Source organism: Micromonospora sp. NPDC048868 (assembly GCF_043198195.1).
Lineage (GTDB): Bacteria > Actinomycetota > Actinomycetes > Mycobacteriales > Micromonosporaceae > Micromonospora > Micromonospora reichwaldensis.
The window spans coordinates 252,959-478,617 of the sequence record NZ_JBICUN010000001.1 but is presented as its reverse complement, the minus strand read 5'-3'; the positions used below and the strand labels follow the sequence as shown (position 1 = coordinate 478,617).

Sequence of the window (225,659 nt, the reverse complement as noted above, 5' to 3'; positions counted from 1 at the left end):
GACCCGCCGGCTGCGGCCACGCTGCTGCCGGGCCTGCCGGCGGTACGCACGCACGCCTACACGACCTACTACCACAGCACTCCGGAGCCGCCGCTTGACGAGCCGATCCTGCTCCTCGACGGCGACCGGCGCGAGATCGTCGCCAACACGGTGGTGGTCAGCAGGGCCGCGCCCACGTACGCGCCGGCAGGACGGCACCTGGTCGCCACCTCGGTGGTCGGCCCGTCGGCCCCGCCCGAGCCGACGGTACGGGCGGAACTCACCCGGCTCTACGGCCGGTCCACGGCGGACTGGACCCACCTGACCACGGTGTCCATCCCCGACGCGTTGCCCGCCGCGCCCCCGCCGCAGGGGCGGCTGCGCAAGCCGGTGGCGCTGGGGGAGGGCCTGTTCGTGGCCGGGGACCACCGGGACAGCCCCTCCATCCAGGGTGCCCTCGCCAGCGGCTGGCGGGCCGCCGGGGCCGTCCTGTCGGAGCTGCGTACCGGCTGAACGGGGGGTCACGTCCCGTTGAAGATCACTTATGCTCCTCGCCATGCCCGCACCCCTTCCGCCGCCCGACTTCGACGCCGCGGCGGCGTACCCCCAGGTCGGTCAGGTGCGCGCGGCCCTCGCGGCGCGCGACTGGCCGGCCCTGCGCGCGCTCGTCGACGGGCAGGACCCGCACGGCCGGACCTTCCTCGTCGGCGAGGCCGGCGAGGCCGAGGACATCGAGGAGTTCCTGCGTGAGGTGCTGGCGCAGCGGCCCGACGACGCGCTCGCCGGCGCCCTGCTGGGATCGCACCTGATCCGCGCCGGCTGGCGGATCCGCTCGTCCTACCGGGCGCAGCACGTCAGCCGGGAGCAGTTCGCCCAGTTCCACGCCCACCTGCGGCGCGCCGAGCAGGTGCTGATCGACGTGACTGCCCGGCACCCGGACGACGCGGCGGCCTGGACGCAGCGGATCACCAACGCGCGCGGGCTGGAGCTCGGCCAGGCAGAGGCCCGCCGCCGCTACGACCAGCTCGCCAAGCACCATCCGCACCACCTGCCGGCCCAGGCCTCGCTGCTGCAACAGTTCTGTCCCAAGTGGAGTGGCACCTGGGAGCGGGCACACGGCTTCGCCCGGGAGTGCGCCGACGCCGCCCCGCCCGGCGCCCCGAACGCGGTGCTGGTGGTCGAGGCCCACCTGGAGGAGGCGCTCGACCATGACGACCTCCGCGAGGCGGGCGCCCACCTGCGCGGCGCGCACGTGCAGCGCGAGATCCACCAGGCGGCGCAGCAGTCGGTCTGGCACCCCGAGTTCCGCAACGACTGGGGCTGGGTCTGGGTGCGCAGCGTCTTCGCGATGGCCTTCTGCCTGATGGACGAGTACCAGGCGGCGGCACAGCAGTTCGCGGCCATGGGGCCGCTCGGCGACGAGGCGATGTTCGGCTACATCGACGGCGACTCGACCAAGCAGTTCCAGAAGTTCCGCGACAAGGCGTACGCGAAGGGTGGGCGGTCATGATCCAGGAACTGGACGTGGACGGGGTGCCCACGCTGCTCGCCCCCACCGGCGGGCCGATGCGCGCCGGGCTGACCTTCCGGGTCGGCACGGCCGACGAGACGCTCGCCCGCAGCGGCATCACCCACCTGCTGGAACACCTCGCGCTGGCCCCTCTCGGGCTGGCCGACTACCACGTCAACGGCGCCACCGCGCCGGTGTTCACCACGTTCCACATGCAGGGCTCCGCGCAGGACATCGCCACCTTCCTCACCTCGGTCTGCGCCAACCTGACCGAGCTGCCGACCGGCCGGCTCGACGTGGAGAAGGAGATCCTGCGCACCGAGTACAGCAGCCGGGGCACGGCCGCTGTCGACGACATCCCGCTGTGGCGTCACGGTGCCCGCGACTTCGGCATCACCAGCTACCCGGAGTGGGGGCTCTCCGCGCTCACCGCCGACGACCTGCGGCAGTGGGCGGCCCGCTGGTTCACCCGGGAGAACGCGGTGCTCTGGATCGCCGGGAATGCCGTCCCCGCCGGGCTGCGCCTGACGCTGCCCCAGGGCGTACGGCAGCCGGTGCCGGCCGCGTCGTCGGCGCTGCCGCAGACCCCCGCGTACTTCGTCGGCGGGTCGCGGGCCGTGGTGCTGGACGCGGTCGTGCGGCGCCGGACCGCCGCGAGCGTCTTCGCCGGGGTGCTGGAGCGCGAGCTGTACCGGGCGCTGCGCCAGGACGGCGGCCTCTCCTACCAGACGACGGCGGGCTACGAGCCGCGCGGCGACGGCCACGCGACGCTGCGGGCGCTGGCCGACGCGCTGCCGGAGAAGCAGGACGCCGTGCTCGGCGGCTTCGTCGACACGCTCGCCAAGCTGCGGGTCGGCCGGATCGAACAGGCCGACCTCGACGCCGTCGTGGCGAAGCGGCAGGACTTCCTCGGCACCGCCGAGGTGGACGCGGCGCGGCTGCCGTCGTACGCCTTCAACGTGCTCACCGGGGAGCGCAACCTCACGGTCGACGAGCACCGCGCCGAGCTGAAGGACGTCAGCACGGACGACGTGCACGAGGTGGCCCGCGAGGCGCTGGCCGGGGCGCTGCTGATGGTGCCCGAGGGGCACCGGGCCGACTGGGCCGGCTTCGTCGCGGCACCCACCCGCTCGGCCGACACCGTCGCCGGTACCCCCTACCGGGAGAAGGAAGGCGACGGCGAGTTGCACGTCGGCGTGGACGGGGTGAGCTGGCTCGGCCGCGGCGGCCCGCTCACCGTCCGGTACGCCGAATGCGCCCTCATGCTCACCTGGCCCGACGGCGCCCGGCAGCTCATCGGCGACGACGCCATCTCGATGCGGATCGAACCGACCATGTTCGACCTGCACCCCGGGGCGATCCGGGTGATCGACTCCCAGGTGCCGGCCGACCGGCAGGTGGCCATGCCGGCCCGCGACCCGGACCGCATCCCGCAGCCGCAGGCCGCAGCCGGCTCTGGCTCTGGCTCCACACGGCGGGAGCCGGCGAAGCGCTCCTGGTGGGAGATCCCGCTGATGGTCGTGAGCGGCCTCGCCGCGCTGGCGATCGGCGGGGGGACCTTCCTGCTGACCCTCGGCATGTTCATCACCGAGACGGCCGAGAGCGACGAGGGCTGGCTGTGGGGCGTCATCGCGGTGGGATGGCTGCTCACTGTTATCCTCGCGTTGCCCATCGTGCTGCTACGCCGGCGACGCCGATGAGCGACGGCGCCGTTTCGTGCTGGCCGGTGATCCACCGGGCGGGATAAGATCCGGCGCGGTAATGGGGCGGTAGCTCAGCCGGTTAGAGCAGGGGACTCATAATCCCTCGGTCGCGGGTTCGAGTCCCGCCCGCCCCACCAGGCGAGACGCTGGTCAGCCATGCTGTCGATGCCCCGGACACACCGCATTGAGGTCCGGACCGACGCCCTCAATCCGCACTGAGTCCGCAGCAGCACGAGCCGCCGCCCGGTCGAGGCGGTCCGCCACCTGGTCCAGGTCGTCCTCGAACAGGTCCGCGTACACGTCCAGCGTCATGGCCGCCGAGGCGTGCCCGAGCATCCGCTGCACTGCCTTGACGTTGGCGCCCTCGGCCACCGCGAGACTGGCCGCCGTGTGCCGCAGCCCATGCGGCGTCAGGCCGGCGAGCCCGATCGACTCCGCAGCCCGATCGAAGACGCGGCGACGGAAGTTGTTGTTGCGCAGCACATCGCCGGCAGGGGAGGTGAACACCAGTTCGTCACCGGAACGGCCGGCGATCTGCGCGGCGATCGGCTCGACCAGGAACCGGGGGAGGGGCACCGACCGCCGTTGGTGGGTCTTCGGCGTACCGAACACCGCCCGACCGTTGACCTCGGTCACCGACTCCGCCACCAGCAGCCGACGTTTCATGAGGTCCACTCGGCGGACCCGAAGCGCGGCCAGTTCGCCCCACCACCGCCCGGTGTAGGCCAGCACCCGGATGATCAGCCCGTGCGGCTCTGCCGCCGCCGCCAGCTCGTCCACCTGGACGTGCGTCAGGAACACCTTGTCTGCGTGCCCGACGCGGGGGAGGCGTACACCGGCCGCGACGTTGCGAGTCAACCGACCATCCCGAACCGCCAAAGCCAGCAGCAGCGAGAACACCCGGTGGGCTTGCCGAACGGTGGACGGCGCAAGACCGGCCTGCGTCATGCGGCGCACCCACTCGCCAACGTCCGCGTGCGTGACTGCCGAAAGCGGGACGCGTTCCCACACCGGAAGCACCTGCCTCCGCAGGAGACTGCCGTACCGCTGGCGAGTCGACGGCTTGAGCTGCACCTGATTGGCCAACCACCGGGCGGCCCAGTCGCCAACGGTGACCCGCGAGAGAGCCGGATCGACCCACTCACCGCGGGCGATTGCCGTCTTCATAAGGCGGCCCGCAAGCGGGCCGCGCCGGCCCGGTCCCGGCCTGCTGGCGACCTTCGGCCGGCATCGGCCGGGCCGGCCGGCCACGCTGACGAGACACAAGACCGTGAAGACCTCGGGGCTCTGCCCCGAACCCCGGCCCTGCTCAGAGATGCCGCCGCGGCTCACCTCGTCGGGCACCATCCAGCCGACAGCCCAGCACTGCCCATCTACATGGTCATCTTCTTCTTCCTGGGCGTCGTCGCATTCTGCGCACACGGACTGGCGGACGGCGCAATCGTCATCGCGAGCATCGTCTCGGGGGTGTTCTTCACGTGCTTCCTGATCCTGTTCGCGATCTACTGGACCGGATACCTACTGAAGCGGCACGCCGTCTGGCAAGCCGAGCGCCAGGCTGAGTCCGATGGGCCATCCACGGGCCAGTAGCCAGAGGGCTGAGCGGTCACGAGCGGGCACGAGGCGCACCCAGATCGGGCACCGGTCGCAGGCGTTCCGGGCATCACGACTGGTTGAGCACGCTCTTCCAAACTGACGATCTGCGTTCGCGGGCCGCTTGAAACTAGTTCCCACCGCCACCTGCATCGCCGCCAGCGCCCCCGTCCGGCGGAGGGTGAAGCAAATCAGGGGGCCCGTCGTCGGACCGGGAGTTTCGTGGCTTCAACAGAGCGATCACCATGAGCACCAGGAGGGGCAGCAGGATCGCGACGACGACAACAATCCTCACCGTCTCGATCACTGACACCACGAAACGAGCCTACGATCGCCGGGGGGTGGAGTCCAGGCGGCGCAGTCCGCATCTAGGCGGTGTCTTCAAGGGATCTTGGAGTCGGATGTTGTAGCGCGTGGGTCGTCGCTACGAGTTGTCTGACGTCGAGTGGGAAGCGCTGTCGCGGTACCTGTCGTCGGCGGTGACCGGTGGCCGGCCGCGGGCCGATGATCGGCGGGTTCAACGGAATCGTCGTGGTTCTCCCGAACCGGCCGGTGCTTATCCGCCTCGTCGGTGCCGTGCTCGCCGAACAGAATGACGAATGGACCGAAGGCCTCTGCTGCATTGGCCTGGAACTACTCGCCAAAGTCCGCATGATCACCGTTGCCACCCACCATCACGGCACCAGTCAGCCCAACCCACCCCGATTGCCGCATACATCACGGATCTCGCGATGCCATCTTTTACGCCACCAGCGCGGACATGACCGCTAGCGGCCGAACCCACTCCCTACCGCAACGAGGCGGTAACAGGGACAGCAGGAATCCTTCGTCAGGTCTCTGCGTCTCTGGAAGCTATTAACATCCGTTGACGGAGCCCTTAGGATCCTCCGAACGTAAGTGCATCGGAAGCCTTCTATAGCCAACCCTCAGGATGAACCGTGCGACCGCTCAGATCCCTCGTCACGCTCGTGGCCGCCCTCGCCACAGCGCTGACCGCCACGCTCTTCGTCGCCTCGCCCGCCCAGGCGGCGCCGAACTTCAAGGCGCCGTATCCCTGCGGGCAACGGTGGACGTACAGCCACCACAGCGCCGAGGTGCGCATGGCCCTCGACTTCGTCCGCGCCGACGGTGGTAGCACCGCCGGCGCCCCGGTGCTCGCCTCCGCCGCCGGCACCGCCACCCGCCACTGGCAGTCCGGCGGTGCGGGCAACTACATCGTCATCGACCATGGTGGCGGCTGGAAGACCTACTACTTCCACCTCGCCGCGTTCTCCGTCGGCCACGGGGCGTGGGTGAACACCGGACAGCAGATCGGCACCACCGGCAACACCGGCAACTCCTTCGGCGCGCACATCCACTACGAGCAGCTCTACAACGGCGTCGGCCAGACCATCAGGATCAACGGGGCCGCGCTCGCCTACCCGGGCTCGTACAGCCAGTACTACCTCACCAGCGACAACGGCTGCGGCGGCACCGCGTTCTGGACCTGGGGCTCCGGCGTCCGCGTCCGCAGCGACGCGTACCTGTGGGCGTCGACCGTGACCTCGCTGGCCGGTCCCACCCTCGTCAACGTCACATGCCAGAAGCAGGGCGACACCGTCTACGCCGAGGGCTACGTCAACAGCTGGTGGTCCCGACTGCGGGATCAGAACGGCTTCATCTCCAACATCTTCATCAACCACCCGGCACAACAGCTACCAGGCGTACCTATCTGCTAGCTAGTAGTCATCACGAAGAGACTCGTCTCGGCTGTCAGCCCTCGGAGACGAGGCGGCACCCACGGTCCGCGTCGGAACACTCCGGCGCGGACCGTGCGTCAATTCCGCACCGCGCGGTGGGCCGCTTGCGGTGGAAGCGTTAGCGACCGTGCTGGCGGAACCGATGAACCAGCTTTGCCCTTTGCCAGCTCAGTGGTCAGATGTGCGTCTGGCGGCCGCTGGGCGCTGGTCGGTGGGTTGCGCTCGCCGTCGGCCAGGGCGATCCGGAGTTGCCGCTTGAGTTGCTCTTGACGGTCGGTGAGGCCGATCCGTTCTACCCTTTCCAGTTGCTCGCGTGACCAGTGGCTTCCTCCTCGTCACCACCAGAACCGACGGCACCAGGCCGCCATTGAGAGGGCCCGCAGGCAGTCCCGCAGGACAGGGCGGTTCGGCGGGCGGGCTGGAATCATCGGGCACCCGAGTTCCGTGAGTTGGACAAACCCAGCGGTAGCGGGTCATCGGCGATGGTGGCGCCGCTGACGGTGTCCACATACCACCGCTGGTACTGCTCCAGCGGCCATCCGCGTTGCCGGACGAGCCAGTCGAAGTTGCGGACGTCCTGGGCCAGCCAGAGGATGTCGGCCACCTGTTCGACGTCCAGGTCGGGTCGGAGGGCTCCCGTGCCGACGAGTTCCGCGGCGAACATGGCCATGCCGCGGCGGCGCTCTTCGATGTTCTTGCGCCAGATCGCGGCGGCGTCCGGATCGGCCGTGGCCGCTGCGGCCAGGGCGAGCATCACCTGGGCCTGCCGGGCGTTCACCTCGACCAGATGGCGGGCGTAGCGGGCGAGCTTGGCGCGGGGGTCGGCGAGCGCGCGGATCTCGGCGACGAAGGGCCGGTCGGGCAGGGCCACCGGTTCGTCGTCACCGGCCAGGGTGACGTCGACCAGGTGGGAGAGCAGTTGCCGTTTGCTGCCGAACACCGCGTAGAGCGTCTGGACCGCGACGCCGGCTTCCGCGGCGACGGCGGTCAGCGGCGTGGCCGCGTAGCCGGGGTCGACGAACAACCGACCGGCCGCTTCGAGGATCGCCCGCCGGGTCTGTCGGGATTGCTCCTGCCGCCGGGAAGAGTCATAGCGTCTCTTGACAACCACTGGTCGAGTGTAGTGCTCTATTGGATAGATACTAACTCTATCGAAAGGAGCGGTCATGCCGTTCGGTGTGTTGCAGGAGATGCCCGGCGTCAGCGAGGCGGAGTACCAGCAGGTGGAGCGACACCTCGGACCGGACCGGCCGCCGGGACTCGTCGCCCATGTCGCCGGCCCGACCGAGGACGGCTGGCGGATCATCAACATCTGGCAGGACGAAGCCGCGTTCCGTCGGTTCCAGTCCGAACGGCTGGTGCGGGCCGCAGGCTTGGCGGCGCAGGAGGACGGCTTCGACCCGACGAAGGCGGCCAGCTTCCGATCGCTGAGCGTCGACGGCGCCGAGATGCCGTTCTGATGACCGACACCGCCACCTTGCGGTCCCACAACACCGCTTTCTGGGCGGGAGCGGCAGCTGGCTGGATTCGGCACGCCGATCGGCAGGACGAGATCGGCCGGCCGCTGGGAGCGCCGGCCATGGATCGAATGGCCGCGCGGCCCGCCGAACACATCCTTGATGTGGGCTGCGGGTGCGGTGGCACCACGGCCGAACTCGCCGCGGCGGTCGGCGAGACCGGCGCGGTGGTCGGTGTCGACATCGCCGAGGCGATGGTGACCGCCGCCCGGCAACGGTTCCCCACGGACCGGTACCCGGGCATCCGGTTCCACGCGGCAGACATCGAGACCCTCGATGTCGTGCCGGGGGCACCGTTCGACGCGGCGTACTCGCGAATGGCGCTGATGCTGTTGGCGGATCCTGTCGCCGGCTGCACGACGATCCGGCGGTCCCTGCGCCCGGGAGGGCGCCTCGCCGCGACCGTCTTCCGCGACGGCAGCGTCAACCCATGGTTGTCCGCGGCGTTGCTCGGCGCAGCACCGCACCTCGGGCCGTTACCACCGCTGCCGGTGGGTGACGAGCCCGGTCCGTTCTCCTTCGCCGACTCGGCGCGGCTCGTCCGGGTCCTCACCGTCGCCGGTTTCACCGCCGTCACGATCACGCCGTGTGACGTCGTCATGAGTGCTCCAGACGATGCCGATGCGGTGGCCGAATGGCTGATCGAGGTCGGCCCCGCCGGTGCCGCGTACCGGGCGGCTCCGCTGGCTGGGCAGGTTTCGGCCCGGGCGGGGGCGGCCCGGCTGCTCGACCGGTTTCGTGAACCTGGCGTCGGCTACCGACTACCCGCCGGCCTCTGGCTCGTCACCGCGATCGCCGCCGAGGCTGACAAGCCGTCCGCCTCGGCCCGGCCGCCGGTCGCCCACCACCGACAACCATGTCAGGACGAGAACCGATGAGAACGATCCGAATGCTCGCGCCGACCCTCTGTCTCGTGTTCGCCCTGACGGCGTGTGCCGACGCCGGCGCGCCCGAGCCCTCCGGGGCCACGGCGGGCACCCCCGCAGCAGCCGACGCCGCCTCCAGCGCCATCGGATCCGCTCCGGCCGGTGGCGCGACGCCGGTGTCGGCGAAGGAGGTGTGTGCCTACCTGGACGGCCAGTTGCCGACGCTGAGGGGGATCGGCTCCGAGACGGGCGCGATGGCCAACCTCACCGTGAACCTCTACTCCTGGTACGAGAAGCAGGGTGCCGTGCCGACCGGCCGTCAGATCGACGACCAGACCCGGCAGGAATGCCCGGCGACCCGGACCGAGGTGCTCGAACTCGCCGGCATGGAGAGCTTCGAGCGGTTGTGATCGCCGCGAGCCGACCTCTGCGCAGAGGTCGGCTACGGGGTGCCGACATGACGCGACCTCCCAGGTCAGCTAAGAGCTGAGCCCTCTTGGCCCGATGTCGTCAGGGGCCTACCGACGCGTACCACCGGTGCGGCGTAGCCGGGTGAGAAGGCCGGAGATCTCCTGGGTCTCCTCGTGGTCCGGCCCGTAGACCAGCGAGAGGTCCTCGTGCAGTGGCACCAGCTCGGCCATTGCCTGTTCGACGCTGCCCTCGGCGAGCAGCAGCATGCCGATGTTGCGGCGTAGTTCCAGGGCGTCGGTGGACACGTCACCCTCGGCGGCACGGACGTGGATGAGCACCTGCCGGAACTGGCGCAGCGCGGCGGTGGACTGGCCCAGCTCCGCCCGGCAGTGCGCGGCCTGGCGTAGGCAGGCCAGTGCGTCGTCACCGGTCGGCCCTTCGGTGCGTGCGAAAGCCGAGTACAGGGCATCGAACTCCGGCAGGGCCTGGCGGAAGTCACCGCCGATGACGAGGATGGCCGCTCGCCGCTGACGGAGGGCGAGGACCCGGGGACTCTCGACGCCGAGCACGGCTGCCGCCGGTTCGATGACCTGTTGCAGCGCTTCCGCCGCCTGCGTGTACCGCTCCTCGGCGAGCAGGTCGTTGGAGCGGGACACCGCGCCGTGGATCGCTCCCCGCAGATCCGTCGGAGGGCCACCGGCGGACGGTTGCGACGGAACGGGGCGCTCACGCGGGTCTGGCACGGACGGGGCTTCCGGCCGCAGCCGTGGCGCGTTGGGGCGGCGGTACAGCAGCGTGGGGTCCGGCACGCCGGCCGGGAAGTGTCCGGCCGACGGAGGATGGGACCCCGGGGCGGGGAGGAACGGCAGCAACCGTTCGTAGACGTCGTACGCGTCCCGGGGGCGATGCTCGGGCGCCTTGGCGGTGAGCTGGAGAACCAGCTCCTCCAGGGCTTCCGGTACGTCCGGCCGCAGCTTGCTCAGTGGCAGAGGCGTCTCGGAGACGTGCTGCCGCATCAGCTCGAACTCGTTACCGCCGGCGAAGACGGTCCTGCCGACGAGCAACTCATGGAGCACGCAGCCGAGGGCGTACAGGTCGCTCTGCGGGGTGATCCGCGCGCCCTGGATCTGCTCCGGCGGCATGTAGTGGTGCGTGCCGATGACACTGCCGGTGACGGTGAGGCGGGTGACGTCGGTGCGGAGCATGGCGGCGATGCCGAAGTCGAGCACCTTGACCGCGCCGGCGTCGGACACCAGGACGTTGTCCGGCTTCAAATCCCGATGTACGACAGGGACGGCGTGGGCGTGGGAGAGGACCGTGCAGATCTGCGCCGCGACCGCCGCCGCCCAGTCGATGGGCAACGGTCGGAGTGGGTCGATGTAGGCGCGCAGCGAGGTGCCGCGCACGTACTCCATGACCAGGTAGACCTGGTCGTAGGTGCTGTCGAGCACGGCGTCGTACACCTGGGGGACGCCGTGGTGTTGGATGCGGGCGGTGACGCGGGCCTCGCGGCGGAAGCGCCTGGCGAACTCCTCGGCCTGCTCGGCGGAGGCGATGACGTCCGCGCGGATCAGCTTGACGGCGACCTCACGGTCGAGGACGGCGTCGTAGCCGCGCCAGACCTGCCCCATCCCGCCGGAGTTGATTTCGTCGACCAGTTCGTACCGGCCGGCGATCGGCTCTGCCCGCACTGTCCCCCCCCCCGCACGGTAGTGGCTTTTCAGGCGGCGTCGTCCACGACGCCTTCCTGGCGGCGGATCATCTGCCAGGCGGCGCTGCGGGCGCTGCGGTTGAGTGAGCTGCGGAAGTTCTGCTGCGGGTCGAAGTACTTGCGGCCCAGGTCGGCGGTGGTGTCGAAGTGGTCCATCATCTTGTCCTCGAAGACCGGGTCGAAGACGTGGCCGAAGTTCTCCTCGTCGTTGGCGACGGCGGCCAGCCGCACCTTCGGGTCGGCGAGCGCCTCGTGGAAGGGCTTGATGACGTCCTGCTCGGTGAACTCCGTGCCGTACTTCGCGTTGAACCGGTCGATGAGTTCCGACAGCAGCGACTTCTCCGACTCCTTCGCGCCGCCGGATCCGTCGCCGAAGCCCTTCATGTCGGCCGGTCCTTCCGGCAGGAGGCTGACGTCGTGCTCACCGGTCTTCTCCACCCGCAGGTGGCTGAGGTCGACCTCGCCGATGTCCACGCCGCCGTCGTCGCGGTGGGGCAGCCGGTTGAGCAGGTGCCGCCCGTAGAGGTAGAGGCGTTCCAGCTCCGCGTCGGCGTAGGGGACGATCCCGGAGAGGAAGCTGTATTTGCGCGCGTAGTCGTTCAGGTCGGCGCGGAAGGTCTCGGCCGTGGCCTGGTCTTCCTCGTCGTCGCTGTCGAGCAGCTCGGTGAAGCGGGCGACCGCCGGGTCGAGGTGCCGGTACAGCTCGGCGTGCAGCTTCTCCCACTTCGCCGTGTTACCGGCGGCCTGCTCGTCGGCGGCCAGCCAGGCCGCCGCGAAGGCGAGCATCTCGTCGTCGACGAGGAGCGCCGCGGACATCACCCTGCTCTGCGCGGTGTAGAGCAGGTTGGGGTCCGAGGGCAGGGTGGCGGCTTCTTCGAAGTACGGGCGGAAGGCTTCCTTGATGTCCTCCGCGTCGTTGACGAAGTCCAGCACCGCCAGGTCGGACTGGCTCTTGCGCTCGTAGGTGCGGTTGAGCCGGGACAGGGTTTGCACGGCGGCGATGCCGGTCAGCGTCTTGTTGACGTACATCGTGGTGAGCAGTGGCTGGTCGAAGCCGGTCTGGTATTTCTCCGCGACCACCAGGATCCGGTATTCGCGCTGCCCGGCGCCGCCGGCCTGGGCGGCCTTGTCGTCGGCCCGGGTGTACGCGAACGCCTTTTCGAGCGCGCTTTCGGCCAGCCCGCCGTTCTCCTTCGCCTCGGTGAGCTCCTCCCCGTCGTATTTCAGAGTGCCGGAGAACGCGACCAGGACGCCCGGGTCGGGGTAGCGGAGGTCGCCGAGGTACTTCCTGATCGAGCGGGCCATCTGCACGGCCTGTTGCCTGCCCGCGGTGACCACCATCGCCTTCGCCCGTCCGCCGAGCCTGCCGGCGGTGTGCGTGCGGAAGTGCTCGACGATGACCTGCGCGTGCTGGGCGACGGTCGAGTCGTGGGTGAGCGCGAACCGGGCCAGCAGCGGGTTTGCCTTGGCCCGGTCGACCTTCCGCTCGTCGGGGTTGCCGTTGACGAGCTTCCAGTAGGTGTCGTAGGTGACGTAGTTGCGCAGCGGGTCGAGGATGAACTCCTCCTCGATGGCCTGCCGCATCGAGTACGTGTGGAACGGGTGGAACTTCCCGTCCTCGCCCAGCGTGCCGAAGTCCAGGAGGGTCTTGTGCTTCGGCGTGGCGGTGAACGCGAAGTAGGAGAGGTTGGCGGCCCGGTGCCGCCTGCGCGCCTTGGCCTTCAGCTTGGCCTCGGTGCCGGCCGGCGCGGGAGCACTGATCGCACCCGGGTCGTCGGAGTCGGCGTCGAGGCCCAGGTCACGCAGCACTTCCCGGACGGAGCCTGCCGCTTCGCCGGACTGGGAGGAGTGCGCCTCGTCGATGACGATCGCGAAGCGCCGGCCCTGGATCTCGGTGGGGTTGCGCTTGAGGTAGTCCACCAGGGCCGGGAAGGTGTGCAGCGTGACGGTGACGATCTTGCCCGTCTCGCGGGAGAGTGCCCTGGCGAGCTGCTCGGACTTCGAGCCCTGCCTCTCGTCGATCTTCACCACCAGGCCGGCGGTCTGCTCGAAGCTGCCGACCGTCGCGCGCAGTTGGGCGTCGAGGTTCCGCCGGTCGGTGATGATGACGACCTTGTCGAAGACGGGGGAGCCCGGCTTGAGGCCGGCGGCGACCGCGCCGGGGTCCAGTTCGGCCACGTCACGGTGGGCGTGCAGGGACGACAGGCGGTGGCTGAGCCAGGCGATGGTGTTCGACTTGCCCGATCCCGCCGAGGCCATGATCAGGTAGTTGTGGCCGGCACCGTGCCGCGCCGCGTGCGCCGCCAGCTTCCGCACCGCGTGCCACTGGTGGTAGCGGGGGAAGATCAGAGACTTTCGGGTACGCCCGTCGGCGCCCTTCTCCTTGTGTAGATGCACGAAGCGTTCCAGCAGGTCGAGCCAGTTGTCCCGCTGCCAGATCTGCTCCCACAGATAGGAGGTGGCGTACTTCCCGTGCTCCGTGGCGGGCGGGTTGCCCCTGCCGCCGGGCCGACCCGGCCCCGCCGAGCCGGTGTCGAAGGGCAGGAACCGGGTCGACTTGTCGCGCAGTTGGGTGGTGACGAAGACCCGGTCGGGGTCGACGGCGAAGTTGGCGATCACCCGCCGGGAGAAGATCAGCTCGGTCGGGTCGCGATCGGTGCGGTACTGCTCCTTGGCGTGCGCGACGCCCGAGCCGGTGAGCGGGTTCTTCAGCTCGGCGGTGGCCACCGGGATGCCGTTGAGGAACAGCGCGAGGTCCAGCCGGTTGCCCCGGTCGGACTGCTTGGTCGCGTACGCCAGCTCCCGCACGACGGTGAGCCGGTTGTGGCGGTAGTCGGCGAGGACCGCGTCGGACTCGACAAAGGACGGCTTGAAGTACGCGACCCGCAGGCGTACGCCATGGTCCTTGACGCCCTTGCGGAGCACGTCGAGCAGCCCGTCGGTGGCGATGGCCTGGTCGAGGCGCTTGACGAACCCGCGCTGTGCGGCGGCCTGGTCGTCGCCGTAGAAGGCGATCAGTTCCTTCCACTCGGCGGTCTGGGTGGCGCCGATGAAGGTGAAGAGCTGGGCGGTGTCGAGGCCGAGTTCGGGGCGGTAGTCGGCGTTGTCGCCGCGTTCCCAGCCGTTGGCGAGGAGCGCGGCGACGATCGCGTCCCCGAAAGTCTGTTCGTGGTGGACCGCCATTGCCGCCTCCCGCAACGGGCCCGGGCCTCGGGCCACCGCCCACAGGAGACTACTGAGCAGTGGGCGTACCGCCCAGTTGCGCCGTTCGTCTGTCGGCATCCCGTCGGTTTCCCACCCCGCCGAGGTGCGTTCTTCGCCAGCATCGTGAGTCTTGTCGGCGAACTCATGACGGCCATCGCTCTCGTGCTGACGTGGGTCGCGATGTGGAGCCCCGCCGCGTGGGCCCGGATCGACAACCTGCTCGTCTTCATCCCGGGCACGATCTCCATGCTCTGTGCGGTGCTCCTCACCGGCGGGAAGGCGCTCGACCGGGTGGTCCGCATCGCAAAGGACTCCGACCCCGACGACGACGGGTAGCGCGGATCAGAGCTGTCGGGTGAGGCCGAGGGTGGCGGCGAGGCGGGTCACGTCGGCGGCGGGGGAGCCGGCGCGGAGCACGGCGGTGAGTGCGGTGTGGGCGGCGGGGCGCAGGCGGATCTCGGCGGGGGCGATGGCGTCGGCGGTGACCAGGGCGCGTCCGGCGGCGTGCGGGTCGCCGAGGTCGAGGTGGGTGCGGGTGATGTCGATCAGGTGGGCGGCCCGGTGTTCGGCGGGGAGCAGGTGCCAGGCGTCGTCGCCGGTGGCCCGCCGGTGGGTGATGACGGCCAGATGATGGTCGCCGAGGTGCATGGCGGTCAGGGCGCGGGCGAGTTCGACGGTGGTGGGGCCGAACCCGACGCCGTCATGGTCGCGGTGGTGGCGTTCGTCGTGGGTGGCGGCGAGTTGGGCCGCGCGTTCGATGAGGTCGGCCGTGGCGGCGGCGTCTCCGGACGCGGCGGCGGCGAGGGCGGCTTCGATCAGCAGGGTCCCCGTCAGGGCGGGCCCGCCCGCCGGGCAGTCGGGGGGCCGGGCCAGGTCGAGTTGGTGTACGGCGGTGAGGGCGGCGGTCATCGCCAGTCGGCCCCGCCGCAGGGCCCGGAGCGCCTGTGCGAGGGAGACCGCCGCGAGGCCGGCACGTCGTGGGTCACCGGCGGCGGCGGTCATCGCCCGGTCGGCGGCCAGCCAGGCCAGGTCGGCCTCGCCGAGTTTGACCAGCACCTGGGCGGCGAGCCGGTAGACCCGCACCAGCACCTCGGCCGTGGACGTGTTGCCCGGCTGCGGGTGGCAGGTGTGGCGGCTGTCGCCGAGCAGGTCGGGCAGCATCCGCAGCACCTGGGGGTGATGGCCGTTGCGGTACGCCGTCCACGCGTACCCCGCCTGGCCGTCGAGCTGCCGCACCGACGGCGGCGGCGACTGGCGGTCGTTGCCGGAGCCGGGCATGTCGTAGCGGGCGAGCGCCGCCCGCACCCCCTCCACGGCGCCGCCGCTGTCGGCGGCCCGGGCCCGCTGGACCTTGCCGGCGAGCAGGACGCCCGGGGCGACGCCGAGGGCCCCGGCGACCGTCTCGATCACCGAAAGTCGATCGAGGGTACGTACGCCACGCTCCACCTTGTCCACCCAGCTCTTCGACTTGCGGATCCGGTCGGCGAAGACCTGTTGACTCATGCCCCGACGCGCCCGCAACTGTGCCACCCGCCGCCCGATCGGCAGCTCGTTGCCGTTGCGCCGGCCCGGTCCGGTCACCGCTTCCACTCCGCGGGCCGCATGGCGTCAGTGGATTCCCCGCAGCGCGGACACCACCGTGACTTGACCTTGAACGCAAGCAGCCCGAGCAGGAAACCCGGCATCAGCCCACCGAACACGACCGACAGAACTTCGGAGATCACGAGCACCCTTCTCCTTCCTGGATCGATGACCGGGGTGGGGCCTTACGGCACTGGGGAGAAAGTTAGCGCACTTACTTGCGTGATCGGAAGCAGCAAAGTGCGCTAACATTGGACGTGATGAAGGCACCCCGTTTGCTGCGCCTACAGGTGCATGGTCGACTTGACGCGAGCAAGTGCGTCGGGTTGAAGGGGCTACCCATGACCAGCAAGGAACCGCCGAACTACCAGCGCGTCGTAGACGACCTGCGCTCGCGGATCCTCTCCGGTGAACTGGGCCCTGGCGACAGACTCCCCACGGAGAGGGAACTTCAGCAGCGGTGGGGCTTCTCCACGACGATCATCAAGCATGCCCTCACCCTGCTTCGCAGCGAAGGACTCATCGAGGGGCGACGAGGTTCCGGCAACTACGTCCGCAACCGGACGAGGCTCGTCCGCCGCGCCCACTCCCGGGACATGCGCAAGCGCATCGGCAGCACGTCGCCGTTCGCCCGAGACAGCGAAGCCGCAGGTAAGCGACCGAGTTGGGAGGCAGACAGCCGCAAGATCCCGGCGTCGGCCTCTCTTGCCGAACGACTCGGCATCCAGCCCGGCGACATGGTCATGCACACCAAGTACCGGTACCTCGCCGACGACACCCCAATCCAGCTCGCCGACTCGTACGAGCCGTTGACCATCACGGGCGGCACCCCCGTTGAGTACCCCGAGCAAGGGCCGATCATCGGCGTGGTTGCTCGCATGGACTCCATCGGTGTGGCCATCGACCGCTTCGTGGAGGAGGTCATCACCCGACCGGCCATGCCCGGCGAGGCAGAAGCCCTCGAACTCGACAGACGCGGCGGCATGTGGGTGATCTCTGTCGAACGCACCTACTACGCCGGCCAAACCGCCGTCGAGACCGCCGACATCGTGTTCCCTGGCGGCAGGTACCGGCTCGTCTACGAGATGCCCATTGACCCGTGGTCGCCATCCGTCGGGTAGGTGCCCCTGGCGTTTCCCTGCGGCCGCGCCGGCCGCGCCCGGTCACCACTGCCCAAGCCAGCTACTGCTTTGTCAAGCTTCGGAGACTGGGCACGCGCTCGCGATCATCTGCGTGCAGCAGACCTTCACCTGGAAGCGGGCGTATGGCTACCTTGCCTGAGCCCTGGGGAGAGCTCCGCCCATCTTGCCGATGTGTATGACGCCGAGGTGTCCCGAGAGTTGATCAATCAGCCGGGTCGCCGCCAGCGTCCTGGACGCGATGGACGCGTGGCGGCAACGGCAGGCGATGGTTGCGGCGGGGGTAAGCGGGACGAGGTCAGCCACGCTGTACTGCTTGGCGCGTTAGTCCTCGATTCCGCGTCCGCTAACGGTGTATGTATCGATATTGCCGGTCACGGCGGCGGTGATTAGGGCCTGTCTGCGTTCGGTCAGGAGGCCAATTTGCCGATCAATCACAGCACGCAGTCGATCGATGCGGATGGTTTCGGCGTCGAGGAAGTCGGCGATGCGGCGCTGCTCATCGACGGGCGGTAGCGGGATTCTCAACTGCTCTATGTCCGGCATGTAGATCGTCTTGTGTGTAGAACCGGCCGCGACTCGTTTGAGGTCGTTGGCCATCGCCCGTAGGGCGTGCAACAGGTAGCGGGGATCTAAGTCCGGGCCACAAGTCCAAGTCGCGAAGTCCTGGCTGGTAGCCATGTCCTCGCCCATGATCGCCGAGAATCCCACTGACGCTGTCCTAGATAGAATGACGGTGCCAGCCGGGTGCTTGACGGCGGCAGAGTTCGCCAGACCGACCTCGCTGATCTTTTCTTTGGTGTCCGTGATGACGTTCGTGCTGCCGTCGCGAAGTTGCCAGACGTCAGCCAACGTGATCCAGGGGATGGAACAGTTCTCCCAGTACCCGGGGACGCTCCGGCTCGGGGTGTGGCCAGTCCCCAGCCGGGCGAGGAACCTGATCGGCACCGTGGGCCATCGCGAGTTGGCAAGCCAGGGCGCGATTTGCGTCTGGGTCACTTCGTCACCTCGCCCAGCAGCGCCTGGATCTCGGCCTCCAGTGCCTTCAACTCCGCGTCGATCTCGGCCAGCGGCCTCGGGGGCTTGTAGACGTAGAAGTGGCGGGTGAAGGGGATCTCGTACCCGATCTTGGTTTTCTCGTGGTCGATCCAGGCGTCCGGGACGTGGGGGAGCACCTCGCGGCGCAGGTATTCCTCGACGTCCTGGTCCAGCGGCACGTTCTCGTAGTCGCGCAGTTCCGCGTCCGGCTCCGGTTCGCCCTTGACGAGCTGCACCTCGCCCTCCGTGTCGCGCACGCCGACGATGTCCCGCATCGCCTTCTGGAACGCGGTGCCGGTGGGCCAGGCCGCCCCGCCCTCGGCCATCGCCTTGCGCAGCGCGTCCCACGCCGCCCGCTTCGTCGTCCACACCTGCCCGACCAGCGGCTTCAACGCGGTGGTCAGCGCCTCGACGTCCGGCAGCTTCTGGATCGGCTTCGAGGCGGCCAGGGCGGTCAGCGTCTCGTCGGTGACCTCGAAGCGGAGCTTCAACGGGCGTTCGACGGTGATCCGGCGGTAGCCGAAGTCGTCGTTGGCGAAGACCTTCACCTTGCCGTGCTGCGGGTGCTCGGCGTCCTGGGCGACGTCGAGTGCCTCCGCGTACAGCCGGGTGATGTCCTTGATCTGGTCCGGGGTGACGTACTTGCGCTTGTCGCCGAGCGACTTGCGCATCTTGGCGAACTGGTCGCGGGCGTCGAGCAGGACGACCTTGCCCCGGTGGCCCCTGGCCTTGCGATTGGTCAGGATCCAGAAGTAGGTGGAGATGCCGGTGTTGTAGAAGAGTTGGTCGGGCAGAGCGACGATGCCTTCGAGCCAGTCGTTCTCCAGGATCCACTGCCGGATCCGGGACTCGCCCGACTCGGCCGCGCCGGTGAAGAGGGGGGAGCCGTTGAAGACGATGGCGATCCGGCTGCCGCCCTTGCCGTCGAGGGTGACCGGCTTCATCTTCGAGATCATGTGCTGGAGGAAGAGCAGCGAGCCGTCGTTGATCCTGGGCAGGCCGGCGCCGAACCGGCCGCTCTCGCCGAGCGTCTCGTACTCGTTCTCGACCTCGTCCTTGACCTTCTTCCACTCCACGCCGAACGGCGGGTTGGCCAGCAGGTAGTCGAAGTGTTCGCCGCGGTGGCCGTCGTCGCTGAACGAGTTGCCGAACTTGATGTTGTCCGGGTCCTGATCCTTGATCATCATGTCGGACCGGCAGATCGCCCAGGACTCCGGGTTGAGTTCCTGGCCGAAGACGGTGACGGTGGCGGACGGGTTGAGCCGGGTGATGTGCTCCTCGGCGGCGGACAGCATGCCGCCGGTGCCGCAGGCCGGGTCCATGACGGTGCGCGAGGTGCCCGGGATGCTGAGCGCGTCGTCGTCGGGAGCGACCAGCAGGTTGACCATCAGCTCGATGACCTCCCGCGGGGTGAAGTGCTCACCGGCGGTCTCGTTGGACTGCTCGGCGAAGCGCCGGATCAGCTCCTCGAAGACGTACCCCATCTGGTGGTTCGTGACGTTCGGGACCGGCTTGCCGTCCTCGCCGAGGATCACCTTCCCGGTCTTGTTGTCGCGCTGGTGAGGATGCAAATCGAGGTCCGCGAAACGGCCGACCACCTGGTAGAGCAGGTTCGCGCTGTCGAGTCGCCGCACCTGCTGGGCGAACTCGTAGCGCTCCATCACCTCCTGCGCGTTCTCGGAGAACGCGCCGATGTAGGCGAGCAGGTGCTTCGCCGTCTGGCCGGAGTCGTTGGCGATCGACTTCAGCGTGTAGCCGCTCACGTTGTAGAAGCGGTGCCCGGACGCGCGGCGCAGGAACCGGGAGACGTCCACGTCCTGGCCCCTGAAGCGGTCGAACTCCGTCAGGACCTTGTCCCGGGTGAGGTCGAGGACGCACTCCAGCCGGCGCAGCACCGTGAACGGCAGGATCACCTTGCCGTAGTCGGACTGCTTGTAGTCGCCGCGCAGGAGGTCGGCGACCGACCAGGCGTGATTCGCCAGCTCGGTGTGCTTACTGCTGTTCAACGTGATCCTTCCGGTGGGAGCAGTGCACCGCCGGTGAGGCCGGCGGCCAGGGTGCGGGCGGTCTCGTCGGCGAGGCGGTTGGCGATGTCCACCGCGACTCGGAGCGCGTGGAGCTGGCGGAACGCCTTGCCGTACCGCTGTTGTTCGTCGAGGGGGAGCAGGGGGATCCGCAGGCGTCTGGGGTCGACCCGGACCACGGTGGTGCCGGACGACGCGGCGCTGAGATTGTCCTCCGCGGCCAGGAACCCGGCCAGGAACCACGGGTCCAGGCGGGCCGGGTCGGGACGCAGGAGGTGGAGGTGCCGGCCGAGGAGGTGGCCGGCGTCGCGGGCGTCGGCGACGCGCGCGGTGCTCACGCCTTCGTGCAGCATCTCGGGGAGGATGACATCCCCCGCCTCGATGGTGACGTCCTCGTCCGAGCGTTCCTCCTCGCCGGCACCCGAGGCCGGGCGGCGGGACACCACGTCCCGCGCGGTGAGTGTCCGGGGCAGCTCGGAGTCCTGTAGGGCAGGGCTCGAACCGCGGATCGCCGCTGGCGCGCGGAGCAGCGTGAGGGCGGCACCCCGCAGCAGGTCGGCGACGGTGGCGGTCCGCCAGGATCGGGGATCGGCGCCGGCAGGAGGCCAGGTGTGACCGCCGCTGAGGGCCACCAGCCCGTTGGCCGCCAGCCGCAGCCGGCTCCTCAGCTCGTACGCCATCTCGGCGAGTTCGTCGGGCTTCGCCGCGACCGGGGCGGCACGTACGTGACGCGCCGGGCTCAGGTCCACCGCCTCGTCGAGCAGGTCGACGACCGGGACGGCCCGTGCCACGCCCGCAACGGGATCGTAGTTGTCGGGGTGTCGGTCGAATTCGTGCCAGGCGTCGAGCGCCGCGCTGCGGACCGCCGGCCAGTCCAACGTGGAGCGCCTGTCCGGCGTGTCGCGGGTGTCAGTGGTTCCGGTGCCGGCGCTGTCGACCATCAGGACGGTCGGCGGCAGGGTCGCCTGCGGGTGCGGCCGTTCGAGCAGCCACAACTGGAGGCCGATGTGCAGCGGCTGGGCCACCCCGACAGGCAGGGCGACGATGGCACGTAGCGCACCGCTGCGGACCATCTCGGCCCTGATCCGCCGCCCCGACGGCCGGAAGGCGGCTCCCGGCGGCATCAGTAGGACAGCACGGCCACCCGGGGTCAGGTGCGCGAGACAGTGTTGCAGCCATGCCAGTTCCGACTCGCCCTTCGGCGGCAGCCCGAACACCCACCGCGGGTCGTACGCCAGGTCCTCGTGGCCCCACTCGCGGTGGCCGTAGGGCGGGGTGCAGAGCACCGCGTCGGCGGCCAACGTCGGGAACGCGTCGTCGCGCATGCTGTCACCGACCTGGACCTGTGCCTTCGTCCCGCCAGCCTGCACGGCGAGGCGGGCGGCAGCCTGCGCGGCGAACACCCCCACCGCGTCCTGGCCGTACAACTCGTGTGCCCCCCGCCCGGCGGCGGCCAGCAGCAGCCCACCCACCCCGCAGGCCGGGTCGAAGACCCGATCCGGGTACGGCTCACCCGGGCCGGCGAGAAGCTCCGCCATCAGATCAGCGACGGGCGGTGGCGTGCGATAGGCGCCCCCGGCCTTGCCGTCCCCGATTTCGCCCTCGGCCAATACCTCCAGCGTCTGCGCCGCGCCCACCTCGTCGACGCAACGCAGCAGGGCACGAAGCACCTGGGCCGCGTCGGGCTGACCCGTGAGACTGCCGATGCCGGGGATGTCGACCGCGTACGACCGGCTTGTTTTCGCAGCCCATGCGGACAGTTGGTCATCGGGCAGCCCGACGGCCTTTTCCACCTCGCTGTCGGCTACGCGACTCGCCGCGACGACGAGCGGCAACAGTCTGCTTCGGTGGGCGAGGTCGGGTGCGCTGGTCCGTAGGGCCGTGCGCAGATCGTCGGCGGGGGAGCTGGCAGGCAGTTGCCCGCGCGCGGAAAGCCAGGCCCGGACGGCGTCCAGGTCGTACGCCGGGCTGGTCTCCGTCCCGCCCGACGGGGCGGGGAAGTCGGGATGACGCCGACGCCAGTTGCTCACGGTGGCGCGCGTGACCCCGGCCAGCCGGGAGATCTCGGCGGCGGTCACCTGGGTGGGCTGCGGCATGGGCGTCCTGTCAGTGGTCCTGCGTCTCGCCGTCACCCTACACGGGCCCGATCGCGCCTAGGCTGTTTGACGGCGCTTTCAGTGAAAAGTGTGCTAGGGTCGCTTTCATCAAGGCGCGGCCGGTCGTTCATCTCCCCCTGCCCGCGTTCGACCCCTCGGGCCTGCCACCCCCCTCCAGGAGGACCCTCCGTGTCCATCGCCGTGCAGAGTTCCTACACCGCCGTCAAGAGCCGAAACCAGAGCCGGGAGAGCTGGTCGGTCATCTTTCGGCACCCCAGCAAAATCGATGCGGGTACGGGTGAGCCCGGCCGCCGGGTTCGTCGGGCGCTCGGGACGGCCGATGACGCCGAGGCCGCCAGGATGGTCGAACAGCTCAACGAGATCCTGCGCACCCCGGACCTCTGGGAGCCGACCGCACGGGCGAGCGCCGAAGCGCGATTCGACGCCCGGATCGTGGAGATCTTCTACGAGGACGGGGAGGCTGTGCAGCTCGACTTTGCAGGCGTACGCGAAGAGCTTCTTCCGCTCCCCACCGCGGCGGACGGCTACGAGACCGTGATGATGCTCGGCACGACCGGGGCAGGCAAGACGACGGTGGTGCGGCAGCTCCTCGGCACCGATCCGGAGACCGAGCGTTTCCCGTCCACGTCGACGGCGAAGACGACCGTCGCCGATACGGAGCTGATCACCAGCACGGACGAGACATACCACGCCGCCGTGACGTTCACGCCTCGCGACGAAGTGATCGACTACCTGAGTGACAACGTGTCAGCCGCCGCGCTGGCCGCCTTCAACGGCAAGGGCGACGCCGAGGTCGTCCGGCAGCTTCTCGATCACGTCAACCAGCGATTCCGTTTCAGCTACGTGTTGGGCCGCGCCACCGCGCCGGCCTCCGACGACCTCGTGGACGATGACGTCGACGACGGCGAGGAGATCGACCCGACCGAGTACGGCCAGGTCGACATCGAATTCACCCAGCAGGTGATCCAGAAAGCGGTGCGCTCGGTCCGGACGATCGTCGAGCGGTATGCCAGCGACACCCGGGACGCGTTCGATCCCAGCGAGGAAGACGAACGGGCCGTCGCCGAATACATCGAGGAGAACCTCGACACCGCGTTGCGGCAGTCCGACGAGTTCCACGGCATCGTGGATTCCCTGATCGACGAGATCGAGAAGCGCTTCACCACGCTGGAAGTCGGTGACCTACGGCGGAACCGGCAGGACTGGCCGGTCAGCTGGTTCTGGAGCACCGACGACAGAACGGCGTTCATCAAGAACGTCACCAGATTCTCCAGCAACTACGCCCCGCTGTTCGGTCGCCTGCTCACGCCGCTCGTCAACGGCATCCGCGTCAGTGGCCCGTTCGTACCGCAGTGGGCCGCCCAGCCGGCCAAGCTCGTCCTGGTCGACGGCGAAGGTCTCGGCCACACCCCGAAGTCGGTTGCCACCCTCTCGACCAGGGTCGCCCTGCAGCTCGAGAAAGTCGACGCCGTGCTCCTGGTCGACAACGCGGCCCAGCCGATGCAGGCGGCCCCGGTGGCGGCGCTTAAGGGCATCGCCGTCTCGGGCAACGCGATGAAACTGCACTTCCTCTTCACTCACTTCGACCAGGTCAAGGGCGACAACCTGCCGACATTCTCCGCCCGGGAGGAGCACGTGCTCGCCTCCGTGGAGAACGTGCTCAAGGCGATCGGCGACGAACTCGGCCCGGCCGCCGAGCGCGTCCTGCGTCGCCGCCTCGACTGCGCACGGTTCTTCGTCGGCGGGATCCACGAGCCGCTCAACGCGAGAAAGAGAATGGGAGGACGGTCGATTGAGGAGCTCCAACGGCTGGTCGACGCCCTGGCCCACCCGGAGCAGGCTGTCGAAGCTGGCCCCAGCCGGCCGGTCTACGACCGGATGAATCTCTCCCTCGCGGTGACCGAAGCGGCAAAGAGCTTCCACCTGCGGTGGCGGGGACTGCTCGGGTTCGAGTTCAACCCGGACGCGCGGAAGGAGCACTGGACCCGCGTCAAGGCGTTGAGTCGCCGCCTGGCGGAAGGGTGGGTGGACGAATACGACAACCTCAAGCCGGTCGCCGATCTCCGCTATGCGCTGCAAGCGCAGGTGTATCTCATGCTGCAGCAGCCGGTGCGCTGGGACGGGGGCCAGCCGAGCGACGACGAGAGGCAGACGATCATCGACGAGGTATCGAATGCCGTGACCGGGGAGCTGATCGATCTGGCCCGGCGCAGGCTCCAGCACGAAGTGCAGCGCAGCTGGCAGACGGCCTACAACCAGAGCGGCAAGGGATCCACGTTCGTCCGCGCCCGCATCATCGCCTCCGACATCTACGACAAGGGCGCCCCGGTGCCGACTGTCAACGCATCGCCGGACCAGAACCGCTTCCTGAAGGATGTCGCCGAGATCGTCTCCGAAGTGGCCCAGGAATTCGACATCGTGCTGGAGTGAGCGTCGGGGCGCGTGGGTGCCGACGAGTCGCGCAGCGGAGCGTTTCGCCGGGGAGGATCGTCAATGCATGTGCCTGACCGACATAGTTGTGTCAGCTCGGTATGTGTTGAACACCATTGCTTTTTCTGGCGGTCTACCCGGCGTCAAATCACATCCCCGGTCGAGCAAGCCTTTCCATCGATAAACCTTCATGGCAGGATGTGGGCCGAACAATTAACGGCTTAACAACACCTGGAGGTCTTGAATGCGTAGACGATGGTGGAGTCTGGCGGCAGCCTCGCTGCTCGCGGCGGTGACGCTGGTGGCTCCGGCGAGCCCCGCGATGGCCGCGCCGACGTTCAAGGTTCCGTTCCCGTGTGGCCAGTCCTGGTCCGGGCAGACCCGTACCAACCACAGTCCGGCCAACGCGATCGACTTCAATCGCACAGACGACCTCGGCGATCCGGTGGTCGCCAGCGCCCCCGGCACGGTCGACGTGGTGACCGACCTCGGTGGTACCAGCTATGGCAAGTACGTTCGGATCAACCACGGCGGCGGGTACAGCACCTACTACGCGCACCTGAACGGCTTCAATGTCTCCGTCGGGCAGACGGTCGGCTACGGCCGGGTGATCGGTTACGTGGGCAGCACTGGCGGTTCGACCGGCCCGCACCTGCACTACGAACAGCGCTCCAACGGCAGCGCCATCCAGATCCGGTTCAACGGCGCGCTCGCCCTCTACTGGGGCACGAAGAACTACACCAGTGACAACGGCTGCAGCGGCGGCGGCACCGCGACCGGCACCGTCGGCACCAGCGGCACCCCGCTGACGGTCCGCTCCGGCCCCGGCACCGGCTACTCAGCCGTCGGCACGCTCGGCAACGGCAGCACCGTCACCATCTACTGCCAGACCAACGGCACCACGGTCACCGGCACGTACGGCACCAGCTCGATCTGGAACCGGATCGGTACCGGCCGCTTCATCGCTGACGCCTACACCTACACCGGATACGACGGCTTCATCCCGAACGTCCCCCGATGCTGACCTGATCGGAAGAGCCCCTTGTGCAACGCCCCACGTTCACAGGGGCCCTTCCCGTCCTGACCCTCCGGGACGCAGTGCTGCCCGGCCGGATCCTGAGGAATCGCACGGAGGACACATGATTACGAGAAGGAAACTCCTCATCGCTACCGGTGCGGCGGTGGTCGCTACCGGACCGTTGGCGCACCCCGCCGCAGCCGCGCTGCCGCAGGTTGACATGGAAGCGCTGATCAAGGCGGCGCAGATCGATCCGCGCCGGGCGGACACGGCACTCACCGAGGGAGCCAGGGACAGCGTCCTGCTGGTGGAGCGCGCGCTTCAAGCCAGAGGGCTGCTGTCGTCGACCTACGTCGACGGGCACTTCGGCACCAGCACGATCGCCGCGTACGCCGCGTACCAACGGTCACTCGGCTACACCGGCCTCGACGCGACCGGCCTGCCCGGCCCGACGTCGCTGCGGCTGCTGGGCGAGGGGCGCTACACCGTGGCCAGGGCGATCTCACCCGGCAGCGTGGTGAGCCTGCGCGGCGTGCAGGTCAACGCGCGTACCAGATCGATGCTGTTCGAGGCTGAGCGTCTGCTGGGTCGGCAGCTCAGCATCACGCAGGGTTCGTACAACACCAGTGTGGGCGCTTCCGCCGGCACCCACGACGGCGGTGGCGCACTCGACCTGTCAGTCAGCGGGCTCTCCTCGGCCACCCGGACGGAGGTGCTGCGCCGACTGCGCACGGTGGGCTTCGCCGCCTGGCTACGGACACCGAGCCAGGGCGACTGGGGCTACCACATCCACGCCATCGCGCTCGCCGACACCGACCAGTCGACCGGTGCGCGGAACCAGGCCGGCGACTATTACCTCGGCCGCAACGGACTGGCGAATCGGGGCCCCGACGACGGCCCTGTGGTCAACCCGAAGCGCACCTGGGAGGAGTATCAGCGGACACTCTGACGGGTCGTCAACGAGTCGGCGTCCGGCTGCGTCGGCTGCCCCGGGACGCCCGTCGTCCGGGGGCAGCCGTGTCGGATGTCAGCCCGATCAAACCGGTGATCCGGTGAGCGCCGACGCCCGGCGGCTCAACGCGTCGACGCGTTCGACGAGTCGGCGTACGGCGTCCTCGTCGTCCGCGTCCACGGCCGTCACGCGTTCGAGCAGCGCGGCGTAGTCCGACGTCAGCGCCAGGTACTTCCTGCCGAACGTCTCCTTCGCGCCGTCGACGTAGGCCTGGCGCTCCGCCATGGCGTACCACCGGTCGAGGTCGATGATCTGCTGGGCGAGCACGGCGGCGGCGGCGCTGAGCGCGCTGCGGGCGTCGGCGTTGTCGTCGCGGCGGCGGCGACGGGCGTCCGCGAGCCGGCCCGCGCGGCGGCCACCGACGTAGAGCACCGTCGCCCCGGCGACGACGGCCACGATCGCCGCGGCCGCGAGCAGGAAGCGGGGCAGCGACGGGCTGATCGTCCGCGCGCCGTCGGGAACGGTGCCGGCCTTCACCAGCAGGTCGTAGTTGACGGTGACGACCTTCAGCGCCTCCAGGGGGCGGTCGGCGAAGGTGTCGACGCCCCGGCTGACGGTCATCTCGGCCACGAAGGCCCGGCCGAAGTTCCCGTCGTCGCGCCCGGGCAGCAGCGCGCACCCGTAGGTGTCGTACTCGTCGCCGTCGCGGCTCATCACCAGCACGACGGTCCCGTCGGCGGCGCGCTCGACCTGGCGGCAGCCCTGCCTGAGGTCGGCGCCCGGTGCCAGCATCAGCACGACCAGCCGGCGGTTGCCGATGATCCGTTCGGCCGCCGCGCGGTCCAGTTCGACGCCCGGCGCGACGTACACGGAGGAGGCGCGCACGTGGCGGGCGACCGGGCCGTCCAGCGCCCCGCCGGTCCACAACGCCCAGCCGGCCAGCACCAGGCAGGCCAGGACGGCGACGCCGAAGGGCGTGCCGAACAGGTCGGCGAGCCGACGTCGTACGGACTGGCTCACGACAACCTGCCCCGGAGGTAGAGGTGCGGTCGGTAGCTGGCGATGCCCAACGTCCGGGCGCCGTCGTCCAGCTCGTCGGCGGCCTCGTCCAGCAACGTCCGCACGTGGCGGTCCGGCAGCCCCTCGTCGAGCGCGGCGCGGGCGGCCTGGAGCTTGACGATGCCCCGGGTCAGCGCCGGATCGCTGCGGGCGTCGGTGAGCAGGGACATCTCGACGGCGAGCGAGGTGAGACCGGCCAACCGGGCGGGCGTGCCACCCCGCCCGGGGTCGCCCCGCCGGACCACCAGGGCGTCCGACCGGCGCAGCGACCGGACCGAGAGGATCAGGAACGTCGCCACGCAGCCCGCGAAGAGCCACGGCAGGGCGGGCAGCGCCACCCGCAGGGGGTCGATCGGCCGGTACGGCAGCGGGCGGTCGAACAGCCCCGAGTAGCGCAGGTCGGTGACCCGGTTCAGGTACGCCGTCAGGATGTTGCCCTGGGGGTAGTCGTACCGGCTCAGCCGGCCGCCGAACTGGCCGTAGAAACTCGCCCCGGCCAGCTCCGCGAAGTCGTCGGCCGCCGGCCCGTGGTACTCGATCCAGAGGCCGTACATCACGACGATCGGCGTGCCCGGGAACAGCTCGGCCAGCGCCGGACCGTACCGGGGCACCGGCTCGCCGAACGGCTGCGCGGGCAGCGCCACGTACCGGGCGCCGTCCGGGAAGGCGTTGCGCGCGGCCTTGTCGGGGACACCGGTCAGCGTGGCCCCGGCCCCCAGGTGCAGGCCGGTGGCCCGCAGGTCGGCGGCGACGGCGGCCAGCTCCCGGTCGGTCGGGTCACGCCACCGCAGCTCGTCGTGCTCGGGCGGGTCGGGCGCGTCCCGCAGCGCGGCGATCAACGCCACAAGCGTGCCTGTCACGTCGGCGGTGGCGAACTGGGCGCGCCAGCCGGGCAGGGTGTCGGGTACGGCCTGGTAGATGCCGCCGCTGACCTCGGTGCCGATCACCCGGACGGTCGCGTTCTTCACGTCCCGTACCCGTTCGCGTTCGTCCTCGTCGAGCCCGGGCGGCGCGACCAGGATGCGGACGGGTTCGGCGCCGGCGGCCTCGCGGACCCGCTGCTCGTTCCAGCGCGCGGTCGCGCCGGGGAGACGCACCACGGGTTCGGCGGCCACCAGCGCGGTCATCTCGTCCACCGAGGGCACGCTCGCGTCGCTCAGCTCACCCGCCGAGCCCTCGTCGATCTTCGCCGGGGCGGCCGGCGACCGGCCGTAGCTGACGTCGACGCTCTGCCGCTGGGCGAGCAGGAAGACGACCAGGACGATCACGGCGATGCCGAGCAGCGACCAGCGCAGCAGTTCGTACCGGTATCGCCTGCGCGGTTTCACTGGTGCGTGCGCCACAGCCGGTCGGCCTCCCTCGCGTGTTGCGCCGCCTCCCGGGCTGCGGACGCCCCGCCGCGCCCGGCGGCGATCGACTCGGCGCGGGCCAGCAGTTGCTCGGCCTGCGGCACCCGGCTCGCCGCCGCGTCCCGGCTGACGGCCGCGCTGTCGATGGCCGCGCGGGCGGCGGACCAGGCGGTCCGGCTCTCCCGCCCCCGCGCCCGCCACCGGGGCAGCAGGGTCGTCGCGAAGCCCGCGCCCACGAGCAGGACGCCGCCGACCAACCAGGCGAGGAGGGTGTGGGACATGCGCTCCAACCATCGGGCGAGGGGTACGGGGGTGCGCTCGGGAGCCGTCGGGGCAGGCAGGGGTACGACCGAGTCTGGCTCATCGAGGCGAATCGGTGCGAACCAGCCCCACCGGCCCTGGCCTGCGGTCGGCCCGGCACGCCGAGGCGTCGTATCGTCTCCGCATGACGCACCCGGTCTGGGCCGACGGCAGGGCATACGAGGCGTACGTGGGCCGGTGGAGCCGCCCCGTCGCGGGGGAGTTCCTGCGTTGGCTGGCCGTGCCACCGGGCCGCCGCTGGCTCGACGTGGGCTGCGGCACGGGCGCGCTCACGTCGACCGTGCTGGCACTGGGGGACCCGGCGTACGTCTCGGGCGTCGACAGCTCGCCGGGCTTCGTGGCGTACGCCCGCGCGGCCGTCCGCGACGAACGGGCGGCCTTCCAGGTCGGCGACGCCCGGGCGCTGCCGCTGCCCGACCGCTGCGTCGACGTCGTCGTCAGCGGCCTCGCGGTCAACTTCGTGCCCGAGCCGGCGCGCGCCGTCGCCGAGTTCGCCCGGGTCGTCCGCCCCGGCGGGGTGGCCGCCGCCTACGTCTGGGACTACGCCGGCGGCATGGCGCTGCTGCGGCACTTCTGGGACGCCGCCGCCCTGCTCGACCCGGCCGTGGCCGAGCGGGACGAGGGCCGCCGGTTCGCGGTGTGCGACCCGGACTCCCTGCGCGGGCTGTGGACCGACGCGGGCCTGACGGCGGTGGCGCTCCGGCCCGTCGACGTGCCGATGGTGTTCGCGGACTTCGACGACTACTGGACGCCGTTCCTGGGCGGGCAGGGCCCCGCCCCCTCGTACGTCGCCTCCCTGACGGCGCCGCAGCGCGCCCGCCTGCGCGACCTGATCGCGGCCCGCCTGCCCGTGGCGCCGGACGGCTCGATCCGGCTCACGGCCCGGGCCTGGGCCGTCCGGGGCGCGGCGCCGGCCTGAGCACCGCAGCTGCCCGCCGGGCCTTCGCGGTCGGCGGCGCGCAGCCGGGTGAGGCCGTCCGGCTGTCCGCTTCGAGACCCAGCGGTACCCGCCGCCGACGTCCTCGGTCAACCTGATCCGTGACGCCGGGTGTCCCGCCCGTCGTGGAGATCGGAGGACCGATGAAGGCCCGTTTCCGATGGCGGTCGACCCGGATGACGCTGTTCGCGGCCCTGGCCGCCGCGCTGGTCGCCGCACTGCTGCCCGCCTCGCCGGCGCTCGCGCTGCCCTCCGGCAGCGGCTGGTCGGCCTCGTGGAGCTACTACCATCCCACCGCCTACCAGTACGCCGGCACGCTGCCCGGCGTCCGGCTGACCGGCTACGCCACCGACAACTCCGGCACCAGCACCACGGTCGGCACGATCGAGGACACCGCCGACGACGGCCGCTGCGCCAGGGTGATGCTCTACGCCAACGGCGTCGGCTACGTCGCCGACCGGACCACCTGCGGCAGCGGCAGCTACCTGACCTACTCCACCGGCAGCTACAGCCAGGGGCTGCTGGTGATCGTCTACCGGATGGTCGCGGGCACGAGCACCCACGACAAGGGCTTCGCCATGTTCGTTCCCGGTTCGTCCGCCGATCCGGAGCTGCGCACCGTGGGTACGGGCGCCAGCTGGTCGTACTACACGTCGGCGGCGTTCCAGTACACGGTCACCCGTCCCGGCGTGCGGCTGACCGGCTACGGTGCCCACCAGTACGCGGACCAGCGCTCCTCGCTGAACACGGTGGAGAAGACCGCAGCCACGGTCGGCTGCGCCACGGCCAAGGTCACCGGCGGTGTGTCCACCAGCGGCGGCATCTGCGTCAACGGCGGCAGCACGTCCTTCTCCCGCTCCGACCTGACCAACAACCTGACGGCGTCCGCCTGCTACCAGCCGGTCCCCGGCACCCAGCGCTGCCTCGCGGTGGGCATCCCCGAGCCCTGGTGACCCGACCGGCAGCCGGCGGACGCACCCGGCCCGCCGACCCGGCACTCCCGCCGTCCCCGAACCGGCCCGGCAGCCCCGCCGTCCCCGGACCACCCGGGGACGGCGGGTCCGTCAGCGGCGGCGCTTCGGCAGGTCGAACTGGTCGGCGGCCCGGCAGTCGCGTGGACCGCCGACCGCGCCCGGCCCGGCCCGGTCCAGCGCGGCGCGCGCCCGGATCCGGCCCAGGTTCCAGGCGTACCAGGGGTCCGACTCGTCGAGGTCCTTGGCGACCCAGCTCAGCGTGCAGCGGCGCACCGGATCGGGCAGGCCCGCCAGGGCCGGCGTCGCGTCGGCCGAGAGCGCCCGCAGGTACCAGGCGTCGATCTTCCCCGTCTGCTCGTACCGGGCGATGTTGCGGCGGGCGGCGTAGTCCTCCGGGTTGAGCACGGCCAGGCCCAGCAGCATCACCACGGCGAGCGCCACCGTCGTGCCGGGGATCCAGGCACCGCGCCAGCGGAGCCCGGCCACCAGGATCATCAGGAACACGGTGCCGAGCAGCAGCTCGAACGCCATCACGAAGAGCCGCTCGCCGGTGAAGCTGTACGCCTTCTGGTACGTGTACATGCGGGACAGCGCCGACCCCACGATGACGAAGCTGAGCACGCTGAGCAGGCCCAGCAGGACCCGCAGCAGGTGGCGCTCGACGGCCCGGTCCCGTCGCGCCCAGCGGGCCACCCCGCCGAGCACCGCCAGCGTCAGCATGGTGACGACGACGAGCTGCCAGAACCCGCTGCGCGCGTACTCGGCGTAGCTGAGGCCGGCGGTGCGCAGCACGTGTCGCTGCCCGCCGAACAGGACGGTGAACTGCACCGCCACGAAGCCGGCGAAGAGCAGCGTCAGGGCGCTGATGACCGGCGCCCACTCCACGAGGCCGAAGCGGCGCGTGCCGGGCCGGTCCATCGTCGACAGGTCGGGCGGCGCGGCCAGCGTGTAGACGGCGGCGACGGCGCAGAGCCCGCCCACGGCGGCGAGGAGGATCCAGCGGAACGTCGCGCCGCCGTCGACCTCGGGAACCAGCTCGCCGAGCATCACGGAGAAGGCGCCGTCGGCCGAGGACAGGAGCGCGCCGAAGACGATCAGCGCGACCACGGTGGCCGCGGCCGACCCGACGACCCGGCGGGCCAGGTGCGGGTTCGCCGGGGCGTGCAGGTGCCCACGCACCCACGGCAGCCCTCGCAGCGCCGCGAAGGGGGCGGCCACGAGGCTGAACAGGATGGAGCGGACGAGCCGGCCGCCCACGATCGCGAGGGTCGCGCAGCAGAGCGCGCCGAGCACGCAGAACGTCACCAGCCACCAGGCGTTGCGGAAGGCCAGGACCGACAGCAGCGCCAGGGCCGCCACCGCCCAGCCGGCGCGGATCCGCCGGTCGGCGCGCGGCAGTTCCGCGCCCGTCCGCCGGACCGCGAGGACCACCGCGACGGTCAGGGCGAGCCAGCCGAGGAACCAGCCGATGCCGGTGCGGGTGAGCGGTACGAAGAACGCCAGGCCCAGCGCTCCGGCGAGGACCGCGAGCGGTACGGCCCGGTCCTGGGTGGGCGCCGGCCCCGGCCAGCGCGTGTCGAGGAACGACGGCGGGCGCGGGACCGGCTGGTAGCCGCGGTACGGCGCCGGCACGCCGGCCGGCACCCCGATCCGGTACGGCGCCGGCAGCGGCGCGGCGGCGGGGTGCTGGACGGTGGTCGCCGGCGGGCGGGCAGCGGATGCGCCGGTGCCCACCGGCGCGGCGGCCGGTGCTCCAGCGGTGGCCGGCGCGGCGGTCGCGGGCGTCCCGGTGCTGGAGGCCGCTTCGGCGGCGGGTCCCTTCGTGGCGGGCGCCGCCTCTGCGGGCCCGTTCGCGGTGGGCGTAGCGGGGCCGGAGGCGGTCGGTGCCGCGTCGGTGCCGCCCGGTGGCGCGCTGACGGCGTCCGGCGACGGCGCGGCAGCCGGTGCCGCGGCGTCCGCCGCCGTCACCGCGGCGGTCCGCGCCGGGATGCTCTCCTCCGGCCCGACGGCGGCCGTCGGGGCCGGCGCGGCGGTCGCCTCGGCCGGCCTGGGGGCGGGGACGACCGAGGCCGGGGCCGGCGGGCCCGCAGCGACCGGAGCCGCGGCGGCGGTGGCCGGCACCAGCGGGATGAACACCGCGTAACCGCGCGTCCCGGGCGGGATGCTGACGGGGATCGCCCAGGCGGGTGCGCCCTCCGCCCCGGGCCACACCATCGGGGGCGGCGCGCCCTCGATGGACGGCATGACGAGCAGCCGCGGCGGCGCGTCTCCGGGGTCGTCACCGGCGGTGCTGCCGGGCGCCTCGCCGGACCCCGGGGGGCCCGACACCGGTGGTGGCTGGGTCAAGGAACCCCTCCTCGTTTGAACGGTCGGCACACTGTACGGCCGACTCCAGGCCCGCCGCCGCCCCCGACACCGACAGAAGGGCTAGACAGCCGCAGCCGGACGGCCGTACCCGGTCACAGCGGTGCAGGCACGGGCAAGCGGATCGGGCGGGCGGCGCGCCCGATCGATCCTCGGTAACGTGCTCGGCCGTGGCCAGTGGCGTACCTCCCGGCGAGTGGTGGGAGGCCCTTCCTCCGCGGCAGGTCAGCCACCTGCCCGGCATCGACGCCGAGTTGCTCCATGTGGGACTCGATCCGGCACCGGCCGCCGCCCCGGTCGTCGTTCGGTATCAGGTACCGGCCCGACGGGGCTTCACCGACCTGCTCGCCGCCGTCCTCGACGAGTTGGACGGGGCAGCACTCACGCTGTTCCCCCGCTGGTTGCCCGGTGCCGAACGGTTCGACGGTTGCGGCACGCTGGGCGTCGCTGCGGCGCGGTCCCTTGCCATGCGGGCCGCCGCGCACTCCGAGCACTTCGGCCCGTTCCTGGCCGACCTCGCCGAGCGCGCGCTGCGCGGGGAGGACCGGCAGCACCGGCCGCGCTTTCCGGCAGAGGTACGGGCTGCCGGCCTGGCCCGGGTCATGGCCTCCGCGTACGACCGTGACGGGTGCGTCCTGCTGGTCGGCCTGACCGACGAGCTGCCCACGGAGACCGAGCGCGCGTTGGTCGCCGTCGCCGAATGGCTGGTGCGGCACGGCCGCCTCACCGTCTGGCTGGCCGGGCGAGAACTGCGGACGGTCGACCGGATCCGGTCGGTTCAGGTTTCGCTGCCGTCGAGCCTGACCGAGTTGGCGGTGCAGGCGGGTCGGGTTCCCGACACCGTGCGCGAGCCTCCTCCGGCACTGACGTTTCCGCCGCTGTCCGGTGTCCCGCGCGGCGACAGCGCCGCCGAGCAGGCACTGGAGCTGGCACTGACGCCACACGAGTGGGCCCGGGGGAGGCGCTGGAACCACACGTACGACTGGCACCTGCTCGGCGAGACCTACCGCCTGGACCTCTTCTGGCCGGCCGAGGGACTTGCGGTCGAGGTGGACGGCCCGGAACATCGGGGCCGAATCAGATTCGCCAACGACCGGCGGCGTGACGTGCGGCTGCAACTCCTCGGGCTGGACGTGCTCCGGTTCACCAACGAGCAGGTGCTGTCCGACGTCCAGGCTGTGGTCGGCATGATCCGGCAACTGCTGACCCGTCGTCGCCTGGCCGGCGCGCACCCACACGAAGAAGAGGCACCATGACGAGCACGGCGGACCTTCCCCACCTGACGCCCAACCAGATCAACGCGCTTGTGGTGCTCATGGTCGAGGCCCGCGAACTGACCAACAACGAGCTGAAGGAGTTGGCCGGGTTCAGCCTCACCGGCCCCGACAACGCCAAACTCGTCAAGCTCGGCCTGGTCGAGACCGACCGGTCCCACCGGCCCTTCTCCCACGAGCTGACCGACGAGGGGTGGCGGGTGGTGCGGCAGCTGCACGCCGGCGCCCCGCCCGCACGTAGTGGCTCAGCCACCCGTTCGCTGTTCACCCTGCTGGCCAACCTGCACCGCTCGCTGAGCCGGTTGGGGCTCAGCCACGCCGACTTCTTCACGCCGCCGTCGGCCACCTCAGGCCCGGCGGTCGGCCCGACGCCTCCCGGCGTCGCGCCAGCGCCGGCGGCCACCGGGCCGGACGCCGTGGAGGCCCTGATCCGCGCCGCCTATCACGAGCTGGCCCGGGAGCCGGGAGCCTGGGTGGGGCTCGCCGACCTGCGCGAACGCCTCGGCAGGCAGGACCGCGCCACCGTCGACGCGACGTTGCGCGCGATGGTCCAGCGGGACGGCGTCCGGATCATCCCGGTCGCCAACACCAAGTCGTTGACCGCGCGCGACCGGGCGGCCGCGGTGCGCATCGGGGACGAGGAGAACCACACCCTGGCGATCGGCTCGGCATGATCCCCGAGGACGTGAGGGCCGCGCTCGAGGCGGTCAGTCTCAACCCTGCGGTCACTCCCGACGACGTGTGGCGGCCCAGCCCGCACGACGTGCCGGAGCTGCACGAGAAGGTGGTCGCGGAGATCCTGCGCGGCGTGGGCAGGGCCCGTACCGACGACACCACGGTGCCCCTCGGCGTGGCCATGCAGGGGCGGGCCGGCGCAGGCAAGACCCACCTGCTCGGGGCGGTGCGGGATCGGATCCAGCGTGAGGGCGGCTACTTCTTCCTGGTCGACATGGTCAGCGGGAAGACGTTCTGGGAGAGCGTGGCGCTGGCCCTGGTCGAAGGCATGGGCCGGGACGCGATCGGCTGGGGCACCCAGCTACGCACGTTTCTGCGTCGGCTCACCGCCCAGCTCGGCATCCCGGCGGAGGTACGCGACGCGATCGCCGGGACGAAGCCGGTCACCCGGGAGCACCTGGACACCTTCGTGCGGGCTCTGCGGACGCGCCATCGCGAGATCGGCCGGGACTGCCAGGACACCGCCCGGGCACTCGTCCTGCACGGCGCGCTGGACTTCGAGGCACAGGACGTCGGCTACGCCCATCTGATCTCCGAGCCGGGTGACCCGGACGGTCGCGCGGCGTGGGGGCTGACCCCGGCGATCCGGACCCCGCAGCAGATCGTCCAGGACGTCTCGCGGCTGATGGCGCTGACGCTCGACCCCACGGTGATAGCCGTCGACCAGCTCGACACGCTCTTCGCCCAGACCAGCACCGCCATGTTCGACCAGTACGCCGGGCTGGAGGACGCCCAGGCGAAGGTCATCGGGCCCATCGCCGACGGCCTGCTGAAGCTGCGTGACGTCACCCGCCGGACGCTGATCGTGGTGTCGTGCCTGCCGGACACCTGGGAGCTGCTGACCAGGAGTGCGCCCACTCCGGTCGGCGACCGGTTCCGGCAGGCGATCCTCCCCGACCGGATTCCCACCCTCGAGATCGGCCGGGCCATCGTCGCGAAGCGGTTCACCGCCGCCTTTGCCGGGCCGCGTTTCGCCCCGCCGTACCCGACCTGGCCGATCAGCCCCGAGGCGTTCGTGGACGCCCCGGCGTTGACGCCCCGGGCGCTGCTGCGCCGGGTGGATCGGCACGTCGCCTGGTGCCGGGACCGGGGCGAGGTGACCGAACTCGACCGTCTCATCGAGGTCGGCAACCACGTCGCCGGCGGGTCCGAGCCGCCGGGCGGGAGTGCCGCCGTCGGCCCGAACTCGGGCCGCGACACGGACACCGGTGACGACGTGCGCCTGCGGCAGCTCGACGCCCGCTTCGCCGAGCTGGTGGCGGGGGCGGACGTGGCGGGTGCGTTCGATCCGCGGACCGAGGACGAGCACATGCCGGCGCTCCTGGCCGCCGGTCTGGCGGCCTGGATCGCCGAGCGGTCCCCGACCGGCGCCAGCTACAGGTACGACCCGCTGCCGGGCCGCAAACCGGCGCTGCACGGGCGGCTGATCGAGGTGCTGGACGAGGCCACCGAGAACGAGGCGCACTGGTGCTTCCGTGGGATCTCCCATCCGAACGCGATCGCGGCGACCGCCAGGGTGAAGGCGGCCTGCACCATGGCGGGCCTCGACCGTGCGCTGCCGCAGCGGCGGCTGGTGCTGTTGCGCAACGGCCCGTGGCCGACCGGGAAGCGTACGACCGAGGTGTTGGCGGCCTTCGACGCGGCCGGCGGCGTCCGCTGCGGCGTCCCGGAGGCGGACCTGCGGGTGTTCGCCGCGCTTCGTGAGCTGAGCGGCGAACCGGCCCAGGTTCTCCAGGAGTGGCTGGTCGCGCGCCGGCCGGCCGGCTCCACGCAGCTGTTCGCCACGATCCTCGGCGACCTTGCCGGGACGGCCAATGCGGAGGCCGGGCCGGTCGCCCGGTCAGTCGGGCCGACGGCCGAGGTGGGCGGCGAGGACGACGCGCGGGTCGACGGCGGGAGGGCCACCGTCGACGGAAATTCGATCCTGCTGGGGCGGACCACCGACGGGGCACGGCCGTTCGCGGTGGACCTGGATTCGCTGCGCCGTCACACGGTGATCTTCGCCGGCTCGGGCTCCGGCAAGACCGTGCTGATCCGGCGACTGGTCGAGGAGTGCGCACGGGAGGGCGTCTCCGCGATCGTGCTCGATCCCAACAACGACCTCGCCCGCCTGGGCGATCCCTGGCCGCAGCCGCCGGCCGGATGGGGCCCCGGTGACGCCGAGCGGGCCCGCGAGCACCTCGAACACACCGAGGTGGTGGTCTGGACGCCCCGGGTCAACGCCGGTCGACCGCTGAGCTTCCAGCCGCTGCCGGACTTCACTCCCGTACGCGACTCGCCGGACGAATTCGACCAGGCGATCCGGTCGGCGGTGGAGGCCCTCGCCCCGCGCGCCGGTGTGGACCGGCCGACGAAGGTGGCCCAGCAGGGCAAGGCCGTGCTGACCGAGGCCCTCCAGGCGTACGCGAGGAGCGGAATGGTGGGCCTGCCCGGCTTCACCGAGTTCCTCGCCGAACTGCCCGACGGGGTGAGCCGGCTGAGCAGGGCGGACAAGCTGGCCCAGGATCTGGCCGAGACTCTGAAGGCCGCCATGGTCACCGATCCGTTGTTCGGCGGCGTCGGCGCCCCGGCCGATCCGGGCCTGCTGCTCACCCCCTCGCCGGGTCGTCGCGCACGCATCTCGGTGATCAGCTTTGTGGGGCTCACGTCGGACCAGGAACGGCAGGGCTTCGTCAATCAGCTCCAGATGGCCCTGTTCGCCTGGATCAAGCGGCACCCGGCTGGCGAGCGACCGCTGGGCGGGCTCTTCGTGATGGACGAGGCGCAGACTCTCGCCCCGTCGTCCGGGCAGACGGCCTGCACGGCCAGCACGATCGCCCTCGCTTCTCAGGCCCGCAAGTACGGGCTCGGGTTGGTCTTCGCCACCCAGGCGCCGAAGGGGCTGCACAACCAGATCTCCGGCAACGCCACCACGCAGTTCTTCGGGCTGCTCAACGCTCCCGCGCAGATCGACGCGGCCCGTCAGTTGGCGGAGGCCAAGGGCGGGCGGCTGCCCGACATCGGCCTCATGCAGAGCGGCCAGTTCTACGTGGCCGGGGAGGGCTTCGCGTTCGTCAAGGTGGACACGCCGATCTGCCTGTCCCACCACCCGAAGGCGCCGCTCAGTCCGGAGGAGGTCGTCGCCAGGGCAGCTTCGGCACAATTCCGGCCGGAGCGCAGTCACCTGCCGGACGTGCCGGCCGTCTGATAGCGGACAGGACGCCGATCGCCTTTCCGGCGCACTGTTGTAGCAGGTCAGAGGCGTGAGGATGGCGGGCCACAACCCATTCCTCGGGCCCGGCGGGGACAGCATCGTCCCCGCCGACACCGCCATCACCGAACTCCGACCCCGCGACGGCCACGGCGTAGCGCAGCGCCGTCCGCCCACGCAGCGCGAGGTCGCGATCCGGCAGTCACGTCCCGGGTGCCCGGGCGTCGCCCGTCCCACCCTGCCCACCGGAACCGGCCCTGCTCACGAGCCGGTCGGTCCGGTCACCGAGCACGAGAGGAGCCGGCAATGGCCGCTCCCACCGCCACCGCCTCCCTGAACGCCTCCACCTACTCACCCGGCGACCAGATGATCCTGACGGTCACCTACGGCGACGCCGACACCAAGCCGGTGACCGTCACGATCGTGGTGACCGACGCACAGGGCAACAGCAGCGCGCCGGTCAAGGTCACCGCCGTCATCGACCCGCTCACCCTCACCGTCACCGACGACTCCGGCCGCACCTGGACCAGGGCGTCGGACAACGGGTCCGTCGCCGTCTACCGGGCGGTGGCGTGATGCCCCGGGTCATCGTCACGGTGCGCGACAACGGCGGGCGTACCGCCACCGCGACCGCCGACTACACGATCGCGCCGCCGGTGCTGGGCGGCTACTACCTCTCCGGCGGCGCCGACCCGACGGCCGACATGGCCGGCGGCAACTTCCGCTCGCTGACCCAGTACCGCAGCTTCGCCGACGGTTACATCTTCCCCGGCTACCAACGGCCGTGGTTCGTCACGCTCGGCAGGGCCGGGGTGCAGATGAACATGGTGCTGGAGCTGAAGCACTACGGCGCGCCCAACGCCGGGCCGCAGACCTTCACCGTGGACGGCGTGACCTACACCGTCCCGGCGCCCGCGATGACCATCCAGCAGCGCCCGGGCACGACCTGGCCCCGGGCGTACGGCTACAGCCAGGTCCTGGCCGGGCACTGCGACGGGCTCTTCGCCCGCGCCCTGTCCCAGTACCGGACCATGGGCTTCGGGGTGAACATCCAGCTCGCCTCCGAGCTGGACACCGACCACGAGTTCGGCACCACCGAGTCCGGCGTCACCTACCCGTGGGCGCAGTCGGACGCCCGCGCGGTGCAGGCGATGACGTACATCGTGAACTGGTTCAAGGCCCGCCAACTGCCCGCCGGCACGACGTTCTCGGTCGGGGTGGGCGGCTTCGACCGGGCCTGCTTCCAGCGCACCCACCCGGAGGCGCTGATGGCCAGGCTTGACTTCCTCCAGTGGAACGCCTACGCCACCAGCCCCACCCACACGGCGCTGGCCCGGTTCCGCCGGGCGAAGGACTGGGCGGTGGCCGACCTCGGCCCGGTCGCCCTCTCCCGCCCGGTGATCATCGCCGAGTGGGGTGTACGGGTGGCGGAGGTGCCGGACCAGGCGGGCTGGATCGCCACCGTCCCGGCCGCCATCGCCCAGCTCAACGCCGAGCGGGGACCCCGGATCGTGCGGACCAACTACTTCAACTCGGGCTGGGGCACCCTGTCGCCGAAGTCGACGGGGCTGGCCGCACTGAAGTCGGCGTACGCCACCCGGCCGTACGTCTGAACGGCCGGCCGGAGATCCGCCGGGAGCCCGGGGAGCCCGGCGGGGAAGGATAGACGTCGATCATGAGGTCCATCGATGGTGGTATAAGATCCGCCGGATCGTGCGCAGGCCCGCTCGTGCGCCTCCCGGTGCGATGTCCACCGAGCTCGCTGCGCCAGGACAGCCATGGAGATCATGTGAAGTTCAGTCGTCGTCTCGCCCCTGCGATGGCCGCCCTCGTGCTCGCGGTCGGCGCCGTGGTCGCCCCGGCCGGCGCCGCACAGGCGCATCCGGAAGCGGACACGGTAAACGTCTATCCGCCGATCCAGGGTTCGTCCACCTGGGACCGGTTCGGTCTCTCCGGGCCGACCTCGCACCACATCGTCTTCGGCCACTGGGGCTACCCCAACGACTGGGCCGTCGACATCTACCGCAGCCCGGGTGCCACGATCGTCTCGCCGTTCGGCACCAAGACCGCTTCCGGGCACCCGGTCGCAGTCAAGGTGGTCACCGTCCAGGCCGGCTGCGCGACCCGCAATCTCGCCGACGGCGGCTACCGCATCGGGCTCGAGGCCCGGGACACCACGACCGGGCAGATTCTCGGCCGGGCGGACGTGATGCACGTGAACAACAAGCCCGGCGGCATCGTCGTCGGCGCCTCGGTCGGTCCGTGGACCAAGCTCGGCGAGACGGGCCGCTTCCGCTGGTCCAGCTGCTACCAGGTCAACGGTGACAGCGGGGCCCACATCCACCTCGAAGTGATCAACCAGCACCGCTACTCGTGCTACGTGTCCCGCGGTGCGAACACCGCCCTGACCGACCTGACCGTGGTGGGCAAGGTCGGCGTGCACTACACGGGGCAGCGGCAGCGCTGCTGATCCGTCGATCGACGGCGGGCGGGTGCCCCGGCTCCGGTCGGAAGCCGGGACACCCGCCCGGGTCGGGCGCCCGCGCGCCGCTGCACCCTGGGGTCAGTAGGCCAGCTCCACCGGCCGGCCGAGCACCCGCGCGCCGTTGTTGGCGAGCCAGCCCTCGGCCGCCGCCGCGTGCTGGCTGAACGTGTGGAGGTCGCGGAACCGGCGCTGCAACGGCGACGAGTCCCGGGCCGCCCCGCCGCCGGCCGCCCGGTAGCAGGTGTCGACCGCGGCGGCTGCCCGCTCCGTCACCCAGGGCAGCGCGGCGGAGATCCGTGGGTGCAGCGCGGGGATCGCCGCCGGATCGGTGGCGCAGGCCGCCCAGAGCTCGTCGGCCAGGTCCCGCAGCAGCGCCCGGGCGGCCCGTACGTCCAGGTCGGCGCGGCCGAGCTGGAGGCGGAAGGCCGGCGATTCGGCGAGCGACTGCCGGGCGTAGAGCCGCTGCCGGCCGCCCTCCAGCAGCGCGACCATGTCGTCCAGCGCGCCCTGCGCGATGCCGACCGCCACCGCGCCGAGGTGCAGGACGAAGTGGACCAGCGGCGCCACGAAGCCCGGCCCCGGTACGCAGGGCACGCCGGTGAACAGGTCGAAGCTCTCCTCCGTGGGGCAGAAGGCGTCCGCCACCTCGATGTCGTGGCTGCCGGTGCCGCGCAGGCCGAGCACGTGCCAGGTGTCGTGCACGGTGACCCGGGAGGCCGGGAAGAGCATGGAGCGCATCGCCGGCGGTCCCCCCGCCGGCCCGCCGTCCCCGGTCAGCACGCAGTTGCCGAAGATCCAGTCGGCGTGCCGGGAGCCGCTCGCGAACGCCCACCGGCCGGTGACCCGGAAGCCGCCGTCGACCGGCTCGGCGCGCCCCTGCGGGGCGAACCCACCCCCGACGACCACGTCCGGCCCGTCGGCGTAGACCTTGTCGAACCGGTCGCGGGAGAGCATCGCCACCAGGTGCGGCGTCTCGGCGCCGATCATCACCGTCCACCCGGTGGAACCGTCGGCCCGGGCCAGCGACTCCAGCACCCGCAGCCCGGTGTGCAGGTCCGCCTCGTACCCGCCGTGGCTGCGGGGGACGAACATCCGGAAGCAGCCGGCCGCCCGCAGCGAGTCGAGCAGATCGGCGGGCAGCCCCCGGGCCGCCTCGATCTCCCCGGCCCGGCGGGACACCTCCGGGAGCAGCGCGTCCACCGCCCCCGTCAGCCCGTCGGAGTGCTGGTCCTCCATGGGTTCCTCCTCGCCTCGTCGCTCGGCCTCCACTCTGGACCTGCGGACGACCCGGGGCCAGGCTCGCCGCTATCGGATGCCCGCCACTTCGCGCGGTGGGCGCCCGCCCGAGCCGCCGCCCGGGGAAGGGCCGGAACGGCACGCCGGCCCGGCCCGCTCCCTATGCTCGAAGCATGGAACTGCGGATCTTCACCGAACCCCAGCAGGGCGCGACGTACGACGACCTGCTCGCCGTGGCCCGCTGCGCGGAGGAGGCCGGCTACGGCGCCTTCTTCCGTTCCGACCACTACCTGAAGATGGGCGCGGTGAGCGGCGACCCCGGCCCGACGGACGCGTGGACGACCCTCGCCGGCCTGGCCCGGGACACCCGACGGATCCGGCTGGGCACGCTGATGACCGCCGCCACCTTCCGGCTGCCCGGCCCGCTGGCCATCACCGTCGCGCAGGTCGACCAGATGAGCGGCGGCCGGGTCGAGCTGGGCATCGGCACCGGCTGGTACGCCGAGGAGCACACCGCGTACGGGATTCCCTTCCCGTCACTGGGGGAGCGCTTCGACCGGCTGGAGGAGCAGCTCGCGGTCGTCACGGGGCTCTGGGCGACGCCGCCCGGCGCGACCTTCGACTTCGCCGGGACGTACTACCCGGTCAGCGACTCGCCCGCCCTGCCGAAGCCGGTGCAGGACCCGCGCCCGCCGATCCTGCTCGGCGGCATGGGCCCGAAGCGCACGCCCCGCCTGGCCGCCCGCTACGCCGACGAGTTCAACCTGCCGTTCGCCTCGGTCGAGGACTCCGCCGCCCAGTTCGACCGGGTCCGGGCCGCCTGCGCCGAGACCGGCCGCGACCCGGGCGAGCTGCGCTGGTCCAACGCCCTGGTGCTCTGCTGCGGGCGGGACGACGCCGAGGTGGCCCGGCGGGCCGCCGCGATCGGCCGGGAGCCGGACGAGCTGCGCGAGAACGGCCTCGCGGGCACCCCCGCCGAGGTGGTCGACAAGATCGGCCGGTACGCCGAGATCGGCAGCGAGCGGCTCTACCTCCAGGTGCTCGACCTGGCCGACCTCGACCACCTGGAGCTGGTCGCCGCCGAGGTGAAGCCCCAGCTCTGAACCGGCGGGCAACCGCCGCCCCAGCACCGCGTCGACCTCCCTGCGCCGACGACGGCGGGAAGTCGCGCGCGGGGCGGCGGTCCCGTCGTGCCGGCCGTCAGGCGCGGCCCGCCCAAGGCGCCGGCCCGTCGTGCCGGCCGTCAGGCGCGGCCCACCTTGGGCGCCGGCCCCGGATGGGGCACCGGGTGCGGCGGGGGCGTCGGCGGCGGCGCCGGCTTGGGGCGGGGCGTGGTGCCCGCCGGGTACGCCCCGGCAGACGACACCGGTCCGATGCCGGTCGGGTCGATCTCCTCCTCGGAGGGGAACACGTCGCCCCGCGGGGCGGGATCGCGGTAGCTGCTCATCGGCGTAGGGTTCCCCGACGGGGGCGCGGTAACCGTGCCCGATCGACCGGTTTCCGTCCCGCCCTGCTCGTCGGATGATGCGTCCCGACGACCGTGGTGTCGAACGGGGGTTGCAAGTGCTGCCGTGTCGAGAATCTTTAGCGCTCTATGAGCTGCCATAGTGGTCGGGTGAACTTGAAGGAATGGGCTGCGTCCACCGGCGTCGCGTACATCACCGCTCGGCGGCAGTACGCGGCCGGGACGCTGCCTGTTCCCACGTACCGGCTAGGCCGCCTGATCATGGTCGGAGAGCCGGTGACAGGCGCGACGACAGATTCCGGGCAGGTCGTGGTGTACGCCCGGGTGTCCTCGGCCGACCAGAAGTCGGACCTGGACCGGCAAGTCGCCCGCGTCACCGTGTGGGCCACCGGCCAGAAGCTCGGCGTGGACCGCGTGGTAATCGAGGTTGGCTCCGCGCTCAACGGGCACCGTAAGAAGTTCCTCGCCTTACTGCGTGACCCGCAGGTGTCGACGATCGTGGTCGAGCACCGCGACCGGTTCGCCCGGTTCGGGGCCGAGTACGTGGAGGCCGCTTTGGCCGCGCAGGGCCGCCGCCTGCTGGTGGTCGACCCGAACGAGGTCGACGACGACCTCGTTCGGGACGTGACCGAGATCCTGACGTCGCTGTGCGCCCGCCTGTACGGGCGACGCGCCGCCGCGAACCGCGTCCGCCGGGCCGTCGAAGCGGCCACCGAGGACGACCCGGCGTGAAGGCCGTCCAGGCGTACCGGTTCGCGCTTGACCTCACGCCCAGCCAAGAGCGCGATGCGCTCGCGCATGCCGGGGCCGCCCGGGTCGCGCACAACTGGGCACTGTCCCGAGTCAAGGCGGTCATGGACCAGCGGACAGCCGAACGTTCCTACGGGGTGCCGGACGAGCAGTTGACCCCATCGCTGTCATGGTCCCTCGCCGGGCTGCGCAAGGCATGGAACGCAGCCAAGCCCGACGTCGCGCCGTGGTGGGGCGAGGTGTCCAAGGAGGCGTTCAACACCGGTCTGGACGCCCTGGCCCGCGGCTTGAAGAACTGGTCCGACTCCCGCAAGGGCGTGCGGGCCGGACGCCCGGTCGGGTTTCCCCGGTTCAAGTCCCGCCGCCACACCACCCCGTCGGTGCGGTTCACCACCGGCGCGATCCGTGTCGAGCCCGACCGGATGCACGTGGTGCTGCCCCGGCTGGGTCGGTTGAAGCTTCACGAGTCCGCGCGGAAGCTGGCACGCCGTCTCGACAACGGCACCGCGCGGATCATGTCCGCCACCGTGCGTCGTGCCGGTGGCCGGTGGCACGTCGCGTTCTGCGTCGAGGTCGAGCGGGCCGACCGCGTTCCAGCCCGGCCCGGCAGTGTGGTCGGCGTGGACGTCGGGATCACACACCTCGCGGTGCTGTCCACCGGCGAACTCGTACCGAACCCGCGCCACCTGGCGAACGCGCAGCAGCGGATGCGCTCGTTGGGCCGATCCCTGTCGCGCAAGATCTGCCCAGACCGACGCACCGGCCGCCGCGCGTCAAAGCGGTGGCAACGAGCGGCGGCCCGGCTCGGCCGCGCGCACGCCCGGGTGGCGAACCTGCGCCGCGACGGCCTGCACAAGCTCACCACCCGACTCACCACGACGTGCGGCGCGATCGTGGTCGAAGACCTCAACGTGACCGGGATGCTGCGTAATCGGCGGCTCGCCCGGCACATCGCCGACGCCGGATTCGCAGAGATCCGCCGGCAGCTGACGTACAAGACCTCGTGGAACGGTGGCCGGCTCGTTGTGGCCGACCGCTGGTACCCATCCTCGAAAACCTGCTCGGGCTGCGGCGCGGTGAAAACCAAGCTGGCCCTGTCCGAGCGTGAATACACATGCGAGGCGTGCGGCCTGGTCATCGATCGGGACCGCAACGCCGCCCGTAACCTGGCCGCCCTGGCGGCTGAGTTCGACACCGCCGGGAGTGGCCCGGTGGCAGCACGTGGAGCCGACCAGAAGACCCGCACACGCGGGCCGGTGGCCGCGAAGCGTGAACCCGGCACGACGCCAGTCGGTCAGACCGGGACCGTCCTACCGCAAGGCAGGACTACCGATCTTGTGCTCACTAAAGCGCACTGAAAGGTAACGGTACGACATGGAACTGCACCGCAACCGGGGGGCGCTGGTGCTACCCCTGGCCTGCGTGATCGGGGGCGGGGTGCTGCTGGCGCTGCCCGGGGAGCACGTGCTGCTGCGCCGGCTGGTCGCCGTCGGCGCCGTGCTGCTGGGCGGAGGCGTGCTGGTCGGCCTGCTGCGCCCGTTCCGGTTCGTCATCGGCGCCGACGGCCTGAGCATCCGCCGCCCCGGGCTGCGCCGCACGATCGCGTGGGCGGAGGTGGCGGCGCTGGCGCTGGCCCGGCCGCCCGCCCGGCAGGGGCTGCCGTCGACGCCGCGACTGCTGCTGGTCCCCGCGCCGGGCGCGCTGGCCGACCTGCCGACCGACGCGCACCACCCGGTCGACGGCCGGGCCGCGGTGGAGCTGCTGGACCTGGCCCGGGTCCGGGAGCGGCCCGCCGAGGTGGCGGCGGCGCTGACCCGGCACGCCGGGGACCGTTTCCTCGACGCGCTCGGCGGGGCCCCGGCCGCCGACCGCCACCGCACCCCGTGAGCACCGCCGACGCCGGGCCGCGGCACAACTGGGCGGGCAACGTCCGCTACGCCGCCCGCCGCCACCACCGCCCCTCCTCGCTCGACGAGCTGCGCCGGCTGGTGGCGGGCAGCGACCGCCTCCGGGTGGTGGGCACCGGGCACTCGTTCAACCGCCTCGGCGACACCACCGGCGACCTGGTCTCGCTGGCCGGGCTGCCCGCGTCCGTCGCGCTCGACCCGGACCGCCGGGCCGTCACCGTGCCGGCCGCCATGCGGTACGGGGACCTCGCGGCCTGGCTGCACGCGCGCGGGTACGCCCTGGCCAACCTCGCCTCGCTGCCGCACATCTCGGTCGCCGGGGCGGTCGCCACGGGCACCCACGGCTCGGGGGTGACGATCGGCAACCTGGCCAGCGCGGTCGCCGGGCTGGAACTGGTCACCGCCGGCGGCGACCTGCTGACCGTGGACCGGGCGGCCGACGGGGACACCTTCGCCGGGATGGTCGTGTCGCTGGGCGCGCTGGGCGTCGTCACCCGGGTCACCCTGGACGTGGTGCCGACCTTCGAGATCCGCCAGCACGTCCGCCTCGGCCTGTCCCGCGCGGCGCTGGACGCGGCGTTCGCCTCGGCGTACAGCGTCAGCGTCTTCACCGACTGGCGGTCGCCGCGGCTGCGGGAGGTGTGGGTCAAGCAGCGTGCGGACGCGGCCCCGCTCCCGGCGGACTGGCTCGGCACGACGGCGGCCGACGCGCCGCGGCACCCGGTGCCGGGCATGCCCGCGCGGAACTGCACCCCGCAGCTCGGCGAGCCGGGCCCGTGGCACGAACGGCTGCCGCACTTCCGGCTGGAGTTCACGCCCAGCAGCGGGGCGGAGTTGCAGTCGGAGTACCACGTGCCGCGCGGCTCGGCGTCGGCGGCGCTGGCCGCGCTCGATCCGGTGGCGCACCTGATCGCGCCGGTGCTCCAGGTCTGCGAGCTGCGGACGGTGGCCGCCGACGGGCTGTGGCTCAGCCCGAACCACGGGCGGGACACCCTGGCCATCCACTTCACCTGGACCGCCGACGCGGCGGCGGTGCTGCCGGTGGTGGCGGCGGTGGAGGAGCGGCTCGCGCCGTTCGCGCCGCGCCCGCACTGGGGGAAGGTCTTCGGTCTCGCCCCGGCGGCGGTCGCCGCGGCCCTGCCCCGGTACGCCGACTTCCTCGACCTGGCGAGCCGGCTCGACCCGGCCGGCACGTTCCGCACCGACCTGCTCGACGCGTACCTTCCCCGCGCCTAGCGACCGGGCCGGTTGCCGGCCATCTGATCGCGGAGGCTGCCGCGCTGCACCGCCCGGCTGATGTCGCTAGGCGAGACGATCCCGACGAGGCGGCCGTCGGCCACCACCAGCGCACGGCCGTCGGCGCACTCGCTGAGCCGGGGGAGCAGCTCGTTCAGCGGCTCGTCCGGCCGGGCGAGCACCAGCTCGTCGGCGCGGCAGGCCACCTCGGCCAGCGTGGTGCCGGCCCGGCGGTCCGCCGGGATGCCGCGCACCCGGTCGAGGGTGACCAGGCCGACGGGCCGGTCGTCCTCGGTCAACGGCAGCGCCGTGTGCCGGTACGCGAAGAGGTAGTGGTCGACGAAGTCGCCCACCGTCATCTGCCCCGACGCGGTCTGCGGCTGCGGCGTCATCACGTCGGCCACCCGGATGCCCTGAAGCGCGCTGCCCATCCGGGCCTGCCGCTCCTCCATGCCGGCGGCGCCGATCAGGAACCAACCGATCAGCGCCAGCCACAGCCCGCCGAAGCCGACGCCGGCCAGGAACTGCCACAGCCCCAGCCCGATCAGCACCGCGCCGAGCACCCAGCCGGCCCGGGCGGCGACGACCGACGCCTTCGTCCGGTCGCCGGTCGCCTTCCACACGGCGGCGCGCAGCAGCCGCCCGCCGTCCAGCGGGGCGGCCGGCAGCGCGTTGAAGACCGCCAGCAGCACGTTGATGCCGGCCAGCCAGGCCAGCGAGCCCAGCAGCAGCCCCTGCACCCCGGCCACGGCGAGCACCACCGCGATCGCGCCGAAGAAGAGCCCGATCAGCAGGCTCACCAGCGGGCCGACGCCGGCGATGCGCAGCTCCGCGCCCGGGTCGCGCGCCTCGCCGCGCAGCTCGGCCACCCCGCCGAAGAGCCAGAGGGTGATCCCGCCGACCTCCAGCCCGTTGCGCTTGGCGACGATCGCGTGCGACACCTCGTGGGCGAGCAGGCCGAGGAAGAAGACCACCGCCGCTGCGAGCCCCGCCAGGACGTACGCGGCGACCGGCCGGTCCGGGTAGGCCCGGGGGAACTGGTTGGCCGACAGCCCCCAGGCGATCAGCGCGAAGATGACCAGGACGCTCCAGTTGACCCCGACCGGCACGCCCGCGATCCGGCCGAGCCGGAAACTCGCCCTCATGTTTCGGGTACTACCCGCGATCGTCGCGCCCATGCCGGTTCGGAAGGCCACGCTGGCCGATGCCGCGACGGGCGGACCGTCGATGACGAGGTCCTGGCCGGTAGCCGCGCTGGGACCCGGCGTGGTCGGCGCTGAGGCCCACCGCCAGCATGTGTCCCTGTCCTGGCGGCGCGACATCTGCGGGTTCTTCGGGGTGCGGCAGACGGTCCCTCTCGTGGTGGAGAAGGACCGTGCGGCGCGGGGTCAGGTAGCGCCGGCCTGCTGGCGGCACCGGTGGTCGCGGTTGTGCTGGAGGGCTTCTTCCAGCTGATCTTCGAGGATGATGATCCGGCAGGCGGCTTCGAGGGCGGTGCCCTGGTCGACCATCTCCCGGGCACGTGCGGCCAGGCGCAGCTGGTAGCGGGAGTAGCGGCGATGTCCGCCGGCGGAGCGGAACGGGATGATCAGCTTCGCCTCGTCGAGGCGGCGCAGGAAATCCTGCGAGGCGCCCACGATCTCGGCGGCGCGGCCCATGGTGTAGGCGGGGTAGTCGTCGTCGTTGAGCATGTCGTCGGGTTGGGCCATGCATTCCTCTTCGTGAACGAGGGCCCCGGCGCAACACGCGCCGGGGCCCAGGGTTACGGGTTGAGTACACCATCTACCGACAGGTTCGTCGGGTTCTCGTTTCCGCACCGTGCCGCTATCGGCAGGCGGTGCGAGGATCGCGTAAGCGTGACCGGAGACCACCTCACGTTCGATGGGACTACGGCGTCCACCTCAGAACTTGCACTACGTCCTGACGGCGGGCGATCCAACGGCGTCCAGCCCTCCCTTTCCTCTTCTTGCATTGCCTACGGTTGCTATCCGCCGATGCCGGAGCCCCACGCGACTTCATGGCCCCGCACATGTGCGGCGGATCCTTGCTGCATCAGGCGGAGCCCCGAACCTTGCATCGGCCCTGCCTGCGGTCTGCCCTGACCTGGAGTTACGTCAAGGTCTTGTCCTGCACTTGCCGTGTTGCGTGCGGTGATGTGGTTCCACCGCAGTTGCCGAGCGAGCCGCGAGAAGTTCCGGGCCCTGCTTCGACGCTCCTGCTCTCGTCAGCGTCTTTATCCGATCTCTGTCTTCAACGGGGGCAACATTACCCAGCCCCCCCGAGAATGTCTAGTCTCGGGAGACCAGATTTTCTCGCCCGCTGATCACGGGTTTCCCCCTCGTCCACCCCGGCGGCACCGTCATCGTGCGCGAGGACGGCGGCGACCTGCGCTGGTGGACGTTGACGGCCTCCCGGCGGACGTATACCTATGTAGTCATCGTCGTCAATCTCTTGGTCGCCGCCACGAGCCGATGGCCGGGAGACGCAGAGGAGTCCATGTGAACCGACGTACCTTCCGCCGCGCCGTCCTGTCACTCGGCATCGCGACGACCACCCTGGTCGCGGCGATCGGCACCCCGGCGTACGCCCGGCCCGACCACCCCGTACCGGCCCCAGCGGTCGCCAGCCCGGTGTTCGCCATCACCGACGGCGTGGCCCGTCAGGTGGCCCTCACTGGTCGGTCCGAGCTGACCCGGCTGGGCGGCTCCGCCGTGAACGGCCCGGTCGACCTGCTCGCCGCCGGCGTCGACGCCCGGCTCGCCGGCCAACTCCGCGCCGCCAACCAGCGGCTGCTGGTCGCCAAGGGCCTGCCGGGCGGCACCGGCTCGCTGTTGCGGTTGCGGCTGGCCCACCCGGACATGCGCGCGGCGCTGGCCCGCGGCGAAGCGCCGCTGGTGGCCGCCGTCCCGACCGACGACTCGGCGACGAGCGTGACCGCCTACGACCGCTCCGGCGGCACGGTGGTGCTGGATGCCACGCGGGTGCCGCAGCGGCCGGTGCTCGTGGTGGACGTGGACACCGAGCGGGCGCTCGCCGCGGGGCTGGCGCTGATGCGCCAGGAGTTGGGCGAGAGGGGCATCGGCCGGGCGGCTCCGGCGCGTCCGGCGACCCGCGCCTCCGGGGTGACCGCGTCGGCCGGTTACTGGGCCACCAAGGTCGACGCGGTCCGGCTGAGCGACGACGAGGAGCCCTGGATCAAGGGGGACGCCGAGATCTACAACCTCGTGGCCGGGTTCGGGTTGGACGGCAAGGTCAAGGTCGACCTCGTGCAGATGCCGTACCTGGACCACGACGGCACCACCTACCAGCCGAACCAGCTGCTGGTGCACTTCTCGTCGTACAAGTACAACCTGGCCGACGTGGTCATGATGGAGGACGACGGGGACACCAACTACGCGGCCCTGGTCAAGGCCATCGCGGGCGCCCTTCTGGTGATCGTGGACGGTGGCGCGTACACCCCGGTGGTCAACGCGATCCTGGACGCCATCCCCACCTCCTGGTACACCGACGACCCGGACTTCGTGGACGCCTGGTACACCCTGAGCACCGCCAGCAGCGGCCGGAAGCACGGCGCCGCCGCCAACGGCTGGATGGACCTCTCTCCGTACTGGGTCGCGCAGTTCTGACCGGCCCGCTCTGCGGGCATAGTGGCGAGGTTGACCGTGGCAACCCGACGATCCGTACCTCTGGCTGGAAGATCTTGATGGTGCGGACGCCGCGCGGTGGGTGCGGGACCGCAACGCGGAGACCGTCGCCGCCCTGACCAGCGGCGACGCCTTCGCGGCCCTGCGCGCCGGGTTGCGGGAGGTGCTCGAGCCGGAGGGCCGCATCCCTACCCCGGGTGGCGCCGTGACCATCTCGCCCATGCCGGCGCGGCTCACTGGGCGCGCTGTACCCGTTGAACGGGCGTAACGGAGGAATGTCTGTCAGATCCGCTCGACCCCGCTGGACGTCTTCGAGCAGCGGGGCTGTCTATTTATTTATATATTTCCATGCATTACAGTGACGCCGTGCCAGCCCGTACGGGTACAGGCGGCCCACGGCGGCCTCCCGGCACCCCCTAATCTCGTGGAGAGGTGCTCGTGATCAGTAACTCCTCAGCGCGCCGCCGTACCCTGCTGGCTGCCGCCGCTGGTCTCGTCGTGGCTCCGTGGGCGGCGACCGGCGTCGCGCACGCGGCGGTCCCGAAGGTCTACCTCGACCCCGGGCATGGCGGCACCGACCCCGGCGCCGTCGGCAACGGCCTGACCGAAAAGGCCCTGACCCTCAGCATCGCGCTTCAGACCCGCGACATCCTCAAGGCCAATTACAGCGTCGACGTACGGATGTCCCGCACCTCGGACATCACCCGCAGTCTCACGTACCGCACGAGCGACGCCAACGCGTGGGGCGCCACGATCTTCGTCAGCATCCACATCAACTCCGGCGGCGGTACGGGTTTCGAGAGCTACCGGTACCCGGGCACCTCCAGCGCCCTGCACAGTCCGGTGCACTCCCGGGTCCTGTCGGGCATGCGCACCGTCGGCTCGGTCACCGACCGCGGCCTGAAGACCGCCAACTTCCATGTGCTGCGCGAGACCGCGATGCCCGCCGTCCTGACCGAGAACCTGTTCATCGACACCGTGGCCGATGCGAACCTGCTCAAGCGCGCCGCCTTCATCACCGCCACCGCCCGGGGACACGCCAACGGCATCGCCGCCTACCTCGGCCTCTAGGGTGCTGCGTCGCTGAGTCGCCTGCGCGCCGCGGCGGGTCCGGCGAGGACGCCCGTCCGCGGTCCTGGCCGTACGTACGGGGGTGGCTGCTCGTTCAGGTCGGCAGCCACCCCATGGTCATGGCTGTGATGGAGTCAGCCGGCGGCTTTGGCGACGATGCGACTGATCTCCTCCTGACCGTAGGCCCGCATGGTCGTGGTGCGGACGTTGCCCGCCCCGCCGAGCCGCAGGAGCGCCGCGGAGGCGGTCTCGTCGTCGGGCGCCTCGACGACGGCCACGAGGTCGTACGGACCGGCGGTCCACCAGATGTTCTGGAGATTCGCCCCGAGCTTCTGTGTCGCTGCGGCGAAGGCCTCGGCGCGCTGCGCGGTGTCCTTGAAGTTTTGGATCCCCTGATCGGTCCAGTTCAGCATCGCGACATACGTCGGCATGGTCCGCTACCTCCACGAAGAGATCTCATTGTAAGGCAGTTTCTGGGGCATAATGGCCGAAAGCGGCCAGAGGGTCGGCGCCGGTAGTGGGCTGGAGTGCGACCGAGTGGGCGCAGCTCGGTTACGTGGTCACCGACGAGGACGTCGAGCAGACCCGCGCCCGCCTGGCGGCTCTCGCGCCCGTCAGTGACGAGCAGCACGCCCGCAACGTCGAGTGGCTCAGCCAGTTCGACAACGAGGGGACCGCCGCCGCGTGAGCGGTCTCGTCCTCGACACCTCCGCCCTGCTGGCGTACGCGTCGGGCGCGAGCGTCGAGCCCGGTGCCATGCTGACCCTGGCCGAGGAGGATCCCGACCAGCAGGTGTGGATTCCGGCGCTCTGTCTCGGACAGGCGCAGCTCGAACTCGCGGGCACGCCCGCCGCCGCCATTCTTGATCTGCTGTTCACGGAGGACCGCGACATCCAGGTGGCGGTCTACGACGCTGCGACGAGTCGGCGGGTGGCCCGCATCGCGGCCGCGTTCACCGTGTCGCTGGACGTCGCGCACGCGATCGCCACGGCGATCCTCTACCGCTGCTGTCTGGTGACCCGGGACCGGAAGGCCATCGAGGCTGCGGCGCCGCCCGGCTTGGACGTCTTCGACATCGGCGAGACCTGGGACTGACGCGGTTGAGTCGACCGCAACGGCGGGCGGGGCGGCAGCTACGGCGTCAGTCGGCGGTGCCGGCCGGGGCCACCCAGGTGGTGGGTTGACCGGTGATCGCGGTGATCAGGTCGAAGTCCCCGTCGTAGTGCAGGACGGTGACTCCGTGCCGCTCGGCGGTGGCGGCGATCAGCAGATCCGCCATCGACAGCGCGCGGTGGTTGCCCTTGTGCAGTGCCTGCACCTGGACGTCGATCGCCCGATCCCAGACCTCGTCGGTCATCGGCAGCCACCGGAAGCCGCTCAGCATCCACCGTGCACGCTGGGCGTCCTTGGCGGTACGAGCACTGTGGATCACCTCGATCTCGACGGCCCCACACACGGCGAGCAGCCCTCGTTCGGAGAGTTCTTCGAGCACCGGGGCCACCCGTGGCTTGGGCCAGCGGGCGAGGGCCGACTTGTCCAACAGGTAGTGCTCGTGGTTCACGCCGCGTCCGGCTTGGTGGCGTCGACCGGGCCCGTCAGGTCGGGTAGTCCTCCGCTCTTGAGCCAGTCGGCGAACTGCCGCCGCTTCTCGCGGTCGACGACAGCCTTGAGGGCGGCGTTGACGGTGGCCTTCTTCGTCGTGGTGCCAAGGATCTCGCTGGCCTCGGCGAGCAGCTCGTCGTCGACGTCGAGGATCGTCCGGCTCACGGGTGACTCCTTCGATAGGCGATCCTCGCCATGATATCAACATGGCGAGGTTTTGATATCACGTCACCGGGCGGGCCGGCGGATCGCCACGTGTCGCAGGACGTCGCCATGCCGACAGCCGGCCGGGTCCGAGTGTGTCCGCCCCGTCGGGGATAGTGGCGAGGTGGCTGGGTTGACCGTGGGGACCGACGACGCGTACCTCTGGCTGGAAGATCTTGATGGTGCGGACGCCGCGCGGTGGGTGCGGGACCGCAACGCGGAGACTGTCGCCGCCCTGGCCGGCGGAGAGGCGTTCGCCGCCCTGCGGGCCGAGCTCCGCCAGGTGCTCGACGCGGACGACCGCATCCCCTACCCCGGGTGGCGCGGCGACCACCTCTACTACAACTTCTGGACCGACGCGGCGCGCCCGCGCGGGGTCTGGCGACGGACGACCCTGGAGCAGTACCGCCGGCCGGAGCCGGAGTGGGACGTGCTGCTCGACCTGGACGCGCTGGCCGCCGAGGAGGGCGCGAACTGGGTCTGGGGCGGGGCGACGGTCCTGCGGCCCGGCTACGGGCGCGCCCTGGTCAGCCTCTCCCGGGGCGGGGGCGACGCGGTCGTGGTGCGCGAGTTCGACCTCGACCGGCGCGTCTTCGTCGAGGACGGTTTCACGCTGCCCGAGGCGAAGAGCGACGTGGGCTGGATCGACGCCGACCAGATCTACGTCGCCACCGACTTCGGGCCGGGCTCGCTGACCTCCTCGGGCTATCCCCGGGTGGTCAGGCGGTGGCGGCGGGGCACGCCGCTGGCCGAGGCCGAGACCGTCCACGAGGGCCACGCCGACGACGTCGCCGTCTGGGCCTCGCACGACCCGACGCCCGGCTTCGAGCGCGACTTCGTGGGCCGCCGGCTGGACTTCTTCCGCTCCGAGCAGCACCTGCTGACCGCGACGGGGGAGCGGATCCCGGTGGCCGTGCCGGAGGACGCCGGGTGGGACGTGCACCGGGAGTGGCTGCTCGTCCGGCCGCGCTCGCCGTGGGTGGTCGGCGGCGTGACCCACCCCGCGGGCGCCCTGCTGGCGACCCGGTTCGACGCGTTCCTCGCCGGGGAGCGGGAGATGACGGTGCTCTTCCGCCCCGACGACCGTACGGCGCTCAGCGGCTGGTCCTGGACCCGTAACCGGCTGATCCTGGCCACCCTCGTCGACGTGAAGAGCCGGCTGGAGGTGCTGACGCCCGACGGGGAGGGCTGGCGGCGGGAGGCGCTGCCCGGAGTGCCGGAGTTCGACCACAGCGAGGTCGTGGACACCGACCCGGACAACGACGACGCCTACCTGCTCGCCTCGGAGGGGTTCCTCCAGCCGGCGACGCTGCGCCTCGGGGAGGTCGGCGGAGCGGTCGGGACGCTCAAGCGGGCGCCGGCGTCCTTCGACGCGGACGGCCTGGCGGTACGGCAGTTCTTCGCCACCTCGGCCGACGGCACACGGGTGCCGTACTTCGTGGTGGGCGACCCGGACGCGCCCGCCGGTCCGACGCTGCTCACCGGCTACGGCGGATTCGAGATTCCCCTGACCCCGCACTACAGCGGGGTGATCGGTCGGGGGTGGCTGGCCCGGGGCGGCACCTACGTGGTGGCGAACATCCGGGGCGGCGGGGAGTACGGCCCCGGGTGGCACCGCGCCGCGCTGCGCGAGAACCGGCCCCGCGCGTACGAGGACTTCGCGGCGGTGGCGGCCGACCTGGTGACCCGGGGCATCACCACGCCGCAGCGGCTCGGGGTCGAGGGCGGCAGCAACGGCGGCCTCCTGACGGGGGTGATGCTCACCCGCCACCCGTTGCTCTTCGGGGCGGTCGTCGCGCACGTGCCGCTGCTCGACATGCGGCGCTACCACCGGATGCTGGCCGGCGCCTCGTGGATGGCCGAGTACGGCGACCCGGACGTGGCGGCCGACTGGGAGTTCCTGCGCGGCTACTCGCCGTACCACAACGTCGACGGCGACCGGGCGTACCCGCCGGTCCTGCTCGTCACCTCGACCCGCGACGACCGGGTGCATCCCGGGCACGCCCGCAAGATGGCGGCCCGGCTGCGCGAGCACGGCCACGACGTGGCCTACTACGAGAACGTCGAGGGCGGGCACGGCGCGGCGGCCAACAACGAGCAGCGCGCCTTCGTCTGGGCGCTGACGCTGGAGTTCCTGTGGCGCAAGCTGGCCGGGCAGACGCGCCCGCCCCTGCCGCGCCGGTCCGCGCCGGCCGCCCTGGACGAGCGGGTCGCTCCCTGACCCGGGCGTGACGCGTTCCGGGGACGCTGCCGGCCGGCCGTGGGGTGCCGGCGAACGGAACCGTCAGGCCGTCGGGGGCGGGGCGGGTAGCTCGTCGACCACGACGACCTCGGTGCCGGGGCGGACCTTCGCCAGCAGTTCCCGCTGCCCGCTCTTCGTCAGCCGGATACAGCCGTTTGTGGTGTTCCGGCCCAGCTCGCCGTCGTGGTACCAGCTGTGGATGCCGATGTGCGCCCCGCGCAGGCCGGCCGGCACCGAGTCGGGGTCGTCGGGCACCGAGCCGAGGGCGTAGATGTCGACGCCCCCGTACACGCTCTGCGGCGGCGGGGTGCGGCCCAGGATGAAGGTCCGGCCCAGCGGGGTCTCCTGGCCGCGCTGGCCGAGGCTGACCTCCCAGCTGCGCACGGCCCGGCCGGCGCGGTACCAGGTGAGGCGGTGGTGCCTGCGTTCGATCACGATCTGGTCGGCCAGCGCCACGGTGGCGTGGCCGCCGGGCGGCAGCCAGGCGAGCGTGCGGTTGGCCGACGGGAGCAGCACCGCCGTCCAGCCGGCCCGCCGCTGGGCGATCGGCATGGTCAGCTCGACGCCGCTGATGGTGGGGTCGAGGAACGCCAGCGGCCGGCCGCCGGGGGCGGTGTAGGCGGCGATGCGGCGGGTCGGGTGCAGGCCCTCGGTCAGCGGCGTGGTGTCCATCGTGTCCCGATCGGCCGGGAAGCCGGTGGGTGCCGGGCCGTAGTCGACCACCGGCAGGTCGTCCGGCGCGGGCGCGGCGACGGGCACCCGCTCCGGCGCGGCGCTCGTCGGGGCCGCGCCGGTCGGCGCGGGCGGCCCGACGACGACCGGCGGCGCGGTGGGCTCGGCCCCGGGGGTCAGTACCCAGCCGGTGGCCCCGGCGGTCAGCAGGAGCAGGGGTACGCCGACGGCGGCGGCCAGCAAGCGGACGTGTCGCCGGTTCATTCGGTCAAAACGCACAAACTAACTGTAACGGGTGAACGACGGCGAAACCCCGCCCCTGCCGGAATGCCGGCCGGGACGGGGTCCGCAGGGGTGGAGCCTCAGCTCAGCCGCGCGCCCACGTGGATGGCGATCGCGTCGTGCGCGGGCACGTTCGCGGCGAACCAGCCGCCGCCGTCCACGGTGATCACCGGACCGCTGCACGTGCCGTTGCTGAAGGTGCCGTGGACGACGTCGCAGTAGCGACCGGCCGGCAGCCCGCTCTGGTACGACCGGCCGTTGACCGCGGAGTCCTCGTCGTTGATCGTGACGTAGCCCTTGCTGGAGCGGCCGAAGGCGATGTGGTTGTTGCCGTTGTCGTACCAGTTGACGACGCTGGCGCCCTCGGTGGCGTTGCGGAAACCGACCATGTTGGCGATGACCGGCCAGCGGTGCTCGCACTCCCAGCCCGAGTAGCAGGTGGCGTTCAGGGTCCGTCCGGAGCTGTCCGAGGGCGGGCCCTGGTCGCGCTGGCTGAACGTGTAGCTCGACATCACCGTCGGGGAGCCGTACGGCCAGGCGAGCATGAACGCGTTGGCCAGCGCGTAGATGCCCCGGTCGCGGTACGTCAGCACCCCGCCGACGTCGCGCTGGGTGTCGTGGTTGTCCACGAAGACGGCCGCCGACCCGCTGGGCAGGTGCCCCCACCCCTCGCCGAAGTTGCGCAGGTAGGCCAGCTTCTCGGAGCGGAAGACCCGGGCCAGGTCCTTGCCGTAGCGGAACTCGTGCACGTCGCCGTTGCCGGTGTACTCGCCCGGCTGGATGGGCTCGCCGGCGCCGTGGATCACCTCCTGCACGATGTACGCCGAGCGGGACAGCTTGCCCCTGATGGCGGCGATGTCGGCGGCGGGCATGTGCTTGCTGGCGTCCATCCGGAAGCCGTCGACGCCCAGCGAGAGCAGGTCGTTGAGGTAGCCGGCGATCTTCGTCCGGACGTAGTCCGACTCGGTCTTCAGGTCGGCGAGGTTGACCAGCTCGCAGTTCTGCACCTCCCACCGGTCGTTGTAGTTGGCGATGTCGTCGCCGCCGTTGCGGCCGCAGTGGTGGAAGTCCTGCGTCTGGTAGATCCCCGGGTAGTCGTAGTGCCCGTACGACGAGCCGGCCCAGCCGGTGCCGCCGTTGTCCTGCCCGGACATGTGGTTGACGACCGCGTCGACGACCACCTTCACCCCGGCGGCGTGGCAGGTGTCGACCATGGACTTGAACTGCGCGCGGGTGCCCTTGCGGGACTCGATCCGGTAGCTGACCGGTTGGTACGCCAGCCACCACTGCGAGCCCCGTACGTGCTCCTGGGGCGGCGAGACCTGCACCCAGCCGTAGCCCTTCGGGCCGAGGTTGGTGCGGCACTCGGTGGCCACCGACGACCAGTTCCATTCGAAGAGGTTGGCGATGACCTTCTTGCCGCCTGCCGGGGCCGCGCCGGCCGGGGGAGCGGTCGCGGCGGTGGGGACGATCAGGCCGGCGATCACGCCGAGGGCGACGATCGCCGACAACCGTCGACGTCTCTGCATGGAGGACTCCTGAACGGGGATGGGGGACAGGGTGGTGGCGAGGCCGGGAAGCCCCGGTGGTGCCGGGATCTTGCAGTACGGCTTGAAAATTTCCGAAAGGTTACAAGCGCATTGCAAGCACTGTCAATGCATGGGCATGTGTGAATGCCTTCGCACTGCCGGCCTCGCGCGACGGACGGACGCCCGCGATCGAGCGGTCAGGCGGCGGAATCGAGCCAGCGCCGCCAGCTCGTGCGGGTAGGAGTCTGCTCGGGATGCGCGGCCACATGGAGGACGAACTGTGCCCGGAGCCGGACCAGGGGATCGTCGGCGGACGTCAGCATCCCCACCTCGTGGAGGAACGGCGAGTCGTGGAGCTGACGGACCAGGCTTGCGTACAGCCAGTCCTTGCACCGGTACGGTCGCCTCAGTGCCGCGAGGATCAGCTCAGCGATCTGTGGCCTGACGGTCTCCGGGATACCGCCCCGATCGAGCCGGCGAAGGAGCACCTCCTTCGTTCCCCAGCGGGACCACATCCACGACTCCGGCGCTCCCCACTCGTCGGGATACTCCGCCTCCCACCGCAGGTAGAGGGCCACGATCGGCGCCCACCGTGCGCGGCCGGCGTGGTCGTCGTCCGGAGCGTCCCGGAAGGCATCGAGAGGTCCATGGATCGTCTGCGCCTGATGCCACCGGAAGTCGGCGCGCGCCTGGTCCAACCTCGCGGCGAGCCGAGCCTGACCGGACCTCGACCGGTGGTGCGCTGCCCACAGGCCGTTCGACAGGTGCAACGCATCGCTCGCCGCGGCGAGAAGTGCCTGATGCCGATCGAGCGCATGGTGGCGTACGGCCGGATCGACCGCCACCAGGTCGAACAGCCAGGAGTAGTCGCCGCGCGGCTCCGCAGACACCATGGCAGCTTGCCATCCCCGCCCAACCAGGAAGCGGCAGGCTTCAGCAGAGGTGCCGGCTCGGCCGGGGACCTCGTCAGGCGGAGCCGACGAGCAGCCCGCGATCGGCCATGAAGGCTCGCAACGTCTCCGCGTCCTCAGCGGACATCAAGCGGCGTGGGATCACGGTCGCCGGCATCCGGCCGACGTACACGATCCAGAACTCGGGGGTGTCCCGCACCCGAGCCACCCCGTCCCAGGCGATACCGCCGGACTCCGAGCCGCTGCGCATCATGATGTTGTCGTCGGTGATGTCGTAGGCGCCCTCGACGGCGTAGCGACCGGAGCGACGCCGGGCCCGCCACTGCACCCAGGGCGAGTACAACATCGACAGCACGCCACCCAGGATCATGGCCATGCACAGCGACGAGACCCGGTCACCCCACGAGAACCCCCGCGAGACGGCAAACCCGATCGCCCCGACCGCCACCAGTGCCGCGCCGACGTAGCCGAACTTGCGCAACCGGACACTGCCGAGCGCAGCGGCCACGCGGCCCGGGTAGGCGGGATCGGCGGGGACGTCGAAACGGATGTGCACGCCAGAACGATAGTGCCCCCTCAACTGCCTCGTTGCGGCGGATCGGGTTACCACGGTGGCACAATGCGCCTGTGTCGGTCTTTGCGGAAGGCTCTCCCAAGGCTCGCATCGTCACGGCGTTGCTGCGCGACGACAACCGGGTGCTGTTGTGCCACCGATCTCCTCAGCGCCGTTGGTATCCCGACGTCTGGGACATGCCCGGTGGGCACGTGGATCCCGGGGAACTGCCCGGCGCGGCACTCGCCCGGGAGCTTCGGGAGGAGCTGGGCATCGACATCGCGGCGCCGTCGGGTCCGCCCGTGCACGAAGTTCATGCCGACACGTTCGACATGCAGATCTGGCTGATCGAAGCGTGGACGGGGTCTCCGGTCAACGCCGCACCGGACGAACACGACGCCATCGCGTGGTTCACCGAGGACGCGCTCGGAGAACTGCCCTTGGCGCATGACAGCTACCTCGCGTTGTTCAGCAGGGTCCTCGGCGAGCATCGAGCCTGACCACGACCGGACCCTCTGAAGATCACACGCAGGCCCTCGCTTCGGCGCCGGTGCGCGGAATTTCCGCGCGCCGGTGATCCGCCCGCCCTGCCCGTCCGTACTCGATGGGGAACAGGGCCGGCCGGTGGTGCGCCGCCGCGAGACGATCGAGGAGCAGATGGCCCGGGCACAACGGAACCAGAAGCCGCCCACCGTCCGGACCACCAGCACCAGCCGGGGGGCCCGCACCCGCTCCCGGCCCGCGGTGGCCCTGCTGACCCTCTCGGCGCTCGCCGCGCTGTGGGCCGCCACCATGCTGACCGGCGCCGGCTCGGCCGCGTACGCGTACGGCTTCTTCTTCACCGAGTTCTTCGCCGGGGTCGTCGCCCTCGTGGCGTTGAGCCTCACCGTGATGATGGGGCTGCTCGCCACCGACCGGCTGGTACTGCTGATCCGGCACCGGGTGCTGCTCCAGTCCGCGCACCGGGCCACCGGCATCCTCGGCGTCGCCGGGCTGGTCTTCCACGTGCTCACGAAGATCGCCACCGGGCGGGCGGCGAGCACCGACGCGGTGGTCCCCTTCGTCGGTGGACGGGGCCTCTACGTGGGCCTCGGCACGGTGGCCGCCCTGCTGATGGTGAGCGTGCTCTGGACCGGTGTCGTCCGGGCCCGCTTCGCCGGGGTCGGCCCGAGGTGGCTCTGGCGCACCCTGCACTCGGCCGCGTACCTCTCCTGGCCGTTCGCCATCGTGCACGGGCTCAACGCCGGGCGGCCCGCGGAGCCCTGGGTGCTGCTGAGTTACCTCGCCTGCGTCCTGCTGGTCGTGCTGGCGCTGCTGGTCCGCCTCTCCGTCAGCCTCGGCCGTCGCCGCCGGGAGCAGCACCAGGCCGCCGCGATGAACCAGGCACTGGCCGGGCGGCCGGCCGAGGCCGCCCCGCGCCGGTCGCTGTTGCGGGGCCGGACCCGACGCGCCGACCGGGCGGCGGAGCCGGAGAGGCGCGCGGGGACCTGGGCCGGCGCCACGATCGCCGGTACCACGGTCACCGGCACCTGGCCCGCCCCCGCCGCGCGGCGCCGTGACCCGGAGCGGTTCACCGTGCCGGCCGTGCCCGAGCCCGGCACGCTCCGCGACCCGGCACGCCCGCGCCGACGCGCGGCGGAACTCGCCCCGGCCGGCCGGCGCCGAGGCGAGGAGGAGCCCGCGTCGACCGGCCGGCGGCGGGGCGGGGAGGAACCCGTCCCCACCGGCCGCCGCCGCGCCGGCGAGAGCACTCGCCGGGACCGGGCGGAGCGGGACGGGGCGCGGCGCCCCTCCACGCCGCCCCGCCGCCGGGAGGAGGCCGAGGAACCCTGGGACAGCCCCCGCCGCTGGGAGCCGAGCGACCCGATCTCCGCCGGGCCCGTGTCCGCCGCGCCGCGCAGCGGCGGTGGCCGGCACAGCGTCGAGGAAGACCGGGACCTCGAACCGGACTACTGGCGGCCCCCGGTCCGGTACGTCCCCGAGGAGGTCCCGCTGCCGGCCGACGACACGCCGACCCTGGTCGACCTCGCGGCCCGGCGGGCACGCCGGGCCGCCGGCGAGAGCAGGTCTGTGCGCCGCCGCCGGGTCAACGCCGACGCCGTCGACGGGGCGTACTGGGCCGGGCTGCGGGGTGAGGCGAAGTGATCCGGACGACCGTGCCCCCGGTGGCCTGCGTCGGTGAGCCCCGGCTCACCGCAGGCTTCGCCGAGTTCGGCCGGCTCGACCTGCCCGCTCACGAGGAGGTGCACGGGCCGGTCGGGCCGATGGAACCGGCCACCCTGCTCCGGCTCGCCGAGGGCGCCCAGCTCAAGGGCAAGGGCGGCGCGGGCTTCCCGTTCGCGAGGAAGCTCCGCGCGGTGCTGGAGTCCTGCGAGCGGCGGGACCTCCCGGCGGTGGTGGTGGTCAACGCCACCGAGGGGGAGCCGGCGAGCTGGAAGGACAAGGTGCTGCTCACCCGGGCCCCGCACCTGGTCCTCGACGGCGCCGCGCTGGCCGCGTACGCGCTGGACGCCGAGGAGATCGTCGTCGGGGTGGCCGACGACGGGGTGGGCCGCGACTCCCTGACCGAGGCGCTGGAGGAACGCCGGATGCCGGCGCCCACCAGCATCGTCACCGTGCCGCACCGGTTCATCTCCGGCGAGGGCGGAGCCCTGGTCAACGGCATCAACGGCCTGCCGCACATCCCGCCGGGCACCAAGCGACGCTCCAGCGACTCCGGCGTCGGCGGCCTGCCCACCCTGCTCTCCAACGCCGAGACGTACGCCCAGCTCGCGGTCGCCGCCCGGCTCGGCCCGTACGAGTATGCGGCGCTCGGCACCGACGACGAGCCGGGCACCGTGCTGCTCACCGTCACCGGCGCGGCGGGACGCCCGGCGGTGGTGGAGTGCGCGGCCGGCACCGCGCTGCGCGACATCCTCGACCTGTGCGAGGTGCCGGACGGGCCGGGCATCCTGACGGGCGGCTACCACGGCAGGTGGATCACCCGGGAGGCGGCCGACCGGGCGGAGATCTCCCGCAGGGGGTTGGCCGCCGTGGGCGGCACCCTCGGCGCGGGCATCCTCGTCCCGCTCGGCGCGGACACCTGCCCGCTCGGCGAGGCCGCCCAGGTGGTGCGCTACCTGGCGGGCGAGTCCGCGGGGCAGTGCGGCCCGTGCCGGATGGGCCTGCCCGACCTGGCCCGCGCCGTCGACCTGGCGGTCTCCGGCAGCGCCCCGGTGGAGGTGGTCCGCGCCGCCGCTGGCGACGTGAAGGGCCGTGGGGCGTGCAGCCACCCCGACGGTACGGCCCGGTTCGCGCTCTCCGCGATGGAGGTGTTCGCCGAGGACCTGCGGCTGCACACCACCGGCGAGGGTTGTGGCCGGCGGGTCCGGGCGGTGATGGGCCTGCCGGGCGCCCCCGACCCGAACCCGCAGCGGCTCACGCTGGACTGGTCCCGCTGCGACGGGCACGGGCTGTGCGCGCACGTGGTGCCGGACTTCATCCGGCTCGACGGGAACGGCTACCCCGCCTTCCCACCCACCCCCGTGCCGACCTGGCTGCGCGAGGGCGCGCGCAAGGCGGTCAAGGTCTGCCCCGAACTCGCGCTGCGGCTCACCCCCGCCCCCTGAGGGGGCGGGGGAGGCCGGCGGGTCAGCGGGGGGTGAGGCGGTCGGTGCCCAGGCGGGCCTGGAGGACCTCGGGGACCAGCACCGAGCCGTCGGGCTGCTGGAACTGCTCCAGGATGGCCGGGAAGAGTCGGCTGGTGGCCAGCGCCGACCCGTTGAGGGTGTGCACGAAGCGGGTCTGCTTGCCGCCCGGCTCGCGGTAGCGGATGGCCGCCCGGCGCGCCTGGTAGTCGCCGGCCCAGGAGACCGACGACACCTCCTTGTACTTGCCGGTGCTCGGCATCCACACCTCGATGTCGAGGGTCTTCTTCATCGACGCGCTGGCGTCGCCCGCCGACAGCAGGGTGCGCTGGTAGTGCAGGCCCAGCTTCTCGACCAGGCTCTCCGCGTGCAGGAGCATCTCCTCCAGCGCGGCGTCGGCCTGCTCCGGCAGGCAGAACTGGAAGATCTCCACCTTGTTGAACTGGTGGCCCCGGACGGTGCCCCGCTCGTCGGAGTGCGACCCGGCCGCCTCGCGGCGGTAGCAGGGGGTGTACGCGAACGCCTTCAGCGGCAGCTTCGCCGTCTCCAGGATCTCGTCCTGGTACGCCCCGAGGATCGCCGTCTCCGAGGTGGGCAGCAGGAACTGCCCGCGCGGGGCGGATTCCCGGTCCAGGTGGTAGACGTCGTCGTAGAACTTCGGGAACTGCCCGGCGGCGAAGCCGGCGGTGTCCAGTAGCAGGTGCGGCGGGAGCAGGAACTCGTAGCCGGCGCTGATGTGCTCGTCGACGAAGAAGTTGAGCAGCGCCCACTCCAGCCGGGCGCCCATGCCCGTGTACATCCAGAAGCCCGAGCCGCCGAGCTTGACCCCGCGCTCGTGGTCGACCAGGCCCAGCATCCGGCTCAGCTCGATGTGGTCGCGAACCTTCTCGATCGCCGGCGGCTCGCCGAAGGCCCGGACGACCCGGTTGGCCTCCTTGCCGCCCGGCAGCACGTCGTCGGCGGGCAGGTTGGGCAGCTCGCTCATCACGGTGCGCAGCCGCGCCTGCACCTCGTCCAGCTCGGACTCCAGTTCGGCGAGCTGCTTGCGGCCCGCCTCCGGCGTGGAGACCTCCGGCTCGGTGCCGGCGCGCTTCGCGGCCGCGTAGGCGCGCGCCTCGGCCTTGCGGCGCTGCCGCTCGCCGTCGATGCCACTGATCAGGGCGCGGCGTTCCTGGTCGAGCCGCTGGATCTCGTCCAGGGCGCGGTTGACCTCGGCGGGATCCAGTCGCTTCGCCAGCGCGGTCGCCACCGCCTCGCGATCCTTCCGGATCAACTCCATGTCGAGCATGCTGCTCCGTACGCTCCGTCCGGACGTCGGGTGGACCCACCGATGCTACCGTCGCGGCCCGGTCGCGCCCCGGCCCGGTCCAGACGACCCCGCCCGCCCGGCGTGGCGCCCCCGCGACGCTGGGCGCCCGCCCGCAGCGGCGCGGCGGTCAGAGCCGGCCGGCGGGTCGGGGCCGGCGCGGCGGTCAGAGCCGGATGGGCATCAGGACGGAGAACGCCTCGACGTCGTCCGCCCGGCGCACGGCCAGCGGGGCGATCGGCCCGTCCAGCTCCAGCAGCAGCTGGCCCCGGCCGGCCGCGTCGAGGGCCTCCAGCAGGTAGCCGCCGTTCACGCCGACGCGGAACGCGTCGGGCTCCCCGGCCAGCTCGTCCGCCCCGAGCAGCCGTACCCCGCCCCGGCCGTCCGGGCCGAGCACGGTCACGGCGAGCGGGAGGCCGTCGTGCCGCCGGGTGACGACGGGGGCGTCGGCGCTGGTCAGGGCCGCCCGCAGGGCGTCGGCGTCGACCGTCAGCCGGTGCGCCGGCCCGTCGCCGGGCGTCGGGCGGAGCAGCCGGCGGTGGTCCGGGAAGTCGTACGGCAGGGCGGCGGCGTCGACCGCGCGGCCTGCGACGGAGACGGAGATCGTGCCGGCGGCCACCGTCAGCCGGGCCTCGGGGGTGCTTCCCGCGCCGGTGTCGAGCAGGGCCCGCGCCTCGTCGACGAAGGCGACCGGGGCGAGCACCCGCACCGCCGGCCCGTCGATCCGGGCGTCCGCCCGCGCGACGGCCAGCCGGTGCCGGTCGGTCGCCACCAGCCGTACGCCGTCGACGTCGGACTCGAACAGCACGCCGGCCAGCACCGGCAGGTCGGGGTCGGCACCGACGGCGAAGCGGACCGCGTCCACGGCGGCGGCCAGGTCGGCGCGGGACAGGACGAGACGGGTGGTCATGGCGGGCTCCCCGGGGTCGATGAGCGTACGGATCCGGGAGAGCTCCCTGCGGGCGTCGGCGAGACCGTCCTCCAACCGGCGCAGGTGCGCGTCGAGCAGGCGGTGGATCTGGGCCGGCTCGGACCGCAGCGCGGCGGCGATCTCGGCGACCGGCATGCCTACCCGGCGCAGCCCGGCCACCAGCCGGGCGGGGGCCACCTGGTCGCCCGTGTACCAGCGGTAGCCGGTCACCGGGTCGACCAGGGCCGGGGCCAGCACCCCGGCCGAGTCGTAGAACCGCAGGGCGCTCACGGTCAACCCGCTGGCCCGGGCCAGCTCGCCGATGCTGCGCAGGTCGCTCTCCACGGCGCCGATCCTGTCGTCTCAACCTGGTCGAGGGTCAACCCGCGCGGGGCCGGGCGGCCCCACGGTGGGGGCCTGCGCTCAGCGGGGCCGGTCCAGCACCCGGAAGGTCATCCCCGCCCGCACCAGCCGGTCCAGCAGCGCGTCGCCCATCGCCGCCACCGGCGTGACCTGCCCCGCCGTGGCCGGCAGTTCGTCGCCGGCCAGGCAGAGCGCCGACTCGCCGAGCATCTTCGCCGTCTCGTCGTAGCCGGGGTCGCCGCCGGCCACCTCGGTCAGCACCCGCCGCCCGCCGCCCGTGGCGACGAACCGGACCCGGAACCAGGACTTGGCCCGCTGCTGCGGCGTCGGCCCCTGCCCGGAGGCGAGCCGGCCGAGCAGCCAGCGCCGGGTCGGCGGCAGCTTCACCAGGGCCACCAGCCCGCCCAGCCCGACCCCGCCGGCCAGCACCGTGGGCAGCCGCTTCACGGCGGCGAAGTGCCGGTAGCGGAAGTCCGGCCCGTACTCCGGGCGGGCGGCGGCCGAGCGGCGGACCACCTGCGGGTCGATCGTCGGCAGCGGCACGATCCACATGCCCAGCTCCTTCGAGCGGGCGAGGCGGCCGGGCACCGCGCGTACCCGCCGCCCGGTCGGTCGCGGCTCGACCTGCCGCCGCTCGCGGGCCGCCCGGGACGCCTCGGCGGTACGGGAGAAGGCGGTGAGCGCCGAGTGGTACGTGCCGGCGGAGAACCGCCCGCCGGCCCGGACGAAGCCGTCGACGGTGATCGGCACGTCGTCCGGGAGGTGCTTGAGCGTGAACCAGACGCCGAGGTCGTGGGGGATCGAGTCGAACCCGCAGGCGTGCACGAGCCGCGCCCCGGTGCGCTCCGCCTCGGCGTGGTGGCGCACGTACATCAGGTCGACGAACTCGGGTTCGCCGGTGATGTCGAGGTAGTCGGTGCCGGCGCGGGCGCAGGCGGCGACCAGCGGCTCCCCGTGGTGCACGTACGGGCCGACGGTGGTGGCCACCACCCGGGCGCTCTCGGCGACCGCCCGCAGCGACTCCGCATCGGTGACGTCGGCGGTGAGCAGGGGCAGCCCGGCCAGCGCCGGGTCGATGGCGGCCAGCCGGTCCCGTACGGCGGCCAGCCTGCCGGGGTTGCGCCCCGCGAGCGCCCAGCGCAGCCCCGGCGGAGCGTTGCGGGCCAGGTACTCGGCGGTGAGCCCCCCGGTGAAGCCGGTGGCCCCGAAGAGGACGACGTCGTATGTCCGCTGCTCACGCATCCACCGAGTCTGCCACCCGGCGCGGCGGGTGGGGCGGCCGACGCGGGCGGTGTCGAAGCCTGGGCAGCCGCGCGGGACGTGACCCTGGTCGAGCTGTCGGGGTCGAGGTCCCCGGTCTTGACCTTGACCCTCGGGCAAGGCCCACCCTGGTGCGTGCCGGTCGCTGTGATCGGCACGAGGAGGATGTCGACGTGGGGCTGCTGACCATCGGGGCGTTCGCCCGGGCGGCGAGACTGACACCGAAGGCGTTGCGCCTGTACGACCAGGTCGGGATCCTGCCGCCGGCCGCGGTCGATCCCGAGTCCGGATACCGGCTCTACGACCCGGAGCAGCTGCCGCTGGCCCGGCTGGTCGCCCAGCTACGTCGCCTCGGCATGCCACTGGCGAAGATCCGCACCGTGTGCGGCCTGGAGCCCGCAGCGGCGGCTGAGGCGATCACCGCGTACTGGCAGGAGGTCACCGCCGACACCGCAGCTCGCGCGCGGCTCGCCACCTTCCTCGTGGATCGTCTGTCAGGAGGAGGCACCACCATGGTCCAAGCGAATCCCGCCCTTGTCGTCCGCTACGCCGCCGGGTGTGACACCGGGGCCGTGCGCGACAGCAACGAGGACGCCGCGTACGCCAGCGAGCGTTTGCTGGCCGTCGCCGACGGCATGCGAGGGCCTGGCGGCGCCGCAGCCAGCACGGCCGCCATCGACGCTCTCAAAGCGTTGGAACTCGCCGACGTGCCGGCCGCCGACCTGCTGACGATGTTGGCCGCTGCGGTCGCCGACGCCGACCGCACCGTGCGCGCGCTGGCGACCGACGACCACCAGCCGGTCACCACGCTGACCGCGCTGCTGCGCAGCGGCTCCCAGTTGGCCCTGGTGCACATCGGCGACACCCGGGCATACCTGCTGCGCGGCGGCGAACTGTCTCTGCTCACCCAGGACCACACCTGGGTGCAGACCCAGGTGGATCAGGGCAAGCTCGACCGGGACCAGGCTGGCGCGCATCCCGAGCGCGCTCTGCTGGTGCGCGCCCTCGGCGGCGGGCAGCAGGTCGAGGCCGATCTTGCGCTACGCACCGCCCTGCCCGGTGACCGGTATCTGCTGTGCTCCGACGGGCTGTCCGCTGTCGTCAACCGGGCCATCCTGCAATCGGCACTGAGCGCCGCCACCGATCCTGCGCTCACGGTGCGCAGGCTGATCGACCTGGCGCAGGCCGAAGGGGCGCCGGACAACATCGCCTGCGTCATCGCGGACATCGCTGCCGGGTAGACCCCCGCGGTCCTGGACGCTCCCTGCGCCGTCGCGGTCCGGCGCAGGGAGTGCTGGGCCGCTGCGCGGAACCGCAGTCGTGGGCGTCCTCGACGTCGCAGCGTTCCGCCTCAGGCGGTGGCCGGAAGATCGGGGCTGAGTACGGCGCGGACGCAGCCGTCGGCCCGGTCCCGGAACAGCGCGTATCCGTGCGCGCCCCGCTCCAACGGCAGCCGGTGGGTGGCCAGGTGCTCGGTACGCAGCTCGTCGCGGGCCATCCGCTCCAGCAGCATCGGGATGTAGCGCTGCCCGTGCTGCCGCGCGCCCCGCACCGTCAGCCCCTTCTGGGTGACCGCCCCGAGCGGGAAGGCGTCGACGAAGCCGGTGAACTCGCCGAGCAGGAAGACCGACCCGCCCTTGCGGCAGGCGTGCACGGCCTCGCGGACGGCGGACGGTCGCTCGGCGCCGCCGGTGAACCGCTCGGCCAGCGACCGGGGGCCGTGCCCGTCCCAGGCCGCCCCGACCGCCTCGACGCACACGTCCGGCCCTCGCCCGCCGGTGCGCTCGCGCAGCTCGGCGACGACGTCGGCGAGCCGGTGGTCGATCGTCTCCGCGCCGGCGTGCCGTTCGGCCATCCGCAGCCGCTCCTCGTCGGCGTCGACGACGACCACCCGCTCCGCGCCGAGCAGCCCCGCCGCCCGGGCCGCGAGCTGCCCGACCGCGCCCGCGCCCCAGACCGCCACCACGTCGCCGGGGCGCACCTGGCCGAGGTCCGCGCCCATCCAGCCGGCCGGGGCGGCGTCGGAGGCGAACAGGGCGCGGTCGTCGCTGACCGCCTCCGGCACGGCGAACGCGCCGACGTCCGCGTACGGCACCCGGACGTACTCCGCGTGGCTGCCGGCGAAGCCGCCCATCGCCCGGGGCAGGCCGAACGCCCCGCCGGTGGGATGGCCCCAGGCCGCCTCGGTGACGGCCGGGTCGGCGCTGCCGTTGTCGCAGCAGGAGGGGAGGTCGCGCCGGCAGTACCAGCAACTGCCGCAGGCCACCGACGAGCAGACCACCACCCGGTCGCCGACCCGGTGCCGGCGTACCTCCGGCCCGGCCTCGACCACCTCGCCGAGGAACTCGTGCCCGAGCACGTCCCCGACGGCGAGGAACGGCACCCGACCGGCCAGCAGCGGCAGGTCCCCGCCGCAGGTGGCGCTCTGCCGGACCCGGACGATGACGTCGTGGCCGTTGCGCAGCTCCGGGTCGGGCACCTGCCGTACCGCCAGCTCGCCCGCGCCGACCCAGCACAGCGCCCTCACCGCGGCGGCCCCGGCGGACGGTCGGCCGGCCAGCGGTCCGCGCGGAGCACCTCGCCGGTCTCGGCGAGCTGCTTGACCTCCCGCAACGCCCGCCGGACCAGCAGCCCGGGATCGTCGCCGACCAGGTGGGCGGCGAGCCCCGCCGGGGCCGCCGCGCCGGGCACCGGCCGGGCGGCCAGCTCCGTGCCCCGGCAGCCGGGGGCCGGCCGCAGCTCGACCTGCACCGCGCGGCCGAGCCGGCGCAGGGGCTCCGGCCAGCGGCCGCCGGGCAGCACCTCGCCGGGCGGGCGGTCGACGGTCACCACCTGCCAGCGCGCGGGCCGCGGGTCGGTGCCGGCCGCGCGGGGCCAGGCCGACCCGCGCCGCCGTACGGCCAGCGCCCGGCCCGCCGCCCCGACGGCGAGCGCCACCGCGGTCGCGCCCGCCAGCCGTCGTCTCCGATCCACCTCGGCCCCGCCTCCCGGTCCCCTCCCACGCCGGACGCGCACCGGCGCGCGCGGCCGGTCGCCCGCGTACGACCAGGGTCGGCCGGGGCGGGGTGAAGCCGGCTCCCCCCGAAGGGGTGAACGGGCCCGCGCCGGGTAACCGCCGCCGGCGGGACCTGGGGGAGTGGACGCGTCGGTGGAGGGCGGGGCCGGATGCCGGAGGACGTACGGGACACGGGAGTCGTCGCGGTCGCACCCGGGCCGGCCGGCACACCGCTGCTGGCGTCGCGGCTGTGCCCCGCCCCGCCGCCGGAGCCGCTGGTGCTGCGGCCCCGGCTGCTGCGGGCGCTCGACGAGGGGACCGCCGGGCCGGTCACCCTGGTCCGTGCCCCCGCGGGGTGGGGCAAGACGACGCTGCTCGCGTCCTGGTTCCGGGCCGCCGGGGAGGCCGGCGCGCCCGGGGGCCGGGTGGGGCAGGGGCCGGTGACCGACGCCGCCCGGGGGCGCCTTGACGACGGGCAGACCGGTGCCGCGCCTGGCGACTTCGGCGCGGCGGCGGGCGTACCGGCGGAACCCGGCCGGTCCCGGGTGGCCTGGGTCTCGGTGGAGACCGGCGACGACGGGGACCGGCTCTGGTCCTACCTCGCGGCGGCGCTGCGCGCGGCCACCGATCCCGCCGACGACGTGCCGGGGCCACCCGTGCCCGACCGGCCGCCCCGCCCCGACCAGTTGGAGGTGCTGGCCGCGGCCCTCGCCGCCCGGGAACGGCCGGTGCTGCTGGTCCTGGACGACCTGCACCGGATCACCGACCCCGAGGCACTGGCCGGACTGGAGTTCCTGCTCCGCCACGCCGAGCAGCGGCTGCGGCTGGTGGTCGGCGCCCGCGCCGGGCTGCCGCTGGCCGTGCACCGGCTGCGGCTGGCCGGCGAGCTGACCGAGGTCGGCCCCGACGAACTGGCCTTCGGCGACGACGAGGTCGCCGACCTGCTGACCGCGCACGGGGTGGCGCTGCCGGCGGCCGGCGTGCGCCGGCTGCGGGAACGCACCGGCGGCTGGCCGGCGGCGCTCCGCTTCGCCGCGCTGGCGCTACGCGGGCAGCCGGACCCGGCCCGCTGGGCCGAGCAGTTCGGCGGCGACCAGCCGGACGTGGCCGGCTACCTGCGCGAGGAGGTGCTCGCGGGGCTCGACCCGGACGCGCGGGACGTGCTGCGCCGCTCCGCCGTCGCCGACGCGGTCTGCGCCGGCCTCGCCGACGCGCTGACCGGCCGGACCGACGCCGAGCAGGCGCTGGCCGGCCTGGCCGGCGACGGCGGGCTGCTGCGCCGCGACGACAGCCGCCCGCCCTGGTACCGGTGCCCCCCGCTGCTGGCCGACCTGCTGCACGCCGAGCTGGGCCGGCTGCCCGCCGACGAACTGCGCGACCTGCACCTGCGCGCGGCCGGCTGGTACGCCGACAACGGGCGGCCCGCCGAGGCGCTGCGGCACGCGCTTGCCGGCGGCGACCACGACCGGGCCGCCGCGCTCCTCGTGGCCCGCTGGCCGGAGCTGGTCCCCTACGACCGGGAGACCCCCGCCGACCGTCCGCCCGCGCCCCCGCCGCCGGAGGCCGTGCGCCGCGATCCGGAGCTCGGGCTGGCCTGCGCCGCCGAGCGGGCCCGGGCCGGCGACGCCACCGCCGCCGCCGGGCACCTGCGCGACGCCGTCGAGGCCGCCCGGACGCTGCCGGCGCCGCGCCGGGACCGGTTCCGGCGGCTGGCCACCGCGCTGGAACTCACCCTGGCCCGGCTGGCCGACGACCCCCAAGCGGTACGCGCCGCCGCAGCCCGACTGCTCGCCACCCGCCCCGCGCAGTCCCCGGCGTCGCCCGACCCGTCCGTGTCCCCGGCGCCAGCGTCGGCCGGAGCGCCCCGGGCGCAGGCCGAGCCGCCCGGGTCCGTGGCGTCGGCGTCTCCGTCGGTCGGGCCGTCCGGGTCCCCGGCGTCGGCCGGAGCGTCCCCGTCCCCGGCGACCGGTGGGCCAGCGGGGCACGCTGCGCCGTCAGGAAGCGCCGTCGACGGGCTGCTCGCCGCGCCGGTGTCCGCCGCGCCGATGCCCGCCGAGCCGCGCGGCGCCGCCGCCGAGGACGCCGACGTGCGGGCGGTGGCCGGCACCGCGCTGGGCCTGGCCGACCTCGCGGACGGGGACCTGCCCGCCGCCGGCCTCGCCTTCGCCCGGTCGCTGTCGGCGGCCCGGGAGGCCGGTCGACCGCGTACGGAGCTGGTCTGCGCCAGCCGGGCGGCCCTGCTGCACGCCGTCCGGGGCGAGCTGCGGGCCGCCGAGACCCTCGCCCGGGACGCCCTCGCCATGCCGCCCTGCCACGGCTGGTCCTGCCGGGAGGACTGCGCTCACGCGTACCTGGCGCTGGCCCTGGTGGCGCTGCACCGCGACCAGCCCGAGGAGGCTGAGGCGAACCTCGCGCTGGCCGCGCCCGTCACCGGTGAGCCCGTGGTGGGGGCGGTGGCGGCGCTGTGCCGGGCGTACCTGCTGCGCGACGCCGGTGACCTGCCCGAGGGCCACCGGGTGCTGGCCGAGGCCCGGGAGCGGCTGGCCGACCGCCCCCGGGCCGGCGAGCTGACGCACTGGCTGCTGGCCGCCGAGTCGGACGTACGCGGGGCACGGGGTGACCTGGGCGCCGCCCGGGACCTGCTCGGGCGGGTACCCGACGCGACCGCCCCGCCGCTGGCCGTCGCCCTCGCGCGGGTGGAGTTGCGTGCCGGCGACCCGCGCGCCGCCGGGTACGCGCTGCCGGACTGGGAGGCGCCGGAGGCGGCCGGCTGGCCGCTGCCCGTACGCCTGGACGCCGCCGTGCTCGACGCGGTGCTGGCCGGGCGCGCGGGCGACGACCGGCGGGCCGGACGGCTGCTGGAGCGGGCTCTCGACCTGGCCGGGCCGGAGGGGTTCCGGCGGGCGTTCACCCGCGCCGAGCCCGGGGTGCGTGACCTGCTCGCCGCGCACCTGGACGCCGGTACCGCGCACTGGCCGACGGTCAGCGACCTCGTCCGGGGCGCCGACGCGCCGGCCGAGCGGGCCCCGGCGGAGCGGGGCATGGGGGCGCTGGACGAGCCGCTGACCGAGCGGGAGCTGACGATCCTGCGCTACCTGCAGAGCATCCTGTCCAACGTGGAGATCGCGGCCGAGCTGTCCCTGTCGGTCAACACGGTCAAGACCCACGTGCGCAACATCTACCGCAAGCTCGATGCCACCCGCCGCCGCGAGGCCGTCCGCCGAGCCCGCGCCCTCCACCTCATCTGACCCGCCTGCCCACCCCCGCCCGGCCCCTCCGCGGTGATCATGAGGTTTGCGTCCCGGGAAGGCGCTTTCCAGTACGCAAACCTCATGATCACCGGCCCGGAGGTGGCCCGGAAGTGGTCGGGTGGTCCGGGGGTGGTCGGTGGGTTACGGGGTGGCGGTGTCTACGGCCGTCAGGAGATCCGCCAGGTCGAAGTCGCCGTCGTGGCGGGTGCCGTTGACGAACAGGGTCGGGGTGGCGTGGACGCCGCTGCGGATGCCGCCCACGAAGTCCCGCCGCACCCGGTCGCCGTGCGCCTGCCGCTCCACCTCCGCGGCGACCTCGTCGGCGGGCAGGCCGAGCTGCTCCATGCCGAGCGACAGGTGCACGGGGTCGAGCTGGTCCTGGTGCTCGTAGAGCCAGTCGTGCATCGCCCAGAACTGCCCGCGCCGGCCGGCCGCCTCGGCCGCCTCGGCGGCCTGCTCCGCGTACGGGTGCATGTTGGTGATGGGGAAGTGCCGGTACACCAGCCGCACCGTGTCGGCCCGCTGTCGCAGCAGCTCCCGCAGGTTCGCGTACGCGGCTCCGCAGAACCGGCACTGGAAGTCGGCGTACTCGACGATGGTCACCGGCGCGTCCACCGGCCCGCGGACGTTGTCGTGCCCGGTCACCGGGGTCCGCAGGCGGGCGGTGACCTGGAGTGGAGTGGTCATCGGGTCACCTCAGTCATGTCTCCCAGCCTTCTCCGTGACGGGGTGAGGGTGGCTCACCCCGCCCGGGTGGTCCGGCGCCCGGCTCAGCCCAGCACCGGGGCGACCGCGATGTGGTTCTGCACCTCGCGGATGCCCGGTGCGCACCAGACGGTCCGTTCCACCTCGGCCCGCTCCGGCATCGAGTGGACCAGCCCGCCGAGCAGCACGGTGTCGCCGTGCACCCGGACGGTGATCCGCTCCGCCTCGGTGGCCCCGTTGCGGGCCAGCGCGTCGACGATCCGTACCGCCAGGTCGTGCCCGTCCGGCCGGGTGTCCGGGCGGACGGTGATGCCGTTGCTGACCCCGCGTACGCCGGTCAGCCGGGCCACGGCGCGTTCGGCGGCGCGGCGCTGGTACTCCCAGTCCACCTCGCCGTGCAGCGTCACCCAGCCCTGGGAGACGGTCACGTCGAGCCGCTCCAGCGGGGCGAACGCGTCCCACTCCAGGGCGTGTCCGGCGGCGGCGGCGATGTCCGGGTCGGTGCGTTCGGCGCCCGTGCCCAGCCGTACCGTCACGTCGTTGGCGACCGCCCGGACGCGCGCCACCCGGTGCGCCGCCCGCTCGGCGGCCCACTTCTTGGCGTAGCTGTCCACCCGGCCGGTCAGGGTGACCACGCCCTCGGCGACCGTCACGCCGATCTCGTGCGGCCGTACCCGGGGTTCCCAGGTCAGCTCGTCGAGGACGGCCGACTGGATGTCCCGGTCGGTACGGCTGATCGTCGCGATAACCATCTCTCACTCCTCACGGGATTGCTGCCCGGCGCGGCGGGTTCGCCGGGACCGATCCTGACGCGCGCCGGGGTGAGGGGGCCTCACCCGTCCCGGGTGGCGGTCCGGCGCAGCCGGTCGGCGGCCGTTCGCCGGCCCACGGCCGGCCCGTGCCGCTCGACGGCGACGCCGGCCGCGCACCACGCTCCCGGACCCGGGACGCGACGTGAGCCGCCGCGCGGGGCGGGCCGACCGGTGCCGCACTCCGGCCCGGCAGGACCGCATGAACGAGGCCGACAGCGCGGCCGACCGAGCCATAGGATCGGGGGATCCCCCGCCGTTGAAGGAGAAGCCTCCCGTGAGTCCGATCAGGACGGTCTACCTAACCGCCGCGCGCTCCGCGGCGGACCTGCTCGCCGACCCCGCCGTCGCCGCCCGCTGGGACGAGCCGAGCGCCCTGCCCGAGTTCGGCGTGGCGGGCCTGGCCGGTCACCTCGCCAGCCAGGTGCTCGGCGTCCCGGCCGTGCTGGCCACGCCCGTGCCCGACGGCGAGCCGGTCGACGTGCTCGCGCACTACGCGCGGGGCTCCTGGCTCGGCGCCCCGATCGAGGCCACGGTGAACGTCGCCATCCGCCGGGCCGGGGACGGCCTCGCCGCCGACGGTCCGGTCGCCCTTACCGAGCGGTACGCCGCCACGCTGCGCGAGTTGACCGACGCGCTGCCGGCGGAACCGTCCGACCGGGTGGTGCACCTGACCCGCGGCGCGTACTCCCTGACGCTGGACGACTACCTGACGACCCGACTGATGGAGCTGGTCGTGCACGCCGACGACCTTGCGGTCAGCGTCGGCGTGCCCACCCCGGAGCTGCCGGACGAGGTGGTGGACCCGGTGCTGACGCTGCTGGCCCGCCTCGCCGTACGCCGGCACGGGCAGCCGGCGGTGCTGCGGGCGCTGGGCCGGGCCGAGCGGGCGCCGGCGATCGTCGCCGCCCTCTGACGACCGACCCGGGGGTGTGGTGGGCGGCGAGGCGCGCGCCTGCGAGAACGACGCGGCCCCGGCCGCCCATTAGGGGGGCCGGGGCCACGTCGTCGGCGGGTGGTGCGCTCAGCCGTCGAGGCCGACGGGGGAGTTGGGGCGGTCGACGTCGACGAACTCGATGTCGTCCATCGCCCGGCCGCCCCGGCTGCCGGCGGCGCGCGCGGCGGTGCCGGCAGCCCAGCCGATCGCCGCGCCGACCAGCGCGGCGCCGATCAGCAGCGTCCACGGCAGTGCGGGCCGGCGGCCGGCGAGCGCGTCGAAGGCCAGGGTGGCCCGGCGGCGGGCCTCGTCCGCCGCGGTGCCCACGAGGTCACCGGCCTCGTCGGCAAGGCCGGAACCGCCCTGGCGGGCCGAGCGGGCGGTGTCCCGGACGCTGTCGCCGGCGGAGCTGACCGCCGTGGCCAGTTGTCGCCACGCCTGGTCCGCGATCCGCTCGGGCTTGCTGCGGCGGTCCAGCAGGTTGCTTGCGAACATGGTGGGTTACCTCCTCGGGTGCCGAAGCCGACGGCCACTTCGGACTCCGGCGTCTCACCGGCGTGTGCGGCTCGCTCCTTCCGCCTGTGCCCCGCCAGACGGTTCCGCAAACCCGGACGGGTCCGGACATCCGGCCCGGCCGTCTCGCGAGCCCGTCCGGCGGTTCGGCGCGTCCGCCCGCGTCAGCGCAGGGCGGACGCGGCGCTCACGCCCCGGGCAAAGTCGTCGTCGTCGTCGTCATCGTCACCGTCTCCGCCGCCGCCGAACCCGCAGGCCAGCAGAAGCGCCAACAGCGCGCCGGCCCCGGCAAGCGCGGCAAGTCTCCTGAGCATCGATCTTCCTCCCGGTCGCAGTCGTCGTACCCGAGCCGATGCTAGTACTCCAGCCGCACTTCGCGGAGCCGTTGTCTTCGCTGGTAGTGGTGACGGCGAGGAAGGCGTGCGCGCACATAGCGAGAGTTGTGTGGCGATACCACGCGTCGTGGCGGCGCACCTGGTAATCGTCCAGGCCGACCTGTCCCTTGGCGGTATGGAAGCACTCCTCGATGGCCCACCGGGTTCCGGCCACAGGGATGAGTTCCTCGTCGTCGGTGTCGGCCGGTCCGTAGCACAGGTGGTAGGCGTGCTCGGTCGGGTCGGTGATCGACCGGCGGTCCCTTAGGCAGCCGTTCGGAGCTGGCCCTTGTCGACGATGGCACGGTGGTCAGCCATACCGTTAGCAACCTGGGCCTCGCCTACGATCACCGGTACGTGAACGGCCGTACGGCGGCCGTGTTCCTGCGTCGGATCAAACAACGACTCGAGACGTGGGACGGGTGATGCCGGCGGACTTCTCCGGCCGAGTTACCGTTGGCCAGTAGACCAGGCGACGGTCGTACTCCACGAACCACTCGTACAGATGATCGTCGTTGTGGTAGGCCCGCACGAAACGGCTGTCCTTGATCTCGGTGCAGACCAGGACCACGTCGTTGGCCTGCCACACTGGCGGCGGCACGGCACCGCTGGGTCCGACGACGATTAACGGAATTCCCCGCAGCGTTTGAATCAGATCGTCCATCGTGCCGTTGCACAGCGACGAAGGTGTGATCTGGACGATGTCGCACTCCTCCGCCAAGCGACGGAGGTCATTGCCGACCATCTGGATTCGCGGTTCGTCGAACCGGGCGTTGAACCGGGCGAGGGTGCGGTCGATGCGGTCGGCACGTGGCGCTTCGTGCAGATCGGCCACCAACACGCGGCGCACACCGTCGAGGTCGGCGAAGTGTTCCATCAGCCCGCCGAAGCCGACGACGCCCACCGTGCCGGCACCGGCGACCGCTCGGGTCAGTGCCTGCGTCACCGCTGATTCCGGCTGGTGGAGGTGCGTCTCGTCGAAAGACGCGACCAGGTGGTCGAATCCCGTCGCCGCCAGGGCGCCATCGCGGAACCAGGGTCGGGACAGGGCACCCAGCAGCGCAATCTTGACGGCCTGCCTGGTCAGGTCCGAGTCGCTCACCGGTGTGCGCAACAGGTCGCAATCCAGCAGAGATGCGCCCGGGGACGTCCCGAGGTAGTCGGTCAGCTCACCCCCGCGCCGGCAGGTAACCGCTGCGGACGACGCGGCGCCAGGGCGGAACTGCGCGTAGTCCATGGCGGCGCCGACGCTTCCGTCGTCAAGGACCACGGCCGCGAAGGAGCGGCCCGTCAGCACCTCGTCGACCGAGCGCCTGCCCTGGTCCGGGGCCTTGCGCAGTTCATCGATGATCGCCGCCTCAATGTGCGACATGCGCAAACTCCTCAACTGCCGACAGCAGGTCGTCGGCGAACCGGTCTGTTTCCTCCGCGCCGAGGGCGGCCACGGTCACCCGTACCGCCGGTGTGGCAGCGGCGAACCGCGACCCAGGGGCGACTTGCCAACCATGTGCGGCCAACCGGGTCACGACCCCCGCCTCATCGGGTACGTCGATCCACACGTTCAATCCCGTGCGACCGCGTCCCCGAAGCCCACGCAGCGTCAACTGGTCGAGCATGTGTCGGCGTCGCCTGCTGTACTCGTCGCGCACCCGAATGAGATCGGCACCGAGGCCAGGGTCGGCCAGGTGGGCCGTCACGGCGAGTTGGGTCGTGCGGCTCACCCAACCGCCGCCCAACAGCCTCCGCTGGTCCAGGCGGCGGATCGACTCGTCGTCTCCGCTGACGACCGCGAACCGGAGGTCAGGGGCAAGCCACTTGGAAACGGATGCCACGTGCAGCCACCGTGGATGCCCTGGGGGTATGGCCGATTCGTAGTCGGCACCCGCGATCCTCCCGGCATGATCTTCTTCGATCAGCAACAGATCGGGAGCTTGCCGGATCAGGCTACGCAGCGTCTCGGCACGCCGCGCGGTCAGCGCTGCCCCGGTGGGATTCTGCGCCCGCGGCCGGTACAGCACGCAGTGAGCGTCCGCGAGCGCAGCCGCGAACTCCTCCGGTTGGAACCCCTCCTCGTCCACCGGCACCTGCACCGGCACCAGGCCGAGGGCGGCGACGAGCGGAAGGTCCCCGTTGTACGTCGGCCTCTCCAGGATGACACGGTCACCCGGGCGCAGCAGGGTCGCCAGCGCCCGGTCGACTGTCTCGAGCCCTCCCGGCAGGACGGCCAGGTGGTCGCAGGCGACGCCGTGCCCGGCGAGATATGCCTGGGCCTGCGAGTGCAGGGCACCGACTATCCTGGAACTGCCGTACAACAGCAGGTCGGATGGCACAGACCTGGGCCAGCGGTCTTGGCGCCACAGGAGCAGGTCAGGGTCCGGGTTGCCCGACGAGAGGTCGGGTGACCGGGTCAACGGCGCAGAGATCTGTGGCGAGCCCTGAGGCACCCTATGCCTCGTCGGACAGGAGCTTGAGCAGCACCGGAATGAACTCATCCTGCCGGTCCGGCAGTAGGTCGAGCGCCTGCACCACCGGAACGAAGAAACAGTCGAACACCATTCCCTCGTCCGTACCGGCGCTCTCCGTGACCAGGTGAGACCAACGGTCCCGGGTCTCCGTCGTGGTCGCGTAGTAGAAGATCGTCACCCTCGGCTGCCCGGTGTGCGGGTGCGGCCGTTGCTGTACACCGAGGCTCCTCCGCAAGGTGATGCCGACGGTGCTGGTCTCTTCGGCCACCTCACGGATGACCGCCTCCTCGAGCGACTCGCCAGCGTCCACGCCTCCGGCAGGGACCTGTGTGCCTGCCTCGGGCTGGTCCCGGTGGTCGAACACGAGCAGCTCAGGTCCCGTGGGCGCGTCCCGCACGACGTAGGCGGCTATGCGTACTCGGACCTCAGACATCTGCGGATACCTCTCGATCGTTTGATAGAGCTGGGAATTCTGCGACCAGCGAGTCGGCGAGGCCCTGTACTGCGGTTTCCGACAGCTCGTCGCTGTTGCGGAATCGCAGAACGCGCGTCGGCACGAGGTTCGCCTCGATGGCGCGATCGTAGGCGTGATAGAGCTGGACGAGAATCTCCGGACGTTCGTATGGCCGGAGTTCCTTGTTGCGTGAGTTGATCCGACGCCAGGCTAGATCGGGTGGGGTGTCGACGAAGACGATCACATCCGGTGCCGGCATCTGCCGGGCTTCCATGGAGGTGCTGATGCGCTCCATCGGGATGCCGTGCAGAACGTGATGGTAGACGATGTCACTCAGCACGTACCGGTCGGTGAGTACGGGGCCGGCAGCGAGAGCAGGTTCGATGTTGAACTGGAAGTGCAGGTGCTTGTCCCGCAGGTATGCCTCCACGACAGCTTCGGCGTGCCAACTACTGCGGGCCATGCGATTGCCTACGATGACCCGCGAGGAGGCCGGGTCGAGCCAACTGTGCTGGCCGAGTTCCGTCACGGTCGGCGCCAGTTGCCGCAGTGCCTGCGCCAACTGGATCCGCAACGTGGACTTTCCGCTGCCGTCAGTTCCCTCCAGGGCGATGAACGGAAACCTTGGGATCACGACCATCGCTCCTGTGGTTGTTGAGTGACCGGGTGCCGGGTCAGGTAGTCGAGCCGCGAGGTGAACAGGTGCACTGCCCGCTCCGTTCCGGGCCACCAACAGCACAGCAGTTCGGCGAAGAGAGACGCCTCCTTCAGCCCCTGGGCAGCGGTGCGCGCGGCGGCGGTCTGCAGCGAACTGACCGTCTCCACCAGTGCGACCAGCGCAGGAATCCGCGCGGCGAGGCCTTCTCCGCGTTCCTCCGCGCGCACGAGTAGCTGAGCCACGCAACCGGCGACGAAGACGTCCTCCACTCGGATCGGGCCCAGCGCGCGGCGAAGACTCTGGTATACGGACGGTTCAACTGCTGCCCATATCTGCGCGGGAGCGGCGAGCATCTGATAGAGCAGGGACTCCAGGGCGGAGGCGTCCGGCCCGAACGTCCAATCCGGCGCCACGAGCAGCCTGGCGCCGATGCTTGTCGACTCCGACAGCGCCTTGGCGGGGGCCAGTCCGCCCGTCCCCAACTCGACCAGGGCACCCAGGTCGCCCTGCACCAGGACCTCTGTCGCAGCCCGCAGGAGCGGCAGTTTATCAGCGTTGGACGCGTCTACGACGATCTGGTGGGGACGTCCGCCAACGGACAACTCCTCGGTCCGCAGGCTGCTGGCGAACGCCGGCCAGCCACCGTCGATCACACCAACGGCGGCGGCCAGACGTACGGTGGCCACGTTCGCAGGGCTGTACGTGGCCAGTTGCCCGGCGCCGGTCGGCGTCAACACGTAGGTGTCGACCAGCCTGGTCAGGACACGGAGGTGCTCCGCGTACACCAACGGCTCGAAGATCATCGTATGTTGGCTGACCAGCCGTCCGAGGAACATGTGCCGCATCAGGTCGTCAGCGTGCGGTACGGCCGTCGCTGGCGGGACCGGCGTGGGCGTCACGGTGGTCACAGCAGCGCCTCCAGCGCGGCGGCGGCACTCTGCGGTCGGTCCGCTCGCTGCCAGCGAACGCACTGTTCGACCAGGTCAACCAGCCGGGTGTCGTGCCCCGCGGCCACGGTACGCAGTGGCGGAGCGCCGTACCGGGGCATGGTGCCGGTGAGCAGTTCGTACATCACCATTCCGAAGCAGTAGAGATCACTGGTGAATTCTGCCTCGTGGTACCCCTTGTCATACTCCGGGGGCCACGAGATCAGGGCCGACTTCCGCGACGGCGAGTCGACCGCGGTGAGGGCACGGGCACAACCCAGATCGGCGATCACCGGCCCGTCCTCGCTCATCAGCACGTTCTCGGCGTTGATGTCCCGGTGGACGTATCCGGCGTCGTGCAGGGCGACCATCCCGGTCAGCAGCCGACGCGCGAAGGCCACGGCCCCGTCGGCCGACGGCGCGTCGTGCGTGGCAAGCCAAGCACGCACCGAACCGAGCGGTAGGTGGTCCATCACGTAGTAGGGCACCGCCGCCGAGAGGTTCATCTCCACCAGGCCGGGAAAGAACGGCGACCCGGTGAGGCGTGACAGCAGATTGGCCTCTTGACGGAACTGGTCCCTGGCGTACCGGTGTGCCTTCTCCGGCAACTGTCGGTACCAGTAGTAGCCGTGCAGTTCCGGGCGCAGGTGGGCCGGAGCGGCGTCGATGACGCTGTGGTAACCGAAGAACCCCTTGGCGACGAACTCCACACCGGGGTCACCAACCCGCTCAACCAGCAGGAGTGTGCTCCAGCCGGTGAACGACACGACCGACCGGAACTTGTACTTTGTCGTCGTCTCGAGCACCTCGCGGAACACCCTGGTGGGCGAGACCCCGGCCAGAGAGTCGAGGTGCACGGTCGTGACGTCGACCGTCATCGCGACCCGCCCTGGCGGGTGGGCTTGTACACGTAGCCGAGCGTCAGGTCGGAGGTGCCCGGGATGACCTCCACATCGCAGCCGGTGCCAGCGAAGAACTCGTCGCAGGCCATCTTCACGCCGGGCAGCCCGTTCCAGGCCCGTTCGTTACGGCTCAGGTCGCAGTAGTCGTCAACGACGAGCAGCCCGCCGGGTTCCAGCCGGGGCCACACCTGTTCGAGGCTGACCTTGATCGAGCTGTAGTGGTCACCGTCGAGGTATCCGAAACACACCCGGTCGGGTAGCTGGGACAGTGTCTCGTCGAACCAGCCTGGCACGATCCGGGGCATCGGCAGGTTTCTGCTACGGAAGTTCTGCTCGACCTGCTCTCGCGACGCCAGGCACTCCCCCTCCGGCAGGTGAGTGTCGAGTTCTCCCGGTGCGGGCATTCCGGCGAAGCTGTCGAACAGCACCAGTTCCCGATCCGGAGCCAGCGCCAGCATGGTCGTGGCGAGCCAGACGCTGGTGTAACCGGCGTTGCAGCCAACCTCCACGACGTCGCCATCGACTCCAGTCCGCAGCACCGAGGACAGGCCCCAATGCAGGGAGACGAGTCGCTCCACATCCGACATGCCGGAATTGACTTCACTCAGTTCATATGCAAGCCGCGCGTCCATCGCTCTCTCCGTCAGTTGGTGAAGAAGCCAATGATCTTCTTGATCCGGCCCTGTGTGATCGGCTCCGTACTGTGGCTGAGTTGACTGCCGAACATAACCATGTCCCCCTTGGCTACCCTCGTTCGCCAGCGCGTCCGCGGCAGCGCCCTGTACCACTGGGTGGTGTAGTCCCCACCTTCGCGAACTCGGCGTAAGCCATTCGTCGGCTCGGTCCAGAGATCCGGACTGCCGCAGGTCTCGATCACGAACTCGCCGCCCGAGAAGTCGTCGTTGAGGGTCATGCTCACTCCGGCAACCTTGACGTCGTCCGGAAAGTTCTCGTCGAAGGGCATGTCGATGTGCGGCGTGATGTACTGCCCCGGGCCGTATTCCAGGTAGATCCAGGAGGTCAACCGCCGACCCGAGGGAAACAAGCTGCACAGATGTGGAAGAGCGCGTTCCGCCGCCTCTTCCAGCACCGTCGCCGCCGCTTCCGGGAGAGGACACAACTCCAGGCGACCTGCGGGCTCGTAGAGCTCCATCACCTCCTGCGTGCTCATTCCCTCGACGGCGTGCACCGACCTCGTGCGCTCGTTCTCGAACGCGGAACGCCCCTCCGCCTCGAAATGCCGGTCCACCGCATCGCAAACCGCTCGACACTCGGCCGAGGTCAGGAACTGCTCGACACTGTGCACCAGAAGCGATTCTGCTGTCGTCAGCATGCCGGTGCGCTCCTCCCCTTCTTCGCAAGCACCAATTGGATCGAGCCGCACGCAGACGGCGGTCGCATGCCCGTGCCGACATGAACCTGCGCCACCGCGACCAGGTCGAGACCCGCCGTTACGGCCGCACGCGCCACCTCGTCCTCGTCGTACAGCCACAGCCAGGAGTAAAACTCCCGCTGCGTGCCGTCGTGCCGGACGATCCGAAAACGTTGCAGGTAGAGGCGCCCCTCGGCGGCAAACCAGGCCTCGAACTCGACGACATGTTCGTCGGGTAGGAAGATCCCGGCACCAGCGGGACAGTGGGTCGTCTCCTGGCTGACCGGATGCATTCCGGAGTTGCTACGCGTGCGGACGTCCACGAAGACCCGTCCACCGGGTGCAAGCCCAGCGGCGACCTGCTCGAACATTGCGCCGAGCGCCAGCGGTTCGAACTGGTTGATCAGCTCGTAGGTGAGCAGGCAGAGGTCGTGCGCCGGCACGACCGATTCGGTGTCGAAGGTGCCGAGCTGGAATCGGAATCTCCGGTCCGGGCAACGACGAATCGCCGCCGAGATTGCTGCGGGATTGATGTCGAAGCCGAGGAATTCCCCGCAGCCGGTGCTGTTCGCGATCTCGTGCGCATACGTTCCCGGCCCACAGCACGGGTGGAATATGCGCTCGTCGCCGGCGAGCCCGAGCCAGTCCAGCTCACGGCGGGCTGCCGCCGGGCTGCGGCCGGCGATCTCGCTGTCATCGCGGCACTGCACCTGGGCCAGGCGGGCGCCGATGATGGGGTCATCGTAGGGAATCCCATTGGCGCAGATGCGTACCCAGTCCGGGGGCATGCCGAGTGCGGTGACCATCAAGTCCGCCCGGGTGCGGACGGCGCGTCCGCAACGACCGCGCCACACGGCAGGAGACGTACCGGAGGCGGCGGTGAGGCGGTGAGCAGACACTCCAGGTCCATCCGCTTCAACAGCGCCGGGCCCTGTAGCTGGTGATGGAGCGCCTCCGCTACCTCGGGGCGGCGGTGGGTCCGCCGCGATTGTGCCTGCAGAATTCGGGGCAGGCTGCGGTCGGCGAACCAGAGACTGCTCACCTCGGCGATGACGGCGGCCACTTCCTCGGCGTCCACGACACCGGCGAGGAGCAGGTTCCCGAGCGCCGCGCGGACCTCCACCAGCGGGACGGTCACCGGCCGGTATGGCGGCTCAGCCCCATGAAGGAGCATGACCTCGTCGTCGTCGAGCCCGTAGCGCCCGACGAGTTCCACCACCGCGCCGAATCCGCGCATGCCGTGGGATCGCAGTTCGACCGCGCGCAGTGCCCCCATGGAACCCAGTCCGATCACCTCGCGACCGTCATCGATGGCAGCACAGATCTCCCGATGGTCGACGGCGTATTCGTGGTAGAAGCCGCCGTCCACGATGACCACTCGGCCTGCCGGGTGTTCGTGCAGCACCCGCGCCAACTCGCCCCGAATCAACGGTGGAAGGATCAGGTGCTGGTCGGAGACAGCATCGAGCACCGGGGACTGGTAGCCAGTCGGGCCGACAAAGATCAGACCGCGGTCAGCCATGCGACCACGCGGCAAGCCGCGGACCCACTCGAGGTGAGAACCGGGGTACGTAGGATTCGCAGCCGACGATGACGACCCGCACCACCCACGGTCCATCGGTACTTCCGTCGCGGAGGATGAACCGAACTGTCGGGCCGACGCCGCGTTCGGCCAGCCACTGGGCGAGGCCGACGCTGTCGCCGGGTATCGCCTGACGGAACTGGTTGGCAACGTCGGAAAACGAAACGCCATCACCCGGCCCGAGCGGCTCCGTCGCGACCTCGGCCAGGCTCGGCAGGTCCTCCCGGCCGCCATGCATGAACGCGACGCGGCTCTGTAGCGCCTCGAGCAGCGCGCGTTCCAGCGCGTCTTCCAGGGAACGCGCGCAGGCGTGGCCGCCGTTGACGAATCGTTGGTCCGTCTCGTCCCGGTCCGAGAGAACGACGTGTGCGACCGGCAGCCCCAGTTCCTGCTTGACGGCCAGCAGCCGAACCGCGACATCGGCCCCGTGCAGGCGCGCGACGATGTCCCTCAGCCGGTCGGTGGGCAGCGAATGTTCGTCGATTATCCATTCCTCACCCGCGCGTGGCGGGAAGGAGAGCGCATCTCGTTCCACCACCTCGAGCAGGGCGTGCATCGTGGCCTGCTCCAAGGTCAGGCCACATCCGAGCCCGAAGGAGTTCGATCCGAAGTACGGTCGGCTGGCTGCGTTCGGCGGCGGGGGCAGCAGCACCAGTTCGCTAGGGAGAATCACCGACGCATCGGTACACAGGCCTCGTCCCTGGGCCGCCGTCAGTTCCTCGTCCAGCGGAATCCGTACGCCCAGGAGCGGGCACAACCGGACAAGCGCTCCCGGCCCGCCGAACTGGGCCGCAACTTTCCGGTAGGTGGTCCGGACGAGGGGCGCCTGGCAGCGGTTGTGCTCGGCCGCGGCCAGTTCCACCGCCTCCAGTCGCGCCCCGATCTCGGCCGCTGCCTCGGTCATTCCCTTACCGCCCGTGACGACCAGTGATCCGGGCAGCGCTCCAGGCCGCACGGCCATGGCAACGGGCACACCGACCCGATCGATGCGGGTGATGCTGCTGCTCCGGGTGACCCCGACATCCGCGGACCAGGCACGGGCCATCGCCAACACTGCCGCTTCCGTCGGGTTGGAGGCCATGGCCACTCGTCTCTTCCAGGGTTCCCGCAGTGACGGCCGGTGGCCCGAAAGCCACCGGCCGCACCTACTCAGTTGCTGTTCTGCTCAGCGTCGATCGCCTTCTCGATGCGATCCCAGTCGCTGGCGAAGACGGCCGCGGTGTGCGCGGTCGCCCGGGTGTCGCGAGGGTCGAAGTTCGCGGACTGAATCGCGTCCACGAACTCTTCGAAATCCTGATCTGACTTCATGCTGCTCCTTCCTTCGGCTAGTCGGGACATGGTTCGGCTGGCAGCCACTGTCAGAACCGGGACGCCATCAGGCGAGGAAGTTCCACAGCAGTGACGCCACCCGCTCATCGCGGACCTCGGCCAAGGCGTCGCGTACAGAGCCGCGCGCGAGATCCCACTGTTCCGCACCGACTTCTGCCCGGATGCGGGCGTACGCGGAGGGCCGATCGCCGGCTGCCGCGTGAAACTCGAAGTACTTCTGCAGAACGCCGAAAGCGAAGCCGGCGTGCAGCAACCCGTACGCGGGCCGATATGCCTGCTTCCACGGCGAGTACCAACGCGCTGCGGGATCCAACTCCACGCCACACGCCGTGAAGACCTCGTTCAACAGGGTGTGGGCAGACTCGTGCAGGATCAACTCGCCCAGGCGGACCGGATCCTGCACCACGTCGATGAAGATGGTGCCGGGCAGCGCCTTCAGGGCATAACTCTGGGTGGTGTCGCGTTGGTCGCGAACCTCCATGGTGACGACGACACCGGTCGCAGCGGTGACGAAGCTGTCCATGCCGGCGCGTCGGATCGCTTCACCAGCTTGCGACCACGGCGCCGACGGTGCCGCGTTCCTGGCGGGGTCCAGGTGCAGGAACAGCGGCGACTCGTATCGGTCGTCGTCGGATCGTTCACATTCACTGGCGGCAACGATGCACACCTCGTGCTCGGGCAGGATCGTGGTGCCGCTCGCGCCACACACCGTTGTCCAGCGCTGGATTAGCTCGCGTGCGTCGTCTAGACGGCGTGCGCGCACGGCGGCGGTGATCGCATACGTGAAGTGGTGCAGCAGGGCGTCCTGACGTACGTCGAGCACCGTTGGGACGATGAACCGCTCGTCAAGACGGGCCGCAGCGGTCCGCACCTGGGCGGCGCGACGCGTGCGCAGCTGCTTCAGGTCGTCGGCGAGGCTCGGCCAAACGTGTGGGAGTGCGACGTCAGTGCTCACCGGCCACCCGCTCCCTAGCGACATCCGCTGCGATGTGGTCGATGATCTCGATGCGATGGGTGCAGTAGTCCTCGTAGAAGGCGCTGTTCCGATAGCGCATCCGGGTGGCGAGGCAGCCCCCACCACACGTCTGCCGGTAGCTGCAGCCGTCGCACTTGTCCAGCAGCTCCTGAAGGCCATCACGCAGCGCGGGATTGGAGACGAGGGACGTCGCCACCGCCAAGGAGGGCAGGTCGTGGATGGAGCCGAGTAGACCGTCGGGCACACCCAGTTCGTCACAACTGCCGAGCCGACCGTCCGGGTAGAGAGTGAGGACGTAGGCGCACTTCTGCTCGGTGAAGTGGCAGAAGCGGGAGTCCCGGCCGGCAAGAACCCGCAGGACGCTGGTGAAGGGCTCGATCAAGAACCGTCGGAACAGGCCGGTGTCACGCCAGTGGTCGTATGCGCGCACCAGGAACGCGGAGAACTCCATGGGCGTGATTGCCCAGCCAGCATGCTCCTTACCCTTCGGCAACAGAGGCAGCATGGTCTCCCGGTTGCCCACCGGGATCCGCTTTGGCGTTACGTCGAAGTCGAAGCAGGGGGAGAACTTGACCGCCCGGACCGCGTCGAATCCGGCGACGAAGTCGAGCGTTTCCTCCGGCCGGCGAGACACGTCCTTGGTCACAGTCGAGATCAGACCGACTGTGAGGCCACGTTCAGCCGCCAACGCCAAGGCCTGATGCACTCGCTCGGAGGTACTCCGGTCGCGATAGTCCACACGGTTGCGGTTGGCCTTCGGGTCGCCGTCGAGAGACACACCGATATCGATCGTCGGCCATTCCTTCGCGAACAGGTCGAACCATTCCGGGGTCAGCAGTGTAGCGTTCGTCTGCACGCTGAGGGACACGCTTCCCGGATAGCTCCGAAGCAGGCGCAGCAGATCGACGGTCGCCTCCATGCCATACAGGAGCGGTTCGCCGCCGTGCAGTTCCAGGCTCAGTGGCCGACTGCCCGCCAAGTCCAGCAAGCGCGCTACCGTATCGATCGAAAGCTTATCGTAGCCAGCGTAAGGCTTCCGCTTTTCGTAACAGTAGTAGCAGTTGATATTGCAGGCTTCTCCGACGAGCTTCAGGATTACCGACAAGGGCTCGTCCGACTCCGGCGTACGCAGAGTCAACTGTTCAGGCCGTCGTGACATCGTCATCTTGCCCCCGTCCTTCGAGCAAGCTCTCAGGGCGCATGGCGCACCCCCAAAAGGAGACACCGCGCCGTTTCATCGCTGCCCCGATTCTTGACGTGATAATTCGTCGGCCACCGTGAGACATGGACGATACCCATCCCCGGGGTTGCAGACAAGACCTGTTCGAGTGGCTTCGAGTAAACCCACCACGCACTCCGGTCGACGCGTAAGCGCATCATCACCTTCTGTGCCGCGTCACGACAAAGGCGAGGCCGAAGATTGCACTACCGTCCGTGCCTGCGGGATGCACGGAGAGGATATGCGGGATGGCGCTACTTGACGCGGAAGTGACGAGTTCGGCACCCTTGCGAAGCGTCGGCTGTGATGATGGCCGCACTGCTCCAGGGGGGCGTGAGCTGGTCTCGACCTTGCGTGACATATGCCTTCACGCCACTGGCGAGGGACGCCAGAACAAACATTCTCAAGGGCGAACAGTTACCACGAGGTGCGGATGAAGAGGCAATCTGGTGACGGACACACCTTGCGGACCGGCAGGTCGGGCGGCTCCATATGGCAGAGCGGCATGCCTGTCTAGATGGTCGATATCGAATCACTGCAGGGTGGCTTCTCGCCAAGGCTGGACGGCAAGAGTGACGGCTCGGACGAAGATGCGTTCGTCGCCGCAGTTCGGATGAACGTCGAGCATGGCCACCATTGACTACTCGGGACCGATTGGTCGCAGCGGAGCGCATTCTCGCTTCACACTCAGTGTCCGACCGGCGGATAGCGTCGACGTGCGAGTTGGCCGCGAAGACGGTGGCCGGGCTTCGGCGGCGTTCAGCTGACAGAAGTCATCACTTGAACATCCGGATCGGCCGCGACGGGCGCCGGCATATCCGGTCTCGGCCACGGAAGGCAGACGACTGGCCGAGGAGATCGCGCGGCACGAGCCGGATGTCGGTCTACGCGAGATCGCCCGGGCGCGCATGTCGGGCGCATGCCGGTGTCACGATCGACGTCGGCAAGGGCCTCTGTCGATCGGCGGTGGCGTTCCTGCGTGCGATCAAAGCCGACCTGGAAACCAATTGACGTCCGCTGGTGGTTGCCGGTTGAACACCAGCGACGTCACGTCCCTGGGGACCTCTCGGAGGTGTCCTGTGGCCTCCACTCTCCAACGACCTGGTCGACCCGTGTGCAGCCGACAGGTCGAGCCCTGCTCGGCTCCCCGGATCGGTCCCAGGGCCCCGGCAAAGTCGTGGGGTGCCCGGCTTGATGTGGTTGGTGTAGACGCGCCGCCCAGGCCCTGCAGATCCGCCGCCGCAGACGCCGCCTCGACCAGCCGAAACGATTCACCGCCGAGACCCGTCTACGCGATCACCGACCTCCGCGTGCACCAGGCCAGACCGGCGCAACTCGCGAGCTGGATTCGCGGCCACTGGTCGATCGAGAACAAGGTCCACTGGGTCCGCGACGTCACCTACGACGAGGACCGCAGCCAGATCCGCACCGGCACCGGACCCCAAGTCATGTCCGCCCTACGCAACGCCGCCATCGGCGTACTCCGCACCGCTGGCGTCACCAACATCGCCGCCGCCAACCGGCATCACGCCCGCGACAGCACCCGCCCGCTGGCCCTACTCGGCATCACCTGACGACTTTGCCGGGGCCCTGGGATCGGTTCTGCATGGTGGAGACCGGGACCAAGCCTCGTGATGAGGCCCGGAAGGGGGTGAACCCACATGACCCAGTTGGAATTCGAAGCCATCGACATCCGTGAGATGGCGGACGACGAGCTCGACGATATCGTCGGCGGTCCGAACGCCTGCCAGTAGCAGGTATCCGGAAGGAGGCGCCTGAGTGGTCTCAGGTGCCTCCTTCCCTCATACGAGCGACTTCGAGACGGGCAGGTCGCGATCGGACTCCGGGTCGAAGAACCGGGTCAGGAAGTCCTCCTGCCACACCCGCGGCTCCGGAAAATCCCACTGGCCGTACTGCTGCAACAGGAGGTCGGGCTCCGGGCACCGCTGCCGGAGCGCGGCGAGGGTCTCCGCCGGGACGACATTCGGGAAGAGCTTGTCAAGGTGGGCAAGCCCGTAGAACACGGGTCCGGCGACCGCGTACTCGTCGACGCGCTTGAGAAGCAGGTCCCACGACAGGTCCGGCCCGGCGGAGCGCACGAGTTCCGCGATGTCCACATACTTGATCAACCGCCGGTGCTTGCCGCCCCGGTTCATGAACCTCAGTGTGGTCGAGGTCTTGTGGATGTGGGCGGCCAGATCGATGACGGCGTCCTCCGCAGACGGCACGAGGAACGAGGCGTCTGCGTACCGGTGGCTCCGGGCGTGCGCCAGGACCGCGTCGACCGGGATGTCGTATCCCTTGCCGGGCAGCGCCAACGATACGTTGACGTCGATGCTGATCACCGGAAGTTCGAGTTCCCCGGTCAACTTGTTCAACTTGGGCAGGTCGCTGCCGTACAGGCGCCAGAACGCCCGCTCCCGCTTGCTCAGTGGAACAATGCCGGCCGCGGTCGGTTTGCCCTCGACATAACCCAGCCGCTCAAGCACCCTCACCAGGTCAGGTGCCTGCTCCCGGGTGACAAGGACGTCCAGGTCACCCATCGGCCGCGTACCCGGCTCCTGGTAGGCCGTGAAGGCCAGGTGGCCGCCCTTGCGCATGAGTACGGTGGTGCCCTGCTCCGCTGCGGCTTCGGAGATCGCCTTGATCTCGTGCAGGAGAAGTGCGTTGCCCCGCCGGGTGTCCCGATAGGTGGAGTACAGCAGCATCATGACCGCGGCATCCATCCCCATCACCGCTTCCTCGGTCATGAGGCGCCACCACTGCCATCCCACGAGCGCAGCGACCCGGTGTCGAGCGGCCTGAGCAGCGAACCGTCCCCAGTCCAGGCCCAACGATTCCTGGTCGAGGATCTCACGCACCCGGGCGAGCTGAGGTTCGGTCAGATTCTGCCTGCTGAGCAGCAGCAACAGCTCCGACTCGATTGACATCGCGGCCATTCGACTTCCTCTACGACGGCATTCAGGTGTGGAAAGCGCGGGATCCGATCGCATGTCTACTTGTGGCTACTCGATCGATCGGTGCGCATCGACTGTTCAGACGGACGGGCGACCGCAGTGTAGCGGACCTCGGTGCTCCGGCCGCCAGGATCACCGCTGCTCAACCGCGTCCCGGCCGGGAGAGCGCGTGCCCGGCCCACCCCGCGTCGGCGCACTCACACGGGCAGGTATCGAGCCAAAGCCCCCGCCCGGGCGCCCCTGGTGTCCCGAGCACCGCGGCCGAGTACACCTCGGTCGACTTCGCCCGTGCCCGCGTCCGTTGGAAGGTGCGCCCGTCGACGGGTCAGGGTCGGGTCGTGCTTCGACGACGCCGTCGCCGAGGCCACCTTCTCCACCATCAAGGTCGAGTACGTGCACCGCCGTCACTTCCGCACCCGTACCGGCGGGGCCACGCCGGGGGGCGGCTGTTGGGCGGTGTTGGCGAGGCCCGGCTACGCTGGGGCGTCGGCGCGTCAGCGGTAGCTGATAGTCGGCATAACAGACAAATAGTCCGGATAAGGGTGGTTTGCCGTGTCCTCATCCGCGAATTGCTCATCCCCGAGGGGTGGCGACCGAGGCCGTGGGAGGAATACTCTCGGTCGCGGCCCGCGTACTGATGAGGCGCCCGTCGGACGGGCGAGTGGAGGTGCTCGCGTGAGCCTGTCGATCGTGAAGTCGGTCCTGCCTGGTGGTGTCATTGAGATCGCCCCGCGGGGTGAGATCGACGTCGACACCGCGTACGAGGTGCGCGAGGCCATCGCCGAGGTCCTGACCAAGGGACGCCCCGGTCGGATCGAGCTGAACATGCGGCTCGTCACCTTCATCGACTCGGTCGGCATCAGCGCGATGGTCGCCGGCTTCCAGACTGCGGAGGTGAGCGGCGTCAAGCTCGTCGTCACCGAGCCGAGCCGCTTCGTGCACCGGCAGCTCTGGGTGACCGGCCTGCTCGGCCTCTTCGGCGCCCCCGAGCCCTACTACGCCGGCGCACCCACCCCCGAGGTCCTCCCCGGCGCCTGACCGGCCGCCGACCTGCCGTCGGCCGCGAGGGCGGAGGCGGGCCGCTCAGGCGTCGCCGAGGCCCGACAGGTCGACGTCCGCCACCTCGGTGACCGCGCGGATCGCCGTCACCGAGGCGTACCCCTCGGCCAGCAGCGCCAGGTCGGTGCCGGGCTGCACGGACTGCCCCGGCTCCTCCAGCGACGTGCGGACGAAGCCGTGCCCGGCCTCCGCCACCGTCATCTGCACCTGGCCGAAGGTGGCAAGCGTGCCCCGGCGCACGCCGCGCAGCCGGCCGTGCGGCAGGTCCGGCGCGTTGACGTTGAGCACGCTCTCCACCGGCCCGGCGGTGAGCCGGGGCAGCAGGTCCAGGGCGACCCGGGCGGCCGTCGGCCAGTGCCGCTCGGCGTCGCGTACCCGGGCGGCGGCGGCCACCGCGGCACCCCCGCTGGCGGCCGTGGCCTCCCCGGCCGAGAGCACGTCGAGCGAGACGGCCATCGCCCGGCAGCCGTTCGCGGCGGCGGTGAAGGCCGCACCCACCGTGCCCGAGTGCAGCACCGCGCGTCCCGCGTTCGCGCCCCGGTTGATGCCGGACAGCACCACCGCCGGCGGAGGCCCGAACGCGCCGTGCACGGCGATCAGCGCGATGAAACCGGGGGAGCCGCCGACCGCGAACGCCGGCACCCCCGGCACCTCCGGCAGCGGGTGCTCGTGGACCACCACCTGCCCGTCGCGCTCCACGGCGGTCATCGCGGCGCTGGTGCCGCTCGCCTCCTCCAGCGGCGCGGCGACGACCACGTCCAGGCCCCGGTCCGCCGCCGCCCGCGCCAGCGCCTGGATGCCGGGCGCGGCGATCCCGTCGTCGTTGGTGACAAGTACCCGCAGCGTCATCGCTCGGCCGCCCGTTCGGCCAGCTCGTCGGGGCTGGTCCGCTCCTGCGGCCGGCTGCCGGCCGGTACGAGACGCACCCGGTCGACCAGGCCGGCGATCGAGTCGAGCCGGCCGGTGCCCAGGCCGTGCCGGGTCACGTTCAGCGCGCCGGCCGCCGCGCCGGTACGGATCGCGGTGCGCACGTCACCGCCGCGCGCCACCACGGCCGCCACCCCGGCGGTCATCGAGTCGCCCGCCCCGCGCGGGTCGGCCGCCTCCAGCCGGGGCATCTCGACCTCGAAGACCTCGCCGTCGACCAGGGCGAGGGCGGGCTTGTCGGCCCGGCTCACCACCACGTTCTCCGCACCGCCGGCGTGCAGGTCGTACAGGGCCCGGGTGAGCTGCTCCTCGTCCTCGCCGTCGGCGCGGCCGTCGGCGATCAGCTCCTCGTGGCTGACCTTGAGGAAGAAGACGCCGCTGTCCAGCACGGCGTCGAGGTGCTCGCCGCAGAGGTCGACCACCACCCGGCTGCCGTTGGCCCCCAGGTCGGCGGCGAACCGCCGGTAGAGGTCGGCCGGGACCAGCGACGGCTCGTTCGGCCCGCTCAGCACGCTGACCGGGGCGCGCAGCCCCTCGCCGAGCGCCAGGTTGTAGAGCTCGTCCAGCTCGTGCCGGCTGAGCGGCTGGCCGGGGACGTCCACGATCTCCTGCCGGGAGCCCTCGCGCCGATCGTGCACGTACCCGCCGCTGCCGGAGTCGCGGACCACCACCTTCAGGTGCACGCCCTCGCTGACCAGCAGCGGCTCCAGCACCTGGCCGATCTCGCCGCCGAGGGCGGCGCAGAGCACCACGTCGACGCCGAGCGACATCACCATCCGGGCCTGCCAGACGCCCTGCCCGCCGGGGTGCAGGTGCAGCTCCGGCGCCTCGCTGGGCTGGTCGACGGTCACCGTCAGCCGGGGCGTGGGCGCGAAGACCATCACGTGCCCGCTCATCCGTCGTACCCGTTCATGCGCCCATCCTCCGTCGGTCGACACGTGCCGTGACCATCCATCAGCTGACCGTAGTGGGGTCGGCGGTCGGACGTCCGGACTCCGGGCGGGATCGGCGCGGCGTTGCCAGGGCGCCCGGCATGCGCGACGATCGGGCGACCACCGACCCTGGGGAGACGGCGTGCTCAGGCGAAGTTCCTTCAGCTACACCGTCCAGGCGCGCTGCTCCCTCGCGGAGGCCGCGGCGCTGCTCGCCGACCCCACCCGGCAGCAGGACCTGCACCCGCTGATCGTCCGGGTCCGCCGGGTGCCGCCCCGTCCTGGCGCGCGGGCCAGCTACGACATCACCGATCGACTGGCCGCCGGGCCGGTGCGCCTGCCGATCACCTGCCGGGCCGACGTCCTCGTCGACGATCCCGACGAGATCGTCACCGTGGCCCGGCAGTGGCCTGCCACCACGGTGCGCAACCACACCCGGTTGCGGGCGGAGCCCGACGGCGTGGTCCGCATCGAGGTCGAGATCACCCTCGCCGCGCCCGCGCCGCTCTTCGGCTACGCGTTCCGCCAGGCCCGCGCCGCCCACCTCGGGCTGGCCGCCCGCCTCGCCACGGCCCTCGACACGAGCCTGCCCGGGTCGTCGGCCGACTGACCGCCGGACGGCCCGGCCGCGGTGGCCGGGGGCGACGGACGCCGTCGCGCCCCGGTGACCCGCGACGGGCGGGGCACCGGGGCGCGGGCGTCAGTAGACCGACAGGTGCACGTGGTTGGTGTGGTCGCTGGACGGGTCGCCGTTGGCCCCGCTGTACGACTTCCAGCCGCTGCTGGGCAGCCAGATCTGCCTGTACCAGATCACGTAGAGCACGGCGAGCCGGTCGGCGTTGCGCACGAAGTACGCCGACAGGTTGTTGCCGTACGTCCGGTCGCCGCCGGTGGCGTCGCCGCCGAAGCCGCCCTTCTGGGCCGCGAAGTCGCAGGCCCGGCCCTTCGGGTGTTCGCCCGAGCCGCCGGGGCGGTAGCAGGAGACGTAGCGGGTGAAGCCCGCCGCCTTGGCCTGGTTGAGCGCGTGCAGGGTGCGCGGGGTGATGCAGCCGTTGGCGGGGGTCGGGTCGTTGACGCTGCACGACTCGCGCGGCCAGGAGCCGTCGGAGTTGCGCGGGGCCGCCTTCGCCGTCTTGCTGGAGGTGCCGCCCGGCGAGGTGCCCGCCCCCGTGGACTGCTGCCGCTGTTGCTGCTGCTCGCGGTTGGCGACCGTCAGCGCCCGCTCGGCCTGCTCCTTGCGCTTGGCCATCACGGTGACCTGCTTGCGCTGCTCCCGGATCTCGCCGTCCAGGGCGAGCTTGGTGCGGGTGGCCTGGTCCCGGGTCTCCTGGAGTTCGCGCAGGGCCCGGTCCTCCTTGGCGGCCACCGCGTCGAGGGCGGCGGCGCGGTCCATGAAGCCGTCCGGCGAGCTGCTGTTGAGCAGGGCGGACGCCACGCTGAGCCGGCCGGTGCGGTAGGCCGCGCCCGCGATCTCGCCGACCCTGGCGGTGTGCGCGGCCAACTCGACCTCGGTGGTCTTGAGCTGCGCGGCGAGCTGCTGCTGCCGCTTGGCCGACGTGTCCAGGGCGCGCTTGGCGTCGAGGTAGCCCTTGCTGGCGGCCTCCAACTGGGCCCGCAGGGCGGGGGTGCCGCCCTCCTCGTCCTGGCCGGGGGCCGCGGCGAGCAGGCCGGCCCGGGTGGCGGCCGCCGCCGGGGCGGCGGTGACCGGGGCCACCGCGGCGCCGAGGGCGAGCATCGTGGCGATCAGGGCCGCCGTCCGGGCGGCACGTCGTCGTACAGGTGCCATCACTGGCATACACGTGTCCTTCCGTCAGCCGCCGACCGGGTTAGCTGACGGGTTCGGGACGGAAGATCCCTACCGCTGACGCGGATGCACCCCACGGACATGGTTCCCCGGTTCGCCCCGCCGGGCGATTAGGCGGCGGCCACCGCCGGCACCGGTGGGTGCCGCCTGGCGGAGGCCGAAGCCGAGCCTACCGGTGCCGCTGTGACTGATGCAGCGCAGGTGACGCAGGGTGTACGTCCACTAACAGTCAAATCCGGCATAAGCGCACAATACTCTCCCAGATTTAAGGTTGTCCTCATTACCACTCAACCGACCCGCAGGCCCCGCGTGACGCTCCGGGCTCGATCTGCAACGTGGCGTGCTCGATGTGGAAGTCGTCGTGCAGCGCGGCCCGGGCGGCGCCCAGCACCGCGCCGACCTCCGCGCCGGGTGCCATGGTCAGGTGGGCCGAGGCCACCTCCATCCCGGAGGTCAGCGTCCAGACGTGCAGGTCATGCACCTCGGCGACGCCGGGCACGGCGGCCAGCCGGTCGTGCACCGCGGTCACCTGGAGGTGCTCCGGCGCGGCCTGCACCAGGATGCGCAGCGCGGCCCGCCCGAGCCGCCAGGTGCGCGGCAGGATGAGCACCCCGATCGCGACCGCCACCAGTGGATCCGCCCACCACCAGCCGGTGGTGGCGATCAGCAGCGCGGCCCCGATCACGCCGAGTGACCCCAGCAGGTCGCCGAGCACCTCCAGGTACGCGCCGTGGACGTTGATGCTCTCCTTCGCCCCGGAGCGCAGCAGCGCGAAGGCGCCGATGTTGGCGAGCAGGCCGAGCACGGCGACCACAAGCATCGGGCCGGCCAGCACCTCCGGCGGGTCGCCGAAGCGGCGCACCGCCTCGATCACGACGTAGACCGCGACGCCGGAGAGCAGGACGGCGTTGGCCAGTGCGGCCAGTACCTCCAGCCGGTAGAGCCCGAAGGTGCGCTGCGGGTCGGCGCCCGCCCGCCGGGTCGCGGCGATCGCCGCGAGCGCCATGCCGATGCCGAGCACGTCGGTGAACATGTGCCCGGCGTCGCTCAGCAGGGCCAGCGAGCCCGTGCGGAAGGCCGCCACCGCCTCCACCACCATGAGGCCGGCGAGCAGCCCGAACGCCGCCCAGAGCCGGCCCCGGTGGCGGTGCGCGGCATTCGCCACCGACCCGTGATGGTGGTCATGACCTGCGCCCACGCGCCCACCCTCCGTCAGGCGTCCGGATTCGCGTTCAATCTATGCTCACATCGCTATGTATGCAAGTAACGGCGGCTCAGCCGATCGGGTCGACGGTGGTCAGCCGCTGGGTGGCCCGGGACAGCGCCACGTAGAGCGTCCGCACCCCCGACCCCGGGTCGGCCCGGATCTCGCCCGGGGCGACGAGGACGACCCCGTCGTACTCCATGCCCTTGGCCTCCAGGCTGGTCACCACCTGCAAACGCGGCGCGCCGAGCCCGCCCAGCCAGCCGGCAACCTCGTCGCGGCGCGGCACCGGCATGATCACCCCGACCGTGCCCTCCACGTCGGCGAGCAGCGCGCCGGCCGCCGCCACCACCGCGGCCTCCAGCTCCGCCGGCGGCACCGACAGCGCGACCGGGTCGACGCCGGTGGAGCGCACCGCCCGGGGCAGCGGCAGGTCCGGGTGCAGCCGGCGGATCTCGGCCGCCGCCACCGCGAAGATCTCCGCCGAGTTGCGGTAGTTCGTGGTGAGGGTGAAGTGGTGCCGCTTGCGCCGGCCCAACGCCTGGTCCCGGGCCCGGTTCAGCTCCTCGGGCTCCCCCGTCCACGCCGTCTGCGCCGGATCGCCCACCACCGTCCACGAGGCCAGCCGGCCCCGCCGGCCGATCATGCGCCACTGCATCGGCGAGACGTCCTGCGACTCGTCGACCACCACGTGCGCGTACTCCCGGTAGTCGTCCGGGCGTTCCCGCGCCGCCTCGCGGGCGGCGCGCTGCCGGTCGGCGAAGGTGCTCAGCTCGCGGACCCCGCCGGCCAGCTGGAACGGGTCCCGCTTCGCCCGGGCGGGCTTCATCGGCTTGCCGAGCAGCGCGTCCAGCTCGTCGAGCAGCGCGATGTCGGCGATCGTCAGCCCGGCGGCGTCGAGGCTGCGGTACGCATCGGTCAGCAGCCGGATCTCGGCGCGGGAGAGGATCCCCTCGGCGTAGCGGTGCAGCCGGTCCGGACGGGCCAGCCAGCCCAGCACGTGCCGGGGGTGCAGCCGGGGCCACCACGCCTTCAGGAACTCCCGGAACTCCGGCCGCTCGGCGATCTCGTCCTCGAACGCGCGCTGCTCGGGCAGCCGGCCCACGCCCAGCCTGCGGGCCTGCGCCCACAGCGCCGCGAAGACCCCGTCGAAGCCGGCCCGGCGCACCTCGTTGCGGCGGGCGCCCCGGGGCATCGCCCGGTCCCGGATGCCGTCCAGCTCGCGGCGCTCCAGCCGGAGCAGCTCGCCCCGGTAGAGCAGGCGCAGCTCGGTCGGGCCGCCCGGCACCGCGTCCCGGACCGCCCGCTCCAGCACCCGCCGCATCCGCAGCGAGCCCTTCACCGCCGCCACCGCCGGCGGATCGGTGCGGGTGGCGGTCAGGCCCACGAAGAGCGTGCCCAGCGAGTGCAGGGTGGCGGTGTCCTCGCCGAGCGAGGGCAGCACCGAGGCGATGTACTCGACGAAGACCGAGGACGGGCCCACCACCAGGATGCCTCCGCCGGCGAACCGGCTGCGGTCGGAATAGAGCAGGTACGCGGCCCGGTGCAGGGCGACGGCCGTCTTCCCGGTGCCCGGGCCGCCGGACACGATCGTCACGCCCGAGCCGGGGGAGCGGATGGCCTCGTCCTGCTCCCGCTGGATGGTGGCGACGATGTCCCGCATCCCCCGGCCGGTGGCCTTCGACAGCGTGGCCAGCAGCGCGCCGTCGCCGACCACCGCCATGTCGGCGGGCGCGGCGACGGGATCGAGCAGGTCGTCCTCGATCCGGGTGACCCGCTCGGCGGAGGACTGGATCGTGCGCCGCCGCACCACGCCCAGCGGCTGCGCGGGGGTGGCCTGGTAGAAGGCGGCGGCGGCCGGGGCCCGCCAGTCGACCACCAGCGTGGACGCGTCGTCGTCGCGGATGCCGAGCCGCCCGACGTGCAGCACCTGCCGGTCGAGCAGGTCCAGCCGGCCGAAGACCAGGCCCTCGTGCTCGGCGTCCAGCATGTGCCGCCGCCGTGCGGCGTGGAACACCATCGCGTCCCGTTCGACCAGCGCCCCGAAGTTGCCCACCCGGGCGAGCCGGTAGCCCTCCTTCTCGGCGCTGACCGCCGACCGGCGCAGCTCGGCCAGTCGGGCGTACACCCGGTCGAGATGCCGCTGCTCGACGGCGATCTCCTGTTCCAGGGTGGTCTGGTCGGTCACCGCTCGCTCCTCCTGACGTCGGCGGCGGGCGGCGCGAACCGTGCGAACCGTGCCAGGCCAACCGCAAGAGGGTACGGCCCGCACGCAACCAGCGGCGCCACCGGTGCGGGAAAGGAACCCGCGTCACGCCCGCAGGGACCGCGTCGCGCTCCCCGCCGGGCCCGGTGCAGTCCGCGTCGCGCTCCCCGCCGGGCCCGGTCCAGCCCGTGTGGCGCTCTCCGTCGGGTCCGGTTCAGTCCGCGCGGGCGGCGGCGGTGGCGCCCGCCCCGGGGGCGGTGAGCACGCGACGGAGCACGCCGCCGAGCGCCGCGTTGACCTCGTCGGGGCGTTCCATCATCAGCATGTGCCCGGCACCCGGGCAGACGGTCAGCTCGGTCGCCGGCAGCGCGCCGGCGATCGACTCGGCGCAGGGCGGCGGGGTGAGCCGGTCCCGGTCGCCGACCAGGGCGGCGGCCGGCAGGTGGGCCAGCGCGGCGAGGGTGTCCAGCCGGTGCTGCGCCCCGATGGACGCGCGGAACCCGCCGATCGAGCGGAGGGTGGCGCGGGCCACTGCCGAGGTGACCAGCCGGATGTCGTGCGGGTCGCAGCGGTCGCCGAAGAGCATCCAGCGGATGCTGGGGCGCAGCGCGCGCAGCAGCGCCCGGGGCGGTCGCCAGGCCCCGCACCGGGCCAGCACGCCGGCCCCCGTGGTCTCGGCGAGCCGGATCAGCCGGGCGATCCGGGGCGAGAGGCCGTACGCCGTGTGCGTGTGGCCCTCGGCGGTGGTGGAGACGAAGACCAGCCCGGCCGTCCGGGCGGCGAAGTGCGCGGGGTGGCGGTGCGCGTACTCCATGATCGTCATGCCGCCCATCGAGTGGCCCACCAGCACGACACGACCGGCCGGGGCCACCTCGTCCAGCACCGCGGCGAGGTCGTCGCCGAGCTGGGCCACGGTGGCGGTGGGCAGCGCCATGCAGCTCGACCGGCCGTGGCCGCGGGCGTCGTAGGTCACCACCCGCACCGCGTCGCCGAAGCGTTGCCGCAGGTCGGCGAGCTGCCGGTGCCAGGCCCGCCCGTCCAGCGTCCAGCCGTGCAGCAGCACGACGGTGACCTCGGCGTCGGCCGGTCCAATCGCCTCGACGTGCAGGCGTACGTCGTCGGGAAGACGCACCTCGACGTGCTCCGGCATCGTCACCTCCCCAGGGCCGCACGGAACCGCAACACCGGGGATACCCGGTGGTAACACCGGCTACCCGTCATGAGACCACGGCAACCATGTCGGTGAGAAGGTTCGCAACCCGCTCCGAACGGCCGGCGGGCCCGCCAAGCTGGGGGCATGGGGTCGCCCCGGGCCGCGCTGGCCGAGCTGCTCGCCGGCAACCGCCGCTTCGTCAGCGGCCAGCCGGTGCACGGCCACGACGTCACCGCCGCCGCTGCGGCCTCGGGCGACCAGCAGCCGTACGCGGTCCTGCTCGGCTGCATCGACTCGCGGGTGCCCCTGGAGGCGATCTTCGACCAGACCTTCGGCTCGATCTGCGTGATCCGCACCGGTGGGCACGTACTGGACCGGGCGGTGCTCGGCTCCATCGAGTACGTGGTCGGTGAGCTGGGCGTGCCGCTGGTGATGGTGCTCGGGCACGAGCGGTGCGGCGCGGTGGCCTCCGCCGTGGACGCGTTGCGTGGTGGGCGGTCGCCGGGCGGCGCGCTGGCCCACCTCGTCGACCAGATCGCCCCGGCGGTGACCGAGGTGGGCGTCGACGATCCCCGGGTGCACCCGATGGCGGTCCGCCGGCACGTGCTCCGCACGGTCGCCGCCCTGCGCGCCGACGACCGGCTCGCCGTCCCGGTCGCCGCCGGCCGGCTTACGGTGGCCGGCGCCCTCTACGACCTGACGACCGGCGAGGTCACCCTGCTGGAGCCGTAAAAAAACCTCCCCTCCCCGTTGATCATGAAGTTGTTGTCGCGACACGCCGGGGCGGAGCGCAACAACTTCATGATCAACGGGGAGGTGGGGGCGGGAATGCGCGAACCGCCCGCCGGGGGTCCCGGCAGGCGGTTCGGGTGTCGCGTGGGTGGGGGAGGGTCAGCCCTCGAAGACGCCGGCCTCGACGAGGCGCTTCTCGGTGGCGTCCCAGCCGTCACCCGGGTGGGTGGTGTTGAGGTTGTTGATCTCGGCGCGGATCTTCGCGGCGTGGCCGGCGGCGGCCAGCACCCGGATCTCCTCGACGAAGGCGTCGGAGTCGGTGCGCAGGTGCGCGGTCTTGCCGTTGGTCAGGTTCCGCACGTAGGCGTGCTTGCCGCCGTTGAGCGGGATGAGGTACTTGAACTCGCCCAGCACGCTGAGGGCGCCACCCTGGCCAGCCTGGCCGGCCCGGACTGACGCGCGCGCGGTCTTAGAGGTGTTGCTCGCCACGGAGGTACTCCTTGCAAGACGTACGGGAGGACGGAACGTCCGGGGGCTGTGCGGACGACACCCTGGTGGGTGGGCCCGCGGAAGATGTGCGCGGCACAGGCCGCCGATGGAACTGTACACGACCGCGGTCCCTGGCTGGTCATCGCGTCGTGAGGGGTCAACCGGGGTGCTCGTCCGACTATTCCGACCCGCGAATTTTCCGATTCCCTGGCGCATCATCCGTCACACCAGTCATCATGTGTTCCAGCAACCACTCGGGTGGTCGAGGTCGTAGGGGAAGACGCACCTCGCTCTCCGGGAGGTCACCGTGCCAACGCGTGGCGTCGTATACGTCCATTCGACCCCGCTCGCCGTGTGCTCACACGTCGAGTGGGCGATCGCGCGCGTCCTCGCCGCGCCGGTCAACCTGCAGTGGACGGCTCAGCCCGTCGACCCCGGCGCACGCCGGGCCGAGTGCGGGTGGACCGGTCGCCCGGGGACGGGCGCCGAGCTGGCTGCTGCCCTCCGGCAGTGGCCCATGATCCGTTTCGAGGTCACCGAGGAACCAAGCCCCGGCGCCGACGGCGAGCGCTTCATGTACGTGCCCGGACGGGGCCTGTTCCGGGCGAGCGTCGGCGCGGCCGGCGACATCCAGCTCGGCGAGGACCGCCTGCGCAGCATCATGGCGGGCGCGCGGGCGCCCGAGGCCCTCGCCCACGCCCTCGACAAGGCGCTCGGCACGGCGTGGGACGCCGAGCTGGAGCCCTACCGGTACGCCGGCGACGGCGCGCCGGTGACCCTGCTCACCCGCGTCGGCTGACGCCGGGGCCCGGACCGGGGCCGACTCATCCTGACGGGTGAAGGTCAAGTTGCCCCGATAAGGGGTGAACTGGTGGGATGGGCCGCGTGTCGACTACCCCGCGACGTGCCGGCGTCGCGCTCGCCGCCCTGACCGCACTGCTCGTCTCCGGGTGCTCCGGGTCGGCGGACCGCCGCCCCGACCCGGCCCCGACGAGCGCTGCCGCCCCGACGGCCGCCCCGACACCCGCCGCGAGCGTCCCCGGCACCGACCCCGCCGCCCGCGCCGCCGCCCTCGTGGCCTCGCTCGCCGACGAGGACCTCGTCGGCCAGGTGCTGATGCCGTACGCCTACGGCGACGCGGCCACCCGGGTCTCGCCCGGCTCGGCGGCTGGCAACCAGGCGCTGGCCGGGGTGGACACCCCCGCCCAGATGGTCGAGAAGTACCGGCTCGGCGGGCTGATCCTGGTCGGCTTCAGCGCCGACGACCCGACCAAGGGCAACCAGGAGACGACAAACGTCGACAACCCGAAGCAGGTACGCGCGCTCACCGACGGCCTGCGCGCGGCCGCCGGTCGGCTGCCCGCCGGGCCGGCGCCCTTCCTGATCGGCACCGACCAGGAGCACGGGGTGGTCACCCGGATCACCGACGGCGTGACCCTGCTGCCCAGCGCCCTCGCCGCCGGCGCCGCCGGACGACCGGAGCTGACCGAGGCCGCCTGGCGGGCGGCCGGCACCGAGCTCGCCGCGATGGGGATCAACCTCGACTTCGCCCCCGTCGCCGACGTGCTCGCCACCCGCAGCACCGTGATCGGCTCCCGGTCGTACGGTGCGGACCCGAAGGTGACGGCGGGGCAGGTCGCGGGCGCGGTCCGGGGCCTGCAGGCCGCGGGCGTCGCGGCCACCGTCAAGCACTTCCCGGGGCACGGGCACAGCGCCGCCGACTCCCACGAGGGACTGCCGGTGCTCGACCAGCCCCGCCGGACGCTGGAGACCGGGGCGTGGCCGCCCTTCTCCGCCGCCATCGACGCGGGCACGATGGCCGTGATGTCCGCCCACCTCGACGCGCGGTCGGTGGACCCGGGCACCGCGGCGACCTTCTCGCACAAGCTGCTCACCGACGTGCTCCGCGGCCAGCTCGGCTTCCGGGGCGTGGTGATCACCGACGGGATGAACATGCCGCCGGCCAAGCGCTGGTCGCCGGGCGAGGCCGCCGTGCGCGCGCTGAAGGCGGGCAACGACCTCATCCTCATGCCGCCGAACGTCCGCCAGGCGTACGACGGGTTGCTCGCCGCGCTCCGCGACAAGTCGCTGCCCCGGACCCGCCTCGTCGAGGCCGCGACCCGGGTGCTGACGATGAAGTTCAAGCTGGCCGACCGGCCCACGCCCGAGCTGTCCACGCTGGCCGGCCCGGCGCACCGCAAGGCGGCGGAGGACCTGGCCGCGGCGGCGGTGACGGTGCTGCGGGGCGCCTGCGGCGGCGGCGTACGGGGGCCGGTGACCGTGACCGCCTCCGGCGGGCGCGAGCACACGCGGGCGGCCCTGACCGAGGCGCTCAAGGCGGCCGGGGTGAAGGTGGTGGCCGGCGGCGGCACGGTGGTGCACCTCGTCGGGTACGGCGACGGCGCCGGCGACCTGCGCGCCGACGCCGCCGTCACGGTCGCCATGGACACCCCGTACGTGCTGGCGAAGGCCAAGTCGCCCACCCTCCTGGCAACCTACTCCTCCAGCCGGGTGTCGATGACCGCCCTCGCCGGGGTGCTGGCCGGCAAGACCCGACCGGGCGGCCGGTCCCCGGTGCCGGTGACCGGCCTGCCCGCCACGACCTGCGGCGCCTGAGCCGCGTCAGTCCCGGTTGATCCGGGCCGACTGCTTGACCAGCTGGTACGCAGGAAGCAGCTCCACGGGGTCCGAGGTGTCCAGGCTCAGCACGATCGGACCGTAGAGGGAGGAGATCGCGATGGCCCGGTCGTGGACCGTGCCGCCGTCCTCCTTGGGGTAGCTCGCCTCGACGGCGTCGACGGTGCCGGCCTTCACCCGCCGGTACTCCGCGTCCGCGGCCTCCGGCGCGTAGGCGTCGAGGAAGTACTTCAGGTGCTCCTGTGCGCCGCCGGCGACCCCGTCGACCCGCCACACCCGCAGGAACCCGGTGGAGCCGGTCGGCCGGGCGTCGAGCTCGCACAGCATGAGGGCCTTGCCGAGGCGGGGCTCGCCGAACTTCGCCGAACCCTTCACCGCCTCGACCTTCCACCTCGCCGGCACCGAGAAGGTGACCGGCAGCTCGCAGGGCGTGCCCTTGCCGCCCACCGTGGTCCCCGCGGGAGCCGCCACCACCTCGTCGTGCCAGGGCGGGCCGGGGGTCACCGGGGAGGCGGTGACGCTCGGCGAGGCCGACGGGGAGCCACCGGCCGATGGTTCCTCCTTCCCGTCGGCGCAGCCGCCGGTCAGTCCGATGGTGAACGCCGCGAGCACGGCGGCGCGGGTACGACGTTGCATGGTGTCCATTCCCCGTTGACGACGAGAGCCGGCTCATCAAAGCGGCGCGGGGCGGCGGCGTCAATCCGGTCGAGCCGGCAGCCGTGCGGCAGGGCGGCGGCCGGCCACGGCAAACCCGGTGTCGCCGCGTCCGCCGATGGGCGATGCTCGACTCATGGCTGACACCGTGCGGGCGTGGCGCAGCCCGTCCCTGGCCCGGGCCATCGGTGAGATCGAGGCGGAACTCGACCTGGCCTGGGCGCGCCTGCTCGGCGAGTGGGAGGTCGCCCGCGGTTCGCCAGCGGAGACGGCGTTGGGCTGGCTCGTCGTCGATGATCCCGCAGAGCATGACTGGCGCGTCGTCGATGCCGCCCTCGATCGGCTGACGTGCCCGCAGTGCCGGTCCACGCTGACGAGAGGACCGGCTACCTGCCAGCGGTGCGCCTACCACCACGAGGCGCGCTTCGCCGCCCGGGAGGTGGACCGGCCGAACGTGCCGCCCGGAAACGAGCACGCCATCCGCGTCAGCTTCGCCGTCGCCCGCAGCCGCACGCGGTACAGCGCGCGGGCGAGGGTCGGCTACGAACTGGTCCTGCCCTCACTCGTCGCCGGTGACCTGCCCACCACCGCGCAGGCCCAAGCAGGCAAGGCGTTGATCAACAGACTGACACCCGAGGAGTGCGACCAGGTCGCGACGTTCGCAGAGGTCGAAGAACGTGCACGTACCCGCCCGCGCGCTGCCGCCCGGGAAGGGCCGAACCGGTAACCCGTTCGCGGTCGACCGCCGAGCATGGCACCCTGTGCGCCCATGGGGACAGCAGAGGGTTTCGCGTACGTCGAGCGGCCGGACGGCACGGTGGTGATCAGCCACCACGGCCGGGCGGCGGGCACCCTGCGCGGCGGCCGGGCGGCGGAGTTCCTCGCCGAGGTCGACGGCGACCCGCAGCTCGTGATGGCCCGGTGGACCGGCAACTACCGCCGGGGCAACGAGCGGACCGCCCGCCAGCACCCCCGCAACCGGGGCTGAACGACGCGTGGGGCCCGCGCTCGTGCTGAGCGCGGGCCCTTGCGGTGGTACGCGGCCCCGGCGCGGCCGTCACGCGGTGGCGGCACGGGTGCCGTGGAAGGCTTACAGCGGGATGTTGCCGTGCGCGCCCCGGGCCGCCGGGGCGGCGGCGAGGGCTTCGGCGATGCGGCGGCGGGTCTCGGCCGGGGTGATCACGTCGTCGACGACGCCGATCTCGAGGGCCCGGTTGACGCCACCGGCGATGCGGGTCTGCTCCTCGACGAGCTGCGCGCGCAGCGCCTCGCGCTCCTCGGCCGGGGCGGCGGCGAGCTTCTTGCGGTGCAGGATGTTGACGGCGGCGCCGGCGCCCATCACCGCGACCTCCGCGTTGGGCCAGGCGAACACCGCGGTGGCGCCCAGGGAGCGGGAGTTCATCGCGATGTACGCCCCGCCGTAGGCCTTGCGGGTGACCAGGGTGACCCGGGGCACGACGGCCTCGGCGAAGGCGTGCAGGAGCTTCGCGCCCCGGCGGACGACGCCGTCCCACTCCTGGCCCAGGCCGGGCAGGTAGCCGGGGACGTCGACCAGGACGATCAGCGGCACGCCGAGGGAGTCGCACATGCGCACGAACCGGGCGGCCTTCTCGGCGCTGGAGGCGTCCAGGCAGCCGCCCAGGCGCAGCGGGTTGTTCGCGATGACCCCGACGGTACGCCCGGCGAAGCGACCCAGGGTGGTCACCACGTTCGGCGCCCACTTGGCGTGCAGCTCCACCCCGGGGGCGTCCAGCAGCGCCTTCACCACCGGCTTGACGTCGTAGGCCCGGTTCGTCTCGACCGGCATCTTCGCCGTCAGGTCGTGTCCCCCCTCGTCCTGGGCGGCCACGTCGTCGGGCGACAGGCGCCCCTGCCGGCCGAGCAGCGCGGCGAGCTTGCGCGTCTCGGCCAGCGCCGTCTCGTCGTCGGCGCAGGTCACGTGGACCACCCCGGAGCGGCGGCCGTGCGGCTCGGGCCCACCGAGGCGGGCCATGTCGACCTGTTCGCCGGTGACGCTGCGGACCACCTCCGGGCCGGTCACGAAGATCCGGCCCGCGCCGCTCATCACCACGATGTCGGTCAGCGCCGGCCCGTACGCGGCGCCACCGGCCGCCGGGCCCAGCACCGTGGAGATCTGCGGCACCCGCCCCGAGGCCCGCACCATCGCCGCGAACACCTGACCCACCGCGTCCAGGGCGACCACGCCCTCGGCCAACCGCGCACCACCCGAGTGCCACAACCCGACCACCGGCACCCGCTCCCGTACCGCGGTGTCGATCGCGTCCACGACGTGCCGGCACCCCTCGGTGCCCATCGCCCCGCCCATCCGCGTCGCGTCCGTGGCGTACGCGACGACCGGCGAACCCTCGACCTCACCCCGCGCCCACAGCACACCCGAGGTGTCCCGCGGCACCGACAGCCGCAACGAACCCGCGTCGAACAACGCCCGGAGCCGAACCTCCGGATCCCGATGGTCCGCGACGGACGATGCGTCCACGCCAACGGCGGTGGTGGTCACGTGAGCCTCCATGGCTGTGGTCTCAGGCCCGCGTGAAGACGAGAGCCACGTTGTGCCCGCCGAAGCCGAACGAGTTGTTCAGCGCGGCGGGGATGTCCATGTGGCGCGCCTCGTTGGCGGCCACGTCCAGGCTGAGCCCGTCGTCGGGGTCCTCCAGGTTGATCGTCGGCGGTACGACGCTGTCGCGGATCGCCAGGATGGTGGCGATCGACTCCAGCGCGCCCGCCGCGCCCAGCAGGTGACCGGACATCGACTTGGTCGAGGTCAGCACCGGGTGGTCACCCAGCGCCGCGCGCAGCGCGGTGATCTCCGCGACGTCCCCGACCGGGGTCGACGTGGCGTGCGCGTTGACGTGCACGATGTCCGCCCTGGCGACGCCCGCGTCCGCGATCGCCTTCGCGATCGCCCGGATCGCGCCCTCGCCCTCCGGGTGCGGCTGGACGATGTCGTAGCCGTCGGAGGTGAGTCCGGCGCCGGCCAGCCGGGCGTAGACCCGGGCGCCCCGGGCGGCGGCGTGCTCCGCCCGCTCCAGCACCACGATGCCCGCGCCCTCACCCAGCACGAAGCCGTCGCGGCCCTTGTCCCACGGCCGGGAGGCCCGCTCCGGCTCGTCGTTGCGGGTCGACATCGCCCGCATCGAACTGAACCCGGCGATCGGCAGCTGGTGGATGACCGCCTCGGTGCCGCCGGCGACCACCACGTCGGCCCGGCCGGCACGGATCATGTCCATGCCGAGCGCGATCGCCTCGGCGCCGGTCGCGCAGGCGCTGGCCACCGAGTGCACCCCGGCCTTCGCGCCCAGCTCCAGCCCCACCCAGGCGGCGGGGCCGTTCGGCATCAGCATCGGGATCGTGTGCGGGGAGACCCGCCGCGGGCCGGACGCCTCCAGGATGTCGTCCTGGGCGAGCAGCGTCAGCGCGCCGCCGATGCCGGAGCCGACGCTGACGCCCAGCCGCTCCGGGTCCAGCCCGGAGTCGGCCAGGCCGGAGTCCGCCCAGGCCTGCTGCGCCGCGATGATCGCGATCGCCTCGGAACGGTCGAGCCGGCGGAGCTTGACCCGGTCGATCAGGCCGGTCGGCTCGACCGCGAGCCGGGCGGCGATCCGCACCGGCAGTTGCTCGGCCCACTCCTGGGTGAGCGGACCCACCCCGGAGCGGCCGGCGAGCATGGCGTCCCAGGTCGACGCGACGTCCCCGCCCAGCGGGGTGGTCGCGCCGAGCCCGGTGACGACGACGTCGGTGTGAGCCATGATCAGGACTGCGCCTCGATGTAGCTGACGGCGTCCCCGACGGTCTTCAGGTTCTGCACCTCGTTGTCCGGGATCTTGACGCCGAACTTCTCCTCGGCCGCCACCACGACCTCCACCATGGAGAGCGAGTCGACGTCCAGGTCGTCGGTGAAGGACTTCCCCTCGGCCACGTCGTCCGGGTTCACCCCGGCAACCTCTTCGAGGATCTCGGCGAGGCCGGCGGTGATCTCGTCACGGGTCATTGCGGTTGGTTCCTCTCATCGTGGATCATTCGACGGCCGACGACGCCGGCCGTCACTCCCCGGCACAGCGGCCGGAGGGGCTTTCAGGGGCAGCGGACGACCTGACCGGCGTAGGTCAGGCCACCGCCGAAGCCGAAGAGCAGCACCGGGGCGCCGGAGGGCACCTCCCGCCGCTCGACCAGCTTGGACAGGGCCAGCGGCACGCTCGCCGCCGAGGTGTTGCCGGACTCGACGATGTCCCTGGCGATGATCGCGTTCGGGATGCCGAGCCGCTTCGCGATGCCGTCGATGATCCGGGCGTTGGCCTGGTGCGGCACGAAGGCCGCCAACTCCGACGGGTCGACCCCGGCGCGCTCGCACGCCTGCCGGGCCAGCGGCGCCAGCTCCGTGGTGGCCCAGCGGAAGACCGACTGCCCCTCCTGCTGGATGGACGGGCGCCAGCCCTCGATGCGTACCGCGTCGCCCTTCTCCGGCACCGAGCCCCAGACCACCGGGCCGACGCCGGCGGGCTCGCCCTCGCCGACGGCCGACACCACGGCGGCCCCGGCGCCGTCGGCGAAGATGATGCAGGTGGAGCGGTCCGTCCAGTCGACGATGTCGGACAGCTTCTCCGCGCCGATGACCAGGGCGTTGCGCGAGGCGCCGGCCCGGATGGCGTGGTCCACGGTGCCCAGCGCGTACGCGAAGCCGGAGCAGGCCGTGTTGAGGTCGAACGCCCCGGGCGCGGTGATGCCGAGCTTGGCGGCGACCCGGCAGGCCACGTTCGGGCTGCGGTCGGCGGAGCTGCACGTCGCCACCACGACCAGGTCGATGTCGGCGGCGGTGAGCCCGGAGTTGGCCAGCGCCTTGCCGGCGGCGGCGGCGGCCATGTCGGCGACCGTCTCGCCGTCGGCGATCCGCCGGGTGACGATGCCGACCCGGTCCCGGATCCACTCGTCGCTGGTCTCGACCAACTGGGCGATGTCGTCGTTGGTGACCACGCGGGAGGGCTGGTAGTGCCCCAGCGCGACGATCCGACTGCCGGTCATCAGGGCTGTCCTTCCGTTCGCGACTGCGGGACTCGCAGGACCGGCTCATTCCTCGCGCTCACTGGGCCGCTTGTCGTTCGCGACTGCGGGACTCGCAGGACCGGCTCATTCCTCGCGCTCACACGTGACCTCCGATGCGGACGAGCGGTTGGCCCGGCGCGACCGGGTCGTCGTGGTGGGCGAGCCACTCGGTGAGCACGCCGCTGCCGTGCGCGGTCACCTCGACCGGGCCCTGCCGGGTGGCCACGTGGCCGACGACCTGGCCGGCGCGGAGCGTGTCGCCCTCGGTGAGCTCCCGTGCCGGCTCGAAGGTGCCGGCCGACGGGGCCACCACCACGCGGAAGTGCATGGTCGGCTCGTGGCCCGGCGCCATGCCGTGCCGGGCGATCAGGTCCCGGGCGGCGGGCAGGTCGTCGGGGGTGTTGAGGGTGACCACCTCGGGGGCCCCGGCCCCCTTCAGCTCCCGCTTCACCAGGCCCGCGAGGGTGCCGGCCGGGGGCAGCTCGATCACGCCGGTCACCCCGAGGTCGGCCAGGGTACGCATGCAGAGGTCCCAGCGCACCGGCGCGGTGACCTGGCGGACCAGGCGCTGCACCATGTCGCGCCCGTGGTTGACCGCGGCCCCGTCGAGGTTCGACAGCAGGATCCGGGCCGGGTCGCTCGGGGTGATCCCGGCGGCCACGGCGGCCAGCGCCGTCTCGGCGGGGGCCATGTACGGCGTGTGGAAGGCGCCGGCCACCTTCAGGCGGATCACCCGGGCCTTCGCCGGTGGCTCGGCGGCGAGCTTCTCCAGCCCCTCGACGGAGCCGGCGGCGACGAACTGGCCGGCGCCGTTGCGGTTGGCCGGGTGCAGCCCGTGCCCGACGATCGAGGCGAGCACCTCCTCGGGGTCCCCGCCCAGCACGGCGGCCATCCCGGTCGGCTCCAGGGCGCAGGCCGCGGCCATCTCCCGCCCGCGTACGCCGGCCAGGGTGATCGCCGCCTCGGCCGGGAGCACCCCGGCGAGCGCCGCCGCGCCCAGCTCGCCGACGCTGTGACCGACGGTGAGCGTGACGTCGTACATCGGCAGGTGCTCGGCGGCCAGCAGCGCGGCGGCGACCAGCAGCGGCTGGGTCCGCGCGGTGTCCCTGATCTCGTCCGCGTCGGCGGCGGTGCCGAGGTGCACCAGGTCGACCCCGGCCAGCGCCGACCACCAGCGCAGACGTGCTTCGGCGCCGGTGAGGTCCAGCCAGGGAGTCAGGAAGCCGGGTTTCTGGGAACCCTGGCCGGGCGAGAGTACGGCGAGCACCCCTATGACTCTCCCGGATACGCGCGGGTAGCGCTGTGCCGCCCCCGACCAAACCGCACTAGAACCTTTGGAGGGTTCCTACAAAAATCGGCGGCGATCATCACCTGTGTGTGATGTTTTACCGGTATTCGGGATTATTGTCTGGGTTGGTACCACCGGGACCACCGGGTCGAGCCGGCCGACGGTGAGGGCCACCTGGAGCGCGAAGGCGTCCCGCGCCGCGAGCGGCGAGAAACCGGTGACGTCGGAGATCCGCCGCAGCCGGTAGCGCACCGTGTTCGGGTGCACGAAGAGGGAGCGCGCGGCGCTCTCCAGGGTGCCGCCGGCCGCGAAGAAGGCGTCGAGGGTCTCCAGCAGTTCCCCGCCGGCCCGCACCAGCGCGGCGTAGACGTCGTGCCGCAGCCTCCGGCGCGCCTCCGCGTCCCCGGCCAGCGCCCGCTCCGGCAGCAGGTCGTCCGCCGGCACCGGCCGGGGCGCGGTCGGCCAGGCCGGTGCGGCCCGGAAGCCGGCCAGCGCGGCGCGCGCCGACTCGGTCGCCTCGTCCAGGCTCGGCACGGCCGGACCGACCACCACCGGCCCGTCCCCGAAGGCGCCGAGCAGCTTGCCGGTGGCCGCGACCGGGTCGGCGGCGCCGCCGAGCACGATGACCAGCCGGTCGCCGTGCACCCCGCCGATCACCTCCGTGCCGATGCGCCGGGCCTGCCGGTGGACGGTGTGCAGCACGGCGGAGACCTCCCCGCCGGGGGAGCGGCCGACCGCCACCGCCACCGGCGGGGCGTCCGCCCAGCCGAGCGCCGCCGCCCGGCTCGCCAGCACGTCCGGGGAGTCGCCCCGCAGCAGCGCGTCCACCAGCAACGCCTGCAACCGCGCGTCCCAGGAACCGCGCGACTCGGCGGCCCGGGCGTACACCCGGGCGGCGGCGAAGGCGATCTCCCGGGAGAACCGCAGCACCGCCTCGCGCAACTGCTGTTCCTCGCCCTTCGCCGCCAGGTGCGAGACCTGCTCCTCGACGACGTCGATCATCACCTTCACCAGCGCGACGGTCTGCTGGAGGCTGATCGAGCGGGCGAGCGCCTGCGGCGCGGTGGCGAAGACCTCGTCCGAGACCTCCTGGGTGCTGTCCGCCGTGCCGCCGCCGTCGCGCAGCCACTGCACCAGCGACCGGGCGCCGGCCTGGGCCACCAGCATCACCCAGGAGCGGTGGTCGGGCGGCAGGTCGCGGAACCAGGGCAGCGCCTCGTCCATCCGGGCCACGCTGGCGCTGGCCAGCGCCCCCGCCGCCCGCTCGATCCGGCGCAGCGTGGCCGACAGTTCCGTCCCGCCCGGCTCGCTCACCGCCCCAGCCTGACACGCCCCGACCTGCGCCTCCGCCCCGGGCGGCCTGCCTGCCGTGGCCCCGGGCGGGCCGCCCGTCGTGGTGACGGGGGCCCATAGCCGTCAGGCCGGCGGCGGGACCGGCAGCCCCAGCTCCTGGGCCAGGATGGCGGCCTGCACCCGGCTGCGCAGGTCCAGCTTGGCGAGGATCCGGCTGACGTGGGTCTTGGTGGTGCTCTCGGCCATCGCCAACCGGTCGGCGACCTGCTGGTTGGACAGGCCGAGCCCGAGACAGGCCAGCACGTCGCGCTCCCGGGGGGTCAGCGCGTCCACCGCCTGCCGGGTGGCGGCGGAGCTGGTGGGGGCGGTCGCCGCGAACTCGGTGATCAGGCGGCGGGTGACCGCCGGGGCGATGAACCCCTCGCCCCGGGCGACCGTCCGCACCGCCGCCACCAGCCCCGCCGCGTCGATGTCCTTGAGGACGAAGCCCGCCGCGCCGGCCCGCAGCGCCCCGAAGACGTACTCGTCGACGTCGAAGGTGGTGAGCACGAGCACGTCGGCGAGCCGGTCGGCGGCGATCTCCCGGGTGGCCGAGATGCCGTCCAGCCGGGGCATCCGCACGTCCAGCACCGCGACGTCCGGGCGCAGCTCCCGGCACAGCCGGACCGCCTCGGCGCCGTCCTCGGCCTCGCCCACCACCTCGACGCCGGCCGCCCCGGCCAGGATCAGCGCCAGCCCGGCCCGCACGGCCGGCTGGTCGTCGGCGAGCAGCACCCGGATCACCTCGGCCATGCCACGCCCCGTCCCCTCACGGCGCCACCTCCGTCGGCAGCTCCACCCGTACCCGCCAGCGGCCCCCCGCCGGGCCGGCGGCGAACCGGCCGTTCAGCAGCGCCGCCCGCTCCCGCATTCCGATCAGGCCGGCGCCCGCGCCGGTCAGCGTGCCCCGGCCGGCGCCGACCGGGTTCTCCACGCCCACCACCACCCCCGCCGGCTCGTACGCGACCAGCAGGTCGGCCTCGCCGGCGCCGTGCTTGAGCGCGTTGGTCAGCGACTCCTGCACGATCCGGTACGCGGCCAGGTCCACCCCGACCGGCAGCGCGCGGGGCTCGCCGCGCCGGGTCGCCCGGACGGTCAGCCCGGCGGCGCGGACCCGGTCCACGAGAGCGTCGACCTCGCTGAGCCGCGCCCGGGTCGTCTCGTCGGTGGCGTCGAGGGCCGCCCCGCCCTCCGCCGGTTCCCGCAGCAGGCCGATCATCTGCCGCATCTCGCCCAGCCCCTGCACGCTGCTCTCCCGGATCACCCGCAGCGCCGACTCGACCTGCGACCGCTCGAGCCCGGGCACGGAGAGCGCGGCCGTGGCGTGGATGGCCACCGCGCTCAGGTGGTTGGCGATCACGTCGTGCAGCTCCCGGGCCATCCGGGCCCGCTCCGCGCCGACGGCCTGCCGGCGGTCCAGCTCCACCAACCGGGCCGTCTGCTCGGCCCGGGCCCGTTCGGCGACCGCCTGGTCCCGGTACTGCCGCACGCTGATCCCGGTGAGCACCGGCAGCACCCCGGCCAGCACCACGGGCGCCCCGATGCCCACGCCCCGCCAGTCGCCCCTCAGCAGCACCCCCACCGCCGTGCCGAGGACGCTCAACCCGATCGTGACCTGGAGCAGCCGGCGCCAGGTCCGGGCCGAGCCGAACACGCACGCGTCGTAGAGCACCTGGGTGTAGACGAGGACGGTGGCCAGCGAGCCGCCCATCGCGAGGTCGGCCAGCACCGCCACCGTGCCGAGCGCCAGGCTGGCCCGGGTGGCGACCCGGCGCAGGCCCACCGCCGTGCAGACCACCGCCAGCGGCAGCAGGAACAGCGGTTCCGGCAGGTCCGGGTGCCAGGACAGTTGCGGCTGCGTGCCCAGCCCGTACAGGACCACCCCGCCCACCAGCGAGGCGCAGGCCAGCACGACGTCCCGCCCGCCCGTCCCGGCCCCCACCCACCCCGCCGCCCTCACCCCCCGATCCCACCACACCCCCACCCCGCCCGTTTCCGCCGATCATGCGGTCGTGGTGGGGGACGAAAGCTGCACCGGCGTACGAAATCCCCAACACGACTGCATGATCGCGAGGGAGGGGGCGGGCGCGGTGGGGGAGTCGGGTGGGGCGTCGGTGCCGGCCAGTACGGTGACAGGGCCCGCCGGAGCGACCCCGGCGGGCGGGGCGAGCGTGAGGAGACTCGGATGGCGCACGGGGAGGCCGAGCACGGCTGCGCCCAGGGCGAGCCCTGCCGGCCGGGCCACCACGAGCAGCAGGCGGCAGCAAAGCACCGCCGGCTGCCCGGAGGGCTCCCGGCCCACTCGCCGGAGCACCCGGCCCGCGCGCCCGAGCGCCCCGAGGACGACGTCACGGTGCCCCGGCAGCGCGTCGCGGAACCGGCTCCGACCGGCGAGGCCGAGTTGGCGGTGGCCCCGGGCTGCCGCAGTGACCTGCCCGGCTGGGCCGGCGCGCACCGGCACGGCCCGGTCCGCCCCCGGCAGCGCGGCACCCGCCGCGAGCGGCCGCCACGCCGCTGGTGCTGACCACGGCGACGCCGCCCGGCCGCTAGCGTGACCGGTGTGAAGGCGATCGCGATCGACACGTACGGCCCGGCCGACCTGCTGACCGTCCGGGACCTGCCCGACCCGCCGGTCGGCCCGGACACGGTGCTCGTACGGGTCCGGGCGGCCGGGGTGAACCCGGTCGACTGGAAGGTGCGCGAGGGGCACCTGGCCGGTGCGATCCCGGGGCACTTCCCGCTCGTCCCCGGCTGGGACGCGGCCGGGGTGATCGAGGCGGTCGGGCCGGCGGTGACCGGGTTCGCCGTCGGCGACGAGGTCGTCGGCTACGTCCGACGCGACCACATCCAGCACGGCACGTACGCCGAACTCGTCCCGGCGCCCGAGCGGACGCTGGCGGCCAAGCCGGTGCGGGCGTCCTGGGCCGAGGCGGGCGGCCTGCCCCTGGCGGGCCTCACGGCCTACCAGGCGCTCCAGTCGGCCCGCACCGGCGCCGGCGACACGGTGCTGGTGCACGGGGCGTCCGGCGGGGTGGGCCACCTGGCGGTGCAGATCGCCCGCGCGTTCGGCGCCGACCGCGTGATCGGCACGGCCGGCGCGGCCAACCACGACTTCGTCCGGTCGCTGGGCGCCGAGCCGGTCGCGTACGGCGACGGGCTGGCCGACCGGGTCCGCGCGGTCGCGCCCGACGGGGTGGACGTGGTGCTCGACCTGTTCGGCGGCGACGCGCTCGACGTGTCGGCCGAGCTGATCACCCGTCCCGCGCGGCTGATCTCGACGGCCGACCCGGAGCACGTCACCCGGCTGGGCGGCAGCTATCTGTTCGTCAAGCCGTCGACCGTGGACCTGGGCATGCTCGCCGGGCTGGTGGACGCCGGCCGGCTGACCGTCCACGTCGAACGGACGTTCCCGCTGGCGCAGGCGGCGGACGCGCAACGCCTGGTGGAGGCGGGGCACGTCCGCGGCAAGGTGGTCCTGGAGATCTGACCCCGCCCGGGGCCGGCCATCCGGCGGGCGCCGGCGGCGGGCTCAGCGGGTGCGGCGGCGGACCAGCAGCGCGATCCCGGCGAGCCCCGACGTGATGACGAGCACCACCGCGACGTTGAGCAGCAGCAGCCGCTGCAACTCGCCGAGCGCCTCGTCGATGTCCTTCGCCGGGTTGAGGGCGTCCTCCGGGATGACCCGCTCGCCGCCGCCCACGCCCCCACTGACGGTGTCGAACTGCCGCTCCAGCGGCACGCCCGCCGTGCGGAGGGTCTCCGACATGCTGAGCCGGCCGAGGAACCAGCCTGCGGCGGTCTTGCGGGCGTCCGGCTGCTTGGCCGGGCGGAAGACGCGCGGCCCGCCGACCGCCTTCGGGTAGAGGTCGTACGTCTGCTTCGCGACGTCACCGGCGAACACCACGACGGTGTACTTCGGACCGAGGTCGGCAGCCTTCGGGCCCTTGGGCTGCCCCGTGCGGCCGAGGAAGTTGACCTGGTCGATGATCGCCACCACGTGCGCGGGCTGGGCCTCCGCGCGCAGCCGCAGCGGTTCCGCCAGCCCGTGCCCGGTGATCTCCACTCCGGCCGGTGGGGTCTTCGGCGCCGCCGTCGCCGTCCCGGCGGAACCGAGCGACAGGACCGCCGCCGCGAGCCCGCCCGCCAACACCGCGACCAGCCGCCGCATCGTTCGGACCATCGCCGCCTCCTCGCCCCGTTCGATGGATGGCTTGCTGCAGGTCACGCGTTGGTTGGCTGACGGGGGTGACCGAACCCGTGCAGGGTGCCACCCTCAAGACTGCGCAGAACGTCGATCGGTTGCAGCTCGTGGAACAGTAATTGGAACTATCTGTGATCCCGGCCCGACCAATGAACGGTAGCCGTGGATCAGCGGGCGGATCGTACCTTTACGGAGGGGTTCATGGGGGGCAGGTTCCCACGTGTGGCGCTCACCTGGCCAGTGGTGGTCGGCGTGGCGATCGGTGTGTCGTTGGTGTTGCCGGCCGCGCCGGCGGCTGCCCACAACTCGCTGACCGGCAGCGATCCGCGCAACGGCGCCCGGGTGGCCGAGGCGCCGTCCCGGATCGAGCTGCGTTTCCTGGCGAAGGCGGACCCGAATACGACGAAGATCACAGTGACCGGTCCGGACAACGTGGCCGCGCTGGGCGGCGCGCCGGCCTTCTCCGGCTCGCGGGTGAGCGTCCCGTTCAAGCCGGGCCGGGCGGGGCTCTACATCGTCGGCTACCAGTTGGCGTCCAGCGACGGGCACCCGGTCTCCGGCGAGGTGCGGTTCACCCTGACCACCGGCACCCCCGCCGAGTCGCCGACGGGCGCGGGCACCGCCGGCCCGAGCGCCCCGGCGTCGGCCGTACCGCCTCCGTCCGGCGCCGCGCCGACCTCGGCCGCACCCGATCCGACGGGCGCGGGCACGCCGGGGTCCGCGGTGCCCGCGGCGAAGGAGAGCGACGACGCGGCCGGGCGCGGCTGGCTGTGGGCGCTCGGCGGCGTGCTTCTCCTGGCCGCCCTCGCCGCCGGCCTGCTGCTGCGCCGCCGCTCCGCCCGCCGCTGACCGGCACGAGCCCGGGATGCCTCAGCGCCCGGACCCACGGGTCCGGGCGCTGAGCGGGTACGCCGCCGTCAGGCACCACCCCGAGCCGGAGCCGGAGGTCGCGGACCGAGGTGGCGGCGGCGTCGCAGGCGCGGGGGCGGGCCGTCCCGGCAGGGCGGTCGTGGCCGCCGGGAACGGGCCCGGCTCAGAACAGGCGGACCCGGGCGGCGCGCAGCCGGCTCAGGGTGCGCTCGCGGCCGAGCACCTCCAGCGACTCGAACAGCGGCAGCCCGACGGTACGGCCGGTGACGGCGACGCGCACCGGCGCCTGGGCCTTGCCGAGCTTGAGCCCGCGCTCGGCGCCGACCGCCTCCAGCGTCGACTTCAGCGTCTCGGCGTCCCACGACTCCAGCGCCTCGAACGCCGCAGTGGCGGCGTCCAGCAGCTCCGCCGAGCCCTCCTTCATCGCCTTGGCCCAGGCGGCCTCGTCGATCAGGGGCGCGGCGAGGAAGAGGAAGTCGACGTTCGGCACGATCTCGCTGAGCAGCGCGATCCGGGTCTGCGCCAGCGGGGCCACGGCCGCGAAGGCGTCCGCGTCGAACTCCTCCGGCTGCCACGGCGGCGGGGCGATGGTGCCGGTGCCCGTCAGCCACGGCCGGCAGGCCTCGACGAACTCCTCGACCGGCAGCGCCCGGATGTACTCGCCGTTGAACGCGCGGAGCTTCTTCTCGTCGAAGAACGCCGGCGAGGGATTGACGTCCTCCAGCCGGTACTCCTGCTCGATCACCGACCACTCGACGATCTCCCGGTCGCCCGACGGCGCCCAGCCGAGCAGCATCAGGTAGTTGCGCATCGCGGCGGCCAGGTAGCCCTCGTCCCGGAACGCCTCCAGGGCCACCTTGTCCCGGCGCTTGGAGAGCTTCTGCCGCTTCTCGTTGACCACCACCGGCACGTGCGCCCAGATCGGCGGCTTGACCCCGAGCGCCTCCCAGAGCAGCTGCTGCTTCGGGGTGTTGGGCAGGTGCTCCTCGGCCCGGATCACGTGGGTGATGCCCATGGTCATGTCGTCGACCACGTTGGCGAGCAGGAAGACCGGCGAGCCGTCGCCCCGGGCGATGACGAAGTCCTCGATCAGCTTGTTCTCGAAGGTCGGCTCGCCGCGGATCAGGTCGACCACCACGGTCTCGCCCTCGTCGGGGGTACGGAAGCGCAGGGCGCGCCCCTCGCCGGCCGACAGGCCCCGGTCCCGGCAGAAGCCGTCGTAGCCCTGGTACTGCGAGCCGGTGCGGGCCTGTACGGCCTCGCGGGTGCAGTCGCAGTAGTAGGCGCGGCCGGACGCGTGCAGCCGCGCGGCAGCGGCCCGATGCTCGCCCGCGTACTCCGACTGGAAGTACGGGCCCTCGTAGCCGCCGCGCTCGATGCCGATCCAGTCCAGCGCGGAGAGGATGCCCTCGGTCCACTCCGGCTTGTTGCGGGCCGCGTCGGTGTCCTCGACGCGGAGCACGAACACCCCGCCCTGCTGCTTGGCGTAGATCCAGTTCTGCAGCGCCGAGCGGGCACCGCCGACGTGGAACATACCGGTCGGGGAGGGGGCGAAGCGCACACGTACCGTCACGTCTCCAGCCTACGGCGGCGCGCGACCGGATTCCGCCAGGGGTGCGGCTCAGGGCACCGAGCGGATCTTCAGCACCAGGACGCTGCCCAGCACGGTGACCGCCGCGGTGACCGCGTAGAGCACCGGGTAGCCGCCGAGGTGCACCACGAGCGGGGCGGAGAGCGCCGGCCCGAGCACCTGCGGGGCGGAGTTGGCGATGTTGATCACGCCCAGGTCCTTGGCCCGGTCGTTCGCGGCGGGCAGTACCTGGGTGATGAGCGCGGCGTCCACCGACAGGTAGACGCCGTAGCCGGCACCGAGCAGCAGCGCGGCGGCCACGGCCACCGGCCAGACCGGGGCGACGGCGAGCAGCAGCGCGGCGACCGCGATGATCCCGCCGGCGGTGATGACGAAGACCTTCCGCTTGCCGGAGCGGTCCGACAGCCGGCCGGCCACCACGGCGGTGGCCGCCAGGCCGGCCGTGTAGAGCAGGATCAGCACCAGCAGCCCGCCCTCGGGATCGGGGTGGCGCACCTCGTCGGTGAGGAAGTAGAGCAGGTAGAGCGTGCCGAGCGCGTTGCCGAGCTGCACCAGGAACCGGGTGATCCAGGCCCAGCCGAAGTCGGGGTGGCGGCGCGGCGAGACCCACATCGACGCGAGCAGGGCGCGCCACCGCAGCGCCGGCCGGTGCGCCCGGGGCAGCGGGTCGTCGGCGGTGAGCAGCGCGAACGGCAGGGCCAGCAGCAGTACCGCCGCCGCCATCGCCAGGTAGCCGGCGGCGGTGCCGCTCACCACGGCGGTGACCAGCACCACCCCGAGCACCAGCCCCAGCGCCTGGGGGATGCCGACCCAGCCGGAGACGCCGCCCCGCTGGGCGACCGGCACCCGGTCCGGCACGGCGGCGGTCAGGCTGGCCAGCATCGCGTTGAAGCAGACCTGGGCGGCGACCCAGCCGAGCGCGACCCCGGCGACGGTGCGCTGCTGCGCGAGCAGCACCAGGGCCGCCGCGCCGAGCAGCGCACCGCCGGCGGTCCAGACGTGCCGCCGGCCGAACTCCCGCCCGGCCAGCCGCAGGCAGGTGCGGTCCGACAGCGCCCCGGCGAGGGGATTGGCGAGCACCGCGGCGAGCGCGCCGAGGCCGGTGACCAGGGCGAGCGCCGTCTCCTTGTCGGCCGGGGCGATCCGTTCCAGCTGCTGCGGCAGCAGCACCTGGATGGGCGTGAAGAACGCCATCCAGACCCCGAGGTTCGCGGCGAAGATCAGCGCGATCCAGCCCCGCCGGACCGGCACGGTCGGCTCGGCGAGCGCCGCCGGCAGCGACGCGGGCGTCGGATCGACGGTGGTCACGGCCGGGCGATCAGGTCACGGAACCAGGCGTACGAGGACTTGGGCGTACGGAGCTGGGTGTCGAAGTCGACGTGCACGAGGCCGAAGCGCTTGGTGAAGCCCTCCGCCCACTCCCAGTTGTCCAGCAGCGACCAGACGAAGTAGCCGGTCACGTCGACGCCCTCGGCCATCGCGGCGCGTACCGCGCGCAGGTGCCCGTCGAGGTACGCGATGCGCTCCGGGTCGTGCACCCGCCCGTCGGCGTCGGGCGCGTCGTCGTACGCGCAGCCGCTCTCGGTGACCTGGATCGGCGGCAGGTCGTCGGCGTACGTGCGGTGCAGCCAGCCGAGCAGGTCGTGCAGCCCGTCCGGGGCCACGGGCCAGTCGAAGGCGGTGCGCGGGTAGCCGTCGAGCGGCACGAACTCGAACGGCAGCGGCGAGCCCTCCTGCGGGGCGCGTACCCCGGTCGGGTTGTAGTAGTTGACCCCCAGCACGTCGATCGGCGCGGCGATCACGTCGAGGTCGCCGGCGCGCACCACGGCGGTGTCGAAGCCCAGCTCGGCGGGGTAGCCCCGGCCGAACAGCGGGTCCGTGAAGAGGCGGTTGTGCAGCGCCTCGTACGCCGTGGCGGCCGCCCGGTCGGCGTCGGTGTCCCCGGCGATGCGCACCGGCGAGTAGTTGTTCGCGATGGCGACCGGGCTCGTGGTGCGCGCCCGCAGCGCGGCGACGGCGAGGCCGTGGGCGAGCAGCTGGTGGTGGGCCACCGGGAAGGCGTCGAAGAGCAGCGTCCGGCCGGGGGCGTGCTCGCCCGTGCCGTGGCCGAGGCTCATGTGGATGAAGGGCTCGTTGAGGGTGATCCAGAGCTTCACCCGGTCGCCGAGGCGGGCGGCGGTCGCGTCGGCGTACTCGGCGAAGCGGTGGGCGGTGTCCCGGTTCAGCCAGCCGCCCGCGTCCTCGAGGGCCTGCGGCAGGTCCCAGTGGAAGAGCGTGGCGACCGGGTCGACGCCGTGGGCGAGCAGGTCGTCGACGAGCCGGTCGTAGAAGTCCAGCCCGCGCGCGTCGACCGGGCCGTCGCCGGTGGGCCGCACCCGGGGCCAGGCGATCGAGAAGCGGTACGCCGAGACGCCCAGCCCGGCCAGCAGCGCGACGTCCTCGGCGTGCCGGTGGTAGTGGTCGCAGGCAACGTCGCCGGTGCTGCCGTCGGCGACCCGGCCGGGGGTGTGGGCGAAGGTGTCCCAGATGGACGCTCCCCGCCCGTTCTCGTCGACGCCGCCCTCGATCTGGTAGGCGGAGGTGGACACTCCCCAGCGGAATCCGGCGGGGAATTCGGGCATCGCTGCGGTCGACATGCGCCCTCCCGTCGTACATGAATCGTGCTCGCGACTCTAGGGGGCGGCCGGTCGATGCGCCATAGGCCGTCCGGCGTCGTAGCGCAATGGATTTCGGCGTGTCTTTTCCGAACCCGTCCGTATACGTCCGAATTTGCGCATAGAGTGCCGATATCGTGGGATGTCCTCACTGGAGGAAAGACGGAAATGATCCTCGTGGAACGCAGTGCGCACGTGATGGCGCCGGTGGAAGCGGTCTGGGACGTCGTGCAGCGGGCCGAGCAGTTGCCGGCCTGGCTGGCGGGGGTCCGTGCGGCCGAGGTGCTCTCGGGAGAGGGCTTCGGGCGCCGACAACTCGTCCAGGCCGGACGTGGCGCCGCGCATGAGGCCGAGGTGATCGCCTTTCAGGAACCAACCCTGATCGGCTGGCGCGAACGCGCCAAGGGCGCCGGTGCCCGGGCGGAGGCGCGCACCGAGATCTACGTCCAGCTCACCGCGGACGAGGAGGAGGGCGGGACGATCGTGCGGCTCATCGTCGTACGCTGGCCGGCCGGTCCGGTCAAGGCCGCCCTGCTCCGCCTCGGCCTGCGCAGGGTCGGCGCCGACCTGGAGGACTCGCTCGCCCGGCTGACCGATCTGGCCGCCGTCGGCTGAGCCGGGCACGTCCTGGCGCCACCCGCGACGGCGGTGGCCCGGTGTCCCCGCCAGGGACTCCGGACCACCGCCGGTTCGCTCGTCGGCGGACGACGAAGGGCCCGGCGCGGGAAGCGCCGGGCCCTTCGTCTCGTACGTCCTAGCTGTCGCCGCCGGTCTCGCCGACCGGGGCCGCGTTCACGTCCTCGATGGCGTACTTCTTGGCCGCCTCGGCCGGCACGCTCGCCGGGACCGCGCCGCGCATGGCGAGCTGCCGCAGCGTCGCGACCACCACCGACTCGGCGTCGACGTGGAAGTGCCGGCGCAGGGCGTGCCGGGTGTCGGACATGCCGAACCCGTCCGTGCCGAGCGAGGTGTAGTCGCCGGGCACCCAGCGGGCGATCAGGTCCGGCACCGCGCGCATCCAGTCGCTGACCGCGACCTTCGGGCCCTCGGCGTCGGCCAGCTTCTGCTGGATGTACGGCACCCGCTGCTCCGCGCCCGGGTTGAGCAGGTTGTGCTCCTCGCACTGCACCGCGTCCCGGCGCAGCTCCGTCCAGGAGGTCACCGACCAGACGTCGGCGGCCACGCCCCAGTCCTGGGCCAGCAGCTGCTGCGCCTTGATCGCCCACTGCATGCCCGTGCCCGAGGCGAGCACGTTGGCCTTCGGCGCGTCGTCGCCCACCGACGGGGCGGGGGAGTAGCGGTAGATGCCCTTGAGTAGCCCCTCCACGTCCACGCCCTCCGGCTCCGCCGGCTGGAGGATCGGCTCGTTGTAGATCGTCAGGTAGTAGAAGACGTTCTCCTGCGCCTCGCCGTACATCCGGTGCAGGCCGTTCTCCACGATGTGCGCGATCTCGAACGCGAACGCCGGGTCGTACGCGACCACCGCCGGGTTGGTGGCGGCGATCAGCAGCGAGTGGCCGTCCTCGTGCTGGAGGCCCTCACCGTTGAGCGTGGTCCGGCCGGCGGTGGCGCCGAGCAGGAAGCCCCGGGCCATCTGGTCGGCGGCGGCCCACAGCCCGTCGGCGGTGCGCTGGAACCCGAACATCGAGTAGAAGATGTACATCGGGATCATCGGCTCGTCGTGCGTGGCGTACGCCGAGCCCGCCGCCGTGAACGAGGCGACCGAGCCGGCCTCGTTGATCCCCTCGTGCAGGATCTGCCCGCCGGTGGACTCCTTGTACGACAGGAACAGCTCCCGGTCGACCGAGGTGTAGCGCTGGCCGTGCGGCGAGTAGATCTTCTGCGTCGGGAAGAGCGAGTCCATGCCGAAGGTGCGGGCCTCGTCCGGGATGATCGGCACCCAGCGCTTGCCGAACTCCTTGTCCTTCATCACGTCCTTGAGCAGGCGGACGAAGGCCATCGTGGTGGCCACCTTCTGCTTGCCCGAGCCGCGCTTGACGTCGGCGAAGCGCTCCGGGCCGGGGATGGCCAGCCGCTTCTGGCCCGAGCGCCGCGACGGCAGGTAGCCGCCGAGCTGCTGGCGCCGCTCCTTGAGGTACGCGATCTCGTCGGACTTCTCGCCCGGCGTGTAGTACGGCGGCAGGTAGGGGTTGTCCTCCAGCGCCTTGTCCGGGATGTCCAGGTAGAGCCGGTCGCGGAAGGTCTTCAGGTCCTCCAGCGTCAGTTTCTTCATCTGGTGCGTGGCGTTGCGGCCCTCGAAGTGCGAGCCCAGCGTCCAGCCCTTGATCGTCTTGGCCAGGATCACGGTCGGCTGGCCGGTGTGCTCCATCGCCGCCTTGTAGGCCGCGTAGAGCTTGCGGTAGTCGTGCCCGCCCCGCTTGAGGTTCCAGATCTCGTCGTCGCTGAGGTCCTCGACCATCTTGCGGGTCCGCTGGTCGCGGCCGAAGAAGTGCTCCCGGACGTACGCCCCGGACTCCGCCTTGTAGGTCTGGTAGTCACCGTCGGGCGTGGTGTTCATCAGGTTGACCAGCGCGCCGTCGGTGTCCGCGGCGAGCAGCGGGTCCCACTCCCGGCCCCAGACCACCTTGATGACGTTCCAGCCGGCGCCCCGGAAGAACGCCTCCAGCTCCTGCATGACCTTGCCGTTGCCGCGCACCGGCCCGTCGAGCCGCTGGAGGTTGCAGTTGATCACGAAGGTGAGGTTGTCCAGCTCCTCGCGGGCGGCCACACCGATCGCGCCGAGCGTCTCCGGCTCGTCCATCTCGCCGTCGCCCAGGTAGGCCCACACGTGCTGGTCCGAGGTGTCCTTGATGCCCCGGTGGTGCAGGTAGCGGTTGAAGCGCGCCTGGTAGATCGCGTTCAGCCCGCCCAGGCCCATCGAGACCGTGGGGAACTCCCAGAAGTCCGGCATCAGCCGCGGGTGCGGGTACGACGGCAGGCCGCCGCCCGGGTGCGACAGCTCCTGGCGGAACCCGTCGAGCTGGTGCTCGGTCAGCCGCCCCTCCAGGTACGCCCGCGCGTACATGCCGGGGGAGGCGTGGCCCTGGTAGAAGATGTGGTCGCCGCCGCCCGGGTGGTTCTTGCCCCGGAAGAAGTGGTTGAAGCCCACCTCGTAGAGCGAGGCCGAGCTGGCGAAGGTGGAGATGTGCCCACCGACGCCGATCTCGGGACGCTGCGCCCGGTGCACCAGCATGGCCGCGTTCCACCGGACGTACGCCCGGATCCGCCGTTCCACGTGCTCGTCACCCGGGAACCACGGCTCGTGCTCCGGCGGGATGGTGTTGATGTAGTCGGTGGTGGTCAGCGACGGCACCCCGACCTGGCGCTCGCGGGCCCGCTCCAGCAGGCGCAGCATGACGTAGCGGGCGCGCTTTGTCCCGCGCTCGTCGATGACACCGTCGAGCGACTCGACCCATTCGCTGGTCTCTTCAGGGTCGATGTCCGGAAGCTGGCTCGGCAGACCAGCGGTGATCACCGGGCGCTTGCGTTCCGTAGCCACAGGCGTTCCCTCGGTTCTGTGTGGGATAGGTCTCTAGCGCCATCCTGCCCCCTGGTGGCACCTGTCGTCACGCCCACCGCCCGGAGACGCGACGCGCGACACAGGTACCCGCCGGTAACTTTGCGCAACCGGCCCGCCCGGCAGGAACCGGGCGGGCGACCGCCCGCTCGGGCAGAATGCGCCGTATGCGCAGTGAGGTGATCACCGTCCAGACCGGGGCCCGGCCGACCGTCCGGGACATCACGGCGGAGGCCGAGCGGTTCGTCGCCGGGCAGGGCGACGGCCTGCTGCACGTCTTCGTGCCGCACGCCACCGCCGGGTTGGCGATCATCGAGACCGGCTCGGGGTCCGACGACGACCTGCTGGCCGCGCTCGACGACCTGCTTCCCACCGACGACCGGTGGCGGCACCGGCACGGCTCGCCCGGCCACGGGCGCGACCACGTCCTGCCGGCGTTCGTCCCCCCGTACGCGACGCTGCCGGTCGTCGACGGCCGGCTGGCGTTGGGCACCTGGCAGTCGGTCTGCCTGGTCGACCCCAACGGCGACAACCCCACCCGGACCGTCCGCTTCTCGTTCCTCCCTGGCTGACGGCGGGTTCCGCGCGAACCGCCGATGGTGGAGCTGCTCAACTTTTGACGCGCGTAGGATATGAGGCATGGCGCCGCAGCCCGTCCCCTCCGTCCCGCCGGATCCCGCCGACCGCGCGGCGCTGGCCGGCGACGTCGTACGCCGCATCACGCACGTCGCCGCCGCGCTGCGCCACCACCAGGACCGGGAGATCGCCGAGCTGGGGCTGACCCCCGCGACCGCCCGGGCGCTGCACGAGCTGGACCCCGACCTGCCGCTGCCGGCCCGCGACCTCGCCGAAGGGCTGGGCTGCGACCGCTCCAACGTCACCGCCCTGGTCGACAAGCTGGAGCGGGCCGGGCTGGTCGAGCGGCACGCCGACCCCGCCGACCGGCGGCAGAGGACGCTGGTGGTGACCGGGCCCGGGCGGCGGGTGCGGGCCCGCGTGCACCAGGTCATGTCGGACTCCCGACTGCTCGCCGGGCTCACCGTCGAGGAGCTGGCGACCCTGCGCGAGCTGGTCTGGAAGGTCTCCGACGGCGGCTGCCCCGAGCGGTGCGACGACGACTGACCCACACCGCGTCGTTCGTGTCCGAGTGGGCGCACAGGCCGCTCGTCGGTAATGCTGTCCGACGTGACCACCCCGCAAGATCTCGACGACCGGTTCCGGGAGACGCTGGCCGCGCTGGCCACCCCGTCGCAGCGGCGTGACCCCGCACGGCCGGTCACCGACGACACGACGCTGACCGGCGCGCGGGCGCTGGACCTCTTCGACGCGCAGGCCATCAGCCGCCAGCTCGACCTGGCCGGCCGGTGGCTGCGCAGCTTCGGCGAGGGCTACTACACGATCGGCTCCGCCGGCCACGAGGGCAACGCCGCGGTCGCCGCCGCGCTGCGCGCCACCGACCCGGCGCTGCTGCACTACCGCTCGGGTGCCTTCTACTGCGTCCGCGCCGCCCAGGCCGCCGGGTGGACGCCGACCGACCGGCCCGAGGTCGACCGGGACGGGACCGACCGGCCCGAGGCCGACCAGCCCTCGGGTGCGCGGTTCGACGCCGAGCGGTTCGACGTCGAGCGGTTCGACGTCGAGCGGTTCGACGTCGAGCGGTCCGACGTCGAGCGGTTCGATGCCGAGCGGTTCGACGCCGGGCGGTTCGACGTCGGGCGGGGCGGCACCGACCGGCCGGCGGCGGCCGACGGGCCCGTCGAGGCCGCGCCGGGCGACCCGGATGGCCCCGGCGACGGTTCCGTGCCGGATGCCGCCGACCCGGGGAAGCCGACCGGCGGCGCCGGGTCCGCCGTGGACCGGCCGCTCCACCCGGGGTACGCCGAGGCGGCCCGCGACGTGCTGCGGGGCATGGTCGCCTCCAGCAGCGAGCCGCTCGCCGGCGGTCGGCACAAGGTCTTCGGCCGGGCCGACCTGGCCGTCGTCCCGACCACCTCCACGATCGCCTCGCACCTGCCCCGCGCCGTCGGGATGGGGCTGGCCGTGGAACGGCTGCGCCGGCTGGACACCTCCGGTCGGCGGGACGGGGTGCCGGCCAGCGGCGGTGGGGGCGCCACGCACACCTCCTGGCCGCCGGACGCCATCGTGGTCTGCTCGTTCGGCGACGCGTCGGTCAACCACGCCAGTGCCACGGCCGCGTTCAACACCGCCGGCTGGTACGACCACACCGGCCTGCGCATCCCGGTGCTCTTCGTCTGCGAGGACAACGGCCTCGGCATCAGCGTCCGCTCCCCGAAGGGGTGGGTGGAGACCACCCTGCGGTCGAAGCCGGGGGTCCGTTACTTCTCCGCCGACGGCGGCGACCTGCCGCAGGCGTACGAGGCGGCCGCCGAGGCGGCGGCCTGGGTGCGCCGGCACCGACGCCCCGCCGTGCTGCATCTGTCGACCGTACGGCTGATGGGACACGCTGGCGCGGATGCCGAGACCGCGTACCGGAGCCCCGGAGAGATCGCGGCCGACCTCGCCCGGGATCCGCTGACCGCCACGGCACGGCTGCTGGTGGGGGCGGGCCTCGCCACCGGCGAGGAGCTGCTGGCCCGGTACGACGAGATCGGCTGGCAGGTGCGGCGGATCGCCGAGGAGGTGCTGGACGAGCCGAAGCTGACCGCACCGGCCGACGTGGTCGCCCCGCTGGCCCCGCGCCGGCCGGCACGCCTCGCCCGGGCGGTGGCGGACGCGGCGGCGCGGGCCGGGGGCCCCGGCGCCGGTGCCCGGGCGGAGGCGTTCGGCGGGAAGCCGCCGGAGCTGACCGGCCCGCTGACGCTGGCGCAGAGCATCAACGCCGCGCTCGCCGACGGGATGCTCGACCATCCGCAGATGGCGGTGTTCGGCGAGGACGTCGGCGCCAAGGGTGGCGTGTACGGGGTGACCAAGGGGCTGCGGGACCGCTTCGGCGTGGCCCGGGTCTTCGACACGCTTCTCGACGAGACCTCGATCCTCGGGCTGGGGCTCGGCGCCGGGCTGGCCGGGATGCTGCCCGTGCCCGAGATCCAGTACCTGGCGTACCTGCACAACGCCGAGGACCAGCTGCGTGGCGAGGCCGCCACGATGCAGTTCTTCTCGCAGGGGGCCTTCCGCAACCCGATGGTGGTGCGGGTGGCCGGGCTGGCGTACCAGGAGGGCTTCGGGGGGCACTTCCACAACGACAACTCGGTGGCCGTACTCCGGGACGTGCCGGGCCTGGTGATCGCGGTGCCGGCGCGGCCGGACGACGCCGCGCCCATGCTGCGCACCTGCCTGGCCAGCGCGGCGGTGGACGGCAGCGTCTGCGTCTTCCTGGAGCCGATCGCGCTCTACCACACCCGCGACCTGTACGCCGACGGTGACGGTGAGTGGCTGTCCCACTACGCCGAGCCTGGCGCGTGGACCGGCGGTCACGTGCCGATTGGACGGGCCCGCGTCTACGGCGTCGGCTCCGCCGAGGACGTCACGATCATCACGTTCGGTAACGGGGTGCCGATGTCGTTGCGCGCGGCGGCGACACTCGCCGACGAGGGGGTCGGCACCCGCGTGGTGGACCTGCGCTGGCTCTCCCCGCTGCCGGTGGCCGACATCATCCGGGAGGCGGCGGCGACCGGCCGGGTGCTGGTCGTGGACGAGACCCGGCGTTCCGGCGGGGTCGGCGAGGGAGTCATCGCGGCCCTGGTGGATGCCGGCTATGTCGGAGCGGCGCGCCGGGTGGCCGGAGTTGACTCTTTTGTACCATTAGGTCCGGCGGCCCGACAGGTTCTGGTCTCCGAGCAAGCAATTACCCAGGGTGCCCGCACGCTTCTGGCACGGTAAATTCCGTTCCACCCGGTGCGCCACTTGCGCGGGGAGCCACAACTGTGTGGACTTTGCCTGACGGCGTCGACGCGACGCCGCGGGCAAGGATGAGATGAGGAGGCACGCGACAGTGAGCGCGACCGCTGGTCAGGCCGCCGACGGGGTACGCAGCCTGGCGGACCGGTTCGGGATCGAACCGGGGATGGTCGTCATGGAGATGGGGTACGACGACGACGTCGACCAGGATCTCCGGGACGCCCTGACCGACCGCTGTGGAGATCTGGTCGACGAGGACACCGACGAGGTGGTCGACGCGGTGCTGGTCTGGTACCGCGATGGTGACGGTGATCTCTTCGAGCTTCTCGTCGACGCCCTCGGCCCGCTGGCCGACAACGGTGTCGTGTGGCTGCTCACGCCCAAGGCGGGGCGCGAGGGGCACGTCGAGCCGAGCGAGGTCGCCGAGTCCGCGCCCACCGCCGGCCTCCAGCAGACCTCCACCGTCAACGCCGGCCGGGACTGGAGCGGCGCCCGCCTCGTCCTGCGCCGCGGGGCCAAGGGCAAGAAGTAGGCCGCCGGCGATCACCCGGCGGCGCCCGCTGCCGGGTGTGGCAGGCTGTTGCCCATCCGACCCCATCCTGAGGAGCTCGCATGCCGATCGAGGTTGGCGCCGAGGCGCCGGACTTCGTGCTCAAGGACCAGAACAACCAGGAGGTCCGGCTCTCGGACTTCCGTGGCAAGCGCACCGTGCTGCTGGTCTTCTACCCGCTCGCCTTCACCGGGATCTGCCAGGGTGAGCTGTGCGAGGTGCGGGACAACCTCAACGACTACGTCAACGACGACGTCCAGGTGCTGACCGTCAGCGTCGACTCGGTCTACGCCCACAAGATCTGGGCCGACAAGGAGGGCTACCAGTTCCCGCTGCTGGCCGACTTCTGGCCGCACGGTGCGGTCGCCCAGTCGTACGGCGTCTTCAACGACGTCGCGGGCATCGCCAACCGGGGCACCTTCGTGATCGACAAGGCCGGCGTGGTCCGCTTCGCCGAGATGAACATGCCGGGCGAGGCGCGCGACCAGCAGGGCTGGCGCAAGGCCCTCGCCGAGGCCGTCGCGGCCTGACCGACCGGGCACGCCGCACGACCGGGCCGGTGGGGGCAAGGTAAGCTTGCCACCCTCCGGCCCGCCGTACGGGCGTTCCGGGCGCGTAGCTCAGTGGGAGAGCACTCGCCTTACAAGCGAGGGGTCGCAGGTTCGAAACCTGCCGCGCCCACACCCTTGACCAGCACGGGAACGGGCCGCCGGATGACCGGCGGCCCGCTTCGTTTCACGGTGTCCGGCGGCTGTCGGATCACCGTCAGTGGGCCCCGCCAGGACACGAACGTCCTACGCTCGTGGGAGCGATCCCGGCGCCGAAGCGAAGCCGGCGACCTCACCGCCGAAGCCGAGCCGGCGACCCCGTCTTGGAGGTGGCCCCATGTCCCCCCGCCAGGTCCCGCTCGCTTCCCGCCCCCGCCGTCGTCCACCCGCCCTGCTCCTGATCCTCGGGCTGGTCCTGGGCCTGGCCGCCCCCACGGTGGTGGCGGCCCCCGCCTCCGCCGGGCCTGGCGACGCGTTCTGCTCCACCAACGGGTTCTTCGAGCCGAACCCCGCCAACCCGTCGATCGGTACGACCTGGACGTTCATCGGGAGCCGGAGCAACGGAAGCTTCACCTACCGGTACTGGATGGCGCAGCAGCCGAGCGGCTCGTCCATCCTGTACTACCGGAACAGCCTGGTGGTCAAGTGCAACGGCACCGCCCTGGTCCTGAGCACGACGCTCGCGACGACCGGCGCCTCCGGCACCGCCCACTGCACCAGCAGCGCCGACATGACGCCACCGGCCTCCTCGGTCACCGAGCGGTACGTCGGGCAACGCTGGGTCCCCACCCAGGGAACCACCCCGACCGCCACGATCCGGTACTGGCACCGGGAGTGGTTCTCCTACGCCACCCTGACCTGGAACTACAGCTCCAGCTACGTGGTGCGGTGCTGAACCTCCGTCGGCTCGCGCCGGTCATCACGAGAACTTCGCCGCCTCCTGCATCACCTTCTGGTACTCGTTCCTGGCGATGGTGAGTCTCTCCTGAAGGCTGAGCATGGCGTCCCGCTGCGTCTCGGCGGTGCTGCCGGGATCCACCTCGGCCAACAGTGCCTTCACCGGCGGTGTGTTCATGGCCGGCGTGTACGGGTTGGCGGGATTCAGGAGATGCTCGACACGGTTGAGCGCCATCGAGATCGTCTGCACCTTTTCGAGCGCCCGCAGGAGTTTGTTCTGTACTTCCTGTTCCGCAGGGCTGAGAGTCACGTCATCTGAATCCGAGTCCATGGGCATCCATCCTTGCCGTGCGGACTGTTCGCAGGCCGAGCGGTTGGCCGTCGCCCCCATCCTAGAGCCGTTCACCGGGCCCCCGTGACGATTGTCGGTGCATGACGGCAACGCGCGGAACCCGTACGCGAAACGGGCCGCCGGCTGGTCCGGCGGCCCGTTGTCGTGGTGGATCAGATCGCGCAGACGGCGTACGCGCGCACCTTCCAGTTGCTGCTGAAACCGTTCTCGTCCTCGGCGGCGGAGACGGTGACGACGGTCGAGGTGGTGGCCCGCATCTGGGTCAGGCGCACCTGCCCGTCGCCGCCGAGGATCTCGCCGCCCACCCCGTGCACCCGCGTCCCGGGCGGGCAGGTGGCCGTGACCGACTGGGTGGCGGCGGAGCTGTAGACGCTGTCGTCGATCACGCGCTGCTCGCCGGGCAGCGGGTCGGCGCAGATCGCGGTCGCGTCCAGCCACCAGGTGTCGGCGAATCCGGTGCCGTCCTCGGCGCCCGCCACGACGACGCTGTTCTGGTGGATGCGCAGGTCCTCCAGCACGACCTCGCTGTTGGACGCCCCGACGACCGCCCCACCGACCCCGATGGCGTGCTTGCCTGCCGGGCAGGACTTCTCGAACCAGTTCGACGTGCCGAAGCTGGGCGCCGAGCTGCCGGAGACCATCACCAGGCCGGCGGGCGGCGTGGCGCAGATGGCGTTCGCCGTGACCGCCCAGTTGCCGCCGACGCCGTTCTCGTCCTCCCGGCCGGTGACCGAGTACGCGTCCCCGCCGATCAGCGGGCGCATGATGTCCATGCCGACCTGCCCGAGGCCGGAACCGGTGATCGCGCCGCCGCCGCCGATGACCTTGGTGCCGGTCGGGCAGGTCGCGTTCTGCGTCTTCGCGCTGCTGTTGCTGGGGCCGGTCGTCGTCTTGACGCTCAGGCCGGGCACCGCCGCCACCGGCCCGGCGAGGGCCAGCTGGCCGAGGACGAGCGCGCTCAGCGCGGCCCCGCCCACAGTGGCCGTCCGACGCGCCAACCGGATGTGCTTCGATCCTTCTCGCATGGTGTCTTCCCTTCGGGTTCTTCGTCGCGATGACACCGGTAGGAGTCGGGGCGGGTCGGGATGCCAACAGAAACTTCGGAGAAAAATTTTCCGCCGCTTTACTGGACCCGTCGACGAGCAGTGAGGGACACGATGGACACGGCGGCACAGGACGACTTTACGCTGGTCGAGGCGGTGCGCCGCGGTGAGCGGGCCGGGCTGGAGGGCATGTACCGGCGCTACGCCGACCGGCTCTACACGTACGCCCGGACCATGCTGCGCGAACCGGAGGCCGCCGCGGACGCCGTCCACGACGCGTTCCTCACCGCCAGCCAGCGCATCGGCCAGCTCCGCGAGCCCGACCGGCTGCGCTCCTGGCTGTACGCGATCGTGCGCACCGAGTGCCTCCGGCAGCTGCGGGAGCGGTCCCGCTCCCTGCCGCTGGAGGAGGCCGGCGAGCCGGCGGCCGACATCGCCGACCCGGGCACGGGCGTCAACGCCGATCAGGTACGCGACCTGGTGCACAGCGCGGTGGCGGCGCTGAACCCGGGCGACCGTGAGGTGGTGCATCTGGCCATCCGCCACGACCTGTCGTCCGCCGACATCGGCGCGGCCCTCGGGGTGCCCACGAACCACGCGCACGCCCGCCTGTCGCGCGCCCGCTCGCAGCTCGAACGGGCGCTGGGGGCGCTGCTGGTGGCCCGCACCGGAGCCCGGGACTGCCCGGGTCTCGCCGACCTGATCGACGGCTGGCAGGGCCGGCTCACCCCGACGCTGCGCAAGCGGGTGTCGCGGCACATCGAGGGCTGTGCGGTGTGCGGGCTGCTCCGGCGGGAACAGCTCAGCCCAGCCGCGCTGCTGTCGGCGTACACGGCTCCGGCCTTTCTGGTCGTCGCCGACTCGGTGTGGCCGCGACTGGCCGAGGCCGCGACCGGCGCCCCGGCCGATCCGGCACCCGGCGCGGAAACCGATCCGGCGGGCACGGTCACGGCCGACCCCGCGCCGGCCGACCCGACGCTGCCCGCCGATCCGGCGCTGCCGGCTCCAGCACAGGCACAGGAGGCCGCTGAGGGGCCTGCGGCGGATGGCGCGGTCGACGGGCCCACGCCCGCGGCGAACGGGCCGGTGACCCCGGACGGTGCGGCGGCGGGGCCTTCGGGCGGTGTGACGGCAGCGTCCTCGGCCGGTGTGGCAGCGTCCTCGAACGATGTGGCAGCCGCTCCGGGCGGTGCGGTGGCGTCGCGCGGTGCGGCGCATCCTGTGCGGACGACCTCGCCTGCGAACCGCAAGCGGCACCGCCGGCAGGTGGCCGCGTCCGTGGCGCTGCTGCTCCTCCTCGCCGCACTCGGGACCTGGGCGCTGGCACCCGGACGCCCGACCGCCGCGCAGGACGCCGCCGGCCAGCCGGTGTCGGAGACGCACGGACCGGCGGCCGGCGGTCCGGTGACGCCCGCCTCCGCGCAGCCGTCGGGCACCGCCCCGGTGACCGGCACGCCAGCCGCCGAACCGCCGCCGGCCGGCGCCGTCGGTCCGACACCCGGGCCCGTGGTCACGCCAGCGGACGGCGACGGGGTCACCCGGACTGACGCGCCCGACGCCGTGCCGGGTGGCCCCGCACCGGCACCGACCACGGCACCGACCAGACCTCCGGCCGTGCCCCGGCCGACCGTCACACTCAAGGTGGCGGCGCCGTTCACGGTCTCCGCCACCGCCCACGTGCGGTGCGGCTCGGACACGTACACCCTCGTGGTGCAGGCGACCGGGAGTGCCACGCTCGGCAACGCCGAGGTGCGCTGGACACCCGCCGGGGGCAGGACGTCGACCCGGGCGATGACGGTGGACGGAACGACCGCGCGGGCGAGCGTCGGGCAACTGCGCGCGCCGACGCTCACCTGGTCGGTACGGGCGACTGCCGGGGACGGCCGCACGGCGCAGAGCGCGACCCGTACGGTCACCGACCCGTGCGTGCGACCGGGCTAGCCGGGATGGCAGGGCTGGCCGGGACGGCCGTGGAAAAGGACGGCCGCGCATCGTCCTCTTTGTCCTTCCCGGGCGGTCCGGTCCGGACGGCTGAAATACGGTGTCGGGGTGGCGACGCTGAGACTTGAGCCGATGACCGCCGAGCAGTACCTCCGGTATCGGCGGGGGGCGGAGGCGAGCTACGCGCAGCACATCGCCGAGGCCGGCGCGCTGCCGGCGCCGGAGGCCGAACGGAAGGCCCAGGAGGATTACGCGAAGCTCCTGCCCGACGGTCTGGCCACGCCGGGGCACCATCTCTGGACGGTCCACGACGGTGACGACGAGGTCGGCATGTTCTGGCTGCACGTCGAACAGAAGTCGGACGGGCCGCACGCCTTCTGCTACGACGTCGAGGTGCGACCGGAGCTGCGGCGCAGGGGCCACGGGCGGGCCATGTTCCAGGCCGTCGAACAGCGGTGCCGGGAGTGGGGAGTCGTCTCGATCGGCCTGAGCGTCTTCGGCTTCAACCTCCCCGCGCGCAGGCTCTACGAGCAGCTGGGCTTCGAGGCGACCGCCATCCAGATGCGCAAGCGGCTCTAGCGCACGGCCAGCCCGGCCGCCCCGTCCCGTTGCAGGGAGAGCACGGCCGATCGGCCGCGTACGTCGTGCGGGCCGGGGTTGGATGGGGCGATGAGCTACGCGGAGGTCGCCGGGCTGCGCCTGTGGCACGAGGAGCACGGCGCCGGCCGCCCGCTGCTGTTGTTGCACGGCGGCTTCGGGTCGGTGGAGACGTTCGCGCCGATCCTGCCGGCGCTGGCCGCGCGTCGTCGGGTGATCGCAGTCGACCTCCAGGGCCACGGGCGCACCGCCGACGTCGACCGCCCGCTGCGCTACGAGTCGATGGCCGACGACGTCGCGGCGCTGATCGAGCACCTCGGCCTGACCGAGGCCGACGTGCTGGGCTACTCGCTCGGCGGCGGCGTGGCGCTGCGTACCGCGATCCAGCACCCGGCCCTGGTGCGCCGGCTGGTCGTCGTCTCCGCGCCGTGCCGGCGGCTGGGCTGGTATCCGGAGGTGCTGGCGGGCATGCCCGATCCCGACGAGGAGGCGGGCGAGCGGATGCGGGGCACTCCGCCGCACGCGCTCTACGCCCGCGTCGCGCCCCGGCCGGGGGACTGGTCGCGGCTCTGGGCGAAGACCGGCGAGCTGCTGCGCCGCGACTACGACTGGTCGGCCGAGGTGGCCGCCCTCGCCGTGCCCACCCTGCTGGTCTTCGCCGACGCCGACTCGGTCAGCGCCGCGCACGCGGTGGAGTTCTTCGGGCTGCTCGGCGGAGGCCACCGGGACGCCGGCGGGGACGGCACCGACCGCCCAGCCTCCCGGCTCGCCGTGCTGCCGGGGCTCACCCACTACGACATCGTCGTCTCGCCGGCGCTGCCCGCCGCCGTGCTGCCGTTCCTCACCCACCCGGTGTCGCCGCCCGGCTGACGCCGGGCACCGCCGGAACCGGGCACCGCCGGAACCGGGCGCTGTCGGAACCGGGCGCCGCCGGAACCGGGCGCCGCCGGGACCGGGCGCTGCCAGAACCTCCGGCCGGTCGCGTTCCGGGCCGCCCGGTCACTCCGCCCCGGCGGGGCGGGCGTAGTGGAGGATGACCACCCCGCTGTCGAACGGGCGGGTGTCGACCAGGTCGAACCGGCGCGGGTCGAACCCCCGGTCGGCGAGCGGGATGCCGCTGCCGACCACGTACGGGTTGAGCTTGATGATCAGCTCGTCGACCTCGGGCAGGAGCTGGCCGGCGAGTTGGGCGCCCCCGCAGAGCCAGATGTCGCGGCCGGGTCGGCGCTTCAGCTCCCGGACGAAGTCCACCGGATCCGCGGAGACGATCTCCACCTCCGGCTCGGTGGCCGGCGGCAGGGTGCGGGAGAAGACGTACTGCTTCAGGTGCGCGTACGGGCTGGTGACGCCCATCTTCAGCGCCGGGTCGTAGGTGGCCCGACCCATCACCACCGCGTCGAAGCGGCCCGTCGGCTCGTCGATGCCGAACTGCGGGTGGGCGAACGTCGGGAGGGTCTGGGACCAGTTGGCCGCGAGGTGGGCGGCCAGGTCGGGCTCCAGCGGGAAGAAGTCGTACGACCCGTCGGGGGCGGCGATGAAGCCGTCGAGGGTGCTGGCGACGTAGTACACGAGTTTGCGCAAACCGATCCCCAATCACTACTGGTGTCGTGGATGAAGTTACTACACGCGTAGTGGTTGTTGCTACGGTGTTCCCCGTGGCGAGAAACGTGGAACGACGGGCGGCCCTGGCCGACGCGGGGCTGCGGGTGCTGGCGGCGACCGGGGCACGCGGCCTCACCCACCGGGCGGTCGACGCCGAGGCGGGCGTGCCGACGGGGACCGCGTCCAACTACTTCCGCTCCCGGGACGCCCTGCTCGGCGCGCTCGGCGAGCGGATCATGGAGCGGTTCGCCCCCGACGAGCGGGTCCTGGCCGAACTGGGCGCCCGCGAGCCGTCCCTGGAGCTGTTCACGGACTACCTGCGCTACATCGTCGAGCGGACCACGCGGCAGCCCGACCTCACCCGGGCGCTGATCGAGCTGCGGCTGGAGGCGGCCCGCCGCCCCGACCTGGCCCGGATCCTCGGCGACACCCTGCGGCGCGGCTACCGCGACGACGTCGCGTTCCACCTCGCCGCCGGATTACCGGGTGGCGCGTTCGAGGTCGCTCTGCTGCACTACGCCGTGGACGGGCTGCTGCTCGATCTGCTCGGCACGTCCATCGAGGCGGGATTCGACCCCGACGACGTGGTCGTGGCGTTCGTGTCCCGGCTGGTCGGCGGTGTCGACCGGTGACTCCGGCAGAGGGAGGCGGCGTGGTGGAACTGGTGCCGATGACGGCCGAGGAGTTCGCGCGGGTGCGGGAGCCGCTCGTGCGCTCGTACGCCGAGGCGATGGTCACCGACCGCGGCCTGGCGCCGGCCGCGGCCCTGGAGCGGGCCACCACCCAGCTGCGCGAACAGCTCCCCGACGGCGTCGACAGCGCCGGCACCCTGCTCCGCACGGCCCGGGTGGGCGACGTCGAGGTGGGGTGGATCTGGGTCGGCCTCCCCGGCGGCCCCGCCGGGCCCCACACCGCGTGGCTCAACAGCGTCGAGGTGCATCCCGGACACCGCAGACAGGGGTACGGGCGGCGGATGATCCAGCTCGTCGAGGCGGAACTCGCCGTCCTCGGGGTGCCCGAGCTGGGGCTGAACGTCTTCGGCTCCAACACCGGGGCGATCCGCCTCTACCACGACCTCGGCTACCGGGTGGCCGCCCAGCAGATGACGAAGCGGATCTCCCCGGCCGGCTGAGCCCGTCAGGAGTGTTCCCCGGCGCAACGGGAACCCCGCCTCGGACGCACCTGGGGAGGAGCGACGGATGAGGCATGGTGGCGGACTGACCATCGGTGTGCTCGGCTCGTACGGCGGTCGCAACCTCGGTGACGAGGCGATCCTCAGCGGTCTCCTGACCGACCTGCGCGAGCAGGAGCCGAACGGGCGGATCATCGTCTTCTCCCGCAACCCCGAGCACACCCGCATCGCCCATCCCGACGTGGAGGCGGTGCCCTGGGAGGGGGTCAGCCGGACGGACTCGGCGCTCGTGCTGGCCCAGCTCGACGTGCTGATCCTCGGCGGCGGCGGCATCCTCTACGACCGGGAGGCCCGCCGCTACCTACGGGTGGTCCGGGTCGCCCAGGAGCGGGGCCTGCCGCTGCTGACGTACGCGGTGGGGGTCGGGCCGCTCAGCGAGGACGTGGACACCGGCATGGTGCGGGAGACCCTGGCCAGCGCCACCCAGGTGACCGTACGGGACCAGGAGTCCCGGATGGTGCTGGAGGAGGCGGGGCTGCTCAACCCGATCACCGTCACCGCCGATCCCGCGTTCCTGATCGAGCCCGAGGACTTCCCGGCGGAGCTGCTCCGCGAGGAGGGGGTGCCGGCGGGCAAGCGGCTGGTCGGGATGAGCGTGCGGGAACCGGGCCGGGCCGCCGAGCGCCTCGACGTCGACGGCTACCACCGGCTGCTCGCCCAGATCGGCGACTTCCTGGTGCACCGGATCGACGCCTACGTGCTCTTCGTCCCGATGGAGCGCGACGACATCCGGCACTCGCACGGCGTGCTGTCGCACATGGTCGCCGCCGAGCGGGGCCGGATCCTGCACGGCACCTACTCGCCCCAGCAGGTGCTCGGGCTGATGCGCCACTTCGACCTGGCCGTGGGCATGCGGCTGCACTTCCTGATCTTCGCCGCGATGGCGGGCACGCCGTTCCTGCCGCTGCCGTACGCCGGCAAGGTCTTCGACCTCGCCCAGCGGCTCGGGGTGCCGGCGCTGCGCGGCGTGGAGCGGGAGGTCGAGGGCCCACTGCTGGCCGAGGTCGACCGGCTCTGGGACGAGCGGGAGCAGCGGGCCGAGGCCACCGCCCGACGGGTGGCCGAGGTGTGCGACGAGGCCCGGGGAACCTCCCAGGTCACCCGCGCCGTGTTGGACAGCCTGCGCGCTCGCACCCTGGCCCCGGCGGTCTGACCCGCCGGCTCAGACCGCCGGCCCCCGCCAGCGGTAGCACCACCGGTCGGCGTCGGCGTCCACGGACTCCAGCTCGTAGATCTCCGCCTCGGCCAGCCCCTTCGCGCCGAGGTGGTGATGGGTCAGCGGCGGGCGGCCGTTCGGGTCCAGCTCCACGGTGACGGTCTCGCCGTCGGCCACGCCACCGACCAGGGGGATCTCTGCCGTTGATGCCATGCGCCCATCCTGCCCCGCCCCGGGTGACCCCGCAGCGGATAGCGGGGCAGCGGGCCGGGGCGGCCCGGCACTAGGGTCGGTGGATGGCGGAGATGGCGATCGATCCCACGCTCGGCCCGGTGCTGGCGCGCACCGGCGACGAGCGGGCCGTGCTCGAATCGTTCCTCGACTTCCACCGGGGCGTGCTGCTGCGCAAGGTGCGCGGGCTCTCCGACGCCGACGCGGCCCGCCGGCTGGTGCCCTCGGCCACCACCGTCGCCGGCCTCGTCAGACACCTGACGCTTGTGGAGCGGAACTGGTTCCCGTGCCTGCTCGCCCCCGGCCCGGGCGACGTCTACCTCACCTCGGAGGAGGACGCGGCGGCGAGCTTCGCGCTCACCGACGACGACACCGTCGAACGGCTCACCGCCGCGTACGAGCAGGCGTGCGCCCGGTCCCGGGAGGTCGCCGGCCGGTTCGACCTCGACCACGTCGTACCGCACCCGCAGCTCGGTGAGGTCTCGCTGCGCTGGATCCTCGTGCACATGATCGAGGAGACCGCCCGGCACGTCGGGCACGCCGACATCCTCCGCGAGCTGACCGACGGCGCCACCGGCGCGCTCTGACCGCCGTCGGCCGGCGCGGCGACCCTGACCCGGGCGCGCCGCGCGCCGACGCACGGCGGGCTCAGCGACGCGGCAGCAGGTCGGACGGATACTCCATGCCGTCGTGGGTGCAGGCCGCCGCGGCGACCCGGGCCGCGTACGCCGCCGCGTCGGTCAGCGCCGCGCCGCGCAGCCGGGCGGCGATCACGCCCGCCGCGAAGGCGTCCCCCGCGCCGTTGGTGTCGACGACCGGTGCGGGCGGCGCGGCGGCGGGCACCGCCGTCGGTGCGCCCCCGCCGGTGTGCAGCTCGGCGCCGTCCGCTCCCCGGGTCGCCAGCACCGTGCGGGGCACCAGCGCGGCGGCGAGCGCGCCGGCCCCCGCGCCCAGCCGGACCCCGCTGACGAAGACCAGGTCGGCCACCTCGGCGAAGGGCCGGTGGTAGGCGTTCGCGCCGTCCCAGTCGTGCAGGTCGGTGGAGAGGACTGCCCCGTCGGCCAGCCCCGCGCGCAGGGCGGGCAGCAGGGGAAGCGTCCAATCCATGATCGACAGGTGTACGTGGGCCGCCTGCCGGACCAGCGCGGTCACCTCGGCCGCCGGGAACGGGGCCGGCCCGTGCCAGGGGCGCGGGTCGTAGAGCGACATCCGCCGGCCGGCCGGGTCGACCATGTTCACCGACCGCCGGGTGCCGGCCGGGGCGTCGCCCAGCACCGCGTGCACGCCGGTGCGGGCCAGCGCGGCGCGGACCACGTCGCCGGCCGGGTCGACACCGATGACGTCGACCACCGCCACCCGGAGCCCGAGCGCGTGCGCGGCGAGCGCCACCCCGGCGCCGGTGTTGCCGATCCGCAGCTCGATCGGGTCGACGGTGACGGAGTCGGCGGCCGGCAGCGGGATCGCGGGCACCCGCACCCGCACGTCGACGCCGAGACCGCCGATCACGAGGAGGTCGTACACGCGCCCGACCCTATCCCCGCCGCCCGCCGCCCGCCGCCCGCCGCCCGCCGCCCGGCGGCCACGGGGCCCGGGCCGCCTGCCGCCCGCTCGTTATGACGGCCGGCGGTGTGCTGGCCGGGGCCGTCGGCCCGGACCGATATCCTCGCCGGGGTCGTCGCGAGGAGGGGGACGCGTGCTGGTCGTCCACGGGGTCTGGCGGTCCGGCGTGGGGCTCGCCGTCTGGGCCGAGGACAGCGCGCTGCCGGCCCACGCGCCGCGCCGCCCGGGCCGGGCGCCCCGGGAACGGCCGCACCCGTTCGCCGCCGAGCAGGCCGCGCTCGTCGCCGCGCTGGCCGCGGCGGCCGAGCCGGCCCACCTCGGCACCGCCCTGCTCACCCTCCCCACCCGGGCCGGCGCACCGCTGGACTCCCCGGAACTCGTCCGCGCCGACGTCGCCGGGACGGTCCGGGGGCCAGTCACCCTCGCCGGCTGGCGGGTGCCCGTCCTCTGGTACGCCCCCGACGCCGCCCTGGCCTTGCTGCGCGGCGTCGACGCGGTGGCCGCCGTGCCGGGCGCGACCCTGCGCCACCTCGCCGAACTGGCCGAATTCGCGGTCGACCTGGCAGCCCGGGGCCGGGTCCTGCCCGGCCTCGCCGAGGCGCCCCCGGCGGCTCGCTCCCGGGCGGCCAGCGGCGGCTGCGCGGCTACTCCGGCTCCGGGCCGGGCCCGCGCGGGCGGGGAGCGGGCGGAGGCCGGCGCCCGGGCGGTCTGGCGACCGCTGCTGACCGGCACGGACGCCGCCTGGGCCCGGGCGCTGGCGCTGGCCCTGCCCCCGGCCGCCCGCGCCGCCACCGGGCCGGACGCGCCGGGCGACCCCGGTGCCGCCGCCGGGGCGGACACCCCGTCCGGGCCGGTCGCCGCTCGGCGCGCGCGACCCGGCCCGCCCGCCGGGCGCCACCGGCCCGCTCCGGCCGCCGTCGACGCGCCGGGCGCGCTGGTCGCCGACGCGCTCGACGCGCTCACCGACGCCGCCGTCCGGGCGGCCCTGGCCGAGACCGCGCTGGCCCGGGGCGTACGCCCGAACGGCGCCGTGCCGGCCTGGCTGGCCGCGCTCACCGGGCCGGTGCGGGAGTTCGCCGCCGACCCGGCCGCGCTGGACACCCTCCGCGCCGAACTGGACGCCTGGCAGCGCGACGCGGCCGGCGGGGCGGTGCGGGCCAGCTTCCGCCTGGTCGAGCCGCCGGCCGAGGAGCTCACCGAGGCGGTGGTCGTGGTGCCCGCCGACCCGGCGGCGACGGCGCGGCCGGCCGGGCGGTGGCGCATCGAGTTCGGGCTCCAGGCGGCGGACGAGCCGAGCCTGCACGTGGACGCCGGGCAGGTCTGGCGGGCGCCGGCCAGCGTCGCCGGGCTGGCCGGTCGCGGCGACGACCCGCAGGAGACCCTGCTCGCCGAGCTGGGGCGCGCCAGCCGGCTCTGGCCCGAGCTGGACGACGCCCTGCGTACGGCCACGCCGGAGGCTTTGGAGCTGGACGTCGAGGGGGCGCACCGGTTCCTCCGCGAGGGCGCGCCGGTGCTGCACGCCGCCGGGTTCGCCGTGCTGCTGCCGTCCTGGTGGCGGCGCCCGTCGTCCCGGCTCGGCGCCCGGTTGCAGGCCCGCAGCCGGACCGCCCCGGGCACCGTCGCCGCCACCGTCGGGGGCGTCGGGCTGAACGCCCTCGTCGACTACCGCTGGGAGGTGTCCCTCGGCGACCAGCCGCTCACGGCCGAGGAACTGGCGTCACTGGCCGCGCTGAAGACCCCGCTGGTGCGGCTGCGCGGGCAGTGGGTGGAACTGGACCCGAAGCGGCTCGCCGCCGGCCTGCGGCTGCTCCGGTCCTCCGGCGAGCTGACCGTCGCCGACCTGCTCCGGCTCGGCCTGACCGACGCCGAGCAGCCGGACGCGCTGCCGGTGCTGGAGGTCAGCGCCGACGGCGCGCTGGGCGACCTGCTCGCCGGGGCGGTGGAGCGCCGGCTCGCCCCGCTGGACCCGCCGCCGGGGTTCCACGGCACGCTGCGGCCGTACCAGCGGCGGGGGCTGGCCTGGCTGGCGTTCCTCCAGTCGCTGGGGCTCGGCGCGGTGCTCGCCGACGACATGGGGCTGGGCAAGACGGTGCAGCTGCTCGCCCTGCTCGCCGGGGACCCGCCGGACGCCGGCCCGACCCTGCTGGTCTGCCCGATGTCGCTGGTGGGCAACTGGCAGCGCGAGGCGGCGCGGTTCACGCCGGGGCTGCGCGTACACGTGCACCACGGCGCGGAGCGGGCGCGGGGCGAGGCGTTCGGCGCGGCTGTGCACGACGCGGACCTGGTCCTCACCACCTATTCCGTCGCGGCCCGCGACGCGGTCGAGCTGGCCGGGATCGACTGGCGGCGGGTGGTGGTCGACGAGGCCCAGGCCATCAAGAACGCCGCCACCCGGCAGGCCGAGGCGGTCCGCGCGCTGCCCGCCCGGCACCGGATCGCCGTCACCGGCACGCCCGTGGAGAACCGGCTGGCGGACCTCTGGTCGATCATGCAGTTCGCCAACCCCGGCCTGCTCGGGCCGGCGGCCACCTTCCGCAAGAAGTACGCCGAGCCGATCGAGCGGCACGGCGACGCCGAGACGGCCGAGCGGCTGCGCCGGATCACCGGCCCGTTCGTGCTGCGCCGGCTCAAGACCGACTCCTCGATCATCTCCGACCTGCCGGAGAAGCTGGAGATGGAGGTGCTCTGCAACCTCACCGCCGAGCAGGCCTCGCTCTACCGGGCGATCGTCGACGACATGATGGCGCGGATCGAGTCCAGCGACGGCATCGAGCGCCGCGGGCTGGTGCTCGCCGCCATGACCCGGCTCAAGCAGGTCTGCAACCACCCCGCGCAACTGCTGCGCGACGGCTCGGCGCTGCCCGGCCGCTCCGGAAAGCTGGCCCGCCTGGAGGAGATCCTGGACGAGGTCCTCGCGGCGGGGGAGCGGGCCCTGCTCTTCACCCAGTACGCCGAGTTCGGCGGCATGCTGCGCGGGCACCTGTCGGCCCGCTTCGGCCGGGAGGTGCTCTTCCTGCACGGCGGCGTCGGCAAGGCCGACCGGGACGCCATGGTGACCCGGTTCCAGTCCCCGGGGGGACCGGCGATCTTCGTGCTGTCGCTCAAGGCCGGCGGCACCGGGCTCACCCTCACCGAGGCCAACCACGTGGTGCACGTCGACCGGTGGTGGAACCCCGCCGTCGAGGACCAGGCCACCGACCGGGCGTTCCGCATCGGCCAGCGGCGCCGGGTGCAGGTCCGCAAGTTCGTCTGCGCCGGCACGGTGGAGGAGAAGGTGGCGGCGCTGATCGCCGACAAGCGCAGCCTCGCCGCCTCGGTCGTCGGCACCGGCGAGCAGTGGGTCACCGAGCTGTCCACGACGCAGCTGCGCGAGCTGTTCACCCTGGAGGCCGGGGCGGTGGTGGAGTGAGCGGGCAGGCGCAGGGCGACGGCGGCGCCAACGGCCGGTTCGCCGACTACGGCCGGCCGCGCCGGGTCGACGGCGGGCTGCGGGCCCGCAGCACCCGGGGGGCCATCGGCCGGTCCTGGTGGTCCCAACGCTTCCTGGAGGTGCTGGAGTCGTTCGCCCTCGGCACCCGGCTGACCCGTGGCCGCTCGTACGCGCGGGCCGGACAGGTGGTCCGCCTGGAGGTCGCCCCGGGCACCGTCGGCGCCGTCGTGCAGGGCTCCCGCGCGCAGCCGTACGAGGTGAGCATCGCGCTGCCGCCGTTCCCGGAGGCGATCTGGGCCCGCGTGGAGGCGGAGCTGGCCGCCCAGGCGTTCTTCAGCGCCCGGCTGCTCGCCGGCGACCTGCCCCCGGAACTGGAGGAGCTGTTCGGGGCCGCCGGTGCCCCGCTCTTCCCCGCCGGCGTGGCGGAGCTGCGTCAGCGGTGCAGCTGCCCCGACTTCGCCGTTCCCTGCAAGCATCTCGCGGCCACGTTCTACCTGCTCGCGGAGGCGTTCGACGCCGACCCGTTCCAGTTGCTGCACTGGCGGGGCCGGAGCCGGACGCAGCTGCTCGACCGGCTGCGCGTCCTGCGGGCCGACGCCGACGACCAGCCGGCCGCACCGTCCACGCTGGGCGGTGCGGTGGCGCCGACGGCGGAGTCCACGCGGAACGGCGGTGTACCGGGTGCCGGGCGGGACGCCGTGGCCGTCCCGCCCGTCGGGGCGTCGCGGGCGCTCGCCGGCCTGCCGCCGGCGCCGCTGGCCGAGGCGGTCGACCGGTTCTGGCTGCCGCCGGTCCCGTTGCCCGACCGGCCACCCAGCCTGTCGACCGGACCGGACCTGCTGCTGCGGCAGCTCGGCGCGCCGGCCCCCGCCATCGGCGGGCCCGGTCTCCTGGAGCGGCTGCGGCGGGCGTACCGGCTCCTCGGCGGGTGAGAGCGCCGGCGGAACGGTACGCGGCCCCGGGTCACAGCCAGCGGCGGCGGAACCGCCACATGAATGCGGCGTTGGCCACCAGGACCACCGCGCAGACGGCCCCGGCCAGTCGCCCGGCCAGCACGGTCATCGCCGGCAGCGAGGCCCACAGCACGATCGTCAACAGCATCAGCCACCGGCCGCGACGGGCCCGGGCCCGGTTGTCGAGCCGGGCGAAGAACGCCGGATCGCTCTCCCGGAGCTGACGGGTGATCTGCTCGAACCTGCGCTGATCCTCTTTGCTGAGCATGTGCCTTCCCCTCACGTGTTCAGCGGTTCGGCGGCATACCCGCTGCGGCGGCGGCTCACGCTCCCGTCCTGCTGCTACTTTGCCGCCCCGCCCGGCCCACGCCCGTCCGGCCGCGCCCCGGCTCTCCGGGTGCGCGGGGGAGCGCCTCAGCGCAGGCTTAGCCGAACCTTAAATTTGCCTGTGGCGATGAAAGGGGCCTCCCGCGCCGGGTCGGCCGCGATGGCCGGATCCGGCCCGTGCCGTGCCGCGTACGCCCTGCTCGCGAGGTCCGTGCCGGACCGCGCCGGGTTCCGGTGTCGCCGACCCGCGCTGAGCGGCGCCTTAAGTGCCGTCCTGGGGGCTTCCGGTGCTGCTTGAAGGCACCTGAACGCTTGATTACCTTCCGGTGACAACCCCCTCAGGCACCAGTCGCCGCACCTGCCCCCGTGCCCGGTGCCAGTCGTCGCGGCGCAGCAGAAACGGATTGGTACATGGCCGACCAGAATGTGCCACCACGGCGACCGCGGGACGATCGCGGATGGGACGGGCGTCAGTACCCCGCCGCCGGCGACGGTCACCGCGACACCTACGCCCCCACCCCCCACGGCCACGACGCGCGCGCCCCGCACCAGGGCGCACACCCCGGAGACACGCAGGGCCAGTACGCGCACGCCGGGCACCCGGCCGCGCGCGGACCACAGTGGGTCGGCCCGGAGGGCTTCGCGCGGCAGGCCGCCGCTCCGTCGGCCGGCCCGGGACTGCCCAACCTGGACGACGGCGACGAGCCGGGCCCCAAGGTCGGCCGGCGCAAGGCCCTCGTGGCCCTCGGCGGCACCGCGGCCGTGGTCGCCGGTGGCGCCGCCCTGGCGATGACCCCGCAGATCCGCAGCCTCCTCGGCGACGAGGCGGTGGCCGGCGACGCCACCGGCACCACGGTCACCGACGGCACCCCCGCCCGGCCGAGCGGCCAGCAGCCGAGCACGGTGCGCACCTACACCGAGCAGAACGAGAGCTACATGGGCTCCCGGGCCGGCGAGGCGCTGAAGAAGAACGCGCCGGCCGGCGGCCGGACCTTCTCCGGGCCGGCCGCCGCCGCCGCGGAGACCAAGGTGACCGTCAAGACGGTGCTCGCCAAGGACCCGATCCTGCACCTGGCCCGGCGGGCCACCTTCGGCGCCACCGGGCAGGTCCTCGCCGACATCAGGGAGCGGGGCATCGACGGCTGGCTGCGCTGGCAGCTCGACCCCGACAAGATCGCCCCGACGAAGGCCGAGCTGAAGCTCGCCGACCTGCCGACGCTGAAGCTGGGCACCGCGCAGCTGCGCGAGCAGCGCGAGCAGCTCAACGAGCGTGGCGCGCAGCCGGAGAAGGAGATGGTGGACGCCACCATCGCCCGGCAGATCTGGTCGCAGCGGCAGCTGTTCGAGGTCATGGTCGACTTCTGGAACGACTTCCTGCACGTCGCCGCGGACTTCGACGGGGGCGAGGTCTACCGCGCGTCCTTCGACCGGGACGTCGTGCGGGCGCACGCCCTCGGCAGCTACCCCGAGATGCTGCTCGCCGCGAACCGGCACCCGGCGCTGCTGCTCTACCTCAACCAGAACGACTCCCGCGCCGACGCGGTCAACGAGAACCTGGCCCGCGAGAACCTGGAGCTGTACTCGGTCGGCGTCGACGGCGGCTACACCGAGAAGGACGTCCGGCAGGCGGCCCTGCTCCAGACCGGCCGGGGCGTCAACGACGGGAAGTACGTGTTCCGCCCCGAGCGGCACTACGTCGGCAAGGTGAAGGTGCTCGGCTTCACCCACGCGAACGCCTCGAAGGACCCGAAGAAGGCCGAGGCGGCCATCGACGCGTACATCACGTACATCGCGCTGCACCCGTCCACCGCTAAGTACGTGGCGCAGAGCCTGGCCACCCGGTTCGTCTCGGACACCCCGCCGAAGTCCCTCGTGGAGCGGCTGGCGAAGTCGTACAGCCTGAACAAGGGCATGATCAAGCCGGTGCTGATGACGCTGTTCAGCTCCTCGGAGTTCTGGGCGGCGGTGGGCCAGAAGGTGCGCCGGCCGATGGAGTACCTGGTCGCCACGTACCGGGCCCTGGGGGTGTCCCCGGAGGCGTCGCCGAAGCACGACAACGGCGACAACAAGCGCACCCCGTACGCCCGGGGGCTGCGGCAGATCCACGACAGGATGCGCGAGCTGGGCCAGTACCCGATGGGCCAGCCCACCCCCGACGGCTACCCGGACGTCTATGTGGCCTGGACCTCCGCCGGCACCATGGTCCACGGCTGGAACGAGGCGGGCGAGCTGCTCGCCGGCCGACGCACCGTCTTCACCTACACGCCGCCGGAGAAGCTGGTGGCCCGGCCACCGGCCACCGCCGGGGCGTACGTGGACGCGCTGGCCCTGCGGCTGGTGGGTCAGAAGCTGAGCGCCAGGGAACGGTCCCTGATCCTCGGCGTGGCCGGCGTGGCTGCCGGCGACAAGGTCGACGCCACGTTCGACGGGGCCGTCACCGCCGTAGCGCGGGCGATCCTCGCTTCCCCCCAGCACCACCTCCGGTGAGGCACCCGATGGAGAAGACTGTGCACACGTTCCCCCTGCACCCCGAATGCCCCGACCTGCGGCGGCTGGCCAACGACCCGGCCGAGGCGCTGCTGCGGGCGGAGGCCGACATCGTCGCCGCCGAGAACGCCGCCGAGGCCGACCGCTACCGGCGGCTGGAGGACCTCGAGGAGGCCCAGCAGGACGGTCGGGGCGTGACCCGGCGGACGTTCGTGGCCGGCGCCGCGGCCACCGCCACCGCCCTCGCGACCGCCCAGTTCGTCACCACCTCGGCCTCGTTCGCCGCCACCAAGACCGGCACCCTGATCCACGTCTTCCTCTACGGCGGGCTGGACGGGCTGAGCCTGGTGGCCCCGGCGGACGACCCGGTGCTCGCCAAGGCCCGCCCCGACCTGCTGCTCGGCGACGACTCCCTGGCCGTGGGCCGCGGCTTCAAGCTGACCAGCGCGTTCAAGCCGCTGGAGAAGTGGCTGAAGAGCGGCAACCTCGGCTTCGTCCCGGCGGTCTCCGACGAGCGGCTCTCGCGCAGCCACTTCCAGGCCGCGGACGCCTGCAACCTCGGCGGCCTGCCCGGCGAGACCGGCGGCCGGGGCTGGCTGGACAGCCTGGTCGACGCGCTCGGCACGGGCACCGCGTTCCGCAGCGTCGGCATCGGCAGCACCCTGCCCCGCTCGCTGGTCGGCAACAACGGCGCGCTCTCCCTCAACAACGTCGGCTCGCTGCGGCTCAACGGCGACGACCGGTACCGGGCCGCGACCGAGAAGGCGATCAAGGGGCTCTTCACCGGGATCAACCACCCGGTGCAGGACGCCGTGCAGGACGGCCTCGGCGCGCTGGCCACCGCGCAGCGCCTCGCCGCGAAGCCGTACCAGGCGGCCGAGGGCGTCGAGTACAAGGGCGTCGGCAACGCGTTCCAGCAGCTCGCCCAGCTCATCAAGGGCGGGGCGAACGTCCGGGTCGCCACCGTCGGGATGGGCGGCTACGACACCCACGAGAACCAGGGCACCCGCGACGGCGGTCAGCTGCACCGGCGGCTCAACGAGCTGGCCAGCGCCATGGCGGCGTTCTTCACCGACCTGGGGGAGAAGTCCGCCGACGTGACCATCATGGTCTCCAGCGAGTTCGGCCGGCGGGTCGCCTCCAACGGCGGCGGCACCGACCACGGCCACGGCGGGGTGGTCACCGTGCTCTCCGGCCGCAAGCTCGCCGGCTCGCTGCTGGGCACCTGGAACGGGCTGGCCGACCTGGACTCCGGCGACGTGCCCGAGTACAACAACATGTTCAACGTCTACGGGGCCGTCGCGCAGGGCCGCTTCGGGCTCACCAACGCGGAGGTGGACAAGATCTTCCCCCGGCAGAAGTACCGCCCGATGAAGCTGTACGCGTGACGTACCCGCGCACCCACGCCGCCGGCCGCCGCACCGGGACGACCCCGTCCCGGCGCGGCGGCCGGCCGGCTGCGGACGTACGCCCGCTGGTGCCGCCGCGACGCGGACCCGGCGGCCGGCGGCTGCTGGCCGCGCTGCTCGTCGTCGGCCTGCTCGCCAGCGTGCTGCCCTGGTGGCTGGACACCCCGCCCGGATCGCTGCGGACGACGGCCGCCACCGTGACCGCCGCCGGCCGGATCACCGGGCTGGTCGCCGGCTACCTGCTGCTCGTGCAGGTGCTGATGATGAGCCGCCTGCCGATCCTGGAGCGGTGGGCCGGCGGCGAGCGGATCGCCCGCTGGCACCGCGACGTCGGGGCCACCCTGCTGGTGGCCGTGCTCGCGCACGCGTCGCTGATCCTGGTCGGCTACGCCGACCTGGAGGACAACCCGGTGCTCACCGAGGCCGGCGTGCTGCTGCGCGACTACGAGGACATGGTCTCCGCGTTCGCCGCCGCCGGCATCCTGGTGCTGGTCGGCCTCACCAGCGTCCGGGCGATCCGCACCGCGCTGCCCTACGAGCTGTGGCACGCCCTGCACCTGTCGAGCTACGCGGTGCTGCTGCTCGGCTTCGCCCACCAGTTCAGCAACGGCGCGCAGCTGTTCCGGCCCGGCCCGGTGCGCACCTTCTGGATCGCGATGTACGTGGTGGTGCTCGCCGCCCTGCTCTGGGGCCGGGTCGTCGCGCCGCTGGCGTTCAACCTGCGGCACCGGCTGCGGGTCGCCGACGTGGTCGCGGAGAGCCCGGACACCATCTCGATCTACCTGACCGGCGACCGGCTGGAGCGCCTGGAGATGCTCGGCGGGCAGTTCTTCCGCTGGCGGTTCCTCGCCCGGGGCTGCTGGTGGCAGGCGCACCCGTTCTCGGTCTCGGCCGCCGCCAACGGCCGCTGGCTGCGGCTCACCGTCAAGGTGGTCGGCAGGCACACCGCCGACCTGCGCGACCTCGAAGCGGGCACCCGGGTCTGGGCGGAGGGCCCGTCGGGCACCTTCACGGCCGCCCACCGCACCCGCGAGCGGGCCCTGCTGATCGCCGGCGGCAGCGGGATCACCCCCATCCGGGCGATGCTGGAGGAGCTGCCGCCCGGCGCCGCGCTGATCTACCGCGCCCGCACCCCGGGCGACGTGCTGCTGCACCGCGAGCTGGACTGGCTCGCCGAGGCCCGGGACACCGCGATCTGGTACGTCGTCGGCTCCCGCGACGATCCCGGCCCCCGCCAGGTGATGAGCCCGGACGGGCTGCGCCGGTTGGTGCCCGACCTCGCCCGGCGCGACGTCTACCTCTGCGGGCCGCCCGGCCTGGTCGAGCAGTCGCTGCGGGTGCTCCGCGAGGCCGGCGTGCCCCGCCGGCAGATCCACCTGGCCACGTTCGAGCTGTAGGAAGGCTTCCATGCGTCGCGCCCTGCTCGCGATCACCGGCCTGGCGGCCGGCACCACCGCCATGGTGGTGCTGAAGGGCTCGCCTGGCACCAGCCCGGTCGCCCAGGACCTGCCGGCGGCGCCCCCACCGGTGACCCCCGCGCCAGCCGGTCCGACCCCGGACGGCGGGGAGGTCTCCGCCCCGCCGTCGCCGGCCCGCACCAGCGCGTCCCCCCGGCCCGGTCGCACCGCCACCCGGGCGCCGGCGAGCCGGCCCAGCGCCACCAGCCGGGCACCGTCCGCGCCGCGCACCACCACGAAGCCGCCGCCCGCGCCGACGACCCGCACCGTCACGGGGCCGGTGGTGGAGAACGAGTACGGCAACGTGCAGGTGCAGATCACCCTCTCCGGGACGCGGATCGTCGACGTGGTGGCCCTGGAGCTGCCCGAGGAGACCGCCCAGTCCGACCAGCGCAGCGAGCAGGTCGACGGCCGCTACAGCGGCAGCTCCGGGCTGGTGGTGCAGCGGCAGAGCGCCGACGTGGACACCGTCTCCGGGGCGACCGCCACCAGCACCTCGTACAAGCAGTCGTTGCAGGCCGCGATCGACCGGGCGAGGTGACGTGCCGGTGCCGGCGGCGGGGCGGCGCGAGTCGGGCGCGTCTCCGCCGGCGACCAGGCCGGGGCTGCGCCGGGTCGAGCAGGTCATGGGCACCGCGATCAGCCTCGACCTCGCCGACGACCTGCCCGCCGCCGAGCTGGCCGGGCTGGCGGAGGACGTGTTCGCCTGGCTGCGCGACGTGGACGCCCGGTTCAGCACGTACCGGGCCGACAGCGAGGTGTGCCGCGTCGACCGGGGCGAGCTGCCGCTCTCCGGGGCCGGCGCCGACCTGCGGGACGTGCTGGCGCGCTGCGCCGACCTGTGGAAGGCCACCGACGGCTTCTTCGACGCGTACGCCACCGGGCGGCTCGACCCGTCCGGCTACGTCAAGGGCTGGTCGGTGCAGGTCGCCTCGGACCGGCTGCTCGCCGCCGGGGCGGCGAACCACTGCCTGAACGCCGGCGGCGACGTGCGGGTACGCGGCCACTCCTCGACCGGGCGACCGTGGCGGATCGGCGTCCGCCACCCGTGGGACGCGATGTCCACCTGCCTCGTGCTCACCGGCACCGACCTGGCCGTGGCCACGTCCGGCGTCTACGAGCGCGGCCACCACGTGCTCGACCCGCGCCGGGGCGTGCCGGCCCGGGGGCTGCGCTCGGTCACCGTGGTCGGGCCGGACCTGGGGCTGGCCGACGCGTACGCCACCGCTGCCGTCGCGATGGGCCCGGCCGGCATCGGCTGGCTGGACGGCCTGCCCGGGCACCAGCACGCGGTCGTCACCGACGACGTCCGCCTCCTGCACTCCACCGCCCTGCCCCTGGCCGGCTGAGGGTCAGCGGAAGGGGCGGGTGGTGGCGGGGCGGGAGCCGAGGGGGCGGGGGCGGCCCGGGCGGGAGCCGACGGGACGGGTGACCGGCCAGCGGCGGCGCGGCCGGTGCCGGGGCGGCGGCTCCGCGCCGTCCGGCTGGCGCGCGGTGTCGTCGGTGGACATCTAACCCCCCGCTCCCGGCGCGGGTGCGCCGTCGCCGTGCTCAACGAGCGCCGGCCCTCCGGCGTCGCTGCCGTGCCGCCGTCACATGCCCCGGCGCGGCAGCGGCAGGTGCCCGGGGAGCAGGTCGGAGGTGACCCTGACGCCGGTGGCCCGCAGGGCCTCGATCAGCGCGTTCTGCACCAGGTAGGAGTCGGGCAGTTGCCAGCGGGCCTGTTCGGGCGCGACCGCCCACCGGACGGTGCCCTCCGGCAGCCGGGTCGGTGGGGCCGGGATCCAGGAGCCGGGACCGTGCCGGACCACGTGGAAGCAGTGGTCCAGCTCGGGGCGGAGCGGGTCGCCGGGGCGGACCAGGAACATCCAACGGCCGGTCGGGGTCACCAGCACCGGCCCGCGTACGCCGGCGCCGGCCGGGTGCGTCCGGACCGCGTCCAGCACGTGCCGGCCGAGGTGCGTGGGGACCTCCAGCACGTCGAACGCCCGCCCGGTGGGCAGCAGCACCCCGTGCGGCCGGGTGCGCCACCACGTCGCGACCCGGGCCGGGTCGGCGCTCGCCGCCTGCTCCCAGTTCTCCAGGGCCGGGTGGCAGCCGACCGTCGGGCAGCCGGCCCGCCCGCAGACGAAGCGGCTGCGGGCGAGGCAGGCGCCGGGGGTGACGTCCCAGCCGTGCAGGGCGTACCGCACGGCCACCCGGCGCAGCCGCACCCGTTCCAACGGGGACAGTTGAACGACGCGCGGCGCGACATTCCCCCACATGTGCCATCTCCCCTCGCCGGACCCGGCCGGTGCCCAGGTCGCATGTCGAGCACCGTCACTGCCGTAACCCGCGATCGTTGAGCTGACGAACGGCTCGTGCAACTTGCACGAAAACTACGAGAACTGGCTGTACGGCTGACGCACACGCTGTGCGACCAGCGAAAACCTGAGACGTACGGATCGATCGCCGCACCCGGCAGGACCGGCCGGCACGCCCGCTCGAGCAGGCGCAGGGGAAGGAACGGGTGGATGGACGAGTTGCCCATCGGGCGGCGGGTGGCCTACTGGCGGGGGCGGCGCAAGATGTCGCAGCAGGTCTTCGCCGACCGGCTGGGCAAGTCGAAGAGCTGGGTGGACAAGGTCGAGCGCGGGGTGCGCCGGCTGGACAAGTTCTCCGTCCTCTACGAGATCGCCGACATCCTCCAGGTCGACGTGCAGCTGCTGCTCGGCAAGGACCCGGAGCGGCGTACGGACGCGCTGAACTGCATCGACCAGGTGGAGGTGCAGGAGATCCGGGCGGCCCTGGAGCGGTACGACTCGATGAGCGCGTACTTCGACGCCGCGCCGTGCCCGCCGCCCCTGGCCGACATGCGCAAGGCCGTCAACCACGCCTGGCTCACCTACCAGTACGGCCGCTACGGGATGCTCACCCGGGCGCTGCCGAAGCTGCTGCGCGACGCCCAGGCCGCCGACGCCGGTCACGGCGGCGACCAGGCCGTCGAGGCGGCCCACCTGCTCGGGCAGGTCTACCAGATCGCCTCGTCGGTGCTGCGCAAGCTGGGCGAGTGCGACCTGGCCTGGCTGGCCGCCGACCGCTCGATGGCGGTGGCCCAGCGCGCCGACGACCCGCTGCTGGCCGGCATCGCCACCACCCGGGTCTGCAACGCGCTGGTGGCGATGGGCCGGCCCCGGCCCGCGCTCGAACTCAACGTCACCATCGCCAACCGGCTCGCCCCCGGCTGCGGCAACGCCGCCGACCCGGCCCTGCTCTCGGTCTACGGGATGCTGCTGCTCCAGGGGGCGATGGCCGCCGCGCGGATCGGCGACTCCGCCACGGTCGGCGACCTGATCAACGGGGCCCAGGAGGCCGCCGTCCTGCTGGGCGGCGACCACAACCACTACTGGACCTCGTTCGGGCCGACCAACGTGGAGCTGCACCGGGCGGCGGCGGCGGTCGAGCTCGGCGACGGGGGCCGGGCGGTCGAGGTGCACCAGCAGCGCATCCAGGAGCCGGCCTTCGGCGCACTGCTGCCGGAACGCCGGGCCCACCACCTGCTCGACATCGCCCGGGGCTTCGCCCAGATCGGCGACGTGGCCAACGCCGGCGAGATGCTGCTGCGCGGCGACCGCCTCGCCCCGTCGGAGATCCGCTGCCGGCCGATCGCCCACGAGGTGATGTCGGACATCCTGCGTCGCACACGTGGTGCGCCGCCTTCTCCGATTGCGGAGTTGGCTGAGCACATGGGAGTAGGGGTATGAGCGCGGTGGCGGCCTGATGGCCGGCCCGCACCCGAGCAGCGAGCGCCGCGAGGTGCTCTACGTCATCGCCTGCGGTTCGCCGCTGGCCCGCCACGTCGGCCGGCTCGTCGAGCTGGCCCACCAGGACGGTTGGGACGTCTGCGTGGTCACCACGCCGGACGGCGCCAAGTTCGTCGACCGGGCCGCGCTGGCCCGGCAGACCGGCCATCCGGTCCGCACCCACTACAAGAACCCGGGCGATCTCGACGTGCTGCCGCAGGCCGACGCGATCATCGTCTGCCCGGCGACGGTCAACACCGTCAACAAGTGGGCGGCCGGGATCACCGACACACTGGCCCTCGGGCTGCTGGTGGAGGCGCAGGGCCTGGGCGTGCCGGTGGTGGCGGTGCCGTACACGAACGCGGCGATGGCGGCCCACCCGGCCTTCCGGGCCGGCATCGCCCGGCTCGCGGAGTGGGGGGTCACGGTGCTCTTCGGCGATGACGTCTTCCCGTTGCACCCGCCGGGCACCGGCGAGCGGCACGTGCACGCCTTCCCGTGGGCCCTGGGCCTGGCCGCCGTACGCGACCGGCTCTGCCCCGTCGCCTGACGTGTGAGGAAGGGCCCCGTGCCATCGCGTAGCGATCGCACGGGGCCCTTCCTCACACCCGGGACACGCCGCCGCGTCGGTGGGCGAGGGCCCCGGCCGGGGTCCGCGCCGGTAAGCTGGCCCGCCGTGAGCACCAACGCAGTCCCGCCGACCGTCGCCGACGTGGTCGCCGAGCTGGAGCGGCGCTATCCGCCGGCCTGGGCCGAGGACTGGGACCGGGTCGGGCTTGTGCTCGGCGAGCCGTGCGCCCCGGTGCGCCGGGTCCTCTGCGTCGTCGACGTGGTGCCGGAGACGGTCGCCGAGGCGCTCGACGCCGGCGTCGACATGATCGTCGCCCACCATCCGCTGCTGCTGCGCGGCGTCTCCTCGGTGGCCCCCACGACCTTCAAGGGCCGGATCGTGCACCGGCTGATCAAGTCCGACGTGGCGCTGTACGTCGCGCACACCAACGCCGACGTGGCCGCCCCGGGGGTCTCCGACGCCCTCGCCGCCCGGTTCGGGCTGACCGGGCTGCGCCCGCTGCACCGGCCCGCACCCGGAACGCCCGCGCACGGCGACGGCCGGGGCATCGGCCGGATCGGCGAGCTGCCGGAGCCGATGACGCTGGCGGAGCTGACCCGGCACGCCGCCGCCGTGCTGCCCACCACCGCCTGGGGAGTTCGCGCCGCCGGGGATCCCGGGCGTATGGTTCGTACCCTCGCGGTCAGCGGCGGCGCGGGGGACGGCTTCCTCGCCGACGCGACCGCGGCCGGGGTGGACGCGTTCCTCACCGCCGACCTGCGCCACCACCCGGCCGGCGAGCACCTGGCCGCCGACGGCCCGGCCCTGCTCGACGCCGCCCACTGGGCGACGGAACGACCGTGGCTGGACGACCTGGCCGTCCTCCTGCGGGAGGCGACGGGTGTCGAGACGCTGGTGTCCGACCTGGCCACCGACCCGTGGACCGTACACGCCGCCCCACCCGCGGTGGACGACAAGGAGCCCCGACCGTGAAGGCTGACCCCCAGGTCCAGCGCCGCCTGCTCGACCTCCAGGCGATCGACACCTCCCTCGCCCAGCTCGCCCACCGGCGCCGTTCGCTGCCGGAGCGGGCCGAGCTGGACGCGCTGGCCCGGGAGCTGTCCGCGCTGGAGGACGAGCGGGTCCGCGCCCAGGTCGCGGTCGACGACCTGGACCGGGACATCGCCCGCATGGAGAAGGACGTCGACCAGGTGCGGGCCCGCAAGTCCAAGAACGAGGCCCGGCTCGCCGCCGGCACCGGCCCGGCCCGGGAGCTGGAGGCCCTCCAGCACGAGCTGGTCTCGCTCAACCGCCGCCAGGGCGACCTGGAGGACGCCGAGCTGGAGCTGATGGAGCAGCGGGAGACGGCCCAGGGCGTGCTGGACGGCGTCGAGCAGCGGTTGGCCGAGGTGCGGGAGAAGCGCGACGACGCCGAGCGGCGCCGCGACGAGAGCCTGGCCGAGATCGCCAAGGAGGAGGAGTTCAAGCGCGGCGCCCGCCAGCCGCTGGCGGGCGACCTCCCGGCCGACCTGGTGCAGCTCTACGACAAGATCCGCGAGGACACCGGGCTCGGCGCGGCGCTGCTGACCGCCGGCCGGTGCGGCGGCTGCCGTCTGACGCTCTCCGGCGCCGACGTGGCCCGGATCCGCAAGACCGACCCGGACGAGGTCGTCCGCTGCGAGGACTGCCGACGGATCATGGTCCGCACCAACGAGTCCGGCCTGTAGCCCCGTGGCGCCGCGCGTGGTGGTCGTCGAGGCCGACGGCGGATCCCGGGGCAACCCCGGCCCGGCCGGCTACGGCGCGGTGGTCCGCGACGCGGACACCGGTGAGGTGCTGGCCGAGCGGGGCGAGTCGATCGGCGTCGCCACCAACAACGTCGCCGAGTACCGGGGGCTGATCGCCGGGCTGGAGGCCGCCGCCGAGCTGGGCGCCGCCGAGGTCGAGGCCAGGATGGACTCGAAGCTGGTGGTCGAGCAGATGTGCGGCCGCTGGCAGATCAAGCACCCCGGGCTGCGTCCGCTCGCCGCGCAGGCCGCCGGGCTGGTCGACCGCTTCGCCGCCGTGCGGTTCCACTGGATTCCCCGGGAACGCAACCGGCACGCCGACGCCCTCGCCAACGCCGCCATGGACGCCGCCGCCGGCAAGGCGCCGGCTAAGGCCGCCGTCGCGCCGCCGCGCGTCGTGGAGCCGCCCCGCGAGGTCGCCGCTCCCGACTCACCGGCCCGCGCGAGGGCCCGCGAGGTGGCCGCCCGCGCCGCGTCGGCGACGGGCACCGGCACCGACCCGGCCACCGCGCCCGCCTCCTGGGAGCCGCGGCCGAGCTTCACCGCCACCCGGCTCGTCCTCGTCCGGCACGGCGAGACGGCCTTCACCGAACAGCGCCGCTACTCCGGCCGCGGCGACGTGCCGCTGTCCGAGCGCGGCCGGGCCCAGGTCCGGGCCACGGCCGCCCGGGTGGCCGCGCTGGCCCCGACCGTCGCGGCCGTGGTCAGCTCGCCCCTGTCCCGGTGTACGGCGACCGCCGAGGCGATCGCCGGGGCGCTCGGCGGCGTGCCGGTGCGCCGCGAGGACGACCTGATCGAGTGCGACTTCGGGGCCTGGGAGGGGCGCACCTTCGCGGAGGTCCGCCAGGAGTGGCCGGGCGAGATGGACGCCTGGCTGGCCTCGACCCGGGTGGCCCCGCCGGGCGGCGAGTCGTTCGTCGACGTCGCCGAGCGCTGCCGCCGCGTGGTCGACGGGCTGTGCCGGGCGTACCCGGGGGAGACCGTGGTGGTGGTCTCGCACGTCTCGCCGATCAAGCTGGTGCTGCGCGACGCCCTCGCGGCCGGCGACGGCTTCCTGCACCGGCTCTTCCTGGACGCGGCCGGCATCTCGGTGCTCGACACGTGGCCCGACGGGGGCATGGCCGTCCGTACGGTCAACGACACCGCGCACCTCGCCGGGATCTGAGCCGGGCGGGCCGCCGTCCGGCCGCCCGGGGTCGCCGTTCGGCGCACGCCGTCCGCCGTTCGGCGCAGCAACCTCCTCCCGCAGAACGTGACCCCGGTCACAGGGTCGTAGCCTCCGGCCGTCATCTGTGTCGATCTACGACTCGCGGAGGTTTGTCGCAATGGCCGCACCCGAACCGGAGGCGCCGACGGCGGCGCGCTCCAGGGCGAAGGACCACAGCCCCTGGAACTGGTTGCTCTTCATCCCCATCGTGGTGCCCCTGATCCCGGTCTTCTTCAACGCCGACTCGCCCCGGTTCCTCGGCTTCCCGCGCTTCTACTGGCTCCAGCTCGTCTACATCCTGCTCGGCGTGGCCACCACCACGCTGGTGTACCAGATGACCAAGAAGCGGGCCGGCACGCCGTCGGACGGGCCGGGCGACACGGCGGCGGGTGATCGCTGATGTGGCGCGACCACCTCACCGAGATCATCGTCTTCTCGGTGCTCTTCCTGCTGGTCAGCGGGATGGGATTCGTGGCGGCCCGGTGGCGGGCCCCGAAGGACATGGCCCACCTCGACGAGTGGGGGCTGGGCGGGCGCAACTTCGGCGGCTGGATCACCTGGTTCCTGGTCGGCGGTGACCTGTACACCGCGTACACCTTCGTGGCGGTGCCGGCGCTGATGTTCGGTGCCGGCGCGGCCGGCTTCTTCGCCGTCCCGTACACCATCGTCATCTACCCGCTGGTGTTCCTGGTGCTGTGCCGGCTCTGGTCGGTCTCGCACCGGCACGGCTTCGTCACCCCGGCGGACTTCGTCCGCAAGCGGTTCGACTCGCCGGTGCTGGCGCTGCTGATCGCGATCACCGGCATCGTGGCGACGATGCCGTACATCGCGCTGCAACTGGTCGGCATCGAGGCGGTGCTCAAGACCATGGGGGTGACCGGCGAGAGCACGCTGGCCCGGCATTTGCCGATCATTGTCGCCTTCGCGATCCTGGCCGCGTACACCTACCAGTCGGGGCTGCGCGCGCCGGCGCTGATCGCGTTCGTCAAGGACACGCTGATCTACATCGTGATCCTGGTGGCGGTGCTCTACCTGCCGTACAAGCTGGGCGGCTGGGGCGAGATCTTCGACGCCGCCGACGCGAAGTTCGACGCGTCGCCGAACGCAGGCGACGGGGTGCTGCTCAACGCCAACAACCAGCTCCAGTACGTCACGCTGGCGTTCGGCTCGGCGCTGGCGCTGTTCCTCTACCCGCACAGCATCACCGGCGTGCTGGCCAGCCGGAACCGCGACGTGATCAAGCGGAACATGTCGGCGCTGCCCGCGTACAGCCTGCTGCTCGGCCTGATCGCGCTGCTCGGCTTCATGGCCATCGCGGCCGGGGTGAAGCCGTTGCCCGGGTCGAAGGAGGGCACCGTGGACAGCAACACGGTGGTGCCGGTCTTGTTCGACCAGCAGTTCCCCGACTGGTTCGCCGGCGTCGCCTACGCGGCCATCGGCATCGGCGCGCTGGTGCCGGCGGCGATCATGTCGATCGCGGCGGCGAACCTGTTCACCCGCAACATCTACAAGGAGTACCTGAAGCGGGACGCCAGCCCCGCGCAGGAGGCGAACGTCTCCAAGATCACCTCGCTGGTGGTGAAGGTCGGCGCGGTGGCCTGCATCGTCTTCCTCGACCCGCAGTTCTCCATCGACCTCCAGCTCATCGGCGGCGTGATCATCCTCCAGACGCTGCCGGCCGTGGCCCTGGGCCTCTACACCCGCTGGTTCCACCGGGGGGCGCTGATCGGCGGCTGGATCGCGGGCATGGGACTGGGCATGTGGATGCTCTACCAGATCCCGAACGCCGCGACCGGCCGCAAGCACTTCGGCGGCTCGGCGTTCCCGCTTGCCGACTTCGGCTTCGACACCCCGAAGACGATCTACGTCGGGATCGTGGCGGTGCTGGTCAACCTCGCGGTCGCGGCGCTGCTCACGGTGGTGCTGCGGGCGGCGAAGGTGCGCGACGGCGGCGACGGCACCACGTCGGACGACTACTTCGCCGACGAGGGCGACCCGCGCGTCACACCCGGCCCGCACCGGGACGCCGACGCCGCCCCGGAACCGGTCGCCTGAGCCTCTCCAGGGGCCGCGTCGCCCCCGGCCCCTGCCGGCCGGGGGCGACGCGGCGGGGGTGGACGCCCTTCGTACGCTGACGACCATGACGAGACGCACGCTGGTGGCCGTCCTCGGCGGCTCCGCCACGCTGCTGCTGGTGGTCGTCGTCGGGTGCGTGGGAGCCGCGATCCGGGCCGTCGACAACGACCCGGGCGACACGCCCGAGTGCCGGGAGTCGGTGCGCGCCGAGGAGGCGAAGGTGCGCACCAACCGGTGGGCTCCGCCCGAGGAACTGCCCGACCTCGGCGACTACCCGGAGATCCACTGGCAGGTGCGTTCCCTCTCGGGCGAGCCGTGCGGCCGCGCGCCGGGCCCGGTGGACTGGGCGTACCAGGGCGTGGTCCGGCTGCGTCCGGCGGACGCGCGGACGCTGGCGCAGCGGTACGGCTTCGCGCCGTACGCACCCGCTGTCCCGGCTCCCCAGTCCGGCAGCCCGGCGGACGCGTGGCCCGCTCTCGCGCCGTTCCTGCCGGCCGCGCCCCGGTGGCTGCACAGCCGGGCGTACGACGAGGCGACCCCGTCCACGCGGTGGCGGACCGCCTTCCTGGACGTCGAGCACCGGACGCTCTTCTTCACGCTCCAGGACCACTAGCCGTCAGCGCAGCGCGCGCCAGAGCAGGTAGAGCCCGATCGACGTGCCGAAGACCACGATCAGCACCTTCAGCACCACCGGCGGCAGCCGGCGCACCAGCCGCGCGCCGGCGTACCCGCCGACCAGCGTCGCCGGCGCGACGACCGCGACGGCCGCCCAGTTCACCGGCCCGAACAGCGCGAACACCACCAGCGTGGTCAACCCGACCAGGGCGGAGAGCAGGTTCTTGAGCGCGCTCACCCGCGCCAGCGTCGCGTCCAGCACCAGGGCCAGACCCGCCACCAGCATCACCCCGAGCGCCGCGCCGAAGTAGCCGCCGTACACCGCGCCGACGGCGACCATGGCCTGCACGGTGACCGTACGGCGGCGCGGCGCCAGGTCGCGCGGATGCCCGACGAGCCGACGTAGCGGATCCTGGAACGCCAGCACCGCCGTCGCCCCGAGCACCAGGAAGGGCACCACCAACTCGAACGCCCGGGCCGGGGTGGCCAGCAGCAGCAGGGCGCCGGCGATCGTACCGACGATCGTGGTGGGCACCAGCGTGGCCAGCATCCGCCGGGGCGGCAGGTCCTGCCGGCTGCCGGCCACGCTCGCCACGTACCCCGGAAAGACCGCGACCGAATTGCTCACGTTGGCCGGCACCGGCGGCAGGCCCACCGCGATCATCGCCGGGAAGGTGATGAGCGAGCCCCCGCCGGCCACCGCGTTCACCGTGCCCGCGGCGAGACCGGCGGCGAGCAGCAGCGCGGCGTCGGAGACGTCCATGGTCACCAGAGGCTAGTACCCACCTCCGGCAGAACGGGTGCCGGTCGGCCCCGGGGTGGCAATGGGTGCGGCCGTGGCGTCGTTAGGATGGATGCGCGACGGACGAGTCGACCGGGCGGTCGCGTCGGCGGGCTCCGGCCCGCCGCCGAGGAACGTCCGGACTCCACAGGGCAGGGTGGTTGCTAACGGCAACCCGGGGCGACCCGCGGGACAGTGCCACAGAAAACAGACCGCCGGCCCCATCGGGGACGGTAAGGGTGAAACGGTGGGGTAAGAGCCCACCAGCACCCCGGGTGACCGGGGTGGCTCGGTAAACCCCACCCGGAGCAAGGCCAAGCAAGGGCCGTCACCAGAGATGATGACGACCCGGCGCAGACGCTTGAGGGCTGCCCGCCCGATGTCTGCGGGTAGGCCGCTCGAGCCTGCCGGCGACGGCAGGCCTAGATGGATGGCCGCCGCCGACGCGAGCCCCTCGGGGCGCGCGCCGGTCACAGAATCCGGCGTACAGGTCGACTCGTCCGTCGCCCACCAGCTCAGAGACCTGATCGAGGCTCTGAGCTGGTTCTATATCCGGGCGCCGATGGTCGTTCTTGGTCAACTTTGGCCGGCGTTTGACGCCCTGAGAGCGCCCTGACGCCCTGAGCGCCGGCTCGGTTCGGCGACAGGATGGAAATCGCTTCCGGCATGCGGACGACGGGCCCTACCCTGCTTGCTCGCAGACGATCCGGTCACTGGTTCGCCGCTGCAATCCGACACCGAGGAGTTGCCGATGCCCCACGTTACGCTTTACGCGCTTGAAGAGGAACTGGTCGGGCATGAACCCAACCTCATTGAGGAACTGACCAACGCCGTCGCCTCCGTGTATGGCGCGTGGGCTAGAAGTTCGGTGGATGTCAGGCTGATCGGCGTTCCTACCGGTCGATGGGCCCGCGGCGGAGCGGCGGTCGCTGCAGCCGCCCCCTCGGTCACCTTCGGCATGCGGGAGGAAGTGTTCGCGCGCGAGGACGCAGCCAGAGTTATCGCACAACTCGTCTCCGCCTTCACCGAAGCCGTTACTGCCGTGTTCGGCGAGGATTGTCGCGACGAAGTGCTCGTCGAGCTGGTCGGCCAGCCCACGTCCCGGTCCGGGCTCGGCGGGAAGGTCATCAGTGTCGGCAGCTAGTAGGATCTCTTCCCGAGCCGGGCTGGCTATGCCGCTGCGGGCCGCCTGAGGGCCGGCGTTCGATGGTTCCGGAGCGGAGCCGTCGGCTGTGGGGGAGGGTCGGGCACCTCCTGGCGGTGGAGCTGGCGCCGCGACCCGGTGATCCGGTTTCCCGACCGTACGGCGTGGGTTCGGCGGTGCGGGCCGCGGTGACTTCCTCGCGGGTCATGGCCTCGTCGACCAGGCGGACGACGGCGGGGCGCCCAAGGGTGGCGGTGAAGCGGAGTACGGCGAGCGGGTCGCGTTCGGCCAGGATCTTGGGCGGCAGGGTGACCGATGAGCGCCGTCTGTGTCCGTCACCGACTAACGGAACTCGTGGACGACCTCGATCGGACCGACGATGTGCGCGTTGAACTCGTTCAGTTCCTCGGCCGGGACCCACAGCATCGGAGCAGCGGACCCGCCGAAGGACCGTGTCGAGTAGCGGCCCAGGAAGCCTGTCTCGACGTGGAAGCGAGCCACGTAGCGCACGGATCCGAACAGGTTCCAGTCTCGGGCAGCCCCGATTGCGAAGTCCTCGCTGAGGATTGGAAAGAAGTGCGCTTCGTCTGGCGAGAGTGCCGGCCACCTGCGCCAACCCGTTTCGCGGACCAGGTCGCGTTCCTGCTGTCCCATCGGGCGCCACAGCACAGTCGTTCCGTCGCTGCTCATGTAGTCCTCGCCGCTGCGGTCGGTCGTGAAAGCGGACAGTACCCCTACCGCCGAACCGAAATTCCACGCCTTCCGCCCTGACCGCCGGAGGTACACCGATGACGGCTCTGACCCTGCCTGGCGTCGAACCCCGTCCCGCCCCCGGTCACTCCTTGGCCGGGTCGCGGGCGGCCCGCATGGCGCTTCCTCGCTCGGTCGACGTGCTGAAGGAGATTGCGGCCGAGTACGGCATCTGCGTTCGGCCGCTCGCCATGCGGCGCGCGGATCTCGACACCGGCCGTACCGTCGCTCTGGTGCTGCGGCAGCACATCAGTACTGCGACCCGGTGGCGCTTGCCCTGCCGTTGGAGAACCCGGCCGACGACGAGCGGGTCACGGTGCCGCTGCTGTTCACCACCACCGGGCGGGGCGCGATCAACCGGCGTACCTTCGACAACAAGAGTTGGCGCCCCGCTGTGCTCGCGGCCGGCATCACGCCGATCCGGGCCACCGGGATGCATGGCGCTGCGTCACTTCTACGCCTCGTCGCTGCTCGACGCGGGGGGAGAGCATCAAGGCCCTTGCGTCGTACCTCGGTCACACCGACCCCGGGTTCGCGCTCCGGTGTATGGGCACCTGATGCCAGCCAGCGAGGAGCGCACCCGCAATGCCATAGACAGTCTGTCTAGGTCTGCTGCTGAGGTTCCGGGATCGCGTCCGTGACAGCGCTGTGCCTGAAGGCCAGACTCGTCCGAGTGGAACTCGTTGAGTTGGGTGTGGTCGCTGCCCCATCCGGTGTCTTGGTCCTCGCGACGGTCGGGCACCTCGACTACATCTGGCCGAGCATTGGCGAGCGGCTTTCCGATCGTGCGGCGGCGGTCGCCGCCACTGGTGGTGGCCATATCCAGGAATGGCTGTTCGAGGCGGTCGCCGTACCTGTCGCCGCAGATCGTCCGCTTTCCGTGCTGGCGGCTACCCAGCCGTCCCCGTTCTTCGGCGAGGCTGCCATCACGATGCTTGAGGTTCGTCTGGGCGGAGAGAACGCCAGCCGGTTGCTCGGTGACCTTCCTGCCGACCGGTGCGGCATGGTCCTGGGCGACGCCGTCGCCCTCGATTCGTGGGTCGGCCTGTCCGTGGAGCCGTATACCGACTACAACAACTTTCGCCGGTCCGCCAAGAACCATCCGCTGCACGTCGGTCCGGTCGAGGTTGCCGGCTGCCCCGTCCTCGGCATCGGCTGGGGCGAGGGTGACCATTCGACCTTCGGCGGCCTGATTCTCTCGTCTACTTGGCCCTGACGCCGGCTCACCCCGACCACAACCGGCCGGAGCGTGGCGAGGCTCGCTGCTACCGCAGCGGACGTGACACGGTCACCTGCACCCTGGCCGTGCAGGTGACCCGGGAGCTGACCGTCGGCGAGGTTGTTCGCCCTTAGTCTGAGGCATGCTCGAAGCCGGCAGCCGCACGCGTAGCCAGCCACCCCCACCGGCCATCGTCTTCGAGGCACTCACCGAGCCCGACCGCGACCCGGCGCGTCCCTGGCTGCGGCTGCTCGACGACGAGCAAACGCCGCAGATCCTGCACGTGGAGCATCCGCGCCTGGTCATGTGGTCGTCACTATGGCCCAGGCGCCCTGATGCTCAGGTGCGTTTCGACCTGATGCCCGACGGTGGACAGGGCACGCAGTTGCGCTGGACGCTGTTGGTCGCCGAGCCCATGCCCGACCCGTCGCTGCTCGGATACCTACGCAAGCGGCTCAACGAACTGATCAACGCGAACCTGCGGTCCACATTCGGCCAGTAGTCAGACCACGGCTGGTAGGCCCCCAGCCAACGATCGGCGCACCACGATGAAAACTGGGCTTGCGGAGGCCTTCGCGGTGGGCGACGCAAGGCTCGCGCGGCGAGGGACAATGCGCCGATGGAGGGTCACCGACGCTGCCGTCTCGCCGTCAGCGACGACGAGCTGGAGCTTGCCGGGCCGCCGGCTGCGCTCCGTGCCCTCAGCCGGCTGCTTCGCCAACATGCCGAGCCCATCGAGGTGACGGTCACCGGCGGGGTCGTCAGTCAGAAGGCGACCGCAGGCCCGTTGCTTGTCGGGCTGCGAGGCGGAACCACGCTGCAGTTCTCCGGCGGGCGTGAGTATCTCGACATCATCTGGGACGCGCTGGATGGGGTGGCTGAGCAGGCCGAGACTGCCGATGATCGGGCAGTTCGTCGGCATCAGCACATTGAGTACCTCCCTGGCGACGACTACCGGTCGCCGGACCTGGTCCCACTGGTCATCGTGGCTGACTGGCCAGAACCGTAGGTGCACGTCCGCCGGGCGGTGGCTGTCTGTCAACTGATCTGCCACACCCTTGATGCGCTGCTTGCAGCAGATTTGGATGTCTGACCGAGGTGCGTGCTCTCAGCGGGCGGCTAGTTCCGGAGCAGGTGGTCACGTCTGGGGATGGCCGGTGATGCCGTCCAGGACGGTGATCAGGTTGTGGTGGAACGTCTCCTCGGCGTTGAGGTGGGCGCCGTCGATGACGAGCCGGGCGATGGTGGGGTAGCGGCCTGTGTCGAGCATGCGTGTCAGGTAGGGCCCGAGGGCGGCCTGCCACGCGGGCACGTCGGTGCCGGTGGCACGGGCGGTGCGCCGCTCGGTGACCTCGCTGCGGAGCGCCCCGATGATGAACGCGTTGAGGGCGCCCACGGCCCGCTGGAGGTCGTCGATTCCGCGTACGCCGGGGGCCTGGCTGAGCGCCGCCGCGGTCGATTCGCCCACGGCGAGCGCATGAGGTCCCAGGTGCGGCCTCGCGCCGAGCAGGTCGGCGAACCACTCATGCTCCAGAGCGGCGTCGCGGGTCCGGTGGACGACGGCCAGTAGCGTGGCGCGCCACTCGGAGTGCTGGCCAGCCTCGGCGATCTGGGCATACACGGCGTCGACCATCAGGTCGAGCAGTTCGGATCTGTTGGTCACGTAGTCGTAGAGCCGCATCGGCCCGACACCGAGCTCTTTGGCGATCTTGCGAACCGACAGGCCGTCGAGGCCGTCAGCGTCGGCGAGCCGGATGGCCGTGGCGGCGATCTTCGCGCGGCTCAGCGGCACCGGCGCCGCTCGCGGTTGAGGCTCGGGCCGTTCCCAGACGGGCAACGGCGCGCTACCGTACGGCGTATCCATGAGGTACAGCGTACGGTAACGGAGGTGATGATGCGGATCGCGATTGCCGGCGGTGGCCTCGGCGGCCTGACACTGGCGCGAATCCTGCACCGGCACGGCATCGACGCAATGGTGTACGAACGCGAGGCGGGCCGATCCGCGCGATCGCAGGGTGGATCGCTCGACCTGCACCCGGAGTCCGGGCAGCGGGCCCTGGCCCGGGCGGGCCTCGCCGACCGGTTCCGGTCCGAGGCGCGGCCGGAGGGCGAGGAACATCGCATCCTCGACCCGGCCGGGCGCACCCTCGTGCACCACACGCCACAACCCGGCTCGTTCTCCGGACGCCCCGAGATCGACCGCGCCGCACTGCGCGATCTTCTGCTCGATTCGCTCCCCGGCGACGCGGTGGCCTGGCAGCACCGGCTCGTGGCGGCGACGCCGCGACCCGACGGAGGCTTCGGGCTGACGTTCGACGGTGGCCACCGCGCCGACTGCGACGTCCTCGTCGGCGCGGACGGCGCGCGCTCGGTCGTGCGGTCGCTGCTCACCGACGCGAAACTGTCCTACGTGGCCACCCTGGTGGAGTTGAGCATCAGTGACGCCGACCGGCGCCACCCGGATATCGCCGAGCTGGTCGGCCCCGGGAACCTGTGGTGCGTCGGCGTGAACCAGATCCTTGCCGCGCAACGCCTCGGCGACGGCGGCATCCGAGTGGGCATCTCCCTCCGTGCGGACGATCGGCACCCGGACACCTACGGCAGCAAGCGTGCTCTGCTGGAGATGTTCGACGGCTGGGACCGGAGTCTCACCGCACTCATCGAAGCCGGCGACAGCGCGCCGACGCCTCGCAGGATCGAGGCGCTGCCCATCGGCACACGCTGGGCCCACCAGCCGGGCGTCACCCTCATCGGTGACGCCGCGCACCTCATGCCGCCGGTCGGCGAGGGCGCCAACCAGGCCATGCTCGACGGCGCCGAACTCGCCGGCGAACTCGCCGCCGACCCCGCCGACCCGGACTCGGCGATCCGGGCGTACGAGGAGGCGATGTTCACCAGGATCATCCCGATCGCCGAAATGTCCGCGCGAGTCCAGGCGATGATGCTGTCCCCGACCGCGGCCGACGACATCGTCCGCTTCTTCACGCCGCGGCCCGAGCCGCAGGAGTTAGCGCCCTCGTACGAGGGGTAGTCGGCGAGCGCTCCTGACAAGCGGCGGGGAGGTCGTATGACGGCGACCAGCACCTTCTTCGAGCAGTTGGCCGATGTCGGCCACGATCCACGGTTGTGCAAGGTCCGCGGCACCATCCGGTTCGACATCCGGGAGGGGGACCGGGTGGAGCAGTGGCTGCTCGACATCGACCACGGAAGCATGCGGGTGACGCAGGGCGACGGCCCGGCGGACACGGTCATCACGGTCGCCGCCGACGTCGCGGAGGCGATGACGCGGGGTGAGATGAACGGCCTGGCCGGGATCACCCGGGGCGAGATCATGGTCGACGGGAACCTCGCGTTGGCGCTGCGGATCGGGCGGCTGTTCCCGGTGCCCCCCGCCGAACGGCAGCAGGCCGTTTCCGGCCGCGCGGAGTGACCACATGAAGGACATCCCGGGCACCGTGTCGTGCATCGACGGCAGCACCTTCATCGTCTCGGATTCCAGCGGTGACGTGGAGTCCTCACCCGCGACCCCGGTCGGCCTGTTCGCCGCCGACTCGCGTTTCCTGTCCCGCTGGGTGCTCACCGTCAACGGCGAGCGGCTGACCGCGCTGTCGGTGGACGACAGCCAGTACTACGAGGCGGCGTTCTTCGTGGTGCCGGGCGGGCAGACCGACTACGTGGAGGCCGACGTGTCGGCGATCCGGCGGCGGCGGATCGGGCCGGAACTGACCGAGTCGTTGACGGTGTTCAACTACGGCGAGAAGGAGATGGACCTCGACGTGCGACTGGAGGTGGCGGCCGACTTCGCCGACATCTTCGACATCAAGTTCGACATCCGCCAGAAGGCCGGCAGCCACTACACCCACGTCGGTCCGGACGAGTTGCGCCTGGGCTACCAGCGCGGCACGTTCCGGCGCGAGGTGTCCGTCTCGGCAAGTGAGCCCGCCGACTTCGACCGGGACGGGCTCCGCTTCACGCTGCGGCTGCCGCCCGGCGCCCGGTGGTCGACGGAGCTGCGGGTCGTCATGCGGGCGCTGCGTCCGGACGGTGTCGACCTCCGCGCCGCCGTGCGGGCGCTGCGTCCGGACGCCGCCACGCTGCCGACGAGCGTACGGGAGTGGCTCGCGGAGGCCCCGAAGCTGGACACCGACAGCGACGCGCTGCAAGAGGTGTACCACCGCAGCCTGGTGGACCTGGCGGCGCTGCGCTTCGCTCCGCTCTCGCTCAGCGGCGCGACCGTGCCGGCGGCCGGGTTGCCCTGGTTCATGACCCTGTTCGGTCGGGACAGCCTGCTGACCTGCCTGCAGAGCCTGCCCTTCACCCCGTCGCTGACCCCGCCGACGCTGCGGATCCTCGCCTCGTTGCAGGGCGCCCGGACCGACAACGTCCTGGAAGAGGATCCCGGTCGGATCCTGCACGAGCTGCGCTACGGCGAGTCGGCCGCGTTCGAGGAACAGCCGCACTCGCCGTACTACGGCACCGTGGACGCCTCGCCGCTGTTCGTGGTGCTGCTCGACGAGTACGAACGGTGGAGCGGCGACGGGGCGCTGGTGATGGAGCTGGAGCAGGAGGCCCGGGCGGCCCTGGCGTGGATCGACAAGTACGCCGACCTGACGTCCACCGGCTACCTCTGGTACGAGCGACGCAACCGGGTCACCGGGCTGGAGAACCAGTGCTGGAAGGACTCCTGGGACAGCATCTCCTACGCCGACGGCAGGCTGCCGGGCTTCCCCAGGGCCACCTGCGAGGCCCAGGGCTACGCGTACGACGCCAAGATCCGGGCGGCGCGGCTGGCCCGTACGTTCTGGGACGATCCGGCCTACGCGGACCGGCTGGAGAGCGAGGCGGCGGCGCTGTACGAGCGCTTCAACCGGGACTTCTGGCTCGACGACCGGGGTTACTACGCGCTCGCCCTCGACAGCGACGGCACTCCCGTCGACAGCCTCTCCTCCAACATCGGGCACCTGCTGTGGAGCGGGATCGTGCCGCCGGATCGGGCCGCGCGCGTCGCCGAGCACCTGATGGGGCCGGCGCTCTTCTCCGGCTGGGGAGTGCGGACCCTCGCCGAGGGGCAGGGCCGCTACAACCCGCTCGGATACCACCGTGGCACCGTCTGGCCGTTCGACAACTCGTTCATCGCCTGGGGCCTGCGCCGCTACGGATTCGCCGCCGAGGCGGGACGCATCGCCGAGGGCATCATCGACGCGGCCACCTACTTCCAGGGCCGGCTGCCCGAAGCCTTCGGCGGGTTCGACCGGCACACCACGCGGTACCCGGTCCGGTACCCCACCGCCGGCAGCCCACAGGCATGGTCCAGCGGAGCGTCCCTGCTGCTCATCCGGATCATGCTCGGCATCGAACCGCACGAGGACCATCTCGCCGTGAGCCCGGCACTGCCCTCCGGCTTCGACCGGCTCGCGCTGCTGGACATCCCGGGCCGCTGGGGCAGGGTGGACGCGTTCGCCCGGCACCGCTTCGACCGGCCACGAGCCAATGGCGGCGGATCCGACCCGGGCCTGCCCTGAGCCGGAGCCGAACCCTGGATCCGGTGGAGCCCGTCAGCGGCTGATCTCGTCCAGGACGCGGCGTTGGAAGGTGCGGGCCTCGGGACCGCTCGGCGGCGGCCCGCCGGCCCGCGCTGCGATCGACCGTTCGATCAGGCCGGCGGCCCCACCGCCGATCGGGTCGGCCCGCCGGCCGTCGGCGGCCAGCCGGTGGCCGGCGTCGACCTTCGACAGCCAGACGCCGTGCCGGACCTTGACCAAGGAGCGGCAGCCACCGAGCACCGCGTCCTCGGCCCCGGGGGCGGGGCCGTCGCCGGGCGGGGTCGGCAGGGCCAGCCACCAGCGCAGCGCGTCGGTCAGCAGGCGGCGCAGGTCGGCGGGGGAGAGGTCGGCGAAGGCCTCGGCGGCCGGCGGCCCGAGCAGCGCGTACCCGCACTGGTGCAGGATGCTGCGGTCCAGGCCGTACCAGAACAGGCCGTCCTCGGCGGGACGGTCGGCGGCGGCCCACGTCGCCCGGAACGGCATCCGCGCCCCGGTGTTCAGCTCGACCTCGAACCCGGGTTCCGGCGTGCCGGAGCGGGCGACCGCCCGGCGATACACGACCAGCTCCAGCCCGCGCGCGGGGCACGGCAACGCCTCGTGCCGCAGCCGCGCCACCAGCTCCCGCCGGCGCCCGAGGTCGAGGGCGTCGGCGCAGACCAGCGCGACGTCCACGTCGCTGCGCCCCGGCTGGTACGCGCCCAGCCCGACCGAGCCGGCCGCGTACGCCCCGACGAGGTCGTCGCCGAGCACGTCGCGGGCGGTGGCGACCAGGTCGGCGAGGTAGCGGCGCAGGGGCGGGTCGAGGTCAGTCATCGGACTCGGCCCAGGCCGTCCCCGCGGGCAGGAACCACGCGGTCGTCTCCGGGCCGAGGGCGTGCGCGATGGTCAGCCGCGCGTGCCGGTCCAGCGCGGGCAGCCGGTCCGGCGGGAACCACTCCACGGCCACCGACTCGTCGTCGTTGACCCGGGCGGTGCCGGCGACCAGCCGGCAGTGGAAGCCGAGGTTGAGGAACTCGCACCGGTCGCCGTTGGGGTAGGTCCGCGGGCGCGACACGACGCTGCTCAGGCGGACCGGCTCGACCTCCAGGCCCGTCTCCTCCCGCACCTCGCGGACCACCGCCGTGGCCGGCTGCTCGCCCGGCTCGACGATGCCGCTGACCACCGACCAGCGCCCGTCGTCGGCGCGCCTGCCGAGCAGGAGCTCGCCGGCGTCGTTGCGCACCACCGCGCTCACGCTCGGCAGCAGGAGCAGGTCATGGCCGACGCGCTCGCGCAGCCGCAGGATGTGGTCGGGAACGCCCATCCGGCGACCCTAACCCGCCCCCCCCGTCCGGCGGATCGCCCCGCGTCACCCCGACAGGCTGATCTCCCGGGCCACCCGGGCGTACTCCCTGGCCAACTCGGCGTCGATGCGGGCCATCCGCTCCTCGGTGAGCACCACCGCCGCTTCGCGCGTGGGCCGGCTCTCCAGCATCCGCCGCCGCAGCCCGGTGGGCGGATGGCTGGAGAAGAGCGACGCCTCGTCGCGGACGGAGAGTTGACGCAGCCGCGGCAGCCGGTCGGCCGCCGCCGCCCGGGCCTCGGCCGCCGCCGCCCGCCAACGGTCCGCGCCGTGCCCGGCCCGTGCCTCCCGGCGTACTGCGAGCGCCGTCGACCCGCTCGCCAGCGCGACGTCCAGCAGGCCGGTCGCGCCGGCCGACCCGGCCACCCGGGCCGACAGCTCGTCGGCCAGGTACTCGGCGCGCTGACTGTCCCGCAGCGCGACGCTGAGCAGGACCAGGTGCGCGCCGAACAGCAGCCGGGACAGCACCCAGCCGAACGCCTTGCCCAGTGCCTCGCCGACCATCTCCACCAGACCGACGGCGGAGACGGTGTCCACCGGGCGGACCAGGTCCGCCGCCGAGCCGAGCATGGTGAAGGCGGGCTGGCTGAGCAGCATCCGCCGGGGGTCGCCGTTGACGAAGTGGCCCAACTCGTGGCCGAGCAGCGCCACCCGCTCCTGCGGGCCGAGCACACCGAAGTACGGCAGCCCCAGGCAGAGCACCCGCCGCCGGCGCACCCCGACCAGCCCCGCGTACGCGTTCAGGTCGCCGTCCACCCCGACGACGTCCGGCACGGGCGCGCCCACCGCTGCCGCCACCTCGTCGATCAGTGCGTGCAGTTGCGGTGCCCGCTCCCGGGTGACGACCTCCAGGTCCGGGTCGAGCCGGCCGAACCTGGGCCGCAGCGCCACCGCCAGGCCGAGCAGCGCGACGCCGGGCAGGACCGCCAGGTTCGGGAACGGGAACGCCACGAGCAGCCAGATGCCGGTGGCCGCGAGCGCGCCCACCCCGGCGATCAGCACCAGCGACGCGGCGGCGGTCAGCAGCCCGGCGCGCCCCCGCCCGTTCGCGTCGAGCGGTCGCCCGACGAGTCGGGTGTACTGGCTGCGGGTCGTCCGGAACGCGAGCCGGTACGTCCACCTGTCCACCCACGCCCAGCCGAACTCGGGGCGCCGCCGGCGGTGGTCGTACGCGTCGAGGTTCCACTCGCAGTCGAGGCACCAGGGCGTGGCGTCGCCCAGCGACACCGTGCCGGACCCGCACCTCGGGCAGTCTGTAGCAGACATCGTGTCGATCACGACGCCCGATCCTGCCCACGGCGGCCACCCGCCGGAACCGGCTGTTCAGCCGATGCCCACCGGACGCGGGTGCGACCGCCGGCGGCTGCCGCGCGGCGGGTGACCCCTTGCGGGCCGACGGGGCGGGCGCCGTACCCCCGACCAGCCCTGTTTTCGCAGTTCCAGCCCTTGACGGCGGGGGCACGTCTACTGTGGAGAACATCGGCGACTTGTGGTGTTCCGGTGGCGGCCGGGTGGTTCGCGGTGCACAGTGATCCCATGAGCGACAGCGGAAGCGGTGGGCACTTCTACTGGTGCACCCGGCACCACCGGGTCGAGACCGACGCCGACGTGTGCCCCGCCAGGCACGTTCTGGGGCCGTACGCCTCAGCCAGCGACGCGGAGAACGCCCTGCAGACGGTGCGGGAGCGCAACGACGCGTGGGAGGCCGAGGACGCCCGCTGGGCCGGGGAGGACAGATAGGCGGCGCGGGACGGCCCGCGCCGAGGCACGTGGTGCTCCGCGAGGGCGAGAGCACGTCCCCAGGAAGGGAACCGAGATGGCCGAAGCACAGCAGGCCACCACCCGCCCGGCCGCCAGACGTACGACCGCCAGGAAGACCGCCGCGGCGGAACGGACCGCGGGCACGGCGCGGACCGTGCGCCCGTCCGCCACGTCCACGGCGGCGAAGAAGGCACCGGCCAGCAAGGCGACCGGCGGCGCGGGACGGGCCCCGGCGAAGAAGACCCCCGCCGCTGCGAAGGCTCCCGCCGCCGCGAAGGCTCCCGCCGCTGCGAAGGCTTCAGCTGCGACGGCTCCCGCGAAGAAGGCTCCCGCCGCGAAGGCTCCCGCGAAGAGGGCGGCGACCAGGGTCGCCACCGCGGCGAAGAAGACGACGGCCGCGGCGAAGAAGACGACCGCCACCGCCGCGAAGAAGGCGCCCGGCGCGGCGAAGCGGACGACGGCGGCGGCCAGGAGCACGGCGGCGAAGAAGACGACCTCGGCGAAGACGCCGGCCCGGCAGGCGGCGACGAAGGCCGCCACCACGGCGAGGAAGGCCACCGCGCCGGCGAAGAAGGCCACCGCCAGCGGCACCGCCCCCGCCCGCAAGGTCACCTCGGCGGCGAAGAAGACCACCACGGCGGCTCGGCAGGCGGCGAAGAAGACCACGACGGCGGCGAAGGCCCCGGCGAAGAAGGCCACCGCCAAGACGACGACGGCGGCGAAGAAGACGACGGCGGCGAAGAAGACGACGGCGGCGGCGAGGAAGACGGCCGCGACCCGGCCCACCGGCGGCGCCCGCAAGGCCGTCGCGACGAAGGCCCCCGCCAACAAGGCCACCGCGACCTCCTCGGCCACCACCCGCAAGGCGGCGGCGAAGAAGGCCCCGGCGAAGAAGACGGCCGTCGCCCGGGCCCCGGCGAAGAAGGTCACCGTCGCCAGGGCGCCGGCAAAGAAGGTCACCGCCCGCAAGGCGCCCGCCCCGACGACCGCGGCCCGGGCCACCGCCCCCCGGGGCGTACGGGCGAGCGCGCGCAGGGCGACCGGCTGACCGCGACGCGGATGATCGGCACTCGCCGGGAAGCGGATCATCCGCCACACTGTCAGGATTGACCCCGTGGTGATCCGACGCGTACTCGCACCCCGCATCGACTTCGGCGCGCTGCGCCGCGAACTGGGACTGCCCGAGGGGTTCCCGGCCGAGGCGCAGCGCGAGGCCGACGCCGCGGCGGCCGCGCCGCCCCGGCCCGCCGCCGACCGCACCGACGTCCCGTTCGTCACCGTGGACCCCGCCGGTTCGCGCGACCTGGACCAGGCGATGCACCTCGCCCGCCGACCCGGTGGCGGCTACCGGGTGTCGTACGCGATCGCCGACGTCGCCGCGCACGTCCGTCCCGGCGGCGCGCTGGAGGAGGAGACCTGGCGGCGCGGGCAGACCGTCTACCTGCCCGACGGCACCGTGCCGTTGCACCCCGAGACCCTCAGCGAGGGCGCGGCCAGCCTCCTGCCGGACGTCGACCGGGCCGCCGTGCTGTGGACGATCGACCTGGACGGCGACGGCGGCACCGTCGGGGTCACGCTCGAACGCGCGCTGGTGCGCAGCCGGGCCAAGCTGGACTACGTCGGCGTCCAGGCGGCCGCCGACGCCGGCCGGCTGCCCGACGCCATTGCCCTGCTGCCCGAGATCGGGGTCCTGCTCACCGCGCGCGGGCTGCGCCGGGGAGCGATCAACCTGCCGCTGCCCGAGCAGGACGTCGAGGCCGACGGCGACGGCTGGCGGCTGGTGCTGCGCGGGCCGGTGCCGATGGAGGAGCACAACGCCCAGATCTCGCTGCTGACCGGGATGGCCGCCGCCGACATCATGCTCGCCGGCGGCATCGGCCTGCTGCGTACGATGCCGGCGCCGAAGCCCGAGGCGGTGGCGCGGCTGCGGGCCGCCGCCGCCCCGCTGGGCGTGCACTGGCCGGACGGCGCCGGCCCCGGCGAGGTGATCGCCGGGCTGGACCCGTCGCAGCCCCGGGCCGCCGCCTTCGTGGACCAGGCGGCTGAGCTGATGCGGGGCGCCGCGTACACGGCCTTCGACGGCGCGCCGCCCGAGCAGCGGGAGCACGGCGGGGTCGCGGCCGCGTACGCCCATGTCACGGCGCCGCTGCGGCGACTGGCCGACAGGTACGCCACGGAGGTCTGCCTGGCCCTGCACGAGGGCCGGGCGGTGCCCGACTGGGCCCGCGCGGCGCTGCCCCGGCTGCCCGAGGTGATGGCCGCGACCGACCGGACCGCCTCGGCGGCCACCCGGGGCGCGATCGAGCTGGCCGAGGCGGTGCTGCTGGAGCACCGGGTGGGGGAGACCTTCGACGCGGCGGTGCTGGACGTCGACGCGGCCCCGGACGGCAAGGCCCGCCCGGGCCGTCGGCCCGGCGGCACCGTGGCGCTGGACGAACCGCCGGTGCGGGCCCGCTGCCTCGGCGAGCTGCCGCTCGGCGAGCGGGTGCGGGTCCGCCTGGTCACCGCCGACCCCGCCACCCGCGCGGTGGCCTTCGAACTGGCCTGATCCCGCCGGCCCGCCCACCTCTGCGTGATGGCTGCCGGGCGGGCCCGGTCCCGCCGGCGGATGCCCCGGCACCGTCGGCGGCAGCGGGGATTGTCACAGCGCCCGCCGGTGCCGCCGGCCTGCGGGTTTGCGAGGATGGCGGCATGGCTTACGACGCGAGCACGCTGCCCGACGTGTCCGGGCTGACCGTCGGCATCATCGGCGGCACGGGCGACCAGGGGAGGGGTCTCGCCTACCGGTTCGCCCGGGCCGGCCAGTCCGTGCTGATCGGGTCCCGTACCGCCGAGCGGGCCGTCCAGTCCGCCGAGGAGATCGCGGCCCTGCCCGGCGTGCCCGCCGGGGCACCGGTGGCCGGCGGCGGCAACGAGGAGGTGGCCCGGCGCAGCGACGTGGTCATCATCGCGGTGCCGTGGGACGGGCACGCCGCCACCGTCGCCGCGCTCGCCGAGCCGCTCGCCGGCAAGATCGTCGTCGACTGCGTGAACCCGCTGGGCTTCGACAAGCAGGGCCCGTACGCCCTCACGGTCGCCGAGGGCAGCGCCGTGCAGCAGGCCGCCGCGCTGCTGCCCGACTCCCGGGTCTGCGCCGCGTTCAACCACGTCAGCGCCCCGCTGCTCGCCGACCCGGAGATCGAGCGGATCGACCTCGACGTGCTGATCTGCACCGAGGACCGCGAGCTGGTCGGCGTGGTCGCCGCGCTGGCCGCCCGGATCCCCGGCATGCGCGGCATCTACGCCGGCCGGCTGCGCAACGCCCACCAGATCGAGGCGTTCACCGCCAACCTGATCGCCATCAACAAGCGCTACAAGGCGCACGCCGGCATCCGCGTCACCGACCTCTGAGTGCCCGCCTTCGCCGGCCCGCCCCGACTTGGCCCGTTCGCCCGAGATCTTGGTGGGAGACGGCCCCCAGAAGGGCCGTCCCGTACCAAGATCTCGGGCGGAGCGTGGCGGTGAGCGGGGCCGCCGGGGGAGACCGCCGGGCCGAGCTGGGTGTGATGGCCGGCAGGTGAAGTGGTGCCCGCGTCCGGTCGTACCCTCGGGGCAGTATCGGGGCATGATCTGGCACCTGACGATCGACTGTGCGGAACCGGCCCGGCTGGTGGCGTTCTGGGCGGAGGCGCTGCGCTACCGCCCCCAGCCTCCGCCGGACGGGCACACGACCTGGCGCGACTGGTACCTGGCGGCCGGCGTGCCCCCGGAGGAGCTCGGCGAGGGCGATGTCGTCGACCGGCTGGAGGACCCGAGCGGGGCCGGGCCGCGGATCTGGTTCCAGCCGGTGCCCGAGCCGAAATCGATCAAGAACCGGTTGCACATCGACCTGATGGTGGGCGGGGGCCGGTCGGTGCCACTGGCGGAGCGCCGCCGTCGGGTGGACGCGGAGGTCGCCCGCCTGACGGGGCTGGGAGCGCGGGTGTTGAGCTCGACGGACGTTCCGGAGGACGGCACCTACGCGGTGCAGCTCGCTGACCCGGAGGGCAACGAGTTCTGCGTGGTGTGAGCCCCGGCGGGCGGTGCGGCCCGCAGGGTCGCACCGCCCGTCTGACGGATCAGAAGGTGTGTTCCTCGGCGGGGAAGTCGCCGCCGCGGACCTCGTCGGCGAAGCGCCGGGTCGCGTCGGTCAGGGCGCCCGCCAGGTCGGCGTAGCGCTTCACGAAGCGCGGGGCCCTGCCGGTACGCAGGCCGGACATGTCCTGCCAGACCAGCACCTGGGCGTCGGTGTCCGCGCCGGCGCCGATGCCCACGGTCGGGATCGGCAGCTCCGCCGTGATCCGCTTGGCCACCTGCCCCGGCACCATCTCCAGCACCACGGCGAAGGCGCCCGCCTCGGCCACCGCCCGGGCGTCGGCGATCACGTCGTCGGCCGTGTCGCCGCGCCCCTGTACCCGGTAGCCGCCGATGGCGTGCTCGCTCTGCGGGGTGAAGCCGATGTGCGCCATCACGGGGATGCCGGCGCCGGTGATGGCGGCGATCTGCGCCGCGCAGCGCCGGCCGCCCTCCAGCTTGACGGCGTGGCAGCCGCCCTCCTTCATGAACCGCACGGCGGTACGCAGCGCCTGCGTGGGGCCCTCCTCGTAGGAGCCGAACGGCAGGTCGCCGACGACCAGCGCGTGCCGGGTCGCCCGGACCACCGCGCGGACCAGCGGGAGCAGCTCCTCGGCGGTCACCGGGACCGTGGTCTCGTAGCCGAAGACGTTGTTGGCCGCCGAGTCGCCGACCAGCAGCACCGGGATGCCGGCCTGGTCGAAGATCGAGGCGGTGTACTGGTCGTACGAGGTGAGCATCGGCCACCGCTCGCCGCGCTCCTTGGCGGCGATCAGGTCGCGGGTGCGTACCCGCCGGGTGGCCGGGCCGCCGTAGAGGGCGGTCACCTCGGACGGGGTGGACTCCACCATGACTGTCTCCTTCCTCGAGGCCGCGTGCGCGGTCCCCGGGTTCCGCCGCGATCGTCGCACCCGACGACCGGCCGGCGGCAGAGCGCAGTGGAGGATGTCACTCCCGGACCGCTGCCGGCCCGGGAGCGACCCGGCTCAGCCGTCCTCGCGCCACCGGTTCGTGATCGGCAGCCGCCGGTCCCGCCCGAAGGCCTTCATCGAGATCTTCGCGCCCGGCGCGGACTGGCGGCGCTTGTACTCGGCGGTATCCACCATCCGCAGCACCCGGTCGACGACGGCCGGGTCGTGGCCGGACGCGACCAGCCCGTCGCGGCCCAGGTCACCGTCGACGTAGCCGATCAGGATCGGGTCCAGCACGTCGTAGTCGGGCAGCGTGTCGCTGTCGAGCTGGCCCGGGCTCAGCTCGGCGCTCGGCGGCTTGCCGATGGAGTTCTCCGGGATGGGCGGGGTCTCGCCCCGGCGGGCGGCATCGGCGTTGCGCCACTTCGCCAGCCGCCAGACAAGCGTCTTCCAGACGTCCTTGACCGGGTTGAAGCCGCCGACCGAGTCGCCGTAGAGGGTGGAGTAGCCGACCGCCAGCTCGCTCTTGTTGCCGGTGGTCAGCACCAGGTGCCCCTCCTGGTTCGACAGCGCCATCAGGATCACCCCGCGTACGCGCGCCTGGAGGTTCTCCACGGAGACCCCGGAGAGCGACATGTTCGCCAGGAAGGTGTCCACCATCGGCTGGATCGGCTCGACCCGGTAGTCCAGCCCGGTCCGCTTCGCCAGGTCGGCCGCGTCCTCCCGGCTGTGCTCGGAGGAGTGCTGGCTGGGCAGCGAGACGCCGACCACCCGGTCGGGCCCGAGCGCGTCGACGGCGAGCGCGGCCACCACCGCCGAGTCGATGCCGCCGGAGAGGCCGAGCACCACCGAGGGGAACCGGTTCTTGTTGACGTAGTCGCGCAGGCCCAGCACGAGCGCCTGCCACACCTCGGCCTCGTCGGCGACCGGGGCGATCGTCCCGCCCGTGGCGGCGGGGCCGGCGGGCGCCGGCGGGATGTCCCCGGCCTCCGTCCGCACCACGCGCATCCCGTCCGCCAGCTCCTGCTCCGGGGCGGCCGGCTCGCCGGCGGCGGGCAGCTCCACGTCGTGCACCAGCAGGTGCTCGACGAACTGCGGGGCCCGGGCGAGCAGCGTGCCGTCGGCGGCCACGATCATCGAGTCGCCCTCGAAGACCAGCTCGTCCTGCCCGCCGACCATGTTGACGTACGCGATCGTCGCCCCGGCCTCGGCGGCCCGGCGGCGGACCAGCGGCAGCCGGACGTCGTCCTTGTTCAGCTCGTACGGCGAGCCGTTGACGCAGAGGACCAGGCCGACCCCGGCCTGGCGGGCGGCGGCGAACGGACCGCCGGCCTGCCACAGGTCCTCGCAGATGGTCAGCGCCACGTCCACCCCGCCGACGCGGACGACGCTCAGCGCGTCGCCGGAGACGAAGTAGCGGTCCTCGTCGAAGACGCCGTAGTTGGGCAGGTGGTGCTTGAAGTAGGTGGCGACGATCCGACCGTGGTGCAGCAGGGCCGCCGCGTTGCGGGCGCCGCGGCCGGGCTCGGCGTCGCCGCTCACCTGCGGCGGGCCGTCGGCGTCCAGGTAGCCGACCAGCACCGGCAGGTCACCCGACCCGTCGGCGTCGAGGTCGGCGGCGAGGCGTTCCAGCGCGGCCTTCGACGCGGCGACGAAGGACCGGCGGAAGACCAGGTCCTCGACCGGATAGCCGGTCAGCATCATCTCCGGGAACGCGACGACCTGGGCGCCGGCGTCGGCGGCCCGGCGGGTCCAGTCACGGACCAGGCCGGAGTTGCCGGCGAGGTCGCCGACGGTCGGGTTGACCTGGCACAGGGCGAGACGCAGGGTGGGCATGTCCTCATCTTGCCCCAGCCGTTCGGGCCCGACACGCGGGGCGGGGCGACGACGACAGCCGCGGGACACGGCGGGACGCCCGCCGGCCGGTCGCGTAACGTCGGCGTAACGAGGCGGGTGGAGACTGGTCGGTCAGGCCGGGTCGACCCCGGTCGCAGGTGCGCAACGGTGTCGCGAGGGGTGGAAGTGGACCGTCAGCAGGAGTTCGTCCTCCGTACGCTGGAAGAGCGGGACATCCGGTTCGTCCGGCTGTGGTTCACCGACGTGCTGGGCACGCTCAAGAGCGTGTCGGTGGCCCCCGCCGAGCTGGAGGCGGCCTTCGAGGAGGGCATCGGGTTCGACGGCTCGGCGATCGAGGGCTTCGCCCGGGTCTTCGAGTCCGACATGGTGGCCATGCCCGACCCGACCACCTTCCAGGTCTTCCCGTTCGAGGGCGGGGTCAGCGGCGAGAGCGCCCGGATGTTCTGCGACATCCTGCTGCCCGACGGCGGCCCGTCCTGGGCCGACCCGCGGCATGTGCTGCGCCGGGCGCTGTCCAAGGCCGCCGAGAAGGGGTTCACCTTCTACACCCACCCCGAGATCGAGTTCTTCCTGCTGGAGAACGGCCCGCTGGACGGCTCGGTGCCGGTCCCGGTCGACACCGGCGGCTACTTCGAGCACACCACCCACGCGGTGGCCCGCGACTTCCGCCGGCAGGGCGTGCTGGCGCTGGAGCGGATCGGCATCTCCGTGGAGTTCAGCCACCACGAGGTGGCCCCGGGCCAGCAGGAGATCGACCTGCGCTACGCCGACGCGCTCACCACGGCCGACAACATCATGACCTTCCGGCACGTGGTCAAGGAGGTGGCGCTCTCCACCGGCGTGCAGGCCACCTTCATGCCGAAGCCGTTCACCGACCAGCCGGGCAGCGGCATGCACACCCACCTGTCGCTGTTCGAGGGGGAGCACAACGCGTTCCACGACGCCGGCGACCCGATGAAGCTGTCCAAGGTGGCCCGGGCGTTCATCGCCGGGCTGCTGGTGCACGCCCGGGAGTACACGGCCGTCACCAACCAGTGGGTCAACTCCTACAAGCGGCTGTTCCCGCAGGCGTTGCCGGACCGGGTGACCGAGAGCCCCGCGTACGTCTGCTGGGGTCACCTGAACCGGTCCGCGCTGGTCCGGGTCCCCGCCTACGGCAAGCCGAACTCCGCCCGGGTGGAGGTCCGCTCGCCGGACTCGGCGGCCAACCCCTACCTGGCCTTCGCGGTGCTGCTCGGCGCCGGGATGAAGGGCATCGAGGAGGGCTACGAGCTGCCGCCGGGCGCCGAGGACGACGTGTGGTCGTTGACCAGCGCCGAGCGGCGGGCGATGGGCTACGAGCCGCTGCCGGAGAACCTGTCCGAGGCGATCGACGTGATGGCCGGCTCCGAACTGGTCGCCGAGGTGCTGGGCGAGCACGTCTTCGACTTCTTCCTGCGCAACAAGCGGGCCGAGTGGGAGCAGTACCGCCGCGAGGTCACCCCCTACGAGCGGCAGCGATACCTGTCGCTGTAGGCCCGCCTCCCGGAGCCGGAGCGGGCTCCCGCTGCTGGCGCGGTGCCGCTATCGTCTCGGTCACCGCGCCGGCATCCCCGCCGGGCGCAGAGTTCGGGAGGCAGTCGGTGCTGGAAGACCTGCTCAGCGGAGCCTGGCAGAGCGTCGTGTTCGGGGTCGTCGGGGTGGCCCTGATGGCGGCCGGGTTCGGGCTGGTCGACATGCTCACCCCGGGCAAGCTGCGGGAGCTGATCTGGGTACGGCGCAACGGCAACGCCGCGCTGCTGCTCGCCGCCAACCAGCTCGGCATCGCCGGGATCGTGTTCACCGCGATCCTGACCAGCTACAGCGACTTCGCCAAGGGGCTCGCCTCGACCCTCGTCTTCGGCCTGGTCGGGCTGGTCATCATGGCGCTGGCGTTCTTCGTGCTGGACCTGCTCACCCCCGGCAAGCTCGGCGAGATCATCTGCTCGGACGAGCCGCACCCGGCGGCGCGGGTCAGCGCCGCCACGCACTTCGGCGCCGCGCTGATCGTCTGCGCCTGCATCGCCTGACCTGTCCCGTCACACCCCCGTCGTAGGTTGCGGGGGTGAACCGGACGGACCGTCTCTACGCCCTGGTCGAGGAGCTGCGCGCCGTGTCGCCACGGCCGCGCAGCGCCCGCTGGCTCGCCGCCCGCTTCGAGGTGAGCAGCCGCACCATCGAGCGCGACATCGGCGCCCTCCAGGAGTCGGGCGTGCCGATCTGGGCCGAGCCGGGCCGCACCGGCGGCTATGCGCTCGACCGGGCCCGCACCCTGCCGCCGGTCAACCTCACCCCCGTCGAGGCGGTCGCCATGGCGGTGGCGTTGCACCGGATGCGTGGCACGCCGTTCGCCGCCGCGGCCGGCACCGCCCTGCGCAAGCTGATCTCCGTGATGCCGGCCGCCGACGCCGCCGAGGCGCACCGGCTCGCCGCCCGGGTGCACCTGATCGGCGACGGCCCGGTGACGCCCGTCCCGGCCGCCGTCGCCGACGCGGTGCGCGCGCGACGCGTGCTGCGCCTGCGCTACGCCGACCGCTCGGGTGCCGGCTCGCTGCGCGACGTGGAGCCGCTGGGCTATCTCGGCAATCCCCGACACTGGTACCTGCTGGGCTGGTGCCGGCTGCGGGCCGGCATCCGTGCCTTCCGCGTCGACCGGATCACCTCGGTCACGACCCTCGCCGAGCGGGTGCCGGAGCGCGAGCTGTCCGCCGACGACATCGACATCCCCCAGGAGCGGATCCGCAGGCTCAGCCTGGTCTGAGCCGGGACAGCGCGGCCCTCCCGTGCACGGCATGCTGTCTCTTCCGCATGTTCCCCGCAGGAGGTCACCACGTGCCCGACGCGCTCAGCTACGCCGACGCCGTTCGCCTGCTCGGCGGGGAGAAGAGCAGGGTCGTCGACTGGTTCGACAAGCTGACCGGAGGAGCCCTGCTGGCCGCCTCGGTGCCGGTGCCGGCGCTGCTGGGGATCTTCGACGCGAAGGCGGAGTTCGTCCGGCTCGGCCACGAGCTGGTACGCGGCATGTCCGAGAAGCGCTCCGGGCTGTCCCGGTACGACCGCACGCAGCGCCTGGAGGCGGCGCACGCCGTCATCGCGGTGACCGCCTTCTTCGAGGTGCTGAGCGAGATCGACCTGCCCTTCGACGTGGCGAGCGCCCGGATCAGCAAGGCCGAGCAGTTGTCGTTGGCCGGCTCAGGAGCGGTGCACGAGGCGGCCCTCACCGACGCGTTCTTCGCCACCGCGGCGCCGCTGCCTGGCCCGCAACTGCCCTATCCCGCGTTCCGCCGTGCCCTGGTCGCCTACTACGGCGGGCTCGTCGGCCGGCTGCAACAGCTCCTGCACGGCCTGGCCGTGTGGGAGGCCGTCGACGAGTGGCGGCGGCAGGCGACGGAGAAGGTGCTGCTCCGGCTGCCCATGGCCGCCGCCGACCGGCACCGCGACCTGCTGACCCAGCTCGCGGTGGACTACGTCGAGGTGTCGTTCTGGATCGGCCTGCACGAGCACGAGGCGACCCGGACGCAGGTGCGTGCCCTCTCGGTGGGGCTGGACGAGATGCGGCAGGCCCTGGTCGCCCTCTCCGCGGGAGGCCCACCCGACGGCCGTCGGGCGGCGCTCGCCGTGGCGTACACCGCGGAGTTGGGACGGCCGATCATCTCGTCCGGGGAGGTGCCGGCCGGGCTGACGGTGCCGACGCTCGGCGAGGCGTACGTGCCGCCGCTGTGCCGGATCGAGGAGTTGCCCGCCCACGCGCGACCGAGCGACGAGGCGTGGTGGGACGGGCGGCCGTTGCGTGACGACCTGTGGCAGTCCCTGGTCGTGCACCTCACCTCGCCGAACGCCACCCGCGCCCCGCTGCTGGTGCTCGGCCAGCCGGGCTCCGGCAAGTCCGTGCTGACCCGGGTCCTCGCCGCGCAGCTGCCGGTTGCCGACTTCATGGTGGTGCGGGTGGTGCTGCGGGACGTCCACGCCGCCGGGGAGCTCCAGGACCAGATCGAGCAGGCGGTCCGTAACGACACCGGAGAGAGGGTGGACTGGCCCGGCCTGTCCAGGTCGGCCGGCGACGCCCTGCCGGTCGTGCTGCTCGACGGCTTCGACGAGCTGCTCCAGGCCACCGGGGTCAGCCAGACCGACTACCTGCGCCGGGTGGCGGCCTTCCAACGGCGCGAGGCCGACCAGGGGCGTCCGGTGGCGGTGCTGGTGACCAGCCGTACCAGCGTCGCCGACCGGGCACAGCCGCCGCCCGGCACGGTGGCCGTACGGCTGGAACCGTTCGACGGCGAGCGGGTACGGGCCTGGACTGCCACCTGGAACCGGGTCAACGACGGGGCGTTCCGCGCGCTCGGCGTGCAGCCGCTGGAGCCGGCGACGGTGCTGGCCCACCGTGAGCTGGCCGAACAGCCGCTGTTGCTGCTGATGCTGGCGCTCTACGACGCCGAGGGCAACGACCTGCGATCGGCCGGCGAGCTGCGCCGGGGCGAGCTCTACGAGCGCCTGTTGCGCAGCTTCGCCCGCCGCGAGGTCATGAAGCACCGGCCGGGCCTGTCCGAGCGGGACCTGGACCGGGCGACGGAGGACGAGCTGCGCAGGTTGTCGATCGTGGCGTTCGGCATGTTCAACCGGGGCGTCCAGTGGGTCACCGAGAACGACTTCGAGTCGGATCTCGCCGCGCTGCCGTTCCTGGGCAGCCGTCCGGCGGCCGTCACGACCGACGGACACCTGCGTACCCCGCTGCGACCCGCCGAGATCGTCCTGGGCCGCTTCTTCTTCGTGCACCGCTCACAGGCGATGCGGGACCAGACCCGGGCCAGCACCTACGAGTTCCTGCACGCCACCTTCGGTGAGTTCCTGATCGCCCGGACGACCACGCTGGTGCTGGACGACCTGGCGGCCCGGGAGGCGAGCGCCCTGCTGGGGGCCACGCCGACGGACGACGATCCGCTGCACGCCCTGCTGTCCTTCGCGACACTGACCGGACGCACCCCGATCGTCACCTTCCTCACCGAGATCATGACGTCGTGGGGCGGAAGCCGGCGGGACGCCGTGGTCGACATGCTGCTGCGCCTGTTCCGGGCGGCGACCGGCCGGCGACCGGCTCGCCACTTCGAGTCGTATGAGCCTCGGCAGTTGTCGGTTCCGAAGCGCCACGCCGTGTACGGCGTGAACCTGCTCGTGCTGCTGCTCGCCGCGAGCGGGCAACTGCGGGGAAGCGAACTCCCCCTGGACAGCGGCGACGTCGTGTCCGGGTGGAACCGACTGGCTCTCTTCTGGCGTTCCCAGCTCAGCGACAGCGAGTACGCCGGCCTGTTGGGCGCGGTGCGGGTCGAGCGGGCGTGGATGGGAACGCGACGGGATCTGCTCCTCTCCATCGAGGAAGGTCAGGACGAGTCGCCGCCGCCGGCGGGCGACCCCAGGTGGTTCATCAGCGGCTCCAGGGACGACAGCCCCGTGGAGGACGCGGCGAGTTACTACCTGACGACCGGGACGGACTTCGCCCTGTTCGCTCGGACCGCGCACTTCGAGTGCGACCCGAATCTCGACACGGCGCTGCACGCGCTGGGACCGCTGGGGGATCCGCTCGACGCGCTCGACGGCTTCTGGACCTTCACGGACGGCGACCGGTCGGAAGCCCGGCTCCTGCTCGACGTGTCGCTTCTCCCGATCCTCGGCACGACGGCTCGGGAGCGGGAGCGGGCCTACCAACGCCTGCTGGCCACCGTGGAGGAGCCGGACGAGACACCGCAGCTGCCGGTGGCGGAGTTCGTGCTGGATCGGATCTCGACCGATCCCGGGTTGTCCGCCGCGTTCGTCGCCGATGTGCTGTGTCTTCTCCAACAGGACGTGACGCTCGTCGGCTCCCTGCTGGCGTCGGCCGCCCGCTGCGTTCTTGCCTTCCTCGGCCGCGACCGGGAGACCGACGTCAGGCTGGCTGAACAGGCCGACCGCCTGATCGCCGGCGCCCAGTGGTACGCCGCCGCTGGCGGCAGTCCGCTCGGCTGGCTCGACACCGACACCGCGGAGTTGGTCGTCCGCACGTACGAGGCGGGCCTGCGGCGGTACCCGGTATCGGTGGCCGAAGCGGCGAGTTTCCGCGCCCGCCACGGATCGCGTCGCCCCGACCTGGTCGACCGGTTGATTCCGGTTACCGACCCGTCCGAGTAGCGGTCTGGTCGCAAACACCGACAGGACGGTGTCGCGGACGGGGCGGAGGCTGACTCCTGACGGCGCCGGCCGAAGGGCCGGCGCGCGAACGGGAGGCGACACATGTCCACGATCACCAGCGGGGTCAACTGGTTCGAGGTCGGCACGGACCGGCCGGAGGAGACCGGGCGCTTCTACACCGACCTGTTCGGCTGGGCGTTCGGCGAGCAGGGGACGCCGGAGGCGTCGTACCGGGTGACGGAGGCGGGGCCAGCGGGTTCCATCCAGGGCGCGATCCGGGACACCGGCGGGGCGAGCCCGAACTACGCCATCTTCTACGTGCAGGTGGCCGACGTGGTTGACGCCGCCCGGCGGGCGGAGGCGGCGGGCGGCAAGGTGCTGGTGCCGCCGAGGTCCAACGACAACGGGCTCACCTTCGCCCACCTGGCCGACCCGGTCGGCAACCACTTCGGCGTCTACGCCCCGCCCCCGGGGGCCTGAGCAAGACCGGCCGGGTCGCCGTCCGCCCCGGCCGGGTCGCCGTCCGCCCCGGCCGGGTCGCCGGGGCGGACGGCGTACGTCACCTGCCGGCCGGTCCGCCGTGGCCGCCCCGACCGCCCGGGCCGGGCAGGACGCCGGCCTCGGCGGCGGCGGTGACGGCGTCGGCCTGCTCCTGGGTGAGCTTGCCGTCCTCGACGGCCTGCGCCAGGCGCTCCTTCATCGCGGCCTGCCGGTCGGCGGGGTCGCCCTTGCCGGGCCGGTCGCCCTTCTCGGGCCGGTCGGCGGGCTTGTGCTCCTCGCGCAGCTTCTCCAGCGCGGCCGTCACCTTGTCGGTGTCGACGCCCAGCTCCGCGGCGAGCTTCCCGGCGAACTCCGCCTGCCGGTCGGCCCGCTGCTGCTGGCGGTCGCCGTCCTCGGCGGCGCTGGTGCTGGCGCCCGGCGCCGGGGTGTCGCCGTCCGCGGCGAACGCGACCGTCGGGGCGGCGAGGCCCACGCCGAGTACGCCGGCCGCGGCCAGCCCGGCCAGCAGGTGCTTCTTCCTCGTGGTGCGGGACATGTCGTCCTCCAGCTCGTCGGTGGGTGGTGCGATGACCGCACCGACAGTGACCGGCAGGGCTGAGGGGATGCCGTGGCGACCCTGTCAGCGAGCTGGCAATCCGGGCCGGCTGACCGGACAAACGGGTTGCATCGGCGCGCGGGGGCGGCGAGGGTGTGTGGTCGGCAGGGCCCCGCCGGGGCGGAGCAGTGACGGAAGGTGACCCTCGTGACGATGTCCGCGAAGATCAGGGAAGTCCCGCTGGGCGGGGCGGGCGGCGGCCCGTACGGCATCACGGTCGGCCCCGACGGCGCGCTCTGGCTGACGCTGGCCCATGCCGGCGGCATCGCCCGGATGGGTGCGGGCGGTGAGCTGCGCACCTGGCCGGTGTCGCCCGACAGCCGACCGTTGATCATCACGCCGGGCCCCGACGGCGCCCTCTGGTTCACCCGTTCCGGCGACGACCGGATCGGCCGGATCACCACCGACGGCGAGCTGAGCGCCGTCGAGCTACCGGCGGGAACCGGCCCCTGCGGCATCGCCGCCGGTCCCGACGGCGCCCTCTGGTACGCGGCCATGAGCGCCGACGCGATCGGCCGGGTCACCGTCGACGGGGAGCAGACGCGGTTCCCGCTGCCGGTGAGCGGCGGCTTCGCCTCGATGGTCGCCGCCGGGCCGGACGAGGCGGTCTGGTTCACGCTCAACCAGGCGAACGCGGTGGGCCGGATCGGCATGGACGGCGACGTGACCCTGCACGCGCTGCCGACCGAGGGGGCCGCGCCGGTCGGCATCACCGCCGGCGTCGACGGGGCGCTCTGGTTCGTCGAGATCGGCGCCGGTCAGCTCGGTCGGATCACCCCGGACGGGCGGATCACCGAGTACCCGCTGCCGGACCGGTCCGCCCGGCCGCACGCGATCGTCGCCGACCCGGCCGGCGGCTGCTGGTACACCGAGTGGGGCGGCAACCGCATCGGCCACGTCGCCCCGGGCGGCGCGATCGACACCTACGACCTCCCCACCCCGGCCTCCGAACCCCACGGCCTCACGGTCGCCCCGGACGCCACGGTCTGGGCCGCCCTGGAAACGGGTGCCCTGGCCCACCTGACCCCCTGACCCCCACCCTCGGCGCGTTGATCATGTGGGGTGGGTGGGGTCAGCGGACGGCGGGGGTGACCGTCAGGGTGCCGGTTTCCGTGTCCAGGGTGGCCTCGGTGCCCACGGGGACGGTGAGCTGGCCGGGGCCGTGGCCGATCGGCAGGCCGCCGAGGACCGGGACGCCGAGGTCGCCGAGGCGCTCGGAGAGCACGTCGGCGACGCCGACCGACCAGCCGTCCGCGCAGTCGGTGAACTGGCCCACCGCGACCCCGGCCAGCCCGTCCAGGACCCCGGCGCGGCGGAGCTGGGTGAGCATCCGGTCCACCTTGTAGGGCGGCTCCTGGACGTCCTCGACGAGCAGAATCGCGCCGGTCAGGTCCGGCATGTCCGGGGTGCCCAGCGACGCCACGACCAGGCAGAGGTTGCCGCCGAGCAGCGGGCCGGTGGCCCGGCCGGGCACGCGTACCGCGAAGGTCTCCTCCTCGGCGACGGCGCTCACCGCGACCGGCTCGGTGGTCATCAGGGCGGCGTGCAGCGACTCGGCCGAGCGCAGCGGCGTGCGCTCGTCCAGCCAGGCCGCCCCCGGGCCGTGCACGCCGGCCAGCCGGGCGCCCCGCCAGAGCGCGAACTGCAACGCCGTGATGTCGGAGAACCCGGCGACCACCTTCGGGTCGCGGCGTACGGCGGCCATGTCGATCGCGTCGACGATCCGCTGCGCGCCGTAGCCGCCCCGGGTGCAGATCACCCCGCGCACCTCGGGATCGGCGAACGCCGCGTTCAGGTCGGCGGCGCGCAGGTCGTCCGCGCCGGCGAGGTAGCCCTGCCGGGCGTACGCGTTCGGCGCCAGCACCGGCCGCAGTCCCCAGCCGGTGAGCAGCTCGACACCCCGGGCCACCCGTTCCGGCCGGGTCGGCCCGGACGGCGACACCAGCATCACCGTGTCGCCGGGGCGCAGCGCGGGCGGTCGTACGGCGGTGGCGGGACTCGTGCGTGCGAGGTCGGACACAGCGGCAGAGCCTAGTCGCGCGGGCGGCTCAGCCGTCGAGGTACTGCTCGGCGTACGCCCCCGACGGTGGGATGGGCGTGATCACGTCGATCAGCACCCGGTCGGGTGCGGCGACGATGAAGTGCCGCTGCCCGAATTCCTCGTCGCGCAGCGGCAGTTCGGCGTGCAGTCCGCCCCGGACGACGAGCCGCTCCCATTCGGCGTCGACGTCGGTCACCTCCAGGTTGAGCAGGAGTCCCCGCGCGGGTGCCCGGTACGCCTCGGGCAGCGTCGGGTGCTGGTGGTCGAGCAGCGCCAGTTCGTACGCGGGCGGTCCCGGTCGGCGCAGGCTCACGTACCAGTCGGCCTCGAAGGTCGTCTCGAAGCCGAAGAAGCGTCGGTAGAAGTCGTGTGACTCGCGTAGCTGCGAGGTGCAGACGACGGGGTAGAAGCTGGTCAGGTTCATCTCGACCCTTTCGCATACCATCGGTATGTCGAGGACCGTATTTCACATACCGTTGGTATGTCAACGAGGGGGCGCGATGACCGAGGGTGTCCGGGCGCAGCAGCGGGAACAGACCCGGCGGGCCCTGGTGGCCGAGAGCCGGCAGCTGTTCGCCACCCGGGGCTACGCGGCGGTCGGCCTGGCGGAGATCGTGCGGGTGGCCGGAGTCACCAAGGGCGCGCTCTACCACCACTTCGCCGGCAAGGCCGAGCTGTTCCGGGCCGTGCTGGCGGAGGTGCAGCGGGAGGTGGCCCACCGGGTCGCCACGACCGCCGACGCCGAGGCGGACCCGTGGGCCCGGTTCACGGCGGGCTGCCAGGCGTTCCTCACCGCGAGCACCGATCCCGAGATCCAGCAGATCATGTTGATCGACGGCCCGGCGGTGCTCGGCTGGAACGAGTGGCGCGCGCTGGACGAGGCGGCGTCGGGCAGGCACCTGGCCGACGCGTTGACCCTGCTGATCGAGGAGGGGCTGATCGCGCCGCAGCCGGTGGCGCCCCTGACCCATCTGCTCTCGGGTGCGATGAACGAGGCGGCGCTCTGGATCGCCGGGGCGGCCGACCCGACCGCCCTGGCCGACACCCGCACCGCCCTGGCCCGGATGCTCGACGCGCTGCGCGCCCCCTGAGTCCGATCGTCCGCCGCGCCGGTGGAGGCGTTCCGGGGTCCGTCCGGGCCACCGGCTAGCCTCGACGTCGTGGCTACCGCGCTGGTGATCGAGAACGACCCGACCGACGACGTCCGCCGGCTGGGCGAGTGGCTGACCGAGGCCGGCCTCGACCTGTGGGTGGTCCGCGCCCACGCCGGTGACGAGATCCCCGCCGACCTGGAGGGATACTCGGCGCTGGTCGTGCTCGGCGGCGCGATGGCGCCGTACCCGCTGCCGGACGGGTCGCCCGCCGCGCCCTGGCTGCCGGCCCTGGAGGGGCTGCTGCGCAAGGCCGTCCGGCACCGGGTGCCGACCCTCGGCATCTGCCTCGGCGCGCAGCTGCTGGCCACCTCGCACGCCGGCGAGGTCGTACGCAGCCCGAGCGGCCCGGAGGTCGGCCCCTGCGTGGTCGGCAAGCGGGACGCCGCCGACACCGACCCGCTGTTCCGCTACGTTCCGCTGATCCCCGACGTGTTCCAGTGGCACGCCGACGAGATCACCGAGCTGCCCCGCGGCGCCACCCTGCTGGCGGCCTCCACCCGCTACCCCCACCAGGCGTTCCGCCTCGGCGACCGGGCCTGGGGGTTGCAGTTCCACATCGAGTGCGACACGGCCATGATCGCCGACTGGGCAGCCGACTCGAGGCTGCTGGCCGAGCTGGGCTACGACCCCGACCTGGTGGTGGCGGCCTGCCACGACGTGATGGTCGACGTCGAGGAGGTCTGGCAGCCGTTCGCCGCCCGGTTCGCCGCGCTGGCCCTGGGTGAGCTGGAGGACGCCACGCCCCGCCGCAGCCTGCCCCTGCTCGGGCAGTGATGAGCCGGCCGGCCAGGGCCGCGGGACGGCTCGCCCGCTACGGCTTCGGCACCGACGGCGGTGCCGGCGCCACCCGCGCCGCCGACCTGCTCGGCCCGGACGGGCTGGGGCTGTGGCGCCCGGACGTGCAGGAGCCCACCGACGGCCGCGCCGCGGAGCTGCTCGCCGCGCTCTCCCGGGCCGCCGACCCGGACCTGGCGCTGCGTCAGCTGCACCGCATCGTCGAGGCCGAGCGCCGGATGGCCGCGAACGGCATCGGCCCCGCCACGGGCCGTTCCGGGGGGAAGGCCCACCCCGGGACGCCTGTCGAGGCCGAGCGTCGGGAGGCCCCGGAGCAGGCGCCGTCGGCGCTGCTGGCGGGGCTCGCCGACGACCCCGGCCTGCGCCGCCGGCTGATCGCCGTCCTCGGCGCCTCGTCGGCGCTCGGCGACCACCTGGTCGCCAACCCGGATCAGTGGCCCGCGCTGCGCACCGCCCCGGACGGGCTGGCGCCGACCGCCGAGGGGCGGCTCGACCTGTCCGGCGACGGGCAGCCGGTGGCGGTGCTGCGCAGGGCGTACCGGCTGGCGCTGTTGCGGATCGCGGCGGCCGACCTGACCGGCGGCCGGGGCCTGGAGCAGACCATGGCCGCGCTCTCCGCGCTGGCGGACGCGACCCTGGCGGCGGCGTACGAGATCGCGGTCGGCGAGCTGCCGGAGGGCACCCCCCGGCCCCGGCTGGCCGTCGTGGCGATGGGCAAGTGCGGCGGCGACGAGCTGAACTACGTCTCCGACGTCGACGTGATCTTCGTGGCCGCCGAGGACGACGACCTCGCCGCGGCCACCACCATCGCCACCCGGCTCATCCACGTCTGCGGGCTGGTCGCCTGGCCGGTCGACGCCGCCCTGCGCCCGGAGGGCAACCGCGGGCCGCTGGTGCGGACGCTGGCCAGCCACCTCGCCTACTACCGGCGCTGGGCGCGCACCTGGGAGTTCCAGGCGCTGCTCAAGGCGCGGCCGGCGGCCGGCGACCTGGCGCTGGGCCGGGAGTGGATCGACCAGCTCGCCCCGCTGGTGTGGCGGGCCGCCGAGCGGCCCGAGGCGGTCGAGGACGTCCGCGCCATGCGACGCAAGATCATCGACAACATCCCGCCGAAGGAGCTGGAGCGCGAGATCAAGCGGGGTCCGGGCGGGCTGCGCGACATCGAGTTCGCCGTGCAGCTGCTGCAACTGGTGCACGGCCGGGGCGACGAGGCGCTGCGGGTGCCCGGCACCATCCCGGCGCTGCGCGCGCTGGTCGCCGGCGGCTACGTCGGCCGGGCCGACGGCGAGGCGCTGCTGCGCGGCTACCGCTTCCTGCGCGGCGTCGAGCACCGCCTCCAGCTCCAGGGGCTGCGCCGCACCCACACCGTGCCGACCGAGCCGACCGCGCTGCGCTGGCTGGCCGCCGCGCTGGGCCACACCGCCACGCCGGGCCGCAGCGCCGTCGAGGAGTTCCGCGCCGAGTGGGTCACCCACGCCGCCGAGGTACGCCGACTGCACGCCAAGCTGCTCTACCGGCCGCTGCTGGAGTCGGTGGCCCGGGTGCCGGCCGACGGGCTGCGGCTGACGCCCGAGGCGGCCCGGCACCGGCTGGAGATCCTCGGCTTCGCCGACCCCGCCGGGGCGCTGCGTCACCTCCAGGCCCTCACCGGCGGGGTGAGCCGCACCGCCGCCATCCAGCGCACCCTGCTGCCGGTGCTGCTGAGCGAGTTCGCCGACGCCCCCGAGCCGGACCGCGGCCTGCTCAACTACCGGCAGGTCTCCGACAAGCTCGGCAGCACCCCCTGGTACCTGCGCCTGCTGCGCGACTCCGGGCCGGTGGCCCGCCGGCTGGCCCGGGTGCTCTCCTCCTCCCGGTACGCCGCCGACCTGCTGGCCCGCGAGCCGGAGGCGCTGCGGCTGCTGGCCGAGGAGAGCGAGTTGGCGCCCCGGCCCAGCACGGTCCTCTGCGAGGGCTTCGCCGCCGCCGCGGCCCGGCACTCCGACCCGGTCGAGGCCACCCGGGCGATCCGCGCGCTGCGCCGCCGGGAACTGGTCCGGATCGCCTGCGCCGACCTGCTGAGCCGGGCCGGCTCGCTGGCCCCGTCGCCGCCCCGGCCCGACGGCGGGCGCGCGGCGCTGGGCCTGGCCGACGTGACCGCCGTCGGCACCGCCCTGGCGGACGTCACCGACGCCACCCTGGCCGCCGCCCTGCGGGCCGCCCGCGCGGCCCAACCGCCCGTGCCGGGGCTGCGCTTCGCAGTCATCGGCATGGGCCGGCTCGGCGGGTACGAGTCGAACTACCTCTCCGACGCCGACGTGCTCTTCGTCTACGACGCGCCCGCCGGTGCGGGCGACGGCGCGGCCAGCTCCGCCCGCGCGATCGCCGAGGAGCTGCGCCGCCTGCTCGGCATGCCCGCGCCCGACCCGGCGCTGGGCGTGGACGCCGACCTGCGCCCCGAGGGCCGACAGGGCCCGCTCGTGCGCAGCCTCGCCGCGTACGCGCAGTACTACGCACGTTGGTCGAAGGTGTGGGAGGCGCAGGCGCTGCTGCGCGCCCGGTTCGTCTGCGGCGACGCCGACCTCGGCGCCGAGTTCGAGGCGATGATCGAACCGGTGCGCTACCCCGCCGACGGGCTGAGCCGCGAGCAGGTGGTGGAGATCCGCCGGATCAAGGCCCGGGTGGAGCACGAGCGGCTGCCCCGGGGCGCCGACCCGGCCACCCACACCAAGCTGGGGCGGGGTGGCCTCGCCGACGTCGAGTGGGCGGTGCAGCTGCTCCAGCTCCGGCACGCGGGGGCACTCCCGGCGCTGCGCGGCACGCGTACGCTCGACGCCCTCGCGGCCGCCCGGGACGCGGACCTGGTCGATCCGACGGACGCCACCGAGATGGCGGCCGGCTGGACGCTGGCCGCGCAGGTCCGCAACGCGCTGATGCTGGTCCGGGGCCGGGAGGGCGACCAGCTGCCCCGGCACGGCGTCGAGCTGGCCGGGGTGGTCCGGCTGCTCGGCCGCGACGATCCCGGCGAGTTCCTCGACGAGTACCTGCGCACCTGCCGCCGCTCCCGGGCGGCGATGGAACGGGTGCTCGACTCCTGAGCCCGCCGCCCGGCCGGGTCGTCGCTGCGGAACTCAGCGGCGGCGGTGCACCAGCACCACGTGGTCGACCAGCTCGCCGGGCTCCCCGTTCGGGCCGGTGGCCTGCCGGCGCGGGGCGTCGAGCCGCTCGGTGTCCCAGCGGTCGGGGTCGAGGTCGAGCGCGGCCAGGGTCTCCTGCGGGGTGGGGAAGCGGGCGTGCGCGTGGTCGTGCCGCCCCCACGGCGGGACCTCGCCGTGGTCGACGACGAGCAGCCGGCCGCCGGGGGCCACGGCCCGGGCCGCCGATTGCAGCAGCTCCGCCCGGGGGAGCTCCAGCGGCGACTGGAGGAACTGCGCGGAGACCAGGTCGTACGCGCCCGGCGGGAAGGTCCGGGTGAGGTCGTGCCGGCGGAACTCGATGCGGCCCGTGACCCCGGCGGCGGCCGCCTCCTCGGCCGCCCGGGCCAGGGCGGTCTCGGAGACGTCGACGGCGGTCACCCGCCAGCCCCGCGCGGCCAGCCAGAGCGCGTCGCCGCCCTCCCCGCAGCCGAGGTCCAGCACGGTGCCGACCGGCAGCGAGCCGGCGACGTCGACCAGGATCGGGTTCGCCCGGCCGCTCCAGACCCTCTCGTGCCGCCCGTAGTGCTCCTCCCAGAACCGTGCGGTCTCCTCGTCCACGTCCGGGTGCCGCCCGTCGTGGCCGGTGGCCGCCGGGGTGTGCTCGTGCCGGTGCTGCCCGGCCGTCGTGTCGTGGTGCACGTCTCCTCCTGCTGTGCTGCCTGCGTGAACTGCCTGTCCAATGGTGCGCGCCGGTGATGGGGGCAGCAAGCAACATTGCCGGGTTGGCAAATCTCGGTCCCGGGATTCAGGCCGCCGATGATCGACACCGCTGCCCGGCCGGTCGGTGATCGGCACCGCCGCCAGGGTCGGTCGGCGATCCGAGGGCTGCGGGAGCGCGTGACGGATCGGTCAGCTGCCGAGCCGGTACTGCCCGGCGTGCGGCACCGTCACTGACGTCCATGCGCCGTCGGCGGCGACTTCGGCGCCACCCGACGCCGTCAACCAGCGGCTGTGCCGCACTCGGACCGGCACCGTGCCGGCGGCCAGCGCCCGGAACGTCACCGAGGCGCCGTCCTGCGCCACCAGTTCGGCCGGCACGCCGACGATCGGGGTCGGGTCGGTCACCGCCCAGACCCGCCAGTGCGTGCCCGACCAGACGGGCACCAGGAATGGCAGCCCGTCCGTGACCAGTTGGGCCTCGGCCCGGCCGACCCAGGACAGCGGGGCGTCCGGCACCGCGACGAACTGCACCGCGTTGTCGTGGAGCCAGTCCCGGTAGCTCGCGGCGGTCAACGTCACCCCCGTGCCGGACGCACCCGGCACGGTGGTGAAGAAGAGCGGGTTGCGGTCGATGTCAGCCTGCCTCAGCCAGCCCCGAGCCAGCGGCACCTCGCCCAGCCTCGCCGCCTCCCAGTAGTTGCGGGTCGGTGGCACCTCCACCCGACCGGTGAGCCGCTGCCCGTCGAGGAACGCGCGAAGCGGGGCGAAGTAGGCCGCCCGGCTGGTGGGGTCGTCGATGCTGCGCAGGTCGGCGGGAGGTACGGGCGGCTGCCACCAGCACACCGCCGCCAGCAGCACGGCCACCGCGACGCCACCCTGGGCCGGCGCGCTGCCTCCGGCTGTGGCCCGCGGGGCGGGAGGCGCGCCGGTTCGGCCGCGCCGGGCGAGCCACGCCGCCAGCCCGGCCGGCGGGCGGGCGGCGGCAGCCAGCAGGGGCAGGGCGAACATGACGGCCAGCCGGGTGGCGTTCAGGCCGACGGGAGTGTGCACCAGCGCCGCCACCAGCACCCCGGCCGCCGAGAGCAGCGCGCCCACCCGCACCGACCGGTACCCGACCAGCGCGGCGACCAGCAGACTGGTCAGCGCGGCGCGGACAGTGTCGGAGCGGCTGATGTTCATCCAGCCGCCGTCACCGAAGAGCAGGGCGGTCAGCCCGAGCGGCAGCGCGGCGGCGACACCGAGCGCCAGGCCGTCGGCGTACCGGCGGGTCAGCAGCAGCGCCGCGCCGGCCAGGCCGACGAAGAGGCCCGCCACCGGGCTCGTCGCCGAGGCCAGCAGCGCCCCGGCCACCGCCAGCCCGAGCCGCCACTGCATCGCCCCGGCCGCCGCCGGCCCGAGCCGCCATTGCCGCGCCCGCGCGTCGGGGCCGGTCGGGCTGCCAGGGAGGGTGAGGGCGAGCAGCGCGGCGAGGCCGAAGGCCACCCCGAGGCCGTACGTCACCCGCCCCGAGACCAGGTTCCCGGTGATCGTGACCACTCCGACCAGGCTGCCGAGCAGCGGCCGGGGCACCCCGGCGCGTACCAGCAGCGCTGCGAACGCGGTCGCCGCCGCAACCAAGGCCAGTACGCCGGTGACCCGCACCCCGAGCAGCGCCATCAGCGGCGGGGAGACGAAGCTGTAGCCGAACTGTTGCACGCCGCCGTACCAGCGTAGGTCCACCGGGGCGAAGCCGTGGGCGGCGAAGAAGTCGGCCCGCGCGACCTGCGCCGCGAGGTCGGATCCGGTCGGCGGCAGCGCGAGCCAGAGCGCCCCGAGGAGCGCGGCGGACACGCCGGTCACCGCCACCACCCGACTGCGCCGCATGCCCACCTCCGTACCGCGACCACCGTACTGGCAGCGGATCCGGCCCGGCTCACCACCTCGCGCGTGGTGTGCCGGAATTCGTCGCCCCGCGGAGGTGCGGTGCCGGTGCCAACCCATTTGTCACACACGGTGACGAGGCGCCGAATGTGAAGCGTCGAGTCATCACCCGATGACAGAGCGCCAGGAATGGCGCCTGGACGCCAGGCAATACGAATTACTGGCGTATTACCACTTGACTGGTTTCGTGTGACCTCGGCAAACTCCTCGCCAACACGTCGTGGCAATACGAATTAACGATGGGATCCGGCATGGCGGGAACGCCCACCACACAACGCGGGAGAATTACCCAGCGTGACATTGCCCGCCGTGCGGGGGTGAGCCAGACGACCGTTTCACTCGTGCTGACCAACAACTCCGAGGCCGCGGCGCGGATCGCGCCGGCCACCCGCGAACGGGTGCTCCAGGTGATCCGGGAGACGGCTTACGTCGCCGACCCGTTGGCCCGCAGCCTGCTGGGGCGGCGTAACCAGATTCTCGGCATCTTCACCTACGAGCCGGTGTTTCCGGCGGGTAGCGCCGACTTCTACCACCCGTTCCTGGTGGGCATCGAGGCGTGCGCCGAGAGCCTCGGCTGCGACCTGCTGCTGTTCACCAGCGCGCCGGTCACCCACGGCACCCGGCGCATCTTCCACGAGAACAACCGCCTGCGCCTGGCCGACGGCTGCGTCCTGCTGGGACGGGAGATCCCGCGCGAGGAACTGACCCGGCTGGTGCGGGAGGGACACGCCATCGTCTCGGTCGGCCGACGCGACGACATCGACACCGACGGGACCACGCCCGCCCGGGTGCCGTTCGTCGGCGCCGACTATGCCGGCGCCACCAGCGAACTCGCCCGCCGTGCCGTCGCACTGGGACACCGGCGCATCGCGTACGTCGGCTCGGGTGAGGGCGTCGAGTCCGCCGTCGACCGGCTCGACGGGCTGCGGGCGGTGGCGCCGGAGGTGTGGCACGAGCGCGACGCCGACCGGGAACCGGCGGAACTCCTCGCCGAACTCCTCGCCGCCGGCGTCACCGCCGCGTTCTGCGAGCAACCGGCGTCCGCGGTGGCACTGTCCGAGGCTGCGCTGGCGCGCGGGCTGCGGGTGCCCGAGGACCTGTCGCTGGTCGGGCTCGGCGAGGACGATGGCCCGGGCACGCTCAGCCTGCCCCTCACCCGCCTGCGGATCCCCCGCCGCGAGATGGGCTGGCAGGCGGTCGAGGTGCTGACCGAGCTCCTGCACGGCACCGGCGACGACCTCCAGCGGCTGCTGCCCTGCCCCCTGGTCCCCGGGCGGACGCTCGCGCCACGTCGAGACTGAACCGCCCCGGCGGTGGTGACCGGCGTCGCCGTCGCCCCGCCCCGGCGGAACACCCGTCAACCCGTCCCGGCCATGCCGCCGGGACGGCTCATCGCCCTGGAAAGGAAACCCCATGAGGAGACGTACCCTTCTCGCCGCCGGCGCCGGTGGTCTCGCTGCCGTGGCGCTCGGCGCGCCCGCCCTCGCCAACGCCGGCCGCCAGCAGTCCCGAGCGAGGAGCATCGCCCTGGTGCCCCTGGACGATCGGCCCGTCAACACGTACTGCGCCGCGATGACCGCGGCCAGCGCCGCGGTGGCGCTGCACCTGCCGCCGACCGAGCTGCTCGGCCGCTTCTTCGTGCCCGGTGATGGCGCCGCCATCGCCGAGTGGCTCGGCACCGTCGACGCCGACGCCCACGTCATCTCGGTGAGCATGCTCGCGTACGGCGGTTTGATCGCATCGCGGACGGCCACTCCGACGCCGGAGCAGGCCCGCGCCAACGTCGCCGCGATCAAGGCGCTGCGCGCCAAGCGGCCCGATGCCGTCATCGAGGTCCACGACACCATCCAGCGACTGGCCCTCACCTCGACCGGCACCCCGCTCGACGCCTACATCAGCGCCCTCGTCACCTGGGCCAAGCTGTACGACCAGGTGGAGAACCTGGGTCAGGAGCAGCTACGCAAGCAACTGGACACGGCCCGCGCCGCCATCCCGGACGAGATCGTCACGGACTACCTGGCCGCGCGCGCCCGCAACCACGAGATCAACCGTCTGATGGTCGAGTGGGTGGCCGACGGCACCATCAGCCACCTCGTGCTGTCCGAGGACGACACCGCGCCGGTCGGCCTGGCCCGTGCCGAACGGGTGGCGCTGGAACAGCTCGCCGTCGAACTCGGGGTCACCGACCGGGTGGAGATCTTCCCCGGCGCGGACGAGGTCGACGCGCTGCTGGTGGCCCGGGTGATCGCCACCGGCACGACGCCCACCTACCGGATCGAGTACGCCGGCGTGTCGGGCGAGAGCTGGACCGCCGCGCTGGAGGGCATCCCCTTCGCCGAGAACGTCCGCCGGCACGTGCGCTCGGTGGGCGGCACGGTGGTCGAGGGCCCGGCCGACATCGTGCTCGCGGTCAACACGCCGTCGGCGGCGGGCGCGGACCGCGGTGCCGACCTCGACGCCTTCGTACGGCGCATCGACGCGCTGCTGTCGTCGGGCGAACAGGTCGTCGTGGTGGACCCCGTGATCGTCAACAAGGCCGACCACGCGCTGGTCGCGCGGATGGAGGGCGGTCTCGACCTGACCGCGCTGCTGTCCTACTCGGGCTGGAACACCGGCGGCAACGCCCTGGGGCTGGCGCTGGCGCACGGCACCGCGCGCTGGGCTTACCTGCGCCGCTCGGGCTCCGGCTTCGGCGTGCCGGAGATGACCGCTCCCGGCCGGGCACACGCGGCCTACCTGCTCTACCGGTTCGTCAAGGACGACCCGTGGAAGAACGTCGTGCAGACGGAGGCGTACGCGCACGCCCGCGCCCGGGGCTGGAACCCGTTGAGCCTCACCACCGAGCAGAAGACCTACTTCGACGGCTGGGTACGCGAGCGGCTCGAACCGATCACCCGGCACTACTTCGCCGAGCACTTCGCCGGCCACCGGATCGTCCTCGGTCGGCGCGGCGCACGGACCTTGACGGCCGAGCTGTCAGCGCTGGACAGCGTCCGCATCGACCTGCCCTGGGACCGGCTGTTCGAGGTCACGCTGGAGCCGACCGTCAGCTTCGCGTAACCGTTGCGGGCGGGGCTTGGCATTGGCGCCGCGCCGGGCCCCGCCCGCCATGCCGCATGCCCACCTCCGTACCGCGACCACCGTACTGGCAGCATGTCCGGCGTGCCTCACCACCTCGCGCGCTGGATCGGCCTCGCCGGCTCGACGCTGCTCGCCGTGGCCGCGTTCCTCGGCGGAGCGTTCCCCGACGGCGACCTGCGCCCCACCCCGGTCAGCATCTGGCAGGGCCCGTACGGCCCGCTGATCATCGCCACCTGGGCGGTCGGCACCGGCGCGATGGCGTACGCCTGGTGGACGCTGCGCGACCGGGTGCCGTCGACCCGCTGGGCGCTGGTCACCGTCGGGCTCTGGCTGCTGCCGCTGCTTCTCACGCCGCCGCTGGGCAGCCGGGACGTGTACGCGTACGCCTGCCAGGGTGCCAGCTACTCCGCCGGCCTGAACCCGTACGAGCAGGGCGTCTCGGCGCTGCCGTGCCCGTGGCTGGACACCATCTCCTACATCTGGCGGGACACCTCGGCCCCGTACGGGCCGCTGTTCGTGCTGCTCGCCGGGGCGGTGGTGAAGGCCACCGGATCCCTGTACGGCAGCATCGTGCTGTTCCGGCTGCTCGCCGTCGTCGGGGTGGGGCTGACGGCGGCCTGCCTGCCGGTGCTGGCCCGCCGCTGCGGCGTACCGGGCGGCCGGGCGGTCTGGCTGGCGCTGGGCTCGCCGTTGATCGGGGTGCACCTGGTCTCCGGGGCGCACAACGACGCGCTGATGGTGGGGCTGCTCGTCGCCGGGCTGGCCGTGGTGGTGTCCCGGCCGGGTCGCCCCGGCCCGCTGCTCGGCGGGGGAGTGCTGCTCGGGCTCGCCGTCGCGATCAAGGTGACCGCGCTGGTCGTGGTGCCGTTCGCGGCGCTGGCGGCGATCGTCGGGGCGTACTCGATCAGGGCGCTGGTGCGTGACGGCGGGTGGGTGGTCGGCGGGGCGGTCGCCGCCGTGGTCGGCGCGACCCTCGCCACCGGCCTGGGCTTCGGCTGGGTGACCGGGCTCGAACAGGGCGGCCTGGTGATCGCCTGGACCTCGCCGCCGACGGCGGTGGGGCAGACCGTCGCCTACCTCGCCGCGCCGTTCGGCTGGCACGGCGACCCGCTGCCGGCCACCCGGGGGATCGGCATGGCGGCGCTGGCGCTGGTGCTGCTCTGGCTGTGGTGGCGGGCGCGCACCCGGGAGCCGATCTGGCACGCCGGCCTGGCGCTGGCCGCCACCGTCGCGCTCGCCCCGCTCTTCCACCCCTGGTACTGGACGTGGCCGCTCGCGGTGCTCGCGGCCACGGCCCGGCGCACCGGGTGGTTCGCGGTCGTCGCGATCGTCTCGTCGTTCCTGGTGCTCGCCGACGGCACGGGGCTGGCCCGGTACACCAAGACCGTCGGGGCGCCGCTGATGACGCTGTTCGTGATCGTGGTGGTGGTCCGCTTGGTACGGTCGGCCCGGGCGGCCCGTCGACCGGCCGCCGTGGACTGAGGAGAGGGACGCCGGTGACCACTCCCGGCACCCCGCCGGCCCCGCCCGGCACCCCGCCCCAGCCCGGCCCGGGCTCCCCACGGCCGCCCAGCCCGCCACCCGGGCCCCCGCCGTTGTCCGGATCTCCGTCGCCCGGACCCGCGCCGCCGTCGCCCGGTGCCGCCCGGCTCGCCCGGTGGGTCGGCCTGGCCGGGGCGGTGCTGCTGACCGTCGCCGGCTGGCTCGGCGGCGCGCTGCCCCGGGCAGCCACCCCTGCTCGGGGCCTCGGCGACGAGCCGTGGACCGTCGCGCTGTGGCTCGTCGGCACGAGCCTTCTGGTCGGCGCCTGGTGGGCGCTGCGCCGGGGCGCGCCGTCGACGCGGTGGGCGTACCGGACCGCCGGGCTGTGGGCGCTGCCGCTGCTGGCCGCGCCGCCGCTGGGCAGCCGGGACGTCTACTCGTACGCCTGCCAGGGCTGGGCGTACGCGCACGGCGTCGACCCGTACTTGAACGGTGTCGCCGAGGCCGGCTGTCCCTGGGTGGACGCGGTGGCACCGATCTGGCGGGACACGCCCGCGCCGTACGGTCCGTTCTTCGTGCTGCTCGCCGCGCTCGCGGTGACCCTCGGCGGCGGTCTGGTGGGCGCGATCGTGGCGTTCCGGCTGTTCGCGGTCGCCGGGGTGCTGCTGACCGCCGTCTGCCTGGTCGGGCTGGCCCGGGCCGCCGGCGTGCCCACCCGCCGGGCGGCCTGGCTGGCGCTGGCCGGCCCGCTGGTCGGGGTGCACCTGATCGCCGGCGCGCACAACGACGCGGTGATGCTCGGGCTGCTGACGCTGGGCCTGCTCGTGCTGGTCCGCCGTCCCGGCAGGCCGGGGCCGCTGCTGCTGGCCGGGGCGCTGCTCGGGCTGGCGGTGACCGTGAAGGCGACCGCCGTGGTGGTGCTCCCGTTCGCGGCGCTGGCCGCCGTGCACGGCCGTCACACCGTACGGGCGCTGCTGCGCGACGGCGGCTGGCTGGCCGGCGGGGTGATCGGCGCGGTGGCCGTCACCTCGCTGCTCTCCGGGCTCGGCCTCGGCTGGGTGGGCGGGCTGACCCGCAGCGGCGACTCGGAGCAGTGGACGTCCCCACCCACGGCGGTCGGTTTCGTCGTCGACTACGCGGGCGGCCTCGCCGGCCGGGAGCCGGGCGCGGTGCCGGTCACCCGCGCGGCGGCCCTGCTGCTGCTCGCCGTGCTGGTGGCGGCGCTGTGGTGGCGGGCGTGGTCGGGGCTGCGCCGGGCGAGCGGCGTCGGGCAGCGGGTGGCCCGTCCGGACGCCGCCCGCCCCCGGGCCGCGCTGCTCGGGGCCGGGCTGGCGCTGGCCGCCACGGTCGCGCTGGCCCCGGTCTTCCACCCCTGGTACGCCACCTGGCCGCTGGTGCTGCTCGCGGTCGCCGCGGCGCGTACGACCTGGTTCGTGGCGCCCTGCGCGGCGGCGGCCTTCCTCGCCCTGCCCGACGGCACCAACCTGGCCCGGTTCAGCAAGGCCCCGGGCGCGCTGGCGATGACCGCGCTGGCGGCCGGGCTGGCGGTGTGGGGCCTGCTCCGTCTGCGCCGGACCGGTGGCGCGCGCCCGGACTGAGGGGCCGTGCCGCGCGTTCCGGCCGGCGGGGTTCGCGCCGCGTCCTCGGGCGTCGCGCCCGGCTGAGGTCCGTGGCGCGCTGCGGCTGGCGGGTCCATGATCGTGGGATGAGCGCAGCCGAGGAACCGTTGCCGGGCAACGCCACCGCCGGCGTGGTGCGCGTCGGCGACACCGTGCGCCGTCCGGTCGGCCCCTGGACCGACGCGGTGGACGCCCTGCTGGAACACCTGCACGCGGTGGGATTCTCCGGCGCGCCCCGACCCCTGGGCCGGGACGCGCAGGGCCGGCAGGTGCTGGAGTACGTCCCCGGCGAGGTCGGCGAGGCGTCGGGCACCTACCCGGTGGCGGACCTGTCCGCGATCGGCCGGATGCTGGCCGAACTGCACGCCGCGCTGGCCGGCTTCACCCCGCCGGCCGGCGCGGCGTGGCAGCGGCTCATCCCGCCCGACCGGGAGGAACTCGTCTGCCACAACGACGTGGCCCCCTGGAACCTGATCAGGGCGGACCGGGGCTGGGTGCTCATCGACTGGGACGCCGCCGCGCCGGGCTCCCGGCTGTGGGACGTCGCGTACGCCGCGCAGAGCATGGCCGGCCTGCGCCCGGACCGGCCGGTGGCCGAGTCGGCGGCCCGGCTGCGCGCCTTCGCCGACGGCTACCGCCTCGACGAGGCGTCCCGCCCGGCCCTGGCCGGAATGCTCGGCCGCCGCGCCCGGGCGATGTACGAACTGCTGCGCGAGGGCGCGGAGCAGCGGCGCGAGCCGTGGGCCCGGATCTGGACCGAGGACGGCCCGTACTGGCTGGCCACCGCCGACCACCTCGCCGCCCACACGCGGGAATGGGAGGCGGCCCTGCGCTGACCACCCTCCCGCCACCGCGAGCGAACCTCTCGGCGAGGGCCGCCCCGCCCCTCACCGCCGGGGCCGGGCGTCGCCACCTGACGCCGAGGCGGGGCCCCGCCACTCGCGGTCGTAGCTGCGGCGAGTGGAACGCTGTGGCTGTCAAGACCCTCGGGTGACAGCCCCGGTGTTCCACCCGCCGCCCGGGTGCCGCCGCCCCTTGTCTACGGGACCCGCTCGGTGGTACGGCCGCAGGACGGGCAGCGGTCGCCGGTGCCGACCGGCCCGGGTCCGCGTAGGCGCTTGCGCAGGGCGAGCGCCAGCGGCAGCAGCGCGGGGCCGGCGACGCCGACCAGGACGGCCGTCGCGGCGAGGGCGTCCCAGCCGGGGGTGGGCGCGCCGCGCATGTTGCCGTCGAGCGCGCCGGCCAGCGGCTGAAGGAAGAGCAGGCCGACCGGGGTCAGCAGCACCAGCAGCGCCCAGCCGCCCCGGGGATCGGCGCGCAGGGCCAGCCCCGCGCCGAGCAGCAGCACCACGACGAGCAGCGTCACGGCGGCGCCGGGCAGGATCCCGCTCGCCGTCCAGCCGTGGTAGCTGACGTAGGAGTCGTAGCGGGGCAGCAGGTTGACACTCGTGAGGCCGGCGACGGCCACCGCGAGCAGGGGCGCCGTCCGGATCAGCGCCGGCAGCCGTTCGGGCAGGGCCAGCGCCACCAGCCCCAGCCCGACCTGTGGCAGCAGCACGAACAGCGGTGGTCGGGGCAGGCCGGCGAGGGCCGCAACGGGTATGACCGCGACCGTGAGTAGCAGGGCCAGGGACACCGCGCGGCGGGTCCATCGACCCGGTGCCGCCGCGTGCACGGCCGCGGCGAGCAGCCAGGCCGCCCACACCCCGATCCCGAGCGAGACGAACGGTCCGGCGTGCGGCACGCCCCACTGCGCCATCGGCGGGTGCAGCTCCAGCCCCGACCAGACCCCCGCCAGCGCCGTCGCGGTGAGGAAGGCGAGGACGGCGGCGAGGCGTACGCCCGGGATCAGGTCGGCGGCCCCGGCGGCCCGCAACCGCTGGCGCACGCCGCCGCGCACGAGGTCCGCGGCGTCCGCGGGCGAGGGCCAGCGTCGCCCCGGCCCGGCCAGGTCGAGGTACGTGCCGACGATCTCCGCGCCGCGCGCCCGCCGGTACTCGGCCGGGTACGCCCGCAGCAGGCGGTGGTAGCGCCGCTCCAGCTCGCTCATGCAAGCCCCCCGGCGGTACGCGGGGCGAGCGGCCGGGCCGCGCGGGCGCGCAGGCGGGCGGTGGCCGCCTCGACGTTGCGGCGCAGGCGCTCGGTCTCGGCGCTCAGCGTGGCGTCGCCGGCAGGGGAGAGGCGGTAGTAGCGGCGCAGTCGGCCGTTCACCACCTCCTCGCGGTCGACCTCGACCAGGCCGGCGTCGGTCAGCCGGTCGAGCGCGCCGTAGAGGGTGCCGGGCCGCAGCGACACGCGCCCGTCGGAGAGGGCGGCGACCTCGCCGATCAGGCCGTAGCCATGCATCGGCTCGCCGGCCAGCGCGGTGAGGATCAGAAAGGTGGGTTCGCGCAGCGGAGTGTCCACGCCAGCAATATAACGGACGCGAAGGTATGCGGTGGCCCGTTACGTGGCTTGGGCGCCGCCCGGCCGCCTCGACGGGCAAGGTAGGGGCGCGATCGCGCGTCGAGTGGAACACCACGGGTGTAAAAGCCTTCCCGTGACACCCATGGTGTTCCACCGGCCGCGATCGCGGAGCCGGTGGGGCGGAGGGCGGTCGAGCCGGAGCCGGTCGGACGGACGGAGGGTGGTCGGGCCGGGCGGGAAGGTGCGTGGCGCGGCAGGGGCGCGCGGTGAACGCGGGGGTGCCGGTGAACGCAGGAAGGCCCCGGGGGGACCCGGGGCCTTCCTGAGGTGTTCTGCTGCGTCAGCAGTCGAAGTACATGGCGAACTCGTGCGGGGTCGGGCGCAGGCGCACCGGGTCGACCTCGTTGGCGCGCTTCCACTCGATCCAGGTCGAGATCAGGTCGGGGGTGAACACCCCGCCGTCGAGCAGGTAGTCGTGGTCGGCTTCAAGGGAGTCGAGCACCGCCGACAGCGAGCCCGGGACCTGCTTGACGTCGCCCCACTCCTCCGGCGGCAGGTCGTAGAGGTCCTTGTCGATCGGCGCCGGCGGCTCGATCTTGCTCTTGATGCCGTCGAGGCCGGCCATCATCATCGCCGAGAAGGCCAGGTAGACGTTGGCCGACGGGTCCGGCACGCGGAACTCGACGCGCTTGGCCTTCGGGTTGCTGCCGGTCACCGGGATGCGCGTGCAGGCGGAGCGGTTGCGCTGCGAGTAGACCAGGTTGACCGGCGCCTCGAAGCCCGGCACCAGCCGGCGGTACGAGTTGACCGTCGGGTTGGTGAAGGCAAGCAGCGACGGGGCGTGGTGCAGCAGGCCGCCGATGTACCAGCGGGCCATGTCGGACAGGCCGGCGTAGCCGGTCTCGTCGTAGAACAGCGGCTCGCCGTTGAGCCACAGGCTCTGGTGGGTGTGCATGCCGGAGCCGTTGTCGCCGAAGAGCGGCTTCGGCATGAACGTCGCGGTCTTGCCGTTGGCCCAGGTCTCGTTCTTCACGATGTACTTGAAGAGCTGGAGCTGGTCGGCCGCGTGCAGCAGCGTCGAGAACCGGTAGTTGATCTCGGACTGGCCGGCGGTGCCCACCTCGTGGTGCGAGCGCTCCACGGTGAACCCGCTGTCGACCAGCCGGCGCACGATGCTGTCGCGCAGGTCGGCGAGGTGGTCGACCGGCGGCACCGGGAAGTAGCCGCCCTTGTACGCGGTCTTGTAGCCGCGGTTGCCGCCCGGCTCTTCGCGGCCGGTGTTCCAGGCGCCCTCGATCGAGTCGATGTAGTAGAACGACTGGTGCGCCGAGGTCTCGTGGCGGATGGAGTCGAAGATGTAGAACTCCGCCTCCGCCCCGAAGTACGCGGTGTCGGCGATGCCGCTGGCGGCCAGGTAGGCCTCGGCCTTCTTCGCCACGTTGCGCGGGTCCCGGCTGTAGGCCTCGCGGGTGAACGGGTCGTGGATGAAGAAGTTGAGCGCGAGGGTCTTCTGTGCCCGGAAGGGGTCGATGAAGGCGGTGGCGACGTCCGGGAGCAGGAGCATGTCCGACTCGTGGATCGCCTGGAAACCGCGGATCGACGACCCGTCGAAGGCCAGGCCCTCGGTGAAGAAGGCATCGTCGACGGACTCGACCGGCAGGTTGAAGTGCTGCATCACGCCGGGCAGGTCACAGAACCGTACGTCGACGAACCTCACGTCCTCGTTCTTGAGGTATCGCAGGAGTTCCTCGGGATTGGCGAACACACGTCCTCCTGGCACGTCCACGGGTGGCTAGGCTCTTGGCGACGCTATGGCCGCGCGGTTGCCCGGCCATGTCTTGAGTGTTTCTGCCGTGTTACGTCCCTCGCGGAGCGTCATCCGCGCCGCTCGGGCGGGCCGGACCGGGCGACGGGACACCACCGGCTGTGCCATTCTATTGACACTTGCTCGCTTTCGCCCCTTTTTGCTGCCCGGGTGCGGGCGACCGTCCCCGATCCGTCCATACCCCCTGGATACCCTTGACCGTTGTGACCAAGCCGCATGATCGCCCCGTACCGCCCGCGTCGGATCCCGCCTTCACGCCGCCCAGCCTGGGGCGCCGGTTCGGCGCGCTGGTGATCGACTGGGTGCTCTGCCTGCTCGTCGCCGGGGGCTTCGCCGACCCGGTCCGTGACGGGTGGGCGCCGGTGCTGGTGCTGATCGTCGAGTACGGCTTCTTCCTCGGGCTCTTCGCGCAGACGCCGGGCATGTTCATCACGAAGATCCGCTGCGTCGCCTGGGCCGACGGCGGTCGCATCGGGGTGGCCCGGGCCCTGCTGCGCGGGCTGCTGCTCGCCCTGGTCGTCCCGGCCCTGCTGATGGACGGCCACCGTCGCGGCCTGCACGACCGCCTGGCGGGCTCCGTCGTCACCGACGCCCCCCGCCCCTGAGACGAACGAAGAGCCGGGCCCTGCGAACAGGCCCGGCTCTTTCGCGTACACGTCGGAAGGTCAGCGACCGCGCGTCTGGCGGAACGCGCCCCGCGCGGGTCGCATGTTCTTCGGGATCGCGCCCTTGGGCATCTGCGGGCGGGCGGTGAGCGCCTTGAGCCGCTTGTCCAGCGAGTTGACGTCCTTGCCGCTGAGGTTGCGCGGCAGCCGCATCAGCGTCATGCGCAGCTTGCGGATCGGCAGCTCGCCCTCCTCCTGCCCGATCACGTAGTCGAAGAGCGGGGCGGAGCCGATCACCTTCGCCAGCCGCCGCTTCTCCTGGCCGAGCAGCCCGCGTACCCGCTGCGGGTTGCCCTCCGCCAGCAGGATCACCCCGGGCCGGCCGATGACCAGGTGGACCATGTCCATCTGCGTGGTGGAGCTGACCGCCGGGGTGACCCGCCAGTCGCCCCGCATGCTCTCCATGATCTGGGCCGCCGCGCCGGGCTGCCCCTCGGCGGCGTTCATCATCGCCCGGTTGGACCGCAGGTTGAGCACGATCAGCAGGCAGAGCAGGGCGAACAGGATGCCCAGCGGCAGCCAGATCCAGCCCCAGAGCAGGACCGCGACCACGGTGAGCGCGAGCGGGATCAGCACCGCGCCAGCGGCCAACGGCGCGAACCACCGGTCCTGCTTGGCGGTGAACTTGAACACCATCCCGATCTGCTTCAGCCGCTGGCCGAACGAGACCTTCTCCTGGGGCTTTGCCATGCCGCAGAGTCTAGTGGTCGCCGCACGTCGCGTTGTCCGCGGCCAGGCTGAGCCCCGTACGCCGCCGTGCCGCCGCCGAGGAACTGGTGGACCGCGCCCTGGCCTGGGACGGAAGCTTCGGTCAGGGGCCGGGCAGGTAGATCCGCCAGCCGGGGACGGTGACCAGGTCGAGCGCGGCCGGATCGGTGCGCCGGCGCTCGTCCAGGCGGGCCGCCAGCGGTGAGCCGTCCGGCGCGACCCAGGCCGGTGCCGCCGACTGCCGCACCGCCCGGCGGTACGGCAGGTACCGGTCGTGCCCCGGGCGCAGGTCGTCGTCGACGACCGCGCAGAGCACGTCCTCGCGGGTGGCGAAGGTGAGCCGGTTGCAGGTCCAGTAGCCGCCGTACACGTGCCGGACGCCCCGCTGGCGTAGCACGGCGACCAGTCCGGCGTGCCGGGCCTCGGCGGCGCGGGCGGCCGGCGCGGCGTCGACCGCGCCGGCGGTGGCCACGGCGGCGGTGCCCAGCGTCGCCGCGAGCACCAGGACCGCCGCGAACCCCGTCACGCCCCGCCACCGCGCTCCGGCCCCGACGCCACCGCGTCTCCGGACCCTGCCCGCCCCGCCCGCACCCGTCCCGCCCGCGTCCGCGCCCGCTCGGCCCGTGCCCGCTCCGCCCGTGCCGCCAAGGCCCGGCAGGCCCGTGCCCGCCCCGGCCGTGCCGCCCGGGCCCGCCCCGGCCGTGCCGCCCGGGCCCGCCCCGCCCGTGCCCGCCCCGGCCGTGCCGCCCGGGCCCGCCCCGCCCGTGCCGCCAAGGCCCGGCAGGCCCGTGCCCGCCCCGGCCGTGCCGCCCGCGTCCGCCCCGCCCGTGCCGCCAAGGCCCGGCAGGCCCGTGCCCGCACCGGCCGTGTCCGTCCCGGCCGTGCCCGCTCCGCCCGTGCCCATCCCGGCCAGATCAGCCCAGGCTGTGGCCGGCCGGGCCGCGCGGCGGGCGGCCGACCAGAGCGGCCAGAGCAGGGCCGGAACGGAGATGAGCAGGCAGGACAGGTACCGGGAGCTTTCCACCGGCGTGCGCCCCGCAGCGCTGCTGGCCGCATACAGGGCGAGCGTAGCGACGGCCGCGCCCACCAGACCGAGCCGGACCGCTCCGCCGGTCGCCACGCTGGATCTTGGACAGTTGCCGTCGGCCCTGAACGGCAACTGTCCAAGATCTGCGACGGGTGGGCGCAGCGCGCGCCAGGCCGAGAGGGCGGCCGCGAGGAGCAGCAGCGGGAGGGCGACCGCCCACCACGACTGGCCGGGCGCGCAGTGGCTCGGGGAGCAGAAGCCCATGCCCAGCGGCGGGCCGAGCACCAGCCCGCCGTGCAGCCGGTCCGCCCAGCCGGCGGGCTGCCCCGAGCCACCGGCGGCGAGCACCGCCGCGACCGGATTGCGCCCCGTCGCCAGGCTGTGCACCAGCAGCGGCCCGGCCCCGACGAGCGCGGCGGCACCGAGCAGCACGCCGGCCCGGCCGCGCAGCTCGCGCCGGCCGTACGCGAGAAGCACCGCGCCGGTCGCCGCCACGTACGGCAGCAGCAGCGGGTCCACCCAGAGCATCAGCCCGGCCAGGAATCCCCATCCCGCCCAGCGGGGCAGTCGGCGTCCCGGCCGGCCGGCCGCCAGGTCGTACGCCAGCACGGCCAGCGCCACCCCGGCCGCGTTCATCTCCGGGTACCCGCCCCCGGCGATGAGCTGGTTCTTCACCACCCGGTCCGAGCCGAGCGCCAGCAGCGCCACGACGAGCAGGGCGAACCAGTGGTCCCCGGTCAGCCGCAGCGTCAGCCGCCAGGCGAGCACGACGAAGACCGCGTACAGGGCGAGGGTGGGCAGGCGCAGCCCGAGCGTCGACGGGCCGACCAGCGCGAACACCGGCGCGGCCAGGTAGGCCTCCAGCGTGCCCATGTACGCCTGGCCGTAGAACCAGACGGGAAACTCCTGCCCGCGGGAGATGTGCAGCGCGGCCAGGCCCATGGTGGCCTCGTCGCTGTTGGTCGGCGGCGCGTCGTGCAGCAGCAGGCCGAGGCGGTAGCCGGTCCCGGCCACGACGGCGAGCACGGCGAGGACGGTCGGCAGTACGGGCCGCCGGTCGGGCGGGAGCGCGGGACGCGAGTCACGCCACCGCTGGCGTACGCCGACCGTCATGAGCCGATCATGGCAGTTTGCCGCCGGCCCGTGGTCGACCGGTGCCGGCGCGTCGCCGGGGTGGTCAGCCGGCGGTGACCGGAAGGCCCTCGCGGGCCTCGAGCGCCTGCCGGTAGAGCCGCCCGGCCCGGTACGACGAGCGCACCAGCGGCCCGCTCATCACGCCCGCGAAGCCGATCTCCTCGGCCTCCTCGCGCAGCTCGACGAACTCCTCCGGCTTGACCCAGCGGGTGACGGGGTGGTGCCGGGGGGTGGGGCGCAGGTACTGCGTGATGGTGATCAGCTCGCAGCCGGCCTCGTGCAGGTCGCGCAGCGCCTGGGAGACCTCGGCGCGCTCCTCGCCCATGCCCAGGATCAGGTTGGACTTGGTGACCAGCCCGTCGGCGCGGGCCTGCCGGATCACGTCCAGCGACCGCTCGTAGCGGAACGCGGGCCGGATCCGCTTGAAGATCCGCGGCACGGTCTCGACGTTGTGGGCGAGCACCTCCGGCCGGGCGCCGAAGACCTCGGCGAGCTGCTCGGGGACCGCGTTGAAGTCGGGGATCAGCAGCTCGACGCCGCAGCCCGGCTGAAGGGCGTGGATCTGCCGGACGGTCTCGGCGTAGAGCCAGGCGCCGCCGTCGGGCAGGTCGTCGCGGGCCACGCCGGTGATGGTCGCGTAGCGCAGGCCCATCGAGACCACCGACTCGGCGACGCGGCGCGGCTCGTCGGCGTCGAACTCGGCCGGCTTGCCGGTGTCGATCTGGCAGAAGTCGCAGCGCCGGGTGCACTGGTCGCCACCGATGAGGAAGGTGGCCTCCCGGTCCTCCCAACACTCGTAGATGTTGGGGCAGCCGGCCTCCTGGCAGACGGTGTGCAGCCCCTCGCGCGAGACGAGCCCGCGCAGCTGGGTGTACTCCGGCCCCATCTTGGCCTTGACCTTGATCCACGGCGGTTTGCGCTCGATCGGCGTCTCGGCGTTGCGCGCCTCGATCCGCAGGAGGCGCCGCCCCTCGGGGGCGGGCGTCGTCGTGCGCGCTGCCTGGCCGGTCGTCGGCGCGGAGTGCTCGATCGTCACAAAACCGAGCCTACGCCCGACGGCCGCCGTCGATGTAGTTCGGGCGACCGGCGTCACCCCGGGAGTCTTGTGACGCCGGACACCGGGGCCGGGAAAAACCAGTCACAGGAGCCTCGGCGGGGGTGCTAGCGTGCCCGCCAGAGCTGTGACGGAGCCGAGTAGCGCCCCGACCCGCCAGTTGAAGAGAGCCGCCGGTTGCTGCGAGGCGGTCTGGCGCCGGGCCCGCGAAGACCCTCCCGAGCTGCGGGAAGAACGGCGGATGGCCGGCGCGCCGCGCGCCTGCGCGGGCAGGCCGCACCGCCCAGTAGAGCCCGCCCGGCTGGCCCCGGTGAAAAGGCGACGAACGAGGCCCCCGTTCCGCGGGGGCGAAGGTGTGGTGGCACCGCGAGGTTTCCCGCTCGCCCACACCTGACGGGGTTGGGGCGACGCCCGCCACCCCGTTGGCAGGCGTCGCGATCGACCGAGAGGCAGCCCTGCCATGCAACGTGTCCTGTCCCGCCAACTCTCCGCCCATGTCGGCGTACCCGTCCGGATCGCCGGCTGGGTGCACCGCCGCCGGCTGCTCAAGTCGGTGGCCTTCCTGATCGTCCGGGACGCCGCCGGACTGACCCAGGTGGTGGTCACCGACCCGGCCGTGCGCGCCGAGGTGGAGGCACTGACCGAGGAGACGGTCGTCGAGGTCACCGGCACGGTGGTCGCGAACCCGACCGCGCCCGCCGGGGTCGAGCTGACCGCGCCGGCGGTACGACCACTCGGCCCGCCCGCCGTACCGCCGCCGTTCGACCTGTACCGGCCGGCGCTCACCGCGAGCCTGCCCACCCAGCTCGACCACGCGCCCGTCGCGCTGCGCCACCCGACCCGGGCGGCGGCGCTGCGCGTCTCGGCGGCGGCGGTGGCCGGGTTCCGGGCCATACTCGACGCCCGCGACTTCGTGGAGATCCACACGCCGAAGGTGGTCGGCTCGTCCACCGAGAGCGGGGCGAACGTCTTCGCGCTGGACTGGTTCGGCCGGCCCGCGTACCTGGCGCAGTCGCCGCAGTTCTACAAGCAGCTCATGGTCGGCGTCTTCGAGCGCGTCTACGAGGTGGGGCCGGTGTTCCGGGCCGAGCCGCACGACACCGTCCGGCACCTGGCGCAGTACACCTCGCTGGACGCGGAGCTGGGCTTCGTCGCCGACCACCGGGACGTCATGGCCGTGCTGCGGCACACCGTGGCCGGCATGCTCGACGCGGTACGCGAGCGGGCCGGGGGCGCGCTGGCCACCCTCGGGGTGTCGGCCCCGGACGTGCCGGCCGAGATCCCCGCCGTGCACTTCACCGAGGCCCTCAGGATCGCCGGTGCGCCGGCCGACGAGCCGGACCTCGCCCCGGCGCACGAGCGGGCGCTGGGCGAGTGGGCGCGGCGGGAGCACGGCTCGGAGTTCCTCTTCGTCACCGGGTACCCGATGGCGAAGCGGCCCTTCTACACCCACCCGGACCCGACGCGGCCCGCGTACTCGAACGGGTTCGACCTGCTCTTCCGGGGACTGGAGCTGGTGACGGGCGGGCAGCGGCTGCACCGGCACGCCGACTACCTGGCGGCGCTCGCCGCCCGGGGCGAGCCGGTCGAGCCGTACGCCGGCTACGTCGCCGCGTTCCGGCACGGGATGCCTCCGCACGGCGGCTTCGCCATCGGCCTGGAACGCTTCGTGGCCCGCCTGACTGGCGCAACCAACATCCGAGAGGTCACCGCCTTCCCCCGCGACCTCCACCGCCTGACCCCCTAGCCCCCCGGCTGCCCCTGCCACTGGCCCGCGTTGATCATGAAGTTGTTGTCGTCGGCATCGGCGTGTCGTGACAACAACTTCATGATCAACGGGGCGGGGCGGGGGAGGGCGGGGGAGGGTGGGCGAAGAGTGGGGCGTTCAGGGTGGGCCTAGGAGGTCCCAGGGGTTGCCGGCTATGTCGCGGAAGACGGCGACCCGGCCGTACGGTTCCGTGCGCGGGGGCTTCACGAACTCGACGCCCGCCTCGACCATCCGCCGGTGGACGGCGTCGAAGTCGTCGACCTGGAGGAAGAAGCCGACCCGGCCGGCGACCTGGTCCCCGACCGATCGAGCCTGCCGGTCGCCGTCGGCGCGGGCCAGCAGCAGCCCGGTCTGCGCGCCGGGTGGGCGGACGACGACCCAGCGCTTCGGCCGGCCGTCGTTGGTCAGCGAGGGGGAGTCCTCGACCAGATCGAAGCCGAGCACGTCGGTGAAGAAGGCGATGGCCGGGTCGTACTCGGCCACGACGATCGTGACCAGGTCGATCCGCACCGGTCAGGCCGTGACGAGGGTGGGCAGGTGGCGCTCCACGACCGGCAGCACGTCGGCCACGGACACCGGGCGGCCCAGCTCGGCGGTGAGCGAGGTGACCCCGGCGTCGCGGATCCCGCAGGGCACGATCCGGTCGAAGTGGCCCAGGTCGCAGTCGCAGTTGATGGAGAAGCCGTGCAGGGTCACCCCGCGGGCGACGCGGATGCCGATGGCCGCCACCTTGCGCGCCGGACCCCGGTCGTCCTCGGGCACCCAGACCCCGCTGCGCCCCTCGACCCGGCCGGCGGTCAGCCCGAACTCGGCGCAGACGTCGATCAGCAGCTGCTCGGTGCGGCGGACGTAGGCGACCACGTCGACCGGGTCGGGCAACCGCACGATGGGGTAGCCGACCAGCTGCCCCGGGCCGTGCCAGGTGATCTTGCCGCCCCGGTCCACGTCGACGACCGGGGTGCCGTCCATGGGTCGGTCCCACGGCTCCGTGCGCTTGCCGGCGGTGTAGACGCTCGGGTGCTCCAGCAGCAGCACGGTGTCGCCGCGCTCGCCGGCCACCACCGACTCGTGCAGCCGGCGCTGCTCGTCCCAGGCGGCCTGGTAGTCAAGGACACCGGCGCGGACGGCCGTGAGGCCGGAGGTCGTCGTGGTCACGCCGCCAAGCCTAGACCCGTACCGGCCGGTCACCATCGGTGACGCGGCTCACGACGGGACCCGGCGGCGGGGCCGGCCGCCCGCGATCGCCCGGGGCGACGGCTCAGCCCTGCGGGACCCGCCACAGCCACACGTCGTCGACCCGCTCGGGCGGCCCGAGCAGCGAGGTCACCGTACGCCGGATGGCATCCTCGTCGACCGGCCACTTCGCCCCGTGCACCTCGTCGGGCAGCACGATCGTCTCGATCCGCCAGTGCCGCAGGTCGGCGCGGACCTCCTCGACGCTGCCCTCCGTGATGATCGGCACCAGCCCCGTCCGGCCGGCCTGGTCCATCAGCGCGCCGAACGGGCGCGGCGGCGGGCCGATCCGTCCCCGCCCGTCCGGGCCGCCGGGGCCGAGGAAGAAGCCGGAGGGGATGGCGAACTCGCCCTGCCGGTGTGCCAGCGCGTACGCCTGCCAGCGCTGGCCGTCGGGGTAGACGTCGAGGGTCAGCGGCACCGGGGTCAGCACCCCGCCGGGGGAGACGTACTCCCGCCACGTCCCGGCGGTGATGAAGCGCGGGATCGGCTCGCGTTCGATGGTCAGCAGCGGCGTCGGCACCAACGGCAGCAGCGCCAGCGCGAACCCCGCCCACCAGGCCAGCCGCGTGCGGCGGCGCCGGGGCGGATCGGCGCGGAGCTGGTCGACGGCGTACGCGAGCAGCACCCCGATCACCGGCGCCACGACCAGCGCCAGCCGGGCGGGCAGGGCGGCGTTCACCACCGGCAGGTGCCCTAGCAGGTCGAACGGCATCGGCAGGTCCGTACGACGGCCGTCGATCTTGGCCTCGGGGCCGAAGGAGAGCACGGTGAAGACGACGGCGGTCACGCCCAGCGCCCAGAGCGTCGCCCGGCGGGCCGCGTCGGCCCGGCGCCACAGCGCCACGAAGCAGGCGACGGTGAGCAGCAGCAGCCCGATGCCGAAGAACGAGTTCTCCTCGGTCGGGTTCGGTGCCAGCCGGGTGCCAAGGCCCACCTCCCCGGCCAGCGAGCGGCGCGGGTACGCCCCGTAGGCGACGACGTCCTCGGAGTGGATGACCGCGTCGAAGCCGGTGCCGTGGAAGCGCTGCGGGCCGGCGAAGTGCAGCCACAGCGGGTACGCCAGCAGCACGCCCGCGACGACGGCGGTCACGCCGAGGCCGCGTAGGAAGGTCGGCAGCGCCGCGCGGGCCTCGGCGCGGCGGGCCGGGTGCAGTGCCCAGACGGCGACGAAGACGCCGAGCGCCAGCGCGGTGAAGAAGAGCCCCTCGGCGGCGATGGAGAAGGCGACGGCGACGAGCACGCCGAGGATCGCGCCGTCGCGCAGCGGGTGCCGGGAGCGGCGCAGCGCGAAGGTCCGCCAGATCAGCAGCGGCACCAGCCAGCCCGCCGTCCAGTTCAGGTGGGCGTTGGCGTGCGAGACCATGCCGGGGGAGAAGCCGATGAACAGCCCGCCCACGGCGGCGGCGAGCGGGCTGCGGACGAGGTGCCGGGAGAGCAGCCAGTACCAGGCGAGCGCGGTGGCGGCCAGGTTGAGGGTGAGGATCACCAGGAACGTGGCAGGCGGCCCGATCAGGTACGTCAGCGGCGCGAAGACCACCGCGTACACGGTGATCGAGGTGTTGACCGCGAGGTTCACCCCGTCGGGGACGTTGACCAGGTACGTGAAGAGCGGGTTGTCGCCGTGGGTCACCGCGTGGCCGCCGAAGGCCAGCAGCCACTCGAAGAGCGCCTGGTCGCTGGAGTTGACCGTGATGGCGCGGCCGTTCGGGTCCTGCCACAGCCCGCTGGTCACCCAGACGGCGAGCGCCAGCGCGACCAGCGCCACGATCAGGTCGGCCCGCCGGTGGCGGACGACGCGGGGCGGCGAGGCCGGCGAAGGCGCCAGGGACGGGGAGGTCGGCACGCAGCGGACGTTACCAACCGCACCGGGGCACGCCGGTCAGGACGCACATCCTCCGGGCGCGGAATGTGTGACCGTGCCCCATGTCACACCATCGACGCATCGACGTAACGTCGCGGCAATTCGCGGGTGACCCAGTTCACACCCCGTCCCCAGGAGGCCCCGTGCGCCGCTCCCCGTCCCTGCTCTCCCGGCTGACCGGCGCGGTCGCCGGGATGGTCCTCGCCGCCGCCGCGGTGGCGACCGTCGCCGCCCCCGCCCAGGCCGCCACCCTCACCCAGGTCACCAACTTCGGCTCCAACCCCGGCAACCTCGCCATGTACGCGTACCGGCCGGACAACCTGCCGGCGGGGGCCCCGGCCGTCGTGCTGCTGCACGGCTGCACCCAGAACGCGGCCGGCTACTTCGCCAACTCCGGCTGGCAGAAGTTCGCCGACCAGTGGAAGTTCACCCTGATCGTGCCGCAGCAGTCCAGCGCCAACCAGCCGCTGAGCTGCTTCAACTGGTTCGTCGAGCAGGACATCACCCGAGGCTCCGGCGAGGCCCTGTCGATCAGGCAGATGGTCGACCACGCCAGGAACAACTACGGCACCGACGCCCGCCGGGTGTTCGTCAGCGGCCTCTCCGCCGGCGGGGGGATGAGCGCGGTCATGCTGGCCACCTACCCGGACGTCTTCGCCGCCGGCTCGGTCGTCGCCGGCCTGCCGTACCGCTGCTCGCCGCCCGCCTCCACCAGCACCTGCCAGTACAGCGGGGTGAACAAGACCCCGCAGGAGTGGGGCAACGCGGTCCGGGCCGCGTACCCCGGGCACACCGGCCCGCGCCCCCGGGTCGCCATCTGGCACGGCACGTCGGACTCCACAGTCGTACCGGCCAACGCCACCGAGCTGCGCGACCAGTGGACCAACGTCCGGGGCGTCTCGCAGACCCCCACCAGCACCGCGTCGCTGCCCGCCAACACCAGCCTGGAGGTGTACGGCAACAACGACGTCCGCGTCTACCGGGTCTCCGGCATGGGTCACGGCACCCCGGTCGACCCGGGCCCGGGTGCCGAGCAGTGCGGCACCGCCGCCGCGTACATGCTGGACACCATCTGCTCGGCGTACCACGACGCGGTCTTCTTCGGCCTGAACGGCGGGACGAACCCCACCCCGACGCCGACGGCGAGCCCCACCGCGTCCCCGACCGCGAGCCCCACGGCCTCCCCGACCGCCAGCCCGACCACGGCGCCGACCTGCGTCACGGCCAGCAACTACGCGCACGTCACCGCCGGCCGCGCCTACCAGTCCGGCGGCTACGCCTACGCCAACGGCTCGAACCAGCGGATGGGCCTCTACAACACCTTCTACACCAGCACCCTCAAGCAGACCGGCCCCAACCACTGGGTGATCGGCTGCTGATCCCGCTCCGGCACGTCGGTCACGAAGTTGTCGTCACCCCGCCCCGCGCGGCGTGACGACAACTTCGTGGTCGACCGGCTCAGGGGGCGGTGAGGGCCGCGTGCAGGGCGGCGGCCAGGGTGGGGTGGCGGTAGGTGAAGCCGGCCCCGGTGAGCACGCCCGGGAGGACGCGGGTGCTGGTCAGCGCCTCGTGCGCGAAGCCGCCCAGCACCACCTTCAACGCCAGCGCCGGGATCGGGACGATCGCCGGCCGGCGCAGTTGCCGGGCCAGCTCCCGGGTGAACTCGGCGTTGGTCACCGGGGCCGGCCCGACCAGGTTGACCGGTCCCACCAGGTCGTCGCGCTCCAGCAGGAACCGGACGGCGTCCAGCCAGTCCGCCATGGAGATCCACGGCAGCCACTGCCGGCCGCTGCCGAGCCGCCCCGCGATGCCCAGCCGGAAGGGCAGCAGCTGCGGCTTGAGCAGCCCGCCGTCGCGGTGCAGCGGCAGCCCGGTGCGCAGCCGCGCGACGCGTACGCCCGCGTCCTCGGCCGGCCGGGTCGCGGCCTCCCAGACCCGGCAGACGTCGGCCAGGAAGCCCTCGCCCGCCGGGGCGTCCTCCTCGACCGCCCGGTCGCCGGTGTTGCCGTACCAGCCGACCGCCGAGGAGTTCAGCAGTGCTCTCGGCCGGTCGGCCTCGGGCAGGCCGGCGATGGTGATCGCCAGCGTGGTGGTGGTGTCGACCCGGCTGGACCGGATCAGCTGCCGGTACCCGTCGTTCCACCGCTTGTCGCCCACGCCCGCGCCGGCCAGGTTGACGACCGCGTCCGCCTCCGCCACCACCGCAGGGTCGAGCTGCGCGGCGGACGGGTTCCACTGCCGCTCGTCGGCGGTGCGCGGCGGCCGGCGGACCAGCCGGGTGACCTGGTGGCCGTCCGCCGTGAGCCGGTCGACCAGCCGGGTGCCGAGGAAGCCGGACGCGCCGGCCATGAGGATCCGCATGCTCCCATCTTCGGGTACGGAGGGCGGATCGGATGCGCTGTGGCGGGCGCGCACCTCAGCGGGCACGACGCCGCCGACCGACCGGCCGACCGGCCGGCGGCGTCGCGCCGGATCAGCAGCCGGCGGTACGCGTGTAGTTCTGCGTCCCGAAGTAGAGCGCCAGGTTGCCGCTGAAGCGCACCTTGATGTCGCTGCCGTTCAGGCGCTGCTCGTAGTGCAGGTGGGAGCCGGAGGAGCCGCCGCTGTTGCCCACGTAGCCGATGGTGGTGCTGTAGCCGACGGACTGGCCGACCGAGACGTTGAACCCGCTGAGGTGGGCGTAGTAGGTGGTGTACCCGTTGCCGTGGTTGATCCGCACGTACCGGCCGTAGCTGGTGTCGCCGAGGTTGGCGACGACGTCCACCGTGCCCGGGGCGCTGGCCTTGACCGGATCGCCGTGGTCGTTGGTCCGGTTGAAGTCGATCGCGTACTGCGGGCTGTGGGTGGTGCGGGTCTGGCCGGACCACGTCTGGTTGCACGGGAACGGCGTGCGGAACGACGGCGCGGCGGCGGCGGGTGACGCCGGCACCAGGAACGCGGCGGTCGCCAGCAGGGCGGCGCTGAGGGAACTCGTCAGGCGGGTACGCATCCGAACCTCCACGGTCATAACCTTCGATGTCTCTGCCGGATGATGTCAGAAAGTTTCGATGACCGGAAGCGTCCCCGCCCTGGCGCACCAGCGCGCTGCGAGGGTGCCGTTCCGCCTCGATTGCCGTCGATGCGTCGCTCAGGCGGCGAGACGGGCCAGCACCGGCGTGAGCGGGTCGAGTGCGTCCTCGCGTACGACGAAGCGGGTGACGCCCCAGCGGCGCCGGTGTGCGGCGACCGCCGTGACGATCTCGTCCTCGGTGCCGATGAGCACGAACGGCGTCGCGAGCAGCTCGGGCACGCTCAGCCCGACGTCGGCCGCCGTGGGTGCGGCGGCGGCCTCGGCGTCGTCGGTGACGGCCACGTGCTGCACGAGGGCCTCCAGCACCGGCGGCTCGGCCCGCCCGGCCGCGCCGGCCGCCACGCAGGCGAGCTGCTGCTCGATGTCGGCCTCGCGCCAGCGCACCGTGTGCGCGTAGCCGTCGGGCAGGGTGCGGCCGAGCCCGGACAGCCCGACCACGTCGGCGTGCGCGCCGGCCCAGCGCAGCATCGCGGAGTTCGCCGTGCCGAGGGTGAACGGGATCCGCCGCTGCACCGGGCGCGGGGTCTCCAGCCGCGCGCCCCGCAGCACCAGGTCGGGGGAGTCGACGGTGACCTCCTCGCCGTCGAGCAGGGCGCGGACGGCCTCGGCCACGGCCAGGCAGCGGCGCACCCGCCCGGCGACGTCGGGGCGCTCGCGGCCGACCGCGCGCCACTCGGCGGGGGTGTGGCCGGCGCCGAGGCCGAACCGGGCCCGCCCGCCGGAGAGCAGGTCGAGGGAGGCCACGTCCGAGGCGAGCAGCATCGGCTCGCGGACGCCGGCGTTCGAGACGTACGAGCCCAGGCCGATCGTCGAGGTCACCGCCGCGGCGGCGGCCAGCGAGACGAAGGGGGACGCCGCCGAACCCGGATGGTCGGCGGTGAACAGGGTGTCGAAGCCGGCCGCCTCGGTCCGCCGGGCCAGGTCCAGCCAGCCCGGGCCGTCGGACGGGACCGCCTGGAGGGAGAAGATCGCCATGCTCCCACCCTGCCCGGGCGCTGCCTACCGGCCAAGCCCGACGACCGCGATTCTGCTACCGGCAGACCCCGGGCCGGGTCGAACGCCGAGTCGACCCCCGTGGTGCCGCCGGCGCTCTCGCCCGGGTGCGGGTCAGCGGACCGGTCCAGGGTCACGGTCGAGCGGCGGGAGCGGAACCCCGAGGAGGCCCTCGGTGCTGCCCTCGGTCAGCTCGTTGAGCGCGCGCACGAGCTTCTTCTCCTCATAGACGAAGTGCGTCTCGAGCAGGGCGGCGAGAGTGTCCAGTTCGGCCCGCATCTCGTCGGGCGGCGCGGCCCCACCGACCAGTTCCTCGACCCGGCGCAGGGCCTCGGCCACGATGTGGTGGTCGGCCTCCAGCTCGCGCAGCACCGGGGCCAGCTCGGGCACCCGCTCGCCCAGCACCCGGAACGCCCCGGCGTCCTCGCCGTTGTGGTGCCGGGTCAGTGCCGCGCAGAAGGCCAGGCAGTGGGCCCGCAGGTCCCTCGGCCGTACGCCGGGGTCACCCACCCCCTCGCGCAGGCGGGCCAACTCCTCGCGGAGCCAGAGGTGGATCTCGACCAGCTGGTTGCCGAGGGCCCGCAGGCGCTCGTGCGGCGTGATGGGGGGCATGTGTGTCCCATGCTGTCCCGCGCCTCCATGCCCTCGGCGGTCTGCTTGCCGGGTGCACCGCGACGCTGCGCCCACCCTACGACAGCAGGCGCGGCGACACGTGCCCGGTCAGGGCCGGCGGACCGGCCGGACGGAGACCAGCTCCTCCAGCCCGACGAAGTCGGCCGGGTTGGTGGTGTAGAGCGACAGTCCGTTCGCGTACGCGATGGAGGCGATCATCAGGTCCGCCAGCCGGCGGCGGGTGGTGCGCCCCGTGGCCAGGACCGCACTGGTGACCAGGCCGAAGGCCCGCGCGGCCTCGGCGTCGAAGGGCAGCGGCTCGAACACGGCCTCGGCATGCTGGAGGACGCTGGTCCGCCGGGCCCGCTCGGCGCGGTCGTCGGTGTGGTGCGGGCCGGCGGAGAGCTCCGCGAGCGTCACGGCGCTGATCACCATCTGCTCGGGCAGGTCCTCCGGGCCGAGGGCGCCGAGATGGATCACGACGTTCGTGTCGATCAGGCCACGGACCGGCGCCTCACCACTCACGGCTGAACGGGTCCTGCTCGACCGACGAATCGATGTCCGCGCGGAACCTCTCGTCGTCGAGTACGGGGGCCGTCGCGAAGGCGGCGAGCACCTCCGCCCGGGGGACGAACGTGCGCCGGCGCAGCGGGATGAGCTTTCCGACGGGGGTGCCGTTGCGCGTGATGACGAAGGACTCGCCGGACTCGACGTGCCGCATGATCGCGCCCGAGTCGTTGCGCAGCTCCCGCTGCGTTATCTCCCGATGAGCGTGCTCTGCCACGACACGATCCTAGTCCAGGGTGCTACGGAGTGCTACGACCCTGCGGGGGAGCGGTGTGCTCCGGTGCCAACTGTCAGGTCGACGGCTCGTCCGGGGTGGGCTCGCGCCAGCGGGCGCGCCAGGCGGCCTCGTGCGCCTCGTGGATGGTCTTCTCCTCGAAGACCATCTCGCGCAGGGCGCGCCGGGAGTCCGCCATGACCACCGCCTCGACGGCCACCAGCCCGACGCAGATCGCGGTGAGCAGGGTGAGGGCGGCCAACCCCGGCAGCCGTTGGCCGACGGGAAGGGTGGCGGCCAGGAGCAGCACGGCACCGACCCTGGTCCACGACACGGTGCGCAGGGTGCGCCACTGGAACAGCATGTTCGCGCACAGGTAGCAGGCGACCCCGCCGAACAGCAGCAGGACGCCGGGGCCCTGCGTGGGGTCCCCGACGGGCGTGCCCGGATCGGCGACCTGGTGCACGATCTCCTCGGCGCCGAGGGCGAACAGGATGATCCCGGCGATCATCGGCAGGTACATGTAGGCGTACGCGTCGCGGGCCATCGAGACCCGGGGCCGGCCCTCGGCCGCGTGCAGGGCTATCCGGGCGGCCGGTGCGATCACGTCGTAGTGCGCCCACCACAGCGCGGCCGTGAAGAAGATGCCGAGCACCGCCGCGGCGACCGCCGGCCAGGTCGGCGGCTGGCCGAGCAGGTTGCTGCCGACGCCGACGGAGATGACGGACTCGCCCAGGGCGATGATCAGGATCAGGTCGTAGCGCTCGGTCCAGTGCTCGGCGGAGGTCACCGTCCAGCCCCAGGCGCCGGCGACCAGGCCCATGCCGTACTGGAGCAGGACGACGCTGACCCACAGGCCGTCGCGCAGCATCGCCGCCCGGCCCGGGTCGTCGATCTGCGGCGGGATCAGCGCGGCGGAGATGAGCAGCAGGGTGCTGACCGCCATCTCCGGTGAGTACTTCAGCAGCAGCCGACGCTCCCCGGGTCTCTCCTGCGCGACGTGCCAGTACAGCGCCAGGTGCACGCCCCGGATCACCACGTAGCTGAGCGCGACCACCATCGGTCCGGCGGCCACGTCGGTCGCGTCGCTGAAGGCCTGGGGGAGGGAGAGCGCGAAGCAGAAGAGCGCGGCCATGCCGATGACCATCAGCACGGGGACGAAGCCCTCGCCGAGCCGGACCCGGGTGGCGACCACGCAGTGCACCACCCAGCACCACCAGAGCACGGCGAGCACGAGCATGGCGTGCCCGAGCTGCCAGCCGGAGATGTTGGCGGCGGTGGCGCGGGTGATGATGAAGAACGAGAAGACGAAGACCAGGTCGAAGAAGACCTCGAACCGGTCGACCCGGGCGCCGGGGGCGATCGAGACGGCCGGTCCCAGCCGCTCGCGCCACCGGATGCCGCCCACCTCATCCACTCTGGCAGCGCCCTGTCGTCGCCGGGCCGGAATCGCGTGAGCGTGCCGAGGGCCGGGGGCGACGGTGGACGAGGCGGCCGGAACGGCGACGGGGGGCCCCGGCGGGGGGCGGGGGGCCCCGGGGGGGGGGCCCGCCGGCCCCCCCCGGCCCCCCCGGCCGCCGACTTTGCCCC

Annotated in this window: 210 protein-coding genes, 2 tRNA genes, 1 other RNA gene, 7 pseudogenes and 1 riboswitch (1 of these 221 cut by a window edge); of the genes and pseudogenes, 112 read left to right on the top strand and 108 right to left on the bottom strand. The window is 73.0% G+C overall.

The features are described from left to right. From ACGFNF_RS02265 to ACGFNF_RS02250, 4 genes are all read left to right on the top strand, one after another. Positions 1-492, top strand: the end of a protein-coding gene (locus ACGFNF_RS02265; RefSeq protein ID WP_357578148.1) for an NAD(P)/FAD-dependent oxidoreductase. The gene continues 747 nt to the left of window position 1, outside the view; the window shows 492 of its 1,239 coding nt (coding positions 748-1,239); its start codon lies beyond the left edge, outside the window; its stop codon occupies positions 490-492. A gap of 43 nt (positions 493-535) precedes the next feature. Then, positions 536-1,489: a hypothetical protein gene (locus ACGFNF_RS02260; protein WP_393165203.1), complete on the top strand. Its 954-nt coding sequence runs from the start codon at positions 536-538 to the stop codon at positions 1,487-1,489. Then, positions 1,486-3,189 carry a M16 family metallopeptidase gene (locus ACGFNF_RS02255; RefSeq protein ID WP_393165201.1) on the top strand — a complete coding sequence of 568 codons (1,704 nt, stop codon included), beginning with the start codon at positions 1,486-1,488 and terminating at the stop codon, positions 3,187-3,189. Before ACGFNF_RS02260 ends, ACGFNF_RS02255 begins: the two co-directional genes overlap by 4 nt. Positions 3,190-3,252: 63 nt before the next feature. Then, positions 3,253-3,329, top strand: a tRNA-Ile gene (locus ACGFNF_RS02250). 13 nt (positions 3,330-3,342) lie between these two features. Here ACGFNF_RS02250 and ACGFNF_RS02245 read toward each other — a convergent pair. Next, positions 3,343-4,539, bottom strand: coding sequence for a tyrosine-type recombinase/integrase (locus ACGFNF_RS02245; protein ID WP_393165199.1), 1,197 nt, complete (start codon positions 4,537-4,539; stop codon positions 3,343-3,345). 30 nt (positions 4,540-4,569) lie between these two features. Between ACGFNF_RS02245 and ACGFNF_RS02240 the strand changes: the two genes are divergently transcribed. The 3 genes and pseudogenes from ACGFNF_RS02240 to ACGFNF_RS02230 form a co-directional block, all read left to right on the top strand. Next, on the top strand, positions 4,570-4,782 hold the full coding sequence (locus tag ACGFNF_RS02240) for a hypothetical protein (RefSeq protein ID WP_393165197.1): 213 nt from the start codon (positions 4,570-4,572) through the stop codon (positions 4,780-4,782). A 531-nt stretch (positions 4,783-5,313) separates the two neighbouring features. After that, positions 5,314-5,556: pseudogene (locus ACGFNF_RS02235) on the top strand (hypothetical protein); the annotation flags it as partial. Between the two features lie 218 nt (positions 5,557-5,774). Then, a pseudogene (locus ACGFNF_RS02230) lies at positions 5,775-6,284 on the top strand (M23 family metallopeptidase); the annotation flags it as partial. Between the two features lie 664 nt (positions 6,285-6,948). On the opposite strand, the gene ACGFNF_RS02225 reads toward ACGFNF_RS02230, so the two are convergent. Continuing rightward, a complete protein-coding gene (locus tag ACGFNF_RS02225) occupies positions 6,949-7,635 on the bottom strand; it encodes a TetR/AcrR family transcriptional regulator (RefSeq protein ID WP_393165195.1) in 687 nt (228 codons plus the stop codon). Positions 7,636-7,690: 55 nt separating this feature from the next. Here ACGFNF_RS02225 and ACGFNF_RS02220 point away from each other — a divergent pair, with 55 nt between their 5' ends. The 3 genes from ACGFNF_RS02220 (at position 7,691) to ACGFNF_RS02210 (ending at position 9,317) form a co-directional block, all read left to right on the top strand. After that, complete coding sequence (locus ACGFNF_RS02220) at positions 7,691-7,984, top strand: hypothetical protein (protein WP_393165193.1); 294 nt, start codon at positions 7,691-7,693, stop codon at positions 7,982-7,984. 119 nt (positions 7,985-8,103) lie between these two features. Next, complete coding sequence (locus ACGFNF_RS02215) at positions 8,104-8,919, top strand: class I SAM-dependent methyltransferase (protein ID WP_393165191.1); 816 nt, start codon at positions 8,104-8,106, stop codon at positions 8,917-8,919. Continuing rightward, positions 8,916-9,317: a hypothetical protein gene (locus ACGFNF_RS02210; RefSeq protein WP_393165189.1), complete on the top strand. Its 402-nt coding sequence runs from the start codon at positions 8,916-8,918 to the stop codon at positions 9,315-9,317. Before ACGFNF_RS02215 ends, ACGFNF_RS02210 begins: the two co-directional genes overlap by 4 nt. Positions 9,318-9,425: 108 nt before the next feature. On the opposite strand, the gene ACGFNF_RS02205 is transcribed toward ACGFNF_RS02210, so the two are convergent. Both ACGFNF_RS02205 and ACGFNF_RS02200 read right to left on the bottom strand, forming a co-directional pair. Next, a complete protein-coding gene (locus ACGFNF_RS02205; RefSeq protein ID WP_393165187.1) occupies positions 9,426-11,009 on the bottom strand; it encodes a protein kinase in 1,584 nt (527 codons plus the stop codon). A gap of 29 nt (positions 11,010-11,038) precedes the next feature. After that, positions 11,039-14,212, bottom strand: a complete 3,174-nt coding sequence (locus ACGFNF_RS02200; protein ID WP_393165185.1) for a type I restriction endonuclease subunit R — start codon at positions 14,210-14,212, stop codon at positions 11,039-11,041. A gap of 165 nt (positions 14,213-14,377) precedes the next feature. On the opposite strand from ACGFNF_RS02200, the gene ACGFNF_RS02195 reads away from it, so the two are divergent. After that, positions 14,378-14,569, top strand: a complete 192-nt coding sequence (locus ACGFNF_RS02195; RefSeq protein WP_393165183.1) for a hypothetical protein — start codon at positions 14,378-14,380, stop codon at positions 14,567-14,569. 6 nt (positions 14,570-14,575) lie between these two features. On the opposite strand, the gene ACGFNF_RS02190 is transcribed toward ACGFNF_RS02195, so the two are convergent. Then, positions 14,576-15,814, bottom strand: a complete 1,239-nt coding sequence (locus ACGFNF_RS02190; RefSeq protein WP_393165181.1) for a helix-turn-helix domain-containing protein — start codon at positions 15,812-15,814, stop codon at positions 14,576-14,578. Then, positions 15,811-15,963 carry a hypothetical protein gene (locus ACGFNF_RS02185; RefSeq protein WP_393165179.1) on the bottom strand — a complete coding sequence of 51 codons (153 nt, stop codon included), beginning with the start codon at positions 15,961-15,963 and terminating at the stop codon, positions 15,811-15,813. The genes ACGFNF_RS02190 and ACGFNF_RS02185 overlap by 4 nt, the downstream gene beginning before the upstream one ends. A gap of 192 nt (positions 15,964-16,155) precedes the next feature. Between ACGFNF_RS02185 and ACGFNF_RS02180 the strand changes: the two genes are divergently transcribed. After that, positions 16,156-16,935, top strand: coding sequence for a GntR family transcriptional regulator (locus ACGFNF_RS02180; RefSeq protein WP_393165177.1), 780 nt, complete (start codon positions 16,156-16,158; stop codon positions 16,933-16,935). 342 nt (positions 16,936-17,277) lie between these two features. Here ACGFNF_RS02180 and ACGFNF_RS02175 read toward each other — a convergent pair whose 3' ends face one another. From ACGFNF_RS02175 to ACGFNF_RS02165, 3 genes are read right to left on the bottom strand one after another with little or no spacing between them, the layout of a single operon-like run. Further along, the gene (locus ACGFNF_RS02175) at positions 17,278-17,952 is read right to left on the bottom strand and encodes a restriction endonuclease subunit S (protein ID WP_393165175.1); all 675 of its coding nucleotides are present in this window, start codon (positions 17,950-17,952) and stop codon (positions 17,278-17,280) included. Beyond that, positions 17,949-19,997 (bottom strand): N-6 DNA methylase, encoded by a 2,049-nt coding sequence (locus ACGFNF_RS02170; RefSeq protein ID WP_393165173.1) that lies wholly within the window; start codon positions 19,995-19,997, stop codon positions 17,949-17,951. Before ACGFNF_RS02170 ends, ACGFNF_RS02175 begins: the two co-directional genes overlap by 4 nt. Continuing rightward, the gene (locus ACGFNF_RS02165) at positions 19,994-22,111 is read right to left on the bottom strand and encodes an N-6 DNA methylase (RefSeq protein WP_393165171.1); all 2,118 of its coding nucleotides are present in this window, start codon (positions 22,109-22,111) and stop codon (positions 19,994-19,996) included. The genes ACGFNF_RS02170 and ACGFNF_RS02165 overlap by 4 nt, the downstream gene beginning before the upstream one ends. 189 nt (positions 22,112-22,300) lie before the next feature. On the opposite strand from ACGFNF_RS02165, the gene ACGFNF_RS02160 reads away from it, so the two are divergent. From ACGFNF_RS02160 to ACGFNF_RS02150, 3 genes are all read left to right on the top strand, one after another. Beyond that, a complete protein-coding gene (locus ACGFNF_RS02160) occupies positions 22,301-24,562 on the top strand; it encodes a hypothetical protein (protein ID WP_393165169.1) in 2,262 nt (753 codons plus the stop codon). A 244-nt stretch (positions 24,563-24,806) separates the two neighbouring features. Beyond that, positions 24,807-25,586 (top strand): peptidoglycan DD-metalloendopeptidase family protein, encoded by a 780-nt coding sequence (locus tag ACGFNF_RS02155; protein WP_393165167.1) that lies wholly within the window; start codon positions 24,807-24,809, stop codon positions 25,584-25,586. 157 nt (positions 25,587-25,743) lie between these two features. Then, complete coding sequence (locus tag ACGFNF_RS02150; RefSeq protein WP_393165165.1) at positions 25,744-26,529, top strand: peptidoglycan-binding protein; 786 nt, start codon at positions 25,744-25,746, stop codon at positions 26,527-26,529. An 87-nt stretch (positions 26,530-26,616) separates the two neighbouring features. Here ACGFNF_RS02150 and ACGFNF_RS02145 read toward each other — a convergent pair whose 3' ends face one another. From ACGFNF_RS02145 to ACGFNF_RS02135, 3 genes are read right to left on the bottom strand one after another with little or no spacing between them, the layout of a single operon-like run. Further along, the gene (locus tag ACGFNF_RS02145) at positions 26,617-27,552 is read right to left on the bottom strand and encodes a hypothetical protein (protein ID WP_393165163.1); all 936 of its coding nucleotides are present in this window, start codon (positions 27,550-27,552) and stop codon (positions 26,617-26,619) included. After that, a complete protein-coding gene (locus tag ACGFNF_RS02140) occupies positions 27,549-28,934 on the bottom strand; it encodes a hypothetical protein (RefSeq protein WP_393165161.1) in 1,386 nt (461 codons plus the stop codon). The genes ACGFNF_RS02145 and ACGFNF_RS02140 overlap by 4 nt, the downstream gene beginning before the upstream one ends. Then, positions 28,916-29,221 carry a DUF6403 family protein gene (locus ACGFNF_RS02135; protein ID WP_393165159.1) on the bottom strand — a complete coding sequence of 102 codons (306 nt, stop codon included), beginning with the start codon at positions 29,219-29,221 and terminating at the stop codon, positions 28,916-28,918. The genes ACGFNF_RS02140 and ACGFNF_RS02135 overlap by 19 nt, the downstream gene beginning before the upstream one ends. 164 nt (positions 29,222-29,385) lie before the next feature. On the opposite strand from ACGFNF_RS02135, the gene ACGFNF_RS02130 reads away from it, so the two are divergent. Beyond that, the gene (locus tag ACGFNF_RS02130; RefSeq protein ID WP_393165157.1) at positions 29,386-30,180 is read left to right on the top strand and encodes a class I SAM-dependent methyltransferase; all 795 of its coding nucleotides are present in this window, start codon (positions 29,386-29,388) and stop codon (positions 30,178-30,180) included. A 194-nt stretch (positions 30,181-30,374) separates the two neighbouring features. Then, the gene (locus ACGFNF_RS02125) at positions 30,375-31,151 is read left to right on the top strand and encodes a hypothetical protein (RefSeq protein ID WP_393165155.1); all 777 of its coding nucleotides are present in this window, start codon (positions 30,375-30,377) and stop codon (positions 31,149-31,151) included. Between the two features lie 111 nt (positions 31,152-31,262). Here the strand turns inward: ACGFNF_RS02125 and ACGFNF_RS02120 are convergent, their stop codons facing one another. Continuing rightward, positions 31,263-33,518 (bottom strand): DUF4153 domain-containing protein, encoded by a 2,256-nt coding sequence (locus ACGFNF_RS02120; RefSeq protein ID WP_393165153.1) that lies wholly within the window; start codon positions 33,516-33,518, stop codon positions 31,263-31,265. Between the two features lie 188 nt (positions 33,519-33,706). Between ACGFNF_RS02120 and ACGFNF_RS02115 the strand changes: the two genes are divergently transcribed. From ACGFNF_RS02115 to ACGFNF_RS02090, 6 genes are all read left to right on the top strand, one after another. Beyond that, positions 33,707-34,792: an endonuclease domain-containing protein gene (locus ACGFNF_RS02115; protein ID WP_393165151.1), complete on the top strand. Its 1,086-nt coding sequence runs from the start codon at positions 33,707-33,709 to the stop codon at positions 34,790-34,792. After that, positions 34,789-35,484, top strand: coding sequence for a hypothetical protein (locus ACGFNF_RS02110; RefSeq protein ID WP_393165149.1), 696 nt, complete (start codon positions 34,789-34,791; stop codon positions 35,482-35,484). Before ACGFNF_RS02115 ends, ACGFNF_RS02110 begins: the two co-directional genes overlap by 4 nt. An 11-nt stretch (positions 35,485-35,495) precedes the next feature. Further along, entirely contained in the window at positions 35,496-38,732 is a 3,237-nt protein-coding gene (locus tag ACGFNF_RS02105; protein ID WP_393165147.1) for an ATP-binding protein, read from the top strand. Positions 38,733-39,041: 309 nt separating this feature from the next. Next, positions 39,042-39,311 (top strand): hypothetical protein, encoded by a 270-nt coding sequence (locus tag ACGFNF_RS02100; RefSeq protein ID WP_151453705.1) that lies wholly within the window; start codon positions 39,042-39,044, stop codon positions 39,309-39,311. Next, positions 39,311-40,348, top strand: a complete 1,038-nt coding sequence (locus tag ACGFNF_RS02095) for a hypothetical protein (RefSeq protein ID WP_393165145.1) — start codon at positions 39,311-39,313, stop codon at positions 40,346-40,348. The genes ACGFNF_RS02100 and ACGFNF_RS02095 overlap by 1 nt, the downstream gene beginning before the upstream one ends. 176 nt (positions 40,349-40,524) lie before the next feature. Continuing rightward, entirely contained in the window at positions 40,525-41,205 is a 681-nt protein-coding gene (locus ACGFNF_RS02090; RefSeq protein ID WP_393165143.1) for a hypothetical protein, read from the top strand. Positions 41,206-41,298: 93 nt separating this feature from the next. Here the strand turns inward: ACGFNF_RS02090 and ACGFNF_RS02085 are convergent, their stop codons facing one another. Next, positions 41,299-42,456 carry an acyl-CoA dehydrogenase family protein gene (locus tag ACGFNF_RS02085; protein ID WP_393165141.1) on the bottom strand — a complete coding sequence of 386 codons (1,158 nt, stop codon included), beginning with the start codon at positions 42,454-42,456 and terminating at the stop codon, positions 41,299-41,301. 173 nt (positions 42,457-42,629) lie between these two features. Here ACGFNF_RS02085 and ACGFNF_RS02080 point away from each other — a divergent pair, with 173 nt between their 5' ends. Beyond that, a complete protein-coding gene (locus ACGFNF_RS02080; protein WP_132237140.1) occupies positions 42,630-43,559 on the top strand; it encodes an LLM class F420-dependent oxidoreductase in 930 nt (309 codons plus the stop codon). 140 nt (positions 43,560-43,699) lie between these two features. Here the strand turns inward: ACGFNF_RS02080 and ACGFNF_RS02075 are convergent, their stop codons facing one another. Beyond that, positions 43,700-43,903 (bottom strand): hypothetical protein, encoded by a 204-nt coding sequence (locus ACGFNF_RS02075; protein WP_393165139.1) that lies wholly within the window; start codon positions 43,901-43,903, stop codon positions 43,700-43,702. Between the two features lie 168 nt (positions 43,904-44,071). Between ACGFNF_RS02075 and ACGFNF_RS02070 the strand changes: the two genes are divergently transcribed. From ACGFNF_RS02070 to ACGFNF_RS02055, 4 genes are read left to right on the top strand one after another with little or no spacing between them, the layout of a single operon-like run. Then, entirely contained in the window at positions 44,072-44,653 is a 582-nt protein-coding gene (locus tag ACGFNF_RS02070) for an IS607 family transposase (RefSeq protein ID WP_393165137.1), read from the top strand. Further along, positions 44,650-46,029, top strand: a complete 1,380-nt coding sequence (tnpB, locus tag ACGFNF_RS02065) for an IS607 family element RNA-guided endonuclease TnpB (RefSeq protein ID WP_393165135.1) — start codon at positions 44,650-44,652, stop codon at positions 46,027-46,029. The genes ACGFNF_RS02070 and tnpB overlap by 4 nt, the downstream gene beginning before the upstream one ends. Before the next feature lie 16 nt (positions 46,030-46,045). Next, a complete protein-coding gene (locus ACGFNF_RS02060) occupies positions 46,046-46,558 on the top strand; it encodes a hypothetical protein (protein ID WP_393165133.1) in 513 nt (170 codons plus the stop codon). Then, a complete protein-coding gene (locus tag ACGFNF_RS02055) occupies positions 46,555-47,814 on the top strand; it encodes an FAD-binding protein (RefSeq protein ID WP_393165131.1) in 1,260 nt (419 codons plus the stop codon). Before ACGFNF_RS02060 ends, ACGFNF_RS02055 begins: the two co-directional genes overlap by 4 nt. Here ACGFNF_RS02055 and ACGFNF_RS02050 read toward each other — a convergent pair. Continuing rightward, on the bottom strand, positions 47,811-48,959 hold the full coding sequence (locus ACGFNF_RS02050; protein ID WP_393165129.1) for a site-2 protease family protein: 1,149 nt from the start codon (positions 48,957-48,959) through the stop codon (positions 47,811-47,813). The two genes, ACGFNF_RS02055 and ACGFNF_RS02050, sit on opposite strands and share 4 nt — an antisense overlap. Positions 48,960-49,202: 243 nt before the next feature. After that, positions 49,203-49,523 (bottom strand): MerR family transcriptional regulator, encoded by a 321-nt coding sequence (locus ACGFNF_RS02045; RefSeq protein ID WP_393165127.1) that lies wholly within the window; start codon positions 49,521-49,523, stop codon positions 49,203-49,205. Between the two features lie 789 nt (positions 49,524-50,312). On the opposite strand from ACGFNF_RS02045, the gene ACGFNF_RS02040 reads away from it, so the two are divergent. After that, the gene (locus tag ACGFNF_RS02040) at positions 50,313-51,440 is read left to right on the top strand and encodes a DUF3103 family protein (RefSeq protein WP_393165125.1); all 1,128 of its coding nucleotides are present in this window, start codon (positions 50,313-50,315) and stop codon (positions 51,438-51,440) included. 450 nt (positions 51,441-51,890) lie between these two features. Then, complete coding sequence (locus ACGFNF_RS02035) at positions 51,891-52,529, top strand: N-acetylmuramoyl-L-alanine amidase (protein WP_393165123.1); 639 nt, start codon at positions 51,891-51,893, stop codon at positions 52,527-52,529. A gap of 134 nt (positions 52,530-52,663) precedes the next feature. Here the strand turns inward: ACGFNF_RS02035 and ACGFNF_RS02030 are convergent, their stop codons facing one another. Further along, entirely contained in the window at positions 52,664-52,942 is a 279-nt protein-coding gene (locus tag ACGFNF_RS02030; protein ID WP_393165121.1) for a GYD domain-containing protein, read from the bottom strand. A gap of 104 nt (positions 52,943-53,046) precedes the next feature. Here ACGFNF_RS02030 and ACGFNF_RS02025 point away from each other — a divergent pair, with 104 nt between their 5' ends. Both ACGFNF_RS02025 and ACGFNF_RS02020 read left to right on the top strand, forming a co-directional pair. Beyond that, the gene (locus ACGFNF_RS02025) at positions 53,047-53,217 is read left to right on the top strand and encodes a hypothetical protein (protein ID WP_393165120.1); all 171 of its coding nucleotides are present in this window, start codon (positions 53,047-53,049) and stop codon (positions 53,215-53,217) included. Further along, positions 53,214-53,624 (top strand): type II toxin-antitoxin system VapC family toxin, encoded by a 411-nt coding sequence (locus ACGFNF_RS02020; RefSeq protein ID WP_393165118.1) that lies wholly within the window; start codon positions 53,214-53,216, stop codon positions 53,622-53,624. Before ACGFNF_RS02025 ends, ACGFNF_RS02020 begins: the two co-directional genes overlap by 4 nt. A 46-nt stretch (positions 53,625-53,670) precedes the next feature. Here ACGFNF_RS02020 and ACGFNF_RS02015 read toward each other — a convergent pair whose 3' ends face one another. Further along, a complete protein-coding gene (locus ACGFNF_RS02015; protein ID WP_357578176.1) occupies positions 53,671-54,090 on the bottom strand; it encodes a PIN domain nuclease in 420 nt (139 codons plus the stop codon). Then, on the bottom strand, positions 54,087-54,296 hold the full coding sequence (locus tag ACGFNF_RS02010) for a type II toxin-antitoxin system VapB family antitoxin (protein ID WP_357578177.1): 210 nt from the start codon (positions 54,294-54,296) through the stop codon (positions 54,087-54,089). Before ACGFNF_RS02010 ends, ACGFNF_RS02015 begins: the two co-directional genes overlap by 4 nt. A 178-nt stretch (positions 54,297-54,474) precedes the next feature. Between ACGFNF_RS02010 and ACGFNF_RS02005 the strand changes: the two genes are divergently transcribed. Further along, positions 54,475-56,556 carry a prolyl oligopeptidase family protein gene (locus tag ACGFNF_RS02005; protein ID WP_393165334.1) on the top strand — a complete coding sequence of 694 codons (2,082 nt, stop codon included), beginning with the start codon at positions 54,475-54,477 and terminating at the stop codon, positions 56,554-56,556. A gap of 63 nt (positions 56,557-56,619) precedes the next feature. Here ACGFNF_RS02005 and ACGFNF_RS02000 read toward each other — a convergent pair whose 3' ends face one another. From ACGFNF_RS02000 to ACGFNF_RS01985, 4 genes are all read right to left on the bottom strand, one after another. Beyond that, a complete protein-coding gene (locus tag ACGFNF_RS02000) occupies positions 56,620-57,528 on the bottom strand; it encodes a L,D-transpeptidase (RefSeq protein ID WP_393165116.1) in 909 nt (302 codons plus the stop codon). An 83-nt stretch (positions 57,529-57,611) separates the two neighbouring features. Beyond that, the gene (locus tag ACGFNF_RS01995) at positions 57,612-59,060 is read right to left on the bottom strand and encodes an alpha-amylase family protein (protein WP_393165114.1); all 1,449 of its coding nucleotides are present in this window, start codon (positions 59,058-59,060) and stop codon (positions 57,612-57,614) included. A 197-nt stretch (positions 59,061-59,257) separates the two neighbouring features. Further along, positions 59,258-59,953 (bottom strand): hypothetical protein, encoded by a 696-nt coding sequence (locus tag ACGFNF_RS01990; protein WP_393165112.1) that lies wholly within the window; start codon positions 59,951-59,953, stop codon positions 59,258-59,260. Positions 59,954-60,026: 73 nt separating this feature from the next. After that, complete coding sequence (locus ACGFNF_RS01985; RefSeq protein ID WP_393165110.1) at positions 60,027-60,527, bottom strand: YcxB family protein; 501 nt, start codon at positions 60,525-60,527, stop codon at positions 60,027-60,029. A 71-nt stretch (positions 60,528-60,598) separates the two neighbouring features. Here ACGFNF_RS01985 and ACGFNF_RS01980 point away from each other — a divergent pair, with 71 nt between their 5' ends. The 3 genes from ACGFNF_RS01980 (at position 60,599) to ACGFNF_RS01970 (ending at position 64,132) form a co-directional block, all read left to right on the top strand. Then, positions 60,599-61,024 carry an NUDIX domain-containing protein gene (locus ACGFNF_RS01980; RefSeq protein WP_393165108.1) on the top strand — a complete coding sequence of 142 codons (426 nt, stop codon included), beginning with the start codon at positions 60,599-60,601 and terminating at the stop codon, positions 61,022-61,024. Between the two features lie 124 nt (positions 61,025-61,148). Continuing rightward, positions 61,149-62,669: a hypothetical protein gene (locus tag ACGFNF_RS01975; protein ID WP_357580472.1), complete on the top strand. Its 1,521-nt coding sequence runs from the start codon at positions 61,149-61,151 to the stop codon at positions 62,667-62,669. Continuing rightward, complete coding sequence (locus ACGFNF_RS01970) at positions 62,666-64,132, top strand: NADH-ubiquinone oxidoreductase-F iron-sulfur binding region domain-containing protein (protein ID WP_393165106.1); 1,467 nt, start codon at positions 62,666-62,668, stop codon at positions 64,130-64,132. Before ACGFNF_RS01975 ends, ACGFNF_RS01970 begins: the two co-directional genes overlap by 4 nt. 22 nt (positions 64,133-64,154) lie before the next feature. Here the strand turns inward: ACGFNF_RS01970 and serS are convergent, their stop codons facing one another. The 3 genes from serS to ACGFNF_RS01955 all read right to left on the bottom strand — a co-directional run bounded on the left by serS (position 64,155) and on the right by ACGFNF_RS01955 (position 67,971). Further along, the gene (gene serS / locus ACGFNF_RS01965) at positions 64,155-65,438 is read right to left on the bottom strand and encodes a serine--tRNA ligase (protein ID WP_357580470.1); all 1,284 of its coding nucleotides are present in this window, start codon (positions 65,436-65,438) and stop codon (positions 64,155-64,157) included. Between the two features lie 184 nt (positions 65,439-65,622). Continuing rightward, on the bottom strand, positions 65,623-66,699 hold the full coding sequence (locus tag ACGFNF_RS01960) for a MerR family transcriptional regulator (protein ID WP_357580479.1): 1,077 nt from the start codon (positions 66,697-66,699) through the stop codon (positions 65,623-65,625). A gap of 90 nt (positions 66,700-66,789) precedes the next feature. Next, the gene (locus ACGFNF_RS01955; protein WP_311411899.1) at positions 66,790-67,971 is read right to left on the bottom strand and encodes a saccharopine dehydrogenase NADP-binding domain-containing protein; all 1,182 of its coding nucleotides are present in this window, start codon (positions 67,969-67,971) and stop codon (positions 66,790-66,792) included. A gap of 191 nt (positions 67,972-68,162) precedes the next feature. Between ACGFNF_RS01955 and ACGFNF_RS01950 the strand changes: the two genes are divergently transcribed. Next, complete coding sequence (locus ACGFNF_RS01950) at positions 68,163-69,230, top strand: MerR family transcriptional regulator (RefSeq protein ID WP_393165104.1); 1,068 nt, start codon at positions 68,163-68,165, stop codon at positions 69,228-69,230. Positions 69,231-69,340: 110 nt separating this feature from the next. Here the strand turns inward: ACGFNF_RS01950 and ACGFNF_RS01945 are convergent, their stop codons facing one another. Together ACGFNF_RS01945 and ACGFNF_RS01940 are read right to left on the bottom strand one after the other, a co-directional pair. Beyond that, positions 69,341-70,516, bottom strand: coding sequence for an alcohol dehydrogenase catalytic domain-containing protein (locus tag ACGFNF_RS01945; RefSeq protein WP_393165102.1), 1,176 nt, complete (start codon positions 70,514-70,516; stop codon positions 69,341-69,343). Continuing rightward, positions 70,513-70,962, bottom strand: a complete 450-nt coding sequence (locus ACGFNF_RS01940) for a hypothetical protein (protein ID WP_357580468.1) — start codon at positions 70,960-70,962, stop codon at positions 70,513-70,515. Before ACGFNF_RS01940 ends, ACGFNF_RS01945 begins: the two co-directional genes overlap by 4 nt. A gap of 192 nt (positions 70,963-71,154) precedes the next feature. Between ACGFNF_RS01940 and ACGFNF_RS01935 the strand changes: the two genes are divergently transcribed. Next, positions 71,155-74,232 carry a LuxR C-terminal-related transcriptional regulator gene (locus ACGFNF_RS01935; protein ID WP_357580467.1) on the top strand — a complete coding sequence of 1,026 codons (3,078 nt, stop codon included), beginning with the start codon at positions 71,155-71,157 and terminating at the stop codon, positions 74,230-74,232. A gap of 144 nt (positions 74,233-74,376) precedes the next feature. Here the strand turns inward: ACGFNF_RS01935 and ACGFNF_RS01930 are convergent, their stop codons facing one another. Both ACGFNF_RS01930 and ACGFNF_RS01925 read right to left on the bottom strand, forming a co-directional pair. Next, positions 74,377-74,922 (bottom strand): DsbA family protein, encoded by a 546-nt coding sequence (locus tag ACGFNF_RS01930; protein WP_357580466.1) that lies wholly within the window; start codon positions 74,920-74,922, stop codon positions 74,377-74,379. Between the two features lie 83 nt (positions 74,923-75,005). Further along, positions 75,006-75,692 carry a BON domain-containing protein gene (locus ACGFNF_RS01925; RefSeq protein WP_357580465.1) on the bottom strand — a complete coding sequence of 229 codons (687 nt, stop codon included), beginning with the start codon at positions 75,690-75,692 and terminating at the stop codon, positions 75,006-75,008. Positions 75,693-76,026: 334 nt separating this feature from the next. Between ACGFNF_RS01925 and ACGFNF_RS01920 the strand changes: the two genes are divergently transcribed. Continuing rightward, entirely contained in the window at positions 76,027-76,665 is a 639-nt protein-coding gene (locus tag ACGFNF_RS01920; protein WP_357580464.1) for a maleylpyruvate isomerase N-terminal domain-containing protein, read from the top strand. A 108-nt stretch (positions 76,666-76,773) separates the two neighbouring features. Here ACGFNF_RS01920 and ACGFNF_RS01915 read toward each other — a convergent pair whose 3' ends face one another. From ACGFNF_RS01915 to ACGFNF_RS01905, 3 genes and pseudogenes are all read right to left on the bottom strand, one after another. Further along, positions 76,774-77,181 (bottom strand): hypothetical protein, encoded by a 408-nt coding sequence (locus ACGFNF_RS01915; protein ID WP_357580463.1) that lies wholly within the window; start codon positions 77,179-77,181, stop codon positions 76,774-76,776. Between the two features lie 182 nt (positions 77,182-77,363). Then, complete coding sequence (locus ACGFNF_RS01910; RefSeq protein ID WP_357580462.1) at positions 77,364-77,513, bottom strand: hypothetical protein; 150 nt, start codon at positions 77,511-77,513, stop codon at positions 77,364-77,366. A 58-nt stretch (positions 77,514-77,571) separates the two neighbouring features. Further along, positions 77,572-77,832: pseudogene (locus ACGFNF_RS01905) on the bottom strand (IS701 family transposase); the annotation flags it as partial. A 47-nt stretch (positions 77,833-77,879) separates the two neighbouring features. Between ACGFNF_RS01905 and ACGFNF_RS01900 the strand changes: the two are divergent. After that, the gene (locus ACGFNF_RS01900; protein WP_357579476.1) at positions 77,880-77,999 is read left to right on the top strand and encodes a 2-oxo acid dehydrogenase subunit E2; all 120 of its coding nucleotides are present in this window, start codon (positions 77,880-77,882) and stop codon (positions 77,997-77,999) included. Here ACGFNF_RS01900 and ACGFNF_RS01895 read toward each other — a convergent pair. The 14 genes from ACGFNF_RS01895 to ACGFNF_RS01830 form a co-directional block, all read right to left on the bottom strand. Then, positions 77,968-78,945: a Rossmann-like domain-containing protein gene (locus ACGFNF_RS01895; protein ID WP_357579475.1), complete on the bottom strand. Its 978-nt coding sequence runs from the start codon at positions 78,943-78,945 to the stop codon at positions 77,968-77,970. The two genes, ACGFNF_RS01900 and ACGFNF_RS01895, sit on opposite strands and share 32 nt — an antisense overlap. Further along, the gene (locus tag ACGFNF_RS01890) at positions 78,932-79,903 is read right to left on the bottom strand and encodes an aminotransferase class I/II-fold pyridoxal phosphate-dependent enzyme (protein ID WP_357579474.1); all 972 of its coding nucleotides are present in this window, start codon (positions 79,901-79,903) and stop codon (positions 78,932-78,934) included. Before ACGFNF_RS01890 ends, ACGFNF_RS01895 begins: the two co-directional genes overlap by 14 nt. A gap of 115 nt (positions 79,904-80,018) precedes the next feature. Next, positions 80,019-80,471: an NUDIX domain-containing protein gene (locus ACGFNF_RS01885; RefSeq protein ID WP_357579473.1), complete on the bottom strand. Its 453-nt coding sequence runs from the start codon at positions 80,469-80,471 to the stop codon at positions 80,019-80,021. Further along, complete coding sequence (locus tag ACGFNF_RS01880; RefSeq protein WP_393165097.1) at positions 80,464-81,126, bottom strand: dTMP kinase; 663 nt, start codon at positions 81,124-81,126, stop codon at positions 80,464-80,466. Before ACGFNF_RS01880 ends, ACGFNF_RS01885 begins: the two co-directional genes overlap by 8 nt. Continuing rightward, entirely contained in the window at positions 81,123-82,058 is a 936-nt protein-coding gene (locus ACGFNF_RS01875; RefSeq protein ID WP_357579471.1) for a hypothetical protein, read from the bottom strand. The genes ACGFNF_RS01880 and ACGFNF_RS01875 overlap by 4 nt, the downstream gene beginning before the upstream one ends. Continuing rightward, the gene (locus tag ACGFNF_RS01870) at positions 82,055-82,954 is read right to left on the bottom strand and encodes a protein kinase (RefSeq protein WP_357579470.1); all 900 of its coding nucleotides are present in this window, start codon (positions 82,952-82,954) and stop codon (positions 82,055-82,057) included. The genes ACGFNF_RS01875 and ACGFNF_RS01870 overlap by 4 nt, the downstream gene beginning before the upstream one ends. Then, on the bottom strand, positions 82,951-83,610 hold the full coding sequence (locus ACGFNF_RS01865; protein WP_357579469.1) for a TylF/MycF/NovP-related O-methyltransferase: 660 nt from the start codon (positions 83,608-83,610) through the stop codon (positions 82,951-82,953). The genes ACGFNF_RS01870 and ACGFNF_RS01865 overlap by 4 nt, the downstream gene beginning before the upstream one ends. An 11-nt stretch (positions 83,611-83,621) precedes the next feature. Continuing rightward, complete coding sequence (locus tag ACGFNF_RS01860) at positions 83,622-84,311, bottom strand: hypothetical protein (RefSeq protein WP_357579468.1); 690 nt, start codon at positions 84,309-84,311, stop codon at positions 83,622-83,624. After that, a complete protein-coding gene (locus ACGFNF_RS01855; RefSeq protein ID WP_357579467.1) occupies positions 84,305-85,156 on the bottom strand; it encodes a class I SAM-dependent methyltransferase in 852 nt (283 codons plus the stop codon). The genes ACGFNF_RS01860 and ACGFNF_RS01855 overlap by 7 nt, the downstream gene beginning before the upstream one ends. Next, on the bottom strand, positions 85,156-85,872 hold the full coding sequence (locus ACGFNF_RS01850) for a TfuA-like protein (RefSeq protein ID WP_357579466.1): 717 nt from the start codon (positions 85,870-85,872) through the stop codon (positions 85,156-85,158). The genes ACGFNF_RS01855 and ACGFNF_RS01850 overlap by 1 nt, the downstream gene beginning before the upstream one ends. After that, positions 85,865-87,013, bottom strand: a complete 1,149-nt coding sequence (locus ACGFNF_RS01845; protein WP_357579465.1) for a YcaO-like family protein — start codon at positions 87,011-87,013, stop codon at positions 85,865-85,867. Before ACGFNF_RS01845 ends, ACGFNF_RS01850 begins: the two co-directional genes overlap by 8 nt. A 68-nt stretch (positions 87,014-87,081) precedes the next feature. Next, positions 87,082-87,240 (bottom strand): hypothetical protein, encoded by a 159-nt coding sequence (locus ACGFNF_RS01840; RefSeq protein ID WP_357579464.1) that lies wholly within the window; start codon positions 87,238-87,240, stop codon positions 87,082-87,084. A gap of 67 nt (positions 87,241-87,307) precedes the next feature. Next, positions 87,308-88,216, bottom strand: a complete 909-nt coding sequence (locus tag ACGFNF_RS01835) for an aKG-HExxH-type peptide beta-hydroxylase (RefSeq protein WP_357579463.1) — start codon at positions 88,214-88,216, stop codon at positions 87,308-87,310. Next, positions 88,206-89,402, bottom strand: coding sequence for a radical SAM/SPASM domain-containing protein (locus ACGFNF_RS01830; RefSeq protein WP_357579462.1), 1,197 nt, complete (start codon positions 89,400-89,402; stop codon positions 88,206-88,208). Before ACGFNF_RS01830 ends, ACGFNF_RS01835 begins: the two co-directional genes overlap by 11 nt. Positions 89,403-89,973: 571 nt before the next feature. Here ACGFNF_RS01830 and ACGFNF_RS01825 point away from each other — a divergent pair. Together ACGFNF_RS01825 and ACGFNF_RS01820 are read left to right on the top strand one after the other, a co-directional pair. Then, complete coding sequence (locus ACGFNF_RS01825; protein ID WP_357579461.1) at positions 89,974-90,096, top strand: hypothetical protein; 123 nt, start codon at positions 89,974-89,976, stop codon at positions 90,094-90,096. A 670-nt stretch (positions 90,097-90,766) separates the two neighbouring features. Next, positions 90,767-91,030, top strand: a complete 264-nt coding sequence (locus tag ACGFNF_RS01820) for a hypothetical protein (protein ID WP_357579460.1) — start codon at positions 90,767-90,769, stop codon at positions 91,028-91,030. A gap of 228 nt (positions 91,031-91,258) precedes the next feature. Here ACGFNF_RS01820 and ACGFNF_RS01815 read toward each other — a convergent pair whose 3' ends face one another. Beyond that, complete coding sequence (locus ACGFNF_RS01815) at positions 91,259-92,395, bottom strand: nucleotidyltransferase family protein (protein WP_357579459.1); 1,137 nt, start codon at positions 92,393-92,395, stop codon at positions 91,259-91,261. A gap of 693 nt (positions 92,396-93,088) precedes the next feature. Here ACGFNF_RS01815 and ACGFNF_RS01810 point away from each other — a divergent pair. After that, a complete protein-coding gene (locus ACGFNF_RS01810; protein WP_088998998.1) occupies positions 93,089-93,451 on the top strand; it encodes an STAS domain-containing protein in 363 nt (120 codons plus the stop codon). 45 nt (positions 93,452-93,496) lie between these two features. Here the strand turns inward: ACGFNF_RS01810 and surE are convergent, their stop codons facing one another. Both surE and ACGFNF_RS01800 read right to left on the bottom strand, forming a co-directional pair. Continuing rightward, a complete protein-coding gene (surE, locus tag ACGFNF_RS01805) occupies positions 93,497-94,321 on the bottom strand; it encodes a 5'/3'-nucleotidase SurE (RefSeq protein ID WP_357579458.1) in 825 nt (274 codons plus the stop codon). After that, a complete protein-coding gene (locus tag ACGFNF_RS01800; RefSeq protein ID WP_393165092.1) occupies positions 94,318-95,295 on the bottom strand; it encodes a 1-phosphofructokinase family hexose kinase in 978 nt (325 codons plus the stop codon). Before ACGFNF_RS01800 ends, surE begins: the two co-directional genes overlap by 4 nt. 178 nt (positions 95,296-95,473) lie before the next feature. Between ACGFNF_RS01800 and ACGFNF_RS01795 the strand changes: the two genes are divergently transcribed. Beyond that, the gene (locus ACGFNF_RS01795; RefSeq protein WP_357579456.1) at positions 95,474-95,941 is read left to right on the top strand and encodes an SRPBCC family protein; all 468 of its coding nucleotides are present in this window, start codon (positions 95,474-95,476) and stop codon (positions 95,939-95,941) included. 90 nt (positions 95,942-96,031) lie between these two features. Here ACGFNF_RS01795 and ACGFNF_RS01790 read toward each other — a convergent pair whose 3' ends face one another. The 4 genes from ACGFNF_RS01790 to ACGFNF_RS01775 all read right to left on the bottom strand — a co-directional run bounded on the left by ACGFNF_RS01790 (position 96,032) and on the right by ACGFNF_RS01775 (position 101,695). Beyond that, on the bottom strand, positions 96,032-97,117 hold the full coding sequence (locus ACGFNF_RS01790; RefSeq protein WP_357579477.1) for a hypothetical protein: 1,086 nt from the start codon (positions 97,115-97,117) through the stop codon (positions 96,032-96,034). A 13-nt stretch (positions 97,118-97,130) separates the two neighbouring features. Continuing rightward, positions 97,131-97,262, bottom strand: a riboswitch (cyclic di-AMP (ydaO/yuaA leader). 153 nt (positions 97,263-97,415) lie between these two features. Continuing rightward, positions 97,416-98,333, bottom strand: a complete 918-nt coding sequence (locus ACGFNF_RS01785; protein ID WP_357579455.1) for a cation diffusion facilitator family transporter — start codon at positions 98,331-98,333, stop codon at positions 97,416-97,418. 76 nt (positions 98,334-98,409) lie between these two features. Next, positions 98,410-100,527, bottom strand: a complete 2,118-nt coding sequence (locus ACGFNF_RS01780) for a HelD family protein (RefSeq protein WP_393165089.1) — start codon at positions 100,525-100,527, stop codon at positions 98,410-98,412. Positions 100,528-100,759: 232 nt separating this feature from the next. After that, the gene (locus ACGFNF_RS01775; RefSeq protein WP_357579453.1) at positions 100,760-101,695 is read right to left on the bottom strand and encodes an alpha/beta hydrolase; all 936 of its coding nucleotides are present in this window, start codon (positions 101,693-101,695) and stop codon (positions 100,760-100,762) included. A gap of 147 nt (positions 101,696-101,842) precedes the next feature. Here ACGFNF_RS01775 and ACGFNF_RS01770 point away from each other — a divergent pair, with 147 nt between their 5' ends. Further along, positions 101,843-102,430 (top strand): carbonic anhydrase, encoded by a 588-nt coding sequence (locus ACGFNF_RS01770; protein ID WP_393165087.1) that lies wholly within the window; start codon positions 101,843-101,845, stop codon positions 102,428-102,430. A gap of 159 nt (positions 102,431-102,589) precedes the next feature. Here ACGFNF_RS01770 and ACGFNF_RS01765 read toward each other — a convergent pair whose 3' ends face one another. Next, complete coding sequence (locus ACGFNF_RS01765) at positions 102,590-102,919, bottom strand: hypothetical protein (protein WP_358116338.1); 330 nt, start codon at positions 102,917-102,919, stop codon at positions 102,590-102,592. A gap of 307 nt (positions 102,920-103,226) precedes the next feature. Here ACGFNF_RS01765 and ACGFNF_RS01760 point away from each other — a divergent pair, with 307 nt between their 5' ends. Both ACGFNF_RS01760 and ACGFNF_RS01755 read left to right on the top strand, forming a co-directional pair. Beyond that, positions 103,227-103,718, top strand: coding sequence for a DUF3145 domain-containing protein (locus ACGFNF_RS01760; protein ID WP_121400330.1), 492 nt, complete (start codon positions 103,227-103,229; stop codon positions 103,716-103,718). Positions 103,719-103,795: 77 nt separating this feature from the next. Next, the gene (locus ACGFNF_RS01755; protein ID WP_393165085.1) at positions 103,796-105,535 is read left to right on the top strand and encodes a glycoside hydrolase family 3 protein; all 1,740 of its coding nucleotides are present in this window, start codon (positions 103,796-103,798) and stop codon (positions 105,533-105,535) included. A gap of 6 nt (positions 105,536-105,541) precedes the next feature. Here ACGFNF_RS01755 and ACGFNF_RS01750 read toward each other — a convergent pair whose 3' ends face one another. Then, positions 105,542-106,192, bottom strand: coding sequence for a lipoprotein (locus ACGFNF_RS01750; RefSeq protein WP_393165083.1), 651 nt, complete (start codon positions 106,190-106,192; stop codon positions 105,542-105,544). Positions 106,193-106,346: 154 nt separating this feature from the next. On the opposite strand from ACGFNF_RS01750, the gene ACGFNF_RS01745 reads away from it, so the two are divergent. Then, positions 106,347-106,937, top strand: a complete 591-nt coding sequence (locus ACGFNF_RS01745) for a hypothetical protein (RefSeq protein WP_393165081.1) — start codon at positions 106,347-106,349, stop codon at positions 106,935-106,937. Between the two features lie 42 nt (positions 106,938-106,979). Beyond that, the gene (locus ACGFNF_RS01740; RefSeq protein ID WP_393165079.1) at positions 106,980-107,198 is read left to right on the top strand and encodes a hypothetical protein; all 219 of its coding nucleotides are present in this window, start codon (positions 106,980-106,982) and stop codon (positions 107,196-107,198) included. 102 nt (positions 107,199-107,300) lie between these two features. On the opposite strand, the gene ACGFNF_RS01735 is transcribed toward ACGFNF_RS01740, so the two are convergent. From ACGFNF_RS01735 to ACGFNF_RS01700, 8 genes are all read right to left on the bottom strand, one after another. Further along, positions 107,301-108,740 (bottom strand): acyl-CoA carboxylase subunit beta, encoded by a 1,440-nt coding sequence (locus ACGFNF_RS01735; RefSeq protein ID WP_393165077.1) that lies wholly within the window; start codon positions 108,738-108,740, stop codon positions 107,301-107,303. A 10-nt stretch (positions 108,741-108,750) separates the two neighbouring features. Beyond that, complete coding sequence (fabF, locus tag ACGFNF_RS01730; RefSeq protein WP_357579447.1) at positions 108,751-109,977, bottom strand: beta-ketoacyl-ACP synthase II; 1,227 nt, start codon at positions 109,975-109,977, stop codon at positions 108,751-108,753. Positions 109,978-109,979: 2 nt separating this feature from the next. After that, the gene (locus ACGFNF_RS01725) at positions 109,980-110,219 is read right to left on the bottom strand and encodes an acyl carrier protein (RefSeq protein ID WP_007072348.1); all 240 of its coding nucleotides are present in this window, start codon (positions 110,217-110,219) and stop codon (positions 109,980-109,982) included. Between the two features lie 83 nt (positions 110,220-110,302). Then, positions 110,303-111,247, bottom strand: a complete 945-nt coding sequence (locus ACGFNF_RS01720; protein WP_311411918.1) for a beta-ketoacyl-ACP synthase III — start codon at positions 111,245-111,247, stop codon at positions 110,303-110,305. Between the two features lie 118 nt (positions 111,248-111,365). Beyond that, positions 111,366-112,535 carry an acyltransferase domain-containing protein gene (locus tag ACGFNF_RS01715; protein WP_393165074.1) on the bottom strand — a complete coding sequence of 390 codons (1,170 nt, stop codon included), beginning with the start codon at positions 112,533-112,535 and terminating at the stop codon, positions 111,366-111,368. Between the two features lie 78 nt (positions 112,536-112,613). Further along, on the bottom strand, positions 112,614-113,870 hold the full coding sequence (locus ACGFNF_RS01710) for a helix-turn-helix domain-containing protein (protein ID WP_357579445.1): 1,257 nt from the start codon (positions 113,868-113,870) through the stop codon (positions 112,614-112,616). Positions 113,871-113,972: 102 nt separating this feature from the next. Further along, positions 113,973-114,641: a response regulator transcription factor gene (locus tag ACGFNF_RS01705; RefSeq protein ID WP_357579444.1), complete on the bottom strand. Its 669-nt coding sequence runs from the start codon at positions 114,639-114,641 to the stop codon at positions 113,973-113,975. A 16-nt stretch (positions 114,642-114,657) separates the two neighbouring features. Further along, the gene (locus ACGFNF_RS01700) at positions 114,658-115,848 is read right to left on the bottom strand and encodes a sensor histidine kinase (RefSeq protein ID WP_393165072.1); all 1,191 of its coding nucleotides are present in this window, start codon (positions 115,846-115,848) and stop codon (positions 114,658-114,660) included. A 225-nt stretch (positions 115,849-116,073) separates the two neighbouring features. Between ACGFNF_RS01700 and ACGFNF_RS01695 the strand changes: the two genes are divergently transcribed. Together ACGFNF_RS01695 and ACGFNF_RS01690 are read left to right on the top strand one after the other, a co-directional pair. Beyond that, positions 116,074-116,412 (top strand): hypothetical protein, encoded by a 339-nt coding sequence (locus ACGFNF_RS01695; RefSeq protein WP_393165070.1) that lies wholly within the window; start codon positions 116,074-116,076, stop codon positions 116,410-116,412. 36 nt (positions 116,413-116,448) lie between these two features. Further along, positions 116,449-117,375, top strand: a complete 927-nt coding sequence (locus ACGFNF_RS01690; RefSeq protein ID WP_393165068.1) for an NADP-dependent oxidoreductase — start codon at positions 116,449-116,451, stop codon at positions 117,373-117,375. A gap of 42 nt (positions 117,376-117,417) precedes the next feature. Here the strand turns inward: ACGFNF_RS01690 and ACGFNF_RS01685 are convergent, their stop codons facing one another. Continuing rightward, positions 117,418-118,068 carry a hypothetical protein gene (locus tag ACGFNF_RS01685; RefSeq protein ID WP_393165066.1) on the bottom strand — a complete coding sequence of 217 codons (651 nt, stop codon included), beginning with the start codon at positions 118,066-118,068 and terminating at the stop codon, positions 117,418-117,420. 222 nt (positions 118,069-118,290) lie between these two features. Between ACGFNF_RS01685 and ACGFNF_RS01680 the strand changes: the two genes are divergently transcribed. Continuing rightward, positions 118,291-118,938: a copper resistance protein CopC gene (locus ACGFNF_RS01680; protein WP_393165064.1), complete on the top strand. Its 648-nt coding sequence runs from the start codon at positions 118,291-118,293 to the stop codon at positions 118,936-118,938. Positions 118,939-119,122: 184 nt separating this feature from the next. Here ACGFNF_RS01680 and gltX read toward each other — a convergent pair whose 3' ends face one another. From gltX to ACGFNF_RS01665, 3 genes are read right to left on the bottom strand one after another with little or no spacing between them, the layout of a single operon-like run. Further along, a complete protein-coding gene (gene gltX, locus ACGFNF_RS01675; RefSeq protein ID WP_393165062.1) occupies positions 119,123-120,532 on the bottom strand; it encodes a glutamate--tRNA ligase in 1,410 nt (469 codons plus the stop codon). Between the two features lie 48 nt (positions 120,533-120,580). After that, a complete protein-coding gene (locus ACGFNF_RS01670; RefSeq protein WP_393165060.1) occupies positions 120,581-121,858 on the bottom strand; it encodes an MFS transporter in 1,278 nt (425 codons plus the stop codon). Beyond that, on the bottom strand, positions 121,855-123,186 hold the full coding sequence (locus tag ACGFNF_RS01665; protein ID WP_393165058.1) for a GH1 family beta-glucosidase: 1,332 nt from the start codon (positions 123,184-123,186) through the stop codon (positions 121,855-121,857). Before ACGFNF_RS01665 ends, ACGFNF_RS01670 begins: the two co-directional genes overlap by 4 nt. 186 nt (positions 123,187-123,372) lie before the next feature. On the opposite strand from ACGFNF_RS01665, the gene ACGFNF_RS01660 reads away from it, so the two are divergent. Further along, entirely contained in the window at positions 123,373-123,819 is a 447-nt protein-coding gene (locus ACGFNF_RS01660; protein ID WP_393165056.1) for an SRPBCC family protein, read from the top strand. Positions 123,820-123,958: 139 nt separating this feature from the next. Here ACGFNF_RS01660 and aceE read toward each other — a convergent pair whose 3' ends face one another. Then, the gene (aceE, locus tag ACGFNF_RS01655; RefSeq protein ID WP_393165054.1) at positions 123,959-126,703 is read right to left on the bottom strand and encodes a pyruvate dehydrogenase (acetyl-transferring), homodimeric type; all 2,745 of its coding nucleotides are present in this window, start codon (positions 126,701-126,703) and stop codon (positions 123,959-123,961) included. Between the two features lie 185 nt (positions 126,704-126,888). Between aceE and ACGFNF_RS01650 the strand changes: the two genes are divergently transcribed. From ACGFNF_RS01650 to ACGFNF_RS01615, 8 genes and pseudogenes are all read left to right on the top strand, one after another. Continuing rightward, positions 126,889-127,293, top strand: coding sequence for a YjbQ family protein (locus ACGFNF_RS01650; protein ID WP_132237228.1), 405 nt, complete (start codon positions 126,889-126,891; stop codon positions 127,291-127,293). A gap of 67 nt (positions 127,294-127,360) precedes the next feature. Beyond that, positions 127,361-127,843, top strand: coding sequence for a MarR family winged helix-turn-helix transcriptional regulator (locus ACGFNF_RS01645; protein ID WP_393165052.1), 483 nt, complete (start codon positions 127,361-127,363; stop codon positions 127,841-127,843). Positions 127,844-127,894: 51 nt separating this feature from the next. Further along, positions 127,895-128,278: pseudogene (locus tag ACGFNF_RS01640) on the top strand (transketolase); the annotation flags it as partial. A 177-nt stretch (positions 128,279-128,455) separates the two neighbouring features. After that, positions 128,456-130,561: pseudogene (locus ACGFNF_RS01635) on the top strand (transketolase C-terminal domain-containing protein); the annotation flags it as partial. A 112-nt stretch (positions 130,562-130,673) separates the two neighbouring features. Beyond that, complete coding sequence (locus ACGFNF_RS01630) at positions 130,674-131,111, top strand: DUF3052 domain-containing protein (protein ID WP_132237238.1); 438 nt, start codon at positions 130,674-130,676, stop codon at positions 131,109-131,111. A gap of 80 nt (positions 131,112-131,191) precedes the next feature. After that, positions 131,192-131,659: a peroxiredoxin gene (locus ACGFNF_RS01625; protein ID WP_121400357.1), complete on the top strand. Its 468-nt coding sequence runs from the start codon at positions 131,192-131,194 to the stop codon at positions 131,657-131,659. A gap of 79 nt (positions 131,660-131,738) precedes the next feature. Beyond that, a tRNA-Val gene (locus tag ACGFNF_RS01620) sits at positions 131,739-131,810 on the top strand. Between the two features lie 204 nt (positions 131,811-132,014). Next, a complete protein-coding gene (locus ACGFNF_RS01615) occupies positions 132,015-132,572 on the top strand; it encodes a hypothetical protein (protein ID WP_393165049.1) in 558 nt (185 codons plus the stop codon). A 24-nt stretch (positions 132,573-132,596) separates the two neighbouring features. Here ACGFNF_RS01615 and ACGFNF_RS01610 read toward each other — a convergent pair whose 3' ends face one another. Both ACGFNF_RS01610 and ACGFNF_RS01605 read right to left on the bottom strand, forming a co-directional pair. Continuing rightward, positions 132,597-132,905: a hypothetical protein gene (locus tag ACGFNF_RS01610; protein WP_393165047.1), complete on the bottom strand. Its 309-nt coding sequence runs from the start codon at positions 132,903-132,905 to the stop codon at positions 132,597-132,599. 173 nt (positions 132,906-133,078) lie between these two features. After that, on the bottom strand, positions 133,079-133,951 hold the full coding sequence (locus ACGFNF_RS01605; protein ID WP_393165045.1) for a hypothetical protein: 873 nt from the start codon (positions 133,949-133,951) through the stop codon (positions 133,079-133,081). A 132-nt stretch (positions 133,952-134,083) separates the two neighbouring features. Between ACGFNF_RS01605 and ACGFNF_RS01600 the strand changes: the two genes are divergently transcribed. The 3 genes from ACGFNF_RS01600 to ACGFNF_RS01590 all read left to right on the top strand — a co-directional run bounded on the left by ACGFNF_RS01600 (position 134,084) and on the right by ACGFNF_RS01590 (position 137,377). Continuing rightward, positions 134,084-135,910, top strand: a complete 1,827-nt coding sequence (locus tag ACGFNF_RS01600; RefSeq protein WP_393165043.1) for a sigma-70 family RNA polymerase sigma factor — start codon at positions 134,084-134,086, stop codon at positions 135,908-135,910. A 108-nt stretch (positions 135,911-136,018) separates the two neighbouring features. Next, entirely contained in the window at positions 136,019-136,489 is a 471-nt protein-coding gene (locus tag ACGFNF_RS01595) for a GNAT family N-acetyltransferase (protein WP_393165041.1), read from the top strand. Positions 136,490-136,579: 90 nt separating this feature from the next. Continuing rightward, complete coding sequence (locus tag ACGFNF_RS01590; RefSeq protein WP_393165039.1) at positions 136,580-137,377, top strand: alpha/beta fold hydrolase; 798 nt, start codon at positions 136,580-136,582, stop codon at positions 137,375-137,377. A gap of 129 nt (positions 137,378-137,506) precedes the next feature. On the opposite strand, the gene ACGFNF_RS01585 is transcribed toward ACGFNF_RS01590, so the two are convergent. Beyond that, positions 137,507-138,088: a dihydrofolate reductase family protein gene (locus ACGFNF_RS01585; RefSeq protein WP_357580002.1), complete on the bottom strand. Its 582-nt coding sequence runs from the start codon at positions 138,086-138,088 to the stop codon at positions 137,507-137,509. A gap of 74 nt (positions 138,089-138,162) precedes the next feature. Between ACGFNF_RS01585 and ACGFNF_RS01580 the strand changes: the two genes are divergently transcribed. From ACGFNF_RS01580 to ACGFNF_RS01570, 3 genes are all read left to right on the top strand, one after another. Next, positions 138,163-138,741, top strand: a complete 579-nt coding sequence (locus ACGFNF_RS01580; RefSeq protein ID WP_357580001.1) for a TetR family transcriptional regulator — start codon at positions 138,163-138,165, stop codon at positions 138,739-138,741. 20 nt (positions 138,742-138,761) lie between these two features. Then, positions 138,762-139,241 carry a GNAT family N-acetyltransferase gene (locus tag ACGFNF_RS01575; RefSeq protein ID WP_393165036.1) on the top strand — a complete coding sequence of 160 codons (480 nt, stop codon included), beginning with the start codon at positions 138,762-138,764 and terminating at the stop codon, positions 139,239-139,241. 67 nt (positions 139,242-139,308) lie between these two features. Then, the gene (locus tag ACGFNF_RS01570; protein WP_357579999.1) at positions 139,309-140,454 is read left to right on the top strand and encodes a polysaccharide pyruvyl transferase family protein; all 1,146 of its coding nucleotides are present in this window, start codon (positions 139,309-139,311) and stop codon (positions 140,452-140,454) included. A gap of 9 nt (positions 140,455-140,463) precedes the next feature. Here the strand turns inward: ACGFNF_RS01570 and ACGFNF_RS01565 are convergent, their stop codons facing one another. Further along, positions 140,464-140,670, bottom strand: coding sequence for a hypothetical protein (locus tag ACGFNF_RS01565; protein WP_121400365.1), 207 nt, complete (start codon positions 140,668-140,670; stop codon positions 140,464-140,466). An 83-nt stretch (positions 140,671-140,753) separates the two neighbouring features. Here ACGFNF_RS01565 and ACGFNF_RS01560 point away from each other — a divergent pair, with 83 nt between their 5' ends. Next, complete coding sequence (locus ACGFNF_RS01560; protein ID WP_393165034.1) at positions 140,754-141,275, top strand: DinB family protein; 522 nt, start codon at positions 140,754-140,756, stop codon at positions 141,273-141,275. Between the two features lie 61 nt (positions 141,276-141,336). Here ACGFNF_RS01560 and ACGFNF_RS01555 read toward each other — a convergent pair whose 3' ends face one another. Next, positions 141,337-142,209: a carbohydrate kinase family protein gene (locus ACGFNF_RS01555; protein ID WP_393165032.1), complete on the bottom strand. Its 873-nt coding sequence runs from the start codon at positions 142,207-142,209 to the stop codon at positions 141,337-141,339. A gap of 172 nt (positions 142,210-142,381) precedes the next feature. Between ACGFNF_RS01555 and ACGFNF_RS01550 the strand changes: the two are divergent. The 3 genes and pseudogenes from ACGFNF_RS01550 to ACGFNF_RS01540 form a co-directional block, all read left to right on the top strand. Beyond that, positions 142,382-142,871, top strand: a pseudogene (locus ACGFNF_RS01550) (ATP-dependent helicase); the annotation flags it as partial. A 305-nt stretch (positions 142,872-143,176) separates the two neighbouring features. Next, a pseudogene (locus ACGFNF_RS01545) lies at positions 143,177-145,657 on the top strand (DEAD/DEAH box helicase); the annotation flags it as partial. Next, positions 145,654-146,610, top strand: a complete 957-nt coding sequence (locus ACGFNF_RS01540; RefSeq protein WP_393165030.1) for an SWIM zinc finger family protein — start codon at positions 145,654-145,656, stop codon at positions 146,608-146,610. The pseudogene ACGFNF_RS01545 and the gene ACGFNF_RS01540, both read left to right, overlap by 4 nt. A 31-nt stretch (positions 146,611-146,641) precedes the next feature. On the opposite strand, the gene ACGFNF_RS01535 is transcribed toward ACGFNF_RS01540, so the two are convergent. Further along, positions 146,642-146,899: a DUF3040 domain-containing protein gene (locus ACGFNF_RS01535; protein ID WP_357579994.1), complete on the bottom strand. Its 258-nt coding sequence runs from the start codon at positions 146,897-146,899 to the stop codon at positions 146,642-146,644. A 470-nt stretch (positions 146,900-147,369) separates the two neighbouring features. Between ACGFNF_RS01535 and ACGFNF_RS01530 the strand changes: the two genes are divergently transcribed. From ACGFNF_RS01530 to ACGFNF_RS01510, 5 genes are all read left to right on the top strand, one after another. Then, positions 147,370-149,445 carry a DUF1800 domain-containing protein gene (locus tag ACGFNF_RS01530; RefSeq protein WP_393165028.1) on the top strand — a complete coding sequence of 692 codons (2,076 nt, stop codon included), beginning with the start codon at positions 147,370-147,372 and terminating at the stop codon, positions 149,443-149,445. A gap of 20 nt (positions 149,446-149,465) precedes the next feature. Continuing rightward, on the top strand, positions 149,466-150,833 hold the full coding sequence (locus ACGFNF_RS01525; protein ID WP_357579992.1) for a DUF1501 domain-containing protein: 1,368 nt from the start codon (positions 149,466-149,468) through the stop codon (positions 150,831-150,833). Beyond that, the gene (locus tag ACGFNF_RS01520; RefSeq protein WP_132237266.1) at positions 150,830-152,251 is read left to right on the top strand and encodes a ferredoxin reductase family protein; all 1,422 of its coding nucleotides are present in this window, start codon (positions 150,830-150,832) and stop codon (positions 152,249-152,251) included. Before ACGFNF_RS01525 ends, ACGFNF_RS01520 begins: the two co-directional genes overlap by 4 nt. Before the next feature lie 10 nt (positions 152,252-152,261). Continuing rightward, positions 152,262-152,852 (top strand): FMN-binding protein, encoded by a 591-nt coding sequence (locus ACGFNF_RS01515; protein WP_357580959.1) that lies wholly within the window; start codon positions 152,262-152,264, stop codon positions 152,850-152,852. Positions 152,853-152,937: 85 nt separating this feature from the next. Beyond that, positions 152,938-153,660, top strand: coding sequence for an FAD:protein FMN transferase (locus tag ACGFNF_RS01510; RefSeq protein ID WP_357580961.1), 723 nt, complete (start codon positions 152,938-152,940; stop codon positions 153,658-153,660). Positions 153,661-153,663: 3 nt separating this feature from the next. Here the strand turns inward: ACGFNF_RS01510 and ACGFNF_RS01505 are convergent, their stop codons facing one another. Both ACGFNF_RS01505 and ACGFNF_RS01500 read right to left on the bottom strand, forming a co-directional pair. Then, a complete protein-coding gene (locus ACGFNF_RS01505) occupies positions 153,664-153,822 on the bottom strand; it encodes a hypothetical protein (RefSeq protein WP_158619084.1) in 159 nt (52 codons plus the stop codon). Between the two features lie 81 nt (positions 153,823-153,903). Then, positions 153,904-154,575 (bottom strand): bifunctional DNA primase/polymerase, encoded by a 672-nt coding sequence (locus ACGFNF_RS01500; protein WP_357580958.1) that lies wholly within the window; start codon positions 154,573-154,575, stop codon positions 153,904-153,906. Between the two features lie 249 nt (positions 154,576-154,824). Between ACGFNF_RS01500 and ACGFNF_RS01495 the strand changes: the two genes are divergently transcribed. The 8 genes from ACGFNF_RS01495 to ACGFNF_RS01460 all read left to right on the top strand — a co-directional run bounded on the left by ACGFNF_RS01495 (position 154,825) and on the right by ACGFNF_RS01460 (position 162,326). Further along, the gene (locus ACGFNF_RS01495) at positions 154,825-156,054 is read left to right on the top strand and encodes a helix-turn-helix domain-containing protein (RefSeq protein ID WP_357580957.1); all 1,230 of its coding nucleotides are present in this window, start codon (positions 154,825-154,827) and stop codon (positions 156,052-156,054) included. A gap of 16 nt (positions 156,055-156,070) precedes the next feature. Beyond that, positions 156,071-156,643 carry a flavoprotein gene (locus ACGFNF_RS01490; protein ID WP_357580956.1) on the top strand — a complete coding sequence of 191 codons (573 nt, stop codon included), beginning with the start codon at positions 156,071-156,073 and terminating at the stop codon, positions 156,641-156,643. Positions 156,644-156,805: 162 nt separating this feature from the next. Beyond that, on the top strand, positions 156,806-157,636 hold the full coding sequence (locus tag ACGFNF_RS01485; protein WP_357580972.1) for a Nif3-like dinuclear metal center hexameric protein: 831 nt from the start codon (positions 156,806-156,808) through the stop codon (positions 157,634-157,636). Then, positions 157,633-158,370, top strand: a complete 738-nt coding sequence (locus ACGFNF_RS01480) for a C4-type zinc ribbon domain-containing protein (RefSeq protein ID WP_357580971.1) — start codon at positions 157,633-157,635, stop codon at positions 158,368-158,370. Before ACGFNF_RS01485 ends, ACGFNF_RS01480 begins: the two co-directional genes overlap by 4 nt. 4 nt (positions 158,371-158,374) lie before the next feature. Beyond that, the gene (locus ACGFNF_RS01475; RefSeq protein ID WP_393165024.1) at positions 158,375-159,595 is read left to right on the top strand and encodes a bifunctional RNase H/acid phosphatase; all 1,221 of its coding nucleotides are present in this window, start codon (positions 158,375-158,377) and stop codon (positions 159,593-159,595) included. 160 nt (positions 159,596-159,755) lie between these two features. Further along, positions 159,756-160,037: a DUF3311 domain-containing protein gene (locus tag ACGFNF_RS01470; RefSeq protein ID WP_311411956.1), complete on the top strand. Its 282-nt coding sequence runs from the start codon at positions 159,756-159,758 to the stop codon at positions 160,035-160,037. Beyond that, a complete protein-coding gene (gene mctP / locus ACGFNF_RS01465) occupies positions 160,037-161,692 on the top strand; it encodes a monocarboxylate uptake permease MctP (protein WP_357580969.1) in 1,656 nt (551 codons plus the stop codon). The genes ACGFNF_RS01470 and mctP overlap by 1 nt, the downstream gene beginning before the upstream one ends. 85 nt (positions 161,693-161,777) lie before the next feature. Next, positions 161,778-162,326, top strand: a complete 549-nt coding sequence (locus tag ACGFNF_RS01460) for a hypothetical protein (RefSeq protein ID WP_393165022.1) — start codon at positions 161,778-161,780, stop codon at positions 162,324-162,326. 3 nt (positions 162,327-162,329) lie between these two features. Here the strand turns inward: ACGFNF_RS01460 and ACGFNF_RS01455 are convergent, their stop codons facing one another. Further along, positions 162,330-163,091 (bottom strand): sulfite exporter TauE/SafE family protein, encoded by a 762-nt coding sequence (locus ACGFNF_RS01455; RefSeq protein WP_393165020.1) that lies wholly within the window; start codon positions 163,089-163,091, stop codon positions 162,330-162,332. Between the two features lie 103 nt (positions 163,092-163,194). Here ACGFNF_RS01455 and rnpB point away from each other — a divergent pair. Together rnpB and ACGFNF_RS01445 are read left to right on the top strand one after the other, a co-directional pair. Next, positions 163,195-163,612, top strand: an RNA gene (rnpB, locus tag ACGFNF_RS01450) — RNase P RNA component class A. A 188-nt stretch (positions 163,613-163,800) separates the two neighbouring features. Beyond that, the gene (locus ACGFNF_RS01445; protein WP_393165018.1) at positions 163,801-164,253 is read left to right on the top strand and encodes a hypothetical protein; all 453 of its coding nucleotides are present in this window, start codon (positions 163,801-163,803) and stop codon (positions 164,251-164,253) included. Positions 164,254-164,595: 342 nt separating this feature from the next. On the opposite strand, the gene ACGFNF_RS01440 is transcribed toward ACGFNF_RS01445, so the two are convergent. Next, positions 164,596-164,943 (bottom strand): ADP-ribosylation/crystallin J1, encoded by a 348-nt coding sequence (locus ACGFNF_RS01440; protein ID WP_393165016.1) that lies wholly within the window; start codon positions 164,941-164,943, stop codon positions 164,596-164,598. A 733-nt stretch (positions 164,944-165,676) separates the two neighbouring features. On the opposite strand from ACGFNF_RS01440, the gene ACGFNF_RS01435 reads away from it, so the two are divergent. The 3 genes from ACGFNF_RS01435 (at position 165,677) to ACGFNF_RS01425 (ending at position 167,231) form a co-directional block, all read left to right on the top strand. Then, the gene (locus tag ACGFNF_RS01435) at positions 165,677-166,219 is read left to right on the top strand and encodes a hypothetical protein (protein ID WP_393165014.1); all 543 of its coding nucleotides are present in this window, start codon (positions 165,677-165,679) and stop codon (positions 166,217-166,219) included. 145 nt (positions 166,220-166,364) lie between these two features. After that, positions 166,365-166,724 (top strand): hypothetical protein, encoded by a 360-nt coding sequence (locus ACGFNF_RS01430; RefSeq protein WP_393165012.1) that lies wholly within the window; start codon positions 166,365-166,367, stop codon positions 166,722-166,724. A 117-nt stretch (positions 166,725-166,841) separates the two neighbouring features. Next, positions 166,842-167,231, top strand: coding sequence for a hypothetical protein (locus ACGFNF_RS01425; protein ID WP_393165010.1), 390 nt, complete (start codon positions 166,842-166,844; stop codon positions 167,229-167,231). Between the two features lie 129 nt (positions 167,232-167,360). On the opposite strand, the gene ACGFNF_RS01420 is transcribed toward ACGFNF_RS01425, so the two are convergent. Then, complete coding sequence (locus ACGFNF_RS01420; RefSeq protein ID WP_393165008.1) at positions 167,361-168,182, bottom strand: TetR/AcrR family transcriptional regulator; 822 nt, start codon at positions 168,180-168,182, stop codon at positions 167,361-167,363. Between ACGFNF_RS01420 and ACGFNF_RS01415 the strand changes: the two genes are divergently transcribed. The 3 genes from ACGFNF_RS01415 to ACGFNF_RS01405 are packed head-to-tail and all read left to right on the top strand — an operon-like array spanning position 168,114 to position 171,744. Next, positions 168,114-169,253, top strand: a complete 1,140-nt coding sequence (locus ACGFNF_RS01415) for an FAD-dependent oxidoreductase (RefSeq protein ID WP_393165331.1) — start codon at positions 168,114-168,116, stop codon at positions 169,251-169,253. The genes ACGFNF_RS01420 and ACGFNF_RS01415 overlap by 69 nt on opposite strands. A gap of 36 nt (positions 169,254-169,289) precedes the next feature. Continuing rightward, complete coding sequence (locus ACGFNF_RS01410) at positions 169,290-169,652, top strand: SCP2 sterol-binding domain-containing protein (RefSeq protein ID WP_393165006.1); 363 nt, start codon at positions 169,290-169,292, stop codon at positions 169,650-169,652. A gap of 13 nt (positions 169,653-169,665) precedes the next feature. Further along, a complete protein-coding gene (locus ACGFNF_RS01405) occupies positions 169,666-171,744 on the top strand; it encodes a glycogen debranching N-terminal domain-containing protein (RefSeq protein WP_393165329.1) in 2,079 nt (692 codons plus the stop codon). A 33-nt stretch (positions 171,745-171,777) separates the two neighbouring features. Here the strand turns inward: ACGFNF_RS01405 and ACGFNF_RS01400 are convergent, their stop codons facing one another. The 4 genes from ACGFNF_RS01400 to ACGFNF_RS01385 form a co-directional block, all read right to left on the bottom strand. Beyond that, positions 171,778-172,578, bottom strand: coding sequence for a nucleotidyltransferase domain-containing protein (locus ACGFNF_RS01400; protein WP_393165004.1), 801 nt, complete (start codon positions 172,576-172,578; stop codon positions 171,778-171,780). After that, complete coding sequence (locus ACGFNF_RS01395; RefSeq protein WP_393165003.1) at positions 172,571-173,068, bottom strand: NUDIX domain-containing protein; 498 nt, start codon at positions 173,066-173,068, stop codon at positions 172,571-172,573. Before ACGFNF_RS01395 ends, ACGFNF_RS01400 begins: the two co-directional genes overlap by 8 nt. A gap of 45 nt (positions 173,069-173,113) precedes the next feature. After that, a complete protein-coding gene (locus ACGFNF_RS01390; RefSeq protein WP_393165001.1) occupies positions 173,114-174,385 on the bottom strand; it encodes a M48 family metallopeptidase in 1,272 nt (423 codons plus the stop codon). 366 nt (positions 174,386-174,751) lie between these two features. Next, the gene (locus ACGFNF_RS01385) at positions 174,752-175,957 is read right to left on the bottom strand and encodes a hypothetical protein (RefSeq protein WP_393164999.1); all 1,206 of its coding nucleotides are present in this window, start codon (positions 175,955-175,957) and stop codon (positions 174,752-174,754) included. A gap of 25 nt (positions 175,958-175,982) precedes the next feature. On the opposite strand from ACGFNF_RS01385, the gene ACGFNF_RS01380 reads away from it, so the two are divergent. The 3 genes from ACGFNF_RS01380 to ACGFNF_RS01370 all read left to right on the top strand — a co-directional run bounded on the left by ACGFNF_RS01380 (position 175,983) and on the right by ACGFNF_RS01370 (position 178,916). Then, complete coding sequence (locus ACGFNF_RS01380) at positions 175,983-177,416, top strand: RNB domain-containing ribonuclease (protein WP_393164997.1); 1,434 nt, start codon at positions 175,983-175,985, stop codon at positions 177,414-177,416. A gap of 143 nt (positions 177,417-177,559) precedes the next feature. Beyond that, a complete protein-coding gene (npdG, locus tag ACGFNF_RS01375; RefSeq protein WP_393164995.1) occupies positions 177,560-178,258 on the top strand; it encodes an NADPH-dependent F420 reductase in 699 nt (232 codons plus the stop codon). A gap of 214 nt (positions 178,259-178,472) precedes the next feature. After that, the gene (locus ACGFNF_RS01370) at positions 178,473-178,916 is read left to right on the top strand and encodes a VOC family protein (protein ID WP_393164993.1); all 444 of its coding nucleotides are present in this window, start codon (positions 178,473-178,475) and stop codon (positions 178,914-178,916) included. A 49-nt stretch (positions 178,917-178,965) separates the two neighbouring features. On the opposite strand, the gene panB is transcribed toward ACGFNF_RS01370, so the two are convergent. Both panB and ACGFNF_RS01360 read right to left on the bottom strand, forming a co-directional pair. Continuing rightward, entirely contained in the window at positions 178,966-179,811 is an 846-nt protein-coding gene (gene panB, locus ACGFNF_RS01365; RefSeq protein ID WP_393164991.1) for a 3-methyl-2-oxobutanoate hydroxymethyltransferase, read from the bottom strand. A gap of 135 nt (positions 179,812-179,946) precedes the next feature. After that, positions 179,947-181,707 (bottom strand): NAD+ synthase, encoded by a 1,761-nt coding sequence (locus ACGFNF_RS01360; protein ID WP_393164989.1) that lies wholly within the window; start codon positions 181,705-181,707, stop codon positions 179,947-179,949. 186 nt (positions 181,708-181,893) lie between these two features. Here ACGFNF_RS01360 and glnA (ACGFNF_RS01355) point away from each other — a divergent pair, with 186 nt between their 5' ends. The 5 genes from glnA (ACGFNF_RS01355) (at position 181,894) to ACGFNF_RS01335 (ending at position 188,385) form a co-directional block, all read left to right on the top strand. Beyond that, positions 181,894-183,243, top strand: coding sequence for a type I glutamate--ammonia ligase (gene glnA / locus ACGFNF_RS01355; RefSeq protein WP_393164987.1), 1,350 nt, complete (start codon positions 181,894-181,896; stop codon positions 183,241-183,243). Between the two features lie 107 nt (positions 183,244-183,350). Continuing rightward, positions 183,351-183,776, top strand: a complete 426-nt coding sequence (locus ACGFNF_RS01350; RefSeq protein ID WP_393164985.1) for a DUF350 domain-containing protein — start codon at positions 183,351-183,353, stop codon at positions 183,774-183,776. 35 nt (positions 183,777-183,811) lie between these two features. Next, a complete protein-coding gene (locus ACGFNF_RS01345; protein WP_357580243.1) occupies positions 183,812-184,507 on the top strand; it encodes a WYL domain-containing protein in 696 nt (231 codons plus the stop codon). Positions 184,508-184,578: 71 nt separating this feature from the next. After that, positions 184,579-187,905, top strand: a complete 3,327-nt coding sequence (locus tag ACGFNF_RS01340) for an NACHT domain-containing protein (protein WP_393164983.1) — start codon at positions 184,579-184,581, stop codon at positions 187,903-187,905. A 102-nt stretch (positions 187,906-188,007) separates the two neighbouring features. Then, on the top strand, positions 188,008-188,385 hold the full coding sequence (locus ACGFNF_RS01335) for a VOC family protein (RefSeq protein ID WP_393164981.1): 378 nt from the start codon (positions 188,008-188,010) through the stop codon (positions 188,383-188,385). Between the two features lie 79 nt (positions 188,386-188,464). Here the strand turns inward: ACGFNF_RS01335 and ACGFNF_RS01330 are convergent, their stop codons facing one another. Beyond that, positions 188,465-188,941 carry a hypothetical protein gene (locus tag ACGFNF_RS01330; RefSeq protein ID WP_357578226.1) on the bottom strand — a complete coding sequence of 159 codons (477 nt, stop codon included), beginning with the start codon at positions 188,939-188,941 and terminating at the stop codon, positions 188,465-188,467. A 213-nt stretch (positions 188,942-189,154) separates the two neighbouring features. Here ACGFNF_RS01330 and ACGFNF_RS01325 point away from each other — a divergent pair, with 213 nt between their 5' ends. Beyond that, on the top strand, positions 189,155-190,033 hold the full coding sequence (locus ACGFNF_RS01325; RefSeq protein ID WP_393165327.1) for a virginiamycin B lyase: 879 nt from the start codon (positions 189,155-189,157) through the stop codon (positions 190,031-190,033). A 40-nt stretch (positions 190,034-190,073) separates the two neighbouring features. Here the strand turns inward: ACGFNF_RS01325 and ACGFNF_RS01320 are convergent, their stop codons facing one another. Further along, a complete protein-coding gene (locus ACGFNF_RS01320) occupies positions 190,074-190,949 on the bottom strand; it encodes an LD-carboxypeptidase (RefSeq protein ID WP_393165325.1) in 876 nt (291 codons plus the stop codon). A gap of 100 nt (positions 190,950-191,049) precedes the next feature. Further along, the gene (locus ACGFNF_RS01315) at positions 191,050-191,466 is read right to left on the bottom strand and encodes a VOC family protein (protein ID WP_393164979.1); all 417 of its coding nucleotides are present in this window, start codon (positions 191,464-191,466) and stop codon (positions 191,050-191,052) included. A 76-nt stretch (positions 191,467-191,542) separates the two neighbouring features. Here ACGFNF_RS01315 and ACGFNF_RS01310 point away from each other — a divergent pair, with 76 nt between their 5' ends. The 3 genes from ACGFNF_RS01310 to ACGFNF_RS01300 all read left to right on the top strand — a co-directional run bounded on the left by ACGFNF_RS01310 (position 191,543) and on the right by ACGFNF_RS01300 (position 196,068). After that, on the top strand, positions 191,543-192,133 hold the full coding sequence (locus ACGFNF_RS01310) for a helix-turn-helix domain-containing protein (protein WP_357578224.1): 591 nt from the start codon (positions 191,543-191,545) through the stop codon (positions 192,131-192,133). Between the two features lie 69 nt (positions 192,134-192,202). After that, complete coding sequence (locus ACGFNF_RS01305; RefSeq protein ID WP_132237334.1) at positions 192,203-192,970, top strand: type 1 glutamine amidotransferase; 768 nt, start codon at positions 192,203-192,205, stop codon at positions 192,968-192,970. After that, complete coding sequence (locus ACGFNF_RS01300) at positions 192,970-196,068, top strand: bifunctional [glutamine synthetase] adenylyltransferase/[glutamine synthetase]-adenylyl-L-tyrosine phosphorylase (RefSeq protein WP_393164977.1); 3,099 nt, start codon at positions 192,970-192,972, stop codon at positions 196,066-196,068. The genes ACGFNF_RS01305 and ACGFNF_RS01300 overlap by 1 nt, the downstream gene beginning before the upstream one ends. Positions 196,069-196,101: 33 nt before the next feature. Here the strand turns inward: ACGFNF_RS01300 and ACGFNF_RS01295 are convergent, their stop codons facing one another. Together ACGFNF_RS01295 and ACGFNF_RS01290 are read right to left on the bottom strand one after the other, a co-directional pair. Continuing rightward, on the bottom strand, positions 196,102-196,806 hold the full coding sequence (locus ACGFNF_RS01295; RefSeq protein WP_393164975.1) for an SAM-dependent methyltransferase: 705 nt from the start codon (positions 196,804-196,806) through the stop codon (positions 196,102-196,104). Positions 196,807-197,016: 210 nt separating this feature from the next. After that, positions 197,017-198,690 (bottom strand): hypothetical protein, encoded by a 1,674-nt coding sequence (locus ACGFNF_RS01290; RefSeq protein ID WP_393164973.1) that lies wholly within the window; start codon positions 198,688-198,690, stop codon positions 197,017-197,019. Positions 198,691-198,986: 296 nt separating this feature from the next. On the opposite strand from ACGFNF_RS01290, the gene ACGFNF_RS01285 reads away from it, so the two are divergent. The 5 genes from ACGFNF_RS01285 (at position 198,987) to ACGFNF_RS01265 (ending at position 205,765) form a co-directional block, all read left to right on the top strand. After that, positions 198,987-200,048 (top strand): LacI family DNA-binding transcriptional regulator, encoded by a 1,062-nt coding sequence (locus tag ACGFNF_RS01285; protein WP_393164971.1) that lies wholly within the window; start codon positions 198,987-198,989, stop codon positions 200,046-200,048. 112 nt (positions 200,049-200,160) lie between these two features. Beyond that, the gene (locus ACGFNF_RS01280) at positions 200,161-201,807 is read left to right on the top strand and encodes a DUF4127 family protein (RefSeq protein WP_393164969.1); all 1,647 of its coding nucleotides are present in this window, start codon (positions 200,161-200,163) and stop codon (positions 201,805-201,807) included. A 102-nt stretch (positions 201,808-201,909) separates the two neighbouring features. Then, positions 201,910-203,310 (top strand): polyprenol phosphomannose-dependent alpha 1,6 mannosyltransferase MptB, encoded by a 1,401-nt coding sequence (gene mptB / locus ACGFNF_RS01275; RefSeq protein ID WP_393164967.1) that lies wholly within the window; start codon positions 201,910-201,912, stop codon positions 203,308-203,310. 113 nt (positions 203,311-203,423) lie between these two features. Then, positions 203,424-204,908, top strand: coding sequence for a polyprenol phosphomannose-dependent alpha 1,6 mannosyltransferase MptB (mptB, locus tag ACGFNF_RS01270; protein ID WP_393165323.1), 1,485 nt, complete (start codon positions 203,424-203,426; stop codon positions 204,906-204,908). Positions 204,909-205,015: 107 nt separating this feature from the next. Further along, on the top strand, positions 205,016-205,765 hold the full coding sequence (locus tag ACGFNF_RS01265; RefSeq protein WP_393164965.1) for a phosphotransferase: 750 nt from the start codon (positions 205,016-205,018) through the stop codon (positions 205,763-205,765). Between the two features lie 203 nt (positions 205,766-205,968). Here the strand turns inward: ACGFNF_RS01265 and ACGFNF_RS01260 are convergent, their stop codons facing one another. From ACGFNF_RS01260 to glnA (ACGFNF_RS01250), 3 genes are all read right to left on the bottom strand, one after another. Next, positions 205,969-206,979: a hypothetical protein gene (locus tag ACGFNF_RS01260; RefSeq protein ID WP_393164963.1), complete on the bottom strand. Its 1,011-nt coding sequence runs from the start codon at positions 206,977-206,979 to the stop codon at positions 205,969-205,971. After that, positions 206,976-207,335: a PadR family transcriptional regulator gene (locus tag ACGFNF_RS01255; RefSeq protein WP_393164961.1), complete on the bottom strand. Its 360-nt coding sequence runs from the start codon at positions 207,333-207,335 to the stop codon at positions 206,976-206,978. The genes ACGFNF_RS01260 and ACGFNF_RS01255 overlap by 4 nt, the downstream gene beginning before the upstream one ends. Positions 207,336-207,675: 340 nt before the next feature. Continuing rightward, positions 207,676-209,100: a type I glutamate--ammonia ligase gene (glnA, locus tag ACGFNF_RS01250; protein ID WP_393164959.1), complete on the bottom strand. Its 1,425-nt coding sequence runs from the start codon at positions 209,098-209,100 to the stop codon at positions 207,676-207,678. A gap of 263 nt (positions 209,101-209,363) precedes the next feature. Between glnA (ACGFNF_RS01250) and ACGFNF_RS01245 the strand changes: the two genes are divergently transcribed. Then, positions 209,364-209,765 carry an RDD family protein gene (locus ACGFNF_RS01245; RefSeq protein ID WP_393164957.1) on the top strand — a complete coding sequence of 134 codons (402 nt, stop codon included), beginning with the start codon at positions 209,364-209,366 and terminating at the stop codon, positions 209,763-209,765. Positions 209,766-209,825: 60 nt separating this feature from the next. Here the strand turns inward: ACGFNF_RS01245 and ACGFNF_RS01240 are convergent, their stop codons facing one another. From ACGFNF_RS01240 to lipA, 3 genes are all read right to left on the bottom strand, one after another. Continuing rightward, a complete protein-coding gene (locus tag ACGFNF_RS01240) occupies positions 209,826-210,515 on the bottom strand; it encodes a DUF4191 domain-containing protein (RefSeq protein WP_132236063.1) in 690 nt (229 codons plus the stop codon). Positions 210,516-210,636: 121 nt separating this feature from the next. Further along, a complete protein-coding gene (locus ACGFNF_RS01235) occupies positions 210,637-212,673 on the bottom strand; it encodes a hypothetical protein (RefSeq protein WP_393164955.1) in 2,037 nt (678 codons plus the stop codon). A gap of 64 nt (positions 212,674-212,737) precedes the next feature. After that, positions 212,738-213,787 carry a lipoyl synthase gene (lipA, locus tag ACGFNF_RS01230; protein ID WP_192581533.1) on the bottom strand — a complete coding sequence of 350 codons (1,050 nt, stop codon included), beginning with the start codon at positions 213,785-213,787 and terminating at the stop codon, positions 212,738-212,740. A gap of 421 nt (positions 213,788-214,208) precedes the next feature. Here lipA and aspS point away from each other — a divergent pair, with 421 nt between their 5' ends. Beyond that, on the top strand, positions 214,209-215,495 hold the full coding sequence (aspS, locus tag ACGFNF_RS01225; protein ID WP_393164953.1) for an aspartate--tRNA(Asn) ligase: 1,287 nt from the start codon (positions 214,209-214,211) through the stop codon (positions 215,493-215,495). A 138-nt stretch (positions 215,496-215,633) separates the two neighbouring features. Here the strand turns inward: aspS and ACGFNF_RS01220 are convergent, their stop codons facing one another. The 3 genes from ACGFNF_RS01220 to ACGFNF_RS01210 all read right to left on the bottom strand — a co-directional run bounded on the left by ACGFNF_RS01220 (position 215,634) and on the right by ACGFNF_RS01210 (position 218,595). Then, positions 215,634-216,026, bottom strand: coding sequence for a VOC family protein (locus ACGFNF_RS01220; RefSeq protein WP_393164951.1), 393 nt, complete (start codon positions 216,024-216,026; stop codon positions 215,634-215,636). A gap of 3 nt (positions 216,027-216,029) precedes the next feature. Continuing rightward, positions 216,030-216,671: a lipoyl(octanoyl) transferase LipB gene (gene lipB, locus ACGFNF_RS01215; protein WP_327029189.1), complete on the bottom strand. Its 642-nt coding sequence runs from the start codon at positions 216,669-216,671 to the stop codon at positions 216,030-216,032. 103 nt (positions 216,672-216,774) lie between these two features. Further along, positions 216,775-218,595 (bottom strand): DUF2079 domain-containing protein, encoded by a 1,821-nt coding sequence (locus tag ACGFNF_RS01210; protein ID WP_393164949.1) that lies wholly within the window; start codon positions 218,593-218,595, stop codon positions 216,775-216,777. A 161-nt stretch (positions 218,596-218,756) separates the two neighbouring features. Between ACGFNF_RS01210 and ACGFNF_RS01205 the strand changes: the two genes are divergently transcribed. Continuing rightward, positions 218,757-219,992, top strand: a complete 1,236-nt coding sequence (locus ACGFNF_RS01205) for a PHB depolymerase family esterase (protein WP_357578210.1) — start codon at positions 218,757-218,759, stop codon at positions 219,990-219,992. 79 nt (positions 219,993-220,071) lie between these two features. Here the strand turns inward: ACGFNF_RS01205 and ACGFNF_RS01200 are convergent, their stop codons facing one another. The 7 genes from ACGFNF_RS01200 to ACGFNF_RS01170 all read right to left on the bottom strand — a co-directional run bounded on the left by ACGFNF_RS01200 (position 220,072) and on the right by ACGFNF_RS01170 (position 225,477). Beyond that, entirely contained in the window at positions 220,072-220,974 is a 903-nt protein-coding gene (locus ACGFNF_RS01200) for a TIGR01777 family oxidoreductase (protein WP_393164947.1), read from the bottom strand. 112 nt (positions 220,975-221,086) lie between these two features. Then, a complete protein-coding gene (locus ACGFNF_RS01195) occupies positions 221,087-221,602 on the bottom strand; it encodes a M23 family metallopeptidase (RefSeq protein WP_311414743.1) in 516 nt (171 codons plus the stop codon). Between the two features lie 138 nt (positions 221,603-221,740). Continuing rightward, positions 221,741-222,658, bottom strand: a complete 918-nt coding sequence (locus tag ACGFNF_RS01190) for an LLM class flavin-dependent oxidoreductase (RefSeq protein ID WP_357578208.1) — start codon at positions 222,656-222,658, stop codon at positions 221,741-221,743. Positions 222,659-222,790: 132 nt separating this feature from the next. After that, positions 222,791-223,288 (bottom strand): hemerythrin domain-containing protein, encoded by a 498-nt coding sequence (locus ACGFNF_RS01185; protein ID WP_357578207.1) that lies wholly within the window; start codon positions 223,286-223,288, stop codon positions 222,791-222,793. A 108-nt stretch (positions 223,289-223,396) separates the two neighbouring features. After that, entirely contained in the window at positions 223,397-223,813 is a 417-nt protein-coding gene (locus tag ACGFNF_RS01180; RefSeq protein WP_393001985.1) for a type II toxin-antitoxin system VapC family toxin, read from the bottom strand. Then, positions 223,803-224,072, bottom strand: coding sequence for a type II toxin-antitoxin system prevent-host-death family antitoxin (locus tag ACGFNF_RS01175; protein ID WP_132236089.1), 270 nt, complete (start codon positions 224,070-224,072; stop codon positions 223,803-223,805). The genes ACGFNF_RS01180 and ACGFNF_RS01175 overlap by 11 nt, the downstream gene beginning before the upstream one ends. A gap of 73 nt (positions 224,073-224,145) precedes the next feature. After that, on the bottom strand, positions 224,146-225,477 hold the full coding sequence (locus tag ACGFNF_RS01170) for a low temperature requirement protein A (protein WP_357578205.1): 1,332 nt from the start codon (positions 225,475-225,477) through the stop codon (positions 224,146-224,148). Positions 225,478-225,659 lie beyond the last annotated feature (182 nt).

Bases quoted from the DNA above. Each gene is read 5' to 3' on its own strand.
- ACGFNF_RS01800 (WP_393165092.1), bottom strand. From the start codon at position 95,295: ATGAGCGGGCACGTGATGGTCTTCGCGCCCACGCCCCGGCTGACGGTG.
- ACGFNF_RS01510 (WP_357580961.1), top strand. From the start codon at position 152,938: ATGGGCACCGCGATCAGCCTCGACCTCGCCGACGACCTGCCCGCCGCC.
- ACGFNF_RS01925 (WP_357580465.1), bottom strand. From the start codon at position 75,692: ATGGTTATCGCGACGATCAGCCGTACCGACCGGGACATCCAGTCGGCC.
- ACGFNF_RS01415 (WP_393165331.1), top strand. From the start codon at position 168,114: ATGATGCGGATCGCGATTGCCGGCGGTGGCCTCGGCGGCCTGACACTG.
- ACGFNF_RS01625 (WP_121400357.1), top strand. From the start codon at position 131,192: ATGCCGATCGAGGTTGGCGCCGAGGCGCCGGACTTCGTGCTCAAGGAC.
- ACGFNF_RS02215 (WP_393165191.1), top strand. From the start codon at position 8,104: ATGGATCGAATGGCCGCGCGGCCCGCCGAACACATCCTTGATGTGGGC.
- ACGFNF_RS01885 (WP_357579473.1), bottom strand. From the start codon at position 80,471: ATGTCTGAGGTCCGAGTACGCATAGCCGCCTACGTCGTGCGGGACGCG.
- ACGFNF_RS01860 (WP_357579468.1), bottom strand. From the start codon at position 84,311: ATGCTGACGACAGCAGAATCGCTTCTGGTGCACAGTGTCGAGCAGTTC.
- ACGFNF_RS01895 (WP_357579475.1), bottom strand. From the start codon at position 78,945: ATGTCGCACATTGAGGCGGCGATCATCGATGAACTGCGCAAGGCCCCG.
- ACGFNF_RS01195 (WP_311414743.1), bottom strand. From the start codon at position 221,602: ATGCGTACCCGCCTGACGAGTTCCCTCAGCGCCGCCCTGCTGGCGACC.
- ACGFNF_RS01470 (WP_311411956.1), top strand. From the start codon at position 159,756: ATGGCCGCACCCGAACCGGAGGCGCCGACGGCGGCGCGCTCCAGGGCG.
- ACGFNF_RS01680 (WP_393165064.1), top strand. From the start codon at position 118,291: ATGGGGGGCAGGTTCCCACGTGTGGCGCTCACCTGGCCAGTGGTGGTC.
- ACGFNF_RS02050 (WP_393165129.1), bottom strand. From the start codon at position 48,959: ATGAGGGCGAGTTTCCGGCTCGGCCGGATCGCGGGCGTGCCGGTCGGG.
- ACGFNF_RS01815 (WP_357579459.1), bottom strand. From the start codon at position 92,395: ATGGCCGCGATGTCAATCGAGTCGGAGCTGTTGCTGCTGCTCAGCAGG.
- ACGFNF_RS01650 (WP_132237228.1), top strand. From the start codon at position 126,889: ATGCGCAGTGAGGTGATCACCGTCCAGACCGGGGCCCGGCCGACCGTC.
- ACGFNF_RS01665 (WP_393165058.1), bottom strand. From the start codon at position 123,186: ATGTCGACCGCAGCGATGCCCGAATTCCCCGCCGGATTCCGCTGGGGA.
- ACGFNF_RS01685 (WP_393165066.1), bottom strand. From the start codon at position 118,068: ATGGTCCGAACGATGCGGCGGCTGGTCGCGGTGTTGGCGGGCGGGCTC.
- ACGFNF_RS02165 (WP_393165171.1), bottom strand. From the start codon at position 22,111: ATGCCGCAGCCCACCCAGGTGACCGCCGCCGAGATCTCCCGGCTGGCC.
- ACGFNF_RS01600 (WP_393165043.1), top strand. From the start codon at position 134,084: ATGGACACGGCGGCACAGGACGACTTTACGCTGGTCGAGGCGGTGCGC.
- ACGFNF_RS01610 (WP_393165047.1), bottom strand. From the start codon at position 132,905: ATGGACTCGGATTCAGATGACGTGACTCTCAGCCCTGCGGAACAGGAA.
- ACGFNF_RS01570 (WP_357579999.1), top strand. From the start codon at position 139,309: ATGAGGCATGGTGGCGGACTGACCATCGGTGTGCTCGGCTCGTACGGC.
- ACGFNF_RS01395 (WP_393165003.1), bottom strand. From the start codon at position 173,068: ATGGGCGTTCCCGACCACATCCTGCGGCTGCGCGAGCGCGTCGGCCAT.
- ACGFNF_RS02255 (WP_393165201.1), top strand. From the start codon at position 1,486: ATGATCCAGGAACTGGACGTGGACGGGGTGCCCACGCTGCTCGCCCCC.
- ACGFNF_RS01955 (WP_311411899.1), bottom strand. From the start codon at position 67,971: ATGCGTGAGCAGCGGACATACGACGTCGTCCTCTTCGGGGCCACCGGC.
- ACGFNF_RS01325 (WP_393165327.1), top strand. From the start codon at position 189,155: ATGTCCGCGAAGATCAGGGAAGTCCCGCTGGGCGGGGCGGGCGGCGGC.
- ACGFNF_RS01400 (WP_393165004.1), bottom strand. From the start codon at position 172,578: ATGACTGACCTCGACCCGCCCCTGCGCCGCTACCTCGCCGACCTGGTC.
- ACGFNF_RS01235 (WP_393164955.1), bottom strand. From the start codon at position 212,673: ATGACGGTCGGCGTACGCCAGCGGTGGCGTGACTCGCGTCCCGCGCTC.
- ACGFNF_RS01930 (WP_357580466.1), bottom strand. From the start codon at position 74,922: ATGACCACTCCACTCCAGGTCACCGCCCGCCTGCGGACCCCGGTGACC.
- ACGFNF_RS01790 (WP_357579477.1), bottom strand. From the start codon at position 97,117: ATGGCACCTGTACGACGACGTGCCGCCCGGACGGCGGCCCTGATCGCC.
- ACGFNF_RS01185 (WP_357578207.1), bottom strand. From the start codon at position 223,288: ATGCCCCCCATCACGCCGCACGAGCGCCTGCGGGCCCTCGGCAACCAG.
- ACGFNF_RS01855 (WP_357579467.1), bottom strand. From the start codon at position 85,156: ATGGTCACCGCACTCGGCATGCCCCCGGACTGGGTACGCATCTGCGCC.
- ACGFNF_RS01825 (WP_357579461.1), top strand. From the start codon at position 89,974: ATGGTCGATATCGAATCACTGCAGGGTGGCTTCTCGCCAAGGCTGGAC.
- ACGFNF_RS01725 (WP_007072348.1), bottom strand. From the start codon at position 110,219: ATGACCCGTGACGAGATCACCGCCGGCCTCGCCGAGATCCTCGAAGAG.
- ACGFNF_RS01565 (WP_121400365.1), bottom strand. From the start codon at position 140,670: ATGGCATCAACGGCAGAGATCCCCCTGGTCGGTGGCGTGGCCGACGGC.
- ACGFNF_RS01455 (WP_393165020.1), bottom strand. From the start codon at position 163,091: ATGGACGTCTCCGACGCCGCGCTGCTGCTCGCCGCCGGTCTCGCCGCG.
- ACGFNF_RS01915 (WP_357580463.1), bottom strand. From the start codon at position 77,181: ATGTTCGCAAGCAACCTGCTGGACCGCCGCAGCAAGCCCGAGCGGATC.
- ACGFNF_RS01460 (WP_393165022.1), top strand. From the start codon at position 161,778: ATGACGAGACGCACGCTGGTGGCCGTCCTCGGCGGCTCCGCCACGCTG.
- ACGFNF_RS02135 (WP_393165159.1), bottom strand. From the start codon at position 29,221: ATGTCCCACACCCTCCTCGCCTGGTTGGTCGGCGGCGTCCTGCTCGTG.
- ACGFNF_RS02030 (WP_393165121.1), bottom strand. From the start codon at position 52,942: ATGCTGAACTGGACCGATCAGGGGATCCAAAACTTCAAGGACACCGCG.
- ACGFNF_RS01335 (WP_393164981.1), top strand. From the start codon at position 188,008: ATGTCCACGATCACCAGCGGGGTCAACTGGTTCGAGGTCGGCACGGAC.
- ACGFNF_RS01645 (WP_393165052.1), top strand. From the start codon at position 127,361: ATGGCGCCGCAGCCCGTCCCCTCCGTCCCGCCGGATCCCGCCGACCGC.
- ACGFNF_RS01260 (WP_393164963.1), bottom strand. From the start codon at position 206,979: ATGAGCGAGCTGGAGCGGCGCTACCACCGCCTGCTGCGGGCGTACCCG.
- ACGFNF_RS01190 (WP_357578208.1), bottom strand. From the start codon at position 222,658: ATGGCGATCTTCTCCCTCCAGGCGGTCCCGTCCGACGGCCCGGGCTGG.
- ACGFNF_RS01515 (WP_357580959.1), top strand. From the start codon at position 152,262: ATGCGTCGCGCCCTGCTCGCGATCACCGGCCTGGCGGCCGGCACCACC.
- ACGFNF_RS01845 (WP_357579465.1), bottom strand. From the start codon at position 87,013: ATGGCCTCCAACCCGACGGAAGCGGCAGTGTTGGCGATGGCCCGTGCC.
- ACGFNF_RS01425 (WP_393165010.1), top strand. From the start codon at position 166,842: ATGGAGGGTCACCGACGCTGCCGTCTCGCCGTCAGCGACGACGAGCTG.
- ACGFNF_RS01660 (WP_393165056.1), top strand. From the start codon at position 123,373: ATGATCCTCGTGGAACGCAGTGCGCACGTGATGGCGCCGGTGGAAGCG.
- ACGFNF_RS01590 (WP_393165039.1), top strand. From the start codon at position 136,580: ATGAGCTACGCGGAGGTCGCCGGGCTGCGCCTGTGGCACGAGGAGCAC.
- ACGFNF_RS01410 (WP_393165006.1), top strand. From the start codon at position 169,290: ATGACGGCGACCAGCACCTTCTTCGAGCAGTTGGCCGATGTCGGCCAC.
- ACGFNF_RS02085 (WP_393165141.1), bottom strand. From the start codon at position 42,456: ATGGAGGACCAGCACTCCGACGGGCTGACGGGGGCGGTGGACGCGCTG.
- ACGFNF_RS01750 (WP_393165083.1), bottom strand. From the start codon at position 106,192: ATGCAACGTCGTACCCGCGCCGCCGTGCTCGCGGCGTTCACCATCGGA.
- ACGFNF_RS02200 (WP_393165185.1), bottom strand. From the start codon at position 14,212: ATGGCGGTCCACCACGAACAGACTTTCGGGGACGCGATCGTCGCCGCG.
- ACGFNF_RS01240 (WP_132236063.1), bottom strand. From the start codon at position 210,515: ATGGCAAAGCCCCAGGAGAAGGTCTCGTTCGGCCAGCGGCTGAAGCAG.
- ACGFNF_RS01505 (WP_158619084.1), bottom strand. From the start codon at position 153,822: ATGTCCACCGACGACACCGCGCGCCAGCCGGACGGCGCGGAGCCGCCG.
- ACGFNF_RS01290 (WP_393164973.1), bottom strand. From the start codon at position 198,690: ATGCGGCGCAGTCGGGTGGTGGCGGTGACCGGCGTGTCCGCCGCGCTC.
- ACGFNF_RS01360 (WP_393164989.1), bottom strand. From the start codon at position 181,707: ATGCCCACCCTGCGTCTCGCCCTGTGCCAGGTCAACCCGACCGTCGGC.
- ACGFNF_RS01865 (WP_357579469.1), bottom strand. From the start codon at position 83,610: ATGGACGCGCGGCTTGCATATGAACTGAGTGAAGTCAATTCCGGCATG.
- ACGFNF_RS01995 (WP_393165114.1), bottom strand. From the start codon at position 59,060: ATGCAGAGACGTCGACGGTTGTCGGCGATCGTCGCCCTCGGCGTGATC.
- ACGFNF_RS01705 (WP_357579444.1), bottom strand. From the start codon at position 114,641: ATGGCCGAGGTGATCCGGGTGCTGCTCGCCGACGACCAGCCGGCCGTG.
- ACGFNF_RS01770 (WP_393165087.1), top strand. From the start codon at position 101,843: ATGGGGTCGCCCCGGGCCGCGCTGGCCGAGCTGCTCGCCGGCAACCGC.
- ACGFNF_RS02220 (WP_393165193.1), top strand. From the start codon at position 7,691: ATGCCGTTCGGTGTGTTGCAGGAGATGCCCGGCGTCAGCGAGGCGGAG.
- ACGFNF_RS01440 (WP_393165016.1), bottom strand. From the start codon at position 164,943: ATGAGCAGCGACGGAACGACTGTGCTGTGGCGCCCGATGGGACAGCAG.
- ACGFNF_RS02130 (WP_393165157.1), top strand. From the start codon at position 29,386: ATGACGCACCCGGTCTGGGCCGACGGCAGGGCATACGAGGCGTACGTG.
- ACGFNF_RS01300 (WP_393164977.1), top strand. From the start codon at position 192,970: ATGAGCCGGCCGGCCAGGGCCGCGGGACGGCTCGCCCGCTACGGCTTC.
- ACGFNF_RS01735 (WP_393165077.1), bottom strand. From the start codon at position 108,740: ATGGAGGCTCACGTGACCACCACCGCCGTTGGCGTGGACGCATCGTCC.
- ACGFNF_RS01530 (WP_393165028.1), top strand. From the start codon at position 147,370: ATGGCCGACCAGAATGTGCCACCACGGCGACCGCGGGACGATCGCGGA.
- ACGFNF_RS01605 (WP_393165045.1), bottom strand. From the start codon at position 133,951: ATGCGAGAAGGATCGAAGCACATCCGGTTGGCGCGTCGGACGGCCACT.
- ACGFNF_RS02240 (WP_393165197.1), top strand. From the start codon at position 4,570: ATGGTCATCTTCTTCTTCCTGGGCGTCGTCGCATTCTGCGCACACGGA.
- ACGFNF_RS01775 (WP_357579453.1), bottom strand. From the start codon at position 101,695: ATGCCGGAGCACGTCGAGGTGCGTCTTCCCGACGACGTACGCCTGCAC.
- aspS (WP_393164953.1), top strand. From the start codon at position 214,209: ATGCAACGTGTCCTGTCCCGCCAACTCTCCGCCCATGTCGGCGTACCC.
- ACGFNF_RS01720 (WP_311411918.1), bottom strand. From the start codon at position 111,247: ATGACCGGCAGTCGGATCGTCGCGCTGGGGCACTACCAGCCCTCCCGC.
- ACGFNF_RS01500 (WP_357580958.1), bottom strand. From the start codon at position 154,575: ATGTGGGGGAATGTCGCGCCGCGCGTCGTTCAACTGTCCCCGTTGGAA.
- ACGFNF_RS01840 (WP_357579464.1), bottom strand. From the start codon at position 87,240: ATGAAGTCAGATCAGGATTTCGAAGAGTTCGTGGACGCGATTCAGTCC.
- panB (WP_393164991.1), bottom strand. From the start codon at position 179,811: ATGGTGGAGTCCACCCCGTCCGAGGTGACCGCCCTCTACGGCGGCCCG.
- ACGFNF_RS01745 (WP_393165081.1), top strand. From the start codon at position 106,347: ATGGCTGACACCGTGCGGGCGTGGCGCAGCCCGTCCCTGGCCCGGGCC.
- ACGFNF_RS01910 (WP_357580462.1), bottom strand. From the start codon at position 77,513: ATGCTCAGGAGACTTGCCGCGCTTGCCGGGGCCGGCGCGCTGTTGGCG.
- npdG (WP_393164995.1), top strand. From the start codon at position 177,560: ATGGCTTACGACGCGAGCACGCTGCCCGACGTGTCCGGGCTGACCGTC.
- ACGFNF_RS01615 (WP_393165049.1), top strand. From the start codon at position 132,015: ATGTCCCCCCGCCAGGTCCCGCTCGCTTCCCGCCCCCGCCGTCGTCCA.
- ACGFNF_RS01495 (WP_357580957.1), top strand. From the start codon at position 154,825: ATGGACGAGTTGCCCATCGGGCGGCGGGTGGCCTACTGGCGGGGGCGG.
- ACGFNF_RS02180 (WP_393165177.1), top strand. From the start codon at position 16,156: ATGACCAGCAAGGAACCGCCGAACTACCAGCGCGTCGTAGACGACCTG.
- ACGFNF_RS01850 (WP_357579466.1), bottom strand. From the start codon at position 85,872: ATGGCTGACCGCGGTCTGATCTTTGTCGGCCCGACTGGCTACCAGTCC.
- ACGFNF_RS01200 (WP_393164947.1), bottom strand. From the start codon at position 220,974: ATGCGGATCCTCATGGCCGGCGCGTCCGGCTTCCTCGGCACCCGGCTG.
- ACGFNF_RS02060 (WP_393165133.1), top strand. From the start codon at position 46,046: ATGGAACTGCACCGCAACCGGGGGGCGCTGGTGCTACCCCTGGCCTGC.
- ACGFNF_RS01560 (WP_393165034.1), top strand. From the start codon at position 140,754: ATGGCGGAGATGGCGATCGATCCCACGCTCGGCCCGGTGCTGGCGCGC.
- ACGFNF_RS02095 (WP_393165145.1), top strand. From the start codon at position 39,311: ATGCCCCGGGTCATCGTCACGGTGCGCGACAACGGCGGGCGTACCGCC.
- ACGFNF_RS02045 (WP_393165127.1), bottom strand. From the start codon at position 49,523: ATGGCCCAACCCGACGACATGCTCAACGACGACGACTACCCCGCCTAC.
- ACGFNF_RS02100 (WP_151453705.1), top strand. From the start codon at position 39,042: ATGGCCGCTCCCACCGCCACCGCCTCCCTGAACGCCTCCACCTACTCA.
- ACGFNF_RS01870 (WP_357579470.1), bottom strand. From the start codon at position 82,954: ATGACGGTCGACGTCACGACCGTGCACCTCGACTCTCTGGCCGGGGTC.
- ACGFNF_RS02195 (WP_393165183.1), top strand. From the start codon at position 14,378: ATGACGGCCATCGCTCTCGTGCTGACGTGGGTCGCGATGTGGAGCCCC.
- ACGFNF_RS01830 (WP_357579462.1), bottom strand. From the start codon at position 89,402: ATGACGATGTCACGACGGCCTGAACAGTTGACTCTGCGTACGCCGGAG.
- ACGFNF_RS01285 (WP_393164971.1), top strand. From the start codon at position 198,987: ATGGGATCCGGCATGGCGGGAACGCCCACCACACAACGCGGGAGAATT.
- mctP (WP_357580969.1), top strand. From the start codon at position 160,037: ATGTGGCGCGACCACCTCACCGAGATCATCGTCTTCTCGGTGCTCTTC.
- ACGFNF_RS01935 (WP_357580467.1), top strand. From the start codon at position 71,155: ATGCCGGAGGACGTACGGGACACGGGAGTCGTCGCGGTCGCACCCGGG.
- ACGFNF_RS01370 (WP_393164993.1), top strand. From the start codon at position 178,473: ATGATCTGGCACCTGACGATCGACTGTGCGGAACCGGCCCGGCTGGTG.
- ACGFNF_RS02210 (WP_393165189.1), top strand. From the start codon at position 8,916: ATGAGAACGATCCGAATGCTCGCGCCGACCCTCTGTCTCGTGTTCGCC.
- ACGFNF_RS01695 (WP_393165070.1), top strand. From the start codon at position 116,074: ATGGCGCACGGGGAGGCCGAGCACGGCTGCGCCCAGGGCGAGCCCTGC.
- ACGFNF_RS02125 (WP_393165155.1), top strand. From the start codon at position 30,375: ATGACGCTGTTCGCGGCCCTGGCCGCCGCGCTGGTCGCCGCACTGCTG.
- ACGFNF_RS01280 (WP_393164969.1), top strand. From the start codon at position 200,161: ATGAGGAGACGTACCCTTCTCGCCGCCGGCGCCGGTGGTCTCGCTGCC.
- ACGFNF_RS01430 (WP_393165012.1), top strand. From the start codon at position 166,365: ATGCTCGAAGCCGGCAGCCGCACGCGTAGCCAGCCACCCCCACCGGCC.
- ACGFNF_RS01310 (WP_357578224.1), top strand. From the start codon at position 191,543: ATGACCGAGGGTGTCCGGGCGCAGCAGCGGGAACAGACCCGGCGGGCC.
- ACGFNF_RS02110 (WP_393165149.1), top strand. From the start codon at position 34,789: ATGACGAGCACGGCGGACCTTCCCCACCTGACGCCCAACCAGATCAAC.
- ACGFNF_RS02155 (WP_393165167.1), top strand. From the start codon at position 24,807: ATGCGTAGACGATGGTGGAGTCTGGCGGCAGCCTCGCTGCTCGCGGCG.
- ACGFNF_RS01315 (WP_393164979.1), bottom strand. From the start codon at position 191,466: ATGAACCTGACCAGCTTCTACCCCGTCGTCTGCACCTCGCAGCTACGC.
- ACGFNF_RS01265 (WP_393164965.1), top strand. From the start codon at position 205,016: ATGAGCGCAGCCGAGGAACCGTTGCCGGGCAACGCCACCGCCGGCGTG.
- ACGFNF_RS01490 (WP_357580956.1), top strand. From the start codon at position 156,071: ATGGCCGGCCCGCACCCGAGCAGCGAGCGCCGCGAGGTGCTCTACGTC.
- ACGFNF_RS02245 (WP_393165199.1), bottom strand. From the start codon at position 4,539: ATGGTGCCCGACGAGGTGAGCCGCGGCGGCATCTCTGAGCAGGGCCGG.
- ACGFNF_RS01330 (WP_357578226.1), bottom strand. From the start codon at position 188,941: ATGTCCCGCACCACGAGGAAGAAGCACCTGCTGGCCGGGCTGGCCGCG.
- ACGFNF_RS01755 (WP_393165085.1), top strand. From the start codon at position 103,796: ATGGGCCGCGTGTCGACTACCCCGCGACGTGCCGGCGTCGCGCTCGCC.
- ACGFNF_RS01990 (WP_393165112.1), bottom strand. From the start codon at position 59,953: ATGGTGTCTGCGGAGCCGCGCGGCGACTACTCCTGGCTGTTCGACCTG.
- ACGFNF_RS02075 (WP_393165139.1), bottom strand. From the start codon at position 43,903: ATGAGCAGCTACCGCGATCCCGCCCCGCGGGGCGACGTGTTCCCCTCC.
- ACGFNF_RS01320 (WP_393165325.1), bottom strand. From the start codon at position 190,949: ATGCTGGTGTCGCCGTCCGGGCCGACCCGGCCGGAACGGGTGGCCCGG.
- ACGFNF_RS01740 (WP_393165079.1), top strand. From the start codon at position 106,980: ATGGGGACAGCAGAGGGTTTCGCGTACGTCGAGCGGCCGGACGGCACG.
- ACGFNF_RS01385 (WP_393164999.1), bottom strand. From the start codon at position 175,957: ATGATCCGCTTCCCGGCGAGTGCCGATCATCCGCGTCGCGGTCAGCCG.
- serS (WP_357580470.1), bottom strand. From the start codon at position 65,438: ATGCTCGACATGGAGTTGATCCGGAAGGATCGCGAGGCGGTGGCGACC.
- fabF (WP_357579447.1), bottom strand. From the start codon at position 109,977: ATGGCTCACACCGACGTCGTCGTCACCGGGCTCGGCGCGACCACCCCG.
- ACGFNF_RS02260 (WP_393165203.1), top strand. From the start codon at position 536: ATGCCCGCACCCCTTCCGCCGCCCGACTTCGACGCCGCGGCGGCGTAC.
- ACGFNF_RS01535 (WP_357579994.1), bottom strand. From the start codon at position 146,899: ATGCTCAGCAAAGAGGATCAGCGCAGGTTCGAGCAGATCACCCGTCAG.
- ACGFNF_RS02080 (WP_132237140.1), top strand. From the start codon at position 42,630: ATGGAACTGCGGATCTTCACCGAACCCCAGCAGGGCGCGACGTACGAC.
- surE (WP_357579458.1), bottom strand. From the start codon at position 94,321: ATGACGCTGCGGGTACTTGTCACCAACGACGACGGGATCGCCGCGCCC.